Below are 229,641 nucleotides of genomic sequence, written 5' to 3'. Positions count from 1 at the left end.
GTTCGGCGGGCAGCACCTTGCCCGTGGGGTTGGAGGGCGAGTTGACCCAGATCAGGTCGACGTCGGCGGGACCGAGGGCCAGCAGCCCGTCGGCGGCGATCGGCGTGGCCCCCGCGATGCGGGCGCCCACGTCGTAGGTGGGATAGGCCAGCTCGGGGATGACGACCCGCCGGGCGCCGAGCAGCGTCGGCAGCCAGGCCACGAACTCCTTCGAGCCGATGAGCGGCAGCACGGCACGCTCGTCGAGCGTGACGCCGTGCCTGCGGCGCAACCAGCCCGCCGCCGCGGCGCGCACCTCGCGCGTGCCGTACGTCAGCGGGTAGCCGGGGCTGTCGGCGGCCCCGGCCAGCGCGTCCTGCACGATCTGCGGCACGGGATCGACCGGAGTGCCGACCGACAGGTCGACGATGCCGTCGGGGTGCGCCTGCGCGCGCTCCTTGTAGGGCGCCAGCCGGTCCCACGGGAAGTCCGGCAGATTGTGCACCTGTCAGTGCTCCTCGGCCTGCGGCGGCAGTGCGGCGACGACGGGGTGGTCCTTGTCGATCTTGCCGACCTTCGAGGCGCCGCCCGGCGAGCCCAGGTCCTCGAAGAAGTCCACGTTGGCCTTGTAGAAGTCCTTCCACTGCTCGGGAAGGTCGTCTTCGTAGAAGATCGCCTCTACGGGGCAGACAGGCTCGCAAGCGCCGCAGTCCACGCACTCGTCGGGGTGGATGTAAAGCATGCGCTCGCCCTCGTAGATGCAATCGACGGGGCACTCCTCGATGCACGCCTTGTCCAGAACGTCCACGCAAGGCTGCGCGATGACGTACGTCACGTCGAGCTCCTTCTTAGACCGCGGTTTCTACGCCCTAGTATTGCCGGGTCAGCCAAGTGTCGGGAACGGAGGGTGGCAAACTCATGGCCGCTCGCCTCGTCATCGCCCTGACAAGTGCGGATATTGGGGTCAGGGTTACCACACGGAGAAGGGTGCCCGGTGGTTTCCGCGACGCCGTGGGCATTCTCGAATCGTGGGACGGCGGCGTGCTGCGCGTCCGCAAGCGCGACGGCACGCTCGTGGAGATCCAGGAGGAGCATTTGGTGGCCGCGAAGGTCGTGCCTCCTCGACCTGAGCGAGTGTAGCGGCGAGTATCTTTCATGTGACTGTGCGTACCTGTGCCGCCGTAGCCGCCGTTCTCCTCAGCGCCGGATGCGGCGCCGCGAAGACGGAAGAGAAGCCGCTGCCTCCGGTCGACGTGAAGGCCGCCTCGATGAAGGCCGGGTTCACCACCGTCGAGCGGCTGGCGGAGGCCGCCAAGAAGGAGGGCGAGCTCAACGTCATCGCCCTGCCGCGCGACTGGGCCAACTACGGCGAGATCATCGACACCTTCGCCGACAAGTACGGCATCAAGGTCAACCAGTTCGAGCCCACCGCCAGCAGCCAGCGCGCGATCGAGTCCGCCGCGCAGCTCAAGCCGGACGTCTTCGACCTCAGCCTGGAGGCCGCGGTCGCCAACGCCGCGCGCTTCGCGCCGTACAAGGTGGCGGGCTGGCAGGACGTGCCCGACCACGTGAAGGACCGGAACGGGGCCTGGTACGCCGGCTACGGCGGCTACATGTCGCTCGGGTACGACTCCCGCCACGTCAGGCCGCCCACCTCCTTCGCCGACCTGCTCAGGCCCGGCTACAAGGTGGCGCTCCCCGGCGACCCCCGGCAGACCGCCGCCGCCTTCAACGGCGTCATGGCCGCCTCGCTGGTGGACGGCGTGCCCCAGGTGCAGCGCGGCGTCGAGCTGTTCGACAAGCTGCGGAAGGCGGGCCAGCTGACCCAGCAGAGCTCCGCCAACGTCGTCGTCGACTGGGACTACCTCAACGCGACCCGCACCGCCAAGCCCGGCGAGAGCTGGAAGGTCACGATCCCGAAGGACGCGCCCCTCGGCGCGTACTACGTGCAGGCGATCAACAAGGACGCCCCGCACCCCGCCGCGGCCAGGCTGTGGCAGGAGTTCCTGTTCTCCGACGAGGGCCAGAACCTGTTCCTCAAGGGCTACGCCCGTCCCGCGCGGGGTGAGGCGATGGTCATGAAGGGCACCCTCGACACCCAGGTCGCCGCGCAGCTGCCCGCCCCTCCCGGGCCGCCGGTGCTGCTCACGATCCCGCAGACCGACGCCGCGAAGGCCTACCTGAAGAAGAACTGGGCCCGGTGAGACAAGTGTGCCCGGTGTGACTGATATGTCGTAGAGACCTTCAGCCCCTAGAGTTGTTGTCCCACTACGGGGGAGCTGATCGGTCTTGCGATACGACACACCGAGCATGACGCGGTTGACCGCTCGCGCCTACGACAGCGGCTTCGGCTATGTCTCGCCGCAGGGAGCGCCACTGGTCGACCTGCTCGATCCGCAGCCGGGTGAGCGCGTGCTCGACCTCGGCTGCGGCACCGGCGTGCTGACCGCCGAGATCGCCGCCAGGGGGGCGAGCGTGCTCGGCATCGACGGCTCGCTCGCGATGATCGAGAAGGCCCTGGCCCAGTACCCGGGCATCGACTTCATCATGGGCGACGGCCACGACTTCACCGTGGCGCAGGCCTACGACGCCGTCTTCTCCAACGCCGCCCTCCACTGGATGAGCCGCGACCCCCGCACCGTCGTCGCCAACGTGCGCGAGGCGCTGCGGCCCGGCGGCCGCTTCGTGGCCGAGATGGGCGGCGCCGGCAACTGCGCGGAGCTGACCGCCGCCGTCTCCACCGCATGGCGCGAGTACGGCCTGCGCGAGCCCGAGCTGCCCTGGTACTTCCCCACGCCCGCCGAGCACTCCAGGCTGCTGGAGAAGGAGGGCTTCGTCGTCAGGCTGCTCGAGTACTTCGACCGGCCCACCCCGCTCGACGAGTGCCCCCGCGGGGCCGCCGACTGGGTCCGCGTGTACGCCGGAACGCTCCTCGACGGGCTGCCCGCCGACCTGATCGAACCGCTGCTCAGGCGGGTCAACGAGCTGGCCGCCCCGGCGCTCCGCAGGGAGAGCGGCTGGATGGCCGACTACGTGCGCCTACGCTTCGCCGCCGTCAGGCGCTGATACGTACTCCATGATGCACAGGGCTGTTTTGCGCGGCTATGGTCTGTTCCGTGGCGGCACAAGTATGGCTGCGCCGCGACCGCGGCGCGAGGGACTGGTGAACGGAACAGGATGAACTTCTGCCTGAGCGACCTCGTACCACCCTTGCGGTGGAGCGACGCTGCCGCGATCACACTGCTCCACGGGCACCCGCACCTGCCTGACGCGTGGTGGCGGAGCCTGCCCATGCCGCGGGTGCTGGCCGCCATCGGACCCGAGCCCCTCGGCGAGCTGCTGACGGAGATCGCGCTGGAGCAGTGGCCCGCCGCGGCCATCGGCGACGTCCTGCCCGCGCTGCACGTCCTGGACCCCGACGAGGCCGACGAGCCGCACGTCGCGATCGCCCTCGACCGGGTGGGCTCGTGGCCGGGGCTGCTGTCGCTGAGCAGCCGCGAGCTGGTGGACCAGCCGTTCGTGAAGGCGCGGCCGGTGCTCACCTCGCTGTTCTCGGCGGTCTTCGTACGGCTGACGCCGGGCGAGGAGGCCGTGTCGCGCCCGGAGGCCACGGCATCGCTCCCGCCGGAGCCGGACGTCCTGGACACCTTCGCGGAGCCGGACATCCTGGACCCCTTCGCGGAGCCGGACACCGCACGGTCGGACACCGCACAGCCGAACCTCGCACAGCCGAACCTCGCGCAGCCGGAACTCTCCCAGCCGGCCCCCGCGCAGCCGGCCCTGGCGCGGCCGGAGACCCCGGAGTGGGACGCAGCCGACGTCCTGGAGTCCGCCGCGCCCGGACGGGGCGCCGCGGGCGTCGCACGGCTGGAGGCTCTCGCGCCGGACGCCCTGGAGCCGCCGGACGCCCTGGAGCCGGAGACCTCGGCGCCGGACCACCTGGGGCCCAAGACCTCGGCGCCTGACGCCCTGGAGCCGGGGGCGGACGCTGCGGCACCGGACGCCTCGGGCCAGGACGCCTTGGGACCGGACGCCTTGGGGTCGGACGCCTTGGGGTCGGACGCCTCGGCATCGGACGCCTCGGGGCACGGTCTGCAGGCGTCGGGTGCCGGCTCCCCCGTCGAGTTCGGCATGCCCGCGCCGAGCGCCATGTCCCCGGCGGAACCCGTCACACCGAGCGCCGTGGCGGAACCCGCCTCACCGAGCGCGGGCGCCCCGGTGACGCCGGACCGGCCGGTCGCCGGGTCGCGGGCCGAGGCGCCGCCGCTCCCGTCGCGCAAGCCCCGCTCCACCAAGCAGTCCTACGGCACGCCGTTCGACGCCTTCGGGACCGGCACCACGACGGGCGGGCAGGACGCCGCCCCGCATGCGGCGCCCGAGCAGGCCGCGTCCGCGCGAGCCGAGCGCTGGGACCCCTTCCAGGCGTCCACTCCGCGTCCCGCCGACAGCGGCCAGGACTCCGCGTTCAAGCCGGTGTCCGAGGAGCCGCCGGCCCCGGGGGTGCCCGAGGCGTCCCGGCTTCAGGAGGCGGCCGGTGCCGGTGCTCTGTGGGCGGACGGCGTCCAGGAGCCCGCAGCCGACGTCCTCGATGGCACGGGCGCCGCGAGCCCCGGTGTGGAACGCGCCGAGCGTGAGGGCGACAGGGCCGACGAGGCCGCTCCGGATGGCGAGCGGCCGCACCCGGTGGCCGACCCGGTGGCCGACCCGGTGGCCGACCCGGTGGGCGAGTGGTCCTTCGCCGCCGTGCCGGACGACGAGCCGGCGGCGGGCGTCCCGGACGGCGACCTGCCCGCTGCGCGGTTTCCGGGTGACGACCTCTCCGCTGCGCGCGTCCAGGGTGACGACCTGCCCGCTGCGAAGGGTGACGACCTCTCCGCTGCGGGTGTCCCGGGTGACGACCTGTCCGCTGCGCGCGTCCAGGACGGCGACCTGTTCGGGTCGGACACGCCCGACGGCCTTCCTGTCACCGGCGCGTCCGGCGGCGAACTGCCCGACGCGGACGTCCCTGGTGGTGACCTGTCCGACGCGGACGCCCCCCACGACCGGCCGGCCGACGCGGGCGCCGCACGTGGTGACCTGTCCGACGCGCACGTCCCCCACGACCGGCTGCCCGACGCGGGCGTCCCGGGTAGTGACCTGCCCGACGCGGCCGACGCGAGTGCGGAACCAGCCGACGCGGGTTTCGCGAGTGGTGGCCTGCCCGAGGCGGGTGTGTCCGGTGGCGAGCCGTCGGCGGCGGGTGCCCCCGCCGGGGCGGTCGACCTGCACGCGCTGATCGAGGCGTCCTTCGCGGGTCTGGACGACAAGACGTGGGCCGTCGCGCAGAACCGCGTCTTCACCGATGCTCCTTCGGCCGTGGAGCAGCTGGCCAAGCTGTTCGCGGCTCCCAAGGCGGAGATCGTCGCCGTCGAGGCCGAGCTGCGCCAGCGCCTGCTGCGGTGGCTGGCCGCCGAGGAAACCGCGCCGTACCGGGCGCACCTCGACGACCTGCGCGCCCGGCTGGGCGTGGATCCGCCGCGGGACCTGCTGATCGGGGCGGCCGACTGGCACGGCAGAGAGGTGCGCGCGCTCGACGTGCCCGCCTGGCAGTTCGTGCAGGCGACGCTGGCCGCACCGGCGCGGATCGCCGAGGTGCCCGGCTCGCCTGCCGTTCCGGAGCCGCAGTTCCCTGGCCCGGCGGCCGAAGAGCCGCCGTTCTCCGGCCCGGTGGTGGCCAGTGAGCCGCCCTTCCCAGGTCCCGGGGTCGGAGAACCGTACCTTCCTGGTCCCGGGGTGGGAGAACTACATCTTCCCGGCCCTGGAGCGGGAGAACCGCACCTCCAACGACCGCAGGAGCCTGCAGCGGCGCCCGTGCTGGAGCCGCGGTTCCAGTCCGTGCCGGGGGCTGAGCCGTACGCCGGGTCCGTCCAGGCGCCGCCGCATCCGGAGCCGCAGGGTGCGCCCGGTGAGGCGGCGGCCCGGTTCGAGGAGTTCCCTGCGCCCGCGCCATCCGACGGCAACGGCAACGGCAAGCCGCACCAGGCCTTCAAGGACGTCTCGCTGACCAAACGCTGCTTCCGGCAGCCCGACGGGCGCTGGTGGCTGCGGATCGACGTGACCGCCGAGCAACTGGCCACCGGTGAGTGCGCGTTGCCGAGCGGGTTCGCCGCCTACCTGGGGCTGACCGCGGGCGCGAGCTGGACGGTCAGGAGCGCGGCGGGCGAGCTGTCGATCAGCTGGCTGGGCAGGCCGTGCATCAGCCAGATGGGCAGACTGCTGGCCGACGTCGGCGCGCGGGAGGGCGGGCACCTGTTCATCACGCTCTCGAAGGAGGGCGTGCTGCGGGCCAAGCACCTGCCGGTGGCCACGCCGGGCGCCAGTAAGATCTCCAAGGCGCTTCGCCTGGCCGACTACACCGGCCTGAGCAGCGCGATCGAGCACGCAGCGAGAATCATCGCCATAAGGATTGGCATGTCGGGCAACGTCAGTCTGGACGACCTCAAGACCAGGCTCCGCGAACGCGGGGACCGTGACCTGCTCGACCTGTTGGACTGAGCCCGTGGCGCGGCTCGCGATCGCCCCCGGCTTCCCCAGGGAGCTCCGCGCTCTGGCTGCGCCAGAGCGCGGGCAGGTCATGGCCGCGCTGTACGGGTTCCTCGACGAGGTCCCCGCCCCCGAGGGGGTGGGGACGGTGCGGATGGCCGACGGGCTCAAGGGCGTCGTGGTACGGCAGGGCGACCTGTCGTGGCTGCTCACGCTGCTGCCCGACGACGAGGCCGAGACCTACGCGGGCCGGCACGCCTTCAGCGTCAACCCGCTGATCGGGGTGATCGAGCAGTGGGACGCCGAGGCGCTGGGCAGGGTCGAGCACGCCCTGCGCCGCTCGGCCGGGGCGACGCGGCTGTTCGCGGAGGTGGACGACGCCGACCTGCTGGGCCTGGGGGTCGACCTCGCGCTGCTGCCGCTGGTCAGGTTAGTCACCAACGAGGCGGACGTGGACGCGCTGGAGCCGCTGCTGCCGCCCACGCAGTACCTGCCGCTGGCGGTGATGGCCAGGGGCGGCTCGCTGCCCGAGGCGTGGAAGGCGCTGGACTCCCGCCGCACCTCGTGGGACTCCCCCGAGCCGATCGACACCTCCGACCTGCTCGGGGCGCTGCTGCGCAGCCCTGACCTGGCGGTGTTCGCCGCGCGGCCCGAGGAGATCGACAGGGTCGTCGGCAAGCCCGACTGGTGCGTCTTCCTGCACCCGCCCCAGCACCGGCTGGCCCGCGCCGGCCACTACGAGCACCCGGTGCTCGTCACCGGCGGCGCCGGCACGGGCAAGACGCTCACCGCCCTGCACCGGGCCGCGCACCTGGCCGAGCACGGCAACGGTCCGGTGCTGCTGGTGACGTTGACGCAGGGGCTCGCGGCCGACCTGTCGGCGCGCCTGGACACGCTGATCGAGGACGAGGCGGTCCGCAAGCGCGTCGACGTCGACAACGTCGACCGGCTGGCGGTCAGGATCGTGGCCGACGTGGAGGGGCGGCAGCCCGTGCTCGTGGGGCCGGGGGCGCGCTCGCTGGCCGAGTTGGCGGAGGAGGCGCTGCGGCTGCTCACCAGGGCGGCCGGCGACCTGCTCGACGACGTGCTGAGCTTCGGCGAGCCGGGGCGCAAGCCGTACCGGCACATCGTGGTGGACGAGGCGCAGGACGTGAGCCCGGCCCAGTGGCGGCTGCTGCGCGCGGCGGTGCCGCGCGCTCCGGACGACCTGTTCGTGGTCGGCGACCCGCACCAGCGCATCACCGACCATCGCAGCGCGCTGGAGGCGGTCGGCATCCACGCCGTGCAGCACGAGCTGGCGATCTCCTACCGGCTGCCGCACGAGATGCTGTCCTTCGGGGTACGGCTGCGCGGCGGCGGCCCGGCGCTCGGGCTGGTCAAGCACGTGCAGGAGCTGCGCGACTTCCGCAGCACTCATCACGGCGAACGGCCGACGATCAGGGCCTACGACTCGCCGGAGGCCGAGCTGGCCGGGCTGGTGTCCACGATCGGGTCGTGGCTGGAGGACGGCGTGCCCGCCGCGGAGATGGCCGTGGCCGCGCGCACCACCCGCCTCGTCAGGTCCGCCAGGGAGGCGCTCGCCCGAGCGGGTCACGACGTGCGGGTCACGACGCTGCACGGGTTGAAGGGCCTGGAGTTCGAGCGGGTCGCGCTGATCGGGATCGCCGAGGGCGTGGTGCCCGAGCCGCTGCCGGACGACCCCGCCGACCGGGCGCGGGTGCTCCAGCGCGAGCGGGGGCTGCTCTACGTGGCCTGTACGCGGGCGCGGTCGGTGCTCTACGTTTCCCATGCGGGAAGAGGGAGCCCATTTTTGTCGTCCTAATCACATAGTCTCTGAACTGCGGATATCCTTTCCCTTTGCTGGTTGGACCCCAATGAATCTCAGCCTGAGTGACCTCGCGCCGCCCCTGCGCTGGACCTCTCCCGTCCAGATCGCACCTCTCGCGGATGATCCTCAGCTGCCCGACGCGTGGTGGCAGTCGATCCCGCTGGACCGGGCGTGTGCCGTGATCGGCACGCAGGCCGTGGCCGGCCGTCTCGCCGACGTGGCCGTGGCCTTCTGGGGGCATCTGCAGGTGGGCGACATCCTGCCGTTGCTGAGGTTCTCCAACCCGGGCGAGAGCGAGCGCACGCCCGACGTGCTCGGCCGCGACGTGGTTCACAAGCTGTTCGTCGGCGTGTTCGAGCGGCTGCTGGAGCCGGTCGCCGAGATCAGGACGGTCGCGCTGCCGCAGCTGGTCGACGAGCTGTTCGTCGCCCTCGACGAGCGGCAGCGCACGATCGCGCGCGACCGTGTCTACGCCGAGCAGCGGGCCACGCTCGACGAGCTCGCCCAGCGTTTCTCCGTGACGCGCGAGCGGATCAGGCAGATCGAGCGCGACCTGCGCGACCACGTGGAGGCGTGGCTGGCCTCGCCCGACGCGGGGCCGCTGCTGGCGCACGTCACCTGGCTGCGTGGGCAGCTGGGCGCCGCCGTACCCGCTGAGCATCTGGCCGACGCGGCGCCGTGGCACCGCACCGAGCTGGTGACGCTCGGCATCCCGGTGTGGCGGTTCGTCAGGACGCTGCTGACCGGCTACGACCAGGTCGACGGCTGGCTGATCGCGGGCGGTGTCGACGAGCTGCGGGAGAAGACCAGGCAGCTGTTCGCCGAGGGGCCGAAGGTCATGGCGGAGGCCGTGGCGATGACCGCGCAGCTCGGTGTCCGCGAGGACGTGGCCGAGCGGTGGCTGGCCACGGTGCCCCAGCTGCGGGTCTACGAGGGGCACGTCATGCTGTGGCCGCGCAGCGTGAACGAGAAGGCCGAGGCCGTGCTGGCGGTCTCGGGGCACGCGCTCACGCCCGAGGAGATCCAGGAGCGGATCGGCGAGGACTACAGCCTGGTCGGCATCCGCAACCAGCTGACCGCCGACGCGCGCTTCCGCCGCGTGGACCGCAACAAGTACGGCCTGGCGCGGTGGGGCGGCGAGGAGTACCTGGGGATCAGGGAGATGATCGCCAGGGAGATCGAGCGGGCCGGCGGCGAGGCCTCGGTCAACACCATCGTGGCCAACCTGACGTCGAGATACGACGTGAGCGAGAGCTCGGTGCGCGCCTACTCGGGCGGGCCGGGGTTCGAGCGCTCGCAGCGCGGCTGGATCAGGGTGGCCGCGCCCGACCAGCCGGGCTACCAGCCGCGCAAGGACGTCTCCGAGACGCGGCGCTGCTTCAGGTCGCGTGACGGGCGCTGGTGGCACCGGGTGGACGTCAATGCCGAGCACCTGCGCGGGTCGGGCTCCCCGCTGCCGACCGGGTTCGCCGCGCACCTCGGGATGGCGCCCGGCGGGTCGCTGACCGCCTCCGCGCCGTCGGGCGACGTGGTGATCTCCTGGCACAACCAGCCGACGATGGGGTCGATCAGGAACGTGCTGGCGGAGTTCAACGCCTCCGAGGGCGACCACGTGTTCCTGACGGTCTCGGACGGCGGGGAGCTGCTGACGCGCTTCCTTCCCGCCGCCCAGCCGGCGCTGCGCCCGCTGAACAGGGCGCTGCACCTGATCGGCTACACCGCTCCGGTCGACTCGGAGGCCGAGGGGCTGCGGCTCATCGGGGCCAGGGTGGGGCTGCCGGAGACGGCCACGCGCGAGGAGGTCGTCGCCCGGCTGCGCGAGCGCGGCGACCGCGACATCCTCGGCTTCCTGGGCGAGTAGCCCGTCCTGGAGGCTTTCTGGGCGGGTAGCCCGTCCTGGAGGCGCGGCCGGGAGCAGGGCCCGGCCGCGAACGGCTGGGCCTTGGGGGCGGCGACGCGCCGGATTAGGCTCGTTCCATGTTGCGGATCTACGACACGCGCACCCGGCAGGTCGAGGAGCTTCCCCAAGCCAGGGCCCTGAGGATGTACACCTGCGGCCCGACCGTCTACCGGTTCGCGCACGTCGGGAACCTGCGCTCCTACCTCCTGTCCGACCTCGTCCGCAGGGTCCTGGAGCGCAACCGGGTCCGTGTGCTCGTCTGCCAGAACATCACCGACGTCGGGCATCTCGTCGACGACGCCGAGGTCGGCGAGGACAAGATCGTCCTACAGGCCCGCGAGGAGGGCCGCTCCACCCTCGACATCGCCCGCTTCTACGAGGACGCCTTCCGCCGCGACACCGCCGCCCTCAACCTGCGCCCGCCCGAGTACACACCGCGCGCCACCGAGTCCGTCGACCTCATGATCGAGCTGATCGTCAAGCTCATGGAGAAGGGGCACGCCTACGCCGTACCGGACGGCTCGGTGTTCTTCGCCGCGCAGACCTTTCCCTCGTACGGCGAGCTCTCGGGCAACCGGCTCGACGCGCTCAGGCCGGGGCACCGGGTGGAGGGGGTCGACGAGCGCAAGCGGTTCCACGCCGACTGGGCGCTGTGGAAGCACTCGCACCGCGAGCTGGCGTGGGACACCCCGTGGGGCGGTCGGGGCTTCCCGGGCTGGCACGTCGAGTGCTCGGCCATGTCGCTGCGCTACCTGGGCGACCGGATCGACGTCCACACCGGCGGGATCGACCTGCGCTTCCCCCACCACGAGGACGAGCGCGCCCAGTCCGACACCGCCGCGGGCCACGAGGTGGTGCGGCGGTGGGTGCACGGTGAGCACCTGCTGTTCGACGGGCGCAAGATGGCCAAGTCCACCGAGAACGTGGTGCTGCTGCGGGACGTGACCGCCGCCGGGCTCGACCCGCTGGCCGTCCGACTGGCGTTCCTGGAGCACCGCTACCGCCACCAGATGAACCTGACGTGGGACACCCTGCGCGCGGCCGACCGCACGCTGCGCCGGTGGCGGGCCAGGGTCGCCGAGTGGGCCGAGTCGCCCAGCGCGCCGATGGCCGAGCCGTGGGTACGGCGCGCCGAGGCCGCCCTCGACGACGACCTCGACACCCCGTCGGCGCTGCGGGTGCTGCGGGAGCTGGAGAAGGACGAGTCGGTGGCGCCCGGCGCGAAGTTCGAGTCGTTCCTGCATCTGGACCAGGTGCTCGCGCTGGACCTGTCGACGGAGATCGGCAAGGTGCGGGTGCTCCCGCCGGGGGCGGCCGAGCTGCTCGACCAGCGGGCGCGGGCCCGCGAGGCGCGCGACTGGGACGCGGCCGACCGGCTGCGGGAGGAGCTGGCCGAGCTCGGGGTCAAGGTGGCCGACACCCCCGACGGGCAGACCTGGACCTAGCTTCCCTCGTGCCCGGACGTCGCCTGATCGCGACCTTTCCGTCACGCGAGGTGATCATGGTCGTCGCACCGAGAAACGGCTGCGACACTTGGTGCGAAGCCACGGCATAAGGAGGTTTTCGTGAGGTTCAGGCCCTATGCGGGGTTGCCGTGGCCGTTGCGTTGGCTCGCGAGGGTGCTGACCGTCCTCCTGGCCCTGGCGCTCGTCCTCGCGGCGGTCGGCGTGTGGATAGCGCGGCAGTCGTTCCCGCGGCTCGAAGGCACCATCAAGGTTGCGGGCCTGACCGGCAAGGTCGAGGTCTACCGCGACGAGTGGGGCATCCCGCAGATCTACGCCGACACCTCCGAAGACCTCTTCATGGCGCAGGGCTACGTCCACGCCCAGGACCGCTTCTGGGAGATGGACTTCCGCCGCCACGTCACCGCGGGACGCCTGTCGGAGCTGTTCGGGCCGGCGACGCTGACCGAGGACAAGGTCATCCGCACGATGGGCTGGCGGGAGGTGGCCGAGCAGGAGCTGGCGAACCTCACCGAGCGCACCAAGCGCTACCTCGACGCGTACGCCAAGGGCGTCAACGCCTACCTCGCCGAGCACCCGAACGCCTCGGACAGGAGCCTTGAATACTCCGTCCTGAAGCTGCAGAACTCCGGCTACAAGCCCGAGCCCTGGACACCGCTCGACTCGGTGTCGTGGCTGAAGGCGATGGCCTGGGACCTGCGCTCCAACCTCGACGACGAGATCGACCGTGCCCTCGCCGCCACGAAGCTGCCGAGGGAGCGGGTCAACCAGCTCTTCCCCGGCTACCCGTTCGACCGCAACCCGGCGATCGTGACGCAGGGCACCATCGCCGACGGCCGCTTCGACGAGCGCAGCGAGCCGCGGCTCGGCGAGGGCTCGGCCGTCCTCACCGGTGCGGCCGAGGCGCTGAGCAGGGTGCCCGACCTGATGGGGGCCGAGGAGAACGACGGGATCGGGTCGAACTCGTGGGTGGTCTCGGGCGAGCACACCACGACGGGCAAGCCGCTGCTGGCCAACGATCCGCATCTGTCGGCGCAGCTGCCGTCGGTCTGGTACCAGGCGGGGCTGCACTGCCGTACGAAGTCGGAAAAATGCGCTTATGACGTGACAGGGTTTACCTTCTCCGGCGTGCCCGGCGTCATCATCGGGCACAACGACAAGATCGCCTGGGGGTTCACCAACCTCGGCCCCGACGTCGCCGACCTCTTCCTGGAGCAGGTCAAGGACGACACCTACCTTTACAAGGGCGAGTGGCTCCCGCTGGAGACCAAGAACGTGCAGATCAAGGTCGCCGGCGGCGACCCCGTGACCATCAAGGTCCGCAAGACCAGGCACGGGCCGCTGATGCACGAGGTGATGGGCAGCGTCAAACCGTCGGACGAGGCCAACGCCGTGGCCCTGCAGTGGACCGCGCTCACCCCCGGCACCGCCGCCGAGGCGATCTTCGACCTGAACGAGGCGGGCGACTGGCACGAGTTCCGCGCCGCCGCCTCACTGTTCGACGTGCCCGCGCAGAACCTCGTGTACGCCGACACCGAAGGACGCATCGGCTACCAGGCGCCCGGCCGCATCCCCGTGCGCGCCAAGGGCGACGGCACCTGGCCCGTGCCGGGCTGGACCGGCGAGTACGAGTGGCGCGGCGCGATCCCCTTCGACGAGCTGCCCAGCGTCTCCGACCCGGCCGACGGCTTCGTGGTCACCGCCAACAACGCCGTCATCAACCCCGACCGCTACCGGCAGCTCCTCACCAAGGACTGGTCGTACGGCTACCGCGCCAAGCGCATCCTCGAACGGGTCCGGCGGGCGACCAAGAGCGGCAAGATCGACGCCGAGACCATGAGCCGCATCCAGCAGGACTCCCACAACGGCCTGGCCGAGGTCCTCGTCCCCGCGCTGCTGAAGGTGGGCCTGGCCGGCCCCAGCGCCGACGCCCAGGCGCTGCTGCGCGGATGGGACGGCTCCCAGGGCCTCGACTCCGCGCCCGCCGCCTACTTCAACGCGGTCTGGCGGCACCTGCTCATGGCGACGTTCAACGACGAGCTGCCCTCGGGAGCCCGGCCGGGCGGCGGCGACCGCTGGTACGAGGTCGTGCGCAACCTGCTGGAGCGCCCGGAGGACCCGTACTGGGACGACGTGACGACCAAGAACGTCACCGAGACCCGCGACGACGTCCTGCGCGCCGCCATGGCCGACGCCCACCACGAGCTCGCCGGACTGCTCGGCCCCGACGCGAAGGCGTGGCGGTGGGGCGACCTGCACACGCTCACCCTGACCAACCAGACCTTCGGCACCTCGGGCATCGGCCCTGTCGAGGCGCTGTTCAACCGCGGCCCGTTCGGCTCGCCCGGCAACAAGGACGCGGTCAACGCCACGGGATGGAACATCCAGGACGACTACGGGATCACCGCCGTCCCCTCGATGCGGATGGTCGTCGACCTGGCCGACATGGACCGCTCCCGCTGGATCAACCTGACCGGCGCCTCGGGGCACGCCTTCCACGACAACTACTGGGACCAGGCGGCACTGTGGGCCGACGGGCGGACCACGCCCATGCACTCCAAGCTCGACTCGATCAGGAAGGCGGCCAGGTACACGCTCACGCTCACGCCGTGAGCGGTCGCGACTCGCTCACTCGCCCTTCTCGATCCCCTCCGGGAGCGACTGGTTCCGCTTCCACCACGGCGCCGCGCGGGGATACCCGCCGTCGTCGAGCCCGGCCAGTCGCTCGAAGGGGTTGTAGGCGGCCTGGTTGCCGCAGATCAGCAGCGACACGCCGAGGGAGAGCAGGTAGAGCGGCAGCATGGGCAGTCCGGCGCACCAGGCCCACTGGGTGGCGTGCCGGTCCTCATGATCGAGCAGCCTGCCGGTCAGATAGGTCTCGGGGTGCTTGGTCAGCACGACGTTCCCGACGGTGAAGGCGCCGGCGACGGGGAAGCCGTAGCGGTAGCCGTACGCGAGAATGAGTCCCTGAGGGCCGGGCTTTCTCGTCGTCCCGCCGATGACGGAGATCAGCAGGCCAAGAGGGGTGGAGAGGTTGACGAAGTTGGCGATCCTGCGGATCCGGTGCCGCCTGTCCATGCCTCTCACCCTTGACCCGACTTGACAAATCGGAATAATGATCCCCGTCCTGAAATCTCCCCCAAGAGCAGGATCATGAGATTCATCATTCTGGCCGCCCTGGTGTGCACCATGGCACTGGCCACCGTCGGCGGCCTCGCCGTCACCCAGACCTCCTCGGCCACTGACACCCCCACGGTTGACCGGCTGGAGTTACCCGTCTCCACCAGCCCCTCCCCCACGCCGACGCCCACCGCGGCCAAGTACACCGCGACCACCAAGGTGGTGACCAAGAAGGGCGTCGCCTATCTGGACGTCGCCGTCACGTACGGCGGTGCGGCTCGCTTCACTGTGAAGCAGAAGGTGTGCAAGGGCAAGTCCTGCCAGACGGCCACCGCCTCCCTGCCGGTGACGACCGGCGCCGGCAAGTCCTCCACCAAGCTGGGCAAGGGCACCTACAAGAAGAGCGGCAAGGCCTCGGTCTCGCTCAAGGTGCTGCCCTGGCCGACGCGCACGGTGACGGCCACGGCGACGCCGTCGGCGACCGCCACGGTCACCGCGTCGGCGGTCCCGTCGGCCACGGTGACGGTCGCCTCGACGACCACGGTGAACGCGACCACCACGGTGAACGCCACCACCACCGCGACCACCACCGCGACCACCACCGCGACCACCACCGCGACCACCACGGTCACGACGGGCCCGACGGTCACGGCGACCGCCACGGTCTACGTCACCTGCACACCCGCGCTCCCGGCCCAGGACACGATCCCGACCCCGAACCCGAGCCCGAGCCCGACGCCGAGTCCGAACCCGCCCACGCCCCAGGCGGTCCCGCCCGCGGACGGCGGCACGCCGGCCGTGGACCCGGCCGTCACGACCCCGCTGGCCGCCACGCCGACTCCGACCACCTGCCCCACCACCGGGGATGACGGGGGCGACGGCGGCGAGGACGACGACGGCGAGACAGGCGATCTGACACCCGAGCCCGACCCGCTCCCAACTCCGACTCCGACCCCGACTCCGCAGCCCCCGGTCCAGTAGCCCGGATCCAGTAGCCCGGATCCAGTAGCCCGGATCCAGTAGCCCGGATCCAGTGGCCCGGATCCGGTAGCGCGTCAGCGGCCCCCGTCGACCGTCGGCGGGGGCTGCCGCATCATCGGGGCCTGCTGGTCGACGCCCTTCAGCAGCCACGAGCCGCCGCCCGCCGACGACGGCGAGAGCAGCACGGCCACCAGCACGGCCGCCATGCCCCCGTAGAGGTAGACGAAGCCGGCCACGTCACCGGCGATCACCAGGTCGCCCGCCGCGCGCTTCAGCGAGAACACCATCGACACCAGCAGCCAGCCGGCCGCCACCGCGGAAGCGCCGAGCTTGGCGCGCATCAGCCTGCCCGCGCCGAAACAGATCGCGAACAGCGCGGGCACCCAGCCGATGGCCGCCAGCGGCCACGTCGGCCCGACGTACCACGCGTGCGTGAACCCGCCCACCACGCCGAGGACGACCCCCAGCACGGCCAGCATGCCGTACGCGGCCCCCGCCAGCGCGGACTCGGCATGGCTCCGTTGCTCCATAACGGAGGAGGTTAGTGGATGCCCGCGAACAGATCCTTCTCCAGGGCGTGATGCTCGCCCAGCCCGCCCGCCTCGATCGGCGCGCCCGGCCCGGTCTCGCCCGTGATCCCGCTGCGCAGGATGAAGTGCTCGACCCCGAACACCTCCTGCCCGATGTTGTTGGACAGCGCGAACCAGGGCGGGTCGACGGTGATCTGGGTGGCGTGCGCCCGCATCGCGTCGAACTTGTTGCCCAGGTACGGCCGGGCGTCCACCTCGGTGGTGATCTCGTGGTCCTGAACGCCGAACGGCACGTCCTCGACGTTCTCGGCGACGAAGCCGACCCCCGACCGCTCGATCTCCTCGGCCGTCCTGCGCATGACGGACTTGGCGGTGGCGGTGTAGTAGAACTTGGCGATCCGCCACGGCTCGCCCTCGCCGAAGGCCGGGTCGGCGGCCAGCTCGAAGGCCCGCCACGCCACCCGGTGCGCCTGGATGTGGTCGGGGTGACCGTAGAAGCCGTCCTCGTCGTAGGTGACCAGCACCTGCGGCCGCACCTCTCGAATGATCGTCACCAGCTCGGCCGCGGCCTCGTCGAGGTCGGCCCGCCAGAACGCGTGCGGCCGGTCGTTGGCGGCGGCGCCCATCATGCCGCTGTCGCGCCACCTGCCGGGACCGCCGAGGAAGCGGTGGTCGTCGACGCCCATCGCCTTGCACGCGGCGTCGAGCTCGCCGACGCGATGGGGGCCGAGCGCGTCGTCGCCGTCGGCCGCCAGGTGGGCCAGTTCCGGCGGGATGACCTCGCCCTCCTCGCCCAGCGTGCAGGTGACCAGGGTGACGTGGGCTCCCTCGGCGGCGTACCTGGCCATGGTGGCGCCGGTGCCGATCGTCTCGTCGTCGGGGTGGGCGTGGACGAGCAGCAGGCGTCGATCACTCATGCCCCGAGCGTATGCCACCCGGCGCCTGTCTCCGCCACTGCTTCCACCCGCTCCACCTGCGTTTCCTACGGCGTCACCGGACGCGCGGGGCGACCGTCTCACCTGGCAGGATGGGGGCTTATGAGTGAGAGCTTCCCGCGCCTGCACGCAAGGACCCGCCGGTTCACCCTGGGAGTGCCCAGAGGCTTCACCATCTCCCCCGACGGCGCCCGCGTCCTGTTCCTGCGGACGCAGTCCGGCACCGACCCGGTGACCTGCCTGTGGGAGCTCGACACCGCCACCCACGTCGAACGCCTGCTCGTCGACCCCCGCGCCCTCGACGCCGACGACGAGAACCTGCCGCCGGAGGAGCGCGCCCGCCGCGAGCGCAGCAGGGAGCAGGCCGGTGGCGTCGTGGCCTACGCCACCGACTCCGCCGTCACGACAGCCGCCTTCGCGCTGTCCGGCGGCCTGTACGTCACCGACGTGGCCGAGGGCGCCACGCGCCGCCTGGAGACGCCGGGCGCGGTCATCGACCCCCGCCTGTCCCCCGACGGTCGCCTGGTCGCCTACGTGACCGGCGGCGGCCTCCGCGTCCACGACCTGGCCACCGGCGACGACCGCGCCCTGGCCGAGCCCGAGGGCGACACCGTCACCTACGGCCTGGCCGAGTTCATCGCCGCCGAGGAGATGGACCGCCACCGCGGCTACTGGTGGGCACCCGGCAGCGACGCGCTCCTGGTCGAGCGCGCCGACGAGGCGCCCGTCCAGACCTGGTACATCGCCGACCCCGCCAATCCGGACCGCGCCGCCGTACCGCAGCGGTATCCGGCGGCGGGCACGCCCAACGCCCGCACCGAGCTGTTCGTCATCGGGCTCGACGGCTCCAGGGTCGCGGTGCCGTTCGAGGACGAGTACCTCACCACCGCCGCCTGGGACTCCCACGCGCTGTCGATCGTCACCATGCCGCGCGACCAGAAGGCGCTGCGCCTGTTCACCGTCGACCCGGCCACCGGCGCGGCCACGCTGCTGCGCGAGGACACCGACGACGCCTGGGTCGAGATCGTGACCGGCGTACCGGGGCACCTCGACGACGGCTCCCTGGTCTGGGTGGCCGACGACGAGGGAGGGCGCCGGCTGTTCGTCGGCGACCGCGCGATCACCCCGCCCACCCTCCAGGTGCGCGACGTGCTCGACATCGACCGCGACACCGTGCTGTTCAGGGCCAGCGGCGACCCGACCGAGATCCAGCTCTGGACCTGGGACGGCCACTCCCTCATGCCCGTCTCCACCTCGTCCGGCGTCTACTCGGGCCGGCTGTCGGGCGGCGTCGGGGTGCTGACCGAGCAGTCGCTCGAGAAGGAGGGCGTCTCCGCCACGGTGGTCCTGCCCAGCGGCATGACCATCCCGATCCCCTCGCTCGCCGAGCGTCCCGGCCTCGACCTGCGCGTCCACCTCGGCCGCGCGGGCACCCGCGAGCTGTCGACCGCGGTCGTCTTCCCCTCCTGGCACGAGCCGGGCTCGCGCAAGCTGCCCGTGCTCCTCGACCCGTACGGCGGGCCGCACGCCCAGCGCGTCCTTGCCGCCCAGGGCATGTACCTCACCAGCCAGTGGTTCGCCGAGCAGGGCTTCGCCGTCGTCGTCATCGACGGCCGCGGCACGCCCGGTCGCGGTCCGGCCTTCGAGCGGGCCGTCCTCAACGACCTGGCCACCCCCGTCCTCGACGACCAGATCGACGCGCTCCAGGGCGTCGCGCAGCAGTACCCCGACGACCTCGACCTGTCCAAGGTGGCCATCCGCGGCTGGTCGTTCGGCGGCTTCCTGGCGGCGCTCGCCGTCCTGCGCCGCCCCGACGTCTTCCACGCGGCCATCGCGGGGGCGCCGGTGACCGACTGGCGCCTGTACGACACCTGCTACACCGAGCGTTACCTGGGCGACCCCGCCGTCCAGCCCGAGGTGTACGACCAGTCGTCGCTGTTCGCCGACGCCGCCAAGCTCGACCGCCCGCTGCTGCTCGTCCACGGCCTGGCCGACGACAACGTGGTGGCCGCCCACACCCTCCGCCTGTCGTCGGCGCTGCTGGCGGCGGGACGCCCGCACACGGTGCTGCCGCTGTCCGGCGTCACCCACATGACGCCGCAGGAGGTCGTCGCGGAGAACCTGCTGCTGCTGCAGGTCGACTTCCTCAAGAAGGCGCTGGGCCTGGCCTGATCCGCCGTTCGCCCCGAACCCCCGCAGGCGGTGGGGGTTCGGGCCCGCCGGTGACCTGACCGCCCGCGTCCGCAGACAGCTCAGGAGCCCTCGTAGAGCTCCTCCAGCCCCACCAACCGCACGTCCGTACGCCTCTGAGCGATCTCCTCCAGTTGTGGCGTGAACCCGTTCGCGCTGAACAGCAGCAGCCGCGTATCGGCTGTCGCCCGCTCGTCCTTGTTCCACAGCAGCCCGCGAGCGTGTTCCAGCCGGTCCAGATGCGCCCGACCCACCACGTCGCCGCTCTTCACCTCACCGATCGCGATGATCCGCTCTCGTCCGTCGTCCGCGCGGGCGAACGCCACCACATCGAGCTCGTGCCCGGTCCGGTTGGCGGGATCCGGCAGCACGCCCGACGCGACGCGTGCGGCCCGTCCGCCGACGGTCTCGGCCTCGGCATGCCAGCGGGTCCAGAGCCGGGCGAGGTGCTCCACATGCGGCCCCAGTACCTTGCTGCGGAAGGCCGCCTGCGACCTGTCCCCTACCCGCGCGGCCAGCCCTGGCCGTTCCAGGTCGGTCCACTCGGGTCGCATGATCGCGTGATAGAAGCTGAGGATGGGTTCGGTGATGCGATAGGCCGACCGCTTGCCGTGGAAAGCGTCGGGCTCCCTGCAGATCATGCCGATGTCCTCGAGCACGGTAAGCGCGTGCCCGAGATCCGTTGATTTCCTGCCGAGATAACCGGCGATTCCTCGTCGCGTGTGGTTGCCTCCGGCGACCGCCGACAGGACCCCGTGGAAGAGCGCGGTGTCGCGGAGTTCCGGCTCCTCGGCCAGGAGGAACCTGCCCTCGCGGAACAGCGGACGCCCGGGGTTGAGGACATTGCGGATCACCCAAGGGCCGAAGTCCTCAAGATCCCTGGGGACATCCCCCAGCGTGAATTCACGCCGATAGGCGGGCGTTCCGCCGACCACGGCATGAACGCGCAGCGCCAGGGCCGGATCATCGATCTCGTCGACTACGCGGTTCTCCGGCCCCAGCTCGGCCTTCCGGGCAGCGCGATCGAGGGCACGCGGGCGATCGGGATCACCCGCGCCTACGTCGCCGCCTTCGTGGACCGGCAGCTGAGGGGCGGGGACGGGCCGCTGCTCGACGGCCCGTCCCGCGCCTACCCCGAGGTGCGCTTCTGGAAGTGATCAGCGGGCGGTCGGCGCCGGGGCGCCGTGCCAGCTCGCCCAGAGGGCGGCGTAGGAGCCGCCCTCGGCCACCAGTTCGTCGTGCGAGCCCAGCTCGCTGATGCGCCCGTCCTCGACCACGGCCACCCGGTCGGCGTCGTGCGCGGTGTAGAGGCGGTGTGCGATGGCGATCACCGTGCGGCCGTCGAGAACGGCCGCGAGCGACCGCTCCAGGTTCCTGGCGGCGCGCGGGTCGATCAGCGAGGTGGCCTCGTCCAGCACCAGCGTGTGCGGGTCGGCCAGCACCAGCCGCGCCAGCGCGAGCTGCTGGGCGTGCGCGGGCGAGATCGACGTGCCGCCCGAGCCGACCATCGTGTCGAGCCCGTCGGGCAGCGACTCGACCCACTCCATCGCGTCGACGGCCCGCAGCGCGCCGAGCACCTCGTCGGACGAGGCCGCGGGCCTGGCGATCAGCAGGTTGTCGCGCAGTGTGCCGCGGAAGACGTGGTGCTCCTGGGTCACCAGGGCGACGTGCCCGCGCAGGTCGTCGAGCGGCAGGTCGACCAGCGGCACGCCGCCGACGGTCACCGTGCCGGTGCGGGGGCCGTGGATGCCGGCCAGCAGCCTGCCCAGCGTCGACTTACCGGCTCCCGAGGGGCCGACCATGGCCAGGCGCTCGCCGGGCCGCAACGTCAGCGAGACGCCGTGCAGGACGTCGTGGCCCTCGCGGTAGGAGTAGCGGACGTCGGCGGCCACCAGGTCCTCGCCGTCAGGGGTGTCGGCCCCGGCCGTACGGTCGTCCGGCACGTTGGCCACGCCCAGCAGGCGCGCCATCGCGGCCCCGCCGACCTGCAGCTCGTCGATCCACATCAGGAACCTGTCGAGCGGGTCGATGAGCTGCTGGGCGTAGAGCACGGCGGCGGTGACCTGACCGAGCATCACCCACCCGTTGATGTAGAACAGCCCGCCGACCAGCAGCGCGGCCACCACGGGGATCACGTAGCCCAGCTCGACGGCCGGGAACCACACCGTGCGCAGCCCGAGCGTGTAGCGCTCGGCCGCCCACGAGCGCCCGATGTCGCCGTCGGTGCGGGCGTGGCGCCGCTCCTGCAGGCCGAGCGCCTCGACCGTCCTGGCGCCCTCGACCGTCTCGGCCAGGCCCTCGGTCATGTCGGCGTAGGCGGCGTTCTCGCGCAGGTACCCGTCGCGCGCCCGCTTCAGGTACCACCGGGTCGAGATCCAGATGATCGGTACGGCCAGCAGCATCGGCGCCATGAGCAGCGGGCTGACCAGCAGCATCGCACCGATCGTGATCGCCCCCGTGACGAGGGCGATCAGCGTCTCCGGCACCGCGTGGCGCACCGTCCTCGACAGCGAGTCGACGTCGCGCGAGGTCCGGGTGATCAGGTCGCCGGAACCGGCCCGCTCCACCGTGGACAGCGGCAGCGCCAGCACCCGCTCGACGAACTCCTCCCTGAGCTCGGCCAGCACCTTCTCGCCGAGCCTGGAGGAGGCCAGCACCGCGAAGCGGACCAGCACCGCCTGCAGCACCAGGAACGTTCCGATGCCGACGGCCACCAGCGTGCCGTCGACCTCGGCGCCGCGCCGCACGTCCTCCACGAGGTCGCCGAGCTGCCACGGCACGGCGAGCCCGGCCGCGGCGGCCAGCGCGTGCAGCGCGAGGGCGACGGTCAGCTCGCGCGGGTACTTCAGCGTCAGCCGCCTGGCGTAGGCGCGCACCTGCGCCTGGTCGGCGACAGGCAGGATCTCCCGAGCCATCTCAGTCCTCCCCTCTCGTCACGGTCGCCGCGTAGGCGGGTTCGGTGGCCAGCAGCTCCCGGTGCGCGCCCTCGGCGCGCACCCTGCCGCCCTCCACGTAGATCACGTGCTCGGTGCGGTCGAGCACCAGCGGGCTGGTCGTGCAGACCAGCGTCGTCTTGCCGGCCCTGGCCTTGGCCAGCCGGTCGGCGATGCGCGCCTCGCTGTGCGCGTCGACCGCGCTGGTCGGCTCGACCAGGATCAACACCTCGGGGTCGGCCACCAGCGCCCTGGCCAGGCGCAGGCGCTGCTGCTGCCCGCCGGAGAACTCCCGGCCCGCCTCCGCCACGTGGGCGTCGAGGCCGTCGGGGAGCGCCTCCACGATGTCCTCGGCGCAGGCGGCGTGCAGCGCCTGCCGTACGGCCTCGGGGGAGGCGTCGCCGCGGACGTCGAGCTCGTCGCGCAGCCGGCCGGCGAACAGCCTGGCGTTGTTGTCGGCGACCAGCACCCTGGCGCGGACCTCGCGCAGCGGGAGCGAGCCCAGGTCGATGCCGCCGAAGGAGACCTGGCCGTCGGTGTAGCGGCCGAGGCGGTCGGCGATCTCGATGGCGTCCTCGGGCGTGCCGGACGCGATGGCGGTCAGTGTGCCGGGCCGGACGGTGACGCCGCTCTCGACGTCGTGGAGCAGGCCGCCGGGCGAGGACTCGGCGCCGCCGCTCACCTCGGGTTCGATCGCCAGGATCCGGATGACCCTGCGGGCGGCGACGTGGCCCTTGGTGAGCTTGTCGGCGGCCTCGGTCAGCGTGCGCATCGGGCCGATCAGGAAGACCGCGTAGACGTAGAACTCGACCAGCTGGCCGGTCCTGATCTGCCCGCCGACGGCGAACGAGGCGCCGATGCCGGTCACGATCGCGATCAGCAGCCCCGGCAGCAGGATCTGCGCGCCCTCCAGGACCGACTCGACACCGGCCACCCGCACGCCGGCGTGCCGTACCCGCTGGGACTCCTCGCGGTAGCGCTCGGCGAAGACCTGCTCGCCGCCGATGCCGCGCAGCACGCGCAGGCCCCCGACGATGTCGGCGGCCCTGGTGGACAGCTCGCCCTGGAGCTCCCTGTGCGCCTGCTGGCGCTTGTGCAGCGGTTTGAGCAGCGGGCCCACCGCGATCGCCATGAGCGGCACGCCGACGAGGACCAGCAGGCCGAGCTCCAGCGACGTGGAGATCATGATCACGGTGACCGTGACGATCGCCACGATCGAGCCGGTGCCGCGCAGCAGGATGTCCATCGAGTTGCCGATGTGCGCGATGTCGGAGTTGCCGACGCTGACCACCTCGCCGGTCGACAGGCGCTTGGGCAGCGTGGCGCCCAGCCTGGTCGCCTGCCTGGTGGTCACCTGGACGGTGCGGTAGGCGGCGGCCAGCCAGTTGTAGACGGCGAGCCGGTGGCGCATGATGCCGGCGTAGGCCTGCACGAGCCCCAGCCCGAGCAGCGCGGCCGACCAGGTCACCAGCCCGCCGGAGTCCTTGCCCAGGACGGCGTCGATGCCCCTGCCGAGCACGTGCGGCATGAGCGCCTGCGCGAACCACCACAGGGTGGCGAAGCCGATGCCGACGGCAAGGGCGCCCGCCTGGTTGCGCGCGGTCCAGAGGAGATAGCGCGTGGGCGTGCGTGAGTCAGGGATGCCGGGATCGGCCTGGGGTAGGGAGCGCATAGCCCGTCAAGATTGACAAAGGCCCGGCTGACCAGGCAAACCATTTTCCGTGCCCACCCGTCACAGCGGTACCGCGGGAAACACGGCGGGCCGCACCCCCGCCCAGGGAGGTACGGCCCGCGGTGACGGCGCTACTTGGCGTTGGCCTTCAGGTAGTCGGCGTTCATCCTGGCGATGGTGTCCAGCGGGATGCCCTTCGGGCAGACCGCCGTGCACTCGCCGGTGTTGGTGCAGCCGCCGAAGCCCTCGGCGTCCATCTGGTCGACCATCGCCCTGGCGCGGCTGACGCGCTCGGGCTGGCCCTGCGGCAGCAGCGACAGGTGGGTGATCTTCGCCGCGGTGAACAGGGAGGCCGAGCCGTTCGGGCAGGCCGCCACGCACGCGCCGCAGCCGATGCAGGTCGCCGCGTCGAAGGCGGCGTCGGCGTCCTCCTTGCGCACCGGCAGGCTGTGCGCGTCCGGGGCGGAGCCGGCCGGGACGGAGACGAAGCCGCCCGCCTGGATGATGCGGTCGAACGCCGAACGGTCGACGACCAGGTCCTTCACCACAGGGAACGGCGCGGCGCGCCACGGCTCGATGGTGATGGTGGCGCCGTCCTCGAAGTGGCGCATGTGCAGCTGGCACGTCGTGGTGGCGACCTGCTCGCCGTGCGCCACGCCGTTGATCACCATGCCGCACATGCCGCAGATGCCCTCGCGGCAGTCGTGGTCGAAGGCGATCGGGTCGTCACCCGAAAGGATCAGCTGCTCGTTGACGACGTCGAGCATCTCCAGGAAGGACATGTCGGGCGAGACGTCCTTGGCCTGGTAGGTCACCAACCGACCAGCGTCGCCGGGACCGCTCTGGCGCCAGACCTTGAGGGTCAGGTTCACTTGTAACTCCGCTGGCTCATCTTGACGTACTCGTACTCGAGCGGTTCCTTGTGCAGCACCGGACCGTCGGCGCTGTGCTCCCACGCCGACACGTGCGCGAAGTTCTCGTCGTCGCGCAGCGCCTCACCGTCGGCGTCCTGCGACTCGGCGCGGAAGTGGCCGCCGCACGACTCGGTGCGCACCAGCGCGTCGAGGCACATGAGCTCGGCCAGGTCGAAGAAGTCGGCCACCCGGCCGGCCTTCTCCAGCACCTGGTTGAGCTCCTCGGCGGTGCCGGAGACCTTGACGTTGCGCCAGAACTCCTCGCGCAGCGACGGGATCAGCTCCAGCGCCTTGCGCAGGGACTCCTCGGTGCGCTCCATGCCGCAGTAGTCCCACATGATCTTGCCGAGCTCCCGGTGGAAGGAGTCAGGCGTGCGGGTGCCGTTGATCGACAGCAGCTTGTCGATCTTCGTGCGGACCTTGATCTCGGCCTCGGCGACGGCCTCCTCGTCGACCTCGCCGAAGGGGCCGTCGGCCAGGTAGTCGCCGATGGTGGTCGGCAGCACGAAGTACCCGTCGGCCAGGCCCTGCATCAGCGCCGACGCGCCCAGGCGGTTGGCGCCGTGGTCGGAGAAGTTGGCCTCACCGATCACGAACAGGCCGGGGATGGTGGACTGCAGGTCGTAGTCCACCCACAGGCCGCCCATCGTGTAGTGGACGGCGGGGTAGATGCGCATCGGCACGTCGTAGGGGTTCTCGCCGGTGATGCGCTCGTACATCTCGAACAGGTTGCCGTACTTCTTGCCGACGGCGTCGCGCCCGAGGCGGTTGATCGCGTCGCGGAAGTCGAGGTAGACGCCCAGCCCGCCGGGGCCGACGCCGCGACCCTCGTCGCAGACGTTCTTGGCGGCGCGGGAGGCGATGTCACGCGGCACCAGGTTGCCGAAGGCGGGGTAGATCCGCTCCAGGTAGTAGTCGCGCTCGTCCTCGGGGATCTCCCCGGGAGCCCGCGTGTCGCCCTTGGCCAGCGGCACCCACACGCGGCCGTCGTTGCGCAGCGACTCCGACATCAGCGTCAGCTTCGACTGGTACTCGCCCGAGACCGGGATGCAGGTGGGGTGGATCTGCGTGTAGCACGGGTTGGCGAAGTAGGCGCCCTGCTCGTGCGCCCGCCAGATCGCGGTGGTGTTGCAGCCCTTGGCGTTCGTCGACAGGTAGAAGACGTTGCCGTAGCCGCCGGTGGCCAGCACGACCGCGTCGGCCACGTGGCGTTCGATCTCGCCGGTCACCATGTCGCGGACGATGATGCCGCGCGCCTTGCCGTCCGAGACGATCAGCTCGAGCATCTCGTGCCGGGTGAACATCTGCACGGTGCCCGCCGCGACCTGCCGCTCCAGCGCCTGGTAGGCGCCGAGCAGGAGCTGCTGGCCCGTCTGCCCGCGCGCGTAGAAGGTGCGGGAGACCTGCGCGCCGCCGAAGGAGCGGGTGTCGAGCAGCCCGCCGTACTCGCGGGCGAACGGCACGCCCTGCGCGACGGCCTGGTCGATGATGTTCACCGACACCTGGGCCAGCCGGTAGACGTTGGACTCACGGGCGCGGAAGTCGCCGCCCTTGACCGTGTCGTAGAACAGCCGGTAGATCGAGTCGCCGTCGCCGCGGTAGTTCTTGGCGGCGTTGATGCCGCCCTGCGCGGCGATGGAGTGCGCACGCCTGGGCGAGTCCTGGTAGCAGAAGGACTTGACGTTGTAGCCGAGCTCGCCGAGCGTCGCGGCGGCCGAGCCGCCCGCGAGGCCGGTGCCGACCACGATGACGTTCAGCTTGCGCTTGTTGGCCGGGTTGACCAGCTTGGCGCCGAACTTCCGCTTCTCCCAGCGTTCCTCGATCGGCCCGGAGGGCGCCTTGGCGTCCCTGATCTCGGGACCCTCGGTGTACTTCACTTCACCACTCCTGTCATGACCGCGAACGGCACCGCGAGGAAGCCGGCGACCAGTACGGCCGAGACCAGGGCGGCCACGGTGTTCAGCGGCTTGCGGCGGCGGCCGTTCGACCAGCCGAGCGTCTGGAACATGCTCCACAGGCCGTGGCGCAGGTGGAGGCCCACCATGACGACGGCCACGACGTAGAAGACGGTCACCCACCAGCGTCCGGGCTGGAAGCCGTCGACCAGCCGCTCGGAGGGGGCGGAGGAGAAACCGGCCGGGTTGACGACGCCGAAGGTCAGGTCGAGCAGGTGCCAGACGACGAACAGCGCGATCGTGATGCCGCCGAACCGCATGATGTGCGTGGTGTAGCCCTTGGCCTGCGACTTCTTCACGGCGTACTTCACCGGGCGGGCCTTGGCCGCGCGCCTGGCCAGCGAGATGGCCGCCCACATGTGCAGGACGACGCTGACGAACAGGACGGCCTCGGTGAGCGTCAGCACCGTCCGGTACGGCACCAGCGGCTCGCCCATGACGCGCAGGAAGTGCGCGTACTCGTCGAAGGAGGCCTTCCCCAGGAAGATCTTGAGGTTGCCCACCATGTGGAGCAGCAGGAACAGCACGAGAATGGCGCCTGTGACGGCCATCACGGCCTTCTTGCCGTTCGAGGAGCCCAGGAACCCGCCGGTCTTCTTGGGCGTTGAAGGCTTCGCCGGTGGCTGTGGTGCCTTGGCGGGGGTGGAAACCGGCGCGGTGGCGGATCCGCGCTCAATCGTGGCTGTCACAACGTCCCACGCTATTTACGCTGCGTTTATCCGTCCAAGTCATCACAGTTCTGGTTTCGATAGCCTCAGGCTATACACCCGGTAGAGCGGCGCTTGGCACCCGCTGCCGTGCGACCAATCTCACAACCCCTACGCTGTGGAAAGTGCAGCTCCAGCAGCTCGCCTACTTCGTCGCGGTGGCGGAGACGAGGCACTTCACCCAGGCCGCCGAGCGCATGCGTGTGGCGCAGCCGTCGCTGAGCAAGCAGATCAAGGCGCTGGAGTCGGAGCTGGGCGCCCCGCTGTTCTCCCGCGCGCGCGGCAATGTCACGCTGACCCCCGCGGGCGAGGCCCTGCTGCCGCTGGCGCGCCGGATGCTGGCCGACGCCGACACCGCCCGCCAGGAGGTGGCCGAGCTGGCCGGCCTCAGGAAAGGCCGCGTACGGCTCGGCGCCACGCCGTCGCTGTGCGCGGGCCTGCTGGCCGACGCGCTCGCTCGTTTTCATCGTGCTTATCCGGGCATCGAGTTGCTCGTGGAGGAGGGCGGCTCGCGCGATCTGGTCAGAGCGCTCGCCAGAGGGCAGCTCGACCTCTCGGTGATCATCATGCCGTTGCAGAGCGACGACCCGGCCCTGGTGACGGAGGAGGTCCTGCGTGAGAACCTGGTCGTCGCCGCACCGTCACACGAGCGGGTCCGCCGGCCGTACCTGCGGATCGAGGAGCTGCGCGGGCGTCCCATGGTGATGTTCAGGCGCGGCTACGACCTGCGGGAGGCCACGCTGGCCGCCTGCCGGCAGGCGGGGTTCGAGCCGCGGTTCGCCGTCGAGGGCGGCGAGATGGACGCCGTGCTGCGCTTCGTCGAAGCCGGCTTGGGCGTGGCGGTGGTGCCCTCCATGGTGCTGGACGGCAGGCCGGGCCTGACCGGCATCCCCCTCGCCCCTCCCGGCCTGCGCCGTACGATCGCACTGGCGCACCGTAAGGACGTCGAACAGACCAGGGCCGCCCAGGCCTTCCGTGCCACCTTGCTCTTCTTCCTGGCCGAAGCGGAGCATGGCGGCGAACTCCCCCAAGGTGTCGAGCTCATCAGAGGTGTACGTGACAGCCCACGGCCTTCCTGAAATGCCGCCCCTGCTGCTGATCGAGGACGACCCGGGCGACGCGTTCCTGGTCGAGGAACTGCTTCAGGAGGTGGAGAAGCCGCCGAAGATCACGTGGGCGCGCAGCATGGCCGAGGCGAAGGACCGCTTCAACCGCGACATCCAGTGCGTTCTGGTCGATCTCTCCCTCCCTGACGCCACCGGCATGGACGCGCTGCGCCACGTGCTGGCCATGGCGGCCGACGTGGCCGTGGTCGTGCTGACCGGCCTCAACGACGCGCACGTCGGCATCGCGGCCGTCGCAGAGGGCGCCGAGGACTACCTGGTCAAGCAGGACATCGACGCCCGCCTGCTGGCCAGGGCCATCCGCTACGCCATCGAGCGCAAGCGCGCCGACCTGGCTCACCAGCGGCTCATCCAGTCGGAGCTGATCCGCAGGGAGAACACCCGCCTGGAGCGCGGGCTGCTGCCGGTGCCGCTGCTGGAGCCCGGCGCGGTCGAGCACCGGACCCGCTACCGCCCGGGGCGCCAGCGCTCGTTGCTGGCCGGCGACTTCTTCGACACCGTGCAGGGCCCCGACGGGGCGATCCACACCGTGGTCGGCGACGTGTGCGGACACGGGCCCGACGAGGCCGCGCTGGGGGTGGCGCTGCGCATCGCCTGGCGCACGCTGACGCTCGCGGGACGGCACGGCAACGACGCGCTCCAGACGCTCGACACCGTCCTCCGGCACGAGCGCAAGTCTCCCGAGATCTTCACCACCCTCTGCACCGCCACCATCGACCCCGGCCTGGCCCGCGCGACCATGCACCTGGTCGGCCACCCGCCGCCCGTGCTCATCCGAGGGGGTGAGATCGACGTCGTCAGGGGCGGCCCCTCGGGGCCGCCGCTCGGCATCTTCCCCGACGTGGAGTGGAAGGCCATCGACGTGCCGCTCGGCGACGCGTGGTCGCTGCTGGTCTACACCGACGGGCTGATCGAGGCCACCGTGGACGGCGGGCCCGGCCTGCTCGGCACCGAGGGCCTGCTGGCGATCATCGCCGACCACGGCGGCATCGATCTCGACCGCCTCATCGAGAGCGTGACCGAGATCAACGGGGAGGTCCTGAGCGACGACCTCGCCGCCGTACTGATCACGAGGAAGGGTTGAGCCGCATGTCCGCGCTGCGCCCGCTCCCCGCCCCGAAGCCGCCCACGGGGTACGGCAGGCTGCCCATCGGGCGCTGGTTCCTGTTCGCCGCGATCGTCGGGCTGCTCGTCGTCGTCGCGGGCGCCACGGTGACGGTCAGTTCGCTCGGCCGGCTGTCCGACGCGCGCCACGAGGTGGTCGAGGTCGTCGATCCGACCATGCTGGCCACCCTCGACCTGGCCGGCGCGCTGGCGAGCCAGCGGGAGGCGGTCACCGACTTCGGCCTGACCGCCGACCCGCAGTACGCCGACGCCTACGAGCGGGCCCGCGCGAGCGAGGACAGGGCCGTCGCGCGCATCAACGGCCTGATGCCCGGACATCGGATCGACAGCATCACGCGGGCCGCGGCGGCCTGGCGGGCGGAGGTCGCCGAGCCGATTCTCAAGGGCAGACCCTTGACCAAGGAGAGCGTCCAGGCTGACCGGGGCAGGTTCGACCAGGTGAGGTTCGCGCTGTCCGGCCAGCGCGCCGCCCTGAAGCTGCACCATGACAGCGGCGCCGCGCGCCTGACCGATCGGGCCAGGACGTTCGCCCTCGCCCTCGGCGTGCTGGCCGCCGTCCTGATCGGCCTGCTCGTGCTGATCGGCTTCATCGTCAGGCACATGGTGCTGCGCCCGGTGACCGAGCTGGCCGCGCAGGTCCGCGCGGTCGCCCACGGCGACTTCGACCACCCGCTACGGGTCGACAGGCCCGCCGAGCTGGCGGAGCTGTCGGGCCACATCGACGCGATGCGGCGCAGGATCCTGTCCCAGTGGCGGCGGTCGGACGAGCAGGCGGAGGAGCTGAGGCGTTCCAACGGCGAGCTGGAGCAGTTCGCCTACGTGGCCAGCCACGACCTGCAGGAGCCGCTGCGCAAGGTGGCCGGCTTCACCCAGATGCTGGAGCAGCGCTACGGCGACCAGCTCGACGACCGGGCCAAGCAGTACATCTCCTTCGCCGTCGACGCCGCCAAGCGGATGCAGTTGCTCATCAACGACCTGCTGGACTTCTCCAGGGTGGGCAGGATCGGCGGCGAGAAGGTGCCGCTCGACGCCGCGCTGCCGCTGGCCGACGCGCTGGCCAACCTCGCCGCCCAGATCGAGGAAGCGGGCGCCGAGGTGACCTGCGCCGGCCTGCCCGAGGTGACGGGCAACAGGAGCCAGCTCACCCAGCTCTTCCAGAACCTCGTCGGCAACGCCGTCAAGTTCCGGAGCGACGAGCCACCCGTCGTGCGCATCGCGGCCCGTCAGGCCGCCGACGGCATGTGGGAGTTCTCGTGCGCCGACAACGGGATCGGCATCGAGCAGAAGTACGCCGACCGGATCTTCCTGATCTTCCAGCGGCTCCACACCCGCGACCGCTACCCGGGCACCGGCATCGGGCTGGCGCTGTGCAAGAAGATCGTGGAGTATCACGGCGGCCGGATCTGGGTGGACAATGACACCAGGCAGGGCCCCGGCACGACCGTGCGGTGGACCCTTCCGGGCAGGGGCGAGTGATGAACGTGCTGCTGGTCGAGGACGACCCCGGCGACGTCCTGCTGACCAGGGAGGCGTTCGAGCTCAACCGGGTGCGCAACACGCTCTACGTCGTCAGCGACGGCGAGGAGGCCATGGCCTTTCTGCGCCGGCAGGGCGCCTACACCGCCGTGCCCAGGCCCGACATGATGCTGCTCGACCTCAACCTGCCCCGCAAGGACGGCAGGGAGGTGCTGTCCGACGTCAAGAGCGACCCCGATCTGCGCAGCATTCCCGTCGTGGTCCTCACCACCTCCGAGGCGGAGGAGGACATCCTGCACAGCTACCGCCTCCACGCCAACGCGTACGTGACCAAGCCGGTGGATCTTCATCAGTTCGTCAGGGTCGTCCGGCAGATCGACGAGTTCTTCGTGAGCGTGGTTAAACTGCCCCCTAACGGGGATGGGTGACGGGAATCACAGCCAGGCATCGGAAAAGGTGAGTGATGCTTCTCACACAACCCGATGCCAGCGTCGTAACGTATCCCCCACCAATGCGCGAGAGGCGAGTGATTCCACCACCCTCGCAGCACCCATTCCGCGGGAGGTGGAGAGGTCCGCGATGACCCAGACGACCCCTGAACCCCAGGTCAGACGAGAGCGCGCCCGAATCACAGTGCGCACGTTGCGCACAGATCGATGGTGGATCGCCCCGCTTTTGACCTTTCTAGGGCTGATGTCCTTTCTGGTCTACGGTGTGTGGGCGATTCTCGACACCAGCTACTTCGTCGAGCCCTACATCGCACCATTCTCGTCGCCGTGCCTGGCGACCTCGTGTCACGAGGGGGCGAGGTTCCTCGGGCTGGCGCCGTTCGGCGACTGGTACACCCTGCCGCCGGGGCTGCTGATCCTCGGCCTGCCCGGTGGCTTCCGGCTCACCTGCTACTACTACCGCAAGTCCTACTACCGCTCGTTCTGGCTCTCGCCGCCGGCATGCGCCGTCCAGGAGCCGCACGGCAAGTACACCGGTGAGACCCGCTTCCCGCTGATCATCCAGAACATCCACCGCTACTTCTTCTACGCGGCGATCATGATCGGCCTCGTGCTCGCCTACGACGCGGTGCTCGCGCTCGTCCACAAGCCGCTCGGGCTCGGCACCTGGATCCTCATCGGCAACGCGATCCTGATCAACCTGTACACGCTGTCGTGCCACTCCTGCCGGCACATCACCGCGGGACGGCTCAACCACTTCTCTCGCCACCCGCTGCGCTACAAGGCCTGGACGTTCGTCTCCAAGCTCAACGCCAAGCACCAGCCGCTGGCGTGGGCGTCGATGTTCTCGGTGATGGGCGCCGACTTCTACGTCCGCCTCGTGGCCAAGGGCATCATCACCTTCCCGTACGCGTAAGGACCCGGAACACGTGGGATCTCAAGTGGAAATCGAGCGTCACGAATACGACGTCGTCGTCATCGGCGCCGGCGGCGCGGGGCTGCGGGCCGCCATCGAGGCCCGCCAGCAGGGCAAGCGCACCGCGATCGTGTGCAAGTCGCTGTTCGGCAAGGCCCACACGGTCATGGCCGAGGGTGGCGCGGCGGCGGCCATGGGCAACGTCAACTCCGACGACAACTGGATGGTGCACTTCCGCGACACCATGCGCGGCGGCAAGTTCCTGAACAACTGGCGCATGGCCGAACTGCACGCCAAAGAGGCTCCCGACCGGGTGTGGGAGCTGGAGGCGTGGGGCGCGCTGTTCGACCGGACCAAGGACGGGAAGATCAGCCAGCGCAACTTCGGCGGCCACGAGTACCCGCGGCTCGCGCACGTGGGCGACCGGACGGGGCTGGAGCTGATCCGCACCCTGCAGCAGCGCGTGGTCGCCCTGCAGCAGGAGGACTACGAGAACCACGGCGACTACGAGGCCTACATCAAGGTGTTCGCCGAGTGCACGGTCACCCGGCTGCTCAAGGACGGCGACGCCGTCTCCGGCGCGTTCGGCTACTGGCGCGAAACCGGCAACTTCGTCGTCTTCGACGCCCCCGCCGTCGTGCTGGCCACCGGCGGCATCGGCAAGTCGTACGTGGTGACCTCCAACTCCTGGGAGTACACCGGCGACGGCCACGCCCTGGCCCTCCTGGCCGGCGCCAAGCTCATCAACATGGAGTTCATCCAGTTCCACCCGACCGGCATGGTGTGGCCGCCGTCCGTGCGCGGCATCCTGGTCACCGAGTCGGTCCGCGGCGACGGCGGCGTGCTGCGCAACTCGCTCGGCGAGCGGTTCATGTTCAACTACATCCCCGAGGTGTTCAAGGACAAGTACGCCACCACCGAGGAAGAGGGCGACCGCTGGTACACCGACCAGGCCAACAACCGCCGCCCTCCGGAGCTGCTGCCGCGTGACGAGGTGGCCAGGGCGATCAACTCCGAGGTGAAGGCGGGGCGCGGATCGCCGCAGGGCGGCGTGTTCCTCGACGTCTCCACCCGGCTGCCCGCCGCCGAGATCGTCAAGCGGCTGCCGTCGATGCACCACCAGTTCAAGGAGCTGGCCGACGTCGACATCACCGCCGAGCCGATGCAGGTGGGCCCCACCTGCCACTACATCATGGGCGGCGTCGAGGTCGACGCCGACACCGCCGCCGCGGCCGTACCGGGACTGTTCGCCGCCGGAGAGGTCTCCGGCGGCATGCACGGCTCCAACCGGCTGGGCGGCAACTCGCTGTCGGACCTGCTGGTGTTCGGCAGGCGCGCGGGCGCCGGCGCCGCCGCCTACATCGACTCGCTGAGCGCGCGGCCCACCGTGTCGCAGGAGAGCGTCGACAGCGCCAAGGCCGAGGCGATCGCCCCGCTCGAGCGCTCCGGCGAGAACCCCTACGAGGTCCACCACGAGCTCCAGCGGACCATGAACGAGCTGGTCGGCATCATCAGGACGTCCTCGGAGGTCGCCGAGGCGCTCGAGGTCGTGGAGAAGCTGAAGGAGCGGGTCCACCTCGTCGGCGCGGCCGGCGGGCGCATCTACAACCCGGGCTGGCACCTCGCGCTCGACCTGCGCAACATGCTGCTCGTGTCCGAGTGCGTGGCCAAGGCCGCGCTGATGCGCGAGGAGAGCCGCGGCGGCCACACCCGCGACGACTTCCCCGGCATGAACGCCGAATGGCGGCGCAAGCTGCTGGTCTGCTCCGCCGCCGCCGACGGCTCGTCCGTCACCGTCGAGGAGAAGGAGCAGCAGCCTATGCGTCCCGACCTGCTGGCCCTGTTCGACCTGGCCGAGCTGAAGAAGTACCTCACCGACGACGAGTTGGACGGGATCGAATGAGTTACAAGGCGAAGTTCCGCGTCTGGCGCGGTGAGGGCGGCGAGGGCAAGCTCGAGGACTTCACCGTCGAGGTCAACGAGGGCGAGGTCGTCCTCGACATCATCCACCGGCTCCAGGCCACCCAGGCGCCCGACCTGGCCGTGCGCTGGAACTGCAAGGCCGGCAAGTGTGGCTCCTGCTCCATGGAGATCAACGGCAAGCCGAGGCTCGGCTGCATGACCCGCATGTCCACCTTCGAGGAGGACGAGACGATCACGGTCACACCGATGCGCACCTTCCCCGTCATCAAGGACCTGGTGTGCGACGTGTCGTTCAACTACCAGAAGGCCAGGGAGGTGCCGTCGTTCACGCCGCCGGCCGACGTACGCCCCGGCGAGTACCGGATGCAGCAGGTCGACGTCGAGCGCTCGCAGGAGTTCCGCAAGTGCATCGAGTGCTTCATGTGCAACAACGTCTGCCACGTCATCCGTGACCACGAGGAGAACAAGCCGGCCTTCTCCGGGCCGCGCTTCCTCATGCGGATCGCCGAGCTGGACATGCACCCCTACGACGTGGCCGACCGCAAGGAGTCCGCGCAGAAGGACCACGGGCTCGGCTACTGCAACATCACCAAGTGCTGCACCGAGGTCTGCCCCGAACACATCAAGATCACCGACAACGCGCTGATCCCGCTGAAGGAGCGCGTCGTCGACCGCAAGTACGACCCGCTGGTCTGGCTCGGCAGCAAGATCTTCAAGCGCCAGAGCTGACCCCACCGGCCCCTCCAGGACCGCCCGGCCATCCGGGCGGTCCCCACCCGGCCCCTCCCCGCATCCACCGGGCACCGGACTTATCGGATACGGCGCGCTCCGCATCCATCCGGTACAGCGGCTCCTCGCATCCATCCGGCACAGCGGGCCTCTCGGGTCCTTCCGGCACAGCCGGCTCCTCGGGTCCTTCCGGTACGGCTGCCGCCGGGTCACGCGCCGACCGCCGTCGTGGGCTCGCCCCCGTCACCGTGCGCTCCTCCAGCAGGACTTCGCCTCCCCCCGCCACGGCGCCCCGTCAGGCGCGCACCGGGGCAACGCACCGACCCACCCGGCAAGCCCGTCAGGCACCCGCTGGCACCCGACGTACGCTCGCGTCATCCCCGGCAGGCCGTCGACACCCGCCGAGCCGACCATGTGGGGAACCATCACACGGCGATCCAGTGACCGATCACCCCCGGCAGGCCGTCACACGCTCGCTGAGCCCCGAGCGCCCTTCAATCGGTCGCCAGGCGCACGGGCCGGTCCGGGTCTGTGGCCGGTCAGAACTCGCGGTGGTCGTCGACGTCGCGCAGGGGAAGGATCGCCGTGCGGTCCTCGGCCGTGGGAGCGGCGTCGTCGAGCTTCCAGGGCTCGGCGTCGCCCGCCTCGACGATCGTCGGGCCACCCGCCTGACCCTTGTGGTGCGGATCGTCGTAGGGCGCGTCACCGCCCGGTGGGATGTCGCCGAGCGACGGCTGGTCCGGCGGAACCAGCGGCTCGAACAGGTCGCGGTACTGCGGCTGCTGCCCCGGCGCCAGGTCAGGAGGCAGCGGGTCGTCGCCGGCCACGTGGAACTCGCGCGGCTTGAAGGCGTCGAAGTCGCCGGCCGGCCGATCGTGGCTCTCCACAGACTCGGGCTGGACGTACTCCGGCTGCGTGTACTCCGGCTGGGTGTACTCGGGGTGCGAGTATTCCTGCTGGGCGTACTCGGGGTGCGGGTACCCGGGCTGCGGGTGCCCCGCCTGCGCGGAGTAGTCGGCCGTCGGACCCGGCTGGCCGTACATCGACGGGTCCTGCGGGAACGGGTGCTGGTAGACCGGCTGGTACTGGGCGGGACCGCCCGGGTAGGTCTGCACCGGCACGAAGCTGATGATCGGCGCGTAGGCCGGGACAGGCCCCGCGAAACCGGGTCCGGCCGGGTAGCCACCGTACGGCTCGGCGGCGGGCTCGCCCCGGTGGTGTCCTGGCTGCTGCGGCCCGGCCCTGCGGACGGCGGCGGCGTGGGCCATCCTGCGCAGCCGTCCCTCGAAGATGAGCACGGCGAACAGCGCGAGCAGGACCAGCACCAGCGCGGGGATGCCGAGCTTGCGGCTGAGCGTGGTCTGGTCGTACTCCGGTGCGGCGTTGCGCACCACCAGTTCCTCGGAGTCGGAGACAGCCGTCGTGGGCTCGCTCGGCGCCTGCGAGGGCGTGTCGTCCTGCACGGTCGGGAAGGAGAACGTCGGCGTCTCCTCGCCGGTGTCGGGGGCCGACGGCACGCTCACGTCCGCCGAGGGCACCACCGGCGGCGGCTGCTGGACGGGCGGAGCCTGCGTCGCCGGCGGCTTGGCCGTGGTCTTCGCGGGCTCGGGCGCCTTGCTGGTCTTCGTCGGCGACGGCGTCACCGTGGTCGTCACGGTCGTGACGGGATCGGTCGGCGTAGGCGTCGGCGACCCGAGCGTGGTGGTGATCGTGACCGTGGTGACGACCTCGGTCGGCTCGCAGGCCTCACCCGCGTCACACGGCGGGATCGCGTCTCCCGGGTCGCGCGCCACGACCGACGCGCTGGCCACCTGGCTGATGACCGGGACCGCCGCGAGCACGACACCGCCGCTGATCCCTAAGGAGAGCAGCAGGGCGGAGACGGCCGTCAGTCGCCTGGGTGCCACCGCTGCCCTCCGCGCATTCCCGAAACCTAGGTCAACGAGAATACTAGGACGGTAAATGTCAGCGCAAAGTCCGATTTACGACATCGGCTGTGATTTCCTGACACCGCGGCTCCGCTGGGCCCGCGCGACGCCCCACAGCGCGGCGAGCAGCACCAGAATGCCGCCCCCCACGTACGGCAGGCCGTTCAGCCCCGTGGTGAGATCGGTCCTCCTCGCGGCCTGCGGCTTCGCGGGCGAGACGGCGAGTTCGCGAGCCAGCGGCGCCGCCATGACGGACGGCGCGCTCGCCGCCGACTGTTCGGGCGCGACCTGCGGAAGGCGCAACGCCGAGCCACCCGACGCCTGCTGCGCCTCCTGTGCCCCGGTCAGCGCCGCGTCGGTCATCGGCGTCGCCTCCGCGGCCCACCGGCTCGTCGCGGGGGCCTTGACCCCGGTGGCCGGACTCTTCGTCCCCGTGCCACGAGACCGAACGTCAGCGGAAGCCTTCGCGCCCGTGGCCGGAGACCGGACACCAGTGGCAGGAGTCTTCGCCCCCGTGGCCGGAGACCGGACACCGGTGGCAGGAGCCTTCGACCCCGTCACCGAAGACCGAACGCCGGTCGCGGGAGTCTTCGTGCCCGTGGCCGAGGACCGGACGCCGGTCGCGGGAGTCTTCGTGCCCGTGGCCGAGGACCGGACGCCGGTCGCCGGAGTCTGAACCCCGGTGGCGAGAGACCGCATCCCGCTGGTGGGCGCCTGAATCCCCGTGACAGGAGACTGCACGCCGCTGCCGGACGACCGGGTGGCCGGGAACTGAAGCCCCGTGGCGGCAGGCAGGACGCCCGTGGCAGGCGCCTTGACGCCCGTCCTCGGCAGCCTCCTGCCCGTCACGGCCCTGGACTTGGGAAGCCGCATACCTGTCGCAGACGACCGCGCGCTCACCCCCGGCTGCTGGACCCCGGCCCCGGTCGCAGGCGACTGAACCCCGGCCCCGGTCACAGGCGACCGAGCTCCGGTCACGGGCGACTGAACGCCCGTCGCAGGCGACTGAACTGCGGTCACGGGCGGCTGGACACCGGTCACGGGCGGCTGAACGCCCGTCACGGGCGGCTGGACACCGGTCATGGCCTGGGCTCCGACCCCGGCGGGGTGGGGCAGGGTCCAGGGCTGCCAGGTCGCCTCCCCCGCGCTCCACGCCGTCGCGCCCCTGCCCCCGTCGTCGACGCGGCGCACCGGTTCACCCGGGACACCGCCATCCGCCCCCTGGGCCTGGGCGCGCGAGTCCGCGGCCCCGCCCGCGCCATCGGACAGCTCCGGCAGTTCGGCGGCCTGCGCAGGCCGCGCGTCACCGGGAGCGAGCAACATCGGGCGCGGATCGACGGATCCGGGCGAGGGATGCCGCACCGGACGCGGCTCGGCGAAGCCCGCCAGCGGGTAGTTGACCGGGCGCGGCTCGGCGAACCACGGCAGCGGGTTCGCCGAGCGCGGTCCGGCTGGCCCTGGTGCCGGGTAGTTCCTCGGACGCGGCTCAGCGGCCCCTGATGCCGGATAGTTCGCCGGGCGCGGCTCAGCGGACGCCTGCGCCGGTACGTTCCCCGGGCGCGAGTCGGCGGACGCCTGCGCCGGGCGCGACTCGGCGGACGCCGGCGGGACGTTCCCCGAGCCCGGCTCGGCCGATCCCGGCGCCGGGTAGTTCGCCGGGCGCGGCTGGGCGAACAGGGGCACGGGGTAGTTCGCGGGACGCGGCTCCGCGAAGACCGGCAGCGGATAGTTCGCGGGACGCGGTTGGGCGAACATGGGGACGGGATAGTTCGCCGGGCGCGGCTCGGCGAACCACGGCAGCGGCAGCGAAGCGACCGGGATCGTGGTCGTCTTGGTGACCCGCTCCGGAACGCCGTCGGCGCCTTGTCGTGCCTGCGCCTCCGCGGTCAGCACGACCTCCCTCGCGCCCTCGGGCACGGTGAGCCTGACGTCGGCCGCCCGTTCTCCCTGGGCGTTCCCGAACCGGCACATCCCCGCACCGGCCCCCGCGGAGCCCGCGCCTCCCGCACCGGTGGAACCCCCACCGGTGGAACCCGCACCCGGCGCGGCATCCGCAGAGACCGAGCCCGCCGGGGACCCTGCGCCTCCAGCCGAACCCTCAGCCGACGCGGCACCTCCAGCCGAGCCCGAGCCCGGCGCGACACCGCCTCCTGCCGAGCCCGCACCGTCGACGGCCGACCCCGCGCCGGGCGCGGCGTCCGCTCCGGTGGCGGGCGACGCGGCGCACGTCACCTGCGACAGCGCCCGCGCCGGCCGGGCCGTGACCGCCAGACTGGTGTCCTGTGCCGGCCCTTCCACGGCCACCCTGAAGCGCAGCACATCACCGGTTCGCAACCATCGGCCCACGTCCGGATCGGCCACCCGCTCCACTCTGAGCTCGATCAGCCCTTCGCGGGAAACCCCCGCAGAAGGTACCTCGATCTCCGAAGCCTCGACCGCCGACGTCGTGGCCGTGGTCGCCAAGATCAGCGCCCCTGATCCGACAGCCGACGCTATCTGGGCACGACGCCACCAACTCACTGCGCTTCTCCGCTTTTCCCCCGAGACGGGACGCGCCAACAAATACACTGCGTAGTGGTTATGTCACGCAGTGGAGTGGATTAATCCTCTCGCAGCAGAGTCTCCACAACCTTGACCACCGGAAGATCGGCCGCCAGCCACGGCACGTCGTAGAACTCCTCCGGCGCGAGCCAGCGCAGCGCCAGGTGCTCCTTGGTCTGGGGCGTGCCGGAGACCAGCGACGCCAGCCACACCCGCATCACGTAGTCGTCGCCGAGCGGCCAGTCGCCGCCCACGCGCTCGCCGACCCGGATGATCACGCCGAGTTCTTCGTGACACTCCCTGACCAGCGCGTCGATGTCGTTCTCCCCTTCGTCGACCTTGCCTCCGGGGAACTCCCAGCCGCCGGCCAGCTCGGGTGGCTCTGCTCGCTGCGCCGCCAGCAACCTGCCGTCGGCGATGATCGCCGCGCCCACCACCAGAACCGCCATCGCATCTCCTTGCCTTCGAGCCTCCCAACCTTACGCATCCGCCCCTGCGCCGGGGCAGGGGACGGAAGGCCAACGGTTGGTGAAGGATCACAGCGCTACAACACGGGGGTGAGCTTGGCCAGTTGCTCCTTGACGGCCGAATTCTCCAGCGGCCTGGTGAATCCGACGATGGCGTCCCTGCCCCGATAGCTGGTGACCTTGATCGGGCCGCACAACCGGCAGCGCGCCTCGACCATCTTCCCCTTCGACACCACCATCCCGACGTGTCCGGGATTGTCGGCACTGGTTCCTGGCCCCGCGTTGAAGAAGACGAGATCGCCGGGCTGCTCCTGCCCGTCGGGCACCTTCACCCCGAACGGCCACTGCCCGAACGTCGTCCTGGGGATCGTCAGCCCCACGCTCCGGTAGGCCATGTAGATGATGCCGGAGCAGTCGAAGGCGTCGGGCCCGGTGCCGCCCCACAGGTACGGCTTGCCGCGCTGGTCGAGCGCGTAGGCGAGGATCCGCGCCACCACGCCGCTCGGCGCCGCCTCGATGAGCGGTTCGTCGCATCCGGCGTCGGCCTGCGGCGGCACCTTGACCTCGCCGTCGGCGGCGTACTTGCGCGCGATCTCCTCGACCTGGTCGACGTACCACCACGCCCGGTTGTAGACGAACAGCGACCGCCGCACGTTCTCCGGGGCCCCGTTGCGCTTGAGCATCTTGGCCGCACCCAGGATGGCGTCGGCCGGGTTGTAGATGTCGGCCCAGCCGTCGCCGTCGCCGTCCGACGCGTACCCGTTGAACTCCGACGGGATGGGGATGCGCTTGGCCCCGCCCCACGTGCTCACCAGGAACTGCATCGGCCCGGCGGCACCGGCGTAGTTGGTGCCGCTCTGCACGCCGGGCAGGGTGGAGCGGCCGTGGTCGGTCTCGCGCTTGCCCACGGCCGCCAGGATCGTCCACTGGACGCCCACCTGCTTGCCGAACTTCTGGTAGAGCGCCAGGTAGTCGGGGGGAATGTCGGCTGTCGCCCCTTCCGAGGCTGGTTCGTCCGCCTGCGTGATCTCCTCGCAGCCGGAAAGACTGCCGTCACTGATGAAGGAGGGGAAGCTGGTCATCAGCATCGGGGACATGATCAGCGTCACCAGTACCAGCCCGGCGAGCCCGAGCGCCCCGACGATTTTCGTGCGGGAGGAGAACTTCACCCGGAGCTGTCTCCGTCCTGCCCCTGGTCGGCGGGCTGCAGGTCGAAGACCCGCCAGTCGGAGCCCATCTGTTGCACGGTCACCGCGTAGTCCTCGTCGCGCCTGGTCGACCCGCTCTTGGCCGACACCTGCCTGGTGCCGGTGACGACGAAGACGATGGAGGTCCTGTCGACCTGCCTGATCTCCTTGACCTTCGCGGTCGCCTGCGAGACCACCTGATCGGTCCTGTTCGCCTCGACGGTGCCCGGCGAGGTGACGGTCCGCGTCAGCACCTCGGCCAGGTCGGCGGTGGTGAACACCTTCAGCCGGTCGGCGTAGGCGGCCGGTTCCTCGTCGTAGCGGAAGCTGCCGTAGGCGGCGGCGAAGCGCACGGCCAGGTCCGCCGCCGCGGCCAGCTCCTGCTTGGTCATCGGAAGGTAGGAGTAGATGTCGAAGGGCGCGTCGCTCGCCGTGGCCAGCGGGGTGACGGCGGCGGGCGCCGCCGAGGCCCCGGACCCCGTACGCCCCGCCGCCTCCTGACCGGCGGCGGGCACGGGCTCGTCCGAGGCGGGCCACATCGTGACGAAGAGCCCGACCGCCGCCAGCACCAGCACGATCGCGGCGAAGGCCAGCCCTCTCCTGTCACCCAGCTGTGCCATCGTCAATCCTTGTCGGAGCTGTTGGGTCGCAGCCAGAACGGCACGGGCGGCTCGTCGCTCCTGCCCTCGCTCTTACGGCTGGGCAGCCACAGCGGCGGCGGCTCAGCCGAACGGGCCTGCGGGGCCTCGGCCGGACGCCCGCCACCGGACGAGCCGATCGGACCGCGCCCGGCCGGCGAGCCCGACGACCCGCGCGACGAGGACGAGCCACGCGAGCCCGACGAGCCACGCGAAGAGGACGAGCCCGAGCCGCCGCCGAACAGCCCACCGGACGAGCGGACGCCGCGGCCCGAGCGTGAGCCGCCTGCCGTACCGCTGGAGCCGCCCGTGGCGGCCCAGCCGCCGCCCGACCTGCTGCCGAACCAGCCCGATCCGCGGGAACCGCCGGAGCCGCCGGTCCTGGACCCACCGGAGGTGGCTGCGCCGGACCCGGTGCCGGATCCGGCGCCGGCGGACAGGGCGGCCGAGACGCCGCCGGTGCCCGTGCGGGTGGGCGGGGTGGCGCGGCCGCCCGAGCCGAGGTTGAGCGGGGGTGCCGCGCCGGTGCGCTGCGCGGCGGCGGGCCTGGCGCCCGCCTTGCCTTCAGCGTCGGTAGCCAGCGGCGCCGGCACCCTGGTGCCGGCCTGCGCGTTGGCCGCCGCGCCCTCCTCCCCCCTGACCCTGCCCTGGGCGACGGCCGCGCCCACGGCCGTGGCCCCCGCGGTACTGCCCGCCGCGGCCGCCTGGATCAACGGTTCGGCCTTGCGCAGGCCCCAGCGTCCGGCCTTGGTGATGGCGACGGGCGGCAGCACGTTGGCGGCGCGCTCCAGGGTCGGCGCGGAGGCGGCCTCGCCGAGCATCCTGGTGGTGAGCGTGTGGCCGCTCATCGAGGCGAACAGGTGCTGGAACGGTCGCCGGTAGAAGAACACCGCGATCGTCAGCAGCGCCATGAACAGGATCTGGATGCCCCACGGCAGCGCCGTGGCCATGATCAGCGCGTAGCCGTACACCAGTACCCCGAGCACCAGCGCCAGCACGGCCTGTCTGAGCAGCATGCCGATCAGCATCTCGACCCAGCGCATCGCGATGATCCGGCCGCTGCCCGGATGGACGCCGATGAGCAGGAAGACCGGCCCCAGGATCAGCAACAGCAGGAAGCCGACCTTGAGCACCAGCAGCGAGACGGCCACCAGGAAGATCAGGAGCCCGGCGATGAGCGCGGCCAGCAGCGCGCCGATGGCGATGCCGAGCCTGCCGCTCCAGTCCTTGCCCTGGAACAGGAAGTAGATGGACGTGGTGCGCAGCGGTTCGGCGATCTCGTTGTAGGCCGCCTGGTGGGCGGTGCTGCTGGGCGGCTGGCCGGCCTGTTCCTGTTTGTCGATCGCCTGGATGTCGAGGAGCTTGGCGCCGAAGTCGCGGATGACGGGCGCGTTCGGGTCGGAGGTGCCGAACTGGCCGACCAGCCACGGCCTGCACACCAGCGTGGACCACAGCGCGTCGGCGTTCTGGTCGACGCTCGGCACGCCGGTCCTGGCGTAGCCGCCCTCGACCGGCTTGTCGCCCTGCGCGCCCTTGGCCGGCAGGCACGAGGTCCCGCCCGCGCCCGGCAGCCCGGAGAAGGCCTGGTTGACCACCTCGGTGGTCTTGTCCGTGACGATCTTGCCAAGCCCGGTGAAGTCGCCGGGACGGCTGAAGAACCACACGGCCGCGGTGACCGCGATGACCATCCAGACGACGGCCTCGGTGGTGACCGACGCCCTGCGCCTGAACAGTCCGTACCAGGCCAGCCAGATGGCGGCCAGGATGATGATCGGCTGCAGGAAGGGCCAGTACATCGCGGCGGCGAGGTTCTCCACGATGTCGTCGACCACGTCCTTGATCGACTGCAGCGGGCCCTCGGTGGCCGCGGCCTGGTAGGTGGTGATCGTCAACCGGTCCACGGCCTTGGCCCAGTCGAAGATCATGTTCGCCCACGTGTTGCCGAGCACGGCCGCGACGTCGCTGCAGCCGAGCCCGTCGGTGTGCCAGAACAGGCCGGCCATGCCGTAACGGGCGTAGTTGGTCGTCGCCTGCGGCGCCGCCGCCGTACCCTCCGGCGGCGGCGGTTGCAGCAGGCCGTCGACACCGCTGTCGACGAGCTGCGGGGCGAGGTCGGGTGAAAGGTCACAGAACGGAGCGGCGGCGGCCGCCGTGCCCGAGGGCAGGGCGATGGGCAGCGCGACGATGCCGATGAGCAGCACCAGCGCCAACGTCAGCCGCCGACCTAGTCGGCCCTTCATGAACGTACCTCCTGGGCTCCGGTCACTCCCCCGCGAATCTGATCATGCACGTTCTCCCCGGGTTTGTCGTGCGTCGGGTTCGTGTCGAGCCACCTGAGCAGCTCGTCGGAGATCAGGTCTACGCCGATGCGGCCCGCTCTGCCATCGAGGTCACGGAAAATGCATTCCCCGTTGCCCAGCGACCGCAGCACGGCCTTGTGCTCCTCCGAGGCCTCCACGCCGAGCAGCGCCATGACGTGGCCGACCTCCACCCGTTCGGTGGAGCGGAAGGCGAAGACCGACGAGAGACAGTTGGTCACCTGCTCGTTGAGCAGGTCGCCCGCGTTCTGCGAGACCAGGACGAGCGCGGTGTTGCGGGAGCGGCCCATCCGGCTGACCTCGGGCACCAGCTTGGCGCCCTCGGGCGTGGAGGTGATCGCCCACGCCTCGTCGAGGAAGATGGCCTTGGGCGCGCGCCGGTCGAGGCCGTTCATCAGCCTGCGGGCGAACTGCGAGACCAGGTAGAGCAGCGCGACCGACAGGCGTTGCTCGTAGGAGTAGTCGTCGCGCGCCGTGGTGGCGTCGGGCAGGGTGAGGCCGCCGAGCGTGAAGACGGTCGTCCAGCCCTCGCTGTCGATCTGCTCCCCGCCGGAGGCGTCGAAGCACAGCCTCGCCAGGTGCATCTCCGACATCGAGCGCAGCACGGCGCCGAGGTTCTTCGACGCCGCGTCGCCGGCCTGCTCCAGGAAGTCGACCACCTTGCCCAGCGAGGGGTCGGGCGCGTTGGAGACGGCCGCCACCGCCTGGATCATCGCCGACTCGCGCTCCTCCGACATGCGCGGCAGCAGCAGCCGCAGCGTCTCCGTGGCCATGGTCTTCTTGGCCGCGATGTCGTCGCCGAACGAGAACGGGTCGAGCAGGCCGGGCGCGGCCGACCCCAGCGGGATGATGCGGGCCTTGCGCTCGCGCTTCTGCAGCAGCCGTACCAGCGACTCGGCGTCGCCCTTGGGGTCGATCACCGCGACGGTGACTCCGCGCAGCGCCATCTGGTAGATCATCAGCAGCGCCAGCGTCGTCTTGCCGCCGCCGGGCTCGCCGGTGATCGCGATGGCCGTCGGCCGGTTGCGGGCGGCGGCCACCAGCGGGTCGAAGTGGACGATGCTGCGGGCGCGGCCCACCGTCTCGCCGATGTACGGGCCGTGCCAGCCGGCCTCGGTCTCGATCCGGTCGCCCAGGTCGACGGTCGCGGTCGCCATGCCACCGGCGATCGTGCGCAGCGGCTGGCGCTGGGCGTAGGCGTTGACCGTCACCTTCTCCCCCGGCAGCGCCTCGCAGAACAGCGAGAACTGGTCGCCCGTGGAGTTGACGATGTCGATGCCCATGTCGCGGTAGTGCTCGACGACCGCCTCGACGCGCTGCAGGCAGATCTCCTCGGTCGGGGCGCTCACGATCAGCCGGTGCCAGCCGTAGACGAAGGGCAGGCGTTCCTTCGTGATGCCGTGCTCCAGCATGCGGGCCGCGTCGATCTGCTCGGCCAGCGCGATCGGCGCCTCCGCGCCGGCCTCACGGATGTGGATGTCCATGTCGCGGGCGTGGGCGAGCTTGCGGGCGACGTCCTTGGACGCCTTGACCGGCGGGATCAGCCGCATCCGGCTGGAGATCTCCACGGGGAAGGGCAGCTGGTCGGCGAAGTGCATCCACGGCTCGCCGTCCGGGAAGGGCATCAGGTCGGGGAAGCGGGCGAACGACAGGTGCGCCACGTAGGAGTCGCCCTGCGGCTGCGCGATGCGCAGGAACGACCTGCCGTTGTGGATCTGCCCCTCGACCAGCGACTCGATCTCGCCCCTGCCCCAGCGCCGCTTCGGGCTCGCGCTGGCCGGCGGGTCGCCGAGCGAGGCGGTCGCCGCGTGCCTGAACAGCCACGCCACCTCGCCCGAGGTCGCGTGGCGGGCGTAGAGGGCGCTGGAGGCCAGCGCCCGGCCGAGCCGTTCGGCCTGCTCGGTCCAGCGGGCGAGCTCGCCGTCGGGCACGTGGTCGTCCTCGAGCCCGAGCGCCTTCTCGCTGCGCTGGTAGAACCCGAACAGCTGCGCCAGCACGCCCGCGCCGAGCTGGCGGCCGCGCGGGCCGAGCCGTACGCCGAGGTAGACCTCCTTCGACCAGAAGTCCTTCGCCCAGACGTGCCGGTACATCTCCTCCAGGTAGTCGCGCCAGCCAGGGCCCTCGTCGGAGGTGCCGTTCAGCGCCATCGCCCACTCGGCCGCGGGATAGGTGCGGTGCGCGACCCTGAGATGCACCTCGGCGTCCGGCATGCGGATCGCCGCCAGCGCGATCGTGATGTTGGTGGCCAGCGCCTCCCGCTCCTCCGGAGTGACGAACTCGTAGCTGACCGTCGGCAACCGGAAGTAGGCCCACGCGGAGCCCTCGGTGAGCAGGATGCGGTCGTCGAAGTATCGGACCGCCAGACGCTGGTGCGCCCGAGTCGCCCTGCTCATGCCGCCCCCTCCGCGCATGAGCCCCGCTGACCGGCAAGAAGCGTGCTCATCAGACCGCCATACCTCCGTCGTGCCGGTGTCCGGATGCGATGGCAGCCGACCTGGCACGCTCCTCGTTGGGTGCCCTGGGGGTCACTGGGCCAGTTCCTCCTCGCTGGAACGGGTGCTCTGTGCTGACGCGAAACCCGCGATCACGACCCCGGCGAGAGCGAGGTAGGCCCGCCGTCCCGCCTGTCGTAGCTGTTCTGGCTCCACCGGTTCGGTACGGCTCTGCGCCAGGTCGTCCTCCCACGGCACCCTGACGATGGCCCGGCACCTCCCGCGCGCCACCGCCTCGGCCTGCTCCACGTCCACCATGCTGCGGCGGCTCACCCCGTTGACCACCATGACCGCGCGCCTGCGCAGGTCGGCGCAGCCGTGGCCGTCGAGCCACTCGAACGTCATCGCCACCGCCTCAGCCGCGTCCTCGCTGGCCGGGACGACGAGCACCAGCTGGTCGGCGTACGGCAGGACGCGGGCCGCCAGCGAGGGCGCCGGGTCCAGGACGGTCAGCTTGTAGTGGTGGTCGAACAGGTGCATCGCCTGGCCGAGCCGGTGGTCGGAGTAGAGCGTGCGGTCGGCGAGCCGCTGTTCGGCGCCGCTGTCGGTGTCGGCCGCCACGACCTCCAGGCCGCTGCCCGTGCGGGTGGTGAACGCGCGCATGCCGAGATAGCCGTTGACCTGGTCGAGCCCCGACAGCAGGCTGGTCAGCGTCTCGGGCGACTCGGCCTTGATGCGGCTGGTCAGCGTGCTGCCGCCGGTGCTGGCGTCGACCGCGAGCACCCGGTCGTCGCGGTACTGGGCCAAGGTGTGGCCGAGCATCAGCGCGGTCGTGCTCTGGCCCGCGCCGCCCGTGCAGCCGAGCACCACGATCCTCCTGCCGCCGCCGAACACCGCGCGCGTCCGCGCCTCGTCGATCTCCGACCCGTCCGTACGGCTGCCGCCACCGCCGACCACCACCTGGGCGAGCCTGCGCCACCCGCCGGAGGAGTCGCGGCCGACGACCGACTCGACCCTGCGCACGCGCGGCTCGTCACGCCGTCCGGGGACGGCCCCGCCCGGCGTGGTCGGCGCCTGGACGGCCCTGATGTTGAGCGGCGGGGCGCTCTGGGCGGCCGGCGTGGGCTGCGGGTTCGGGCGGCTTTCGGCGGGCGTCACGGGGGGCGTCACGGGGGACTTCATGGAGGGCTTCGTTGAGGGCTTCATGGGGGGCGGCGACTGGGCCTGCCGGCCGGACTGGGCGGGAGGCTGGGGCGGGCGCGAGCCAGGGACGATCGAGGGGATGGTCGGCCTGACCTGGCCCTGGAACACGACGGCGGTGGTCAGCGGGGGCTGGCCCTTGCGGTGCTGGTCTCTGGCCTGGTCCTCGACCTGCTCGTCAGCGCCGTGCTTGGCGGCGTCCTGCTCGTCGGTACCCTGCCTGCCGGCGCCGCGCTCGCCGGTGCCCTGCTTGTCGGCGCCCTGCCTACCGGCGCCGCGCTCGCCTGCGCTCTGCTTGTCGGTGCTCTGCTTGGCGGTGCCCTTCTTGTCCGCGCTGTGGCGGCCGGTGCCGTGCTCGGCGGGGTCTGGCTTGTCGGCGGTGGTCTCCTGGGCGGGCGGAAGCTCGGGCAACATGGCCTCGACGACGGGGACGCCCTCGGCCTGGCTCTCCTCGGCCTGGTTCTCCTCGGCCTGGTTCTCCTCGGCCCTCGCGGCCGCCGTCACGGGCGCGGCCGCATCCGGGGTCACCTCGAGCTCCGGCCGGGCTGCCTGGGGCCGGGGCGCCTTGGACTCGTGGCGAGCGGTCGCGGCGCGGGTGACCGAGGTCTGGGTGGGGGCGGGCTCGGGGCGGGACGGCTGGTCGGGGGCGTCCGCCGTGGCCGCCAGCCGGCGCAGCCGGCGCAGCGCCTCGGCGCCGATGGGCTTGGCGGGTGCGACGGGCGTCTGGGCGGGCGTCTCGGCCGGACCGGGCTCGATCCTGGACCCCCACCGGACCGGCGACACCCCGGCCTGCGCCTCGGACCCGTCACCGGCACGACCACCACCGGCCCGGACCTCGGACCCGTCACCGGCCTGGGCCGCGAACCCGTCACCGGCACGACCTTCGGTGTGCTTGCCGGGTCCGTGGGTGGCGTCGACGTGCGTGTCGTCGTCCTGGGCGACGGGCGCTCCGGTCTCCGACACCTCACCGATGTGCGGGAGCGCGGCGCCCTCGACGGCCAGGCCGTCGTCCGGGGTCGCCACACCGGCCGCCGGAGCCGCCACCGCGATCTCGTCGGCCACCCGGGCCGGTTCCGCGTGCCGTACCGGGGTGTCGGGCGGGAACGGCGACTCGACGTCGGCGGAGGGCAGGGCGGGGGCGACGCCCTGGCGGCGGCCCGTGGCGCCGCCCCAGGCGGGCCGGGCCGTGGCGGGCGGGGCGACAGGCGCGTGGGTGGCCGTGGCGGGCGGGGCGACGGGAGCGTGGGTGGCCGCGGCGGCGGCCGCCGCGACGGCGGGCCGTACCTGGCGGGCCTTGACCGCGGCGGGGACGGCGCGGCGCTTGTGCGCGCCGGCCTTGGCCTTGGCCTTGACGCGGACGGGAGCGGGGGCGGCGCGCCAGACCCTGCCGGAGAAGGTGACGCTCTCGGGCTCGGCGGTGGGGATGAGGCGGCACCACGAGCGCGGCTCGCCCATGTAGCGCAGCTGGGACTGCAGGAGTTCGGTGAGCCGCTTGCTCTCGATGACGGGGCGGGTGGACAGCCACGTCACGATGCCCGGCGGCACGAGGTAGAGCACGTGCCACGGCGCCTCGAAGCCGATGCCGACCAGCCAGAGCAGCAGGGACCACGGGGCGAGCACGCCGGCGAACACGCCGATCCAGACGATGGGGAGCGGCATGGGCAGCCGAAGGTCGTACAGCTTGTAGAGCCGCTTCTCGATGCGCCAGATGTTCGTGTAGGTAGGCAGGTCCACGCGGTCCTCCTCTCCGCCCTCGCTGGCAGCCGCCGCTGCCCTTCGTTCCATGACCGCGCGGGCGCGGTCTCAACCCTGCCGATATCGCCAGGGAGCGGTGCTCACTTGATGCCGAGAGCCCCCGCGATCGCCTTGGCCGTGACTTCGATGATGTTGGGAACGTAGAAGATCACGCCGATCGCCACGGCCAGAATCAGGAACTGTACGAATCTCGTGATCTCGCGGGTGAAGAGGAAGAACAGCGCGACGATCGAGACGACGACGAGGAAGAGCGGGGCGAAGAAGCCGCGCAGCATGTTGGCGAGCCCGGCGGTGTCGGGACCGGTCGGGGCGGGTGACGGCGTCGCCAGTTCGATCAGGTGCAGGATGATGGTTTTCACTCTTGGTCCTCCCGGGGGGTATCGATCAGCGGCGTGGCCGTGCGTCTATCCAACGGCCCGACCGGCGCCGCGGATGTCTTCGACGTACCACTTGTCGCCCTGCTTCTCGACCGTGAGGCGGTAGGCCTGCTCGAGGCGGCCGCCGGACACACCGGCCTCGGCCGCGCCCGGCGTGGCAGAGGGGGTGGCGCCGGTCGGCACGCCCCACACCACGACCGCCTGGATCTCTCGGGTGGCACCCCCCACAGGCACCACGACACTCTTGAGCTCGACGAAGGAGAGGGCCCCTCCGAAACTCGGCAGACCCTTGCCCGCGACCAGGTAGCGGGACAGGTCGGAGCTGCCGTCGGCGTACGCCTTGAAGAAGCCCTGCAGCTGCGGTCGCAGCTCGGCCTCCGCCGCCTCGTCACCCTCCGGCTGGGCCACCTGGGGCAGCTCCGCGGCCCCGGGAGCGGGCAGCAGCGCGGGACGGCCCGAGACCACGAACCTGCCGCCCGAGTGGTAGACGGGCACCGACAGCAGGAAGCGGCGGGCGCCCGACTGGAAGGTCAGCGTGACGACCGCGTTGTCGGCGTCGACGGTCTCCACCCCGAAGGGCTGCAGGTTGGCGGCGAACATGCGGCCGTAGCCGTCCCAGCCCCACTGCGGGTCGTCGGTGCTCGGCAGGTACGGCGCGAGCTGCCTGCTGCGCTGGTCGAGCTCCTCGGACTTCATATTCAGATAGATGCTGGCGAACTGGGTGGCGAACGCCGAGGCGCGCTCGGCGGGAAATGCCTGGCCCGTCGGCGAGGGGACATTCGCCGCAGGAGTGCTCGGCTGGGTGAATCGCTCAAATGGTGCACGAACCCCGTTGACCACGATAACCACAATAAGCGCCCAGAGAATGGCGCGGCCGGTCCAGACGAGCCAGCGTCCGCCGCCGCCTGACCAGCCGCCGCGCTTGCCCGCCCGTCTGCCGCCCGCGGGGGGTTGGTCGAAGTCCGGGTATGCCGAAAGCTCGGGGTCGCCAGCGATCCGAGGACCGTGGACAGTTGACCTACGAGCCATCACGCCTCCGCTCGCGCCGATCCCCCCGGCTGGCGCGATGTCGCATCATCCGTGGCGAAGCAGTCACCCTATCGAGTCCCGCCAATTGTTCCAGGAAAGCCACGCCTATGCTGCAGGCATCGCCGCGTGTGGGCAAACCGAGTGTGCATGACAGGACGGAGTGCCGGTTCCTGTCCCATTCCTGTGGAATTGGCGTGTGACCAGGCCAGACAGGTGGCCTGCATTACCGGACGGCCAGGGATTGCTGTCCAAAGGGCATAGGCACTGTCTCGAACCACACATTTGGTATATGCGGCTGCCCGTTCGAGGACAGGAGCGCTGGTCAGCGGGGGTGATCAGGCCGTCTCGGGGCCGTCGACCGGACGCAGGTGCCGGCGAGTTCGCAGATCGATCACTCTCGGCGCGTCGTTCTGCGGCTTGACCCTCTCGAGCCGGCCGCGCAGGTCGGCGAGCATGGCCTGGGCGTCGCGGTGGTGCATCCGGCGCACGACCTCCTCCCGCTCCTCCATCTTCCTGCGGAGGTAGGCCTCCCTGTTGACGCGCAGGCCGTACATCAGCTCGACCCGGAGCAGGGCGAGCTCCTCCTCCAGGCTGATGCTCGCCAGCGAGGGCGTCGTGGGGCGCCGGTTCCCGAGTATGCGACGAATCATGATCTGTCCTCCCGAGTCAGCGTGATCGCCGTGACGATTCGACGCGCCAGGGTTGGAAGGGGTTGACGCCCCATACTGTCCCGGTTTCACCGAGGCCGTGGAACTCGTCCCCAGTTGGGGCTTCTCCCGGCCTCCGGTCGCACCGGGACGGATCACACGTTGAAGCGGAACTCCACCACGTCGCCGTCGCGCATCACGTAGTCCTTGCCTTCGATGCGCGCCTTGCCCGCCGACCTGGCGTTCGCGATGGACCCCGACGCGACCAGGTCCTCGAAGGAGACGACCTCGGCCTTGATGAACCCGCGCTGGAAGTCGGTGTGGATGACGCCGGCGGCCTCCGGAGCCGTGGCGCCCTTGCGGATCGTCCACGCCCGGGTCTCCTTGGGCCCCGCCGTGAGGTAGGTCTGCAGCCCCAGCGTCTCGAACCCGACCCTGGCCAGCTGCGACAGCCCCGACTCCTCCTGGCCCACCGACTGCAGCAGCTCCAGCGCCTCCTCCTCGGGCAGCTCCACGAGCTCCGACTCGATCTTGGCGTCGAGGAACACCGCCTCGGCGGGCGCCACCAGCTCCGACAGCTGCTGCCTGAGCGCGGTGTCGACGAGCTCGTCGGCGTCGAGGTTGAAGACGTAGAGGAACGGCTTGGCCGTCAGCAGGTGGAGGTCGCGCACCTCGGCGCGGTCGAGCCCGCTCTCGAAGATCGTCTTGCCGGTCTCCAGGACCTTCAGCGCGGCCTCGGCGGCCTCGAGCGCGGCCTTCTTGTCCTTGTTGGTGCGCGCCTCCTTCTGCAGGCGCGGGATGGCCTTCTCGACCGTCTGCAGGTCGGCCATGATGAGCTCGGTGTTGATCGTCTCGATGTCGCGCTTGGGCGAGATCTCGCCGTCGACGTGCGTCACGTCGGGGTCGCTGAAGACCCGGATGACCTGGCAGATGGCGTCGGTGTCGCGGATGTTGGCCAGGAACTGGTTGCCCCTGCCCTGGCCCTCGGACGCGCCCCGCACCAGGCCCGCGATGTCGACGAACTCCACCTTGGCCGGCAGGATCCTGGCGGAGCCGAAGATCTCGGCCAGCGTGGCCAGGCGGTCGTCGGGCACGCCCACGATGCCCACGTTCGGCTCGATCGTGGCGAACGGGTAGTTGGCCGCGAGCGCGTTGGCGCTCTTGGTCAGGGCGTTGAACAGGGTGGACTTGCCGACGTTTGGCAGGCCGACGATGCCGATGCTGAGGCTCACGTGGCCCGAGTTTACCCGGCCATCAGACGCAGGCAGGTCACCGGCCGATACGCCCCGCGAGCCGTGACGTAACGATCCGAGCCCACCGGGCAGTCGCCACCCGACCTGCCGAAGGCGGTCACGCGGGCCCACGCCCGTCCCGACCCGCAGCCGACCTTGCGCACCTCCTCGTCGACGCAGGCGCCCTCGGCCAGCACCTTGCCGCCGGGGGCCAGGCACACCGCCTGGCCCTCCATCGCGAGCGCGTCGGCCGTACCGCGCGGGCAGTGGTCCATGCTCGCGACGACGGCCACCGCCCTGCCGTACCAGCCGGGGGTGGCGCAGGGCAGCTCGCGGCCCTCGCGGTCGAGACAGTCACCGGCCCGCAGCAGGCCGCCGCCGGCGCCGCCCGCGCCCGGGTGGGGCTCCAGGAAGTACTGCAGGCACGCGATCCTGCCGCCGTCGACGCGGGCGATCTCGTCGGTGTCGAGGGGGCAGTGCCGCGGATCGGCCTCCATGGCCAGCACCTCGGCATGGCCGCCGTTGCAGGCGGTGAGGTCGAACCTGACCCCGGTCTTGCTCACGCAGGCGCCCGGTGTCCACACCAGCGTGCCCCGCGCCGGCGAGCCCGGCGGCGCGGGGCGCCCGGCGTCGCCGACGCGGCCGGCGATGACCGCTCCCGCCGCCGCGACCACGAGCGCCGCCACGACGGCCGTGGCCGCGAGCGCGACCGTCATCCTCGAACCGGTAATCATATGGGTACTGTCGGTGACGAAGGCGCGTCCGCACAAGCGGAATGCGGAAGGCGTGTCGAGCGCGCCGGAGCGGTCGCCCCCTGGAAAGATGCCGACAATGGACGTCGCTTCGCTGCTCATCGGCCTGGCACTCGGACTGGCGGTCGGCTTCTTGCTGGCGAGGACCCGCGCCGCCGTACGGGTGGCGGAGGCCGACGCCCGCGCCAAGGCCGCCGCCGACAAGCTCGTCTACGTCGAGGAGCAGCTGAGCGAGCGGTTCCAGGCGCTGTCGACGCGCGCGCTCGACGTCAACAACATCCGCTTCCTCGAACTGGCCGAGACCCGCCTGGCCGCCAGCCGTGCCGAGGCGACCGGCGACCTCGACCAGCGCAGGCAGGCGGTCGAGCACCTGGTCGAGCCGCTCAAGGACCTCCTGGGGCGGGTGGAGACGCAGCTGCGCGACACCGAGTCCGGCCAGCGCGCCGCCCGCGCCGAGCTGACCCAGCAGATGGAGTTCGTCCGGCAGAGCAACGAACAGCTGCGCTCCCAGACCACCGCCCTGGTCCGGGCGCTGCAGCGGCCCGAGGCCCGGGGCAGGTGGGGCGAGCTGCAGCTGCGCAGGGTGGCCGAGATCGCGGGGATGCAGCGCTTCTGCGACTTCGACGAGCAGGTCGTCGAGGGCGCCCACCGCCCCGACATGGTCGTACGGCTGGCGGGCGGCAAGAACATCATCGTCGACTCCAAGGTCTCGCTCGCCGCCTACCTGGAGGCGGCCGAGGCGGGCGACGAGTCACTGGCCGGTGTCCGCCTCGACGCCCACGCCCGGCACGTCCGCGAGCACATCGACCGCCTGGCCGCCAAGTCCTACTGGCAGTCGTTCAACCCCTCGCCCGAGTTCGTGGTGCTGTTCATCCCCGGCGAGGCGTTCCTGGCCCCCGCCCTCGAACGCGACCCAGGGCTGCTGGAGTACGCGATGGCCAAGCGCGTCCACATCGCCACCCCGACCACGCTGATCACCATGCTCCGCACCGCCCACTACGCCTGGCAGCAGGCGGCGCTCAGCGAGAACGCCCGCGCCGTCTTCGAGCTCGGCAAGGAGCTGTACGAGCGGCTGTCGTCCCTCGGCCGCAACGTCGAGTCGCTCGGCAAGGCGCTCAGCAGGGCCGTCGAGAGCTACAACAAGACGGTCGGCTCGCTCGAGACCAGGGTCCTGGTCACCGCTCGCAAACTGCACGATCTGGGCGTCGTGGACGGCGAGCTCGGCTCCCCCGACATGCTGGAAGGCCTCCCGCGGCCGCTGGCCTCCCCCGAACTGCTGGAAACCTCGTCTCTGATCCCGCACGCGAACGGTAAGTTGGCTGGCGACCTGTCCTGAAGCACGATGATGGTAGGTCGCCGGTAAAGGGGGCGGGCTCATGAGTGACAAAGGCACGCGTTCGGCCGTCAGGCTGACCGCCCGCGGCGCCGTCGCGCTCGTCCTCATCGGCACGCTGGCGGGATACGTCCTGGCCGCGCTGCTCGACCTGCCGATCGTGGTCGGGCTCACGTTCATCGGCTCGTGCCTGGTCAGCGTCATCCTGGTCAACCCGCGCGAGCTGCTGTCGCTGGTGGTCACGCCACCGATGGTGTTCTTCGGCGCCACCCTGATCGTCGAGCTGGGCCGGGCGCTCGGCAACGGCTCGCTGGTGCAGGCGCTCGCGCTGGGGCTGTTCACATCGCTCTCGGCGGGCGCCCCATGGCTGTTCGCGGGGTCGGCGCTGGTGCTCGGGATCGCGCTGAAGCGGGGGCTGCCGGGCAACGTCAGGGAACTGCGGGAGGAGCTGCGGGGGGGCGTGGACGTGCCCCGCCCCCGGCAACCCAAGGACCAGAGCTTCGTGCCGGAGCCCGAGGGCTACTTCGAGCCCCGCGTGTACGGCACGCCGCGCTCCCCCGAGGACTGACCGCCCCCGGCTCACGGCTGCGTACGGCGCCCCGAACCCCCGCCTTGCCTCTTCCCCGAGCACGGGAAGGGCCCCGCGGACAGCCGCGGGCGCGCTTCCCGTGAACCGGTACCGGATGGGCCGAGATCAGCCGGCCCGCAGGTCCTTGCGGAGCTCGTGCGGCAGGGCGAAGCGCATGCTCTCCTTCACCGACTCGACCTCGTCGACGTCGGCGAACCCGTGCCCCGCCAGGTACGCCAGCACCCCGTCGACCAGCTCCTCGGGCACCGAGGCGCCGCTGGTCACACCGACCGTGCTGACCCCGTCGAGCCACGCGTCCTGGATGAAGGAGGCGTTGTCGACCAGGTACGACGCCGCGCCGGCCCCCTTGGCCACCTCGACCAGGCGCTTGGAGTTGGAGGAGTTGTCGGAGCCGACCACGATGACCAGCTGCGACTGCGCCGCGATCTCCTTCACCGCGACCTGGCGGTTCTGGGTGGCGTAGCAGATGTCGTCGCTCGGCGGGTCGATCAGGGTGGGGAAGCGCTCCTTGAGCTTGGTGACCGTCTCGATCGTCTCGTCGACCGAGAGGGTCGTCTGGGAGAGCCACACCAGCTTGCTCGGGTCCTTCACCTGGATCCGGTCGACGGAGTCGAGGCCGTCGACGAGCTGGATGTGGTCGGGCGCCTCACCTGCGGTGCCCTCGACCTCCTCGTGGCCTTCGTGCCCGATGAGCAGGATGTCGTAGTCCTGGCCGGCGAACCGCTTGGCCTCGTTGTGGACCTTGGTGACGAGCGGGCAGGTGGCGTCGACGGTGCGCAGGCGCCGCTGCTCGGCCTCGGCGTGGACCATCGGGGAGACGCCGTGGGCGGAGAAGACCACGATCTCGCCCTCGGGGACCTCGGCCGTCTCCTCGACGAAGATCGCGCCACGTTCCTCGAGCGTCTTGACGACGTGGGTGTTGTGCACGATCTGCTTGCGGACGTAGACAGGGGCGCCGTACTGCTCGAGGGCCTTCTCGACCGCCTCGACCGCACGGTCCACACCGGCGCAGTAACCGCGCGGTTTGGCTACGAGTACACGTCGGGCGGGGGTCTTTGGCTCCATGTTCCTATGCTACGTGGAAGAGGCCACCCGGCCGCCCGTGTCACGCCGCGCGCGGGAGTTTGCCAGACTGGCCCACCACAACAGACCTCCCAGGGAGCCGGCATGTCTCTCAGTGACGTTGTCCGCAACATCGCTAAAACTGTCACCAATCGCGAAGAGCTCAAGGAGAAGGCCAAGGAGCTGCCGCTCTTCGTCATCCAGACCACGCTCAGCGCCGCGGGCCAGGCGCTGCTGCTCGCCGACCGCGTGAAGAACGCCGTCAAGGGGCTGGGGAGCAACAAGGAGGACGACGAGAGCGAGCGTTCTCCGGTGGCGGATCAGCCGGCGTCCGGCGTCGAGGACGAGGAGAAGCCGGCTCGCAGGGAGCCCGTCATCTTCGCCCCGCGCAAGGAGAAGGCGGCGGAACGGCCCGAGCCGGTCATCTTCACCCCCTCGAAGGAGGGGTCGGCGAACGGCGCCGCCGTCAAGACCGCCGAGCCCACCGCCGAGCCCGCCAAGACCGCCGAGCCCGAGCCCGCTGCCAAGACCGCCGAGCCCGAGCCCGCCGCGAAGACAGCCGGGTCCCAGGCAGCTTCGGCGACGACCACCGAGCAGGCCGCCCCGGCCGTGGCCGAGGAGCCGGTTGCCGAGCAGCCGGTTGCCGAGGAGCCGACCGCCCGGCAGCCGGTGGCCGAGCCTGTCGCGACGGCCGTCGCCGAGCCTGACACCGCCGAGCCCAAGGCCGCCGAGCCCGCCGCCGAGCGCGAGGCCGCCGAGCCCGCCGCCAAGTCCGAGGTCGCCAAGTCCGAGGTCGCCAAGTCCGACACCGCCGAGCCCGAGGCCGCCGCGCCTGCCGTACAGCCGGTGAGCGTTGAGGAGGCCGACGGCGAGCTGGCGAAGGCCGCGGCCGCCACCACGGCCACCGCCGAGGCGAGCGTGCCGGTCGAGCCGCTGGCCGGGTACGCCGACCTCAGCGTCGCCTCGCTGCGGGCCAGGATGCGCGGCAAGTCCGTCACCCAGATCGAGGAGCTGCTCGCCTACGAGAAGGCCACCACCGCCCGCCCGGACGTCGTGCGCATGTACGAGAACCGCCTGACCAAGCTGCAGGCCGCCGAATAGTCGGTCGCGCCCCGTAGCCTTCGTTGTCATGAGCGCGAAAACCACACCGGAGCAGCCGCTGCCGGTCCGCACGGTCCTCCAGATGGTCGCGGGATGGATCGGCAAGCTCGGCACGGTGTGGGTGGAGGGTCAGATCACCGAGCTGACCGCGAGGGGCGGCACGGTGTTCATGACGCTGCGCGACCCCGTCGCCAACGTCTCGGCCAGGGTGACCTGCCCGCGAGGGGTCTATGAGGCCGCGATGCCCCGTCCAGCCGACGGGGCTCGGGTCGTGGTCAACGTCAAGCCAGACTTCTGGGTCAACCGCGGCTCGTTCGCCTTCACCGCGCTGGAGATCCGCCCGGTCGGCGTCGGCGAGCTGCTGGCCAGGCTCGAACGGCTGCGCCAGCTGCTGGCCGCCGAGGGGCTGTTCGGCGCCGAACGCAAGCGCCGCCTGCCGTTCCTGCCCGGCACCATCGGCCTGATCTGCGGTCGCGACTCGGCGGCCGAACGCGACGTGCTCGAGAACTCCCGGCGCAGGTGGCCCGCCGTGCGGTTCAAGGTGGAGCAGGTGGCAGTGCAGGGGCCGTACGCGGTCGGCGAGGTCACCGAGTCGCTGCGCAAGCTCGACGCCGACTCCGAGGTCGACGTCATCGTCATCGCCCGGGGCGGCGGATCGCTCGAGGACCTGCTCCCGTTCTCCGACGAGTCGCTGGTGCGCGCCGTGGCGGCCTGCCGAACTCCCGTCGTCAGCGCCATCGGCCACGAGCAGGACAGTCCGCTCCTCGACCTGGTCGCCGACGTCCGGGCGTCCACGCCCACCGACGCGGCCAAGAAGGTGGTGCCCGACGTCGGCGAGCAGCTCACGCTGATCAGGCAGCTGCGCGACCGCGGGCGGCGGGTGGTGGGCGGCTGGCTTGACCGGGAGATGTCCTGGCTGACGTCGGTGCGATCCCGTCCGTCGCTCGCCGACCCGGTCAGGGAGCTCGAACGGCGGGCCGAACAGGTCGACGCGCTGCGCGAACGGGCCAGGCGCGTCATGGGCGGTTCGCTCGACCGGGCCACCGACGACCTCGCCCACCTGCGCGCCCGGCTGGTGTCGCTGTCCCCCGCGGCGACGCTGGAGCGGGGCTACGCGATCGTGCAACACCCGTCGGGCGACGTCGTACGGCTGGCGCGGGACGTCTCGCCCGGTGACCGGCTCACCATCCGCCTCACCGACGGCCGGGTCGCGGTCACCGCCGACCCGGCCGATGACCTCCGGCCTGACGGACACGCCGACGCGGCGGACGCGGCCGGGGGCGATTCTGTCGTGAACGCCGACGCGGTCGAAGGCGATTCTGTCGGGGACACCGATGTGGCGGACGCGGTCGGGGGCGATTCTGTCGGGCGATCGGCCTAGGGTGGTGCGGTGGCAAACAACGAGACGCCGTCCTACGAACAGGCCCGCGAGGAGCTGACCGAGGTGGTGCGCCGCCTGGAGACCGGCGGCCTCACCCTGGAGCAGTCGATCGAGCTGTGGGAGCGTGGCGAGAAGCTGGCGGCCATCTGCGAGGAGTGGCTGCAGGGCGCCCGGGTGAAGCTGGCCGCCGCCATGGCGCGCCGGGCCGAGCCCACCCCGCAGGACGACGACCGCCCCTTCTAGGCGCTGCCGTTCCCACGGGGCGACGGTGCGGGCGCGGGGATCTGACGGCGCCTTCTCCTGGTGGGACATGGCGAGCGTGCAGGGGAAGGCGCCGGTGCCACGGGCGTGGACCGGTACGTGCACCCGGCGGGGCGCTTGACCCGGAGGTGCGACCGGCGGGGGCGCTTGACCCGGACGTGCGACCGGCGGGAGCCCTGGACCAGACATGCGACCGACCGGGTGGAGCGCGTGGAGCCTGGAGGTGGCGCGCTCAGGATGCGCGGCGCAGCCCCACCACCGGGATGCGGCGCGTGGTCTTCGCCTCGTAGTCGGCGAAGGTGGGCGCGATGGCGACCATCTCCGCGTAGAGGCGGTCCCGCTCCGCACCCTCGATCAGCTCGGACGCGGCCTCGAAGGTCTCGGTGCCGAGTTCGACCGTGGCGTCCGGGTTGGCCAGCAGGTTGTGGTACCAGGCGGGGTGGTTGTCGGCGCCCGCGTTGGAGGCGATGATCACGATCCTGTCGCCGTCGCGCAGATACATCACCGGTGTCGTGACGCGCTTGCCGCTCCTGGCGCCGGTCGTGGACAGCAGCACCAGGGAGGAGCCCTGGAAGTGACCGCCGACCTGGCCGCCGTTCGCGCGGAACTCCTCAATGATCTTCTGGTTGAACTCCGACGGCATGCTGCGCCTCCCATAAACGGAAATCTCTCCGGATCCATAGGCTAATCGGAGACCTCTCCGGTTACAAGGACTATGATGCAGCGATGACTCGTGAACTGCCGATCGCCGGGCAGCCTCCCGCCGAACGCGCGGACGCAGCACGCAACCGGCAGAAGATCATCGAGGTGGCGGCCAGGATGCTCGCGTCGCACGGCGCGGAGCAGCTGTCCCTGGATGAGGTGGCCCGCGAGGCGAACGTCGGCGTTGGCACCGTCTACCGCCGCTTCGGCGACCGGGCCGGGCTGATCTACGCGCTCATCGACGCCAAGGAGCGCGAGTTCCAGACCGCGTTCATGACGGGCCCGCCGCCGGTCGGGCCGGGCGCGCCGCCCGCCGAGCGGGTCCGGGCCTTCCTGCACGCGCTGATCGACAGGAAGGTGTCGCAGCGGGAGCTGTTCATGATGCTGGAGGCGGGGCCGCCCAAGGGCAGGTTCAGCGGGCCGTACAAGCTCCATCACACGCACCTGGCGACGCTGCTCGCCCAGGTGCGTCCCGAGGCGGACGCGCGCTTCCTCGCCGACGCGCTGCTCGCCCCGATCAACGCCTGCCTGATCAGCCACCAGCAGTCCGAACGCGGGATGACCGCCGAGGCGATCAAAGCCGGCATGGACGACCTGCTACGCCTGCTGTGAGCCTCGCACGGCTCACGAGGTCGGGGATCACGTCACGGGGCTGGGGTCTTCCGGGACAGTCCAGCCGCCGTCTCCAGCCGCCGTGGTTTGTGCCGTGACGGTGGGGACCGGAGTCCTGCTGGGCGGCGCGCCTTCGGCGGGCGGAACCCCGTGACGGCGGAGGGGCCAGACCGGCGTGCCGTACGGGCCGGGGCCGGACGGCGGGCGGTGACCGGCACGGCCCGGACCCGACGACATCACCGGGGCTCCCCCGGACGGCCCGCACCCGACGCCAGCCCGCGACCAGCGGGCAGCCGAAGGGAGACCGCTCGAAACAGAAGCCGCTCGAACCAGGCAGCCACCTCAGAAGCCACCGCTGGAACAAGCAGCACCCTCGGAGAAGCGCCGTCCGAACACGCAGCCACCTCGAGGCGGGCGACTCGAGAAGCGGGTGTCCGAACACGCAGCCACCTCGAGGCGGGCGACTTGAGAAGCGGGTGTCCGAACAAGCGGTCGCCTGGAGGCGGCCGCCCGAGCGAGACCCGGGGATGTCAGCCGGTGGGCTTGGGCTGGGGCTTCAGGGTGGTGGCGAGGGCGGTGAGGTCGGGCCAGTCGGCGGTGCCCGTCACCATCACCGTGGCGTCGGGCAGGAAGCGGACCAGCGTGCGCTGGTTCTTGTCCTCGCGGAAGCGCTTCTCCCAGTCGGCGCCCGCGATCTGGACGGTGCCGACGGGCTTGTCGGTGTTGGCGATACGGCTGGCGAACGCGGCGGCGGGCTTCTCCGCGCCCTGCACGATCATCACGTGGTGACGCTGGTCGCCGGCGTCGGGGGCGGTGGCGTAGCCGACCGACAGCACCTGCGTGCCGTCGGCGCCCTTGGCGATCCTGTTGCTGTTCGGGATCCAGTCGGCGGGATCCTTGGCGGGCGCCCACACCTGCTGCGGCACCGCCCTGTTGTAGTTGGCCACGGTGATCGCGTAGTCGAGACGGGGCACGTGCTGCCCCTGCCTGCCGGTGGGCGCGGACACCACGATGATCACGGCGAGCGCCAGGCACACCAGAAGGGCGAACGCGTAGCCGTAGAAACCTTGAGTGAACCGTCGCACGAATGGCGAGGTTACCCGCTGGTGGCGCCGCCCGCCGAAGCGACCGGTCGGATCTGGCCGATGATGGCCAGCACGTCGTCGGCGAGGCGGCGCGCGACGGCCTCGTCGTCGGACAGGACGACCTCGGAGACGGCGGCGGCGAGCGCACCCGTGACGACCACGACCAGCGCTCCCTCGTCGTCGTCGAACAGGGCCGCGTTGCGCTTGGCCCAGGTGCGCAGCCTGTCGCGCATGACCACCTCGAACCCGGGAGGCCCGTCGCCGCGCAGGAACAGCGCGGCCAGTTCGCGCTCCTCCAGCGAGCCGGCCAGGTAGGCGTGGGCGGCGGCGAGGAACACCCGCATCGGATCGCTCTCGCCCGCCGCGCGCACCTCGCGCGCCGCCTGCTTGGTGCGCTGGGTCTGCCTGGCCTGGAACTCCTCGAACAGCGTGAGGTAGAGGTCGGCCTTGCCGGAGAAGTGGTGGTAGAGGCTGCCGACGCTGGCCTTCGCCTTGGCGACAACATCGGTGACACCTGCCTCGGCGAAACCCTTGTCGACGAACACCTCGCGAGCCGCGTCGAGCAGGGCCGCGCGGGTGGCCGCTCCGCGTCCGGTCGCCAGGCGTTCCACATCGCTGCTCATGGCAGGCACATTATCCTCCGCTGACCGGGCATGGAGTGGCAACTACGATCGAGTCAGTTGTCCCACGAGGAGGCCCATCACCATGTCCGAGACGTCCGTTCCTCCTGCCCTTGCCACGGGCGAGCACGCACCCGACCGCAACTTGGCGCTGGAACTCGTCAGGGTCACCGAGGCGGCCGCGATGTCCGCGGCCCGATGGGTCGGCCGTGGCGACAAGAACGGCGCCGACGGAGCGGCCGTCAACGCGATGCGCCAGCTCATCAACACGGTGTCCATGAACGGCGTGGTGGTGATCGGCGAGGGCGAGAAGGACCACGCGCCGATGCTGTTCAACGGCGAGCAGGTCGGCGACGGCAGCGGCCCCGAGTGCGACGTGGCCGTCGACCCGATCGACGGCACCAGGCTGACGGCCCTCGGCATGCCCGACGCGATCTCGGTCATCGCGGTGAGCTCGCGTGGCTCCATGTACGACCCGTCGGCGGTGTTCTACATGGAGAAGCTGGTCACCGGGCCGGAGGCGGCCGACGTGGTCGACATCAACGCGCCCGTCGCCGACAACGTCAAGGCGGTGGCCAGGGCGAAGGGCTGCTCGGCGGCCGACGTCACCGTCGTCATCCTCGACCGGCCGCGCCACGAGCAGATCGTGAAGGAGATCAGGGAGACCGGGGCCCGGATCAAGTTCATCACCGACGGCGACGTGGCGGGCGCGATCATGGCAGCGCGCACCGGCACGGGCGTCGACCTCATGCTCGGCATCGGCGGTACGCCGGAGGGCGTCATCGCCGCGTGCGCCATCAAGTGCCTGGGCGGGGTCATCCAGGGCAGGCTCTGGCCGCAGGACGAGGCCGAGCGGCAGCGGGCCCTCGACGCCGGTCACGACCTCACGAGGGTGCTGACCACCAACGACCTGGTCACGTCCGACGACGTGTTCTTCGCGGCCACCGGCATCACCCAGGGCGAGCTCATGAGCGGCGTGCGGTTCCGCGGCGGGGTGGCCGTGACGAGTTCGCTGGTCATGCGTGGGCGCTCTGGAACGATCCGCAAGGTGGAGAGCGAGCACCAGCTCTGGAAGCTGCGCGCCTACAGCGCGATCAACTTCGACACCGCGGGCTGAGCCTTCCGCCCGGCGCCGGGCCTGCCCCGCGGGTCCGGCGCGGTGCGGGTCCGGTGCCGCGCCGTTCCAGCGCGGTGCGGGGTCCGGCGCGTCGGGGTCCGGCGCGGTGCGGGGTGGGGTGCGGGTTCCGGTGCCGCGGGGTGCGGCGCGGTGCGGGGGCAGGCGCGGCGCGCCTCAGCGGCGGCGCTTGCGCTTGGGCGGCTCCTTGACCTTGACTTCGCCCAGGAAGTTGGACGTGCGCACCTCGATCACCGGGCAGTCGGGGTCGGCCTGCTCGCGCGTCAGCCGTACCGTCTTGTCCTTCGTCACCCGGATGACCTCGACGCCTTCGGGGACGTGGATCTCCAGCCCGCCGAACATCAGCGTCGCGTTGATGACCACCCGCCGGTTCTGCATGATCGCGTCGCGCAGGTCGAGCTTGGTCGTCCCGAACATCGCCGTCACGGGCAGCTCGGCGGGCACCACCCACCGCCCTTCGCGCTGCTCCTGCTTGAAGATCGCCGAGACCGGCCGCCCGTCCAGCCTGAACGGCTGCTCGGCGTCGGGCAGCAGATCAGCGGTCAGCGCGGCGAGCTCGCCCAGCGTGCGCGCGTTGTAGAGCGCGGTCAGCCGTTCCTCGAACTCGTCCATGCCGAGCCGCCCGTCGGCGACCGCCTCGTTCAGCACCTGCGCCACACGGTCGCGATCGTCGTCGGAGGCGCGGAGCTCGTGCGGTCGCGGTCCTTCGGTCGATTTCGGCCGCCGGGCCGAGACGAACTCCTCGGCCAGCCGCTCACCGACCTCCTGCAGGCGGGGAAGCCAACGCTCGTTCACACTTCGACGATAACCCTCCGGAACGGTGTCGCGGTCCCCCGGATTCTGTCGGTGGCGTTGCTTATCGTGGCGTTCATGCACGCGATCGTGTTGCGCGGGGTGACCAAGCGCTATCCCGAGGTCACCGCTGTCGACGGGCTCGATCTGGAGGTGCCCGAGGGCATCTGCCTGGGCCTGCTGGGTCCCAACGGGGCGGGCAAGTCCACCACGATGCGCCTGCTCACCGCGCAGTCGCTGGCCGACGAGGGCGAGATCCACGTGCTCGGCCTGCGCCTGCCGGAGGAGTCCAAGCGGGCGCGGGCGCTCATGGGTGTCGTGCCGCAGCTCGACAACCTCGACGAGGAGCTCACGGCCAGGGAGAACCTGGAGGTGTTCGCCCACCTCTACCGCGTCCCCCGCCCGCGACGCCGCGCGGCCGTCGATCGGGCGCTGGAGATCGCCCAGCTCACCGACAGGGCCGCCACCCGCACGGTCAACCTGTCCGGCGGCATGCGCAGGCGGCTGCTCATCGCGCGCGGCCTGGTCCACCAGCCCAGGCTGGTCCTGCTCGACGAGCCGACCGTGGGCCTCGATCCGCAGGTGCGCCAGGAGCTGTGGTCGTTGATCGTACGGCTGCGCGACGAGGGCGTCACGACGCTGATGTCCACTCACTACATCGAGGAGGCCGAGCGCCTGGCCGACGACTGCGCGCTGATGTCGCACGGCCGCGTCGTGGCCAGGGGCTCGCCCGAGGAGCTGATCAAGGAGCACGCCGGCGCCGAGGTCGCCGAGCACCACGCCTCGCCGCCGCGCCAGGCCGAGATCGCCGCGCTGGCCGCCGCGGCGGGCGTCCCGACCAGGAGGACGGGCCCGTCCATCTCGGTGCTGAAGGCCGACCAGCTGCCCCGCTCGCTGGAGGCGGAGCTGGGCGTGCCCACCGTCAGGCGTCCCGCCAACCTGGAGGACGTCTTCGTCGTGCTGACCGGGGAGGCGGTCGAGTGATGATGGAGTTCGCCCCCGTGCGGGCCGTCTGGCGGCGCGAGCTGGCCCTCTACCGCCGCTACTGGGCCTCGACCTCGTTCGCCGCGATGACCGAGCCGACCATCTACCTCCTGGCCTTCGGCTACGGCTTCGGCTCGGTGGTCGGCGCCCTCTACGGCTACGACTACCGCTACTTCGTCGCGACCGGCGTCGTGGCGACGGCGGTGCTGTTCATCGGCGCCTTCGGCGGCATGTTCAACACCTTCATCCGCCGCACGTTCCAGCACACCTACGACGCGATGCTGGCGGCGCCGGTCGACGTCAAGGAGCTGGTGACGGCGGAGGCCTCGTGGCTGGCCGCCAAGGCGGGCGTGTACGGCTGCGCGCCCCTGCTGGTCGGCATCGCCTTCGGCCTCGAACCGAGCTGGGGCATGCTGCTCGTGCCGTTCATCGGGTTCCTGACCGGGCTGCTGTTCGCGCTGTTCGGGGTGTGGGTGTCGGCGATCGTCCCGTCGATCAACACCTTCGACTACGTCATCACCGGTGCGCTGACGCCGATGTTCATGGTGGCGGGCACGTTCTTCCCGGTGACCCAGCTGCCGGGCTGGGTGGCGACGGCGGCCCAGCTCAACCCGCTCTACCACTGTGTCGAGCTGGTGCGTGGGGCGGTGTTCGGCCGGCTCGGGGTGGACGATCTCGGGCATACGGCGGTGCTCGTGGCCTACGCCGCGCTCATGTGGTCGCTGGCGGTGTGGAAGATGCGCGCCCGCCTGATCGACTGACCCCGCTGGTCCTGGCCGGCCGCCCCGGGTATCAGACGGGGGTGGCCGTATCCGGGGTCAGACGAGGGTGGCAGCCAGACGGGGTGGCGGCCAGACGGTCGGAGGTGTCGACGAAGTTCACACCGAGCTCGACCGCGCGCCTGAGCACGGCCAGGGCATTCGCACGGTCGGCCGGACCGTGCCAGATCGCCGCATCCGCCAGCCGCATCGCGCCGAAACCGATGCGGGTCACGTCAAGGTCGCCACCGATGTTCATGATCTCTCCTTCAAAAGTTCTTGAACGCTCATGAATGTAGCAGAGTCTCTTGAGAGTTCAAGGACTGGGAATCGATCTACCCTTCCGTCCGTTACACCGGCACCACCCAGGGAAAGGAGCGGTCGTGGAGGGACCCGCGCGGGCAGGGCTTGCCACGGTGACGGCGGGCGCCGTCGTCATCGCCGGACTGGACGTCGCCTACCTCGGCGAGATCAACCCGCTCCGGCGGACGATCAGTGAGCACGGCCTCGGCGACCAGGCCTGGGTGTTCGGGCTCGGGGTGGCACTGCTGGCCCTCGGTTCCCTGGCGATCGGGATCACGCTGCTGCGCCGGAGGCTGGCGGGCGCGCCGGGTCTCGTCGCGCTCCTCGGCTGGAGCCTCGGACTGCTGGTGGTGGCATGGTTCCCGAAGCACGACTGGTCGGTCGGACCGAGCCTGAGCGGGAGCATCCATCGGGCCGGCAGCCTGGTCGCGTTCCTGTGCCTGCCGGTGGCGGCGATGCTGATCGCGCGGACGTGGCGGCGGCATCCCCGGGCGGCGCTGGCGGCGTTCGTGCTGGGCGGCGCCTCGCTGGTGTGGGTGGCGGGGATCGTCACGATGATCGCGATCGGTAACAGCTCGGGCCTCGCGTGGTGGCAGGTGATGCCGCTCGGGCTGGTCGAGCGCGGGCTGGCGGCCACCGAGGTGGGCGCGCTGGTCGCGCTGGGCGTGTGGGCGGCCACCAGGGCGGTGGCGAACAGCCCCGCCACCGCCGCGCCGCACGGCCCCGCGTCTCACCCCGGCGGCGACACCACCACCAGGCCGACAAGGGTCCCCCGGTAACCGGACCGGCCGCCGCAGGTACCCCTGACAATCCGAACGCGGCCGACACGGGTGCCGGTTACCGGGCCCGGCCGACACGGGTGCCGGTCACCGGGCCCGGTCGTACCGCCCGATCCGCTACAGGCCGGGAGAGGCCGAGGTCACCGGGCCTTCAGGCGGTCGATCACGTCCTCGACGTATCCCCGGAAGATCGTCGCCATGTCGACCTGGTCGGGGTCGATCAGCCACTGCGTCTGCAGGCCGTCCATCATGGCGATCGCGCGGTCGGCGTGGGCCTCCGCGTCGAGGTCGGCGCGGAACTCGCCGCTGTCGACCGCGCGCCGCAGCGAGTCGGCCAGCGACTGCCGCAGCCGCCGGTACCGGTCGCGGGCCCAGGTGTGCCCCGGGTGGTCGGCCGTGACCGCCTCCCCGCTGATCACCGAGAACAGCTGGACCAGGCCGGGCACCCTGGAGTTGTAGTCGACCACGTCGGCCAGCGCCCGCAGCGCCGCCGCCCCGCTCGCCTCCCCGAGGTCGAACCTGCGTGTATCGACCTCGTCGCGATACTCCAGAACGGCGACGAGCAGCAGTTCCTTGCTCTTGAAGTGGTGGAGCAGCCCGGCCTGGGTGAGTTCGGCCCGCTCGGCGATCCTGGCGAGCGAGGCCCCGCGATAGCCGTATTCGGCGAACTCCTGGAGGGCGAGGGCGAGGATGCGCTCGCGCCGCGCCTCGCCTGCGGCATATCCCCGTCGACGCACCCGGACACCCTAACAGGATCACGAAACAGCCAAAAACCTACTGACTACTTGGTATTGCCGGCAGGCTCTAGCGCGGAGGGCCGACAGAGGACTAACCTGACGCAGCCTCATGTTTCCCCCCGAACAGGGAGGTATCGGTGCGTCACCGCCAGGCCAGAACGGCCACCTTCGCGGTCTTCGCCGTCCAGGGTCTGAGCTTCGCGACGCTCCTGACCCAGGTCGCCACCTTGCAGGACAAGCACGGCCTCAGCGAGGGCGACCTGACCCTCTTGCTGCTCGTGGTGCCGGTGCTGGCGGGGGCGGGCAGCGTCGCGGCGGGTGCCCTCGCCGCCCGCAGGGGAAGCAGGTGGCTGCTGCGGCTGTCCCAGCCCGCCGTCGCCGTGTCCGTGGTGGCCGCCGGGCTCGCCGCCGAGATCCCGCACCTGCTCGCCGCGCTCGCGCTGTTCGGGCTGGCGGTGGGCGCGGTCGACGCGGGCATGAACATGCAGGGCGTGGCCGTCGAGCGCCTGTACGGCCGGGCGGTACTGAACGGCTTCCACGCGGCGTGGAGCGCGTCGAGCCTGGCCGGGGCGCTGTGGGTGGCGCTGGCCAACGGGCTCGGTCTCACCCTGCCCGTGATGATGGCCATCCCGATGGCGGTCGCCGTCGTGGGCTCCCTCCTCGCCGCGCCCCGCCTGTGCACGATCGCGGAGGAGAAGGCCCCGGCGCAGGCCAAGGGCGGCGCGCCGGGCGGGGTCCGGTGGGGGCCGATCCTGCCGCTGTGCCTCGCGATGGGCTTCCTGTACGTCGGGGACGCCGCCGTCTCCAACTTCCACGGCGTGTTCATGGAGAACATCCTGGCCGCGAGCGCGAGCGTGGCACCCCTGGCATACGGGGCCTACCAGGGGGCCACCCTCCTCGTCCGGCTCGGCGGCGACCTCACCGTGCGACGGTACGGCCCGGCGGCCATCGTGCGCATCGGCGGTGCGATCGCGACGATCGGGTTCGCCGGAGTGGTGTTCGCCCCCTCCCAGCCGCTGGCGATCGTGGCGTTCGGGCTGACGGGGATGGGGCTGGCGGTGGTGGCGCCGCAGTCGTTCTCCGCGGCCGGGCGGCTGGACCCGGCGGGCACCGGGGTGGCGATCGCGCGGGTCAACCTGTTCAACTACGTCGGGTTCATCGTGGGAGCGGCGCTGGTGGGCGGGATCGCCGACTCCTCGGACATGCGGGTGGCGTTCGGGGCGCCGCTGGTGCTGGCGGGGGCGATCGTGGTGCTGGCCCGGGGCTTCGAGCCGCGCGTCACCGCCCAGCCGGTGGCCTGACGGGATGTGGACAGCGCGTACCAGCCAGACCATGAGGGCGGTGTCGGCCTTTCGACCTCGACCCGGTCGGGGTGGGGGAAAGGGCTCGGCTACAGGTAGGGGTGCTGGGTGCGTTTGGCTTCCCGGTACCGGTCGTAGATCTCGCCCGGCTCCTCGGCGACCGGCACGTCCCACCACGCCCCCGACGGCGGCGCCGACGCGCCCGGCAGCGTCTCCACGTACACCACCGTCGTCCTGGCCGTCTCCCGCGCCTTGGCCAGCGCCGACCGCAGCGACTCCCGGTCGTCGGCCCTGAGCACGTCGGCGCCCAGGCTGGCCGCGTTGGCCGCCAGGTCGACCGGCAGGTAGGCCCCGTCGAGCTGCCCGGAGGGGCCGCGCATGCGGTAGGCGGTGCCCAGCCGCCGCGCCCCGACGGACTCCGACAGGTTGCCGATGGAGGCGAAGCCGTGGTTGTCCACCAGGACGATGACCAGCTTCACCTCCTCCTGGATCGCGGTGGCGATCTCCTGCGCCATCATCAGGTACGACCCGTCGCCGACCAGCACGAACACCTCGCGCGCCGGCGCGGCGAGCTTCACGCCGAGCCCGCCGGCGATCTCGTATCCCATGCAGGAGTAGCCGTACTCGACGTGGTACCCCTTCGGGTCGCGGGGCCGCCACAGCCGGTGGAGGTCGCCTGGCATCGAGCCGGCCGCGTTCACCACCACGTCGGTCGGCTGCATCGCCGACCACAGGTCTTCCAGCACCGCCTCCTGGGTGAGGGAGTCGCCGGCGCGGACGGAGGACCACCAGGACGCGGCCAGGGCACCCGCCTGCGCGGTCCACTCGGGAGCGGCGCGCCAGTCGTCGGCCGCCAGCGCTTCGAGAGCCGAGCGGGCGTCGGCGACGAGCATGGTCGCGGCGTTCTTGGCCGCGTCGAAGGCCATCACGTTGATGTTGAGGAAGCGCGCCCCGCCGAACAGCGTGCGGGAGGCCGTGGTGAAGTCGCTGTACCTGGTGCCGATGCCGATGACGAGGTCGGCGGTGCGGGCCAGCTCGTTGGCGGCGGCCGTACCCGTGTGTCCGATGGCGCCGACGGCCAGGGGCGAGTCCCACGCCATCGCGCCCTTGCCTGCCTGTGTCTCGGCGACGGGAACGCCGTGCTCGGCGGCGAAGGCGCGCAGCGCTTCGGTGGCGCCACTGTAGATCACACCGCCGCCGGCCACGATGAGCGGCCGGGAGGAGGAGCGCAGCAGCTCGGCCGCGCGGGCCAGCGCCGCGGGTTCGGGGGCGGGGCGGGCCACGTGCCAGACGCGCCGCTCGAAGAGCGCGGCGGGCCAGTCGTAGGCCTCCGCCTGCACGTCCTGGGGGAGCGCGAGGGTGACGGCGCCGGTCTCGGCCGGGTCGGTGAGCACCCGCATGGCCTGCATGAGCGCGGAGGGAAGCTGCTCCGGCCGGTTGATCCTGTCGAAGTAGCGTGAGACGGGCTTGAAGGCGTCGTTGACGCTGACGTCGAGGGAGCGCGGGTCCTCCAGCTCCTGCAGCACCGGGTTGGCCGCCCTGGTGGCGAAGATGTCGCCGGGCAGCAGCAGCACGGGAAGACGGTTGACGGTGGCCAGCGCGGCGCCTGTCACCATGTTCGTCGCGCCGGGACCGATGGAGGAGGTGCAGGCGAAAGTGGACAGCCGGTCGCGCATCCGGGCGAACCCGGCGGCCGTGTGGACCATCGCCTGCTCGTTGCGGGCCAGGTAGTACGGCAGCGGCACGTCCTGCGTCGCCAGGGCCTGGCCGATCCCGGCCACGTTGCCGTGCCCGAAGATCCCGAAGCAGCCCTCGACGAGCCGGTGCTCGACGCCGTCGCGCTCGGAGTACTGCTGGGCCAGGAAGCGCACCAGCGCCTGCGCCACGGTGAGTCTCATCAGTTCCTCCCGAACGGGAGCCGGGGGTCGGCCGGCTGCTGCTCCCACGTGCCGCGGATCCAGGCGTGGCGGGGGTCGTCGCAGAAGGCCATCGAGCGTTCCTCGGCCGGGCCCGCCAGCACGTTGAGGTAGTACAGGTCGTAGCCGGGGGCGGCCATCGAGGGGCCGTGGTAGCCGCGCGGCACCAGGACGACGTCGCCCGACGACACCTCGGCGAGCACCTCGTGACCGCCGTAGACGCGCTGGTAGCCGGGCCCGCCCTCGAAGTAGTAGATCTCCTCCAGCACCGCCTCGCGCTCGGAGGCGGTGTCGTGCTTGTGCGGCGGGTAGGACGACCAGTTGCCCTCGGGTGTGAGCACCTCGACGGAGACGAGCTTGTCGCATGCGAAGGCGTCGGGCGCGCAGAAGTTGTTGACCTGCCGGGAGGCGTGTCCCGCGCCGCGGATCTCGACGGGGACCTTCTCGGCGGGGCCGTACCGGACGGGGAAGCGCCGGGTGGCGACCGCGGACGGCAGCGCGAACCGGCCCTCGCCGACGATCCTGACCTCGGCGTTGATGGGCAGGTAGGCGAAGTCGGTGACGGAGGCGAAGACCGAGCGGCGCCCCTGGAGCGCCACCCGCACGCCGTCGGCCTCCACCATGCACGAACCGGACAGCGGCAGTACCAGCATCTCCTCCGAATCCGTCGTGAAGGAGACGGTCTCCCCCGACAGGTTCAGCGTGCGCAGCCCGGAGTAGGTCCACCCGGCGGTGTCCGGGGTGATCTCCAGTGCCCACGGCGAGCGAGCGGTGCTGCCTGCCGGGATGAACGTCATGAGTCCTCCAGCATCGCGACGGCGTTGTCGACGGCGGCGGCCACGTCGTCGTCGGGCGGGTAGAGCAGCGCGCGGCCGACCACGAGCCCCCGCACGCCGGGCAGCTTCAGCGCCTTGCGCCAGGCGGCGTAGGCCAGGTCGGGCGTGTCGCCGGGGTCGCCGCCGAGCAGCAGCGTCGGCAGCGTGGTCGCCTGCATGACGCGCTCCATGTCCTCGACGACGGGGATCTTCAGCCAGGTGCGGGCCGAGGTGGTGCCGAGCGCCTGGCCGACGTTGATCGCCCTGATGACGCCCTCGGGGGTCAGGTCGTGCCCCGAGCGCCGCGACCAGAACGGCTCGACCATGGCGACCAGCCCCTCCCCGGCCAGCTCGCTCACCGCCTGCGAGCAGGCCGCCAGCGTGGCCGCGGTGTCCTGCTCGTCGACGGCGATCCTGCACAGCATCTTGCCGCCGTCGAGCCGCATGCGCACGATCGCGGCCGTGTCGTAGGCCGTGAATCTGTCGTCGAACTCGAAGACCGCGCCCTGGATGCCGCCGCGGTTCATCGAACCGATGACCACCTTGTCGTCGAGTTCACCGAGCAGCAGCAGGTCCTCGACGATGTCGGGGGTGGCGAGCAGGCCGTCCACGCCGGGTCTGGCCAGCGCGGTGCGCAGCCGGTCGAGCAGCTCGATCCGGCTGCCCATGGCCAGCGGCCTGCCGCCGACGCCGAGCGCTCCGCGCGCGGGATGGTCGGCCGCGATGATCATGAGCTGGTCGCGCTCGCCGAGCAGCGGCCTGCGCCTGCGGACGGCCGCCGCCTGCGCCACCCGCTCGGGATGGCGGGCTCTGATCTCCCTGATCCGCTGGTAGTCACCCATGCGCGAGCACCTCCTCGACGGTGGGCATGGCGGGGGCGCAGGCCAGCCGTCCCGCCACGATCGCGCCCGCCGTGTTGGCGAAGCGCAGCGTGCGTTCCAGCGGCCAGCCCGCCAGCAGGCCGTGGCAGAGGGCGCCGCCGAACGCGTCGCCCGCGCCGAGGCCGTTGACGACCTCGACCTCGACGGGCGGGACCTCGACGCGCTCGGCGGCGGTCATGCCGATCACGCCCTCGCTCCCCCGTTTGATCACCGCCAGTTCGACGCCGGCATCCAGCAGGATCCGGCCCGCCTTGTCGGGGTCGCGGGTGCCGGTGGCCACCTCGACCTCGTCCACGTTGCCCACGGCCACGGTGACGTGGGCGAGGGCCCGGCGGACCTGAGGCATGGCGTCCTGGGACGAGGCCCAGAACATCGGCCGGTAGTCCAGGTCGAGCACGGTGTGGACGGCGCGCCCGCGCGCCCGCCACGCGGCGAAGTGGGCGGCGCGGGAGGGCTCCTCCGACAGCCCCGTGACCGTCGACCAGAACAACCTGGCCGTCCGCACCGCGTCGAGCGGCAGCTCCTCCGGGCGTATCACCAGGTCGGGAGCCTTGGGGTAGCGGTAGAAGTACAGCGGGAAGTCCTCGGGCGGCCGGATCTCGCAGAACGTCACGGGCGTCGGCAGCCCTTCCACCTCCGTCACGAACGAGTCGTCCACGCCGTAGGAGCGCAGCGCGTCGTGGATGAAGGCGCCGAACGGGTCGGCGCCCGTCCTGGTGATCACCGCGGCCCGCTCGCCGAGCCTGGCGGCGGCCACGGCGACGTTGGTCGGCGATCCGCCGAGGTACTTGCCGAACGTCTCGACCTCGCGCAACGACACCCCGACCTGAAGGGGGTAGACGTCGACCCCGACCCGTCCCATCGTCAGGACGTCGATCATGCGAGGCCGCCCAGGTAGGCGATGCTCTGCCGGATCCCGTCGCGCGGGTCGTCGCGGTCGCCCGTGAGCACCACGTCCTGCTCCATGACGTACCAGCCGGAGTAGCCGCTCGTCTCCAGCGCCGCCACGATGCCCGCGATGTCGACGTCCCCCTGGCCGAGCGGGCGGTAGATCCCGGTCCGCACCGCCTGCGTGTAGGTGAGGGTGCCGTTGCTGACCTGCTCGGCGAGGCCGGCGTCGACGTCCTTCAGATGCACGTGCGCGATCCGCCCCGGGTCGCGACGGACCAGTTCGAGCGGATCGGTGCCGCCGATCAGCAGGTGACCGGTGTCCAGGCACAGCGGTACGGCGGAGCCGTCCACCACCCTGTCGACCTCCTCGCGCGTCTCGACCATGGTGCCCACGTGCGGGTGCAGGGTGACCGGGTGGTCGAACGCGCGCGCCTCGGCGGTGATGCGGTCCAGGTTCTCCAGCAGCGTCTTCCATCCGGCGGCGTCGAGGTCGGGGCGCTGGTCGTAGCCGCCGCCCCCGCTGTCGGCGGCCAGCACCATGACGTCGACGCCGCCCTCGGCGAAGTCGCGCATCCTGGCCCGCAGGCCCGGGACCGGATCGTGCTCCGGGTCGTGCAGGACGACCGGCAGGAACCCGCCGGCGGCGTGCAGGCCGTACTCCTCCAGCAGCGCCTTGCGGTGCGTGGGCGAGGGCGGCAGGAAGCCGTCGGGGCCGAGCTCGGTGGCGGTCAGGCCGAGCTCGCGCATCTCGGTGAGCACCCGCTCGCGGTCCAGCTGGTGCCCCCATTCGGGTACCTCGCACACACCCCACGAGATCGGCGCTCCGGCGATCCTCATCGGCTGACCTCCTCGACGGCGACGACGCGGCCTTCCCTGCGCGACTTCTCGGCGGCCTCCGCGATGTACAGCGCCGCGAGCGCGTCCTCGATGGTGCACGGGCTCGTGTCGCTGGTGAGGAAGCCGTCGATCTCCGCCACGTAGGCCGCGCGGAAGCGGGTGACGAAGTCGGGCCATGGCTCGCCGGGCGGCTGCAGGCCCTCCGCGCTGGTCAGCGGGGCACGCGGGTCCAGGCCGACGACCTGCGTGCGGCGGGTGCCGGCCAGTTCCATCCGCACGTCGTAGCCCGCTCCGTTGTAACGGGAGCCCTGGAGGGTGACCAGGGTGCCGTCGTCCAGCGTGAGCAGGGCCGCGCTGGTGTCCACGTCGCCCGCCTCCCTGAAGAATTCGGCACCCCTGTTGGCGCCGGTGGCGTACACGGTGGCCACCTCCCGGCCCGTCACCCAGCGCAGGATGTCGAAGTCGTGGATGTGGCAGTCCCTGTAGATGCCCCCTGACATGGGGATGTACTCGGCGGGCGGAGGCGCGGGATCGGCGGTCAGCAGGTGGACCCTGTGCAGGTCGCCGAGTTCTCCCGTGCGCAGCGCGGTGGCGGCCGCGACGTAGCCGGGGTCGAACCGGCGCTGGAAGCCGATCTGGACCCTGTTGCCCTCCGCGGCCGCCAACACCTTCAGCGTCTCCTCGACCGTGGGAGCGACCGGCTTCTCGCAGAAGACCGGGATCCCGAGGCGGCAGGCCTTGATCAGCAGATCGGCGTGGGTACTGGTGGGCGTGGCGATGACCAGCGCGTCCGCCTCGAACGGGTCGCCCTCCCTGCCGTAGGGAGAGCTGCGCACCGGATCCCACACGATCAGGTCGTCCACCAGCGGGTGCGCGGTCAGGGTCGCGGCGTGGAATGCCCCGATTCTTCCTAAACCGAGCAGACCGACACGCATGACGCCTCCCAGGAGTCGGGGATTGGATCCCTTTCTAGCCTTCTATCCCTTTCTTTGTCCAGACATTCTTACCTTTACTCGTCGTACCACGTCAGCGGCGTGATGAGCGGGCAGGCGGGCGAAGCCGATGACGATCGCGGGCGACCCTCCGGCGAAGCGCATCGGCCCGACGGGCTCGGCGGACAGCCCCTCCGCCTCGGCCGCGGCCACCACCTCCCGCTCGTCCCAGTGCTCGGGCAGGCCGACGAAGACGTGCAACCCCGCCTCGATGCCGCCGACGCTCACCTCGGGCAGGTGCTCGGCCAGCGCCCTGGCCAGGGCGTCACGCCGCTTCCTGTACTCCCTGCGCATCCGGCGCAGGTTGCGGTCGTAGCCGCCCGACCGCAGGAAGTGGGCCAGGGCGTACTGCTCGACGACGGGAGAGCCGAGGTCGAACTCGGCCCTGGCCCGCCGTACGGCGTCGGCCAGGTCCAGGGGGGCGGCGATCCAGCCCAGCCGCAGCCCCGGAGCCAGCGACTTGCTGACGCTGCCCGACAGGATCACCCGGTCGGGCGCGAGGCCCTGCAGGCAGCCCACGGGGTCGCGGTCGAACCTGAACTCGGCGTCGTAGTCGTCCTCCAGCACCATGCCGCCCCACTCCATCAGCGCGGCCCTGCGCGCGGGCGAGAGCACGACGCCCGTCGGGTACTGGTGCGCGGGCGTCACCAGGACGGCCGCCACCCCGTCCAGGGCGGTGACGTCGAGGCCCTCGGCGTCGACCGGGATCGGCACCAGCTCGGAGCCCGACCTCCTGAGCAGCGGCACCTGGCGGTGGCTCGTCGGGTCCTCGACGCCGAGCCTGGGGCCGTTCAGCACGTGCAGGATCAGGCTCAGCCCCTGGGCCACCCCGCCGACGATCACCAGGTTGTCGGCGGTGACGTCGGCGGCGCGCACCCGCTTGAGGTAGGAGGCCAGCTCCTCGCGCAGCTCGATCACGCCGCCGGGATCGCAGTAGTCGAAGGCGTCGCCGGGCACCGTGGTCAGCACGTGCTTGACCGCGGCCAGCCAGCGTTCGCGGGGGAAGGCGCTCAGGTCGGGCGAGGTCGGCCGGTGCCCGTAGTAGGGGGCGCGCTCCCGCACGGCGACCGGCTCGGGCTCCCTGCGGGCGGTCGCGGCGACCACGGTGCCCGCGCCGACCCTGGCCAGCAGGAAGCCCTCGGCGACGAGCTGCTCGTAGGCCTCGACCACGACGCCCCTCGACAGGCCCAGGTCGGCGGCCAGTTCCCTGCTGGCGGGCAGCCGGGTGCCGGGTTCGAGCCGGCCCTGCCGGATGGACTCGCGCAGGTGCCCCGCGATCTGCGCGGAGATCGCCCCCAGATCCCGATTTATCGGTATATGAAGGTCGGCCAATTGGTCCCCGCTTTCACCGCATCATTGGACTGTCTGGGCGAACCATTCGATTCCTAGCATGCCGTACATGAGAAACGGCGTCATCGGAGCAGCCTCCGCCATGTTCCTCGTCGGCACGCTCGCCGCGGTCTCCGGAGTGATCCAGGACTACCCGGTGTACGGCGGGCAGGCCGTCCGCTACCTGGCCGCGGCGGTCATCCTGCTGGCCGCCACGCGCATGGCGGGCCACCGCTTCGTCAAGCTCACCGCGCGGGAGACGCTGCTGCTCATCGGCCTGTCGGTGTTCGGCCTGGTCATCTTCAACGTGTGTGTCATCGAGGCCACCAGGCATGCGGGTCCTGCCCTTCCCGGCACGGTGCTGGGCACCGTGCCGCTCGTCCTGGCACTGGCCGGCGGGCGGCCGGCGCCGCGGCTGCTGGTGGGCGCGGGGGTCGTGGTGGCGGGCGCCACGCTGGCCGCGGGTCTCGGCAGCGGCGACCTGCCAGGGCTGCTGTGGTCCCTGGGCGCGCTCGTGGGGGAGGTCAGCTTCTCCATGCTGGCCATCCCCCTCCTGCCGAAGCTCGGCGCGATGCGCGTCTCGGCCTACTCGACGGCGCTGGCCGTCCCCTTGCTGGCCGTGATCGGGCTGGTCGTGGAGGGCCCCGCCATGCTGCGGACGCCCACCCTCGCCGAGGGGCTCGGCTTCGCCTACCTCGCGGTGGTCGTGACGACGATCGCCTTCTTCCTGTGGTACTCCTCGCTCCCCAAGCTGGGCCCCGGCAGGGCAGGGCTGTTCGCCGGGCTCATCCCGGTCGGCGCGATCGTCACGGGGCTCGCACTCGGCGTCGCGGTGCCGACCACGCCCGACCTGCTGGGGGCGACGCTGGTCATCGCCGGGATCGTGGTGGGGCTCAGTGGTGGCGCCAGGTACGCCGATGCGGGTGGTGTTCCCCTGCCGGCCACTGGCCGCTCCTGATGCCCGTCAGCACGATGGCGACGACGGCGAGGCCGAGGGCTCCGGCCATGAGGAGCGCGAATCCGAGCACGAAGAAAATGGGCACATCCATGACGTCCTCCTCCCTCAAGCGTTCGGCGGAGCGGCCCCACAGGACACCTCTTTGACCCCATAAATCGGAAAAATCCGTTATGGGATGCCTCTGGTGACCGGTGGTTCTTCCTCGCACGCGCCAAGCCGTACCCTCTAGGAGGACCGAAAGGATCGAGGGACATGCCCGAGTTCGACTACACCGACCTGCTTCCGCTTGGCGCCGACGACACCGAGTATCGGCTGATCACCAGCGAGGGGGTGCGGAAGGTCGAGGCTGCGGGACGCAGCTTCCTGGAGGTCGACCCGGAGGCGTTGCGGCTGCTCACCGAGACCGCCGTCCACGACATCTCGCACTTCCTGCGCGCCGGCCACCTGGCCCAGCTACGGAAGATCATTGACGATCCCGAGTCGAGCGGCAACGACCGGTTCGTCGCGCTCGACCTGCTCAAGAACGCCTCCATCTCCGCCGGCGGCGTGCTGCCCATGTGCCAGGACACCGGCACGGCGATCGTGATGGGCAAGCGCGGCCGCCACGTGCTGACCGACGGCCGCGACGCCGAGGCGATCGCGCGCGGCGTCTACGACGCCTACACCAAGCTCAACCTGCGCTACTCCCAGATGGCTCCGCTCACCATGTGGGAGGAGAAGAACACCGGCACCAACCTGCCGGCCCAGATCGAGCTGTACGCCGAGGACCCCCACGGCCACGCCGACGAGTACAAGCTGCTGTTCATGGCCAAGGGCGGCGGCTCGGCCAACAAGTCGTTCCTCTACCAGGAGACCAAGGCCGTCCTCAACGAGAAGCGCATGCTGGCCTTCCTCGAGGAGAAGATCCGCTCGCTCGGCACCGCGGCGTGCCCGCCGTACCACCTGGCCGTGGTCATCGGCGGCACCAGCGCCGAGTACGCGCTGAAGACCGCCAAGTACGCCAGCGCCCGCTACCTCGACTCGATCCCGACCGAGGGCGCGGCCTCCGGCCACGGCTTCCGCGACCTGGAGATGGAGCAGAAGGTCTTCGAGCTGACCCAGAAGCTCGGCATCGGCGCGCAGTTCGGCGGCAAGTACTTCTGCCACGACGTCCGCGTCATCCGCCTGCCACGGCACGGCGCCTCGTGCCCGGTGGCCATCGCCGTCTCCTGCTCGGCCGACCGGCAGGCCCTCGCCAAGATCACGCCCGAGGGCGTCTTCCTGGAGAAGCTGGAGACCGATCCGGCCCGCTTCCTGCCCGAGACGACCGACGAGCACCTGTCCGACGACGTGGTGAAGATCGACCTCAACCGGCCCATGCCGGAGATCCTCGCCGAGCTGACCAGGTACCCGGTCAAGACGCGCCTGTCGCTCACCGGGCCGCTGGTGGTGGCGCGTGACATCGCGCACGCCAAGATCGCCGAGCTGCTCGACGCCGGCGGCGAGATGCCGGCCTACCTGAAGGACCACGCCGTCTACTACGCCGGTCCGGCCAAGACCCCCACGGGCTACGCCTCGGGCTCCTTCGGCCCCACGACCGCCGGCCGCATGGACTCCTACGTCGAGCGTTTCCAGGCCGCGGGCGGGTCCATGGTCATGCTGGCCAAGGGCAACAGGTCCAAGCAGGTCACCGAGGCGTGCCAGAAGTACGGCGGCTTCTACCTCGGCTCCATCGGCGGCCCCGCCGCCCGCCTGGCGCAGGACTGCATCAAGAAGGTCGAGGTCCTGGAGTACCCGGAGCTGGGCATGGAGGCGGTCTGGAAGATCGAGGTCGAGGACTTCCCCGCCTTCATCGTCGTCGACGACAAGGGTGACGACTTCTTCACCGACAAGACAGGGCCCGTGCTGTCCATCGGCCGGCGCTGAGGCGCCCTCATACGGCTCTCCCGCGTCCCGCGCGGGAGGGCCTCGGCGCCTTCAACGACGTACGGCATGCCGGGCGGTGCCCTCAGGACGGTGGGTGGTGCGCCAGGTGTGAGCGGCGTCGGGGGTGCGCCCTCTCGGACGGGTGACGGCTCACCGCGGTGTGGCCGGTCTCGGACGACCGCACCTGCGGGATGAGTCAGGCGGCGACCAGGCCGCGGTGGGGTGCGATGACGGTGCCGTCGGGGAGCAGCAGGCCGGTGTCCTCGAACAGGACCACACCGTTGCACAGCAGGCTCCATCCCTGGTCGGGGTGGGCTGCGATCACGTGCGAGGCTTCACGGTCGGCTGCGTCGGCGGCCGGGCAAGCGGGTGAGTGACTGCACATCATGTACCTCTCAGATGACTCTCCTGATCCTTCATGTGGTGGGCCTCGTTGCCCTGGTAGGTCCCCGGCGCGCTGGAGATCGTCTCTTTTCTCCCCCAACGCCTCCGAGGTCCCGCCTAGTTCCGGTGAACCCGTCTACTTTCATCATGACGCTCGACGCTGACAGTTTCGACGCGTTTTGCGGTAGTGAGGTTCACGGATTCAGCGTGCGTCAGGGCGCTGACGAACAGCTTGCAATCCGCTGACGCGACCACGATCGAGAGAGTCAAGCCACCTGCACGTGGGCGGGCGGGGCGGCCCCGCCCGCCGCACGCAGGGACCTAACTGATACCGCCATCATGAAGTAGTTGCGAATGATTCGCAAGAAGCGGAGTCCTAAGTCTCTGGACTGATGCAGGTGCGAACTCTTTGCAATAGTGTCGGGAGGGCGTTGATCACCTGGAGGTGGATCATGGGTGCCTACACCCTTCCTGACATGCCCTACGACTACGCGGCACTGGAGCCCGCGATCACGGGCGAGATCCTCGAACTGCACCACGCCAAGCACCACGCCGCCTACGTGAAGGGCGCCAACGACACGCTGGAGCAGCTGGCCGAGGCCCGCGACAAGGGCCAGTTCGGCGGTCTGGTCGGCCTGGAGAAGACCTTCGCCTTCCACCTGTCGGGCCACGTGCTGCACTCGATCTTCTGGGAGAACCTGTCCCCCGACGGCGGCGACCGCCCCGACGGCGCGCTGCGCGACGCGATCGACGAGCACTTCGGCACCTTCGAGGCCTTCCAGAAGCAGCTGAGCGCCGCCACCACCGGCGTACAGGGCTCCGGGTGGGGTGTGCTGGCCTACGAGCCGCTCGGCGGGCGCCTGGTGGTGGAGCAGGTCTACGACCACCACGGCAACGTCGGCATGAACACCACGCCGCTGCTGGTCTTCGACGCCTGGGAGCACGCCTACTACCTGCAGTACCGCAACGTGCGTCCCGACTACGTGGAGAGGCTGTGGGACCTGGTGAACTGGAACGATGTCGCCAAGAGGTTTGCTGACGTGACGAGTCAGGCGGCTTGACCGAAGTTCGCAACTTTTTATCGGCCCGGCCTCTACTGGTCGGTTTCCGCAAATAGGTAAGCTGCCTGCCATGCGTGCGCCGTCCGGTTACCTCCTTGCCGCGCGCTATCGGCTTTTGGAGCCGGTCGGCCGCGGCGGCATGGGCACGGTTTGGCGAGCGCACGATGAGTTGCTCGACCGTTACGTAGCGGTCAAGGAAGTGCGCCTGCCGACGGTCCTCGACGAGGAGTTGCGCGCCGAGCTCTGTGCCCGCACCGAGCGTGAGGGCAGAGCCACGGCGATGGTCGCGCACCCCTCGGTGATCACCGTCTTCGACGTCGTCACCGAGGACGAACGGCCGTGGATCGTGATGGAGCTGCTCCAGGCCAGGTCCCTGGAGCAGCTCATCATGCAGGAGGGCCCGCTGCCGCCGCGCAGGGCCGCGGAGATCGGCAGGCAGGTGCTCGGCGCGCTGCGGGCCGTCCACGCCAAAGGCATCCTCCACCGCGACGTGAAGCCCAGCAACGTCCTGGTCACCGACGAGCGGGCGGTGCTCACCGACTTCGGCCTGGCGGCCATGGAGGGCGACGCCTCCATCACCCAGGCGGGCATCGTGCTCGGTTCGGCCGGCTACATCGCCCCCGAACGCGTGCTGGGTGCGAAGGCCAGCCCTGCGGCCGACCTGTGGTCGCTCGGCGCGACCCTCTACACCGCGGTCGAGGGCAGGGGCCTGCACGGCAGGCGTACGGCGGCCGCGGCGCTGGCCGCGCTCACCAGCGGGGAGCCCATCCCCATGGTCAAGGCGGGACCGCTGGCGCCCGTGCTCGACGCCCTGCTGAGGATCGACCCCGCCACCCGGCTCGACTCGGTGCGCGCCTCGCTCATGCTGGCCCGCGTCGCGGCCGGGGGCGCGGCGGAGGACCCGCTGGCCACCAGGAGCAGGATCCCCCGCCCAGGCCCGGCCCGCCGGCCCACGCATCGCGGCCTGCACCGGGCGGAGACGACCGCGCCGACCCCGGTGGTGCCGCTCCCCAGGGGCCACCGCAGACCGGGCGAGGGCGTGCACAGGAAGGTCGTCGAGCAGCGCCCCAACCCGTCCGGCTATGCCCGATTCATGGCCACTTTGATAAAGGTGTTCCTCCCACGACGCTGGTGGCCGCGCGAACTTCGCAAGCGCGGGTAAAGCGTTCTCCAAGCGGGAATAGATATCTTCTTCTCATGCCGGAACAGCAGAAGCGCCTGCTCGCGGAACGCTACGAGCTGATCACCCCGATCGGCAGAGGGACGATGGGGACCGTGTGGCGGGCCCACGACCGTGCCCTCGGCCGCGAGGTGGCGATCAAGGAGATCCGCCAGGACCCGGGGCTCACCGACGAGCAGCGCGCCGAACTGCGCGAGCGCATGGTCCGCGAGGGCCGCACCGCCGCGCGGATCAGCCACCCGTCCGTGGCCTCCATCCACGACGTCCTCATCCAGGACAACAGTCCGTGGATCATCATGGAACTGGTCGAGGCCCGCTCCATGGAACAGGTCATCGAGGAGGAGGGTCCGCTGCCGCCCCGGCTGGTGGCCGAGATCGGCGTCGACCTGCTGGGCGCGCTGCGCGCCGCCCACGCGCAGGGCGTCACGCACCGCGACGTCAAGCCGGGCAACGTACTGATCACCGAGAACGGCCGGGTCGTCCTGACCGACTTCGGCATCGCCAAGGTCGAGGGCGACACCCGCCTGACCAAGACCGGCATGGTGATCGGCTCCCCCGGCTACACGGCGCCGGAACGGGCGCGCGGCGAGTACACCGGGCCGGAGTCGGACATCTGGTCGCTCGGCGCGACCCTGTACTTCGCCGTGGAGGGCAGGCCGGCCTACGAGCGCGCGACCGTGGCCGAGACGCTGGCCGCGCTGATGACCGAGAGCGCCGACCCGCCCACGCAGGCGGGGGCGCTGCGCCCGGTGCTCGAGGGGATGCTGCACAAGGATCACCGCCAGCGCCTGACCGCGGCCAAGACCGAGACCCTGCTGCGGATGGTGGCCGACACCCCGAGCAACGACATCCCGCAGGTGATGGAGGAGTTCGACCCCGACAGGACGATGGCCGTGCAGCGGCCCAAGCCCGCCCGTCCCCAGCCGGCCGAGCCGGTGGACGAGGGGGCCGTCGTCACCTCGAGGCTGTCCATCCCGGTGCGTGCCGACAAGCCGGTCTTCCCGCCGCCCGGCGCCGCCGGCCCGCACGGCGAGCCAGGCGCGCCTGGAGCGTTCTCGGGGACGGCCGGGGCCGGGCAGCAGGGGCGGGGCGCGTTCGCGGGACCGGTGGCGCCGGAGGGCAGGGGCGCCTTCGCGGCACCGGCCGCCCAGGGCGGTCCCGGCACGCCTGCCGCCCAGGGCGGCTCTGGGCAGCAGGGTCCCGGTGGCCCCGCCGCTCCCGGCCCGCGCCCCGGCCAGGCCGCCCACGGCCCCGGACAGGGACCAGGGCAGGCTCCCGGGCAGGGACCAGGACAGAGACCCGGGCAGGGGCACAGCCAGGGACACAGCCAGGGACCCGGGCAGGGGCCAGGCGGGCAGGGCGATTGGAGGCAGGGGCCGGGCGGCCAGGGCTCGGGTCCCGGGCAGGGGCCTGGTCCGGGTCATGGTGGTCCGGGTCATGGTGGTCCGGGGGTTCCCGGATACGCGGGCCCGCCGGGTGCCGCGCCGTACAACGGCATGCCTCCCGGGCCGGGCGGCGTGGCCGTACCGGCTCGTCCCGGTGGGCACGGGACCGACCACCCCGACCGGCAGCCGGGGCTGGGCACCGACCTGTTCGCGATCGCGGGCACGCCGGCGCCCCAGCCGGAGGCCAACAGGGCGGGCGTCCTCGTCCTCATCGGCGTCGCCATCGTGGCGCTGGCCGTGATCGCCATCCTGGTCATCGCCGCCATCTCCTGACCCCGGCATGTCGTGCTCGATCTGGATCGCACAGACTTGGACACATGAGTGAATTCCGGATCGAGCACGACTCCATGGGTGAGGTCCGCGTCCCCGTCGACGCCCACTGGCGCGCCCAGACCCAGCGAGCCGTGGAGAACTTCCCCATCTCGGGTCGCCGCCTGGAGCCCTCTCACATCGCCGCCCTCGGCCTGATCAAAGCGGTGGCCGCCGAGGTCAACGCCGAGCTCGGAGTCCTCGACAAGGATCTGGCCGAGGCCATCGCCCAGGCCGCCGCCGACGTGGCGGAGAACGAGTACGACGAGCACTTCCCCATCGACGTGTTCCAGACCGGCTCGGGCACCTCGTCGAACATGAACACCAACGAGGTCGTCGCCACGCTGGCGCAGGCGCGGCTCGGCCGTCCGGTGCATCCGAACGACCACGTCAACGCCTCACAGTCGTCCAACGACGTCTTCCCCACCTCGATCCGCGTGGCCGCCGCCACCGAGGTCGTCTTCCACCTGGTGCCCTCGCTGCAGCACCTGGCCACCGCCCTGCGGGCCAAGGCGACGGAGTTCGCGCAGACCGTGAAGTCGGGCAGGACCCACCTCATGGACGCCACCCCCGTGACGCTCGGCCAGGAGTTCGGCGGCTACGCCGCCCAGATCGAGCACGGCGTCACCCGCGTCCAGTCGGCCCTCGCCCACGTGGTGGAGCTCCCGCTCGGCGGCACCGCCGTCGGCACCGGCATCAACACCCCTCCCGGTTTCGCCGCCAAGGCGATCGAGAAGCTCAGCCAGGCGACCGGCATCACGTTCGTCGAGGCCCCTGACCACTTCGAGGCCCAGAGCAGCCAGGACGCGATCGTCGAGCTCTCCGGCCAGCTGAAGGTCGTCGCCGTCTCCCTCAACAAGATCGCAAACGATCTGCGGTGGATGGGCTCGGGACCGCGGGCCGGGCTCGGTGAGATCAACCTGCCCGACCTCCAGCCCGGCTCCTCGATCATGCCGGGGAAGGTCAACCCGGTGATCCCCGAGGCCGCGGCCATGGTGGCGGCCCAGGTCATCGGCAACGACGCCGCCATCACCTTCGCGGGCGCCTCGGGCAACTTCGAGCTGAACGTCATGCTGCCCCTGATCGGCAGGAACGTCCTGGAGTCGATCCGCCTGCTCGCCAACGTCTCCCGCCTGCTGGCCGACCGGTGCGTGTCCGGGATCACCGCCAACACCGAGCGGCTGCGCGAGTACGCCGAGTCCTCCCCCTCGATCGTCACCCCGCTCAACCGTCACGTCGGCTACGAGGAGGCCGCCAAGATCGCCAAGCAGGCGCTGGCGGAGCGCAAGACGATCCGCGAGGTGGTCATCGAGCGCGGCCACGTCGCCAACGGCACCATCTCCGAGGCCGAGCTGGACGCGCTGCTCGACGTGCTGTCGATGACCGGGCCCTCTTGAGGGACGGCGGGACCGCCCCACCCGCGGGTCCCCGTGACCCGGCGCGGGGTAAAGGTATTTCCCGGCAAATCCCAACGTTCTCCCCGGCCTGCGATAACGATTCGCCAACGCCGCCATCCGATCCCCCCATCACGTCGTCAGAGGAAGGCATCGACCCTCTGGCGAAAGGCAGGACGCCCCCGTGCAACAACCGGATTGCGTTTCGCGCGGGAGCGAGGGCGGCACCGGCGACCGGGGTATCGATGCCGGTGGTTCCGCCTCGCGTCCGCGGGGCGCCGAGGGAGGCGGTGTGGGCACCCCAGGACTGCACAGGTCCGCGCAGCGCGGCCCGCCGAGGCGGCATGAGGTTCCGAGCTTCGACACCATCCCCTGAAGGAGCGAAAGGAGGAGTGGCGCCGCCCTGGCCGTGGCGGTGCCACCAACCAGATGAAGATCCTGATGCTTCGCCTCATGCAGGCCATGCGCCACGCCAGGGCCAAGGACCTGACGAGGCACCTGTCGGCGACGCCGCTCGAACACATCTACGCCCGGTTCGGGCGTGACATCCTCGCCCAGGCCGCCCAGGACCGCGCGCTCTCCGACGCCATCGCGCGGGAGGTCGCCGAGATCGACAGGTCACTGGAGGAGGAGGGCGTGGATCCCACCCCCGTCGAGCTGCGCTCCTTCCTCATGGGCTACGGCCAGGGCGTCATCGACTCCGCGGTGATCCGGCCCGACCTGGTCGCCAAGGACACCAGCTGCGGCAGCGTCTACCCCAGCTCGGTGGTGAAGCTGGGCGCGCTGAGCCAGAAGGCGTTCGCGGGCGGCCTCATCAAGATGTCCACATAGTGCCGCGAAAAGGTATGTGGGCGGCCTCCATGTGCCGTCGGCGGAGGAGGGTCTAGGGTCCGAGGCATGACCGACGAGCTGACCGGGCGGACCGCCCTGGTGACGGGGGCGGGTAGCGGGATCGGCAGGGCGTGCGCCGTCCGGCTGGCGGCCGCAGGCGCCAGGGTGCTGGTCGTGGACATGTCGCGGGAGTCCGCGGAGCGCGTGGCGAAGCAGACCGGCGGCGTCGCCGTCGTCGCCGACCTGTCCGACTCCCGCTTCCTGGACGCGCTGCCCGACGAGCCCGTGCACATCCTGGTGAACAACGCGGGCTTCCAGCACGTGGCGCCGATCGAGGAGTTCCCTCCGGAGATCTTCTCCAAGATCGTCAAGGTCATGCTGGAGGCCCCGTTCCTGCTGGCCAGCCGGGTGCTGCCGGGCATGTACGCCGCAGGCTGGGGCAGGATCGTCAACATCTCCTCCGTCCACGGCCTGCGGGCCTCGCCGTACAAGGCGGCGTACGTGGCCGCCAAGCACGGACTCGAAGGACTGTCGAAGGTGATCGCGTTGGAGGGGGCGGCCAAGGGCGTGACCTCCACCTGCGTCAACCCCGGCTACGTGCGCACCGAGCTGGTGGAGAGGCAGATCGCCGCCCAGGCCGCCTCGCACGGCATCCCGGAGTCCGAGGTCGTGGAGCAGATCATGCTCGCCCCCGCCGCGATCAAGCGCCTGATCGAGCCCGAGGAGGTCGCCGAGCTGGTCGCCTACCTGTGCGGGCCCGCCGGGTCGTTCGTCACCGGAGTCTCCCTCCCCGTGGACGGCGGATGGACGGCTCGCTAGCGTTCCTCGATCTGCTGGCCCGTGAGGCGCCGGCGGTCGAGTTCGAGGGCCCGATACTCAAGGCCAGGGCCGAGGGCGCCGGCCCGCGGACGCTCGAGGAGCTCGAGGAGGCCAAGCTGGCGGCGCTCAAGGTCCGCGCCCTGCTGCGGCGCAGGGCCAGGCGCGAGGCCGAGCTGAGCGCGCTCTACGACACCGCGGGCGACCTGGCCGGGCTGCGCGACCTCGACGCCGTGCTGGAGGCGATCGTCCACCGGGCCAGGCAGCTGCTGGGCACCGACACGGCCTACATGACGCTGCACGACCCCGAACGCGGCGACACCTACATGCGGGTCACCGACGGCTCGATCTCGGCCGCCTTCCGCTCGCTCAGGCTCGCGATGGGCGCGGGGCTGGGCGGCCTGGTGGCGCAGACGGCGACGCCGTACTCCACGGCCGACTACTTCGCCGACGCGCGCTTCCGCCACACCACCGACATCGACGAGGCGGTCAAGGAGGAGGGCCTGGTGGCCATCCTCGGCGTGCCACTGCGCCTCGGGCAGCGGGTGATCGGCGTGCTGATGGCGGCCAACCGCAGCGCGCGGCCGTTCGCGCAGGAGGAGGTGGCGCTGCTGGCCAGCCTGGCGGCGCACGCCGCGGTCGCGATCGACAACGCGCGGCTGCTGCAGGAGACGCGCAACGCCCTGGAGGAGCTGTCCCACGCGCACCGGACCGCCAGGGAGCACAGCGACGCGGTGGAGCGCGCGGCGCTGGCCCACGACAGGATGACCTCGCTCGTGCTTCGCGGCGGCGGCATCGAGGACGTGGCGGCCGTGGTGACGGAGGTGCTCGGCGGCACGCTGGCCGTTCTCGACGAGACGGGACGGCCGCTGGTCGGCGAGGTGGAGCAGGGTGTCCTCGACGCGGCGGTGCCGGGCAGGACCGTGCGCAGGGGCGACCTCATGGTCACCGCCAGCGCGCCGCTGTGCACGCTGGTGCTGCGCAGCGACCCGCACCACAGGGACGCCGCCGACGAGCGCATCCTCGAACGCGCGGCGCTGGTCTGCGCCTTGCTGCTGCTGTTCCGCAGGAGCGTGGCCGAGGCGGAGGGCAGGGTACGCGGCGAGCTGCTCGACGACCTGATCTCCCGGGCCGCCGAGGATCCCCAGGGGCTGACCGACCGCGCCCGCAGGCTCGGCGTCGACCTGGCCGCGCCGCACGTGGTCGTGGTGGCCAGGCACGAGGGGCAGCGCGAGCGGGCCGCCTTCTGGGCCTCCTCGCAGGCCACGCTCTCCGGCGGGCTGGCCGCCGCGCGCGGCCAGGAGGTGGTGCTGCTGCTGCCCGGCACCGATCCGGGCGCGCTGGCGCAGCGCGTCGCCGCGGAGCTGACCGTCTCGCTCGGCTCGTCCGCCACGGCGGGCGCGACCGGCCCGATCAGCGACCCGACGCAGGTCCCGCGCGCCCACAGGGAGGCGCTGCGCTGCGCCGAGTCGCTGCTGGCCCTCGGCCGGGCCGGCGGCGGCGCGAGCGCCGCCGAGCTCGGCTTCGTCGGGCTGCTCATCGGCGAGGGCCGCGACGTGGGCGCCTTCGTCACCGGCACGCTCGGGCCCGTCGTCGACTACGACGAGCGCAGGGGCACGGCGCTGCTGAAGACGCTCGCCGCCTACTTCGGCTCGGGCGGCTCCCCCTCTCGCACGGCCGAGGTCATGCACATCCACGTCAACACCGTCACCCAGCGCCTGGACCGCGTCGCCCAGCTCCTCGGCGACGGCTGGCAGGAGCCGGAGCGGGCGCTGGAGATCCAGCTGGCGCTCCGCCTGCACCGCCTCAGCGGCTGACCCACATACCACCCCCGCCGAGTATGGGGCGCGCGCCCATATGAGTGATGCCGGTCACTCCTTACCGTGAGCAACAACCCCCCACTCCCCCAGACAGGCGAAAGCTCATGAGCATCAAAAAGATCGTGGCCGCGAGCCTGATCGGCACCACCATCGAGTGGTACGACTTCTTCCTGTACGGCTCGGCCGCGGCCCTCGTGTTCAACACGCTGTTCTTCCCCGAGTCCGACCCGCTGACCGGCACCCTGCTGGCCTTCCTCACCTACGCCGTCGGCTTCGTCGCCCGCCCCCTCGGCGGCCTGGTCTTCGGCCACTTCGGCGACCGGCTCGGCCGCAAGACGCTGCTGGTCATCAGCCTGCTCATGATGGGCATCGCGACCTTCCTGATCGGCTGCCTGCCCACCCACGCCGCCATCGGCGCGGGCGCGCCGGTGCTGCTGACCGCGCTGCGCCTGGTGCAGGGCTTCGCGCTCGGCGGCGAGTGGGGCGGCGCGGTCCTCATCGTCTCCGAGCACGGCGACTCCAGCCGCCGGGGCTTCTGGGCCTCGTGGCCGCAGGCCGGCGCGCCGGGCGGCAACCTGCTGGCCACCGGCGTGCTCGCGCTGCTGGCGGCCTTCCAGTCCGACGAGGCGTTCCTGTCCTGGGGTTGGCGGGTGCCGTTCCTGCTGTCGGGCGTGCTGGTGCTGATCGGGCTGTGGATCCGGCTGTCCATCAGCGAGTCGCCGGTCTTCCAGCAGGCCCCGCCCCTGGAGGACAAGACGCCGCTCGCGGCCGTGCTCAAGTACCACTGGCGGGACGTGCTGATCGCCATCGGCGCCCGCATGGCCGAGAACATCTCGTTCTACTTGATCACCGTGTTCGTCATCACCTACGGCACGACCGTCGTGAAGCTGGACAAGCCGACCATCCTGAACGCCGTGCTCATCGCCTCGGCGATCCACTTCGTCACCATCCCGCTGTGGGGCGCGCTGTCGGACCGCGTCGGCCGCCGCCCGATGTATCTGGTGGGCGCGGCGGGCGTCGGCGTGTGGATCTTCGCCTTCTTCCCGCTCATCAACACCGGCGGCTTCCTGGCCATCACGCTGGCGGTGACCGTGGGCCTGCTGTTCCACGGCATGATGTACGGCCCGCAGGCCGCCTTCTTCTCCGAGCTGTTCGGCACCAGGATGCGCTACACCGGCGTGTCGATCGGCGCGCAGCTGTCGGCCATCGTGGCGGGCGCGCTGGCCCCGATCATCGCCGTCAAGCTGCTCCAGGACTTCGGCACCTGGGTGCCGATCGCCGTCTACCTGGCCGCAGCCGCGGCCCTTACGCTGTTCGCCGTCTACGCCGCCCGTGAAACGCAGGGCAGCGACCTGGCGGAAGGAAAGGTCGTCGCATGAAGGTCACCACCGCACGGCTCACCCACAACGTCCTGACCGGACCGCGCGACGAGGGCGAGCCCGTGCTGTTCGTCCACGGCAACGTCTCGTCGGCGGCCTTCTGGCGCGACAGCCTGGCCGCCCTGCCGCAGCCGTACCGGCCGCTGGCGGTGGACCTGCGCGGCTTCGGCGACAGCGATCCCGCGCCGGTCGACGCGACGCGCGGCCTGCGCGACTTCTCCGACGACCTGGCCGAGCTGATCGAGGCCATGGGGCTGGGCCCGGTGCACCTCGTCGGCTGGAGCATGGGCGGCGGCATCATCCTGCAGCTCCTGCGTGACCGGCCGGCGATGGTCCGCTCGCTCACCCTGGTCAACCCCGTCTCCCCGTACGGCTACAGCGGCACGGAGGGCGCCGAGGGCCTGCTCACCCACGCCGACGGCACCGGGTCGGGCGCGGGCGCCGCGAACCCGGACTTCGTCGCCAGGCTCGCCGCGGGCGACCTGTCGGACGAGGCGCCCACCTCGCCCCGCGTGGTCTTCCGCTCGGCCTACGTCGCCAAGCCGGTCGCCGACGAGGACTTCTACGTGGCCTCGATGCTGTCCACCAGGGTCGGCGAGGACAACTACCCGGGTGACGCCGTGACGTCCGAGGCCTGGCCGGGCGTGCGTCCGGGCACCCGCGGCGTGCTCAACGCCCTGGCCCCGGTCCACTTCCGCATCGACGACCTGCACACCGTCGACCCCAAGCCGCCCATCCTGTGGATCAGGGGCGCCGACGACGTGATCGTCGCCGACGGCTCGCCGTTCGACCTGGCCCACCTCGGGCAGCTCGGTGTCGTGCCCGGCTCGCCCGGCACCCCGGCGCAGCCCATGGTCGCCCAGACCAGGGCGGCGCTGGAACGCTACGGCGACTACCGCGAGGTCGTGCTGGCCGACTGCGGCCACAGCCCCCACATCGAACAGCCCGAGGAGTTCCGCGGGCATCTCGTGGAGCACCTTCAGTCGCGCAGGTAACGGTGCCTGCCCGCCCGTGCCAGCCGTACGGCGTGCCGTGCGCCTGGCACGCGACGGGCCAGCCTGCGCAGCAGCGTGTCGCCGCCCATGGGGTCGCGCGGGAGTTCGACGGGCGCGGTCGGCGTGACCTGGATCCTGCCGCCGCGCACCTCCAGCGCGAAACGCAGCCCCGTCTCCTGCTCGTCGGTGCGCAGCGACGACGTCCACCTCCCTGGGCCGATCTGGTCCTTGCCGGGCAGCCGGGCCATGGGCACCTTCGCGATCAGCTGCCCCGCGGTCTTGCCGGGTAGCCCGGGCTCGACCAGCGCGGGCACGCTGACCTCCCGCTTGCGGCGGCCGGTGCCGCGCAGCACGAGCTCCATGGCGGGCCCGCCGCTCGGCGGCACGTACGGCACCGGCACCACCACGTAGACGTGGCCCTCCCGCCTGGTGACCGTCGTGCCGCGGGAGACGAGCGCGATCGAGTCGGCGAACGTCCGCGGCTCGATGCACAGGCTGAGCTCGCCCTCGTCGCTCCAGCACGGCACGATCAGGCGCCGCCGCGGCCGCTCGGCCAGCACGCCCAGGCAGGTGGACGGTTGCCCGTCGGCGTGCCTGACCCTGGCCGACGCGCGGTGCGCCCCGCCGTACATCCTGACGTGGACCGCCCAGAGGCCGGACGGCAACGCCTCGCCGAGCGCGGCGGTGGCGACGTCCAGACGCGCCTGCCCGTGCACCTGGACCCTGACCCTGCCGTGTTCCCTGATGCGCACGACCTCGCAGACCACCGGGACGAAGTAGACGTCGCCGGTCTTGTCGTGCTTGACGTAGACCTCGATGTGGGCCCGTTCGACGGCCTCGGTGACGTCCGTGACCGAGTCGGGCAGCAGCGTCTGGTCGACCGAGCCGGGCGGACGCCAGTACAGCCGGCCCTCCTCCTCGCGGAATCTCGCGGGCTCGTCGGCGGAGGTGTGGATCTCCACCTCGAGGCCGAGCTCCAGCACCTCGTCCGACCAGCGCACGTCGCCCAGTTCGGCCCACAGCTCGGCGCGCCGCGACTCGTTGGCGAAGCTGACGAGCTGGTCCAGGCGGCCCGCGCGCATCATGGACGCGACGGCGCGCAGGTGGACGGGCAGGTAGCGGTCCAGCCGCTCGGGGAACCGCTCCAGTATCAGTTCCCTGAACATCGTGAAGATGAGGCCCCTGTCGACGGACGACCCGGCGAACCTGGGGCTGAGGAACGGCCGCAGCACCATCGAGCGGAACCAGAAGGCGTAGATCCGGTCGCGCTGCCGCCCCTCCTCCGTGCCGCTGTCGATGACGTCGAGCAGCGCGCGTAGCTCGGTGAGCACGACCGGGGGGTCGTCCGGCTCCTCCCGCTGCTCGCCCAGGTGGCAGCACACCTCGTCGGCCAGTACGGCGATGACCTTGGCCCGCAGGTAGGCGGCGAGCGAGAAGGCCTGCTCGGCCACCTTCCCCCCGGACACGGCGAAGCCGAGCCGTTCCTCCTCGAGGAAGGCCCTGCGGTAGAGCTTGTGCGGGGTGAGCAGGGTGAGCAGCCTGTCGCGCAGGATGTCGGCCCGCTCCCGGTTGGCCTCGAAGGCGACCATCGGCGGCCCGTCGTCCCTGACGAGCCGGCCGACCAGCACGTCGGCCTCCGTCTCGACGGCGCGCGCGTGCATCAGCGCCAGGGCGTCGCGCTCCAGCCGGTCGGCCTGGTCGAGCAGGTAGACGTAATCGCCCCTGGCGCTGGCCATGCCCACGTTACGGCCGCGCATGGCCGAGCCCGTGCGCGGCAGGTGCAGGACGCGCACGTTGCGCCGCACGGAGGCGACCGTGTCGAGCCGCTCGGCGGTGCCGTCCGTGGAGCCGTCGTCCACGAAGATCACTTCGTACTGGTCCTGCGGCAGCGTCTGCTCGAGCACCGAGCGGATGCACGCGTCGGCTGTATCGCCTGGATTGTGGACATTCACGATCACGCTGACCTTCACACGGTCAGCGTGAGCCGTCCGGTCAGCCGCGGCGAGCAGGCTTGCCCATCACTGGGAGTGTCAGTACCAGCCCGTTGCCGTGGAATGGCCCCACGCGCCACAGGGTGTGCCGTACCGACCCTTGATGTAACCCAGACCCCACTTGATCTGGGTGGCGGCATTGGTCTGCCAGTCGGCGCCCGCGCTGGCCATCTTGCTGCCCGGCAGCGACTGCGGGATGCCGTAGGCGCCGGAGTAGCGGTTCATGGCGCGCTCGTTCCAGCCGCTTTCCTTCTGCCAGAGCTTCTCCAGGCAGCCCCACTGGTCGGCGCCGAAACCGAAGCCCGCCAGCATCTCCTTGGCGACGGCCTTGTTGCTGCCCGGCGAGGGGGTGCTGCCAGGCGGGAAGTTGGCCGCGGGAATGCCGTTGCCGCCGGGACCCTGCTCGGCCACCTCGATCGGGTTGAGCTTGGGCTTGCCCTTGCGGCTGGCGGCGAGCTGGTCCTTGCGCATGGCGCTGACCGCCGCCTCCTTGAGGACGTCGGCGCTGGGGTCGGGGGCGAAGGGGTCGCCGCCGAGCAGGCCGTTCAGCTCCGGCAGGGAGAGCGGGGCCTGGGGCGGGGCCGTGGCGTTCTGGTAGGCGGTGTAGGCGGTGTAACCGCCGCCGCCGAGAACGACGACGAGTGTGAGCCCGATGATCACAGCGCGCTTGGCCGACTGCTTGGGGGAACGTGGCGGGCGGCGGCGACCGCGGGGCACCTCGGGCGCGGGGTGCTCGCTCAACTGCGGACCTGGGTTCACGACCTATGAGCTTGCCCTGACTTGGGGGGTGCTGCGCAACCCGAACGTGGCATTCGGTTGGAGTTCCCTTGACCAACCAGGACTTTTCGGATCATGTGATTTTCGTCACACAGAAGAGGGTCCGCCCCTCGCACCCCCGTGCCGAGGGGAGGTCCCCCCTCAGGCTGCCTGGTGTTCTTTGTAGTCTTGTGCGTGGCGTGTCACAGTTTCATGACACGGAACGCATCTCCCCAAGTCGGAAGAATAATGTGCGCGTGGCAGGAATCCTCCTCGTCGAAGACGACCCCTCCGTTCGGACCGCGCTCGAGCTGGCACTGACCCGCCAAGGTCATTCCGTCACCTCCTACGCGACCGGCGAGGAGGCACTCGACCACGTCAGGTCGCGCCGGCCCGAGATCGCCATCCTCGACGTCATGCTCCCCGGCATCGACGGCGTCGAGGTGTGCCGGCGTATCCGCAAGCTCGACCAGTTGCCCGTCATCATTCTCACAGCCAGGGGCGACGACCTCGACGTGGTCGTCGGCCTGGAGGCGGGCGCCGACGACTACGTGGTCAAGCCGGTCGAGCCGCGCGTGCTCGACGCGCGCATCAGGGCGATCCTGCGCAGGGCCGAGTCGGCCACCTCCGACCGCATCACCTTCGGCGACCTGGTCGTCGACAGGGGCGCGCTCAAGGTCAGCCTGGCGGGCAAGGAGATCCACCTCACGCCCACCGAGCTGCGGCTGCTGCTGGAGCTGGTCCGCCATCCCGGCCAGGTGCTCAACCGGCGCTACCTGCTGCGCGCGGTCTGGGACCACACCCACGTGGCCGACTCCCGCCTGGTCGACGCCTGCGTCCAGCGGGTGCGCGCGAAGATCGAGCCCAGGCCCGCCGAGCCGACGTTCATCCACACCGTGCGGGGATTCGGCTACCGGTTCAGCCCGCCGTGATCGCGTTTCTCACCGGCCTGCGCGGCCGGCTCGTCATCACCTTCACCCTCGTCGCCGTCGCCGCCTCCGCCCTGGTCGCGGGCATCGGCTTCGGGCTGGCCAAGGGCGCGCTGATCGAGAGGACCACCAGGAACGCCGTCGACGACCTCACCAAGGACCTGCGGCGCATCGACTTCGCCGTCGGCGAGCTGCGCCCCGGCGAGGTGCCGCCGAGCGGCGAGGAGCTGAACAACCTCGCCAACGCCCTGTCCGGGCCCGACCGCCACGCGCTCCTGGAGTACCAGGGCCTCTACTACCGCGACGAGACGGGCGCGTTCGGCCCCGACGACGTGTCGGGAGAGCTGCGCGGCCAGGCGCTGCGCAAGCTGGTCAGCCAGCGCAGGATCATCGACGGCGAGCTGTGGCTCGTCCTCGGCACGCAGGTCTACCGCGCCGGGACCGACGACGTCCCCAGGCCGACCGGGCTGCTGGTCTACGAGTACGTGTCGCTGGCCGAGGAGGAGCGGACGCTGTCCAACCTCAGGGACGCCTTCGCCCAGGCCGGCGCCATCACCCTGCTGATCGCGCTGACCGTGGCCCTGGTGTCGGCCAGGCACGTGCTGCTTCCCGTGGGCAGGCTCAGCGCGGCCGCCCAGGCGCTCGGCCGCGGCCGGCTGGACACGCGGCTGCCGGTCCGGGGCAAGGACGAACTGTCGGAGCTGACGGCGCACTTCAACGACGCCGCCGCGGCGCTGGAGCTGAGCGTCTCGGAGCTGCGCGCGCTGGAGGCCATGTCACGCAGGTTCGTCGCCGACGTCTCCCACGAGCTGCGCACCCCGCTCACCGCGATGACCGCGGTGGCCGACATGCTCGCGGAGGAGGCCGACCGCCTGCCCGAGCAGCCCGCGAAGGCCGTCAGGCTGGTGCTGTCGGAGATGGAGCGGCTGAGGGAGCTGGTGGAGCACCTGATCGAGGTCAGCAGGTTCGACGCGGGAACGGCCACGCTGGCGCTGGAGTCCGTCGACGTCGCCGACGCCATCAGCGACAGCCTGGAGGTGCGCGGCTGGAGCGAGCGGGTCAGCGTGCAGGCACCCACCGGAGCCGTCGTCAACCTCGACCCCCGCAGGTTCGACGTCATCGTCGCCAACCTGGTGGGCAACGCCCTCAAACACGGTGGCCCGCCGGTGCTGGTCACCGCCCGCAGCACGATGAACGGGCTGGAGGTGAAGGTGCGCGACCACGGCGACGGCATCCCCGCCGAGGCCATCCCGCACGTCTTCGACCGCTTCTTCAAGGCGGGCACGGGCCGCGTCCGCAGCCAGGGCAGCGGGCTCGGCCTGTCCATCGCGCGGGCCAACGCCCAGCTGCACGGCGGCACGATCTCGGTGCGCGCGCAGCGCCCCGGCACCCTCTTCACGGTCTGGCTGCCGCACGCATGAGACGCGCCTGGATCCTGCTGGCCGCCCTGCTGACGCTCACCGGGTGCGGCATCACGCCCACCCCGGTCACCGTCCTCACCTCGGCGCCCGTGATCAGCACCGAGCCGATCTGGGCCAAGGTCTACCTCATCAAGAAGGGCCGCCTGGCGCTGCAGGAGGTCAGGGTCGCCAGCAAGACCCCAGAAGACCTGATGCGCACGCTCATGGACCTCGCCAACCATCCCGTCGAGTCCGGCCAGGACACCGACCTGTACGGCATGCGCTACCAGGCCGTGGACGCCGAGCCCATCGGCCAGCGGACCCAGCGCATGGACCCGGACAACAAGAGCCTCGTCCTCTACGTCACCCTCACCGGCGAGCGGGAGCTGAGCCGGGCGGCGCTCGCCCAGATCGTCTGCACCGCGCGGCTGCGCCCCGAGATCGCCAAGGTTCAGGTCAACATCACCAGGACCGTGTCGGCTTCGTCGACCACGGGAAGGCGCACCTGCGCGGAGTTCCACGACCTGACCCCCGCGGGTGCGCCCTCCTGATCACCGCTCTACAGGGTGATGTCCTCCAGCATCTCGGTCACCAGCGCCGCGATCGGCGAGCGCTCGGACCTGGTCAGCGTGATGTGGGCGAACAGCGGGTGGCCCTTGAGCTTCTCCACCACCGCCACCACGCCGTCGTGCCGGCCGACCCTGAGATTGTCGCGCTGGGCGATGTCGTGGGTCAGCACGACGCGGGAGTTGGCGCCGATCCTGCTCAGCACCGTCAGCAGCACCCCGCGCTCCAACGACTGCGCCTCGTCCACGATCACGAAGGCGTCGTGGAGCGAGCGACCGCGGATGTGGGTGAGCGGCAGGACCTCCAGCATGCCCCTGTCGAGGACCTCCTCGATCACCTCGGGCGTGGTCACCGCGCTCAGCGTGTCGTAGACGGCCTGCGCCCACGGGCCCATCTTCTCGCCCTCGCTGCCCGGCAGGTAGCCGAGCTCCTGGCCGCCGACCGCGTAGAGCGGGCGGAAGACCACGACCTTGCGGTGCTGGCGGCGCTCCAGGACGGCCTCCAGGCCGGCGCAGAGCGCCAGGGCCGACTTGCCGGTGCCCGCCCTGCCGCCGAGGGACACGATGCCCACTTCGGGGTCCATGAGCAGGTCGAGGGCGATGCGCTGCTCGGCCGAACGCCCGTGCAGGCCGAAGGCCTCCCGGTCGCCGCGGACCAGCCGTACGGACTTGTCGGGCAGCACCCTGCCGAGCGCGGAGCCCCTGGCCGACAGCAGCCGCAGGCCGGTGTGGGTGGGCAGCTCGCGCGCCTCTTCCAGGTCAGCGGAGCCGTGCTCGAACAGCGTCTCCACGTGGTCGGTGGTGACCTGGACCTCGGCCATGCCGGTCCAGCCCGACTCGATGACCAGCTCGGCGCGGTACTCCTCGGCCGACAGGCCGATGGAGGCGGCCTTCACCCGCAGCGGCAGGTCCTTGGACACCAGCACGACGTCCTTGCCCTCGGCGGCGAGCGTGCGCGCCACGGTGAGGATACGGGTGTCGTTGTCGCCCAGCCTGAACCCGACCGGCAGTATCGAGGGGTCGCTGTGGTTCAGCTCGACCCTGATCGTGCCCTCGCCTGTCGGCATCGGCTCGTCGAGCCTGCCGTGCTGCACCCGCAGGTCGTCGAGGTAGCGCAGTGCCTTGCGTGCGAAGTAGCCGAGCTCGGGATGGTGCCGCTTGGCCTCCAGCTCCGTGATCACGACGATCGGAAGGACGATCTCATGCTCGGCGAAGCGGGTCATCGCCGCCGGGTCGGCGAGCAGGACCGAGGTGTCCAGCACGTAGGTGCGCTTGGTGGTGGAGTTGTTGCTCGAGGACACTGCCACACGTTCTCCCCCGGGCGCCCGTGGAAGGGGTGCCCTGCAGACGAGGCGGGAATTCGGACCGGGCCCGCGCCCCGCGTGGGGCGCCGGGTACCGGCCCCCCTCGGCAGGTCAGTGCGCAAAGGCGGGCCCTCTCCGGAGTGACCGGCCTGTGGTCGGCCACTTCCAACGTTAGGTCCTGGATACCCGCCGCCGAAGCGGCCAAGCGTCTGTTCACGTGCTGTTCGTGAACATGTCTCAGGAGCCGTAACGCCGGTGTCTCGCGGCGTAGTCGCGCAGCGCCCGCAGGAAGTCGACCCTGCGGAAGTCAGGCCAGTAGGCCTCGCAGAAGTAGAACTCGGAGTGGGCGCTCTGCCAGAGCAGGAAGCCTGACAGTCGTTGCTCGCCCGACGTCCTGATGAGGAGGTCGGGATCGGGCTGACCGCGAGTGTAGAGATGCTCCGCGATGTGCTCCACATCGAGGACCTCGACCAGGTCCTCGATGCTCGCCCCCCTACTTGCGTGCTCCTGGAGGAGTGAGCGCACCGCATCGGCAATCTCACGTCTTCCTCCATACCCAACCGCAACGTTCACAATCAGCCCGGGACGGTGCGATGTGGTTTCTTTCGCGGTTTTCAGGACATTCGCCGTCTGGTCGGGGAGGAGGTCGAGCGCGCCGACGGGGATGATGCGCCAGCCCTCGGCCACGAGCTCCTGAGTGACGTCCTCGATGATCCTCAGGAGCGGCTCCAGCTCCTCCTTCGGCCGGTTGAGGTTGTCGCTGGACAGCATCCAGACCGTGACGACCTCCACGCCCGCCTCACGGCACCAGGTGAGCAGCTCCGAGATCTTGTCGGCGCCCTTCCTGTGTCCCTTGCTGACGTCGCGCATGCCCATCGCGCGCGCCCAACGGCGGTTGCCGTCGATGATGACCCCGACATGGCGGGGGAAGTCGCCGCTGTCGGCGGACAGCTTGGCCTCCAACCGGCGCTCGTACAGCCGGTAGACCAGATCGCGCAGGCCCACGGAGTTCCTCCCCAGCGGTGCTGTGCCTTAGTGGTCGACTCACGACCTAACAGGCAATTATCACCGCCTTTCGAGACTGCTGGCCCCCTTAGGCGGATTCCTGGCGAGCTGCCGGCGATCCGGTGCCGCCTCCAGCGCCACGGTGGAACCGTCCGGCCCGCTCGCCACATCCGTCGCCGCGGGCGGTGGTCGGACGCGGCGGGACCATGGGGGCGCGTGCGCCCCCATGGTCAGAGCCTGCCGCTGGTCGCCGCCCAGTCGACAAGCGCCTCGGCGGTGTCGAAGCGGCGGCTGGAGCTGGACTCTCCCAGGATCACGCCGACCAGCCGATGGCCGTCACGCTCGGCCGCGAAGGCGAGGGTGTAGCCCGCGGCGCGCGTAAAGCCGGTCTTCAGGCCGACGGCGCCCGGCGTGCCGAGGAGGCGGTTGGTGTTGCGCCAGGAGTAGGCGCCGTGCTCCGCCGTCTCGGGCAGCGAGCGGTACCGGGTGGAGCCGACCTTCTTGATCGTCTTGTTGTCCAGCGCGGCCTGGGCGAGCCGTACCTGGTCACGCGCTGTGGAGTAGCCGCCGCCCTTGGCGGGCATCCCGTCGGGGTTGACGTACAGCGTGTCCTTCATCCCGAGCGCGCGGGCGTTGGCGTTCATCTTCGCCGTGAAGGCGTCGACACCGGGCCCGTAGGAGCGGGCCAGCGCGTGGGCGGCGTCCGCGCCGGAGGGCAGCATCAGAGCGTAGAGCATCTCCTCCACGGTGAGCCGGTCACCGGCGCGCAGGTACGCCACGGAGGCGCCGCCCTTCGACGCGTAGCGCACGTCAGCGGAGGTGACCTTGACCACGTCCGTGGGCTTGGCCTGCTTCAGCACGGTGTAGGCGGTCATCACCTTGGTGATGCTGGCCACCGGCATGCGCCGATCGGCCTTCTTGCTGAAGTAGACCTTGCCGGTCCTGGCGTCGATCAGGTGGGCGGCCCGGCCGAGCACCGCCGGGGCGTCCGCGGCGGCGGCCGGAGCGTGGGTCCGGGAGACCGGCGACACGACGCCGGGTTGGGGTGCGGCCTGCGCACCGGTGGCGACCGCGGTCACGGCGCCTGCGGTGATGACGACGCCGAGCAGCGCGCGTCCCAGCCGGTAGGTGAGATGCGTGGGCATGAAGGGTTTGCTCCTTGGCTTCCATGCCGCCTACCGGGTTAGCTGACGGGTTCGGGCTGGGAAGTGCCCTACGGGCGCCGCTGAGCGGGCGCTCGATTCACCCCAAGGGAAGTGGGTCCCCGGCTCCGTGGATACGGATTCGGCGGCCGCGCGTCCGGCGGACTGGCCTGAGATGACGCGCGGTCCGGGCAATGAAACGGCAACGAACATGTCACAGCTCGTTGCACAACGGCCCAAAAGTAGCAAAATAGCATAAACCACGCAAATGGCCGCGAACCTCCGGCCCGCGACGGGCCGCTACACGGCGCTCAAGCCGTAGAAACGGGCGGCGTTCCCGCCGAGCACCTTGTCGCGGTCGATCCCCCCGAGAAGCGCCCCGTACACCGTGAAGACCGTCCGGTAGTCGGCCGCCAGCAGCGAGACGGGCCAGTCGCTGCCGAACATCAGCCGGTCCGGCCCGAACACCTCGACCGCGTGCTCCACGTAGGGCCGCAGGTCCGCCACGGTCCAGTGGGCGTGGTCGGCCTCGGTGACCAGGCCCGACACCTTGGCGTACACGGTGGGGCAGGCGGCGGCGGCGCGCAGCAGCGACGCCCAGGGCTCCAGCTCACCGGCGGCGATCCTGGGCTTGGACAGGTGGTCGATGACGAGGTTGAGCGTGGGGTGCCGCTCGGCGATCGTGACGACGTGCTCCAGATGCCGGGGCAGCAGCGAGACCACGTCGAACGGCACGCCCGCCTCGGCCAGCAGTCCGAGCCCGTCGAGCACCGCTTCCCCGATCAGCCAGTCGGGATCGGGCTCGGTGTGGATGAGGTGCCGGACGCCGACAAACTTCGGATGTCTGGTGTAGCGCTCGAGCGCTCGGGCGGCTTCCTCCGGGCGGTCGAGGGGCACCCATCCGACGACGCCGGCGATGAAGTCGTGGGCGTCGGCGTGGGCCAGCATGGCGTCGGTCTCCCAGAAGGAGTCGTCGGCCTGGACCACGACCGTCCGGTCGACGCCCGCGGCGGCCAGCTCGGGCGCCAGGTCCTCGGGGCCGAAGGTGCGGTGGATCGCCGGCAGGTCGGGAGTGGGCCAGGAGTAGGCGCCGGTCTCCAGGTTCCAGAAGTGCTGGTGGGCGTCGACTATCACGCGGCAAACATAGGATGTCTGGCCGACCTCGGCAAGAGCTCCCCGGGACTCACCGCGGCCCCAGGAAGAACGGCAGGACCGAGGCTCGGGCCGCTGCGAGGCGAAGGGCCGGCGTGGGATGACCGACCGGCACTGTGGGGGTCCCCCGGTTCAGCGGCGGCGCCAGGGGAACGGCAGGCGCCCCCGGCGGCGCGGTGGCGGGTCGTGGAGGATCCCTCGGGCGCGCAGCCAGTCGGCGAAGTCGTCGGCGTCGGCACGGTAGCGGGCCGGGGGCTCGGTGCGAGCGGCGGCGTAGGCGGCGAACTCGGCCACCAGCGCGGCCCCCGCTGCCGCGGCGGCGTCGGGGCGCAGCCTCGCCACGATGCCGCGCCGCTTGGCGAGCAGGCTGCGCGCCTGGACGGCCAGCCGTACCTGGTCGAATCCGGCGGGCGGGGCGCCACCCGCGACCAGCGCCGCGACCACGCTCGCCTGCGCCTCCCCCAGCCGCGCCCTGACGTCCTCCAGCGACCGCTCGGGACCCGCGGCACCCTGCGGCAGCGCCCCCGACGCTCCCGACACCTCCGTCACCTCCTCCGGCCCGGCCTCCCTCAGCGCCTGCGACCCGCTCCCCGCCTGCACGCTGCCGCGACCCTCCATGCCCGGTCCTACGGGCTCGCCAGGCGGCGGGCGCCCGCGGCCATTGCCGTGCGGATGCGGTCGAGCTCGCCGGCCAGCGCGGCGTCGCTCGGGTAGTGGTCGTCCCACTCCAGCAGGACGCCCGGCGGCGCCACCCGGGCGCACAGCTCCTCCAGCACCTCCAGCACCTGCTCAGGGACCGCCTGCGCGTGCGTGTCGTGCCAGACGCCGTCGTGCAGGTGCCCGCCGGCCACGTGCACGTAGGCCAGCGCGGCCAGCGGCAGCGTGTCCAGCGCCGCGACCACGGACAGGCCGAGGTTGACCTGGTTGGTGTAGAGGTTCGCGACGTCGACCAGCAGCCCGACCCCGGTGCGCGCCACCAGCTCGCCGAGGAACTCGGCCTCGGTCAGCTCGTCCTCCGGCCAGCCGAAGATGGCCGCCACGTTCTCCAGCGCCAGCGGGACGGGCAGCGCGTCCTGGGCGCGTCTGATGTTGTCGGCGACGACCGCGAGCGTCTCGCGGGTGCGCGGGACCGGCAGCAGGTGCCCGGCCTCCATCCCGCCCCCGCGCACGAACGCCAGGTGCTCGCTCACCAGCGGCGCGTCGAGCGCCTGCGCGCAGGCCGCCAGGTGGGCCAGGCGCGCGGGGTCCGGCGGGGTGGCGTCGCCGAGGCCGAGGCCGACGCCGTGCGGGACCACGGGGACGCCCCTTTCCCTCAGGACGCGCAGCGACTCGGGCAGCGCGGCCGGCCTGATGTTCTCCGCGACGATCTCGACGAAGTCGACGTCGGGCAGGCGCTCCACCGTCAGGTCGATCTCCGGCCGCCAGCCGATGCCCACTCCGAGCCGGCCGTCCGTCGGGCGCATCCCGTCACCCGCCGCCGCAGCCGCCACCGCACCCGCCGCCGCAACCGGACCCGCCGCCGCAGCTGGAGCCGCCGCCGTCGGAGGAGGAGCCGAAGTCGCCGCCGCCGTGGAGGGTGTCGGAGCCCGACCCGCCGCCGCAGGACCCCGAGGCGCAGCTCGATGACGAGACGGCCTTGTGCTTCTCGTCCAGTTCGTCCCTGAGGGTCGCGTCGTCGAGCTCGCTCAGGCCGTACAGGGCGACGGGCACGCCGATGGCGAAGGCGAGGTCGGGGGCGGCCGCCCCGCGCACGTGCCGCTGCTCGGCGCGGAGCAGCTCCGCCTGCCCGGCATGGCTGAGGATGTTGGTGAGGGCGCGTCGCTGCCGCCGGGCGACGATCCGGCCGGCCAGCCAGACGATCGCGCAGATGAGCACCGTCGCCACGGAGAGCGGCCCGACGGGCACGACGCCGGCGACGAGCATGACCGCCGCGAAGATCCCGAGTATGGCCGCGAGGCCCGACAACCCGCTCACGCGGGTCAGGTGGGTGCGGACCGGCACCAGCGAACCGTCGGGCACGAGCAGGCCGGCCCCCATGAGGTGGTGTCGCAGGTCGTCGATGGCGGGGCCGGTGCCGACCTCGTGGCGCAGCGCGTGCACCGGCATGCCACCGGGCAGCACGGCCACGGCGGCGAGCACGGCCCGCTCGACGGGATCGGCCGAGTCGGCCCCCGCCACGGGGTGCACCAGGCCGCCGCGGGAGACGCGCAGCGCGCCCGCCCTGGCCAGGAGGGCGATCGCGGTGTTGACGACCCGCAGGGGGCCGCCGGCGAGGTAGGCGAGCTCGTAATGGCCCAGATCGCCGCCGGCGTGCGCCGCCACCTCCCGGACCCTGGCGTGCTCCCGCAGGAGCGAGGACGTGGTCTTCGCGACCGCGATGGCCAGCAGTAACGCGAGAAAGAACAGAACGAATGCCATGTACTGCCCCCTGAGGGAAGGACGACGCCCCGTGTGCTTATGAGACGCGTGGCGTCCCCTCAAAAGTTTCCCTCAGTTCGGGCACGCGCAGGAAGAGCGCAGGCGTATGCCGCATGGCACACGGAGGAACCGTCCACCGCCATGCCGGGCCGTCCCCGCCCGGCATGGCCTCGACATCACAGCCGGTCGAGGAGCGCCTCGTACTCGGTCCACAGCTCCTTGGGCAGGTGGTCGCCGAACTTCTCGAAGTGCGCGGGGATCAGGGCCGCCTCCTGCCGCCACACCTCACGGTCGACGGTGAGCAGCGTGCGCAGGTCCTCCTCCGACAGGTCGAGCCCCTCGGTGTCGAGCTCCCTCGGCAGCAGCCCGATCGGCGTCGGTACGGCCTCGGCCTCGCCGTTCAGCCGCTCGACGATCCACTTCAGCACGCGGCTGTTCTCGCCGAAGCCCGGCCAGATGAAGCGGCCGGCGTCGTCCTTGCGGAACCAGTTCACGTAGTAGATGCGCGGCAGCTGCGCGTCCTCGCGGCGGCCGACGGACAGCCAGTGACCGAAGTAGTCGCCCATGTTGTAGCCGCAGAACGGCAGCATCGCGAACGGGTCGTAGCGCAGCTCGCCGACCTTGCCCTCGGCGGCGGCGGTCTTCTCGGAGGCGACGTTGGCTCCGAGGAAGACGCCGTGCTGCCAGCTCAGCGACTCGGTGACCAGCGGCACCGCGGTGGCGCGGCGGCCGCCGAACAGGATCGCCGAGATGGGCACGCCCTTGGGGTCCTGCCATTCGGGGGCGATGGTCGGCGCCTGGGACGCCGGGGTGGTGAAGCGGGCGTTCGGGTGGGCGGCCGGCTCCTCGGAGTCAGGCGTCCACGAGCGGCCCTTCCAGTCGGTGAGGTGCGCCGGCGGTTCGTCGGTCAGCCCCTCCCACCACACGTCGCCGTCGTCGGTGAGCGCGACGTTGGTGAAGATGCTGTTGCCCCACAGCGTCTTCACGGCGTTGGCGTTGGTGGTCTCGCCGGTGCCGGGCGCCACGCCGAAGAAGCCGGCCTCCGGGTTGATGGCGTACAGCCTGCCGTCCTCGCCGAAGCGCATCCAGGCGATGTCGTCGCCGATCGTCTCGACCTTCCACCCGGGAACGGTCGGCTGGAGCATGGCGAGGTTGGTCTTGCCGCAGGCGCTCGGGAAGGCGGCGGCGATGTAGCGGGTCTCGCCCGTGGGCGGGGTCAGCTTGAGGATGAGCATGTGCTCGGCCAGCCAGCCCTCGTCGCGGGCCATCACGCTGGCGATGCGCAGCGCGTAGCACTTCTTGCCGAGCAGCGCGTTGCCGCCGTAGCCGGAGCCGTACGACCAGATCTCGCGGGTCTCGGGGAAGTGGCTGATGTACTTGGTCGAGCTGCACGGCCACGGCACGTCCTGCTGTCCCTCGGCCAGGGGCGCGCCGACGGTGTGGACGGCCTTGACGAAGTCGCCGTGCTCATGGTCGCGCTTGCTGCGGCCTTCGTTGGCTCCTTCGTCGCTCTCTTCGGCCTTTCGCGCCGCTCCGCGCTGCTCGATCAGGCGCAGCGCCTCAGCGCCCATCCGCGTCATGATCCGCATGGACACCGCCACGTACGGCGAGTCGGTGATCTCCACGCCGAGCTGGGAGATCTCCCCGCCCAGCGGTCCCATGCAGAACGGCACGACGTACATCGTCCGCCCGCGCATGCAGCCCTTGAACAGCTCACCGAAGGTCGCGCGCATCTCGGCGGGCGCGATCCAGTTGTTCGTCGGGCCCGCGTCCTCCTCGCGCTCGGAGCAGATGTAGGTGCGGTCCTCGACCCGGGCGACGTCGCTCGGGTCGGACTTGGCGTAGAAGCTGTTGGGCCTCTTGGCGAGGCGGGTGAAGGTCCCCTGGTCGACGAGCAGGTTCGTCAGGCGCGTCCACTCGGCCTCGGACCCGTCGCACCACTCGATCCTGGCGGGCTGGGTCAGGGCGGCGATCTCGTTCACCCAGTCGGCCAATTTCTGGTTGGACGTCGGGCTGGGTACATCAACGGAAAGGGACACGGCAGCGGCTCCTCCACTCTTATCTGGGCCACGTCATCATTAACGACTAATGCCGACAAAGGCGAATTGGCGTAGACCTTTGTGCAGGCAGAGGCCTTGATGGAGAGGGAACCTACCCACCGAGAAGAGATTTAAAGAAAGTTAATTGGTCCAGACCAAGAGGAAAGGTCTAAACCAATCAGGAGATTGGTTCAGTCCATTCCGGAAGGGCCAGCTGCGCGAATGCGGTCGACATGCTGCAGCGCGTCGCGCAACTCGGTCAGCCAGGTGTCGGTGTGCTTGCCGACCAGCCGTACGCACCAGGCGAGCGCGTCGCTGCGGCTGCGGGCCACGCCGGCGGCGACCAGGGTGTCGAGGACCTGCCGCTCGGACTGCCGCAGCCTGGTCATCACGGGCACGGACAGTGTGGTGAACATCACCGTCTCGTCGCCGCAGGTCACGCCCCACGAGACCTTCCGGCGGAACTTCCGCTCGGCCTCCGTGGCGATCTCGATGCGGCGCTCCCTGGTCTCCTCCCTGAAGCGCCGGACGAGGCCGTCGATCGTGGCGGCCTTCTCAGCGTCGGAGCCGGCCTCGGGCTCGGGGAGGGTCCCGATGACGGCGATCTCCTCGCGGTCGAGGACGATGGTCACGGGGCCGGTGAACCAGGTCTCGGGCAGCCGGCCCGTGAACCACGCCCGCAGCGTGCTGGTTGCTTCGTCAGTATCCATGTAATGAGAATTACATACTTGCCGGACAAGAGCCAGCCTCAGTCGTGCCGTCGGAGGAAAGCTGTCAGCGAACGCGGGCGGCGATGACCGGGCTGACCCGCACGACGCCCGCCAGGTTGCGCGTGCTGAGGGGCGAGATCTTCACCACGTCACCGGTTCTCGGCGCCTGCAGCACCTTGCCGTTACCCCAATAAATCGCCACATGAGAGATGTAGCCGGGGTTGGTGGGGTCGCTCCGCCAGAAGATGAGGTCGCCGGGCTGCGCCTGCGCCAGCGGCACCTGCGGCCCGGTCACCCACTGCTGGTGGGTGACGCGCGGCATGCGCACGCCCGCCTGGGCGAAGGCCCACTGCACGAGCCCCGAACAGTCGAAGGTGTCCGGCCCCTCCGCGCCCCACACGTACGGCCGGCCCAGCTTGCCCGCCCCCGCCTGCAGCGCCGCGGTCAGCTGCGCGGCCGTCATGAACGAGCCCGAACTCCACTGCGTGACCTTCTTCGGCGCGGCCAGCACCGGGTTGATCGCGGCCACCTGCGAGCCCTTCGGCAGCACCCGCAGCAGCGCCCTGCGCAGCGTGGCGGTGTCGGCCTTCGGGGCGCTGACCACGATCGCGTTGTTCTGCGGGAAACCGAGGGAGCGGGCCTTGTCCCTGGAGACGACGGCGTCCACCGCGCCCATGCCCATCGTCGCGTAGGCGCCGATCCTGAGCTGCCCGCGCGGCCCCGGCACGCTGCGGCCGAGCGAGAGCCCGCCGTCGTTGCCGAGGACGAAGGAGACGGCGACGTCGCCGCCCGCGATGTTGGCCCACAGGCCGTCGGACGAGGCGGTCACCTTGGGGGTGTAGGACCGGAAACTCGAGGGGTCGACGCCGAGCGTCTGCACCCGCTTGCCGTCGATCGTGACGGAAGCGGCGTCGGCCAGCTCCACCGCCTGGATGCCCTTGACCTTGACGACCTTCTCCATCGTGGCGCGCCGCAGCGGCTTGCGCGTCACCACGAACACGCTGGGCTTGCGCAGCTTGCCGAGCGGCTGCACCGGGGGCGCCGTCTCGCGCTCGGCGACCAGGTTCTCCCGCGGGGCCAGCTTCGTGGCCGTCACGGCGGCCGGGGCCGGCTCCTTCTCGGAGAACTCACCGAGTAACGCCACGTCGGCGGCGATCACCATGGCGAGCGTCACCGCGATGAAGGGCACCAGCCGCTGGCCGCGGGGCGGCCTGGGCGGGGGCGGGCCGTACGGGCCGGGCGGCCGCGGCGTGCGCGGGCGGTCGCCGTACACCAGGAAGGACAGGTCCTGCCTGATTCCTCCCTGCGCACGCTGAAGATCCGCCGGGCCCGCTGCCCGGCGGATCTGCTGGTCGGGATTCAGTTGCCGATGTACGGCACGGCCTCGAGGATCTCGACCGTGTTCTGACGGCCGTTGGGCATGGCGTACGTCGCCTTCTCGCCGATCTTCTTGCCGTTGATCGCGGCGCCGAGCGGCGACTTGGGCGAGTAGACGTCTATGGGTGCGCCGGTCTCCTCGCGGGAGGCGAGCAGGAAGGTGACCTCGTCGTCGTCGCCCTCGAAGCGGATCGTGACGGTCATGCCGGGACCCACCACGCCCTCGGTCTTCGGGGCCTCGCCCACCTTCGCGCTGTCGAGGAGCTGCCTGAGATGGTAGATACGAGCCTCGATCTTGCCCTGCTCGTCCTTGGCCGCGTGGTACCCGCCGTTCTCCCGCAGGTCGCCCTCTTCACGAGCAGCCTCGATCTTCTTGGCGATGTCAACACGACCCGGGCCCGAGAGGTAGTCGTACTCCTCCTTCAGGCGGTCGTACGCCTCCTGCGTCAGCCAGGTGACGTTCTCATCGCGAGAGTCGGCCACGGGTTCTCCTTGCTTCCTTGGGGGCCCTGTGTTCACTTGGGTCCGCGAATCGCGAAAGAGTAACAACTTTACACGCTCAACGCTTCCCCAAACGTCTCACTATACGAGATAACAGGACTGGATGTGGACTGAGGATGCCTGAGCACTGGTGTCCAGGCGCTCCTTCAGTTGGATATACCCCTCACCGGCCGGAATCCTTACCTCTTTGCTACCTACTTCCACATGGTTGGCATCCGTCGCCCTCAGCCGGCACACCACGGTCTTGTCCGCCGGCCTGCCGACGCCGAACGTGATCTCGGCGGAGTCGGGCTTGCTCGCGTCGAAGGCGATGACCTGCTGCGGGACCGTGGCCTGACCGGTGGCGGTCCACATCACGTAACCCCATCCGCCGGCGATGATCGCCACCAGTACCGCGATCACGACATGGACGACGAGCCTGCCCTGCCGTTCCGGGCGGTCGATGAAGTCGTCCGGGGTGCCGAGAACCGGACCGTTCTCGGCATCTCTGGTGGCCATGACGGAATCTCCCTGCACTCCGCGGTGTTGTCCGAGACAATTGTCGCCTGTAGGGGGTGCGCCCCCGCGACCGCCCAGGAGAAGTAAACCTCCTGTGGCGAGTGACCCGGTCCGATGTGAGGAGACAGCGAGCCAGTGAGCGCCACGCTGAGGCTGATGGCCGTCCACGCCCATCCCGACGACGAGTCGAGCAAGGGCGCCGCCACGATGGCGCGTTATGTCGCGGATGGCGTTGAGGTCCTCGTCTGTACTCTCACGGGCGGTGAGCGCGGTTCCGTGCTCAACCCCAAGATGGACCGGCCCGAGATCGTCGCCAACATCGCCGAGGTCCGCCGCAAGGAGATGGACCGCGCGCGCGAGATCCTCGGAGTCAGCCAGCGTTTCCTCGGTTTCGTCGACTCGGGCCTGCCCGAGAGCGAGGAGGAGGCGCTGCCGGAAGGGTGCTTCGCCCTGCAGCCGCTCGAGGTGGCCGCCAGGCCGCTGGTGGCGGCGGTGCGCGAGTTCAGGCCGCACGTGATGCTCACCTACGACGACGACGGCGGCTACCCGCACCCCGACCACATCATGACCAACAGGGTGTCGGTCGAGGCCTTCGACGCCGCCGGCGACCCCGACCGCTACCAGGGCGCGGGCGACCCCTGGCAGCCGCTGAAGCTCTACTACCAGATGGGCTTCACCAAGGAGCGGTTCGAGGCACTGCACGAGGCGATGACCAAGCGCGGCATCGGCTCGCCGTACGCCGACTGGATCGCCCGCTGGGAGGACCGCCCGCAGAAGTGGCCGGTGACGACGCGGGTGCCGTGCGGCGACTTCTTCAAGACCCGCGACGAGGCGCTGATGGCGCACGCCACCCAGGTCGACCCCGACGGGTTCTGGTTCGTGTGCCCGCGGGAGCTGCAGCAGGAGATCTGGCCGACCGAGGACTACCACCTCGCGCGCTCGCTGGTCGACACCAGGCTTCCCGAGGACGACCTGTTCGCGGGCATACACGCCGAGGAGACCGCGTGCGCCCGCACGTAGACTGGACGGCGTGACGTACTTCGCCGTTGGTGACGTGAGCCCGGGCATCCTGGGCTTCACCGTCGTGGCACTCCTGGGATTCGCGCTGTTCTTGCTCATCAAGTCGATGAACAAGCAGATCTCGAAGATCGAGGTTCCCCACGAGGCCGACCTGGACAAGAAGTGACCGAAGAGATCGCGATCGTCGACAACCCGGACGAGTCCCGCTTCGAGATCCACGTGGGCGGCAGGCTCGCCGGGTTCGCCGAGTACAAGCTGCTGCCCACGGCCATCGTGTTCACCCACACCGAGGTCGCCCCGGAGTTCGAGGGGCAGGGTCTGGCCGGCCGGCTCGTCAGGCGGGCTCTCGACGTGAGCAGGGACACCGGGCTGAAGGTCCGGCCGCTGTGCCCGTACGTGGCCAAGTGGATCAGCCGTCACCCCGACTACCAGGACCTGGTCGAGGCAGCGTGACGGTGAACCTCGCCCCCTGACGTGGGAGTGAGGAAACCGTGGCCGTGCCGCCCTGGTCACGGGCGCGGGCCGGATAGGCGTGCTGCGCGCTCATTCCTCCGCCGACCAGGCCCGTTCCAGCGCCGCAGGCAGGCCCCACCAGCCCAGCGGGGTGAGGACGTCGTCCTCGTCCACGATGCCCAGGTAGGCCCACAGCCCGGTCACGTGGGTGAACAGGGTCTCGGTGGTGTCGAGGTCGTCGGGATCGTCCATGTCGACCGTGATGTCCTCGGACTCCGCGATGAGCCGGGCGATCCGCTCCGGCGAGGCCAGCACGCCGGGCCCCAGCCGGGCCAGCGCCGCCACCGCGGCCAGCCAGTCGGCGTGATGGATGGCGCACAGCGCGGCCAGCACCGCCTCCTCGTGGGTGAGGTCCTCGTCCGCCGGCTCAGGAGCCAGGTCCTTCTCCTGGTCCTGGCCCAGGACCCGGTCCAGGTCCACGTCCTCGTCCAGGTCGGAGACCGGGCCCGCGATCCCGGCGACGACCGACAGCCACAGCTCCCTGTCGTCGTCGGGCATGAGCCCGCCCTCGAACCCGGCGCACGCCCGCAGCACGTTGCCGGGATAGCCGGGAAAGACGAGCACCTCCCTGAGCCTGGCCGCGGCCTGGCGCAGCTCGGGCTCCGGCAGCTCGGGGCGTTTGGGCAGCTCGTCGAGGATCCTTCGCAGCTCGGCCAGCGCGTAGGACTCCTCCTCGTCCCACGCCGCGAACAACTCCTCGTCCTGCTCGTCGCTCACCACCAGCACCGGCACCCTGCCGTCCGGCAGCGCCGTGTTGAGCCAGCGCTCCTGCAGCTCCTCGTAGGCGGCGCGGGCCGCCGGATCGCCCGTCGCCAGGGCGTCGGGGTCGGTCTCGCCCGCCTCGACGCGCCGCTCCAGGTAGGCGACGAAGAGCGCGTACATCTCCTCGGCGACCGGGCCGCGCTCGTCCTCCTCGGGCCAGACGAAGTAGCTGGGCGTGAGCAGGATCGGCTCGCTGCCGGTGGCCTCCAGCCAGCGTTGCACGTCGCCCACCGTGGCCGTGCCGGCCTCGATCGAGCTGAGCGTGGCCCTCGCGGTGTCCCAGAAGACCGGCGAGAGCGGGTTGCCGGCGGCCAGCATCGCCCGCCGCAGGTCCGGCAGGGCCACCAGCGCCACCCCGGACGGGACGGCCAGCAGCGCGCGGGCCACATCCCTGCGGGTCAGCTCGGTCGCGGCGCGTTCGGCATGAGCGCTCACGAAGTCAAGGTCCACGCTCGGTAACCTACCCACCCAGCCCTCTCTTCTGCGTATCCCCCCACCTTCCGGGTCCGTCCTCCAGGTCTGCCGGTGTCCGGCCTGCCGTGGGTCGACCCGCCTTCCCGGCCCGGCCCGTACGGCAAGCCGGTCTGGCGCCTCCCCGGTCGCGGGGTGCCGTCCGCCGCGGGCGCGCCGCCCAGCAGGACTCCGGTCCCCGCCGTCACGGACCCCCGCCACCCTCGGCCCGCACTCCACCGAGGCGCTCGAACGCAGGATCGCCGAGCCGGCCGACACCCGCGCAGGAGTCCTGACCGCCGTGGACGGCGGCGCGGGCCTGGGCGTGGGAATGACCAGGTAGGGGCCGGGAGAGGGGAAGGGCCTGGGCGTTGCGGGGGCGCGGGGACGGCGGTGGTCGGTGGGGCGGTCGCCGGTGGTGGCGAGCGTGAGAGGCTGGCCCTATGAACAGGCTGAAGCACGCCACCAGCCCCTACCTTCAGCAGCACGCCGACAACCCGGTCGACTGGTTCGAGTGGGGCGAGGAGGCGTTCGAGGAGGCGCGACGGCGCGACGTGCCGCTGCTGATCTCGGTCGGCTACTCGGCCTGTCACTGGTGCCACGTCATGGCGCACGAGAGCTTCGAGGACGTCGAGACCGCCCGCCTGATGAACGAGCGCTTCGTCAACGTCAAGGTCGACCGCGAGGAGCGGCCCGATGTCGACGCCGTCTACATGAGCGCCACGCAGGCCATGACGCAGCAGGGCGGGTGGCCGATGACGGTGTTCGCGACGCCGGAGGGCCACCCCTTCTACTGCGGAACCTACTTCCCGAAGCCCCAGTTCCAGCGCCTGCTCGTCGGGGTGCACACCGCGTGGACCGAGGACCGGCGGCAGGTGGTGGAGCAGGGCTCGAAGGTCGTCGAGGCGCTCACCGGCGGATCGACGCTGCCGAGCGGTCCGGTGCCGACGGCCCAGACGCTGACGGTGGCTGTGGAGAACCTCCTGCGGTCCTTCGACCCGGTGCGCGGCGGCTTCGGCGGCGCGCCCAAGTTCCCGCCGTCGATGGTGCTGGAGTTCCTGCTGAGATACCAGGGCGACGGTGCCGTGGCGGCCAGGGACATGGCGGCCAGGACGCTGGAGGCGATGGCGCGGGGCGGGATCTACGACCAGCTCGGCGGCGGCTTCGCCCGCTACAGCGTCGACGCCGGGTGGGTGGTCCCTCACTTCGAGAAGATGCTCTACGACAACGCGCTGCTGCTCAGGGTCTACACGCACTGGTGGAAGTCCTCGGGCGCGCCGCTGGCCAGGCGGGTCGCGCCGGAGACCGCCGACTGGCTGCTACGGGAGATGCGTACCGCCGAGGGCGGCTTCGCCTCGGCGCTCGACGCCGACAGCGAGGGCGAGGAGGGCAGGTTCTACGTCTGGACGCCCGCCCAGCTGCGGGAGGTCCTCGACCCCGAGGACGCCGCGTGGGCGATCGAGCTGTTCGAGGTGACGGGCACCTTCGAGCACGGCACCTCGGTGCTGCAACTGCTCGGTGACCCGGACGACGCCGACCGGTTCGCCCGGGTGCGGTCGCGGCTGATGTCGGCCAGGGACCAGCGGGTACGGCCGGGCCGCGACGACAAGGTGGTCGCGGCGTGGAACGGCCTGGCCGTGGCCGCGCTCGCGGAGACGGGAGCGGTGTTCGAGCGGCCCGACCTGGTGGAGGCGGCGCGGCAGGCCGCGACCCTGCTGGAGCGGGTGCACCTCGACGGCGACCGGCTGCTGCGGACCTCCCGTGACGGGCACGCCGGGCGGAACGCGGGCGTGCTGGAGGACTACGCCGACCTTGCCGAGGGGCTGCTCGCGCTGTACGGGGTGACGGGCGAGGTGCGGTGGTTCGCGCTGGCGGACCGGCTGCTGGAGGTGGTCCTGTCCCGCTTCGCGGACGGGCGCGGCGGCTTCTTCGACACGGCGGACGACGCCGAGCGGCTGTTCCAGCGGCCCCAGGATCCGACGGACAACGCCACGCCGTCCGGGCAGTTCGCCGCGGCGGGGGCGTTGCTGTCGTACGCGGCGCTGACCGGGTCGGCGCGGCACCGGGAGGCCGCCGCGTCGGCGCTCGGCACGGTGTCGGTGCTGGCCGCTGGGCATGCGAGGTTCGCGGGCTGGGGCCTGGCGGTGGCGCAGGCCGCGCTGGCCGGGCCGGCCGAGGTGGCGATCGTGGGGCCCGTGGACGATCCGCGCACGCGAGCGCTGCACCGGGCGGCGCTGCTGGCCGACGTGCCGGGCATGGTGATCGCCGTGGGCGACGCCCAACCGGAAGGCCCCGCGACCACCAGCGCAGGCGGCGGCGCGGGCAGCGGCGTGGACGGTGGCACGGGCGGTGTCAGGGTGCCGTTGCTTGAGGAACGGGGGCTGGTCGGCGGGGCGCCCGCCGCCTACGTCTGCCGGGGCTTCACCTGCCGCCTCCCGGTGACCACCCCGGCCGACCTGCTCGCCGAACTGGCGGCCCCCGGGGCGGGTTGAAGCCTGCTCACCGAACTGGCGGCCCCGGGTCGGGTTCAGGCCTGCTCGCCGAGCTAGCGGCCCCCGGGGCGGGTTGAGGCGTCGTCCAGCCGGTCGGGCTCGGCCGGCTGGCCGGTGTTCGGCGCCTCGGTGTCCTGGGCCTCGCCCCTGTCGGTCTCCTCGGGAACGACCGGGTTCTGCGGCGTGGCCGGCTGCTCGGACGGCGGGGGGCTCTGCGGGTCGTCCTGCCGCTCGCCGTTCCACTGGCCCGGCCAGGTGTCCTGGGGCCGGTCGTAGCCGGTGTCGTAACCGTCGTCGTAGCCGGTGTCGGGGCCGCGGTCGTCGCCGCGGGGGGCCTGGGTGTCGTCCCAGCGGTCGTAGCCGTACTGCGACGGCTGGGGGAACTGCTCGACGGGCTCGCCGTCGAGCGCCTCCGTCATGAACGCCTTCCAGATGCGGGCGGGCAGCTGGCCGCCGAACTGCACGCCGTACCCGGGGACCTCGACGGTCTTGTTGTCGTCGCGGAACATGTTGACCGCGGTGGCCAGTTGCGGGGTGAAGCCGTTGAACCAGACCGCGGCGTTGCTGTCGGTGGTGCCGGTCTTGCCGGCGACCGGCCGGTCGTAGAGGCGGGCGCCGGTGCCGGTGCCGTACTTGACGACGTGTTCCATGGCGTAGATCGTGTCGGCGGCGGCCTGCTCGCTGACCACGGTGGTCGCCTTGGGTTTGATGACCGACTTCTTGCCGTTGGCGTCGGTCACCGACTTGACGACGTGGCTCTCCATGTGGACGCCGCCGTTGGCGAAGCTGGCGAAGCCTGAGGCGTTCTGCACGGCGCTGACGGAGGAGACGCCGAGCGGGAAGGAGGCGTAGGCCCGCTGCGCCTCGAGTTGGGCGGCGGGGATGCCGGCCGCCTCGGCGACCTTGGCGACCTTGTCGAGGCCGACCTTCTGGCCGAGGTCGACGAAGGCGGTGTTGACCGAGTTCTGGGTGGCGCGGATCAGGTCGACGTATCCGTAGGAACGCCCGCTGTCGTTGGGGATCGGCTGGGAGGCGCCGCGCACGGAGATGGGCGAGTTGCCGTTGACCGTGGTCGAGAGGGGCAGGCCGCTGTCGAGCGCGGCGGCCAGCGTGTACGGCTTGAACGTCGAACCGGCCTGCACCTTCGCTGAGAAGGCGTTGTCCCACGACTGGTCCTTGCTTCCGCCGTAGAAGGCGACGACCTCGCCGGTCGCGGGGTCGACCGCGGCCAGGCCGGTGCGCACCTTCGTGGACGTGGACTCCGGCAGCACGGACTTCACCGCGCGCTCGGCGGCGCCCATGAGGTTCTTGTCGAAGGTGGTGACGATCTTCAGGCCGCCGCTGTCGATCTGCTCGTCGGTGTAGCCGCGGGCGTTGAGCTCCTCGCGCACCCTGTCGACCATGACCTGGTCCTGACCCTTGAGCGCGAAGGCGGCCCTGGGCTTCTTGAGCTCGGGGAAGTCCTGCTTGGCGGCGTCCGCGGCGGTCAGGGCGCCCGTCTGGACCATGGCGTCGACGACCGCCCTCCAGCGCGCCTCGGCCGCGGCGCGGTCGCCGCCCTTGGGGTCGGCGAACCTGCTGGGCTGCTGGATGACCGCGGCCAGGTAGGCGCCCTCGGCGACGGTGAGGCTCTCGACGTTCTTGCCGAAGTAGGCCTGCGCCGCGGCCTGGACGCCGTTGGCGCCCCTGCCGAAGTAGATGGTGTTGAGGTACTGCTCGAGCACCCAGTCCTTCGACTTGGACTGGTCGACCTTGATGGAGATCAGGATCTCCTTGAACTTCCTGGTGATCGAGCGTTCCTGGCTCAGGCCGCTGTAGTAGTTGCGGACCATCTGCTGGGTGATCGTGGAGCCGCCCTGCAGCTGCTGCCCCGTGACGGTGGACCACACGGCGCGGGCGGTGCCCTTCAGCGACACGCCGCTGTCGGTGTAGAAGGAGCGGTTCTCCGCGGCGATGACGGCGTCGCGGACGTGCGGCGGCACCTGGGCGAGCTTGACGTTCTTGCGGTTGACGCCCTGCTTGGCCAGGACCGTCTTGCCGTCGCGGTAGTAGATCACCGAGCCCTGCGCCGTGGCTTCCTTCTGGGTGCTGTCCGGGATGGGCGTCATGGCCCATGCGACGCCGAACAGCGCGACCGTCGCGAGGATCCCGGCACCGAACGCGATGGCCACCCATCGCAGAATCCGCCGTTTGCCCACGCTCTTCGCCACAGACTCCCCCCCGATCGCACGCTCAGCAAACCCCCGTCAGCTGGCGGAAGGCCAAGAATAAACGATCGGTAACGATGCTAAGACTTTCGCACGCCTCGTCGTGGTACATCCATGACCAATGGCAGAACTCGGTATGGGACCGGAGTGTCGAGCACGATCACCGAGGAAGTCCGCAGAACCCCCTGCACGGCGACGATCTGGTCGATGACGCGCTGGAGGTCGGCGTTGGTGCGCGCCACGACCCTGCACAGCAGGTCGCTGCCTCCGGTGATGGTGTGGACCTCCAGCACCTCCGGGATGCGCGCGAGCTGGTCGGCGACCGGATCGTGGCCGCTCACCTGGCGGATCTCCATGGTGACGAACGCGGTCACGTCGTAGCCGAGCGCCGCCGCCGACACGTCGGGGCCGAAACCGGTGATGACCCCCCTGGCGATCATCCGGTCGAGTCTCGCCTGCACCGTGCCGCGGGCCACGCCGAGCCGGCGCGAACACTCCAGAACTCCGAGGCGCGGCTCAGTGGAGAGCAGACTGAGCAGTTTGGCGTCCAGTTCGTCGATGGTCATGGACAGATTGTCCACTGGTTCAAGTAACAGTTGCACAAGGCGTCCATACAAATTGAGAGTTATCGGTATGAGCGATGAGTTTCCGGTCAAGGGCATGGACGCCGTGGTGTTCGCTGTGGGCAACGCCAAGCAGGCGGCCCACTACTACTCCACCGCGTTCGGGATGAAGGTGGTCGCCTACCGCGGCCCGGAGAACGGCAGCAGGGACGAGGTCGCCTACGTCCTCGCCTCGGGCGGGGCGCGGTTCGAGTTCCGCGCGTCGGTAAGGCCGCAGCGCGCCGACGAAGGCCGAAGCGGGCGCGACCACGGACATGGCATCGACCTGGCCCGCCACGTCGCCGAGCACGGTGACGGCGTGATCGACTTGGCCATCGAGGTGCCCGACGTCGAGGCGGCCTACGCGCACGCCCTCGCCAAGGGCGCCAAGGGGCTGGCCGAGCCGTACACGCTGGAGGACGAGAACGGCAAGGTCGTGGTCGCGGCCATCGCCACCTACGGCGAGACCCGGCACACCCTGGTCGACCGGTCCAACTACTCCGGCCCCTACCTGCCCGGATACCGTGCGGCCGAGCCCATCGTGGCGCCCCCGGCCAAGCGCTTCTTCCAGGCGATCGACCACTGCGTGGGCAACGTCGAGCTCGGCAAGATGGACGAGTGGGTGGAGTTCTACCGGAACGTGATGGGCTTCACCAACATGGCGGAGTTCGTCGGCGACGACATCGCCACCGAGTACTCCGCGCTGATGTCGAAGGTCGTCGCGGACGGCACCCGCAAGGTGAAGTTCCCGCTCAACGAGCCCGCGATCAGCCGCAAGAAGTCGCAGATCGACGAGTACCTGGAGTTCTACGGCGGTCCCGGCGTGCAGCACATCGCGCTGGCCACCAACGACATCCTCACGACCGTCGACAACATGAGGGCGGCGGGCGTGGAGTTCCTCGACACCCCCGACTCCTACTACGACGACCCCGAGCTGCGCGCCAGGATCGGCGAGGTGCGGGCGCCGATCGAGGAGCTGAAGCAGCGCAAGATCCTCGTCGACCGCGACGAGGACGGCTACCTGCTGCAGATCTTCACCAAGCCCGTGCAGGACCGCCCGACGGTGTTCTTCGAGCTGATCGAGCGGCACGGCTCGCTCGGCTTCGGCAAGGGCAACTTCAAGGCGCTGTTCGAGGCGATCGAGCGCGAGCAGGAGCGTCGCGGCAACCTGTAGGGTCCGCCCGATCACGCTCGCCCGAAGCCCCGGAGCAGGCCGCCGCCGCTCCGGGGCTTCGCCCTGTCCGACGGGAACGCCGGGTGACGATGCGGCCACTATGCGTGCCCGGCCGTGGCGGCTCGCGTAGGCTGATGGACCATGCGCTCCGCTCTGCTCCTGACGCTTCTGGGGGCGGTCGCCTGCGCCCCGCTCGACGGGACCGCGGCGTCGTCCGCCCCGCCCGCTCCGGTGACGAGCCCGGGGGAGCCGGGTCGGGGCATCGGCGATCCCGACTTCCCCCTGGACGGCAACGGCGGCTACGACGTCACGCGCTACCACCTCAAGATCGACTATGACCCCGCGGCCAAGCGGCTGAACGGCCTGGCCTCGATCCAGGCCAAGGCGACGCAGCCGCTGCCGCGCTTCAATCTCGACCTCGCGGGGTTCCAGGTCTCCGAGGTCACGGTCGACGGCGCGCGGGCCACGGTCGCGCGCAGCGGCGACGAGCTGACGGTGACCCCGGCCCAGCAGTTGCGCGAGGGCCGCGCCTTCACCGTCACCGTCGCCTACGCGGGCCGGCCCCGGCCGGTCACCGGTTCCACCAACCTCGGCACCTACGGCTTCGTGCCGACCGATGACGGCGCCTTCGTCGCCTGCCAGCCCAACGGCGCCAAGACCTGGTTCCCGGCCAACGACCACCCCGCCGACAAGGCGCGCTTCGACTTCGAGCTGACCGTGCCGCAGGGGCTGACGGCGCTGGCGAACGGCGAGCAGACCGGGCAGCCCGTCACGCGCGCCGGCAAGACCACGTTCACCTGGTCGGAGAAGCACCCGATGGCCACCTACCTGGCGACGATGACGCTGGGCAGGTTCGAGCTGCGCCAGGGCACGACCGCGAAGGGCATCCCCAACCTGGCCGCCGCCGACCCGAAGTTCGCCTCGACGCTCGACAGCCTCTACACGACCTCCGGCGAGGTGACCGACTACTGGTCGACGGTGTTCGGGCCCTACCCGTTCTCGTCGACGGGCGGCGTGGTCGACGACTTCGCGGCGGGCTACGCGCTGGAGAACCAGACCAAGCCGATGTACGGCGGTTTCCGGCCGGACGAGAGCATCATCGCCCACGAGCTGGCTCACCAGTGGTTCGGCGACAGCCTGTCGATCAAGCGGTGGAAGGACCTGTGGCTCAACGAGGGCTTCGCCACGTACGCGGAGTGGCTGTGGTCGGAGCACAAGGGCAGGGCGAGCGCGCAGAGCGTCTTCGACGGCTACTACGCCAGGCCCGCCGGCGACGCGATGTGGGCCTACCCGCCCGGCCGGGCCCGGCCGGGTGACCTGTTCAACGAGTCGGTCTACACCCGTGGCGGCATGACGCTGCACGCGCTGCGCATGAGCGTCGGCGACGACGTCTTCTTCAGGATCCTCAAGGAGTGGGCCGACCGCCACAAGTACGGTCACGTCACGACACCGCAGTTCGTCGCCCTCGCCGAGCGGCTGTCGGGCAAGGATCTCGATCCCCTCTTCAACGCCTGGCTCTTCGAGGCGAGAAAGCCGGCCTTGTCATCACTCCGTTAAACGGAGTATCTTGATCGCCATGCCGAGAAGATCAACGGAAGTCAGCGAGCCGATGTACTTCGTGCTCGCCGCGCTTCTCGACGGCCCCCTGCACGGGCACGCGATCGTCGGGCGGGTCATCGAGCTGTCACGCGACCGCGTGAAGCCGTCGGTCAGCACCCTCTACGGCATCCTCGAGCGGCTCACCGCCCAGGGCACGCTCATCGTCGACCGCGAGGAGGTCGTCGACGGCCGCAACCGCCGCTACTTCCGCATCACCGATCGCGGCAGGGCGATCGCCGAGGCCGAGGCCGAGCGCATGCACCACGCGGCCAGCGTGGTCAGAGGCCGCCGCGACCTGGGCCTGGCGTGAGCCCGCTCGAACGGCGCTACCGGCGGCTCATCCGGGCCTACCCGCGCGCCTACCGCGCGGCGCACGGCGAGGAACTGCTGGACGTCCTGCTCGGGCACACCGACCCGCGGCGCTCCAGGCCACCGCTGAGGGAGGTGGTGAGCCTGCTGGCCAACGGCCTGAAGGAGCGGGCCTGGCAGGCCACCACCGCTCCGGCCTGGTCCGACGGCCTCCACCTCGGCGTGACCGCGCTGTGCGCGGCCTCCCTGGCGGCCTGGCTGCCCTATGCCGCGTCGATCCCGCTCTGGTGCGCGCTGTCCGCGCTCGCCCTCGTCCTGGTGGTCATGGGCCGGGTACGGCCGGCGCTACCGCTGGCGCTGCTCACCGGGATCAAGTCGTGGGCACTCGGCACCGGCGTCGTCTTCGTGGACGCCACGCCGCTGCCGGTCGAGCCCGCCTTCCTGACACCGGACCCGCTCTACGGCCTCAGCGGCCCGCTCGGCGCGGTCGCCGGGCCCGCGCTGGCCTGCGCCGGGCTGGCGGTCCTGGCCCTGCGGGAGGACCGGCCGCGCAGGCGTTCGCCGTGGTGGCTCGCCACCGTACCCCTGCTGGCGACGGCCGGTCCCGCCTGGATGTCGCTCGACGAACCCGCCCCCGCGGTCGCGGTCAGGATCGCGGCCGAGGCCGTGACGCTGGCGGGCGCGGTGTGGGCCGGCCGCCTGACCGGTGACCTGCGCTGGGCGCTGGCCGCCGCGCTCTACCTGGTGGCCGGCTCGGCCGCCTTCGCCCAGCACCTGATGGACCAGTCGCGCCAGGACCTCGCCTACTGGGGGCTGCTGGCGTTCCTCACCCTTGTCGCGGCCGTCGCGCCGCGCGGGTCGCGCATGCGCGCGTTCACCTGATCACCCGACAGATCCGGAGTTTCTCCATGCGTCGTGTCACGTGGTTGCTTTCGCTTGCCCTCGTCACGGGCTGCACGGCCGAGCAGGCCGCCACCCCCGCCCCCGCCGCCAAGGCGCCCGATCCCCGGCCCAGGATGCAGCAGATCATGGCTGACTGCATGAAACAGCAGGGCTTCAAGTACATCCCCTTCGTCCGGCCCAGCCAGCCGAAGCCCGACAGGACCACCTACGAGGGGATGACGGCCTATCGCCAGAAATACGGCTTCGGGGTGTTCGCCATGCACGTCTACCCCAAGGATCCCCTGGCCGGAGGCGCCGAGGCCGAGATCGCCGAGAACCCCAACAACAAGATCATGATGAACCTGAACTCCTCGCAGCTCGCCTCCTACCGGAAGGCTGAGAAGACCTGTCTCGGCAAGGCCGCCAAGGAGGTGCTCGACAAGGACGTCACCTCCACGGACCACGCCGTGGACCTGTTGAACGCGGCCTCTGCCAGGCTGGAGGCCACCGAGATCGACGGCGACCCGGAACTGGTCGTCCTGGCCGGGGATTTCGCCGACTGCCTCACCGCCAAGGGGGTCAAGGTGTCCTCGACCAAGCCGACCGCGCTCGCCAGGAGAGGCACCGACGCCTTCTGGGCCGAGTCCAACAAGCTGGGCGACCAGCAGTTCCCCGACCGCGCGGACGGTCACAGCTACACCCCCGAGCTCACCGCCGCGCAGGCCAGGTCGTACCTGGACCGCGAGGTCAAGGCGGCCATGCAGGACCTGGAGTGCGGGAAGGAGTTCTACACCCGCTTCGCGCCCAAGCAGTCCTCCATCGACACGCGGGTGATGGCCGAGTACGGCCCGCTGATCGGCCTGTAGCCGTCGTCAGCCGAAGATTTTGTAGCCCTCCCGCGTGAGCACCCCCAGCACCTCGTCGCTGTGTGCCTGACCACGGGTCGACAGTTGCAGCCGCACCTCGACCTCGTCGACGTGCAGGCTGGCGCTGACCCACTCGTGGACGATGTCGATCACGTTGGCGCGCAGCTCGCCGAGCGTGACGAGCAGGCCGGCCAGCGCGCCAGGCCGGTCGGACAGCCTGATCCTGACCGTGAGGTAGCGCCCCGCGGCGGCCAGGCCGTGCCGTAGCACGTTGGACAGCAGCAGCGGGTCGATGTTGCCGCCCGACAGCACCGCCACCACCGGCGGCTCGAACGTGCGCGGATGCGCGAGCAGCGCCGCCACCCCCACCACGCCGGCGGGTTCGACGACCAGCTTCCCTCGCTCGACGCACAGCACGAGCGCGCGGGAGATCTCCTCCTCCGACACCGTCACCACGCTGTCGACCAGATAGTGGATCATGTCGAACGGCAGCTCGCCGGGGCGGCCCACCGCGATGCCGTCGGCCATGGTGCCCGAGGGATCGACCACGACGGGCTCGCCCAGCGCCAGCGAGGCGGGGTAGGCGGCGGCCTGCTCGGCCTGCACGCCGACGATCCGCACGCCCGGCCGCAGCGACTTCACCGCCAGGGCCACGCCCGCGGCCAGCCCTCCGCCGCCGATGCCGAGCACGATCGTGCCCACCTCCGGAAGCTGTTCGATGATCTCCAGGCCGATCGTGCCCTGGCCGGCGATGACGTCGGGGTGGTCGAAGGGGTGGATGAACACCGCTCCGGTGCGCCGTGCGTGTTCTTTCGCCCTGGCCAGCGCCACGTCGACGCTGGTTCCGCCGAGCACGACCTCGACGCCGTAGGCCTGCGTCGCCTCCACCTTGGGCAGCGGCGCGGCCTCCGGCATGTAGACCGTGGCGTGCGTGCCGACCAGGCCCGAGGCCAGCGCCACCCCCTGCGCGTGGTTGCCCGCGCTGGCGGCGACCACGCCCTTGCGCCGCTCGTCGTCGGTCAGCCTGGCGATGCGGACGTAGGCGCCGCGCACCTTGAACGAGCCCGCGCGCTGGAGGTTCTCGCACTTGAGGTGCACGGGGCCGCCGATGGTCTCCGACAGGATCCTGGACCGGAGCACGGGGGTCTGCACGGCGACATCCGCCAGGAGGGCGCGTGCGGCCACCACGTCGTCGAGGGTCACCTGCGGGAGAACCATGCCGCCCAGTCTCCCACCACCCGCGTCGGCGGAACGCTCTTGACCATACTTCGTCACGCGAAGTATGGTCCTCCCCATGCCAGATCAACGCCGAGTTCGGGCGACGAGGTGCGCGACGGCGCTCCTGACCCTCGCCCTGGCCACCGGATGCGCCGGCACCGCGACGCAAGCCGCGCCCAGCCCCGCCGTCCAGGGAGTCGAGCAGCGCAAGGAGGCCGAGCTGGCCACCTGCATGAAGGGCAAGGGCTTCAAGTACGTCGCCTTCGTCGCCAAGGGCCGCACGCTGAGCCAGGAGCGTAAGGCGGCCGGCAGCGGCGACTACGCCGCGATGAAGTCGGTCCGCGGCAAGTACGGCTTCGGGCACTTCGCCGTGTACGTCTACCCCAAGGAGTACGAGAGCCCGATGTTCGAGCCGGAGAACCCGGAGATCAACCCGAACTGGAAGATCCAGAGCTCGCTGTCCCAGCAGCAGCACAAGGCCTACAACAGCGCCTACGAGACCTGCTACGTGGCCGTGATCAAGAAGATCACCGGGAAGGTCGTGGCGTCGTCGATGGACCACTACGAGCAGGTGGACAAGGCCAGGACCCAGGCCAAGGCCCGTGCCCTCGACGGCGACCCCGTCCTGGTGGAGAAGGCGGCGAGCATGGCCGAGTGCCTGAAGGGCAAGGGCTACCGGGCACCCAAGACCAATCCGACCGCGATGGCCGTGCGCGGCGACGAACAGGTCCGCGCCATGGTCGTCAACCTCGGCAAGACCGACGACGTCGACGACAGCAAGCTGCCCGAGGGCCGGATCTACGAGCCCACGCTCACGGCCGCGCAGGCCAGGCCGTACCTCACCAGGGAGATCAGGATCGCGCTCGACGACCTCGAGTGCGGCAAGGGCTTCTACCCGGCCTACCTGCCGAAGGCGAACGAGATCGACGCCAAGGTCGACGAGGAGTTCGGGATGCGGGCATGGTCTTGACGATACTTCGGCGAGCGAAGTACGTTCTCCGCTATGTCCAAGGGATCATCCGGGTTGAGTGAGCAGACCTACTTCGTTCTCGCCGCGCTCCTGGACGGCCCGCTCCACGGACACGCGATCATCAAGAAGGTCGTCGACCTCTCGCAGGGCCGGATCACGCTGGCCGTCGGCACCCTCTACGGCGCGCTCGACCGGCTGGCCGCCAACAGTGTCATCGTGGTGGAGCGCGAGGAGGTCGTCAACGGCCGCAAGCGCCGCTACTTCAGGATCACCGACGAGGGCAACCGCATCGTCGAGGCGGAGGCCAGGCGCATGCAGCAGGCGGCCGCCGTGGTGACCGGACGCCACAGCCTGGGAGCCACGTTCGCATGACCACCCTCGAGCGGCGGTACCGCTGGCTGTTGCGGGCCTATCCGAACGGCTACCGGGCCGACCACGGGGACGAGCTTCTCGGCATCCTGCTGGACAGCGCGGAGCCGGGCCGGGCGATACCTCCGGCACGCGAGGCGGTCGCCCTGGTCGTCGGGGGGATCCGCGCCCGCGTCATCTCGGCGGCACAGGGGCCCGCCTGGACAGACGGGCTGCACAGGGGCGTCGTCGCGCTGGCCATGCTCAACCTCGCGGTGCTCATCCCCTACGCCGGCGGCATCCCGTTGTGGCTGGCCCTGTCGGCCGTCGCCTTCGTGCTGGTCCTGCGCGGCCACGTCAGGCTCGCGCTCCCGGTGGCGGGCGCCGTCGCCGTCAAGGTCACCGCGATCACCATGGGCCACCCGTGGCTGGACGCCACGCTGCTGCCGGTCTTCCCCGACGGGCCGTGGTCGGGCCCCGCCCTGTACGGCCACGGCGGCCCGATCGCCCCGCTGACCTCCAACGCGCTGATCGTCGCCGGACTGCTGGTCCTGGCGAGCAGGCGCGAACGGCCCCGCGCCCGCTCGTGGTGGTGGCTGGCCGCGGTGCCGCTGGTCGCCGGGGCCGACCCGGCGTGGCTCGACATCGTCGCGGGCTCGCCGACCGCGATGGCCAGGGTCTGCCTGGAGGTCGTCCTGCTCGTCGGCGCCGCCTGCGCCGGTCACCTCACCGCCGACCCCCGCTGGGCCGTCGCCGCGGGCGTCTACCTGGTGCCCGCGACGGCCGTGCTCTGGGAGAACGCCTCCGTCGAGCTCGTCGCCAGGCAGGACATCGCCCATGCGGCCCTGCTGGTGGTCCTGACGGGCGCGGCGGTCGCCGTGCCGTTCCGCGCCAGGCGCCGCAGCCTCCGCTAGCGGCTCGTCCCGGCTCCAGTGCCACGAGCTCTCTTCGGCATGCCCGAGAACTTCGGCACCCCCGAGAACCTCAGCATGCCCGAGAACTTCAGCATGCCCGAGAACTTCGGCACCCCCGAGAACAAGGAGTTCCGACGTGAAGTCCCCCCGCAAGGTGCTCGTCGGCACCGTCGCCGGCGTGATCGCCATCGCCGGTGTCGGCTGGGGAGTCAGCACCAGACTGCGCTCGCCCGCCGACGAGGCGGCGCTGCGCAGGCCGCCCAAGGCGTCGCTGGTCACCGCACCCGTCGAGCACACCAGGCTGGCCAGCACGATCGTGGTCAACGGCACCCTCGAGTACGGCTCGCCGCTGCCGATCTCGCTGGCCGGCATGGTCGGCGGCGGGGTCGGCGGCGGGGTCGGCGGCGCGGCCGGTGGCGCGGACACCACCCAGCGCGCCACCCGCGCGCCCCGTCCCGGCACGATCAGGGAGGGCGGGGTCCTCCTGGAGGTGAACGGCAGGCCCGTCTTCGCCATGGCGGGCAAGGTGCCGATGCACCGCACCATCGCACCCGGCGCCAAGGGCGACGACGTCGAGCAGCTGCAGCGGTCGCTGCGCCGCCTCGGGTACGGCACGCGCGTCACGGGCGTGTTCGACCAGGCCACCGTTGCGGCGGTCACCCGGTTCTACGCCAGGAAGGGCTACGCGGCCCAGCAGCCCACGCTGGAGGCCCGCCAGCAGCTCGACACGCTGCGCAAGGCCGTCCAGACCGCGCAGGAGACGCTGGCCGTCGAGCAGAAGACGCTCGACCAGGGCGGCGACGTCCTGCCGTTGAAGCTGAAGCTCACCAACGCCAGGGCGGACCTGAAAGCGGCCGAGCGCGCCCACCGGCAGGCGAAGGAGCAGGAGCACACCACCGAGGACATCGCCAGGATCGAGAGCGCCGACGCCGCCGTCCGGGCCGCCGAGGAGAAGCTGCTGCAGGCCGAGCAGGACCTGGCCGCCGCCAGGGCCGACAACGGCAGGCAGGAGCCGAGCACCGGGCCGAGCACTGGGCCGACCAGCGGGCCGACCACCGGGCCGGGCGCGCCGGGTGCCACCCCGGCGCCGCCGGCCACGCCGAAGCCGCCCGCCGACACGACGCTGCTGGAGCTGAGGGTGTCCAACGCGCGGGCCGACCTCGACGCGGCACGCAGGGCGTACGGGCGGATCGAGGAGGAGGCACGGCAGGCCCGCGAGAAGAAGCTGACCGAGCTGAGCAAGGGCGTGCGGGACGCCGAGGAGGCCGTGGCCGTCGCCGAGCAGGCCCTGCGGCAGGCCCGCGCGCTGTCCCCCGCCAAGCTGAAGGTCGCCAACGCCAGGAAGGACGTCAGCGCGGCTAAGACGCTGATGGCCGAGTACCTGCGCGGCTACGGCACCACGATCCCGCCGGGCGAACTGGTGTTCCTGCCGCGGCTGCCCGCCCGCCTGCACAAGGCCGCGGTCAAGGCCGGCGAGACCGTGGACAAGGCGATCGCCACCGTGACCAGCTCGACCTTCGTCGTCGCGGGATCGGTGGAGGCGACCGAGGCCACCCTGCTCAAGGAGGGCATGCCGGCCGTCATCGAGACCGAGGCGGGCAGGACGTTCCCGGCGCGGCTGACCGCCTTCGGGCAGCAGGCGAAGCTCGCCACCGGCGAGGCCAAGGCGGGTGAGAACACGTCGGCGACGAGCTCGGAACCGGTCCTGATCAGCCCGTTGTCCGGCAAGGGCCTCAGGGGCCTGTCCGGCGCGTCGGTCACCGTCAAGGTGACCGTCGGCGCGACGGACAGCGCGGTCCTCGTCGTGCCGGTGGCCGCGGTCATCACCTCGGCGGACGGCAAGGCGCGGGTCCGGGTGGAGGTCGCGCCGGACAGGACCAGGGACGTCGAGGTGCGCACCGGCCTCACCGCCGACGGCAAGGTCGAGGTGACCGGCGACCTCAAGCAGGGCGACCGGGTGGTGATCAACAGTGCCTGAGCCCGTCATCGCCCTGAACGCCGTCGGCAAGGAGTTCCCCGCCGACCCGCCCGTGCGCGCGCTGTCCGGCGTCTCGCTCGACGTCCACCGGACCGACTACATGGCGATCATCGGCCCTTCGGGGTCGGGCAAGTCCACGCTGCTCAACGTGCTCGGGCTGCTCGACCGGCCCAGCTCGGGCAGCTACCGGCTGGACGGGATCGAGACCACCGAGCTGCCCGACGGCGAGCGCACCAGGCTGCGCGGCAGCCGTATCGGCTTCGTCTTCCAGTCCTTCCATCTGCTCCCCCACCGCAGCGTGGCCGAGAACGTGATGCTGGCCGAGGTGTACCGGAGCGGCGCCGCCAGGCGCGGGCGCAAGGACCGCAGGGCCAGAGCGCTGGCGGCGCTCGAGCGCGTCGGCCTGTCGCACCGGGTGGACTTCCTGCCCGACCGGCTGTCCGGCGGAGAGCGGCAGCGGGCGGCGATCGCCAGGGCGCTGATGGGCGGCCCCTCGCTGCTGCTGTGCGACGAGCCCACGGGCAACCTCGACAGCCGCAACACCGAAGCCGTCCTCGACCTCTTCGACGACCTGCGCGACCAGGGGCTGACGATCGTGGTGATCACCCACGAGAACGAGGTGAGCGACCGGGCGAAGCGCAGGGTCAGGATCACCGACGGCGTCCTGGTGGAGGAGTAGTGGACCTTCGCGACCTGCTGAACGAGGCCATGGCCGGCATGCTGGCCCGCCCCGTCAGGACCGCGCTCACCACCCTCGGCACCGTGCTCGGCATCACCACGCTGGTCATCACGCTCGGCATCGCCGCCACCGCGGGCAACCAGATCGTCGGCAGGTTCGACGAGCTGACCGCCACCGCGATCACCGTCGAGGTCCCCGAGGAACGTACGGCCCTCGTCGAGTGGGACGCCGTCGACCAGGTCACCAGGCTGCGCGGGGTGACGTCGGCCGCCGCCGTCGCCGAGACCAAGGACAGCGCCAACCTGAGCGTGCGCTCCAACAAGATCGTCGACCCGACCAGGGTCACCGACCAGACCCTGACCGTGGTGGCCGCCAGCCCCAGCCTTCCCCAGGCGGTCAAGGGCAGCCTGCTCCAGGGCCGCTTCTTCGACGTGGGGCACCTCGCGCGCAAGGACAGGGTGGTCGTCCTCGGCGAGCAGGCAGCCGCGATGCTCGGCGTCACCCGCCTGGAGGGCGCGCCCGCCGTCTTCATCGGCAAGCACGCCTACACGGTGATCGGCATCCTGGGCGGGATGAAACGGGAGCGGAACCTCGCCAGCGCGGTCATGGTCCCGCCCACGATCGGCAGGCAGTTCGGGCTCAGGGACGTCACCAGGGTGCTCATCAACACCAGTCTGGGTGCCGCCGACCTCGTCGCCGGGCAGGCGCCGCTCGCGCTCAGCCCCGGCAACGAGAGCGTGCTGCAGGTCATCGCGCCGCCGTCGCCCACCAGGGCGCGCGACGCCGTACAGAACGACGTCAACGCGCTGTTCCTGATCCTCGGCCTGGTCTCGCTCGTGGTCGGCGCGGTCGGCATCGCCAACGTCACGCTGGTGACCGTCATGGAACGCGTCGCCGAGATCGGCCTGCGCCGCTCGCTGGGCGCGGCACGCCGGCACATCGCCGCCCAGTTCCTGCTGGAGTCGACGCTCACCGGGCTGACCGGCGGGGTGATCGGGGCCAGCCTCGGCGTGGTCGCGATCGTCGGCGTCTCGGCGGCCAAGCAGTGGACCCCGGTGCTCGACCTGCGGCTGGCCCTGGTGGCGCCGCTCGCGGGGGCGATGGTCGGGCTGCTGGCGGGGCTGTACCCGTCGCTGCGCGCGGCCCGCATGGAACCGGTCGACGCGCTGCGCTGACCCCCGGCCGGCGGAGGTCAGGTCAGGAGGAGAAGACGAGGATCGAGGCGGTGAACCCGTGCACGTGGTTCTGTCCGCCCACGGGCCCCACCTCTCCCGCGGCGAAGAAGCCCGCCAGGCCGATGGAGCCGAGCGTGTCGCGCACCGCCACCGCGTCGTGGTCGGCGGTGCCGAACATCGCCGACCCCCTGCCGTTGCAGGCGAACAGGAGCGCGCCGTCGATCCTGCCCAGCTGCTCGCGGTGCGCGTCGAGCAGGTCGTAGAGGTCCTCGTCGGCGGTGGCGGCGTCGCGCACCTGGAAGCGCACCGTCCTGCCGATGTCGACCACGTCCCCGATGGCCACCGCCTCCCGCTCTGGGTCGATGCCCAGAACGCCGCGGATCAGGAAGTCGCCCCGCTCGTGGTGCTCGGCGTACTCGTCCATCGCCACGCCGATCTGCAGCCCCGAGGCGACCAGCTCGCGGTCGTCCTCGTCGAGCTCGCTGACGATGTCCTCCAGCCTGGCGAGCGCGGGCTGGCCGGCCAGCTCCAGCAGCAGGTTCTCCTCCGCGCTGGTGACGACCATCGTCGGGCCGATCGGCCTGCACCCCTGGCTGACCACCGTGCTGACCTTGACCTCGCCGCCCAGCAGCACGCCGATGGCGCCCTCGTCGTAGACCTCACCCCCGGCGAACAGCCGTACCGAGCCCCTGCCCTGCAGCCCGTTGGCCAGGCCGCCGATCAGCGGCAGGTCGCCGAGCACCTCGGCGGAGCGCTCGACGAAGGCGTCGGTGGGGAAGCTGTAGGGGTCGGCCAGCAGGATCGCCACCCTGTCGTCCGCCTGGCGCTCGGGCAGGCCGATGATCACGAAACGGTCCTCGGCGGTCAGGGTTTCCAGCGCGAACGTGGTCAGCCGGCCGCCGTCGAGCGTGGCCGCCCACGCGCTGACCGACGGGGTGAGCTCCACGCCCTGCCCGTCGCCGATGACGCCGGTCGCGCTGCAGCCGATGACGTGGGCGGCGGGCGCGACGGCCATGGCCCGTTGCCCCGCTCTGGCCACGTCGTCGGGGTCCTCCCCGCAGATGAAGAAGCAGACGAGATCGGCGGGGCCGCTCAGCCCGGCCAGAGCCTGCCGGACGGCCGTCTCCGCGGCGGCGACCAGGTCGGATCCCACAGCGAGGCCGTCCGCGAACCGGCTCGTCAACAGGGCCACGCGTCTCGCCTCCTCACGCTTCGGAGTGCCCCTCGGGCGGATTCTCCCCACTGGGAGGACAAGCACGCGCCCTTATCGTCACGCATCAGTCAAATCCGAAAGACATTCCCCCATTCCCCCAAGGAGACGTAGTCTCGAACGCGTGCATCAGCCTCGTATTCTCCGCGACTTGCGAGACAGCGGTCACGTCCGTCGCAGCGTCAAGACCGAGGTCCGCGAGAACCTGCTCGCCAGGCTGCGCGCGGGAGAGACACGCTTTCCCGGCATCGTGGGCTTCGACGACACCGTCCTGCCCCATCTCGAGCGCGCCCTCCTCGCGGGTCACGACCTGGTCCTCCTCGGCGAACGCGGTCAGGGCAAGACCCGCCTCATCCGCACGGTCACGGGCCTGCTCGACGAGTGGACCCCCGTGGTCGAGGGTTGCGAGATCAACGACCACCCGTACGCGCCGGTCTGCGCCCGCTGCGTACGGCTGGCCGCCGAGCTCGGCGACGAGCTGCCCGTCGCGTGGAAGCACCGCGACGGGCGTTACGGCGAGAAGCTTGCCACGCCGGACACCTCGGTCGGCGACCTGATCGGCGACGTCGACCCGATCAAGATCGCCGAAGGCCGCACGCTCGGCGACCCCGAGACCGTCCACTACGGCCTGGTGCCGCGGACCAACCGCGGCGTCTTCTCGGTCAACGAGCTGCCCGACCTCGCCGAGCGCATCCAGGTCGCGCTGCTGAACGTGCTGGAGGAGCGCGACATCCAGGTGCGCGGCTACAACCTGCGACTGCCTCTGGACATCCTGCTCATCGCCAGCGCCAACCCCGAGGACTACACCAACCGCGGCCGGATCATCACCCCGCTGAAGGACCGCTTCGGCGCCGAGGTGCGCACCCACTACCCGCTGACCATCGAGGACGAGCTCGCGCTCATCCGCCAGGAGTCGATGCCCGACATCGGCGCCGACGTCCCCGAACACCTCGTCGAGGTCATCGCCCGCTTCACCCGCCTGGTCAGGGAGTCGACCGCCGTGGACGCCCGCTCGGGCGTGTCGGCGCGCTTCTCCATCGCCGCGACGGAGACCGCCGCCGCCTCCGCCGTACGGCGGGCGGCCATCGCCGGCGAGGAGCGCGCGGTGACCCGCGTCTGCGACCTGACCCCGGTCGTCCCCAGCCTGCGCGGCAAGGTGGAGTTCGAGGTCAGCGAGGAGGGCAGGGAGATCGAGATCCTCGCCCACCTGCTGCGCCGCGCCACCGCCGAGACCTTCCGCGGCAGGCTCGGCGGCCTGGACCTGACGCCGCTGCTGGACAAATTCTCGGCGGGCACCCAGGTGGAGTCGGGCGAGCTGGTGCCGGCCGCCGAACTGCTGCGCCGCATCGGGCCCGTCGACGGCCTGGCCAGGATCATGTCGAAGCTGGGCATGGGCACCGGCGAGGAGTCGCCGGGGCACGCGGCCGCGGCCCTGGAGTTCGCCCTGGAGGGCCTGTACCTCATGCGCCGGCTGTCGAAGGACGACGTGGACGGGGTGGCCGTCTACCGCACCTGATCCGCCGACACGCTCGGGTGAACATTTGCGTGATCTCCGGCGTCCTAGAGGATGACACACCTACGACCTCGGGGGAGATCATGCGCCTGCCCGCCCTGACCGCCAGTGCCGTGCTCTGTGCCGGCCTCTGCACGCCAGGGGCCGCCTCGGCCGCCACCTCCGGCTCGGTCGCGTACGGCTTCGCCTGGGCCGACGGCAAGGGCGCGCTCAGGATCACGCCCGCCAGTGCGACCCTGGTCAAGGAGCACGGGATCCGGCGCTACCGGCTGAAGGCCGTCGCGGGCGCCAAGGAGGTCAGGCTCGACTACACCAAGGCGGCCTACCGCAGGCTCACCGTGGCCTGCGACCTGGTCGAGACGGAGGGCCGGGTCGCGCTCGACGGCGGCGGCCTGGGCCGGACGGCGTGCACGCCCGCCGACCTCGCCTTCACGCTGCAGCGGGGCCCCGCCCCCCTCAAGATCGAGTACTCGGGCACGAAGGCGGTCAAGGTCAGCGAGTTCCTGACCGACTGGGGCACGCCCAGGAGCGCCTTCGGCACGCTCAAGCGCGTCGACGACACCACGGTCTCCTTCAAGGGGCGCAAGCTCGGCTACACCCACGCCCTCGGCTTCTACCGCGTCACCGCCTCGTGCTCGGCGGGCTGGCTGTCCGGCAGGCCGGTCAACGCCGACCGCGACGGGCTCGGCACGAAGAACTGCGCGGCCGGCGACTTCACCGCCGTGCTGAAGGCGCAGGCGCACCCGATCCTGGTGAAAGCCGACTACAACCCGCTCAGCGGCGAACTGGTGGAGGTCTGGGAGGTCTTCGGCGACGCATAGCCGGATATCTCGGGTTAGCGTGGGCGCATGGCCTACCGCTATGGCGAGTACCACGAAGGGCCGGACCCGCTCGCTCCGCCGTACGACGTGCGGGCGGCGCTGGACGAGATGGGCGACGCCATCCTGTCCGGGTCCACCCCCGTCCACGCGCTGCGTGACCTGCTCAAGCGCGGCCTGCCGGGCGCGCAGGACCGCAGGGGCCTGGACGACATGCTCCGCGAGGTACGGCGCCGCCGCCGCGAGCTGCGCGAGCGCGGACGGCTCGACGGCACCCTCGACCGGGCCCGCTCGCTGCTGGACAAGGCGATCGGGCAGGAGCGGGCCGAGCTGTTCCCCGATCCGTCGGACGACGCCCGCCTGCGCGAGGCCGCCCTCGACGCCCTGCCCGACGACACCGCGAGCGCGATCCAGGAGCTGAGCTCCTACGACTGGCGCTCGCCTGCGGCGCGGCAGACCTTCGAGGAGCTGCGCGACCTGCTGCGCAGGGAGGTGCTCGACACCCAGTTCAAGGGCATGCGCGACGCGCTGGCCAACCCTGATCCGGCCGCCATGGAGCGGATCAGGCAGATGCTGAGCGACCTGAACGACATGCTGGACCGGGACGCCCGGGGCGAGCACAGCCAAGCCGACTTCGACTCCTTCATGTCGAAATATGGCGACATGTTCCCGGAGCGGCCGCGCACGCTCGAGGAGCTGGTCGACACCCTCGCCCGCAGGGCCGCCGCCACCCAGCGCATGCTCGCCTCGCTCACCCCGCGCCAGCGGGAAGAGCTCGCCAACCTGATCGACCAGACGCTCGACCAGGCCGGACTGTCCGAGCAGATGCGCCGCCTGGGCGACTCCCTCTACGCCCGCAGGCCCGACCTGGCGTGGACCACCCCCGAGCGGCTGACCGGCGAGGACCCCATGGGCATGGGCGACGCCGTGACCGCGCTCGAGGAACTGGCCGACCTCACCCAACTGGAGGCCGCGCTCCGGCAGGACTACCCCGGCGCGCGCCTGGACGACATCGACGAGGCCGCCATCCGCCGCGCCCTCGGCCGGTCGGCGGTCGACGACCTGGAGGCGCTGAAGCGGATCGAACGCGAGCTGGAGCAGCAGGGATACCTGCTGCGGCGGCGCGGCAAGCTCGAACTCACCCCCAAGGCGGTGCGCCGCCTCGGCGAGACGGCGCTGCGGCGCGTCTTCTCCTCCCTGGACGCGGGACGGCGCGGCGACCACGACCAGCGGGACGCGGGGGCGGCGGGCGAGCTGACCGGGTCGTCGCGCGCGTGGCGCTTCGGCGACGAGCAGCCGATCGACGTGGTCCGCACGCTCGTCAACGGCATCCGCCGGCACGACGTGGCCGGCCGTACCGACCTCGGCCGGCCGGCCCGCACCGCGCCCCGGCCGGCCCCCGCCGCGGGGCAGCCCGACGACCGTCTCGGGGAGCGCGCGCGGGCCGCCTCCCCGCGGGTCCGGCTGTCCGTCGACGACTTCGAGGTCAGCGAGACCGAACGGCGCAGCGCCGCCGCCGTGTGCCTGCTCGTCGACCTGTCGTACTCGATGGCGCTTCGCGGCACCTGGGCCGCCGCCAAGCAGACCGCGCTCGCCCTCCAGGCGCTGGTCGCCGCCAAGTTCCCGCAGGACGCCGTCCAGATCGTCGGCTTCTCCAACTACGCCAGGGTGCTGCAGCCCGACGAGCTGGCCGGCCTCGACTGGGACATGGTCCAGGGCACGAACCTGCACCACGCCCTGCTCATCGCGGGCCGCCACCTCGACCGGCATCCCGACTTCGAGCCCGTCGTGCTCGTGGTCACCGACGGTGAGCCCACCGCGCACCTGATGCGCAACGGCCGCTCGGCCTTCGAGTGGCCGCCCTCACCGGAGACGCTGGAGCTGACGCTGGCCGAGGTCGACAAGATGACCAGGCGGCGCGCGACGATCAACGTGTTCATGCTGGCCGGCGACGACCGGCTGAAGGAGTTCGTCGACGAGGTGGCCAGGCGCAACGGCGGCAGGGTCTTCTCCCCCAGCGCCGACCGCCTGGGCGAGTACGTCGTCAGCGACTTCCTGCGCCAGCGCCGGGCCCGCTAGACGATCGCGGGGACGGTGTAGGTGGCCAGCCGCTCGTCGAGCCCGTCGCCGTGGTCGCGGTAGGACCGGTAGACGGGCCTGGCGGGGCTGCCGCCCATGGCCTGCAGGACGGGCACGTCCGTGGGCCTGGGCAGCACGCCGCCGCCCAGGTAGCGGGGGTCGGCCAGCTCGGTGCGCACGCCCTTCTCCCCCGAGACGAACCGGCCGTGCCGCCAGCCGCTCTCCTCGTCCCAGACCAGCGCCGACCCGGAGACCAGCAGGATCGTGGCGTCGCGGGGGTCGAAGGGGTCGTCCCACCATTCGAGGGCGTCCACGGCGAGAGCGACTTCGGCGACGTAGGCGACAGGCAGCGAGAGCCATTCCGATGTGTACGGCCGCATGCTGTTCCCTTCGCTGGGGGAGGCTTTACCCTAATGTAACCAACTTCCGCTGGAAGAGGGCCGCCGAGGGATAGCCGGGCAGCGGCGAGATCCCGACGAACTCGAAGCCCTGCCGCAGGTAGTACTTGTGCAGCGCCTCGTTGGTCCGCCACACGTCGATGCGCAGCAGTCCAGGGCCGCGCGCGGCCGCCCAGTCGATGATCTCCGCGCCGAGGCCCCGCCCCGCGAAGTCCCGATGGACGACCAGCCGGTGCAGGTAGAGCGCGTCGGCGTCAGGGTCGTGGTGGGCCCACAGCTCCCGCTGCACCGTCGTGGTGAGGGTGACGGTGGCCGCGAGCCTCCCGTCACGCTCCTCGACCCAGGTGATCCCCTCGGCGATGCCGCCGCTGACCCTGGCGTCCCTGGCCGCCCGGTCGGGCCACGGGCGCTGCCACTGGTCGGTGTCCTTGCCCGCGAGCCACGCCGCGGCGTTGTCGATCAGGCCGATGATCGCCGGGAAGTCGTCCGGCGTGGCCCCGCGCGGGTGGATCACGGGCTCCCGTCCCGGTACTTCGCCGGGACGGACCCGATGTGGTAGACGAGACGGTTGCGGTCGGCCGGGTAGACGGTCACGGTCAGCCTGATCGGGCGCGTGGGGTCGAAGGCCGTGCGCCAGAGGACCTGCACGGACACTCCCGCGCCGGTGACGCCGAAGAACGCGCTCTCGTCGGTGTAGGACATGCGGGCGGTCAGCTCGTCGGTGTAGCCGACCTGAGGGTGCCCGAGGTCTTCGAGCAGCTTGATCGTGCCCCGGGTGATGTCGCCGGGCCTGATGAGGTCGGTGCCGTCGGCGATGTCCATCGGGTAGTAGGAGGTCTGCACCGACCACGGCACGCCGTCCACGAACCGCCGCTGCACCCTGGTGACGACCTTGGCGCCGACCGGGATGTCGAGCCTGGCCGCCACGTCGGCGCGGGCGTCGACCACGTCGACGTGCGGCCTGCCCACCTCGGGACGGCGGCCGCGCAGCAGGACGGAGGAGACGTAGGCGTCGCCCGGCAGGTGGGCCGCGCGCCTGCCTTCCTCGTCGGACAGCACCACGGGGAAGGTGTCGGGTGCGCGGCGGACGAAGGTGCCCTCGCCCTGGCGCTTCTCCAGCAGCTCCTGGTTCACCAGCTGGCGGATGGCCTCGCGCACGGTGTTGATCGAGAATCCGGACGACTCCTTCAGCTCGACCTCGGTCGGGATCTGGTCACCCGGACCCCACCGCCCGTCCTCGATGGCCTTGCGCAGACGGTCGGCAAGCTGCTGGTACTTCGGGACGGGCACCGGATCGCTCCTCTTTGAGTTCCGATGGTTTGAGTGAGACCAATCATTGGTATGACTGGTTTCACCAAACTGAATCCTACACCCGGGATTCCCCGCGAGAACGGACGCGGCAACGAGGCCGCATCACCCGGGACCGCGCCCCCGAATTCCACCCCACACCGAGGGGAGGCCTCTCTTGATGGAAGCAGCCGTCATCCTGGCGCTGATCATTGCGAGCGGGGCGGCGGGCATCTTCATCGTCGTGGTCATCGGCATACACCACGAGGACGGCAGGAGCTCGGCGACCGGAACACCGCCAGGCCCGCTGGACGCGGGCACCAGACGGATTCTCAGGCTCACCGTCGATCACACGGGATGCAGGTACGCCACCAACGCGCAGCACGCGCCCTTCGACTGCCCGACCTGCGACGGGCGAGATCAGGCGTTGAGCAAGGAGCAGTAGTAGCTGAGCGCGACGTCGAACCCGTCGCGGCAGTTGCGGTGCGAACGGTAGCTGGGCCGCCAGGCCGAGCTCGCGCCAACCCCGGCGCGGGCGTCGGCCAGCGCGCCCTGCACCCGTTCCGGTCGCGGCAGCAGCCCGTGGCCGAGATAGCGCACCTCTTCGAGCTCGCTGTGCGCGCCGCGGCAGCCGGAGACGAACCGGCCGAGCCGCCAGCCGCTCTCCTCGTCCCACACCAGGGCAGAGCCGTCGGTCAGGCGCACGGTCGCGTCGCGCGGGTCGCACGGACCCTCCCACCAGTCGCCCACCTCGGCGCCGAGCACGCCGACGACCTGGGTGACATAGGAGAACGGCTGGTGTACCCACTCGTCCGAGTACGGCTCGACGTGCCTCACGGCCACGACGGCACCCCCTTGTGCCCTGGGAAACAGACAACCAACCATACCCGCGCTGAACTTATTCCATTGCCACGACGTCTAGTCATTACGGACGATATTCGGGGAAGGAGGAAGCCATGCTCGCCATGATCGTGATCATCGCCGTGATGGTCGTGGCCGTCGCGGCCTTCGAGCTGTGCATGAGCTGCCCTCACCACCAGGACGATCCCCAGGAAGAGAGTGTTTCCCGGTGAGATCGCCGGGCGGCTAAGGTCAGCCCCATGGATAGCACGTTGCTCTTGCTGCACATCGCATTCGCCATCTTCACCGTCGGTCCTCTCACGGCGGTGGTCATGGCCGCGCCGCGCGCGATCCGGGCCAAGAACGCCTCCGTCCTGCAGGTCCTGCAGCGGATGACCCGGATCTACGGCATCGGCTCGCTCGGCGTGCTCGTCTTCGGCATCTGGCTCGCGATCCGCCTCGGCGTCATCGGCCAGTGGTACATGTCGGCGTCGATGACGCTGTTCCTCGTCGCCCTCGTCCTGCTGTTCATCATCGACCGCGACCTTCGCGCCGCGGTCCGGGTCTTCTCCACCGAGAGCCCGGACGACGACGCGAAGGTCGAGAACGGCAGGATCGCCGCGCTCGGCGGCGTGATCGCGCTGATCTACGTGGTCGTCCTGTTCCTGATGGTCGTCCCCGGCGCCTAGCCCAGCGCCTCGGTCAGGTCGGCCAGCAGGTCGTCGACCGTCTCGATGCCGACCGACAGCCGCACCAGGTCGGACGGCACCTCCAGCGGGGAGCCCGCCGCCGAGGCGTGCGTCATCCTGCCCGGGTGCTCGATGAGCGACTCCACGCCACCCAGCGACTCGCCCAGCGTGAACAGCTTCGTCCGGTTGCAGATCTCGACGGCCTCCTGCTCGCCGCCGGCCACCCTGAACGACACCATGCCGCCGAAACGCTTCATCTGCTTGGCCGCCACCTCGTGCCCCGGGTGCTCGTCGAGGCCCGGGTAGAGCACCTGGGTGACGCGCGGGTGCGCGAGCAGCAGGTCGACCACGCGCTCGGCGTTGTCGCAGTGGCGGTCCATCCGCACCCCGAGCGTCTTGAGCCCGCGCAGCGTCAGCCACGCGTCGAACGGCCCCGCCACGCCGCCGATGGCGTTCTGGTGGTAGGCGAGCTCATCGCCCAGCGAAGCGGACGCCGAGACCAGCGCGCCGCCGACCACGTCGGAGTGGCCGCCGACGTACTTCGTCGTCGAGTGCACCACCACGTCGGCGCCCAGGGACAGCGGCTGCTGCAGGTACGGCGAGGCGAAGGTGTTGTCCACCACGAGCAGCGCGTCGTTGTCGTGCGCCAGCTGCGCGAGCGCGGCGATGTCGGCGATGCCGAGCAGCGGGTTGGTCGGGGTCTCGACCCAGATGATCCTGGTCTTCTGCGTCATGGCCGCGGCGACGGCGTCGAGGTCGCCCAGCGGCACCGGGTCGTAGCGCAGGTCCCAGCGCTGGTGCACCTTGGCGAACAGGCGGTAGGTGCCGCCGTAGGCGTCGTTCGGGATGACGACGTGGTCGTTGGGCTTGCACACCGTGCGCAGCAGCGTGTCCTCGGCCGCCAGGCCGGAGGCGAACGCCAGCCCCCTGGCCCCACCCTCGACCGCCGCCAGCGCCTCCTCCAGCGCCGTCCGCGTCGGGTTGGCCGAGCGGCTGTACTCATATCCGCCCCGAAGGCCGCCCACGCCGTCCTGCTTGTAGGTGGACGTGGCATAGATCGGCGGCACGACCGCGCCGGTCGTCGGGTCGGGCTCCTGGCCGGCATGAATGGCCAGAGTCTCAAATCCGTGGCTCATACCCACCACGCTAAACCTGTGAGGCCCGTGATCCGTCCCCCAACCGATCACGGGCCTCACCGACGTCACGGGCGGCCTGTCCCCCAACCGCCCTCCCGTGACGAGCACAGGGGGGTGTCCGTCAGGCCGCCTCGGCCTCGCCGCGCTCCTGGAAGCGCCGCGGCAGCCGGACGATGTCGGCCTCGATGTGGCGGCCGCTGCCGCCCTCGGCGGGCTCGCCGTTGATCCTCGACAGCAGGACCGGGTCGGCCAGCGCGAGCAGCAGCACCACGCCGAGCCCGAGAGCCAGCATCAGGAATCCGATTACCACCATGTCCCTCATCCCTTCGACGCTTCAAGCATCGGCCGCCGGGGGTTGCCGCCGCCTCCGCTGAAGGATTGGTCCGCGGGCCGGGCCCTCGGCCGAATGGTTGATATGGGTGGTCCGACTTCCGGCCTAGGCTCGAGTGCCGTGGGGGACAACAAACGTTTCGTCTACTGGGTCAGGCGGCTGAGCGAGATCGCGATGATCGGCTGGCTGGGCCTGCTGCTGATGGTCGACGTGGTGGCCTCGTTCAGCGCGGGCGGCCCGCAGCACCTGGTGCCCGGGTGCGGCGCGGTCGGCATCGCCGCGGTGGTGCTGCGCAGGCGCTACCGGGTCGAGGGCTTCGTCGTCCTCATGGCGTGCTCGCTGGCGGTCTCCCTGCTGTTCGGTGTCACGGACTTCGCCGGTTTCCCCGGCATGGCCGAGAGCGGCGCGCTGCTCATCCTCACCATCGGGATCCTGCGACACGTGGAGCCGGTGCCGCGGGCGGCGGTGCTGTCGCTGGTCGCGATGGCCGTCCTCATGGCCGAGGGCGGCATGCGCGACTACCGGAGCGCCGGTCTCGCCTTCTCGTTCCTGCTGTTCATCGGCTGGGCGACGGCCGCCGGCGTCGGCGGCTACCTGCGCTTCATGCAGGAGCGCCGCACCGAGGCCATCCACGCGGTACGGCGGGCCGAACGCCTGGAGCTGGCCAGGGAGCTGCACGACCTGGTCGCCCACCACATCACCGGCATCGTCGTCCAGGCGCAGGCGGCCCGCACGGTGGCCGAGAACAAGCCGGAGGCGGTCGTGCCCGCCCTCGACGCCATCGCCCACGCGGGGGCCGACGCGCTCACCTCGATGCGCCGGCTGGTCGGCGTGCTGCGCGCGCAGGACGAGGCGGCCCGCACGCCCGGCACCTCGCTGGCCGACCTGCGCCTGCTGACCGAGCGTTTCGCCGCCAGCGGTCCCCAGGTCGCCTTCGAGATCGGGCAGGGCATCGACGACGCCACGCTGCCGCCGGAGGTGATGACGACGCTGCACCGGGTGCTGCAGGAGTCGCTCACCAACGTCCGCCGCCACGCCCCCGGCACCGGCTGGGTCGAGGCGGACCTGCGGCGCTACGAGCGCGTGGTGGTGCTGCGCGTGCGCAACTACGGCTCGGCCACCGATCCCCGCATCTCACGGCTGGGCGGCGGATTCGGACTGGTCGGCATGGCCGAGCGGGTCGAGGCGCTGGGCGGCCGGCTGGTGGCCGGGCCCACGGCCGAGGGCGCGTGGGAGGTGCGTGCCGAGTTCCCGCTGCCCTAGCGCCCATGCCTCGGCGTAGGCCCGTTCGCCCAGCTCGGCGTGCGCCCTGGCGGAGATCCGCGCGACGTCGCCGCGCTCGGCGGACGGGAGCGGCGCGCCGACCGACTTTCTGATCGCGGCCGCCGTACCGAGGAACCTGGCCGCGTCACGGCCGGGCAGCGCGCCGGCCAGGCCCTCCAGGGCCAGCGCCACGGCCCTCGGGTCGCCGCTGGCCCGTGCGGCGGCGTAGCCCTCGCGGTGCAGCGCCAGCGCGGCCGCCGTGTCGCCGCGCTGCTCGGCGGCGAAGCCGAGCTCGGCCAGGATCAGCGCGCGCCCCGGCTGCCCGTCCACCTGCCGCAGCCAGGCCAGCCAGGGACGCAGCAGCGCCTCGGCCTCCTCCAGTCGTCCCTGCCGCCGCGCGCCCAGCCCGAGGCCGAGCACCGCGTGCTCCTCGGCCGACTTGTACGACTGCTCGACGGCGAGCCTGCGCGCTCGCTCGTGGTAGTCGTCGGCCAAGGCGTAGTCGCCCCTCAGCAGCGCGGTCCTGCCCAGCACCGACAGGCGGTAGGCCGACTCCAGCCCCAGCTCCTCGGCCAGCCGCAGCCCCTCGCCGCGCCACCTCGCCGACTCCGCGTAGTCGCCGCGGATCTCGGCGAGCAGGCCGAGCGTCTCCATCGCCTCGCTCCGGCCCCAGCCGTCCCCGACCTCCTGGAAGATCGCCAGGCTGCGCTCGCCGTCCGCCTCCATCGCGGCCAGGTCGCCGCGGACGAGCGCCAGTTTGGCCCGCACGTCCAGCGCCGCCGCGACGCCCCAGCGGTCGCCCAGCTCGCGGTAGGCGGCCAGCGCCCGCTCCACCCTGGCCTCGTGCGCGGGGTGGTCGCCGTAGGCCCATCTCACGTAGCTGAGGAACCAGTCGGCGAAGGCGGCCCCGGCGCGGTCCAGCCCCCCGTACGGCACGGCGCCCGCGTCGTCACCGGTCGACAGCGTCATCCCCGCCTGCCACACCGCGGCCAGCGCCCGCTCGCGCGCCTGGCCACCGCCGGACGACAGCGCCCGCTCGATCGCCCTGCTCGCCTCGCCCCGCCTGCCGCGCAGGAACCAGTACCAGCCCAGCGCGTTCACCAGCCGCAGCGCGTGACTCTCGCTCTCCAGCGCCGCGCGCAGGTTGGCACCCTCGGCGTCGAGCGCGCGCAGCCACCGGCCCTGCTCGGCCCCGCGCAGGTCGGCCCGTTCGGCGAGGGCGGTGTAGTAGGCCGCGTGCCGCTCCTTCAGCGTGGCGCTCTCGCCTGCCTCCGCCAGCCGTTCGAGGCCGTAGGCCCGGACCGTCTCCAGCAGCCGGTAGCGCGGGCCGGGGCTCACCAGCGACCTGTCGACCAGTTGGGCGAGCGACGCGACGACGTCCACCCCCGGCTCGGCGCACACCTGCTCGGCCGCCTCCAGCAGGCACCCGTCCGCGTGGACGGCCAGCCGCCGCAGCACCACCCGCTCGGCCTCGGACAGCAGCTCCCAGCTCCAGTCGATGACCGCGCGCAACGTCCGCTGCCTGCCGGGCGCGTCTCTCCGCCGCGCGCCCAGCACCCTGAAACGGTCGTCGAGCCTGGCGGCCAGCTCCCGCACGCCGAGCGCGCGTACCCGCGTCGCCGCCAGCTCCACGGCCAGCGGGAGCCCGTCGAGGCGCTCCACGATGGTGGCCACGGTCCGGGCGTCGTCCTCGTCGAGTGAGAAGGCGGGATCGGCGGCCTCGGCCCGCGCCGCGAACAGCCGTACCCCCTGGGCGGTCTCCAGCGGCGGCACCGGCCACACCCGCTCCCCCTGGACGGCCAGCGGCTCCCTGCTCGTCGCCAGCACGCGCAGCCCACCGGCCGCCCTGAGCAGCGTGGAGACCAGGTCGGCGGTGCTGTCGACGACGTGCTCGCAGTTGTCCATGACGAGCAGCAGCCGCCGGTCGCGCAGCGCGCTGACCAGGCGCTCGACCGGGCCCGCGGCGGGGCCGTCGTCGCGGACGCCCAGCGTCTCGATCACCGCCTGGACGGGATCGGTCGTCGCGGCCAGCTCGACCAGCAGCGCGCCCTCCACCCCCGCCGCGCTCTCCAGGGCGAGCCGGGTCTTGCCCACGCCGCCTGGGCCGGTGAGCGTGACCAGGCGGCCGGCGTCGAGCAGGGCGCGCACCTCCTCGACCGCCTCCTCCCTGCCGATCAGCTCGGTCAGCGGCGCGGGCATGCCGCCTCCGGACAGGCGGACAGCGCCCGTGACCGGCCTGTCCAGCGAGGGGTCGTGGCGCAGGATCGCCTCGTACAGCGCCGCGAGCTCCCTGCCGGGGTCGACGCCGAGCTCGTCGGCCAGGCGGGCCCGCAGCTCCGTGTAGCTCTCCAGCGCGTCGCTCTGCCGCCCCGCCCGGTACAGCGCCCGCAGGTGCAGCCCGCGCAGCCGCTCCCTCAGCGGGTGGCGTTCGACCAGCGCGCCGAGCTCCACCGGCTCGCCCAGCGCCAGCCGTACCTCGGCCTGGTCCTCGAGCGCCGTCAGGCGCGCCTCTTCGAGCCGCGCCGCGGCCGCCGTGACGAACGGCGCGTCGGCGTGGTCGGCGTAGGCGGGGCCCCGCCACAGCGCCAGCGCGTCGGCCAGCAGGCGGGCCCGCGCCTGCGGCGTTCCCTCCCTCGCCCGCGCCAGCAGCGCCGCGAACTCGGCGGCGTCGACCTCGGCCCCGGCCAGGCGGTAGCCCGCGGGCTCGCGCACGACCGTTCGCGGGCCGCCGAGCGCCCGGCGCAGCTGCGACACCCTCGCCTGCAGCGTTCCGACCGGGTTGCCGGAGGGGCGCGCTCCCCACAGGTCGTCGATCAGCCTGTCCATGGGCACCGGACGGCCCTCGTGCACCAGCAGGTCGGCCAGCAGCGCGCGGACCTTCGCCTCGGGCACCCGCACGAGGCTCCCGTCGTCGGCCCACACGGCCAGCGGTCCCAGCACTCCGAAACGCATGACCCGTAGCTAACCAGAAGGTTTCCCGTAGGGCCGGGGCCGAGGGTGGGGGCATGACGACGCATGTGACTGTGATCGGCCTCGGCGCGATGGGCTCCGCGATGGCCGAGACGTTCCTGAAGGCGGGCCACCGGGTGACGGTGTGGAACAGGACGCCGGGCAAGGCCGGGGCCCTGGTCGCGCTGGGCGCGCACGAGGCGGCCTCCCCCGCCGAGGCCGGCGAGCTGATGGTGATCAGCCAGGTGGACTACCAGGCGATGTACGACAGCCTCGACGGGGTCGACCTGACCGGCAAGGTGCTGGTCAACCTGAGCTCCGACGCTCCGGCCAGGCTGCGCGAGGCCGCGGGGTGGGTGGCGGGCAGGGGAGGCGTGCTCGTCACCGGCGGCATCATGACCCCGCCTCCGGGGATCGGGCAGCCCGGCGCGTACACGTTCTACAGCGGGCCGTCCGAGGCGCTGACGGCCCACGAGGAGACGTTGAAGGCGCTGAGCGACGTGACCTACGTCGGGGCCGACCCCGGGCTGGCGATGCTGTTCTACCAGTCGCAGCTGTTCATGTTCTGGGCGGGGCTCACGGCGTACATGTACGCGGGGGCGCTGGCGCAGAGCGCGGGAGTGCCGGTGACGCAGCTGCTGCCGTACGCCCAGGAGACGTTCGGCGGGATCGCGGGAGACGGGCCGATGGGCTACCTGAAGATCCTGACCGGCGAGATGGAGGAGCGGGCCTACCCGGGGGCGCAGAACAACCTGCACATGCAGGCGGTGGGGATGGAGCACGTGGTGCACGCGTTCGCCGACGCGGGGCTGGACGTGACGCTGCCCGAGGCGCTGCGGGACCTGTTCGCCCGCGCGGTCGCCGACGGACATGCCGCGGAGGGGCTCGGCTCGGTGGTCGAGTCCATCAAGAAGCCCTGACCCGTGACCGAAGCACCCCGGCCCCCACCGGGGACCGGGGTGCCTGCCGCGTCGCGGCCCAGGACCCGGCCCGCGCGGCACGCGCGCCAGGGTCCTCGGGGCCGGCGGTCAGTGGTTGGCCAGGAAGGCCAGCAGGTCCTGGCGGGTGAGCAGGCCGGACGGCTTGCCGTCCTCCAGCACCACCGCCGCGTCCGCCTTCTCCAGCGCCTCGACCGCCCGGGAGACCGGCTCGCCCGCGCCGATCATCGGCAGCGGCTGCGACATGTGGTCGGCGATCGGGTCGTCGGAGCCGAGCTTGCCCCGGTACAGCGCCTCCAGCAGGTCGCGCTCCACGATCGAGCCGACCACCTCGGCGGCCATGACCGGCGGCTCCTCCTTCATGACGGGCAGCTGCGACACCGAGTACTCCCGCATGATGGAGATCGCCGTGCCCACCGACTCGTGCGGGTGCGCGTGGACGAACTCCGGCATCGTGCCGCTCTTGCGCGACAGCACGTCACGCACCAGCCCGTCCTCCGACGCCGTGGTCAGGAACCCGTAGTCGGCCATCCAGTCGTCGTTGAAGATCTTCGACAGGTAGCCGCGGCCGCCGTCGGGCAGCAGCACGACCACCACGTCGTCGGGCCCGGCCTGGGCCGCCACCTGGAGCGCCGCCACCGTGGCCATGCCGCAGGAGCCGCCGACCAGCAGCCCCTCCTCGCGGGCCAGACGCCTGGTCATGTTGAAGGAGTCCTTGTCGGACACCGCGATGATCGAGTCACAGATCGTCGTGTCGTAGGTCGCGGGCCAGATGTCCTCACCGACGCCCTCGACCAGGTACGGGCGTCCCGTACCGCCGGAGTAGACCGAGCCCTCGGGGTCCGCACCGATGATCTTCACCCGGCCGCCGGAGACCTCCTTGAGGTAGCGCCCCGTGCCGCTGATGGTGCCCCCTGTGCCCACGCCCGCCACGAAGTGCGTGATCCTGCCCTCGGTCTGCTCCCACAGCTCGGGGCCCGTCGAGTGGTAGTGCGACTCCGGGTTGTTGACGTTGGAGTACTGGTCGGGCTTCCACGCGTTCGGGATCTCCCGCGCGAGCCGGTCGGAGACCGAGTAGTAGGACTCGGGGTGGTCGGGCGCGACGGCGGTCGGGCAGACCACGACCTCCGCGCCGTAGGCCCGCAGCACCGAGATCTTGTCCTGCGCGACCTTGTCGGGCACGACGAAGACGCACTTGTAGCCCTTCCTCTGGGCCACGATGGCCAGGCCGACGCCGGTGTTGCCCGAGGTCGGCTCGACGATCGTGCCCCCGGGACGCAGCGCCCCCGACGCCTCGGCCGCCTCGATCATCCGTACCGCGATGCGGTCCTTCACCGAGCCGCCCGGATTGAAGTACTCGACCTTGGCGAGCACCTGTGCGGGCAGGCCGGCGGAGACCTTGTGCAGCCTGACGAGCGGAGTGTTCCCCATGAGCTCGATCAGGGAATCGTAAACGCGCACTGAGGTGTTCACCTTCTTTGCCGAAGCTTGATCAGCTTGTGGATGGCCGCGGCTCCCAGGGGGTGGTGGAGCCTCGGTTAGGTTTCAGACCCTGAGGATCGCGCGGGAGCCGCCCGAGCGGTTATACCAGCACGTTTCTCATGGACAACGCTACCGTCGCGACAGCTCGAGAGGAGCCGCTGAGGTGATCTGGACTCCCGGGGTGGCGCGTACCGCGCGCAGGATAGCGGCAGCGGCGGCCCTCGGCGGCGGCGGGTTGACGGCGCTCGGCGCGACGGCCTACGGCCTGCTCGTCGCCGAGAGTCTGGTCGCCAGGAAGGTGATCGGCCGCCCGCACGGCACGGAGGGTCCCGCCTCCGACGGCGTCTACGGCGACTTCCCCGGCGTGCCCCTGCGGCTGGCGATGCTGGGCGACTCCACCTCGGTCGGCCTGGGCATGGACGACCCCAAGGACACTCCCGGCGTACGGCTGGCGCACGGCCTGGCCGCCGTCGCCGAGCGCCCGGTCGCGCTGACCGTCGTCGGCCAGTCGGGCGCGCCGTCGGCCGAGCTCGGCGACCAGGTCGACAGGGCGCTCAAAGCACGTCCCGAGGTGGCGGTCATCTTCGTCGGCGCCAACGACGTCACCACGCAGACGCCGCCGGCGACGGCCGTACGGCATCTGGCCAAGGCGGTGCGGCGGCTGCGTGAGGCGGACGTCGAGGTCGTGGTGGGCACCTGCCCCGACCTGGGCACGGTGCGGCCGCTCGCGCAGCCGTTGCGGTGGGTGACGCGGCGGTGGAGCCGCCAGCTGGCCGCCGCGCAGACGGTGGCGGTGGTGGAGGCGGGCGGCAGGACGGTGGCCTTCGCCGACATCCTGGGGCCGGAATTCGCCACAAACCCGACAGAGATGTTCGGACCCGATCGATACCATCCATCTGACCGAGGTTACGCACAGGCCGCTTACGCGGTGCTACCTTCTGTATGCGCTGCGTTGGGGTTGTGGCCCGAGCCACGGCCCAGGCGTGGTGAAGGACTGCAACCGATCTACCTTGCGGCGGCGACGGCCGCGGAGGAGTCAGGCACCGAGGTCACCGCGACCAGGGTCGCCGGGCGGGCGACGGGCCCCCACGGGAGGTGGGTGACGCTGTTCCGCCGGCGCCCCGACGACACCCTCCCTGGCTGAGCCGTCACTCCTCGCCCCTATTGGAGTGGAATAACGGTGCTCCGGCCCTTCGCGAAACCGGCTCTCGCCCTCGTCGGCACCGTGGCGCTGGCTGCCTGCTCCGGCAGCGACGCCGCCACGGCGGACTTCCCGACCTGGCACAACCCCGACGTCAACGTGGTCAGCCGCATGGTCACCGCCGCGGGCGTGGCCACCGCCACCTCCATGAGGCCCGACGGCACGCTGGAGACGGTGGCACTCGACCTGACCACCGGCAGGAAGCTGTGGGCCCAGCCTGCCACGATGGCCGGCCGGCTGCCCGGCATGGGCGTGCCGCCGCCCGCGATCGTCGACGGCGCTGTCGTCGCGCTCGACCCCGTCAAGCAGGGCAGGTGGAACGCCACCCTGGTGGCCCGCGACGCCCGCACGGGCAAGCAGACGTGGACCAGGCCGATCCACTCGACGTTCGGGCCGCAGCGCTGCGGCCCCTACGTGTGCGTGTCGGAGCACACCGCGCTCGAGGCGGCCAGGGTGGTCGTGCTCGACCCGGCCACGGGCAAGCAGATGTGGAAGCTGCCCGGCATCGCCGAGGTGGAGTGGTCCGACGCCGGCCGGGTGGTCTTCCTGCGCCTGGCCCGCGACCCGATGATCGAGTCCTACGAGCTCAAGTCCGGCAAGCTGCAGTGGCAGCAGCCGATCGAGCAGGCGCTCGGGCCCGGCATCGACATGTCCGGCGGGTGGGCGTTCGGCGCGACCGGCGACAACCTGGTGGGCTACGTCGCGCCGTACACCGACTCGCGCACGAAGAAGGTCTCGACGTTCGGGCTGTTCTCGATCAAGATCGCGGACGGCACGATCAACTGGATGCGCCCGTCGGTCGTGCGCGTCTACCCGAGTGGCAACCCCGGTTTCGCCCCGGTGGTCCGCCCCGTCGACCAGCACGGCCAGTACGGCGGATTCGCCAGGCTCGACCCCGAGACGGGCCGTGTCATGGGGCAGATCACCGCCGACCAGGTGCCCGGCTCGGGCTGGTGGCTGGCCTTCCCCGGGCAGATGGAGAAGCTCGGCTTCCTCAAGCACGACAGCGGCGGTTCGGCCTTCGACCTGGCCGGCGGCAAGCCGGTGCCGGTGAAGGAGCAGCGCGGCTGGTCCTTCTGCGTCACCGACCCCAAGCCGCTGCCGTTGAAGGGGCAGGCGCCGGGCTTCTACTCGATCGCCTCGGTCTGCGAGTTCGACCTGTCGAACGGCAAGCGGGTGAGCGGCGATGGCGCGCCGCCCCACTGGTTCACCGGCAGCCACGACGGCTGGCGGCTCTGGCGCGACGAGAAGGGCGGCATGCACGGCATCAAGGACGACACCGCCGCCGCGCCGGGCATGTACGGCTGAGCGGGGGCCGGGCGCCAGGATCGGCCCGGCCTTCCCTTCCCAAAACAACATTCTGTTTTCCGGCCCCCAGGTCGTGGCATCCGGGCTACTGAGGGGTAACCTCGCGGTTGGAGTGCTGACACGAACCCAGGAGAGCCCCATGCCCGAGGCAGTCATCGTCGCCACCGCGCGTTCGCCGATCGGCCGCGCCTTCAAGGGGTCGTTGAAGGAGATCCGTCCCGACGACCTGACCGTCCAGATGATCCAGGCCGCGCTCGCCAAGGTGCCGCAGCTCGACCCGGCCGCGATCGACGACATCATGCTCGGCTGCGGCCTGCCGGGCGGTGAGCAGGGCTTCAACATGGCCCGCGTGGTGTCGGTGATGCTGGGCCTGGACACCGTGCCGGGCACCACGATCACCCGCTACTGCTCGTCGTCGCTGCAGACGACGAGGATGGCCTTCCACGCCATCAAGGCGGGCGAGGGCGACGTCTTCGTGTCGGCGGGCGTGGAGACCGTCTCCCGCTTCACGAAGGGCAACTCCGACTCCCTGCCCGACACCCAGAACCCCGTCTTCGACGGCGCCCGCGCCCGCACCGCGACGTTCGCCGAGGGCGGCCAGACCTGGCGTGACCCGCGCGAGGACGGCACGGTGCCGGACATCTACATCGCGATGGGCCAGACCGCCGAGAACCTCGCCCAGCTGAAGGGCGTCACGCGGGCCGACCAGGACGAGTTCGGCGTCCGCTCGCAGAACCTGGCGGAGAAGGCGCTGGCCGACGGCTTCTGGCAGAAGGACATCACGCCCGTCACGCTGCCCGACGGCACGGTGGTCAGCAAGGACGACGGCCCCCGCGCCGGCACCACCTACGAGGCCGTCTCGCAGCTCAAGCCGGTCTTCCGGCCCGACGGCACGGTCACCGCGGGCAACTGCTGCCCGCTGAACGACGGCGCCGCCGCGGTGATCGTCATGAGCGACACCAAGGCCGCCGAGCTGGGCATCACGCCGCTGGCCCGCATCGTCTCCACGGGCGTGACGGGCCTGTCCCCCGAGATCATGGGCCTGGGCCCGGTGGAGGCCTCCAAGCAGGCGCTCGCCCGCGCCGGGATGTCGATCTCCGACATCGACCTGGTCGAGATCAACGAGGCGTTCGCCGCGCAGGTGATCCCGTCCTACCGCGACCTCGGCATCGACATCGGCCGGCTGAACGTCAACGGCGGCGCCATCGCCGTCGGGCACCCGTTCGGCATGACGGGCGCCCGCATCACCTCCACGCTGATCAACAGCCTGCAGCACCACGACAAGACCCTGGGCCTCGAGACCATGTGCGTGGGCGGCGGCCAGGGCATGGCGATGGTGCTCGAGCGCCTGTCCTGACCCCTCCCGTACGGCAAGCCCGGCCACGCGCCACCCTCGGCGCGTGGCCGGCCTCCGTCGGGGGACACGCGCCGAGCACGCGTGCCCGGTGTCCGTCCGGAGACACGCGTCACCCGGCGCGCGTGGCCGGGCGGGGCGACGGCGCTCGGGTGGCCGGGCGGATCTCGCGGAATCAGCGTGCCGTGGAGGAGGTTTCGCCATGATCCGACCGATGACGATCGCATACCGGGCGACGGCCGCGGTGGCCTGCCTGTCGCTGCTCGCCGCCTGCTCGGGCGGCGGCGATCACGGACGCCCGTCGGCGGGCCCGGCCACGACCGCGAGCGCGGCGCCGGCCCCCTCCCTCTCCCCCGGCCCTAGCCGTACGCCGCAGGCGCCGCCGTTCTCCACGCGGTGGAAGGAGTTCGAGAAGCTGCCGCTCCTGACCGCTTCCGGGCTCGTCGACGTGGTGGCCACGGGCCCGCGGCAGGCATGGGCGCTCGGCTACGAGGACGGTGCCGAGGACAGCGACGGTTCCACCGTCGTGCTGCGATGGAACGGCGCCACGTGGTCGAAACTGCCCGGCACGCCGGCTGTCGGCGGCTACGACGGCCTCGACGCCGGCGGTCCCGACGATCTCTGGATCGTGGCGGGGGACACGGTCGCCCACTGGGACGGCCGCCGCTGGACCCGGACGCGGCCGTTCGGCATCTCCGAGGACAAGTTCTTCGACGACGTCGCCACGGACGGCGACACGGCGGTGCTGATCGGCGCGAGCGAGGACGGCGCGCCGTTCATCGTCACCGGCAGGCGCGACCGCTTCCGTCTCCAGTTCAGCCCCGAGGGCGTGCTCGACGCGGTCACCTCCGGATCGGGACACGCCTGGATCGTGGGCGCGGCACCCCACCGCGACTGCGCGGAGGTCACCCCGCTGGTCGTGCACAGCAGGAAGGCCGGCCGCGAAGGATACGGGCAGTGGGAGGCCATGCGCGTGCCGCTCGTCCCCGGCGGCACGCTGACCTCCGTCGTGCAGATCAGCCCGACGGACGTGTGGGCCGTGGGGAAGATCGTCGAGAATGCCCGGGTGGAGCGGATCCCCGGCCGCCCCTGTGGTGAGTGGGTCTCCGGTGTGCTGGCCGAGACCGACTCTCCGGCCCTTCCCCTGGCCCTCCACTGGGACGGGCGCTCCTGGAAGCAGGTGGCCCTGCCGCCGATGAACGCCGAGCTGACCGGCGTCACCGCGTTCGGCCCCGACGACGTGTGGGTCACGGCACGGGATCGCGACCGGCCGGACGTCCCCGTCTTCCTGCGCTTCGACGGCAGGGGCTGGACCGCCGAGCGCGCCGGCCACGGCACGGTCACGGCCGTCGCCGCGATTCCCGGCACGAAGGACCTGTGGGCCGTGGGCTGGCCGGGCGAGTACACCGACGACGGCAGGGAGTACCTGCTCAGGCGTGGTGGTCGGGGCCGGCCCGGTTGAGCGCGATCCGCAGCACCACGCGGCGTTCCCTCTCCATGGCCGCGCGGTACTCGGCCCAGTCGGCGTGCTCGCCGGCGACGCCCCGGTAGTAGGCGATCAGGTGGTCCATGGCCGCGGGCAGCGAGACGACCTCGGCCGTGCCCTCGACCTGGATCCACTCGCCGAAGAAGGCGTCGGTGAACGCGCAGATGGCCACCCGGGGGTCCCTGCGCGCGTTGCGGGTCTTGGCCGCGCCCTCCCGGGTGCTGACGACCGCGTAGCCGTCCTCGTCGACGCCGACCAGCACCGGCGACATCTGGGACCGCCCGTCGGCGTGGTGGGTGAGCAGGACGGCGTGATGGTTGCGCGCCAGGAAGTCGCGCGCCTTGTCGAGATCCATTCACCCATGATGCGCGCCCGGACCGTTTCCACGGCACGGGCGCGTCGGGGCGTGTGGGGTTTTAGATGAACCCCATCCGGTTACGGCGGTGCCGCTCGTGCTCGAGGACGATGGCTGCGGCGTAGCCGTGAGTGAGCCCGTGTTCCTCGGCGAGCCAATGAGCTCGCTCGTCGCATCTGAGGAACGATGGACCGTTGTCAATGGCTTGGAACCACTCTGGGAGTTCGCGTCCCGTAATGGCAGGGACCCTCGCGATCAGCTTCGTCTGCATCTCCGGTGAGTGGTTCAAGGACATGGGCACCTCCACGGATTGGTCCTTTGCTCGACACTGCAACACCTCACCGCGAATGGCAACCCCTCGGCGGCCAGCGTTTTGTCACGCCGGGTAGATCACTGGTGGCGCAAAGAAAAGACCCCGCTGGTGGACCAGCGGGGTCTCGTGGGTCGACGATCAGTCGTCGCCCGAGAAGTAGCTGATGAATCGCAGCACCTCGAGGTAGATCCAGACCAGGCTCAGCGTGAGCCCGAACGCGCACTGCCACGCGAACTTCTCCGAAGCGCCCACCTTCACCGCGCGCTCGATCTCGTCGAAGTCGAGCAGCAGGAAGAAGGTGCCGAGCAGGATCATCGCGGCGCTGAAGATCCAGCCGAGCGGGCTGTCGGTCCGCAGGCCGAGGCCACCGTCGACGAAGAAGCCGGCGATGAGGTTGACCAGGACCAGGGCGAGCGCGCCGATCGCGGCGGCCACCACGAACTTGGTGAACTTCGGCGTGACCCTGACGATCCGCAGGGAGTAGACGGTCAGGACGGCCGCGAAGGCGAGCGCCGTGCCGATCACCGCCTGGAGCACGATGCCGTTGAAGAACGACTCGTACATGCGGCTCAGGGCGCCGACGAAGACGCCGTAGAACAGGGCGTAGCCCAGGATGAGCGCCGGACTCGTGCTCTGCTTGAACGACGCGATCAGGCCGAGGACCACACCGATGAGGGCGGAGACCGCGGCCACGCCCATGCCCACCTCGAAGTACCACGAGGCGGCGCCGGCCACGACGAGCGTGCCGAGCGTCATGAACCCGCGGACCACGACGTCGTCGATGGTCATCGTCCTGACGGCCGGCGCGGTGGGCGGGGCGTAGGCCGGGCTGTCGTACATCCCCTGCAGGTGCTCGGGGCTCGGGGTCCACCCTTGCTGCTGGTGGGTGTACGGCGACCGGCTGAAAACGGGGTTCTTACTCTCCATCGCTGCCTCCACGCTGCGACCAACGTGATCAGAATATGGGACAGGGCGTCACACTGGCCAAGTCACGCCGGGATCTATGTACTTTCGAGACTTCTGCAGCGTGCCCAACGAACGAGGCCTCCCGCCGGTTCCCGGACGCCGCGACCTCGATGAACGGCCCGGATCCCAGGTCGGCGTTATTTGCCCGTTTTGTCCTGTTTTTGGAGGCGGCGGAACGCATCCGCCCACCTATTGCCGTCACTAAGCGTGGCCTTCCGGTAAGAGGTGTTCACCTCGGTTTAACCGGGCCGGAAAACCGTTTTCAGCCGCCCGCATAAAGGGACCCGAACCGACCGGAGGAAAGGACCGCTGTCAAGCCCTTCGCCGGACCCGCCGATCACCGGGATGCCCGGCGGACACGCAGCGTCGCGACCCCCTGACAGCAGGTCCGGACGTCAAGGAGAAACGCCTGGTCAGAGCCATAAATTCGATATAAAAAAGCGGTGCCCCCGGCGGGATTCGAACCCGCACGTCAACCCTTTTAAGGGGTTTGCCTCTGCCATTGGGCCACGGGGGCGCCGCAATCATACGAAACGGACCATGCTCACGAGGAGCACAACTTTGTATCAGGCGTAACAAGAGTGAGATCTGTGGTGAAGTGCCCGCGCTCCGGACACTCTGTCCAGGAAGAGCACACCGTCCAGATGGTCCAGTTGATGCTGGATGCAGCGGGCTTCGAAGGCGTCCGCCTCGATCGTCACGGACTCGCCCGTTCTGGGCAGCTCGCCGGACACCGTGATCCTCGTGGCGCGGGGCACCTCGCCGAGCAGTCCCGGCACCGAGAAGCAGCCCTCCCTGCCGTGGCGCCAGCCGGCCGCCTCCGCCAGGCGGGGGTTGACCAGCGTGACCGCGCCCGCGCTCGACCTGCTGCGTGGGTGCAGGCTCGCGTTCACCGCGATCAGCCGCCAGCTCAGCCCGATCTGGGGAGCCGACAGCCCGGACGGCTTGCCGATCGCGCGCAGCGTCGCCAGCAGGTCGTCGGCGGCGGAGACGACGAAGGGATCGGTCGGGTCCACGATCTCGGCCGAGGCGGACAGCACCGCGTGGGGGGCGCGCACGACCTCGCGCGGAACTCCGCTCACAGCAGGTCCGGTTCGCCCGGACGGAAGGTGATCTCGGAGCCGAGGTTCGCGCCGACCGCCGCCAGCTTGCGCATGAGATCGGCCACGTCGACCGCGGCCGGCAGGGCGACGTCGGCGATGAGCACGTAGAGGCGCCCGCTCAGCCGGGTGCTCATCCCGGTGATGTTGCCGCCGACCGAGGCCAGCACCCCGGCGACGGCCGAGATGATCCCCGGCTTGTCCGGGCCGTGCAGCGTGAGCACGTACTCCAGACCGGCGCCCGGACAGCTGAAGTGACGGCTCGCGTCGACGGCCGCCGCGCTGACCACGACCTCGGGGATGCGCACCCGCTCACGCAACTGCTCGGCCGACAGCTCGCCCGCGACGAGGAGCATCATCGCGACGTGCCCGCCGAGCAGCGTCATGGTCGAGTCCTGGATGTTGACGCCGCACTCGGCCAGCGATCCTGTCACCTCGGCTATCACGCCTGGCCGGTCGACGCCGAGCACGGTCACCGCAGAGAGCCCCACCCCTGGATCTCCCCCTTCTCATCGTGCGGGAAGGAGGGTTCCGAAGCGTTATCGGCGGCGGTTGCTCGCGACCGCCGCCCTGAAACCGTCGCGCGGGTGCTCCATCTCGCCGAGAGACACCGTCTCCCGCTTGAAGAACAGCGCAAGCGTCCAGTCCGCGACGACGCGCACCTTGCGGTTCAGCGTCGGTACCCGGGACAGATGGTAGGTGCGGTGCATGAACCATGCAGCCAATCCGCGAAGCTTGATGCCGTAGACGTTCGCGACGCCCTGGTGGAGCCCCAGCCCGGCGACCGATCCGACATACTTGTGGCGGTATTCGACCAGTTGCTCGCCGCGGAGCGCGTGGATGATGTTGTCGGCGAGCACCTTCGCCTGCCGTACGGCGTGCTGGGCGTTGGGCGCGCAGAACTGGCCGGGGTTGGTGACGTCGGGCACGCCCGCCGCGTCACCGGCGGCGTAGGCGTCCTTCGTGCCGGCGATGGTCAGCTTGGTGGTGGTCTTGATCCTGCCGCGCTCGTCGATCGGCAGGTCGCCCTCGGTCACGATGGGGCTGGGCTTGACGCCCGCCGTCCAGACGAGGGTCTCGGCGTCGAACTCGGTGCCGTCCGACAGCACCACGTGGCCGCCGGTGGCCGACTCGAGGCGCGTCTCCAGCTTGACCTCGATGCCGCGCTCGCGCAGCTGCTCCAGCGTCCACTTGCCCATCTCGGGGCCGACCTCGGGCAGGACCCTGTTGGTCGCCTCGACGAGCACCCAGCGCACGTCCGACGGCTTGATGTTGCGGTAGTAGCGGGTGGAGTCCTTGGCCATGTCCTCGAGCTCGGCCAGCGCCTCGACGCCCGCGAACCCGGCGCCGACGACCACGAAGGTCAGCGCCCGCCTGCGCACCTCGGGGTCCTCGGTCGACTCGGCCACGTCGAGCTGGTGCAGGACCCTGTTGCGCAGGGCGATGGCCTCGCCGACGGTCTTGAAGCCGATGCCGATGTCGGTCAGGCCGGGGATGGGAAGGGTCCTCGAGATCGAGCCCGCGGCCATCACGAGGACGTCGTAGGAGATGTCCCTCGCCTCGCCCTCGCCGGGGGCGAAGGTGACCGTCCTGCCCGCGTGGTTGACCTTGGTGACCACGCCGTTGAGGATCTCGACCTTCGGCAGCACGCGACGCAGCGGGGCCACGACGTGCCGCGGCGACAGGTTGCCCGCGGCGGCCTCCGGCAGGAAGGGCTGGTAGGTCATGTAGGAGTTGGGGTCGATGACGGTGATGTGCACGCGGCCGTCGCGCAGCTCCTTGCCGAGCCTGCGCTGCAGTCGCAGAGCGGTGTACATGCCGACGTAGCCACCGCCGACGATCAGGATGTGCTTGTTCACCTGAGGTCCCATCCTCGAGTTCACCCTTGTGAAATCTTTCACAAGCATAACCGTGCAACCGCGGACGAGGCCAAGGGATTCCCTAGTGAGCCTCCCCACATTCGGGCACCTGCCCGGCGATCTCCGCCGCGCGGTGGAAGATCCCGTCGAGCATCGCGGCGGTGACCCTGCCGGTGAAGGTGTTCTGCTGGCTGGGGTGATAGCAGCCGAGCAACGTCACGCCGGCCTCGCCGTACGACAGGGGGACCTCGACGCCGTGGCCGAACGGCGGCCTGGTGCGCGGCATGCCGTACCCGGTCTCCTTGAGCGCGGGCCAGACCGCCTGCCAGGCGTAGCCGCCCAGCGCCACCACCACGCGCACGCTGCCGGCGACGAGCGCGAGCTCGCGCTGGAGCCAGGGGTAGCAGGCGGCCTTCTCCTCCGGCAGCGGCTTGTTGGCGGGCGGCGCGCAGCGCACGGCGGCGACCATGCGGGTGTCGATGAGCCGCTGGCCGTCGCCGGCCCGCACGCTGGTCTCCTGGACGGCGAGCCCCGTGCGGTACAGCGAGGCGAACAGCCAGTCGCCGCTGCGGTCGCCGGTGAAGATGCGCCCGGTCCTGTTGCCGCCGTGGGCGGCGGGCGCGAGCCCGACCAGCAGCACGCGCGGCTCCCGCGCACCCCAGCCCGCGACCGGCCGTCCCCAGTAGGTCTCCTCCGCGAAGGCGCGCCGCCTGACCTGCGCGACCTCCTCCCGCCACGCCACCAGGCGCGGGCACGCCCTGCAGACCGACTGGCGCGCCGTCAGCTCCGCGATGGTACGACTGGCGGCCGCGAGCTCCCGCACCCCCTCGGGCGAGTGCGCCACGGGGGTGTCGGGAGCCGCGGGATCATCGGGCCAGCCGGTGCCGGGAGGTACGAAGCTCATGGCACCGATAGTGCCCGATGCTGTGAACCGCCGGCAGGGCCCCGCCCATCGCCGGCGCCCCAGCAACGGCCCGGCGCGTCGCCGTGGGCCTCCGGCGGGCGACAGCGCCGTCCGGTGGGGCTGAGCGGCGGATTACTCGGATTCGTCCGTCCGGACGGGGGCGGGCGTGGCGGTGCCCATCGGCGCGGGCGCTTCGGACGGCCTCGCACAGGCGGCGGGCGCCCTGGTGGGCGCGGGGACCGGGCCGTTCTCGACGCCGGGCTCGTCGGCCGGCTCGACCAGCGGCAGCGGGTAGCGGTTGAGCACCGGCTCGCCGCACGAGCGGTCCACGACGTAGCCGGAATCCTCGAAGTTCGTGGTGACCGGCCGGCCGTCCTGGTCGTAGAGGTAGACGTCGGTCAGCGGCGTGCCGTCCTTCGCGTACGGCCTGATGTTGACGACGTCGCCGAAGGAGGAGACGGTGTCCATCTGGACCGGCGCCTCGTAGGCCATCGGCGGGTTCTCGAGCCTCATCCGCATCTCCTCGGCGTGGACGGCGCCGGCCAGCAGGCCCAGCGCGGCGACGCCCGAGGCGAGCGCCGAGGTGAGCCGCGGCCAGCGGCTCCTCGGCGCCCTGCCGAGGAGGACAGAGATCCAGACGGCTGCGGCGACCAGGGCGATCTCGCCCAACGCGTCGGGCACGAGCTGCGCTTCGTCCGCTACCGAGATCAGCAGCATGGCCAGGACGTAACCGCGCAGCACCCACCACCCTGGCCGCAGTTCGGGGAGGAAGCCGCTCAACCGCGTGAGGGCCGGATGCCGGGCCAGCGCCGCGCCCGCCTGCCTCAGCCGGGACTTCGTGCGCCGCTCGCCGGTCCTGCCGCCGTAGGCGGCCGCCAGCTCCGCCGCGTACGCCTCGGGCGGCCCCAGGCGCTCCTCGAGCGAGACCTCCGACTCCGACGCCACCTCGGCCAGGTGGTCGTCCAGGTCCTCCAGCAGTTCCTCGCTGTTGGGATGGCCGGCGAGGGCCTCCCGTACGGCCTGCGCGTACTGTTCGGGTGTCATCAGGGATGCCTCTCCTTGAGCAGGTCGGCCATCGTCGCGGCGAAGGAGGTCCAGGTCGCGGCCGAGGCGGCGAGCTGGGCCCGGCCGACGTCGTTCAGGCCGTAGTACTTGCGATGCGGCCCCTCGTCGGAGGCCACCACGTACGAGGTCAGCGCGCCCGACTTGAACAGGCGGCGCAGCGTGCCGTAGACGGACGCGTCACCCACGTCCTCCAGACCGGCCTCTCGCAGCCTCCGGACGACGTCGTAGCCGTAGCTGTCGCGTTCGTGGAGGACCGCCAGGACGGCGAGGTCGAGCACGCCTTTGAGGAGCTGGGTGCTATCCACGCGATGCACACTACTGTGCAATGCGTAATACCGGCAACAGAAAAACCGGGCGGCACCGGCGAAGGCGCCGCCCGGTCTCAGTTCAGCCGATCAGGCACCCGAGGAAGCCTTCTCGTCCGCCTTGGCCGGCGCAGGGCAGTGGTCGCCGTACGTGGCCAGGCTGCTGTCAGACCCGACACCCGCGAGGGTCGCCTTGGCGTTGACGCCGTTGGTGCCCGCAGCCGGGAGGCTGAAGGACACGGTCTGGCTGCCCGCCTTGTCGAAGTCGAGGGTGACGTCCTTGCTGAAGCCGCCCACCTGGCTCCACAGCTGGACGACGACGTTCTTCGCGGCACCGTTGACCGTCACGGTCGCGGTCGCGTTGATCGTCGAGCCCTTGCCGTCCTTGCAGGTGGTCTGGTCGTGCACAGCGGAGACGCTGACCTTCACCGAGGTCGCGGCCGGCTCGGGCTTCTGGCAGGCCGCGTAGGACTGCGAAGCCGAGTCGCGGTTGTTCGGACCCACGATGGAGATCGAAACGGTGCCGCCCTTGGTGGCCTCACCGCTCAGCGCCTGCTCCGAAAGCCCGACCGTCTTGCTGCCGGCGCCACCGAAGTAGGTGTCGCCGCTGGCCACGGCCTTGCCGTTCACCGACCACACGTACTCGACACGGCCACGGCCGGTCGCGTTGATGGTGGCGTTGGCGCCGACCGCGCAGGTGTTGTGGTTGGTGCCGGTGGTGGGAGTGGCCACCGAGACCTTGGTCTCGTTGTGGCCGCCGTCATCCTTGCACCAGACCTTGTAGCCGGCGCGGTTCGACTCGGTCGCACCACGGCCGAGGGTCTCGAGGACCGCCCAGCCACGGTGGCTGTAACGCGGGGAGAAGCCGAAGCCGACCTTCCGCGCGTCCCAGACCTTGACCTTGCCGCCGTCGACGACGTCACCGTTGAGGATCCAGCGGTAGTGCACCCAGCGGGGGCGGTCCACCTTGATCACACCGGTGAAGTCGATCTTGTCGCCGGGGGTACACGAACCCACGTACGTGCTCGGCGAGGCCCACGCACGGGCGTACACCTTGTCGTAGTCGGCCTCGTGCAGGCCGTCCCCGTCGTTGTTGCCGTTGTCACCGCACGCGACCGAGAAGTAGACCTTCTTCGACTTCACGTGCTTCGGGCCGAGGACCTCGACGGCCTCCCAGCCCTTGACGTTGTCCGTGAACTTGATGGCCTGCGCAACGTTGATCGTCTTGACCCCGTTGCCCGCGACCTTCTTGGTCTGGACCTTGCCCTTGGACCCATTGCCGTGCAGCCAGCGCCACGCGACCGTGGTCGAGCCCTTGAGCTTGACCTTGATCTGCGCGGAGAACTTGACGTTCACCGGGCAGGCGCCCTCGTAGTCACGGACAGACGCCTTGGGCGTCGTGACCGAGATCGCGAGCGGCTTCGCCTTGGTGGCACCGGCAGCGGTGGACAGCGTGCCGGCCTTGGCCGTGGTCGCCGCCTGAGCCGGGGCGGCGGCCAGCCCCGTGACCATGGCGGCCAGCACCGCAGTCGTGGCGCCGAAGGCGGCCACTCTGCGAGCCAGTCCTGAGGACTTCATGTGAGAGTGCTCCATTCCGTGAGGGAAAAGGTGCGCTCGGGAACGGTCGCCACGCCGGCACACCCCGTGCCGAACCATATGGCAAAGCCCCCGTAAAGCTCCTTTACCTAATCACAGAACAGAATGCACTCTCAACAGACCCCAAAGGGGGTGAATGTCCGAAAATCCAGAAAATTTCAGGCGATGGACCAGGCGATTCCGTCCAGAATGTCGTGTTCGCTCACGACGACCTGCGCAAACCCGAAACGTCGCACGATACGGTCCAGAATCAGCGCCCCCACGCCAATGACGTCGACGCGTCCAGGATGCATCACAGGAACCGCAGCCCGCTCACCATGCGTCATGGCGAGAAGCCGACGCGTCACCTCATGAACCTCTTCGGCCGAGATAATCGCGTGATGAATCCGCTCCGGATCGTAGGCGGGAAGGTCGAGCGCGATGCCGGCGACCGTCGTGACCGAACCCGCAAGGCCCACGAGCGTGCGCGCCTGCCGTACCGGGACCTCCGCCTCGACCCGGTCGAGCGCGGCCTCGATGTCGGCGACCACCCGCTCGAGCGCCTCCGCCGAGGGCGGGTCGCCCGCCTCCCGCAGGTGGCGCTCCGTCAGCCGTACGCAGCCGATGTCGACCGACAGCGCCCCCTGCGCGTGGTCGGTGCCCACGACGAACTCGGTGGAGCCGCCACCGATGTCGACCACCAGGTACGGCGGCAGCGGCCCCTCGGGCACACCGGTCTCCAGCGACAGGTGGAGCAGCCCGTGGGTGGCGCCGGTGAAGGAGAGTTCGGCCTCCTCCCCGCCCGACACCACCTCGGGCGCCACGCCGAAGATCTCCCGCACCCCGTCGACGAACTCCTGCCGGTTGGCGGCGTCGCGCGTCGCGCTCGTCGCCACGACCCTGGTGCCCGTCGCGCCGTGCTGGTCGATCAGCTTGCGGTAGTGGCGCATGGCGGCGAAGGTCCGCTGGAGCGCCTCGGGCGCGAGCCGTCCCGTCCGGTCGACGTCCTGGCCGAGCCTGACGATCTCCATGCGCCGCTCGATCTCGTGGAGCTCTCCGCACCGGATGTCGGCGATCAGCAGGCGGACGGAGTTCGTGCCGCAGTCGACGGCCGCCACCCTGGTCACTGTTCGTCCTCCACCCGCACGCAGGGACCGTCCGTCCACCACTCCGGCAGCCGCTCCAGCGCCTCCGCGCCGAACGGGTTGCCGCCCGGCACCGCCAGCTCGTGCGCGACCAGCGCGTGCAGGCACTTCACCCGGTACGGCATGCCGCCCGTGCTCTGCATGTCGCGCGGCAGCGGCTCCATGCCCTCCTCGGCCGCGGCCTTGTCACGCCCGGCCACGTAGTCGTCGTGGGCGGCCCGGTAGGCGGCGGCCAGCTCCTCGTCGTCGGCCAGCCTGGCCTGCATCTCCTTCATCAGCCCCGAGCCCTCGAGGGTGCCGATCGCCGAGGCGGCCTTCGGGCACGTCAGATAGTAGAGCGTGGGGAACGGCGTGCCGTCGGGCAGCCGCGGCGCCGTCTCGACCACGTCGGGGTTGCCGCAGGGGCAGCGGTGCGCGACCCTGCGCAGGCCCCGCGGCGGACGGCCGAGCTGCCGCTCGACCGCCTCGATGTCATGGCTTTCCATCGTCCTTCTTCTCCTCGGCCGTGGCCGACGCGGGGGCCTTGACGCCCTTGCCCGTGTCGGCCGCCTCGACCGACTCCCACAGCGTCTGGTACCAGGGCGGCGTCATGGCGAGCTGCTGCCGGGCGCCCGACTTGGCCTGCTTCGGCTTGTTGTCGGCGACCATGAAGCACTTCTCGCCCGCGCCGCAGTAGTGGAGCCTGCGCCTGGCCTCGCGCTTGATGTAGTTGGGGTCCTGCAGCTGCCGCTGGCGCTCGGCCAGCAGGCGCTGCTCCTCCTGCTCCTTGGCCTTCTCGGCCTCCAGCTCGGCGATCGCGCGACGCTGGGCGACGTATTCGCGCACGGGATAGGCCAGGCTCATGGCGATCGCGCACACCACCACCGCGAGGATCGCGGCCCGTCCCGTCAACTGCGGTCGCTTCGCCACCTGTGCTCCCTCCGCCTCGTTCCGCTGCCCCTACCCCCGGCCGTGACGGCCTCCCCTGCGATCGGGGGGCGGCCCCTCGGCCACCGGGGCCCGGCAGCGCGCCCGCTCCAGTCCGCCCCCAGGACGCTCGACGGACCACCCGACAGCCACACGGACCACCCGGCACGCCCGTACCGCCCGACAGCCGCACAGGCCGCCCAGCACCGCCCAAGCACCCCCGGACCGCCGGAGCAGGTCCGGACCGTCCGACGGCCGCCTGCCTCCCCGCCGTCCGCCGGGGTCGGCCGCTCAGCCGGTGTTCCCACCGTAGGCCGGATGGTCCCGGTACGGCGGCTCGACCGGCCACTACCGGTCCGGCTGCCCGGCCGTGATACCGGGCCGGTCGCAGACCGGTGGGACCGGGCCGGCGGATGGTCGGTGTCCGGGCGGGCGCCCGGACACGAGGTGTCCGGACCACTCGTCCGGGTCACCAGGTGTCCGGACCGTCCAAGGCGTTGCCACTCATCCCAGCCGCCAGGTGGCCGGACCACGCGGGACGTTCCCGCTCGCTCCGGTCACCAGGTGGCCAGGCCACGGGGTGTTCCCCGCTCGTCGAGCGGCCGCCGTCCGGGCTCGGCGAGCCACGGGGCCCGGCGCGCGGGCGACCCCGGCGGCCGGTCTCGAGGAGGTGCCCGAGGCCTGACGCAGGGCCGTAGTAGAAACTAGCGCCGGAACCGCGGGAAAGCCGCGCGACCCGCGTAGCGCGCGGCGTCGTCGAGGATTTCCTCGATACGGAGCAGCTGGTTGTACTTGGCGACCCGGTCGGAGCGCGCGGGGGCGCCCGTCTTGATCTGGCCGCAGTTGGTCGCCACGGCGAGGTCGGCGATCGTGGTGTCCTCGGTCTCGCCCGAACGGTGGCTCATCATGCAGCGGTAGCCGTTGCGGTGGGCCAGGTCGACCGCGTCGAGCGTCTCGGTCAGCGTGCCGATCTGGTTGACCTTGACCAGCAGCGCGTTGGCGGTGCCCTCGGCGATGCCGCGGGCCAGCCGCTCGGGGTTGGTCACGAACAGGTCGTCGCCGACGAGCTGGACCTTGTCGCCGAGCGCCTTGGTGATCTTGTTCCAGCCTTCCCAGTCGCTCTCGTCCAGCGGGTCCTCGATGGAGACCAGCGGGTAGGACTCGACCAGGTCGGCGTAGAAGGCGATCAGCTCGTCGGCCGAGTGGCCCTTGCCGTCGATGGTGTAGACGCCGTCCTTGTGGAACTCGGAGGCGGCCACGTCGAGCGCCAGCGCGACGTCTTCACCCGGCCGGTAGCCGGCGCGCTCGATGGCGACCAGGATCAGGTCGAGCGCGTCGCGGTTGGACGGCAGGTTGGGCGCGAAGCCGCCTTCGTCGCCCAGGCCCGTGGCGTAGCCCTTCTCCTTCAGCACACCCTTGAGCGCGTGGTAGACCTCGGTGCCGACGCGGAGCGCCTCGCGGAACGTCTCGGCCCCGATCGGGGCGATCATGAACTCCTGGATGTCGACGTTGGTGTCGGCGTGGGCGCCGCCGTTCAGGATGTTCATCATCGGCACGGGCAGCACGTGCGCGTTGGGTCCGCCGATGTAGCGGAACAGCGGCAGGTCGGCGCTGTCGGCCGCGGCCTTGGCCACGGCCAGCGACACGCCGAGGATGGCGTTGGCGCCGAGCTTGCCCTTGTTGGGCGTGCCGTCCAGGTCGATCATGACCTGGTCGATGATGCGCTGCTCGTCGGCGTCGATGCCCAGGATCTCGTCGGCGATCTCGTCGGTGACACCGAGCACGGCCCTCTCGACGCCCTTGCCGCCGTAGCGCTCGTCGCCGTCACGGAGCTCCACGGCCTCGAAAGCGCCGGTGGACGCCCCGCTGGGGACCGCTGCGCGGCCTGTGCTGTTGTCGTCGAGGAGGACCTCGACCTCGACCGTCGGGTTGCCCCGGGAGTCGAGGATCTCGCGGGCGGAAACGGCCTCGATGGAAGCCACGTCAGGCGCTCCTAGAGTCGAAGGACGGTTTGCCATGAAAGCCTATCGACCTCTACCAGCCGGTACGCCATCGAGGCTCCACATGGCCACGCCCCTGCCGGCGACGCCCGCGACCACGACGGGCTCGCCGCCGACCACCCCCGTGGCGACGGCGCCCACCTCGCCGGCGGCGATCACGGTGGCGTACGGCCGGCAGGTCGCCAGGTCCCATACACGCACGCCGTCGCCCGCTCCGACCAGCAGGTTCCCGCTGGCGGCGAGGAAGGGCGGGGCGGAGTCGACGCGGCAGGTCTCCTGACCACCGTCGGAGTCGACGACCTCCACCTGCCCGCGCCCCTGGACGGCCAGCACCCGCCGGCCCGCGGCAGGGACGGCGGCGTGGACCGCGACGGCGCCCTCCCATGGCATCGTCTCGGGCCGTGGCGTGCCGGCCCACGGCCGCCACCTCTTGACCCGGCCGTCGGAGCCGCCGACGAAGACGCTCTCGCCGTCCCCCGCCGACGACAGGCTGCCGGTCCCGCGGCCGTCGAGCAGGAACGTGCCCGTCCTGCCGCCGGTCGCCAGGTCCCACGCCTGGATGCGGCCCTCCGCGCAGCCGGCGACCGCCGCGGCGCCCTCCGGCCGCTGGACGACCGCCAGGTGGGGGCGCCCCTCGCAGACGGAGATCGCCTTCACGGGAACCGAGCTGCCCGGGTACCACCAGCGCACCGCGCCGTCGTCGGCCGCCCACACCAGCGCCTGCCGCCCGCCCACGTCGGCGAAGGTGAGCGAGCCGAGCCCGCGGGCGCGCTGCCGCGGCGCCCGGGCCACCAGGCCGCCCTTGACCGGGTCCCACACGCTCAGCTCGCCGGTTCCTGCCTCGGCCGCCGCCACGACGGCCGCCCCGTTGAGCCGGCCGACGGCCAGGGCGTTCACCGTTCCCCTCCCGAACGCCGCGCCGATCCGCCTGCCGAAGGCCGGGGCGGGTGACGCGGCCGCGACGGCGCCTCCGCCCGCGCTCGGGGCCGTGGTGCCGCCCTGCCAGACCAGGCCGGCCGCCAGCCCGGTCATCAGCACCGCGCCCACGGCGCCCACGGCGAGCGGGCGGCGCCGTACCGGGGCCGCGCGGCGCGCCCTGGGCGAGGACGCACGCGAGGAATCGCGCGAGGACGCACGCGAAGGCCTCGCGTTGCCGGGTGCGGTGCCACGGGTCGTGGTGCCGTCCAGGAGGGCGTGCAGCACCTCGTCGGCCGACGGCCGCGAGTCCGGCTCCTTGGCCAGGCAGGCGGCCAGCAGCGAGCGCAGCGGCTCGCCGACGCCCCGCAGGTCGGGCTGCGCCGTGAGAATGCGGTGCATCACCGCGGGAATCGACTCCCCCGCGAACAGCGCCCGGCCCGTGGCGGCGTAGGCCATCGTCGTCGCCCACGCGAACATGTCCGAGGCGGGACCGGCGGGCCGGCCAGCGATCTGCTCCGGCGACATGTAGCCGGGAGTGCCGACCACGCTGGAGGCGGTGGTGCCCGCGTCCACGGCCTTCGCGATGCCGAAGTCGATCACCCTGGGGCCGTCCAGGCCGATGATCACGTTGCTGGGCTTGAAGTCGCGGTGCACGATGCCCGCGCGGTGGATGGCGGCGAGCGCGGCCGCCGTCCCGACGGCCAGCCGGTCGAGCGCGCCGCCGGCGCGCGGGCCCTCCTTCGCGACCAGCTCCTGCAGCGAGGGGCCCTCGACGTACTCGCTGACGATGTACGGCCTGCCCTGCGCCAGCCCCGTCTCGATCACCTTGGCGGTCGAGAAGGCGGCCACCCGCGCGGCGGTCGCGCCCTCCTGCAGGAACCTGCGCCTGGCGTGCTGGTCGCCCAGCAGCCGCGCGTGCAGGATCTTCACCGCGACCCTGCGGCCGTCGGGTCCCTCCCCCAGGAACACCGAGCCCTGACCGCCGTCGCCGATACCGCCGACCAGACGGTAGCCGCCTACCTCGGGCGGCTCACCAGGATGCAGTCGCCTTAATACCCCCATGCCGGACGATCCTGGCATTCGGGAGTGACATCCGCTACCGGGACTCCCAGGCCTCCACCCGGTCGCGGTAGGTCCGCGCCGCGGCGCGCAGCTCGGCCTCGGCGTCGAGCCCCGCCTGCTGCGCCCGCCGTACCAGGTCGAACAGCTCCCTGGCCACGCCCTGCCCGACCGCGTGGGCCAGGCTCTCCGGGACACCCGTGCTCTCGGCCCTGCGGATCAGCTGCGCGGCGAGGGACAGCGCGGGCTGGCCCATCGGCACGCCGTCGAACAGTTCCTTGCCCGCGCGCTCGGCGGCCTTGATGGCCTCCCAGTTGGCGTTGACCTCGTCGGCGCTCTCGACGATGACGCTGCCGAACACGTGCGGGTGGCGCCGCACGAGCTTGGTGACGATCGCGTCGGCCACGTCGTCGATGTCGAAGCCCTCGGCCACCCGCGAGTGGAAGGCGACCTGCAGCAGCACGTCGCCGAGCTCCTCCCGCAGCTCGGCGTAGTCGCCCCGCTCGACCGACTCCTGGACCTCGTAGGCCTCCTCGATCAGGTAGGGCACGAGGGAGGCGTGGGTCTGCTTGCGGTCCCACGGGCACTCGGCGCGCAGCCGGTCCATCACCGCGACCAGGTCGAGGACGCGGGCGCCCGGCAGGTCGTAGGAGCCGGGCACGACCTCGATCACCGGTGGCTCGTCGAGCGCGAGAGCGGCGTGGCCGACCGCGCGCATGAAGTGCTCGTCGTCGGTGGCGAGCCAGACCACCGTGGCGTCTACGGCCTGCCGTACCAGGGCGGCGTGGTCAGGTACGACCACCTCCACCGCGATGCCCGCCTCCGCCAGGTACGGCAGCTGCGGGTGGTCCTCCGAGGCGGTCAGCACCCGCCCCGAGGCCAGCGCCTGCCACGCCTGGCGGCTGAGCAGGCCGGGCGCGACCCGCGGGGAGGTGGTGACGATGACGAGCGGCATCTCAGCCCTGGGCGGACAGCTTGCCGAAGCGGCCGGAGTCGACGAAGCCCTTGGTGGGGTCGAAGGTGCCGTAGCGCGGACTGTAGGTGATCTTGATGGCGGCGGCTTCCTTGATCAGCCTCTGCTGGCCGCGCTGCTGGGCGGCCTGGTCGGTGCCGCCGCCGTACTGCTGCATCAGCTTGGAGATGGCGATCGAGGTGCCGATCCACTCGCGGGTGTAGGCCGGCGGCACGCCCTGGGCCAGCGTCTGCTGCTCGACCGCGGGCAGCCCGCCCGAACGGGCGATGAGCTGGTCGATCTCGCCGTCGGTGACCTTGGCGCCCGCCTTGGCGGCCAGCTGCCTGAACTGCGCGACGTTGACCATCTGCAGCAGCGCGTACTGCGTGACCGGCAGCTGCATCTGCGACTGCGGGATCTTGGCCTTGGCCAGCGCCGCTTCGAGCTGCTTGACGTTCGTGTTCAGAGCGTCGGCCGAGATTCGCTCGTTGCCGACGATGGCCGCGGCCCCGGCCTGAACGGGCGACGAACAGGCGGTCACCGCGACACCCAGCGCGGCCACGGCGACGGCCACTCGAATCGACTTCACTTTGATCCCTTCGCGATCGATCACGCTGCCCGAGCGCGTTTCGTCGGTTACTTTACCCTCGCCGGTTCGAGGAACATGACTTCGACCAGGTCCGAGCACCATTTCAGCAGCTCGAGGTCGCGCAGCGGCACCCCGCCCAGCGGCTTGGTCTTCGGCGCGGGCACGAGCAGCGTCTCGGCCGCCTGCTTGTAGATGGCCTTCTTGTACAGCCGGTCCAGCCTGACCTGCTGCGAATCCTTCAGCACGACGGGGCCGAACTTGATGTTCTGGCCCTGGAGCGTCACATCGGTCAGCCCCGCCTTGCGGGCCTTGAGCCGGAAGCGCGCCACCTCCATGAGGTTGTCCACCTCGACGGGCGGCTTGCCGTACCGGTCGGTGAGCTCGGCGCGCACCTCGTCGATGTGGGTCTCGGCGGTGATGGCGGCGATCCGCTTGTACGCCTCCAGGCGCAGCCGCTCCGAGGTGACGTAGTCGTGCGGGATGTGCGCGTTGATGGGCAGCTCGACCTTGACGTCCTGGTGCTCCTCCTCGACCTCGACGCCCGAGAGCTTGGCCTTCTGCTCCTTGACGGCCTCCGCCATCAGCCGGACGTACAGGTCGAAGCCGACGCCGGCGATGAATCCCGACTGCTCGGCGCCGAGCACGTTGCCCGCGCCGCGAATCTCCAGGTCCTTCATCGCGACGTACATACCCGCGCCCATCTCGGTGTGCTGGGCGATGGTGGCCAGGCGCTCGTGCGCGGTCTCGGTGAGCGGCTTCTCCGGCGGGTACAGGAAGTAGGCGTAGCCGCGCTCGCGGCCCCGGCCGACCCGGCCGCGCAGCTGGTGGAGCTGCGACAGACCGTAGTTGTCGGCCCGGTCGACGATCAGCGTGTTGGCGTTGGGCACGTCCAGGCCGGACTCCACGATCGTCGTGGAGACCAGCACGTCGTACTCGCGCTCCCAGAAGCCGACCATGATCTTCTCGAGCTGGTGCTCGTTCATCTGGCCGTGCGCGACCGCGATGCGCGCCTCGGGGACCAGCTCCTTCAGCCTGGCCGAGACCCTGTTGATCGAGGCGACCCGGTTGTGGACGAAGAAGACCTGGCCGTCGCGCATCAGCTCGCGCCTGACGGCGGCCGCGATCTGCTTCTCGTCGTACGGCCCGACGAAGGTCAGGATCGGGTGCCGCTCCTCCGGCGGGGTCAGGATCGTCGACATCTCCCTGATGCCGGTCAGACCCATCTCCAGCGTGCGCGGGATCGGCGTGGCCGACATCGCCAGCACGTCGACCTGGGTGCGCAGGTGCTTCATGGCCTCCTTGTGCTCGACGCCGAAGCGCTGCTCCTCGTCGATGATGATCAGACCCAGGTCCTTGAAACGCACCTCGGGGCTGAGCAGCCGGTGCGTGCCGATCACCAGGTCGACCTGGCCGCCCTTGAGCCCTTCGAGGGTCTGCTTCACCTCGCCGTCGGTCTGGAAGCGGGAGACCGGCTTCACCGTGACGGGGAAGCTGGAGAAGCGCTCGCTGAACGTCGACAGGTGCTGCTGGACCAGCAGCGTCGTCGGCACCAGCACCGCGACCTGCTTGCCGTCCTGCACCGCCTTGAAGGCCGCCCGCACCGCGATCTCGGTCTTGCCGTAGCCGACGTCGCCGCAGACCAGCCGGTCCATCGGGACGGGCCGCTCCATGTCGCGCTTGACCTCGTCGATGGCCTCCAGCTGGTCGCCCGTCTCGGCGTAGGGGAAGGCGTCCTCCATCTCCCGCTGCCACGGCGAGTCCGGCGCGAAGGGGTGGCCGGGGCTGGCCATGCGCGCGCTGTAGAGGCGGATCAGCTCACCGGCGATCTCCTTGACCGCCTTCTTCGCCCTCGACTTGGCCTTGGCCCAGTCGGCGCCGCCCATCCTGTTGAGCGTGGGCGCCTCGCCGCCGACGTAGCGCGTCACCTCGTCGAGCTGGTCGGTCGGCACGTAGAGGCGGTCGCCCTTGGCGTACTCGATGACGAGGTACTCGCGGGTGGCGCCCTGCACGGTCCGCTGCACCATCTCCACGTAGCGGCCCACGCCGTGCTGCTCGTGCACCACGTGGTCGCCGACCTTGAGCTGCAGCGGGTCGACCATGTTCCGCCGCCTGCTGGGCAGGCGGCGCATGTCCTTGGTGCTCGCCTTCTGCCCGACCAGGTCCAGATGCGTGAGTACGGCCAGCCCCGGCGTCACGAAGCCGTGCTCGATGCGCCCGGTCGAGACGTGCACCACCTTCGGCTCCGGTGTGCTGTCGAGATACCTCGACAGGCGGGCGGGCACGTCCACGCCCCTGAGCAGTTCGACCATCCGCTCGGCCGGCCCCATGCCCTCGCTGAGCAGCACGACCGCCTTGTCCTCGCCCAGCCAGCCCTTGATGTCGGCCAGCGCCTTCTGGGTGTCGCCCCGGTAGGACTCGCTGTCCTGGGCCTCGAGCTCGACGCCCTCGCCGAAGGGCGCCATCGTCCACCACGGCAGGCCGAGGGAGTCGGCCTGGTCGCGGACCTCCTCCAGGGTGCGGAAGGCCGCCGCGTCGAGGTCGATCGGCGCCTCGCCGCCGGCCGCCGCGTTGATCCACGACGCCTCGAGGAACTCCTGGCTCGTCCTGACCAGTTCCTCCGCCCTGCCCCTGATCCGCTCCGGATCGCACACGAACACCGCCGCTTTCGCGGGCAGGTGGTCGATCAGCAGGTCCATCTCCCCCGCCAGGGCCGGCGCGAACGCCTCCATGCCCTCCACCGGCATGCCCTCGGCGAGCTGGTCGAGCACCTCGGCCAGCGACGGGTGCTCGCCGGCCAGCTCGGCCGCCCGCGCCCGCACCTCGTCGGTCAGCAGCAGCTCGCGGCACGGCGGCGCGAACAGGCCGTCGCCCGCCACCTCGAGCGAGCGCTGGTCGGCGACCTTGAACCAGCGGATCTCCTCGACCGTGTCGCCCCAGAACTCCAGGCGCAACGGGTGCTCCTCGGTCGGCGGGAACACGTCGAGCAGGCCGCCGCGCACGGCCACCTCGCCGCGCTTCTCGACCATGTCGACCCGGGAGTAGCCGTTCTGGATGAGGCGCGCCACCACGTCGTCGAGCTCGGCGTCGTCGCCCGCCTTGAGACGGATCGGCTCCAGGTCGCCCAGGCCCTTCACGATCGGCTGCAGCAGCGCCCGGACCGGCGCGACGATCACCGACAGCGGGCCCGCCGTCGCGTCGCCCTTCACCGGGTGCGCGAGCCTGCGCAGGACGGCCAGCCGCTGGCCCACCGTGTCACTGCGCGGCGACAGGCGCTCGTGCGGCAGCGTCTCCCACGTGGGGAAGACCGCCACGGTGCCCGGGTCGATGAGGCTGGTCAGCGCCGCCGCCAGGTCCTCGGCCTCGCGGCCCGTCGCGGTGACGGCCAGCACCGTGCGCCGGTCGTGCTCGGCGAGCGCGGCCACGGCGAAGGGCCGTAGCGCGGCAGGCGCGATCAACGCGGCGTCGCCGCCCTGCTTGAGGGCGGCGGTCAACTTCGGGTCGGCGGAGACAAGGTCAAGCAGTCCGGAAAGACTCATCAGATACGCCCTCAAGCCCCACGACGGCAACACGACTACCCCCGGCCGGGTGGGGTCGCGGGGGTCTTGTCCGACCAGACTACTTCCACCGGCGCCACCACACGCCCGCGACGCCGCCCCACGGCCCTCCCCTCGCTCTCCCAGGGGGATGCCGGAGCCTCGGCCTCCCAGGGGATGCCGGAGCGACCCGCCCTCACCCCGGGTCGCTCGCCGCCCGGAGACCAGCCCGAACCCCTCTCCTCCCGAACCCGGCACGACGGCGGGCGAGCGCGGGCTAGAGTCCACGAGGACGGCACCGCGCCCGCCGGAGCAGCCCCTGACGTCAACCGAGACTCGCCCGCGAGTACCCCACAGGATCGCGAAGGAAATACCCAACAGATCGAGTTTGTGTGATTACTCTGGGTGACATGGCTGACGTGCAGTCGGTCGCCAGGGGCGACCTCTTCGAGCAGCGGATCCGCGAGCAGTGGACCGAGCAACTGGGGCGCAGGCTCGACCTGCTCGTCGCTGGGTGCGCCCACGACTCGCCTCTCGCCCTCGACGGGATCGACACCAGGGCCCTCGGCGTCGACGAGGACCTGCCTGCCGTCAGGGCCCTGATGGCGGGCCGTACCGACCTGGACGCCTGGACGCTCGGCGACCTGCGCTCGGTGCCCGTCACGCCGCGCTCGTTCGACGCCGTCCAGGTGACCTTTCTCGTCGAGCGCATCCAGCACGCCGAGCTGGTCCTCGACCGCCTGCTCAACGGCCTGCGGCCGGGCGGGCTGCTCCTGCTGCGGATGCGCGACCGGTCCACCGCCTACGGCCTGTGCGCCAGGCTCACCCCCGGGTGGCTGCGCCGCCTGCTGTGGTCGCGCCTGTCGACCGGCGAGGGCGCGGGGCCGCTGCCCGCCGTCTACGAGCCGGTCTGCTCCCGAGAGGGCATGCACGCGTTCTGCCTGATGCGCGGCCTGATGATCTGTGACGACCTCAGCTCGACCAGCGGCCCCGCCATGGGGCGGATCGGTTCGGCGGTGGTGCGGCTGGTCGACAAGCTGTCGCGGGGGCGGTTCACCTCTTCCTACGACGAGGTGACGATGGTCATCAGGAAGCCCCAGAATCATTTCGCCCGGCTGATATGACCGGGTAAGGTATATCCGACTAAGTCGACCGGAATTGTGGAGCGATGACGGCGAATCTCCAGTGGACCCCCGACCCTCGTGAGCTCGCCGACCTTGAGTTGCTGCTCTCCGGCGCCTTCCACCCGCTGACCGGCTTTCTCGGTCATGACGACCTTCATGAGGTCGCCGAGCACGGCACGCTCGCCGACGGCAGCCCCTGGCCCGCGCCCGTGACGCTGCGCGTCCCCGAGGCCAAGCAGGGCGACAGGGTGACCCTCCTCGACCCGGAGGGCGTCGCGCTCGCCGTGCTGACGGTGGCGGAGACCGGCCACGACGACCTGGTGGCGGGCCCCGTCGAGGCGCTCGGCGCCGCCGAGCACGGCCCCTTCGCCCGGCTGCGCCGCACCCCCGCCGAGGTGCGCGAGGAACTGGCCGGCCGTCCCGCGCTGGCCGTCACCATGCGCGGCCCGCTCGACGACCTGAGCACGCAGGAGATCCTGGCCGTCGCCGAGGAACTCGAGGGCGTCGTCGTGCTGCTGCCCCTGGCGTACGGCGAGGGCGGCCCCGCGGTGGTCAGAGCCGCGCTGAAGGCCCGTGAGAAGCTGCCGGACGACACGATCGTCGTCTCGGTGCCGCTGGCCCCCCGCGAGGACCACGAGATCGACCTGGAGCTGCGCGAGCACGTCGCGACGGCCTACGGCGCCGCCGAGCACCTGGCCGGCCCCGAGCCGGTCACGCTGCCGGGCCCGCCGCACCGCAGGGGTGTCGTGGTCTTCTTCACCGGCCTGTCAGGGTCCGGCAAGTCGACGATCGCCCGCGGCCTGCGCGACGCCCTGCTGGAGCTCGGCACCCGCACGGTCACCTACCTGGACGGCGACGTGGTGCGCCACCTGCTGTCCAAGGGCCTGACCTTCTCCAAGGCCGACCGCGACCTCAACATCCGCCGCATCGGCTTCGTCGCCGCCGAGGCCGCGCGGCACGGCGGGCTGGCCATCTGCGCGCCCATCGCGCCCTACGCCGCCACCCGCGAGGAGGTGCGGGCGCTGGTCGAGTCGGTCGGGGCCGACTTCCTGCTGGTGCACGTGTCCACGCCGCTGGAGGAGTGCGAGCGCCGCGACCGCAAGGGCCTGTACGCCAAGGCCCGCGCCGGCGAGATCCCCGTGTTCACCGGCGTCTCCGACCCCTACGAGGAGCCCGAGGACGCCGACCTGGTCATCGACACCACGCACCTCTCGGTGGGGGCCGCCGTCTCCCGGGTCCTCGACACCCTTCGCGGCGGAGGATGGGTTCGTTGATCGATCTCCCCCTGGCGGCCGGGTCGTTCGTCGTCGCGATCGTCGTCGGCCTGACCGGCATGGGCGGCGGGGCGCTGATGACGCCCATGATGATGCTGTTCTTCAACGTCCCTCCGCTGGCGGCCGTCTCCAGCGACCTGGTCGCCTCGGCGGTCATGAAGCCGGTCGGCGGCCTGGTCCACCTGCGCAGGGGCACCGTCAACCTGCGCCTGGTGGGCTGGCTGTGCGCCGGCTCGGTGCCGGCCGCCTTCAGCGGCGTCTTCCTGGTGCGGGCCTTCGGCGACGGCGCGGCCGTCCAGCAGGCGGTGAAGGTGTCGCTGGGCATCGCGCTGCTCCTGGCCGTCGCCGGTCTGGTGCTGAAGGCCTGGCTCGGCGGCAAGGGGGGCTCGTCGAGCACCCATGAGATCGTCGTGCGCCCGATTCCGACTGTACTGGTCGGTATGGTGGGCGGCGTGGTGGTCGGTGTCTCCTCCGTCGGATCCGGGTCACTGATCATCGTGGCGCTGCTGGCCCTCTACCCCGCGCTCAAGGCCAACCAGCTCGTCGGCACCGACCTGGTGCAGGCCGTCCCCCTCGTGGGCGCGGCGGCGCTGGCGCACCTGTTCTTCGGCGACTTCCAGCTCGACCTCACCTTCTCGCTGCTGCTGGGCTCGGTCCCCGGCGTCTATCTCGGCGCGCGGATCTCCGCGTGGGCGCCCGGCGCGACCATCAGGGCGCTGCTGGTCCTGGTCCTGCTCGCGTCGGCGCTCAAGCTCCTGAGCGTGCCCGACCCGGCCACGCTGTGGATCGTTGGCGCGACGGCCGTCCTCGGCGGCGCCGCGCTCACGGTCGCGGCACGCTCGTCGCGGAGAAGTGCGGATCCGTCGCGAGTGTGGTGAAGGCGCGCGCGGCCCCCGGGTCGGTGTCGAACCTGGTGTCGCCCCGCGGCGCGCGCGGCGAGTCGAAGTAGACCAGCGCCTTGATCTGCGGGTAACGCCCGATCTGGGCGCGCACGGACTCGAAGAAGGCGCGCTTGTGGCCGGCGGAGAACACCCCCCACTCCGCGATCATGATGGGTTTGCCGGGGAAGCGCCACTGCATCCAGCGGGAGAAGCCCGGCCAGCGCGGGTAGTCCTTGCGCGTCTTGTTGACCAGCCCGTCGAAGTCGCGCACCGCGCTGTCGACGTAGGGGTCCATCGCCACCCAGTCGACCACGTCGTCGCCGGGGTAGAGCTGCTCGAACCACGGCTGTGAGGCCCAGTTGGGCGCCCCCATGTAGGTCATCACCGTGACGGCGTTCCTGACCCCTTTCGCGCGCAGCCGCTGCACGACATGACGGAACATCGCGGCGTAGTCGGTGGCCGTCATGCCCGAGCCGGGGTCCGCCCTGACGTCGTCCTCGGGCTCGTGGTGGATGGTGAGGAAGAAGCGCTCGGGGAAGGTCCGCCTGATGTGGTCGGCCAGCCGGTCGATGCGGCGGTCGAGCGCCCCTCCGGCGATGGCGGCCCAGGTGGTGTCGAACGTCGGCTTCCAGTTGACCAGCAGCAGCCTCGGGTGGGCGGGGTCGCGGGCCAGCGCGATCTCCCTGCCGGTCGGGAACAGCTCGCTGCCGCGGTGGTAGACGTGCAGGATGTCGGCGGTGCGCCCCATGCGCTTCTCCGCACTGGCGAGCGCCCTGTCGGACGTCAGCCCGGTGAAGATCTCGGGCGCGATCCCCCACCACGCGCCGCAGGACGGGATGAGCTTGGCCGTGACCTCGCACGCCGGCGACTCCGTGATGCCGAGCATGCCGTTCACTTCGGCCTCGACCGTGGGGTCGGCCTGGACGTGCCGGGCCGTACCCGAGGCCGTGGAGCAGGCCGGCAGTGCGGCGAGCAGAATGAGCGCCACTGCTTTTCTGAGACGCAAGTCGTCTCCACTCCCCTCGTAATTACTGTCAGCCCCCGCCGTGTTGCCGAACTACCCTGCCACGCCTGCCACCTGCTGGGTCGCGAGTTTCCCGGATCGCCAACACCGACATTTCGCAATAATTGGCGATATTTAGCGGGGGGTCCGGGAGAAAATCTTCAGTATTCAACCGGGGAAATATCCGCCCGCCCTATAGTGACGTGACCCAGTAACCCAGAGTCGCACAGCGACTACAGGGAGATGCCTGATGTCCTCCGGCGTGGACCTGGCCGAGCACCTCTCACTGCTGCGCAGGCGCAGAAACCTCTTCCTCGCCTGCCTTCTCACCGGCCTGCTCGGCGGTCTCGCGCTGCTCTGCCTCATCCCGCCCGCCTACACCGCCACCACGCAGGTCCTCGTCGCCTCCACCGGCGTGCAGGAGCAGCCCAACCAGGTGACGGGCAGGCAGCGCGAGGCGCTCAATCTCGACACCGAGGCGCAGGTCGCCCAGTCGGCGGTCGTGGCGGCCAAGGCCGCGGTGGTGCTGAAGGCCACCCCTTCGCCGGCCGAGGTGACGGTGCCGCCCAACTCCGCGGTGCTGTCCATCGCCGTCACGGCCGACACCCCCGCCATCGCCGCCGCCCAGTCGCGCGCCTACGCCCAGGCCTACCTCCAGCACCGCACCGAGACCGCGCAGGCCGCCCTCAGCGCCCAGCTCAAGGTGCTGACCACCAAGCTGAAGCAGGTCAACACCGGCCTGAGCAAGGTCGTCGCCGAGCTGGCCCTGCTGCGCAGGGGGTCCGCCGAGCACACCGTCGCCACCCAGCGGCAGAACCTGCTCACCCGGCAGGTCTACAGCCTCACGATGAAGTACGACTCGCTGAAGACCGTCGCGGTCACCCCCGGCTACGTCATCAGCCAGGCCGCCGAACCGGCCGCGCCCAGCTCCCCCAGCGTCCCGCTCTACCTCGGCAGCGGCGTGATGCTCGGGCTGCTGTGCGGCGCGGCCGCCGCCTACGCCTGCGACCGGCTCGACACCCGAGTGCGTACGGCAGGCGACGTCGAACGGCTGACCGGGCTGCCGCTGCTGGCCGACCTGTCCGGCCCCGCCGACTCCCGGACGCTGCACGAGCTGGCCACCGCCGTGGTGGCCTCGTGCCGGGGGCCGCGCCTGCTGCTGTGGCAGGTGCCGCCGGCGATCGGCGCGGCGCCGCTGGCCCAGCCGTTGTCGATGGCCGCGCGGGTCACCGTGCTGACCGGGGCCGACGTCGCGGACGTGGCCAGGGCCGACGGCGCGCTGCTGGTCATCGGGCTGGGCGCGGTACGGGCCGGCGACGTGACGCTCGCCGTACGGCGGCTGGAGCGGCACCGGGTGCCGGTCATCGGCGCGGTCACCGTCGCGGCGCCCGGTCCCTCGCCGGCCGCACCCGTCGCGGGCAAGGCGGTGCCGGGCGAGGCGGCGCTGGGCAAGGCGGCGCTGGACAAGGCAGCGACGGGCAAGGCGGTGCCGGGCAAGGCGGTGCCGGCGAAGGCGGCCACGAGCATCCCCACTCCCATCGTCCCCGCCCCCGCGCGCCGGGCGGCCAGGGTCAGTCCCGTCACCGGCGACATCCTGGCGCGGGGCGCAACGGGCCCGCGGCAGCGCACCGAGGGGCCGGAGACGTCACCGATGCCCCAGGTGTCCGACACGTGACGGTGCGGGACACCCGCCCGAACAGCCGGGCAGCATGGCCGATCGGAGCCCTGCTGGTCGGCTATCCCGTATGGTGGGCCCTCGGCTTCGGCGGCCTGGCCGTGATCGTCCTGGCCGTCCCCATGGCGTGCGTCCTGTGGCGCAGGCGGCCGATCAGGCTGCCGCGCGGGCTGGGGCTGTGGGCGCTCATGCTGGTCGGCTACCTGCTCAGCGCCCTCATGCTGGGCGAGATGCCGCAGGACACCTACGGCGACTTCGGCGCGGGCCGCGTCATCGGCTACCTCATGCGCCTGGCTCTCTACGTCTCCCTCCTGATCATGGTGCTCTACCTCGGCAACCTCACCGAGCGGGAGCTCCCGCAGCTGCGCCTGGTCAGGATGCTCGGCGTACTGTTCGTCACCACGGTGGCCGGCGGCCTGCTCGGCGTGTTCTGGCCCACCTTCGCCTTCACCTCGCCGCTCGAACGCGTGCTGCCCGCCTGGATCGCCGGCAACCCGTTCGTCGAGAACCTGATCCACCCGACGGCGGCCCAGATCCAGAAGGTGCTCGGCCACGCCTCGCCGCGGCCCGAGGCGCCCTTCGAGTGGGCCAACGCGTGGGGCAGCAACCTGTCGGTGCTGCTCATCTGGTTCGTGGTCGGCTGGTGGGTCCACGGCGGGCCGCGCCGCAAGGCCGTGGCCGTCGCGCTCGTCGCGGCGGCCTCCGTACCGGTCGTCTACTCGCTCAACAGGGGCCTGTGGATCGGCCTCGGCCTGATCGTCGTCTACCTCGTCGTCAGGGTCGGCGGGCGCACCCGCCTGACACTGTGCGCGGCGGGGGCGCTCGGCGCGGTCGTGTTCGCCGCCAGCCCCCTCACCGACCTGGTGATCCAGCGCCTGGACAACCCGCACAGCAACGACATCAGAGCCTTCACCGTGGCCGCCACCGTCAAGGCCGCCGCCGGCTCGCCGTTCATCGGCTACGGCAACACCCGCAACGCCATGGGCAACCACCGCACGATCACCACGGGCAGGACCGACTGGTGCAGGGAATGCGGCCACCCACCGCTGGGCAGCGACGGCCAGCTGTGGCACCTGATCATCACGCAGGGCTTCGTGGGCGCCGCGCTCTACGTCGCCTTCTTCCTCGGCGCGATCCGCCGCCACTGGCCCGACCGCAGCCCCATCGGCCTGGCGGGCGTGCTGGTGATGATCCTCGTGCTGCTCTACATGTTCGTCTACGACGGCCTGGTCACGCCGCTCAGCCTCTACCTCGTCTCGTTCGCCCTCCTGTGGAGGAACACCTATGCGTGACGCCCGCGTCAGGCTGCGCTACCTCGGTCAGACCATCCGCCTGCTCTACCCGGGGCAGGGCCGGCCGCAGGCCTACAGCGTGCTCCCGCACGCCGTACTCCCCCGGCGGCTGCGACCGCGCCGCTGGTGGCACGCGCCCCTCGCGCCGAAGCTCATGCTGCCTCTCGAGGGCTCGATCGAGAGCCATCTGAGCGAGGTGTTCGGCGCGCCCGTCCGCGTGGTCCTGCACGTACGGCCCGCGCGCAGGGCCAACCGCAAGCCCGTCCTCGAACTCCACTCGCAGGGCACGCTCATGGCCTACGCCAAGATCGGCGACACGCCACGGACCCGCGAGCTCATCACCCACGAGGCCGCCACGCTGCGAAAGCTCGCCGACCTGCCGCTGAAGACCGTCGTGCCGCCGGTCGTGCTCTACCACGGCGCCTGGAACGAGCTGGCCGTCCTCGCCCTGTCCGCCCTGCCCGTACGGCGGGCCCGCGTCTCCCCCGCGCTGCTCACCGCGGCCGTCAAGGAGATCGCGGCCACCGGCGGCCCCGCGGGCCCGGCCTGGCACGGCGACCTGTCGCCGTGGAACATCGCGCCGACCGGCGACGGCCGCCTCCACGTGTGGGACTGGGAGCGCTACGAGGTCGGCGTGCCGCCCGGCTTCGACGCGCTCCACCACCTGTTCCAGCGGGCACTGCGCCGCATGCCGCCCGACCAGGCCGCCAGAGCCTGCCTGGCCCGGTCGGCGCGGGCGCTCGCGCCGCTCGGGCTCTCGTCCGCGCAGGCCCGGCTGACCGCGATCCGCTACCTCATCGCGCTCGCCGACCGGCACGCCGCCGACGGCCACGAGCCGCTGGGCCCGCCGTCCTGTTGGCTCAACCCGCTCGTCGATCACCAGGAGCTCCTCATATGAACGCCATGAAGCACTCGGTCATGTCGGTCTCGCGCACCACCGGGCGGCTCACCTCCGGCGGCCGGGTGCTGCCGTCCTTCCTGATCGTGGGAGCCCAGCGGTGCGGCACCACCTCGCTCTACCGCGCGCTCGCCCAGCACCCGCTCCTGCTCAAGCCCGTGCTGCACAAGGGCATCCACTACTTCGACATCGACTACGCCAAGGGCCCGTCGTGGTACCAGGGGCACTTCCCGCTCAAGGTGGGCGCGGCGCTGCTCAAGAAGCGGTACGGCAGGCAGCCGCTGGCCTTCGAGTCGGCCCCCTACTACATGTTCCATCCCCTGGCCGGCGAGCGGATCGTCAGGGACCTGCCGGGCGTGAAGCTGATCGTGCTGGTGCGCGACCCCGTCGAGCGGGCCTTCTCCGCGCACTCCCACGAGCTGGCGCGCGGGTTCGAGCTCGAGTCCCATTTCGAGTACGCGGTGGAGCTGGAGCTCAGGCGCCTGGCAGGGGCGGAGGACCAGCTGCGCTCCCAGCCTTACTCGGTCCACCACTCGCACCGTCACCACGCCTACCTGGCGCGCGGCCGCTACGCCGAGCAGCTCAACCGGCTGGAGCCGCTGTTCGGGCGGGAGCGGATCCTCGTCATCGACAGCCACCGGTTCTTCGCCGAGCCGGAGGTGGTCCACGACGAAGTGCTGGACTTCCTGGGCGTCCCCCCGATGGGCAACCCGGTCTTCGAACGGCACAACGGCAGGTCCAGGCCCAAACCGCTGCCCGAGCCGATACGGCAGGCGCTGATGGAGCACTTCGAGGTGTACGACCTGGACCTCGTCCCGTGGCTGGGCGGTGATCCCTCGTGGCGCAGGTGACGACGGATCCCGCCGGCCGGGAAGGGCGGGGAGCGGTGGGGCGGGTGGCCCGCGGGGGCATCGCGGGCATCACCGGCGCGGGAGCCGGCGCGCTCGCCCAGTTCCTGCTGGCCGTGGTGGTGACCAGGGCCTTCACCGTCGAGCAGGCGGGCACCTTCTTCACCGCCGCCGCGCTGGCCCTGATGGTCGCCGGCGTCGCCAAGCTCGACGCGGGCAACGGCCTGGTCTACTTCATCGCCCGCGCCAGGACCTACGACTACCGCGGCATCTCCGGATACGTCCGGGCGGCCGTGGCTCCCGGCGCGGTGCTCTCCCTCGCGGCGGGCGTACTCCTCCACCCCCAGCTCGGCCCCCTCGCCCTGGCGCTCCCCTGCATCGTCGTCGCCGACGTGCTCCTGGCCGCCACCCGAGGGTTCGGCGCGATGCGCCCGACCGTGCTGCTCGACGGGATCGTGCTTCCCGTCGAGCAACTGGCCCTGGTGGCGGCCGTGGCGTACGCCGTGCCGGCCGGCCTCCTGCCCGGCCTCCCCGTCCCCGAAGCGCTCGCCGCAGCGTGGGGCGTGCCGTACCTGATGGTCGTGGTCCTGGCGGCGGTCAGCCTGCGCGCGCGGCTGCCGCGCACGCCGTACCTGCCCGGCACCGGGCGCGACCTGTGGCGCCACACCGCGCCACGGTCGGCCGCGGGCGCGATCCAGGCGGTGTTCCAGCGGCTCGACATCGTGGTCGTCGCCCTGCTGGCGGGCCCCGCCGAGGTCGCCTGCTACACCGCGGCGACCAGGTTCAAGGTGGTCGGGCAGCTCGCGAACCAGGGCCTGGCCCAGGCCGCCCAGCCCCGCCTGGTGCGCGCTCTGGCCGAGGACGACCTGGCGCGGGCGCGCGAGCTCTACCAGGTGACCACCATGTGGCTGGTGCTCCTGACCTGGCCGGTGTGGCTCGGCTACGCCGTCCTGGCGCCCTGGCTGCTGCGCGTCTTCGGCACCGGGTACGGCCACGCGGTGCCCATCGCGCTGGTTTTGGCGGGCACGATGATGGTGGCGACGGCGTGCGGCATGGTCGACGTCGTGCTCACCTCGGCCGGCCACACCACCACCAGCCTCGCCAACCTGCTCGCCGCCGTCGGGTTCACCGTCCTGCTCGACCTCGCGCTCATCCCCGCGCACGGCGCGCTGGGCGCGGCGCTCGGCTGGTCGGGCGGGGTGCTGCTGAAGAACCTGCTGCCGCTCTGGCAGATCCACCAGCGCTACGGCCTGCGCCCCTTCGGCCGTCACAGCATGACCGCGCTCAGGTTCCGCTCATGGGCGGCCGCGTGAACCCCGTCCTCGTGACGGGCCTGCCCCGCAGCGGCACCAGCTGGGTCGGCAAGATGCTGGCCGCCTCGGGCGAGCTGGTCTACGTCAACGAGCCGCTCAACCCGCAACACCCGCCCGGCCGCTGCCCCGGCGTGCTGCGCGCCGGCGTCACCCACCGCTTCCAGTACATCTGCGACGACAACTCCGCCCACTGGCTGCCCGCCTTCCGCGACACCGTCGCCCTCCGCTACGGCTGGCTGGCCGAACTGCGTGCCAACCGCTCGCCGTACGACCTGGCCCGGCTCGTCCGGTACGGCACCGCCTTCGCCTGGGGACGCCGCACCGGACGGCGGGCGCTCCTGGACGACCCCTTCGCCGTGCTGTCGGCGAGCTGGTTCGCGCGCACGCTCGGCTGCACGGTCATCGCGCTGGTCCGCGACCCGGTCTCGCTCGCCGGCTCGTGGACGCGGCTCGGCTGGACCGTCTACTTCCACGAACTGCTCGAGCAGCCGCTGCTCGTCCGCGACCACCCCGAGGTGGAGGAGCTACGGGCGCTGGTCGGCTCCCAGGACCGCATCGCCAAGATCTGCGCGCTGTGGCGGGTGGCCCGCGCGGTCCTCGCCCGCGCGGAGGGCGTCACCGTCGTCTCCTACGAGGATCTCGCCGGCGCGCCCCTGCCGGGATTCCGCAGGCTCTACGAGGTGGCGGACCTGCGCTGGTCCCCCGCCGCCGAGCGCCGCGTCACGCGCGCCTGCACGACCCCGGGTACGGCCGAGCGCGGCTTCGCCTGGTCCGGCCTGTCACGCACCGCCTACCGCCCGATGGACTCCAGCAGCGCGCTCCACTCCTACCGGGACCGCCTGACCGACGCCGAGATCGCCACGATCCGCACCCTCACCAGCTGACCACCCCGAGCCCACCAGCACGGACGCCCGGCCTCCGAGATCGTCAGAACCCGCGCCCTCGCCACCCCAGGGCCCGAAGCCACCGGAACCCGCGCGCCCTCATCAGCTGGCCCAAGCGTGAGACCACCGGAATCGCCGCCCTCAGCCGCGTGATCGCCTCCGAGATCGTCAGAACCGGTGAGCTCTCACCGCCGGGCCGACGTCCACCGGTCCCGTAAGGACCTGGCCATCAGCCGCAGCGCGAACGGCAGGTCGTCGACCAGGTAGCGTCTGGCCAGCCGGTCGGGCTCGGCCGCCAGCCGGAACAACCACTCGGTCCCCGTGCGCCGCATCCACGCCGGCGCCCTGGCCACCGACCCCGCCGCGAACGCGATCGCCGACCCGCACCCTACGAACCACGCCTGCGGCAGGTCGGCACGCAACTCGGCGATCAGCCGGTCCTGCTTGGGGAACCCGAGCCCCACGAACACGATGCCCGGCCCGGCGGCGACCAACCTGGCCCTGACCTCGGCCAGCACCTCGGCGCTCCTGTCGAACCCGTACGGCGGAGCGTCCACCCCGCACACCGCCAGCCCAGCGCACCGCGCCGTCAACTCCCGCGCCGCTGCGGCCGCCACGCCGGGCGGACCGCCGAGCAGGTAGACCGGATGACCGGCCGCGGCGGCCATGGCGCTGAGCGACCAGATCAGGTCGGCGCCCGTCACCCGCTCGGGGATGGCCGTGCCGAGCAGCCTGGACGCCCACACCAGCGGCATCCCGTCGGCCACCACCAGGTCGGCGGCGGCGACCAGGCGCCTGAGCGCGGGCTCGCGCGAGACGGCGCGGCAGATGTCGATGTTGGGGGTGACGATGTGGCCGCCCGTGCCGCGCCGGAGCGCCGTGGCCACCCAGTCGACCACCTGGCGCTCGGTGAGCGGGTCCACCTCGACCCCCGCCACCTCCACCCGCGCGGGCCGGCCGCCCGTCCGGCCGGCATCGGGCTCGCGCACCCCGGCCACGCCGGAACCGGCGGCGCCTTGGGGTGCCCGTGCCGCGCCCGGAGAGAGCAACACCCCAGGGGCCGACGGCACCACAGGAGCGGGAACCATCTGAGAGACCGGAAGCGCCCCAGAAGCCGGAAGCGCCCAACAGCCTGGAAGCACCCCGCGCGCCGGGACCACACCACGCGCCGCGGAGCCCCCGGGGGCGCGAAGCGTCCCGAAAGCGCTGGACCCCTCTGAAGCCGGACCCGCCCCAGGAGCGAGCACCACGCGCGAAGCCGATGGCGTCCCGGAGACCGGAAGCACCTCAGGCACGCGACACGCCTCAGGAGCCGCGAACACCCCGCAAGCCGGGAACACCTCGGGAGCGGGAAGCCCCAGGCAGCGGCTGGGAGTCCCGGGCGAGGAGAGCGGTTCCCCGGTCAGGTCCTGGGTGGTGGGCCGGGAGGGCTGGTCCTCGGCGGGGCTCCTGTCGGGGGTGGGGTGCGGTGCCGGACCGCTCAAATCCCGTGGCCCCTGTCGTGCAGCAGGGCCAGCACCGCGGGAGCGGACACCAGCCCCGCCGCCACCGCCAGCGCGATCGGGGCGCGTGGTTCGCCCAGGTGGGCGGCGAACGTGCGCAGCGCCCACCGGCCCGCCTCCCTGCGCCGCCCCAGCGCCGCGTGGTGGAAGGCGAGTTGGCCGTAGATCCGCGCCGCGCCGCGCGGATCCACGGCCAGTTCGGGGTGCCGGGCGAGCATCCACTCCAGCCCGGCGATGCGGTCGGCCCATCTGGTGACGTACTGCGACGCCCCCCAGCGGACCCTGACCAGCGGACGGTCGACGTGCGCGATCGGCTGCCGCTTGGCGGCGCGCAACGCGAGGTCCCAGTCCTCGTTCTGGCCCGCGGGCGCGCTCTCGTCGACCCAGTAGGCACCGCGTCGGAACAGGAACGTCGAGGAGTGCACCATCACCATGCGCGAGCGCACCAGGTCGGCCTTGGTGACCTGGTCGGTTCCGGCGAGCCTGGGGACGCGGCGGGAGCCGTACTCGACCTCGATGGAGCAGCTGACGAAGTCGGCGCCGTCGGAGAGGGCGTGGCGCTGGGCGGCGAGCTTGCCGGGCAGCCAGACGTCGTCGTCGTCGCAGAAGGCGACCAGGTCGGTGTCGGAGGCGGCGATGCCGGTGTTGCGGGCGCCGGGCAGGCCGGGGCTGAACCGGTTGGGCAGCACCCTCACCCGGTGGCGCCCGTCGGCGTGGGACCTGGGCGCGACGACGTCGGCGACCTGCTCGGCGACCGCGGGCGGGTCTCCGCCGTCGGCCACGATGACCAGCTCGATGCGGCCTGGATAGTCCTGGGCGAGCACCGCGCGTGTCGCTGCCCGCAGCTGGGCCGGCCGCTTGCCCGTGGTGGGGATCACCACGCCGACCGAAGGAGTCATGCCGCCGCTCCGCGATAGCCGTACCTGGTCATGAGAGGGGCCGTCAGGCCCGAGACGACGGCGCGCTGGACGGGAGGCAGCCCGCCGCGCCACGCGTCGTCGTGGAAGAGCCGCACCTGGCCGACGGCGAACCGCATGGGGTTGCCCGAGGCGGTGTGGGCGGGGCCGAGGCTCGCGGTGGCTCCGTCGAGGAAGGCGAGGCGGGTCTCGAGGCCCAGTTCGGTGGCGAGCGCGGTGAGGGTGCTGTGGGGGTCGGCGAGCAGGTCCTCGTAGCGGACCCTGGTCACCCTGGCGCCCCGTCGGGACAGCAGGTCGAGCGCGAGGTTCTGGGCGCTCCAGTGGAGGGAGGTGCGCATCGCGCCCCACCTGGTCATCGGGCGGCCGTCCTCGGGGCGGGCGACCGTCCTGCGCCAGGAGTGGGCCACGGCGCGGGGGTCGCGCACGACGTGGACCACGCGGGGGGCCACGCCGCCCGCCGACAGGCAGAACGCCAGCGAGGCGTGCTTGCTGGAGTCGACGACGACCGTGCCGCCCGTGACCTCCAGGGCGGCGGAGTAGACGCGGTCGTAGGCGGCGACGTACTCGGCCAGGTCGGGGTGACCGACGGCGGGGATGCGCCTGGTGCGGTCGACCCGGTGGCGCAGCGCCAGAACCCGCTCGGCCAGTTCCCGGGGCCAGCCGCCGAAGGCGCGCTCGCCCACCTGCCGCCAGAAGGGGCAGCGCCCGAACGGCTCGCCGCAGCCGCACGGCTCGTCTGCCAGCACTCCGCGCGCCCAGAGGTGGACGACCTCGCCGAGCGGCACGACGCCGGGCAGCTCGCCGAGCAGGCGTTCGAGCAGCGTGGTACCACTGCGGCCGAGGCCACCGAGAAAGATCACCCGGCTGGTCATGGGCTCGCCTCCGGCGGTGCGGCGGATACGGACCGTGGAGACATTAGCGCGGAGAGTAATCACGGTGTCACGGAAACGTAAAAGGATCTACCTAAGCGGCGGCCCCACCGACCCGATCATGAGCCGCCGGCCGTACTGCCCGCGCGGCCAGGCGCGCAGGACCCGGCAGGCGATGACCACGCATGGCCCGTCCCACCCGAGCACGCGGAGAAACGCCCGGGAAAGCGGGCGGGGAAGTGCCCGGAAAACGGGAAGTGCCCGGAAAAGCGACAGGGCCCGCGGTCGCACCGCGGGCCCTGCCGAACGTCACGCTCGTGCGTCGACGATCATTCCGGCGCCGACCGTCGTGTTGGTGCCCTCGTCGACGAGGATGAACCCGCCCGTCAGCCGATTGCGGGCGTAGTCGTCGACGAACAGCGGCTGGGTGACCCGCAGCGACACCCGGCCGATCTCGTTCAGGCCCAGCGAGGTCGCCGTCTCGTCGCGGTGCAGCGTGTTGACGTCGAGCCGGTAGTGCAGGTCACGCACGAGGGCGCGGGCCGTCCGCGTGGTGTGCTTGATGGTCAGCTTGGAGCGCGGCGCGAGCTTGGCCGCGTCGGACATCCAGCAGACCATCGCCTCCAGCTCCTGGGCGACGTGCGGCCGGTTGTTGGGCCGGCAGATCATGTCGCCGCGGGAGATGTCGATGTCGTCCTCCAGCCGGAGGGTGACCGACATGGGCGGGAACGCCTCCTCGACGGGCCCGTCGAAGGTGTCGATCGCGGCGATCCGCGAGGTCAGACCCGAGGGCAGGTGGAGCACCTCGTCGCCAGGCTTGAGGATGCCGCCCGCGACCTGCCCCGCGTAGCCGCGGTAGTCGTGGAACTCCGTCTTGTGCGGGCGGATGACGTACTGCACGGGGAAGCGCACGTCGACCAGGTTGCGGTCGGAGGCGATGTGCACGTTCTCCAGGTGGTGCAGCAGCGAGGAGCCCTGGTACCAGGGCATGTTCTCCGACCTGGACACCACGTTGTCGCCGTTGAGCGCGGAGATCGGGATGAAGGTCAGGTCGGCCACGTTGAGCTTGGAGGAGAAGGCGGTGAACTCCTCGCGGATCTCCTCGAACCGGTCCTCGGAGTAGTCGACCAGGTCCATCTTGTTGACCGCGAGCACCAGGTGCGGCACCCGCAGCAGCGAGGTCAGGAACGCGTGGCGGCGCGACTGCTCCAGCACGCCCTTGCGCGCGTCGATCAGGATGATCGCCAGGTCGGCCGTGGAGGCGCCGGTCACCATGTTGCGGGTGTACTGGATGTGACCAGGGGTGTCGGCGATGATGAACTTCCGCCGCGGCGTCGCGAAGTAGCGGTAGGCCACGTCGATCGTGATGCCCTGCTCCCGCTCGGCGCGCAGGCCGTCGGTGAGCAGCGACAGGTCGGTGTACTCGGTGCCGCGGTCACGCGAGGTGCGCTCGACGGCCTCGAGCTGGTCCTCGAAGATGGCCTTGGAGTCGAAGAGCAGGCGCCCGATGAGGGTGGACTTGCCGTCGTCGACGCTTCCCGCCGTGGCAAAGCGAAGGATGTCCATTACAGCTGCTCTCCCATGGTGGTACGGCTGGCGAGGGGAAGGTCGCGCATCAGAAGTAGCCCTCCCGCTTGCGGTCTTCCATCGCGGCCTCGGAGGCCCGGTCGTCGGCCCTGGTGGCACCGCGCTCGGTGATCCTGGTCGCCGCGATCTCCTCGATGATCTCCTCGACCGTGGCGGCCGTGGACTGCACGGCGCCCGTGCAGGTCATGTCGCCGACCGTGCGGTAGCGGACGACGGCCTCGAACAGCGGCTCGTCCTCGCCCCTGTTGACCACGGAGGCGTCGGGCAGCAGCATGCCGTCGCGCTCGAACACCTTGCGGGTGTGCGCGAAGTAGATCGAGGGGATCTCGATGCCCTCGCGGCGGATGTAGTCCCAGATGTCGAGCTCGGTCCAGTTGGACAGCGGGAAGACCCGGATGTGCTCGCCCTTGCGGATGCGCGCGTTGTAGAGGTTCCACAGCTCGGGGCGCTGGTTCTTCGGGTCCCACTGGCCGAACTCGTCGCGGAAGGAGAAGACCCGCTCCTTGGCGCGCGCCTTCTCCTCGTCGCGGCGGGCGCCGCCGAAGACGGCGTCGAACTCGTGGTCCTCGATGGCGTCGAGCAGCGTCGTGGTCTGCAGGCGGTTGCGCGAGGCGCGCCGTCCGGTCTCCTCGGTGACGCGCCCGGCGTCGATGGAGTCCTGGACGCTGGCCACCACCAGGCGCGCGCCGAGCTCCTCCGCCCGCCGGTCGCGGAACTCGATGACCTCGGAGAAGTTGTGTCCGGTGTCGACGTGCATCAGCGGGAACGGGATCGGCGCCGGCCAGAACGCCTTCTCCGCGATGCGCAGCATGACGATGGAGTCCTTGCCGCCGGAGAACAGCAGACACGGCCGCTCGAACTCCGCGGCGACCTCGCGCATGATGTGGATGGCCTCGGCCTCTAGGACGTCGAGCTGCGACGTCGTGTAGTCGCGCTGAAGCATGGGGGCTTCCTCCGGCATTAGCGGTGCAGGTCGCGGATCCCGGCGAGCAACGTTGGCGCCAGCTCCGGTAGGGAAACAAGGATATCCGGAAGAGTGGGGTCCTCCTGGTTATAGGCCAGCTCAGCGCCGTCGATGCGGCTCGCGTGCGCTCCGGCGGCCTGCGCGACCGCCACGGGGGCCGCGGAATCCCACTCGTACTGGCCGCCCGCGTGGACGTACGCCTCGACCTCGCCGGTCAGCACCGCGGAGATCTTCGCTCCGGCCGACCCGATCGGCACGAGGTCGGCGCCCGCGAGGTAGGCGAGTCTCTGGACGAACTCGGGCGGTCTGGTGCGGCTGACCGCGATACGGAACCTGCCGCCCTGGTAGCCGGGCAGCTTGGGCGGCTCGCCGGTCGACAGCGTGCGGCCCTGGGCGGGCAGCGCCACCGCTCCGGCGACCAGCGCCCCACGCTCCCAGAGCGCGACGTGAACCGCCCAGTCGGCGCGGCCCTCCTCGGCGAACTCCCTGGTGCCGTCGAGCGGGTCGACGATCCACACCCGGTCCGCCGCACGTCTGGCCGGGTCTTCGCGCTCCTCGCGGGTGGCCTCCTCCGACAGCACGCCGTCGCTGGGCCGTAGCCGCGCCAGCGCCTCGGTGAGGAAGACGTGGGACATCCGGTCACCCTCGGCGCGCAGCGTGGGCGGGTGCCCGAAACCCTCGCGGGAGCGCAGCGCGAGCAGCCGCTCGCCCGCCTCCGTCGCCAGGTCGGAGGCCAGGGAATGGTCGTCGCGAATCGTCATCAATAAGCTCCTTGCCCGCGGGCGACGGCCGACCAAGTCTTCCACAGGATCTGCAGATCCAGCATGAGTGACCAGTTCTCGACGTAACGCAGGTCGAGGCGGACGGATTCCTCCCAGGACAGATCCGACCTGCCGGAAACCTGCCACAGCCCCGTCAGCCCCGGGCGTACCAGCAGTCGCCGGCGGACGTCGTCGCCGTACCTGGCGACCTCCTCCGGCAGCGGAGGGCGCGGGCCGACGAGCGACATGTGCCCCAGCAACACGTTGACCAGTTGCGGGAGCTCGTCCAGGGAATGGCGGCGCATCAGCGCGCCGATGCCGGTGACGCGTGGATCGTTCCTGACCTTGAACAGCACGCCGTCGGCGTCGCTGACCAGCAGCACCTTCAGCCGTTCGGCGTCCTGCCGCATGGTGCGGAACTTCACGATCGTGAACAGCCTGCCGTCCTTGCCCACGCGCGTCTGCCTGAACAGCGCGGGGCCCGGGCTGTCCAGCCGTACGGCGACCGCCACGGCCAGCAGCAGCGGCGTGGCCAGCACCAGCAGCACTCCGGCCACCAGCCGGTCGAACACGTTCTTCACCAGCTGCCGCATCCCGGCCAGTTCGGGGTGCTCCACGTGGAGCAGGGGCAGCCCCGCGGCGGGCCTGATCGTCGTGCGCGGGCCGGCCACCTCCATCAGCGCCGGGGCGACGACCAGCTCGGTGTGCGTGCGCTCGAGCCGCCAGGCCAGGCGCCGCAGCGCCACGCCGTCCATCTCCTGGCAGGCCAGCACCGCCACGGTGTCGGCGCCGTACTGGCCGACCACCAGCGGGACGTCGCCGAACCCGCCCGCCACCGGCACGCCGCCGACCTCCTTGTCCGGAGAGTCCTCGGGCAGGCAGGCGGCGACGATCTCCATGCCGTGGTAGCGCTCCTTGCGGAACCTGCTGACCAGCTCGGCGATGCCCGCGGCGTGGCCGACGGCCACCACCCTGCGCATGCACCTCCCGGCCGCCCTGCGCCTGTGCAGGGCGCGGCGCAGGCCGTACCGGAAGACGACGGTCAGCAGGGTCGTCAGCGGCAGCGCCAGCACGACGTAGCCGCGCGCCACCTCCGTCTTGGTGGCGTAGGCGCAGATCGCCATCGCGGCGGTCAGCGCCACCCCGCACCGCACGATCCGGCGGAACTCCTCCGAGCCGATGCCGACCAGGCGCGGCTCGTAGGCCCTGTTGAGCGCCACCGCGCACACCCAGACGGGCGGCAGCGCGAGGCTGAGCACGATGTACGGCGCGGCGTGGGGCGTGATCTCGCCGAACCGGGCGGCGAAGGCGAGCATCGCCCCCGCCGCCGCGCACGACAGATCTGTCCACAACGCCTGCACGCGGTAGGAACGCACCCATCCAGGCATGCGAGGGCTGGCCCGCCAGACGAGCGGCGGCTCGACCTTCGCGACCGTCATCTGCCCCCCCACGACCTGTATCAACGGACAGTCATGGAATGGTAGCGCCCGGTAGTACCCGATGGCGGGATTTCAGCGTGGCGGGCCGGAGATCTTCAGGTCGAGACTGTGGAAGGCGTTCTGCGTGGTCTCCAGCCCCTTCTCCACCAGCGACTCGACCACGTCGGCCGCTCTGTCGACGAGGAAGGCCAGGTCCTTGCGCTCGACGGTGCCGAAGTCCCTGAGCACGAAGGTGGCCGCGTCCATCTGGCCGGGCGGGCGGCCGATGCCGAACCGTACCCGCAGGTAGTCACGGGTCCCCAGGACCTTGGTGATCGACTTCAGCCCGTTGTGGCCGTTGTCGCCGCCGCCGAACTTGGCGCGCAGCGCGCCGTACGGGATGTCCAGCTCGTCGTGCACCACGATCACCCGCTCCGGGGGGATCTTGTAGAAGTCGGCGAGATGCTTGGTGGGGCCCCCTGACAGGTTCATGTACGTCTGCGGTTTGGCCAGCACCGCGCCCCTGGTCTCCAGCACGTGCGCGCGGCTCTTGTGCGCCTTGAACGTGCCGCCCGCCCGCGCGGCCAGCTCGTCGAGCACCATGAAGCCCGCGTTGTGCCTGTTGCGTTCGTACTGGGACCCGGGGTTGCCCAGGCCGACGATCAGCCAGCGATCCATCGCTCCTCCATGCAGAAACGGGGCGAGCTGGGCGCGTGCCCGGCTCGCCCCGTTCCGGGCTCTGGCTTCTTACTCGGCGGCCTCGGCGGTCTCACCCTCGGCGGCCTCGGCGGCCTCGCCCTCGGCGGCCTCACCCTCGGCGGGAGCCTCGGTGGGCTTGGCGATGACCTGGATGATCACGGTCTCCGGGTCGGCGGCCAGCGTGGCGCCCTTCGGCAGCTGCAGGTCGCCGGCGGTGATGGAGGCACCGACCTCGAGACCCTCGACGTCGACCTCGACGCCGGTCGGGATGTGGGTGGCCTCGGCCTCGACCGCGACGCTCACCGACTGCTGGTCGAGCAGGCCCTCGGAGTTGACGTCACCGACGGTGGTGACGGGGATCTCGACCGTGACCTTCTCGCCGCGCTTGACCAGCAGCAGGTCGACGTGCTCGACGAAACCCTTGATCGGGTCGCGCTGGACGCCCTTGGGCAGCGCGAGCTCGTCGATGCCCTCGCCCTTGAGGTGGATCAGGACGTTGGCGGTGCGCAGGGCCAGCAGGACCTCGTGGCCGGGCAGCGTGAGGTGCTTGGGGTCGATGCCGTGCCCGTACAGAACGGCGGGCACCTTGTCGGCGCGACGGATCTTGCGGGCGGCGCCCTTGCCGAACTCGGTGCGCGACTCGGCGGCGATAAGTACTTCGGACACGACATCTCCTAGGGATGCATCGGAAAGATCGGATACTGCGCTCACCCTCACCCGCCCTAGCGGAAGGCGTTACGAACGCAACCTGTGCAGTCTACCCGCTTCCCTCACCCCTCGGCTCGCACGCGGGGCGCGGGGAACCGCCCCGGCCGGCGACCGGCCGGGGCGGAACGTCCGCCGGACCCCCTGCGGCGCCGGGATCAACGTCCCGTGTTCGGCGCCTTGTAGGTGGCGACAAGCTGGGCCTCGTACCTGCGCGGGTTGACGCGCTCCAAGGTCATGGTCCAGTCGCCGATCGTCACCGGCTCGCCCATCCTGAGGCCCTTCTCCTGTCCCTCCACCTCGACCGAGACCCCGTCGGACATGAAGTCGCTGATCCCCAGGTTCGCCCTGCCCAGGTCGGAGACCGAGGTGTCGCTGGTGGCGATCAGGTCGGCGCTGTTGACCGGCGCGCCGGACAGCTTCACCGTGCAGGAGCCGTTGGAGCAGGAGACCGACTTGCTCTGGTTCCTGGACCGGCTCTTCCTGGGAGCGGACTGGGAGGAGGTGGTGGAGGTCGAGTTGGCGTCGGAGTCGGACATGGTCCTGTTCTCGGAGCCGGGCCCAGGCGTCGGCGCCGGCCTGAACTCGGACGCCATGGACGCGCCGCCGAAGACCGCCAGACCGCCTGCTATCGCGGTCGCGGCCACGATGGTCGCGCCGATCACTCGAATGCTCATGATTCATCCCCGATGTATGCGCAAGAACTCACGAGAGTCCTTGTCGTGGAGCGGTGGGCGCGCTGTACGCATCACCACCGATTGACTACAGAGAGCAATGATACATGTGCACATAGTGACATTCGAGAGGGCTGGGATAACTGTGAAGAACGTCGTGTCTCGGCGCGGACCGCGCCGCCTCCTCGGCGGCCCCGTGGCCGAGGAGACGGGCGCCGGCTTTCAGCAGGGGTACTGGGGCTCGTTGTCCGCGGGAATCTCCGGCGTGGAATCGACGACCTCGCTCGCCATCAGCGCCGTGCTGCCTGTCAGCGTCTCCTTGACGCCGCCGTCGGGCTGCTTCAGCTCCTCGAAGTGCCGCCAGCCGAACAGCTTGAAGGTCTCCTGCTCGAAGACGATCTCCGATCGCTGCCTGCCCTCCAGCCCGGCCCACGAGATCTCGGCCCCGATCCCGTGCCGGCCGGCCGCGTCGGCGAGGTCGGGGGCGATCGTCACGTTCGGCATGGTCTTCAGCGCGCGGAAGACCGTGGCCCTGATCTCGGGGGTGGCGAAGGGATTCTCGACCAGCGACACCAGCTTGTCCACGACGAAGCCCTCGACCAGTATCGGGATCGCCTCGGGAGCCAGCTCCTGGTCGAAGGTCGACGGGTCACGGACCTCCTGCTCCGCCTCCTGGCGTACCTTGGCCAGGAGCGCGCCCGGCTCCGTCGGGAACTCGCCCGCGTCCCGGCGCAGCACGCCGCCCGCGATCGCAAGGCATTGGTCGCCGCGGTAGTAGTTCACCGTCCCCTCGGCAGCCTGGCCCTCGTACGGCTTGCCGCGGGTCAGGACGTCCTTCCCGAAGGTCGCGCGGGTGATCACCTCACCGTCGGGTGCGGCGGGGACCCAGATCTCCCTGCGAACCTCCTGCGCGCCCTCCCACTCACCCTCCGGGCCGCTGCCGATGTGGTACTGCAGGTCCTTGCGGTCCAGGTAGACGAACTGGTCGGCGCGCGGCCGCGGGTCCTTGAGCGAGGCCGCCGCGGCCTGCTCCAGCAGTTCGGCGGCGTTGGCCGGGCGCAGCGACAGCGGCGAGCCACCGCCGTCGCCGCCCACCACGACCACGCCGGCGCTCACGGCCGACACGAGCGCCGCGACGACGCCCACCCTGAAGGCCAGCCGGCGCAGGCCACGGCCGCGAGCGGGGACCGGTCCGAGCCCCTCCGGCGCCTGCGCCTGCGCGGCCAGCCGGCTCCAGGCACGCGCCGAGGCCCGCCGGGACGGCCCGGGGAGGTTGTCGTGGTACTCCTTGATCAGGTCGAGCTCGTTCATCACAGGTCCTCCCCGTTCATTCCGATGATCTTGCGTAGCTTCCTGCGCGCCCGGTTGAGCCGGGAGCCCACTGTTCCCTTGGGGATGCGTAAGGCGGCGGCCACCTCGTCGTAGCTGAGGTCGGCGCAGGCGATCAGCAACAGGACGTCCCTGTCACCCGCCGAGAGTTTCGCCAGGCCCGCGGCCAGCGCCGGCTGCATGACCGCGGCGGACACCCGGCCGGCCACCCGGTCGTCGTGGCTCTCCTGGTCGGCGGGCGCGGCGCTCCTGGCCAGCGCCCGGTACCTGCGGGCCTCGGAGCGGGCGTGGTCGGCGACGAGGTTGGAGGCGATGCCGTAGAGCCAGGCGCGCGCGCTGGGCTTGGACAGGTCGTACTGCTTCCTGGCGCGGAAGGCGCGCAGGAACGTCTCGGCGGCGATGTCGTCGGCCGTCGACTCGCCCAGGCGCAGGTGGACGTAGCGGTGGATGGCGTCGAAATGGCGGTCGAAGACGGCGCCGAAGCGTTCGGGCTGCTCCAGCGAGGCGCCGATCAGCTCGGCATCGGTACCCAGCAGGAGGATCTCGGGATCTTGTGGTGGGCTGACATGCATGGTGGCCCTTCGACGATGTGTGTCGGACACCAGTGGTACGGCGCTGCCCTGATCCGTCTTCACGGCGGGCCGGTAGCCGTGTGCACGCGACCCCCGGATCCGCCGCGGGGAAAAGAAAACGGGGGAGCTGGAACAGCTCCCCCGCAGGTCCTGCCTGGGCGCACCGGCCCAGGCGAACTCAGGTGTTGCCCTCGAACATGCTCGTGACCGAGCCGTCGCTGAACACCTCGGTGATCGCCCGCGCGATCAGCGGCGCGATCGACAGCACGGTCAGCTTGTCGAACCGCTTCTCCTCCGTCAGCGGCAAGGTGTTCGTCACGATCACCTCGGAGATGCGGGAGTTCTTCAACCGGTCCACGGCGGGGTCGGAGAACACCGCGTGGGTGGCCGCCACGATGACGTTCGTGGCCCCCTGCTCGTACAGCGCGTCGGCCGCCTTGCAGATCGTGCCCGCCGTGTCGATCATGTCGTCGATCAGCACGCAGGTGCGGCCGCGCACCTTGCCGACCACCTCGTTGACCTTCACCGTGTTGGCCACGTCGAGGTCGCGCCGCTTGTGGATGAACGCCATGGGGGTGCCCAGCGTGTCGGCCCACCGCTCCGACAGCCGTACGCGGCCGGTGTCGGGCGAGACGATCGTGGTGGTGGCCAGGTCGAGCTTGTCCTTGAGGTAGCTCTCCAGCACCGGCATCGCGAACAGGTGGTCGACGGGGCCGTCGAAGAAGCCCTGGATCTGCGAGGTGTGCAGGTCGATCGACATGAGCCGGTCGGCGCCCGCCGTCTTGAAGATGTCGGCCATCAGCCGCGCCGTGATGGGCTCGCGGCCGCGGCCCTTCTTGTCCTGCCTGGCGTAGCCGAAGAACGGCATGACCACGGTGATGCGCTTGGCGGAGGCCCGCTTGAGCGCGTCGACCATGATGAGCTGCTCCATGATCCACTTGTTGATCGGCCCGGTGTGGCTCTGGATCACGAAGGCGTCGCACCCGCGCACCGACTCGAGGTAGCGCGCGTAGATCTCACCGTTGGCGAAGTCGATCAGCTTCGTCGGCGTGAGCGAGACCCCGACATTCCGGGCGACCTCGTCGGCCAGCTCAGGGTAGGCCCGGCCAGAAAAGAGCATCAGCTCTTTCGACCCCGGCTGTTTGATGCTCGTCACGTGCCACTCTCCCGCTGTTTCTCGGCCAGCGCCCTCTCGGCCGCCGCTGCCGACTTCGTGCCCGCGCGCCTGCGCAAGACCCATTTCTCGATGTTGCGCTGCCGCGCTCTCGCCACGCCCATCGCCCCGGGTGGGACCTCCTCGGTGATCACCGAACCGGCGGCGGTGTAGGCGCCGTCGCCGACGGTCACCGGAGCGACCAGCATGGTGTCGCACCCCACGAAGACGCCGTCCCCGATGGTGGTGTGATGCTTGTTGACGCCGTCGTAGTTGACGAAGACGGCGGAGGCGCCGATGTTGACGTCCTCGCCGATCGTCGCGTCGCCGACGTAGGTGAGGTGCGGCACCTTGGAGCGCGCCCCCACCGTGGAGTTCTTCACCTCGACGTAGGTGCCCGCCTTGGCCTTGTGCCCCAGCTCGGCGCCGGGCCTGAGGTAGGCGTACGGCCCGACGGCGGCCTCGGGCCCGATGACCGCGCCGTCGCACACGGCGTAGCGCACCACCGCTCCGGCGCGCACCGTCGTGTCGGTCAGCGTGGAGGCGGGGCCGATCTGCGCGCCGGTCTCGACGACGGTGCTGCCGTGCAGCTGCGTGCCGGGGTGGATGACGACGTCGGCCTCGAGCCTGACCTGCACGTCGACGAAGGTGCTCGCGGGGTCGATCACGGTGACGCCCGCCCGCATGTGCGTCTCGAGGACGCGCTGGTTCAGCACCTTGCGGGCGAAGGCGAGCTGCACCCTGTCGTTGACGCCCTCGACCTCGACGTAGTCGGCGGCGATGTGGGCGCCGACCCGGTGGCCGTCGGCCCTGAGGATGGACAGCACGTCGGTGAGGTACTCCTCGCCCTGCGCGTTGTCGGTCGAGACCCGCTTGACCGCGTCGGCCAGCAGCAGGCCGTCGAAGGCGTAGACGCCGGAGTTCATCTCCCTGATGGCGCGCTGCGCCGAGGTGGCGTCCTTCTCCTCGACGATCTCCAGCACGGCGCCCGATCCGTCGCGGATGATCCGTCCGTAGCCGGTCGGATCGGGCACCTCGGCGGTCAGGACCGTGACCGCGTTGCGCTCGCTCGCGTGGGCCTCGAGCAGGTCGGCGAGGGTCCGGCCGCGCAGCAGCGGGGTGTCGCCGTAGGTGACCAGCACCGTGCCGGCGATCGTGCCGACCTCTTCGAGCACGGTGCGGACGGCGTGGCCGGTGCCCCGCTGCTCGCGCTGCACGACGGCGCGCGCGTCGGGGCTGTTGCGGGCGAGGTGACCGCCGACGCGCTCCCTCGCGTGACCGATGACGACGATGAGCCGCTCGGGGTCGAGCTCTCTGGCGGCGGCGAGCATGTGGTCGACCAGCGGGCGGCCGCACAGCTCATGGAGGACTTTGGGGGTCTGGCTCTTCATCCGGGTGCCCTCGCCTGCGGCGAGGACGATGACGGCGGCCGGGCGCGGCACACTCACGGACTGAGGCTCCCTGTGACGAGGCGGATCAGGGCGCGGTACGGCTACCGCACCGCCACCCTCCCGACACCGTGAGGATACCTTCCCGCCCTCGGTGTCTCTCTAGCCACCCAGCCGGTGGCCGCGAACCGCCTCAGAGCTCCCGGAAGAGGACTCGAACCCCTACAAAGTGGACCAAAACCACTTGTCCTGCCAATTAGACGATCCGGGATAATCCGGACACTGGCGTGTCACGGCTAGACATACGATACCGACCCGCACCTCACCTCCGCGCCCGCATTCCACCTCCCGGACAGGGCGGACCCTCGGCCGATCGGCCCAGGCTTATACCAGCCGGCAACGGCTTTCCGCAAGGCACAGAACCCACTCGGCAACTCGTCGATACCTTCACCTTCCCCACATTCGCCTCTTAGGAATTCCTAACTTACGCTGACGTAGGTTACGGATGCGTAGCCCGGACAATCATCCTCATACCTGTCGTGAGAGGTAGCCCATGACCGTCCTGACCGATCGACCGGCGCCCGGTCCCAAGCCAGACGCGGATCCCGAGCCCAGGACCAAGCCCGAGCTGATCATGTTCGCTCTCGTCGTGGGCCTCCCCCTGGTCGCGTTCGCCGCCGCCGTGCCGTTCGCGTGGGGCTGGGGGCTGGGCTGGACCGACGTCGCGATCTCCTTCGTCTTCTACGTCGTCTCCGGTCTCGGCGTGACGGTCGGGCTGCACCGCTACTTCACGCACGGCTCCTTCAAGGCGAAGCGCCCGCTGAAGATCGCTCTCGGCATCGCGGGCAGCCTGTCGCTGGAGATGTCGGTGCTGGACTGGGTGGCCACGCACCGCAAGCACCACAAGTTCTCCGACAAGGACGGCGACCCCCACTCGCCGTGGCGCTTCGGCCCCGGCTTCAGGTCCATGACCAAGGGCCTGCTCTACGCGCACATGGGCTGGCTGTTCGAGAGCGAGCGCACCAACAGGGAGAAGTACGCCCCCGACCTCTCCAAGGACCCCGACATCGTCAGGCTGCACAAGTGGTTCGGCGCGCTGGCCCTCACCTCGATCGTGCTCCCCGGCGTCCTCGGCGGGCTGCTGACCTGGTCGTGGCAGGGCGCGGTGACCGCCTTCTTCTGGGGCTCGCTGGTGCGCATCGGCCTGCTGCACCACGTGACCTGGTCGATCAACTCGATCTGCCACGTCTTCGGCGAGGAGGCGTTCGAGGTGCGCGACAAGTCGCGCAACGTGTGGTGGCTGGCGATCCCCTCGTTCGGCGAGTCGTGGCACAACCTGCACCACTCCGACCCGACCTGCGCCCGTCACGGTGTCCTGAAGGGGCAGATCGACATCAGCGCAGCGGTGATCCGCCTCTTCGAGCGGCTGGGTTGGGTCCACGACGTACGGTGGCCGACGCCTGAGCGGCTGGCGGCGAAGCGCATTGGCTAGTGCCGATACCACGGTGCCCGGTTCTCGACCGGGCACCGTCATGATGGAACCTGTGACCACCGAATCCCGTTCCCGCAGACGCATGACAGGAAGAGAGCGAAGAGAGCAGCTGATCACCATCAGCCGCGCCCTGTTCGCCGAGAAGGGGTTCGACGGGACCTCCATCGAGGAGATCGCCGCCACGGCGCAGGTGTCCAAGCCGGTGGTGTACGAGCACTTCGGCGGCAAGGAGGGCGTCTACGCGGTGGTGGTCGACCGCGAGATGCAGAAGCTGCTCGGCATGATCACCGCGGCGCTGTCGGCGTCGCACTCGCTGGTCAAGCTGGAGCGGGCGGCGCTCGCGCTGTTGCAGTACATCGAGGAGAGCAGCGAGGGCTTCCGCATCCTGGTGCGCGACTCGCACGCCGCCTCGGGCACGGGCACGTTCGCGAGCCTGATCAGCGAGATCGCCAGCCAGGTCGAGGACGTGCTGGCCGACGAGTTCAAGGCCAGGGGCTACGACCCGAAGCTGGCGCCGATGTACGCCCAGATGCTGGTCGGCATGGTGGCGTTGACCGGCCAGTGGTGGCTCGACGTGCGCAGGCCCGGCCGCGAGGAGGTCGCCGCGCACCTGGTGAACCTGTCGTGGAACGGGCTGACGGGGCTCAGCCCCAAGCCGCAGATCACCGCGACGAGCAAGGGCCTGGAGCTGTCTCCCGCGCCCGCCCTGCCGAGGCCGACCGAGAAGGAGCTCAAGGAGGCGCAGAAGGCCAGGGCCAGGGAGCTCAAGGAGGCGGAGAAGGCCAGGGAACGCGAGCTGAAGGAGCGCGAGCGGATGCTGCGCGAGGCCGAGAAGGCCAGGGAACGCGAGGAGAAGCTGCGCCAGCGCGAGGCGAGGCTGGCCGAGCGGGCCGCCAAACTCGAACAAGAGTAAGTCGTTGAAGAGAAGTTAACGCTTTGTTCAATCTCGTTGGGCATATTACGTAATATGTCCGTTGAGCTCCTGCACCCCGACAACGATCTGCCCCTGCCTCAGGAGCGGTTCCTCAACCGCGAGGAGAGCTGGCTCCAGTTCAACGAACGGGTGCTGGAACTGGCCGAGGACCCCTCGCTCCCCCTTCTCGAACGGGTGCGCTTCCTGGCGATCTTCGCCAGCAACCTCGACGAGTTCTTCAGGGTGCGGGTGGCGGGCCTCAAGCGGCGGATGGCCACAGGTCTGCTGCTGCGTACCAAGAGCGGGCTCAAGCCGCGCGAGGAGCTGGCGCGGATCGCGACGGTCGCGGACGGCCTGGCCAAGCGCCACGCGGCCCTCTTCCACGAGCAGGTCTGCCCGCAGCTGGCAACTGAAGGCATCGAGATCGTCCGGTGGGACGACCTCGGCCGCGAGGAGCGCACCGAGCTGCGCAAGCTGTTCAGGGAGCGGATCCGTCCCGTCCTGACCCCCCTGGCCGTCGACCCGGCCCACCCCTTCCCGTACATCTCCGGCCTCAGCCTCAACCTGGCCGTCGTGGTGCGGAACCCGTCGACCGACCACACGGTCTTCGCCAGGGTCAAGGTGCCGTCGCAGCTGCCCCGCTTCGTGACCGCCTCCAAGGACCGGTTCGTGCCGCTGGAGGACGTGATCGCCGCCCACCTCGGGCAGCTGTTCAAGGGCATGGAGATCCTGCAGCACCACGCCTTCAGGGTCACCCGCAACGAGGACCTCGACGTCGACGAGGACGTCACCGAGAACCTCATGAAGGCGCTGGAGAAGGAACTGCTCAAGCGCAGGTTCGGCCCGGCGGTCCGGCTCGAGGTCGAGGACACGATCACGCCCGAGGTGCTGGAGCTGCTGGTCGACGAACTGGACGTGGCGCCGCACGAGATCTACAAGATCAACGGACCGCTCGACCTGACCGGGCTGCACGCGATCGCCGACCTGGACAGGGGCGAGCTGAGCTTCCGGCCGTTCGTCCCCTCCGAGGCGATCCACGCCGAGGACGACATCTTCGCCGTGCTGCGCGAACGCGACGTGCTGCTGCACCACCCCTACGACTCCTTCGCCACGAGCGTGCAGCGCTTCATCGAGCAGGCGGCCGAGGACCCGAACGTCCTGGCGATCAAGCAGACCCTCTACCGCACCAGCGGCGACTCCCCGATCGTGAACGCGCTGATCGACGCGGCCGAGGCGGGCAAGCAGGTCGTGGTCGTCGTCGAGATCAAGGCCCGCTTCGACGAGCACGCGAACATCTCCTGGGCGCGCAAGCTGGAGAAGGCGGGCTGCCACGTGGTCTACGGCGTGGTCGGGCTGAAGACCCACTGCAAGCTCGCGCTGGTGGTCCGCCAGGAGGCTTCGGGCGAACTGCGCCGCTACTGCCACATCGGCACGGGCAACTACAACCCGAAGACCGCACGGCTGTACGAGGACTTCGGGTTGCTCACCGGCGACCCGCTGGTCGGCGAGGACGTCACCGACCTGTTCATCCACCTGACCGGCTACTCCAACCACTCGGCCTACCGCCGGCTGCTCGTCGCCCCGCACTCCCTGCGCGGTGGCCTGCTGGCGCGCATCGAGCGGGAGATCGCCCACCAGCAGGCCGGCCGTCCCGCCAGGATCAGGATCAAGACCAACTCGCTGGTGGACGAGCAGCTGATCGACGCCCTCTACCGGGCCTCCCGCGCGGGCGTGCCGGTGGACCTGTGGGTCCGCGGCATCTGCACGCTCCGTCCGGGCATTCCCGGCCTGAGCGAGACCATCCGCGTCCGTTCGGTTCTCGGGCGCTTCCTCGAGCACTCCAGGGTCTACGAGTTCGGGCTGGGCCGGCGGCCGGAGGTCTGGATCGGCAGCGCCGACCTGATGCGCCGCAACCTCGACCGCCGGGTGGAGGCGCTGGTGAAGGTCACCGGCCAGGCGCACCGGGCCTACCTGATCGAGCTGCTCGACCTGGTCATGGCCGACACCACGAACAGCTGGTGGCTGAACTCCGACGGCACGTGGAGCCGCCACCACGGCCAGGACCTGCAGACCCACCTGCTCGGCACCAGGCGCTGGAGAACGGTCGATGACTGACTCCATCAGGGCCGCGGGCGCGGTCGTCCGGCGCGGCGACCTGGTGGCCCTCGTCCACCGGCCGGCCTACGACGACTGGAGCTTCCCGAAGGGCAAGCTGCGCAAGGACGAGCATCCGATCGCCGGGGCCGTACGGGAGGTGCGCGAGGAGACGGGCCTCACCGTGGCCCTCGGCCGCTCCCTGCCGCCCGCCCACTACCCGCACAAGGGCCGGTTGAAGCGGGTCGACTACTGGACGGCCCGCGCCGTCTCCGGCCGGTTCGTGCCCGGCCCCGAGGTGGACGAGCTGGTCTGGCTTCCGGTCGAGGAGGCGTACGCGCGCCTGACGTACGCATGGGACGTGCGGCTGCTGCGCGCGCTGACCGCCGCCGCGCCGCCCGAGACCACCCCCCTGATCCTGGTACGGCACGGCAGCGCCGGCTCACGCCAGGAATGGACGGGCGACGACGACCTGCGCCCGCTCGACGAGGAGGGCCAGGCCCAGGCGCGCACGCTGGCCACGGTGCTGCCCGCCTACCTGCCCGCCACCCTGCTCAGTTCCCCGAGCAGGCGGTGCGTCCAGACCCTGCCCGACGGCGACATCCGGCTCGACCCGCTGCTGAGCGAGCCGGGCTACGACCCCGCCAGGACCGCCGAGCTCGTCCGCCGGCTCGACGGCCCCGCGGTCGTGTGCAGTCACGGCAAGGTACTCCCTCCGCTGATCGCCGAGCTCGGCGGAGTGCGCCTGCACCTGCGCAAGGGCGCGTTCGCCGTCGTCCACCGCGCGGACGGGAAGGTCGTCGGCGTCGAGCGTTACCCCGTCTGAACCCCCGCCCACACCTCGGGGAAGTCCGCCTGGGCGCGCTCGGCCGTGGCCCGCTCGATGCCCACCAGCACGCCGTAGGTGAAGGTGTCCTCGCCCGCCTGGCGCGCGGTCTCGGCCTCCTTGGCGAGCGTTTCCTGGGCGACCACCCCGTCCTGGTGCAGTCCGAGCACGTCCTGGATGGATTCGGCGCGCTTGGCCAGATCGCCCATTCCGAGCGCCTCGGCGGTGTACCGGGCGCGTTTGGCCGCCTTGCGCACGTCGTGCATGGCGATCTCACGCTGCTCCGGCTCGGCGATGGTCTGCGCGGTGTCGTACGCCTTCGTCACCCGCTTCCAGTTCTTGTCGGCGATGGCCGGAAGGACGTCGTCGGCGGGCTTCTTCGCCGCCTTGCCGAGCGACGGATCGGCGACCAGCCCGTCGAGCGCGTCGAGCAGGGCGTAGTAGCGCCCGCCGCTCAACGCCTCCCTGATCCTGCCGTAGGCCTCCTCCTCGCGGGCGCCGAGGTCGTCGCCGAGCCGCGCCTGGATCGGACCCACCACCTGCTCGGGCGGCAGGCTCTCCAGGTGACGGGCGAACCTCGCCCTGATGACCTCCAGGTCACGGGCCTCGCCGAGCACGGTGCCGAGCCACTTCAGCTCGTCCTGGAGGTGCACGGTGTCCTGCACGACGGTCTTGAACGCCTTGAGCGCGCTGCGCATCCTGCGGCAGGCGACGCGCATCTGGTGCACCGCGTCCTCCTCCGCCCTGCGCGTGCGCGGATCCTGCGCCAGCAGCGCGTCGACATGTCCCGCCAGGTAGGCGATGACGACGTCGGCGGCGGTGCCGTCGCCGACCTGGACGCGCGCCGGCGGTGCCGGCTTGAGCAGCCTGGCCAGCTTGCTCCCGGTCCCCGCGGGTACGGCTCCCGCCTTGCGCAGCCGCTTGCCGACCTTGGCCAGCAGTTTCGGGTCGCCCTGCTCGAGCAGCTCGGCCTCGACCTCGCGCCAGCGCTCCACGCGCGGCTCATCGCCGAGCACCGTGCCCTTCACCCGGTCGTCGGCCACCTCCACCAGCCCCGACACCACCCGCACGCTCCTGCGGGAGTCGAGCTCGGCCACGGGGGCCAGCGCGGCGCCGCGCGTGTAGGCCTGGACGAGTCCGGCCAGCTCGCTGGGCACGATCTTCGTGCTGCGGGTGAGCGGGAGCTGGATCTCCTGACGGGCGCCCTTGGCCCGGGGCAGCTTGAGGTGCCAGCCGGGATCCGCGCCGCCCCTGCGCCTGCGCAGCGTGATACCCCTGGCGGCCAACCGTAGATCGGGCGTGTCGTAGTAGAGCGCCACGAGTTGGTAGCTTCTCGGCCCGAGAACCTCGCCGAACTTGCTGAGGTCGGGGACTTCGTAATCGTCAGGAACGTCGAACTTGTCTTCGATCTCGATGCCCACTACACCTCGCAAGTGTCGAATTGCGGACAATGATGCCACTGCGCGATGAACAGGAGAAGGCTGATCGGAGCCTCGCTGTCAGGTGGCGGGCAGCACCCTTGCGGTATTCCTACCCATATTCGACCTGTTCAGAAGGCTTTCGGGGCGCTATCGCACCTTCTGACCGACCACGAAGACCCGCCGGAACGGGAAGAGCGTGCCGTACGGCCTGGCCGGATAGGCGTCGTCCAGCAGGCCGGCGAGTTCGTCGAGGAAACGTTGCCGCTCGCCCGCGTCGAGGCGGTCGAAGATCGGGCGCAGGGCCGAACCGGAGATCCAGTTGAGCACCGCGCGCTCGCCCTGGAGGATGTGGACGTAGGTCGTCTCCCAGGCGTCCACCCGCAGTCCGAGGCCGCTGAGCTGGTCGACGTACTCCACCGGCTCGGCCACCGGCCAGGGCCGCTCGAAGTCGCCGAGCCTGTCGCGCCACGCCTCGCTCGCGCACAGCTGCCTGACCAGCACGTGGCTCGGGGCGTCGAAGTTGCCCGGCATCTGGAAGGCGAGCCAGCCGCCCACGCTGAGGTCGTCGACCCACCGCTCGAACAGGTCGCGGTGCGTCGGCACCCAGTGCAGCAGCGCGTTCGAGACGAGCACGTCGACAGGGCGGTCCGGGTGCCACAGAGTGACGTCGGCGACGTCGAAGCGGGCGGTGGTCTTCAGCTCGCGGGCCTTGCTGATCATCGCCGGCGAGGAGTCGAAGCCGTAGACGGTCGCCTCCGGCCAGCGCTCGGCGAGCGTGGCGGTCAGTTCCCCTGAGCCGCAGCCGGCGTCGACGACATAATCGGGGGCATCCGCGTACACGCGTCCGACCAGCTCAGCGTACGGCCGGCCGCGCTCTTCGGCGTACTTCGCGTAGGTCGCCGGGTCCCAGATATCTCTTGACATGAAGATAATTGATATCGAGAGAGATATCTCGATGTCAAGACAGTACACTTTGTGTCATGACGATGGACGAGGTCGACAGGCTCGTGGCGTCCTGGCAGCAGGAGCGCCCCGATCTCGATGTGACGCCGCTGCAGGTGCTGAGTCGAGTCTCCCGCCTGGCCCGCCACCTCGACCGGGCACGGCGCGCCGCCTTCGCCGAACACGACCTCGAACCGTGGGAGTTCGACGTGCTCACCGCGCTGCGGCGGGCGGGCGGGCCGTACGAGCTGTCACCGGGCGCGCTGCTGCGCGCGACCCTGGTCACCTCCGGAACGATGACCAACCGCATCGACCGGCTCGAACAGGCCGGCCTGGTACGGCGACGCCCCGACCCCGAGGACCGGCGCGGAGTGCTCGTGTCGCTGACCGACGCCGGACGGGCCAGGGTCGACGCGGCCTTCGCCGACCTGCTGCGGCGCGAACGGGAACTGCTGGCCGGATTGGGCGGCGACGAGCAGAAGGTCCTGGCAGATCTGCTCCGCACCCTTCTCACACCCTTCGACTCCTGACACCCCGAAACCCTGTCGCGTCCTCGTGCCCCCGGCCACACCCTGGGAAACCTCCAGCGCCCGGCTCTCTGCCCGGCCTTGACCCAGAGAACCTGGAATCCCCGCCTTCGGGAGCCCAGCCTGGGGCGGGTGACCTGGTCGCCGGTCACTCGCCCAGGCGCTCGGCGACCTCCAGCCACTCCGCCTCGACCGCGTCCTTCTCGTTGAGGATCTCGCGCAACTTGCCGTCCAGCTCGCCCAGCTTGGCGTAGTCGCTGGCCGCCTCCGCCATCGCGGCGTGCAGCTTGTCCTCCTGCCCGCTGAGCTTGTCGAGCTGGCGTTCGAGGCGGTTGAGCTCCTTGCGCAGCTCACGCTCCTCCTTCGCCGACAGCCCAGCGGCCTCGACCTTCTCCACCTTCTCGACCGGAGCGGCCGCGGCCGCCGCGGCCGCGCCTGCGACCCGGGCCGTCACCGCCGTGCCCGCCGCCCGCCGTTCGAGGTATTCGTCGACCCCGCCGGGCAGCAGGGAGAGCCGCCCATCGCCCAGCAGCGCCACGCACCTGTCGGCCACGCGCTCCAGGAAGTAGCGGTCGTGGCTCACCAGCACCAGGGTGCCGGGCCAGCCGTCGAGCAGGTCCTCCAGCTCGTTCAGCGTCTCGATGTCGAGATCGTTGGTCGGCTCGTCGAGCAGCAGCACGTTCGGGTCGTCCATGAGCAGGCGCAGCAGTTGCAGCCGCCGCCGCTCGCCGCCGGACAGCTCACCGACCACCTTCCACTGCGCCTCGCCCTTGAAGCCGAGACGTTCGAGCAGCTGGGAGGCGGTCCACTCCCTCTTGCCGAGCTGCACGTACTTGCGGATCCGCTCCACCGACTCCAGCACCCGCAGCGTCGGGTCGACCTCGGCCAGCTCCTGCGACAGGTACGCCAGCCGTACCGTGCGGCCCGTGACCACGCGGCCCGCGTCCGGCTTGACCTGGTCGGCCAGCAGGCGCAGCAGCGACGACTTGCCGGAGCCGTTGACCCCGATCAGCCCGATGCGGTCGCCCGGCCCGAACTGGTAGGTGCACCGCTCCAGCACCAGCGGGCCCATGCCGGGCCCGCCCGCGTGGAGCGTGACGTCCTCCAGGTCGTAGACCGTCTTGCCGAGCCTGGCCGCCGCGAACTTCATCAGCTCGACGGTTTCCCTCGCCGGCGGCTCGTCGGCGATCAGCGCCTGCGCGGCCTCGATCCTGAACTTCGGCTTCGACGTACGCGCGGGCGGACCCCGGCGCAGCCAGGCGATCTCCTTGCGCATGAGGTTCTGGCGGCGCTCCTCGGCGGCCTGCGCGATGCGCGCCCGCTCGGCCTTGGCCAGCACGTAGGCGGCATAACCACCCTCGTAGCGCTCCACCCTGCCGTCGACGACCTCCCACGTCCGGGTGGACACCGCGTCGAGGAACCACCTGTCGTGCGTCACGACCAGCAGCGCGCTCCTGCGCTGCGCCAGGTGCGCCGCCAGCCAGGCGATGGCCTCGATGTCGAGGTGGTTGGTGGGCTCGTCGAGCAGGATCAGCTCGTGCTCGTCGATGAGCAGCTTCGCCAGCGCCGTACGCCGCCGCTCCCCGCCGGACAGGTCGCCGACCGGGCTCTCCAGATCGAGATCGCCGATCAGGTTGGCGAGGATCTCCCTGATCGTCTGGTCACCCGCCCACTCGTGCTCGGCCCTGGCGCCCAGCACCGTCTCGTGAACGCTCTTGCCGGGATCGAGGTCGTCACGCTGCGACAGCAGACCGACCCGCAGACCCCTGTTGTGCGTCACCCGCCCGGAGTCGGGCTTCAACCCGCCCGCGACCACGGACAGCAGTGTCGTCTTGCCGCCGCCGTTACGCCCGACGACGCCGATGCGCTCACCGGCCTCGATACCGAGAGAGACGTCGGCGAGCAGCGGCTTGGGCCCGTAGGCGTGGGAGACCGACTCGAGATTGACCAGATTCATCGTCCCCAAGGGTACGGACTACCGCCCCATTTGGCTAAGCGACCAAGCACTCGGCGGTACGGCAGCCTCACGCAGCCCTTGCCTGACCCCCGGACCGCCTGCCCTCCGAGCCCGCGCCGCCAGCCCTCTCCGCCCGCGCCGCCAGCCCTCCAGGCCCCGCACCGCCAGCCCTCCGGCCCCCGCCGCCAGCCCTCTCCGCCCGCGCCGCCCGCTCTTTCGGCTCGTATCGTCTGCCGAACGCCCGCCACGACGTCGCAAGCCGCAGGACCCGTCGTCCGCCGTCGGCGGCCACACCACGCAGCTCAGCACGTGCCCTTTCCGACGCCACCATCCCGGCCCCGGACGCGACCTCGCCAGACGCGGTCGGCTCCTCACAGCCCCATCCGGCGTCACCATCCTGGCCCCAGGCGCGACCTCGCCACACCCACCCGGCCAGCTCCCCACGGCACTATCCGGCGCCGCCGTCCCGACCAGGACACCACCTGGCAAGAGCCCCGGTCACACGCGAGACGGCCGTCTCCCGGCCGGTCACACGATCGAAGCGCCCGCCACGGGGCCGTAGGCGGGCACCGCCGTACGGCACACGCCCTCCTCGACGAGCGCCACCGCCAGCTGTCGCGCCTGCTCCTCGTCAGCGACCAGGAACGCGCACGTCGGCCCCGACCCCGACACGATCGCGCCCAGAGCGCCCCGCGCCTGACCCGTCCCCAGCGTGCGCGCCAGCGAACCACGCAGCGACAACGCCGCCGGTTGCAGGTCGTTGACCAGCTCCGCGCCGAGCGCCCGCGCGTCGCCCTTCTTCAACGCCGTCAGCAGCGCCTCGCTCGCCTGCGGCCACGGCACCTGTTCGCCCCGTGTCTCCCGCAGCCGGTCGCACTCGGCGTAGACCTTCGCCGTCGACAGGCCGCCGTCGGCGATGGCGAACACCCAGTGGAACCGCCCGTCCGTCGGCAGCTCGGCCAGCTGCTCACCTCTGCCGGTGCCGACCGCCGTACCGCCCAGCAGCGAGAACGGCACGTCGCTCCCCAGGTCGGCCGCGATCTCCATCAGATCCTCGCGCGGCAGCCCCAGACCCCACAGCTCGTTGCAGGCCACGAGGGCGCCCGCCGCGTCCGCGCTGCCACCGGCCATGCCGCCCGCCACCGGGATCGCCTTGCGGATCACGAGCTCGACCCCGTACGTCCTGCCCGCGTGCCTCGCCAGCGCCCTGGCCGCCTGGATCGCGAGGTTGCCGTCGTCGACCGGCACCTGGTCGGTCCACTCACCCTCGACCTTCACGGAGACGGTCTCCGACTCCTTCGCGATCACCTCGTCGAAGACGGAGACGGCGAGGAAGACGTTCACCAGGTCGTGGTAGCCGTCATCCCGCAGCGGGCCCACGGACAGCTGCACGTTGACCTTTGCGGGCACCCGGACGGTCACGGAACTCATCGATCTTCTGTCACTCTCGTCGCCTGGTGGGTCAAGGCCTTCGATGCTAGCGGTGCCCACCCACCGGCCACACAATTCCATGCCCGGCCTTGGGGGTTTCGAGCGGCATGCCCTGGAAGTGCGGTTTCCCGGCGAGCGAGAGCGGTGCGGAGCCCCGGGAACTGCGGTTCCGCAGAGGACGTGGGCAGTACGGAGCCAAGGGAACTGGCGTGGACAGTACGGAGTCACGGGAAGCGCGGTTCCGGAGCGGGCAAGGGCAGTGCGGAGTCACGGGAGGTGCGGTTTCAGAGAGGGCGAGGGCAGTTCGGGGTCCCAGGCATCCGCGGGGCCAAAGAGGCATGCGGTGACAATCGCCCGGATGGAGACACGGAAGGCGGGTGGAGTCGTGAAGGGGCCAGCTCGCGAGGACGTGGAGTGGGTTCTGAGGGGTCTCGGGGCTGTGTCACGGGCCCGGACCGGGCGAGTGGGCTGGGCGACTGATCTCGGGCGGGCGGGACTGAGCGGCTGGACTCGGGCCGGCGGGACCGAGCAGGTCATCTCGGGCGGGCGCGACTGGGCGGCTGATCTCGGGCGGGTGGCGCGGGCATATCCTGCCGACGGCGAGGTCCCGCCGGAGGCAACCAGTACAGACGAGGTGAAACCGATGTCTCAGGTGACGGTCATCGAGGTTCCGCAATGGCAGGGCTCGGGCTCCCGTACGGCTCGGCGACTGGTCGAGGGGGCAGGACTGCTCGCCGCGATGGTGCCGAACGCCGCGCGGCACCGGGTGGAGGTCGCGGACGGCGACTCGCCCGCCGCCTTCGCCGTCACGGCGACCAGGGCGAGGGCAGCGGTTGACGGCGTCGGGGACGGGCTCGTGGTCACGGTGGGCGGGGACTGCGGGGTCGAACTGGCGCCCGTGTCCGCCGCCCTCGACCGGTACGGCGAGCGCCTGGGCCTCGTCTGGTTCGACGCGCACGGCGACCTCAACACTCCGGCGTCGTCCCCGTCCGGCGCCTTTCACGGGATGATCCTTCGCGCGCTCACCGGCGAAGGGCATGACGAGTTGCTGCCGGGACGAGCCATCAGTCCCGGCAGGGTGGTCCTGGCCGGGGCGCGTGACCTGGATCCCGGCGAGCGGGGCTTCATCGCCGACAGCGGCCTCACCCATGTGACCGTGGCCGAGCTGTCCGACCCGGCGATCCTGGTGGAGGCGGTGGCGGCCACCGGGGCTGAGGCCGTTTACGTGCATATCGACCTCGATGTGCTGGATCCTGGGGTGTTCGCGTCCGTGGGCAGTCCTGCGCCGGGCGGGTTGCAGCCCGATCACCTCCTCAAGCTGGTCGCGGCGCTGGTGGAGCGCTTCGAGCCGGCCGGGCTCGGCATCACGGAGTACGAGCCCGTTCGGCTGGAGGACCAAACACTCCTCAGCCCGCTGATCGCGACGCTCGTCGCCAGAGCCTCCTGACCCACGCTCCGATTCGGTCCGCTGATCACGACGATCCTCACCACGGACCTGTCCCGCGATTTGGCCCCCAGGTCGCGGCGCTCGTCTTGGCCACCCTGGTGGCGACGCTTGTCACCGACGCCTCCTTGCCAGCTCTGCAATCGGCCGGGCAGCACTGCGCCGCTTCCTCCCCCTGTCGCCCTTGGTGCCGATTCCGGCGCGTGAGAACCCCGATGGCCAGTGGCCCGTAGGCGCTGCAGCGACCCGTCGGCAGTGTCCGCCGTCGTCCGTCACCATGGTCGGCAGTATCCGAATGTTGACCACTCCCGGACGTGCCCAGCATGACCAGGGCGTGCCCAGCACGACCAGGGCGAGCATGACCAGGGCGTGCCCAGCGTGACCAGGGCGTGCCCATGTGTCCTGGAGACGCCTCCGCAGGTCCCTGGTCACGGAACCCAACCCATGGCTTCCCTACGCAGGGCTGATCTCAGGGCCCCTTGACCAGGGACGGGAGGTCAGGCCGGTTCCTTGCGATTTACCCCGGCGCTTTCGTCATTGACGTGCTGGGTCCTCGCGGGTCGTCTGGGGGATGCGCGGCCCAGGCGACCCGCAGGTTTCCTCGGGTCAGCCGGGGCGGACGGCGCCTCGGTAGCGGGCGCGGTAGTAGGCCGAGGCCAGGAAGTTGGTCTTCTTGACCACGTCGCCGGTCTTGGGGGCGTGGATCATGATGCCGTCGCCCAGGTAGAGGCCCACGTGGGTGGGGTCACCGGTGCCGCCGCCGAAGAACACCAGGTCACCCCGGCGCAGGTCGGGCAGCATGACGCGTTTGCCCTGTCGGAACTGCGTGCCGGTGTAGTGGCCGAGCCGTACGCCTGCTCTCGACCAGGCGTAGAGCGTCAGGCCCGAGCAGTCGAAGCCGATGGTTCCCGCGCCTCTGCCTATGCCCCGGCTCGGTCCAGAGGGAGTGCCGCCGCCCCAGGAGAACGGGGTCCCCAAGCGGGCGATCGCCGCGCCGGCGGCCGTGTCGCCCTTGGTTCGGGTGGCGCGTGGTTTGCCGGTGCCGGGTGTCGTCTTGCGCGGTCTGCCCGTGCCTCGCGGTGTGCTGGGGCGTCGACGCTCGCGCGGGGCACGGACGCCGGGGCGACGAGGAGCCACCTGATCCGCGCCACGTCCATCGGGTGACCCCACACGCCCGAACGCATCAGGCCGCACTACTACCCATCCGGAGGCATCGCGATCTCGCCACATCAGCCACCTGGGAAGCCGCATCAGCCATCCGGGGACAGGACTCCCGGGCCGCACCACCCAGCGGGGATGACGATCCGACCGCGCGAGCCACTCACGGACAGGGCGTCCTGACGGCACCACCCGTCCGAAGGCACCGATATCCGACCTGACCTGCCACCCGCGGGTAGGACTCCCTGGCGGCACCACCCATCCGAAGGCGTCGGGATCTCGCCGCACCAACCACCCTGCGACAGGACGCCCGGGCGGTACTCCCCGGACGTGGTCGGCGAGATCTGATCGCATCAACCACCCGGGGGCAGGATGCCCGGGCGGTGCTTCCCTGCCGTGAGCGGGGAGAGTCGGCGGCACCGGCCAGGCGGGGGCGGAGCGGTCTTGGGGTGAGGCCCATGCGGGGATGGGATGGTCAGGCCGCGCCACCTCGTCGAGGGCTACATGATCTGGGAGGACTGTCCATCGGGGGACAAGGTGATCGGGTGGGAGCGGTCGCCCCGGCGCTGAGCGACCAGGGGGTAGGGGCCAGCGGGACGGCAGGGCCCATGAGGTGTGGGGTGAGGTGCCCGGCGGGGACCAGGAGGTGTTCGGTGAGGTGCCCGGCGGACGCTTCCAGGTGGGGATGCGGGCGGCCCAGGCGGTGAGCCAGTCGGCGTCGGTGGCGGGAATGCGCATCACCGGCCAGCGGGTCGCTGATGCGCACGTATGCGAGGACAGGACGACCGTTGTGTGGGCATGGTCGCCGGGCGGCTTGACCGTGCCGGGGCACGGCGGCATGGCGAGGGCGGCCGCCGTCCCCGGCGAGGCGCCCAGCGTGGCGAGAAAACCGATGGTGAGCCACATCAGAACCTCCTGAGCCGTGGAAGGAAGGCTCAGGATCGTGTGGAGTGGCTTGGGTGGGAGGGGCCGAGCGGCGTTCTGTGGATATGGGCGCTCGCCGGCGCACCGGCTGTGGACAGGGCGACGGCAGCCGCAGCGGCCGGCGGGGCGAACCGACGATCCACCCCGAGCCGACGATCCACCCGGAGGCGACGATTCACCCCGAGGCGACCCACGCCTACAGGCGGAGGCACGCCCCAACGTGACCCACACACCAGGCAACCCACACCCTGGCCGACGGCCGCGCCCGGACCAGGGCATCCCAACCGACGGCCGGCAACCCGACCGACGGCCCGCGCCCAGACCGTGGTCCGACCGACGGCCCGCCCCGCCCCGCCCCGCCTCAAGGATCTACGCCCCGGTCAACAGCCCGCGGCCCGATCAACAGCCCGCGGCCCGATCAACAGCCCGCGGCTCGACCAACAGCCCGCAGCCCGACCAACAGCCCGCAGCCCGATCAACAGACCCTGCCCCGACCAACAGACCGCAGCCCGACCACGAGCCCGCGCCCCGGGCGAGAACCCACGCCGACGCGAAGAGACGGAAGCCGAACCTCATCCCGTCAGGTGTTCCGCGATCCGGGCGAAGGCCACGATGTCCAGTTGCTCGCCCCGTGTCGAAGGTTCCACCCCCGCCGCCCGTAGCGCCTCCTCCGCCCGCGCCGCCGTACCGAACAGCGAGGCCAGCGCGGCCCTGAGCGTCTTGCGCCGCTGCGCGAAGGCGGCGTCGACCACGGAGAAGACCTGTTCGCGGGTCGCCGACGTGGCGGGCGGGTCGCGCCGTTCCAGGGAGACCAGGCCGGAGTCGACGTTCGGCACCGGCCAGAACACCGTCCGGCCGACGGGCCCGGCTCTGCGCACGTCGGCGTACCAGGCGGCCTTGGCGGACGGCACGCCGTACACCTTGGAGCCGGGCGGGGCGGCGAGCCGGTCGGCCACCTCGGCCTGCACCATGACCAGGCCCTTGCGCAGCGAGGGCAGCGCCTCCAGCAGGTGGAGCACCACGGGCACCGAGACGTTGTAGGGCAGGTTGGCGACCAGGGCCGTCGGGACGTGCCCGCCGAAGTCGTCCAGGCCGACCTTCAGCGCGTCGGCCTGGACGACGGTCAGCTTGTCGCCGAGGCCGCGGGTGTCGACGGTCAGCGGAAGCTGGGTGGCCAGGACGGGGTCGATCTCCACGGCGACGACGTGGGCGGCCTCGGGCAGCAGCGCGAGGGTGAGCGAGCCGAGCCCAGGGCCGACCTCGATCACCACGTCGTCGGGCGACAGCCCGGCCGTGCGCACGATCCGCCGGACCGTGCCGCCGTCGATCACGAAGTTCTGGCCGAACTTCTTGGTCGGACGAAGGTCCAGCTTGTCGGCCAAATTACGTATTTCTACCGGGCCTAGCAGGCTCACAATGGCACTCCCCATGTCACACATTCAGTCTCCAGCATCCCCGACGCTACGAAGAACCCGGCAGGAGGAGGAGGATGGGATGAACGACGAAGGGACGTCCCTGATGGAGCCGACGGGCGCCACTCCACTGCGTCCGGCTGACGCGCGTGAGATCGGTCCATACCGCCTGCTCGGGCGGCTCGGCGAAGGCGGCATGGGAACGGTTTTCCTGGCGATCGCACCAACAGGGCGGCCGGTCGCGGTCAAGGTGGTGAAGACCGAATTCGCCCACCAGGAGGGCTTCAACGCGCGGTTCCACGCGGAGGTCGACAACGCGCGCAGGGTGGCGTCGTTCTGCACCGCGCAGGTGCTCGACAACGGCAACGACGGCGTGGGCAGGCCGTACCTGGTGACCGAGTACATCTCGGGCGTGCCGCTGTCGGACCAGATCACCAAGTACGGCGCGCTGGAGCCGGGCGCGCTGCACGGCGTGGCGCTGGGGGTGGCGGCGGCGCTCGCCGCGATCCACGTGGCGGGGCTGGTGCACCGTGACCTGAAACCGGCCAACGTGATCCTGTCGATGTCGGGGCCCAGGGTGATCGACTTCGGCATCTCGCGCGCCCTCGACCGTGAGAGCAACTTCACGTTGTCGGGTGAGCTGCTGGGCAGTCCTGGCTGGTGGGCGCCCGAGCAGGTGCGCGGACAGCAGGTGACGCCCGCGGCCGACATCTTCGCCTGGGGCTGCCTGGTGGCGTTCGCGGGCAACGGCCGCCACCCTTTCGGGCGCGGCGACGCCATCACGCTGGCGACCAGGGTGCTGCACCAGGCGCCGGACCTGGGGGCGCTGCCGGCACCGCTCAACGACCTGGTACGGCAGGCCACCGCGATGGACCCGCTCCAGCGGCCGACCGCCCAGGACCTGCTGATCGCGCTGGTCGGCGGGCGCGTCCCCAGCGCCGACCCGCCCACGGTGGTCGCCGGAGAGCTCCTCGGCCAGGCGTGGCGGCCCCCGCCGAACGTCGTCAACGAGCCCGACGCCACCGAGGTGCTGTCGACGACGTTCGCCGCGCAGCCGTTCACCGAGGTGCCGGCCAGGCCGGTCACTGTCGCCGCGGAAGGCGGCAAGCCGACGACCAAGCGCTGGCTGGTCGCCGCGGTCGCGGCGGGAGTGGCGCTGGTGACCACCATCGCGATCCTGATCGCCAGCGGCTCGTCGCCCTCGCCGGTGGACCGGCCGACCGAGGGGTCCGTCGCCTCCCGGGCGACGGCGCCCACCGACGTCGGCAAGCGGTTCACGCTCGGCACCGGGTTCGACGATCCGCAGCTGATCGTCTCCCAGCGGCCCGCCTGCGGGCTCGCCGACTACGGCGGCAGCCGGCCCGTCACCGGCCGGTTCTGCGTGGTCAAGTGGACGTTGGTGAATCCCGGTGGTACGGCACGCGCCGTCGGCACGCCGTCCGTCACCCTGCTCGACGACCGGGGCGCCCGCCACCAGGCCACCAGCCTGTCCAGCGCGGTTCCCCAGTCCATCCCGGCGGGCGGGCGCATCGACGGGACGTTCGTGTTCGACCTGCCGCCGCAGCGGCTGCCGGCCGTGCTGTCGGGCACCATGCTGCAGGGCGGGAAGGAGATCGAGGTGCGGCTGTCATGACCCGCGTACTCCTGGCCGCCGCCCTCCTCGCAGCCGGTCTGACCTCGGGAAATGGTGGCGCGGTCGCCTCGTCGGCGATGGCCTGCACGGGCGACGCGGCGGTGGGCGACCCGTTCGACGGGCCGGGCGCGGTCCACCTCATCTCCAACGGCAAGGTGGTGCCCCTCAAGCCGCCCGCCCTCCAGGAGAACGACGGGTTCGGCTGGTCGGTGGCGTTGGGCGAGGTCGACGGCGACGGCTGCACCGATCTGCTGGTCGGCGCGCCGTACACCGACGTGGAGGGGCTGGCCGACGCGGGGGTCGCCTACCTGCTGTCCAGGGGCACCTGGAAGACGCTGGTGTCCCCCGAGCCGCAGGCGGACGCGCATTTCGGCTGGTCGGTGGCGGCCAAGGGGGCGCTGATCGCCGTGGGCGCGCCGTACGAGGACACGGGTGATCTGGCCGACACGGGCTCCCTCTACGTCGGGCAGGGCGAGAGCACGCTGCGCAAGATCGACCAGGCGCCCCCGGAGGTGCCGGGGAGCCCCGAGGTGGGCGACCAGTTCGGCTGGGCGCTGGCCTTCGGCAAGGACAACAGCCTGATCGTGGGCGCGCCGTACGAGAACGACGACGGCGCGGGCGTCCAGAACGGTCAGGGGAAGCTCGACTCCGGCTCGGTGGTCCTCATCGCCGACGTGACCGCGCAGAAGCTGTCGGGTGTCAGGTGGGAGCCGCCCGACCGGAAGGCGGGCGACAGGTTCGGCTACGCGGTGGCCTACGCCGAGGGCGCGGGCATCGCGGCGAGCGCGCCGCAGGGCGGCTTCGTGCAGTTGCTCGACGCAGCGGCCAAGCCGGTCAAGAAGGTGACGGGTACGGGCGCCTTCGGGTTCTCGCTGGCCGGTTCCAAGGACGGCAGGCTCGCGGTCGGCGCCCCCGACGAGGGCGGCACGGGAGCCGTGGTGATCCTGTCGGCCAAGGACGGCACCGAGGAGCGCCGCGTGGTCTCCCCGCGGGGCGGCCGGTTCGGCTGGTCGGTGGCCTTCACGGGCAACCGCCTGCTCGCCGGGGCGCCCGACGCTCCGCCGTACGGCGTGGCGGGCCTCGCGGGGCGCAACGAGGACACCGTCCAGGTGCTCGCGCCGCCGGAGGGTGTCGAGTTCGGCGCGTCGGCGGCGGGCTGAGCCGGTCGGTCGAACAGCCCGGCGCCGCGGTGTAGCCACTGCCCCTGCCGGTTGGGGAGCGCGTCGTCGTCCTCCAGCCATCACCCGCGCAAGGCCGACCGAGCAGGGGCGGAGATCATCGGAACATGCCGAAGGCAGCCTCTCCGTTGGCGTTCACGGCCGCGCACAGATCGTCCACCGGCATGTCCTTGACCTCGGCCAGGCAGCGCAGGGTGAGCGGGATGAGGTAAGGGGCGTTGGGCTTGCCGCGGTGCGGCGCCGGCGGCAGGTACGGCGCGTCGGTCTCCACCAGGATCAGCTCCTTGGGCGCCACCCTGGCCGCCTCCCGCAGGTAGCCGGCGTTCTTGTACGTCACCGGACCGGAAAACGACATGAAATATCCGGCTTCGACGCACTTTTTGGCCATTTCGGCGTCGCCGGAGTAGCTGTGGAAGACCACCCGGTCGGGCGCCCCCTCCGCCGCGAGCACCTTCAGCACGTCGTCATGGGCGTCGCGGTCGTGGATGACCAGCGCCTTGCCGGTCCGCTTGGCGATCTCGATGTGCGCGCGGAAGCCGGCGTGCTGGTCGTCCTTGGACGCCCAGTCGCGGAAGTAGTCGAGCCCCGTCTCGCCGACCGCCCGCACGTCGGGCTCACCCGCCAGCGCCTCGATCTCGACCAGCACCTCCGGCGTGGCGGCGTGCGCCTCGTTCGGGTGGATCGCCACGCCCGCGTAGACGTCGGCGTGGGCGGCCGCCACCCGTGCGCCCCACACCGAGGACGGCAGGTCGTAGCCGATGGTCACGAGCGTGCGCACACCCACCGCGCGCGCGTCGGCCAGGATGCTCTCCACGCTGGCGGAGGCCGCCTGCGCGGCCTGGGCCACCGGATCGCCGGAGGAGGCCTGCCGGTTGCCCACCATGATGTCGAGATGGCAGTGGCTGTCGAAGACGGGCGTGGCCAGCGGCTCAGGCGCGGCGGGAAGCTTGCTCACCCACCCCAAGGTACCGGGACCGTCCCGGGGATACGGCCCGCAGGTGTACGGCAAGACGCCCTGGATACCGGGCCTCCCCTCGCTAAACTCGGACACCTGCACACAGGCGGGAGTGTCATGTCCGTGGTAGAAGCCGTCCGCAGCGTCTGGTCACCCGGCGACAAGGTGATGGAGTTCTCCACGGGCGAGGGGCGTCCTCCCGCGGTCACCACCTACACCACTCCCTCCCTGGGCATGCGACGGCACCGCCTGCTGCTGACCGTGCTCACCCTCACCGCCCTGGCCGTCGGGCCGCTCGCGGTCGCCTTCGGCGTCGCCTGGGCACCACCGATCATGCTCGCCCCGATCATCCTTCTCGGCGGGCTCCAGCTCAGGCTGCCCGCCCTGGCCGTCGTCCTGACGGCCTCGGCCGTCTCCGCCCTCGTCACGCTGACCGTCAAGGTCGAGATCGCGCAGCTGGTCATCCTGGCGGCGGTGGCCGTCCTCGCCGTGTTCCTGGCCTACACGCGCGACGGCGTCGGCATCCACGGCCTGCGCGGCGACCACGCGCTCATCCAGCTGAAAGCGCAGCTCAGGGCGATCAACCAGATCCCGCCGCTGCCCCGAGGATGGGGCCGCAAGGTCGCCCTGCAGGCCGCGCCCGGTGCACTGTTCGGCGGCGACTTCCTCGTCTCGCACCTGGAGGACTCCCGCCTCCAGCTCGCCCTCGTCGACGTGTCGGGCAAGGGCAACGACGCCGCCGCCCACGCGCTGATGCTGTCGGGCACCTTCGGCGGGCTGCTGAGCACCGTGCCTGCCGCACGCTTCCTGCCCGCCTGCGACGACTACCTGGCCCGCAAGGGCGGAGAACGCCTCGTCACCGCCGTCCACCTGGACCTCGACCTGAAGAGCGGCGCCTACACCGTCACCTGCGCGGGCCACCCGCCCGCCGCCCAGTACTTCGGCGGCAGCGGCACCTGGCAGCCCGCCGCCGCGCAGGGCGTCGCCCTCGGCGTGGTGGACAACCCGGCGCGGGCCGGGGCGGAGGGCACGCTCGGTAAGGGCGACGCGCTCATGCTGTTCACCAACGGCCTCTGGGGACCGCGCGCCGACCCCGACACCGGCCTCGACCGGATCCTCGGCGCGGCCCACTCCCTCGTGCGGGAAGGCTTCGGCGAGACCGCCACGCTGGTCAAGACCGTCCGCAACCGCGAGGACGACTCCGCCCTGGTCGTCATCTGGCGCACCTGACCCGACGCGCCGGCCGCCGAGAGGCGGGACATCCGCGCCCGGTCGTGCGGCTCGACGGCCGAGCCCTCCGCCGCCTCTCGTCGTTCCGGGGGAAGGCTCTCGTCGTCTTGAGGGAACGCCCTCGTCGTCCTGAGGGAAGATGGATGGCATGACGCCCCGGAGGGTGAAGGTCATCGGCGACCTCTACCACGGACACGTCCCGCCCGGTGCCATCTACGTCGGGCGGGCGTGTCCGGGCCTGCCCGCCAGCCCCTACCGCAATCCGTACCCCATCAAGAACCGCGGGCGGGAAGAGGCTCTCCGGCTGTTCCGCCGCTACCTCGACGAGCACCCGGAGCTGGTCGAGCAGGCTCGCCGCGAGCTGGCAGGGCACGACCTCGCCTGCTGGTGCAAACCGGACGAGCCCTGCCATGCCGACATCTGGCTGGAGATCCTGGCCGACGACGGGTGAGGTCACGTGGCCGGCCCCTGGTTTGTCGGTGCCCGGTGCCAGACTCCTTGCGCATGAGCGACGATGTGCGGCTGCGGGATGTCGAGGAAACCGACCTGGAGCTGTTCTTCCAGCAGGAACAGGACCCGGAGGGGGAGTACTGGGGCCGGGGCATCGGCACGGCGGCGCTGGGCCTCTTCCTGCGGCAGGAGCGGACCCGCCCGCTCCATGCCGACCCCTTCGCCGGCAACACCGGCTCGGTGCGGTTGCTGGAGAAGCACGGCTTCCAGCGCACCGAGACGGTCCGGTACGGCGAGCACGACCACATCATGCTCGTGCTCCGCGACGAGGGCTGAGCAGCCGAGCGCCCTCCGCGTGACCGCGGAGGGCGGGGACGGCGCTTCCTACTCCGCGCTCTCCAGGCGCGGGAAGAGGATCTCGCCCTTCACGATCCGCGAGCCCGCGGGCAGCCGGCCCCACTGCCCGGCCTCGCTCACGCGCTGCTCCGCCAGCGCCCCCAGGTGCTCCTCGGCGCCCAGCGACGCCCACAGCTTCTCCGCCGTGGCCGGCATCACCGGGTTGAGCAGCACGGCCACCGCGCGCAGCGACTCGGCCGCGGTGTAGAGGATCGTCGCCAGCTTGGCGCGGCCCTCGTCCGAGGTGTCCTTGGCCACCTTCCACGGCTCCTGCTCGCTGAGGTAGCCGTTGACCAGCCGCACGAAGTCGAAGATCGCGCCGAGACCGCCGACGAAGTCGAGGTCGTCGCCGATCGCCTTGTCGGCCTTGGCGACGGCCTCGGCCAGCGCGGCCGCGACGGCCTCCTCCCGGACGGCGGCCGCGGGCAGCTCGCCGTCGAAGTACTTGCCGACCATGGCCGCCACCCTGGAGGCCAGGTTGCCGAAGTCGTTGGCCAGCTCGGAGGTGTAGCGGGCGGCGAAGTCCTCCCACGAGAACGAGCCGTCCTGGCCGAACGGGATGGCCCGCAGGAAGTAGTAGCGGTAGGCGTCGACGCCGAAGTGCGCGGTGAGCTGCTGCGGCGAGATGCCGGTCAGGTTGGACTTGCTCATCTTCTCGCCGCCGACCATGAGCCAGCCGTTGGCGAAGACCTTGCCGGGCACCGGCAGCCCGTTGGCCATCAGCATGGCGGGCCAGATGACCGCGTGGAAGCGGAGAATGTCCTTGCCCACCAGGTGGACGTTGGCCGGCCAGATCTGCTCGAAGCGCGCGGGGTCGGAGCCGTAGCCGACCGCGGTGGCGTAGTTGAGCAGGGCGTCGACCCACACGTAGATGACGTGCTTGTCGTCCCACGGGATCGGGATGCCCCAGTCGAAGGTGGAGCGGGAGATGGACAGGTCCTGCAGGCCCTGCCGGACGAACTGCACGACCTCGTTGCGCGCCGAGGCGGGCTGGATGAAGCCGGGGTTGGCCTCGTAGAAGTCGAGGAGGCGCTCACCGTACTCGGAGAGCTTGAAGAAGTAGTTGTCCTCGCGCAGCCACTCGACCGGACGCTTGTGGATCGGGCAGAGGTCGCCCTCCAGCAGCTCGCCGGGGGTCTTGAACTCCTCGCAGCCGACGCAGTAGGGGCCCTCGTAGCCACCCTTGTAGATCTCGCCCTTGTCGTAGAGGTCCTGGACGAACTCCTGGACCCGCTCGGTGTGGCGCTTCTCCGTGGTGCGGATGAAGTCGTCGTTGGCGATCTCGAGGTGCCGCCAGAGCGGCTTCCACGCCTCCTCGACCAGCTTGTCGGCCCACTCCTGCGGCGTGACGCCGTTGGCCTCGGCGGTGCGCATGATCTTCTGGCCGTGCTCGTCGGTGCCCGTCAGGAACCACACCTGCTCGCCACGCTGGCGGTGCCAGCGCGTCAGCACATCGCCCGCGACGGTCGTGTAGGCGTGGCCCAGGTGAGGAGCGTCGTTGACGTAGTAGATCGGCGTGGAGACGTAGAACATGACACCAAGACTAAGGCTCGGGCCAAGCGTCTTGCGCGGCATCGCGAAGGATGCCGCGCCGTGCCCGGCCGGTCTTCACCCCTGGGGGGCGGAGGACTGCTCCCTGGTGACGGCCTCGGCCGCCTCTTCGGCCGCCTTGGCGGCGATGTCGGTGGCCGTCTCCTTGGTGCGCCTGATGCCCAGGATGCTGACGAACAGGGCGGCGAAGATGGTCTGGAAGCTCATGATGAGCGCGGTGGCCGAGGGGACGACGATCCGCAGCGACTCGCGCGGGTCGAGCGCGCCGAAGCTGCGCACCTGCCAGTGGACCAGCGACAACACCAGTCCGACCAGACCGGCCAGGGCGAGCAGGCCGCCGACGACCAGCCCCTTCTCCAGCGTCACGATGCTGATCAGTTTGCGGACGCGTGGAGATTCCGGGAGGAATCCCTCCTCGGCCGCATAGACCTTGGTGAAGAGGGCGAACAGCGCCGCCTGGAAGCCGATCACCACCGCGGCGGACGCGCCGACCAGCGTGTCGACGTCGAAGGCGAGCTCGCCGATCTTCACCGGCCCGAACGTCAGCGCGGCGCCCGCGACCAGGCCGATCGCCATGAGGACCAGGCCGGGGATGAAGAAGAGCCACTTGGGGCTGTACAGCAGCAGGAAGCGCAGGTGGCGCCAGCCGTCACGCCAGGAGCGCAGGTGCGGCGGCCTGGAGCGGCCGTCGGGCGAGAGCGTGGTGGGCACCTCGCGCACGTCGAGGCCCTGCAGGGTGGACTTCACCACCATCTCGCTGGCGAACTCCATGCCGCCGGTCTGCAGCCCGAGGCGCAGGATCGAGTCGCGACGGAAACCGCGCAGGCCGCAGTGGAAGTCGCCGATGGCGCTGGGGAAGAACAGCCTGCCGACGAACGACAGGACCGGGTTGCCCAGGTAGCGGTGCAGCGCGGGCATGGCGCCAGGGGCGATGCCGCCCTTGAAGCGGTTGCCCATCACCAGGTCGGCCCCGTCGCGCAACTGCTCGACGAACGGCAGCAGCGCGGTGAAGTCGTAGGAGTCGTCGGCGTCGCCCATGATGACGTACTTGCCTCTGGCGGCGCGGATGCCGCCCATGAGCGCGTTGCCGTAGCCCTTCGCCTCCACGTGGACCACGCGGGCACCCGCGTCACGCGCGAGCTGTTGCGAGCCGTCCGTGCTGCCGTTGTCGGCGATCAGGACCTCGCCCTCGATGCCGTGCTCCTCCATGCACGCAATAGCCTTGCGTACGCAGACTTCCACGGTCTCTGCCTCGTTGAGGCAGGGCATGACCACCGTCAGTTCCACGTCCAGACCCTTCAGTCACAGCGCTTCCAGCCAACCATCATGCCCTGTGCCCCATGGTGGTCGGGTCAAGTCCCAGAAACGGCTGGCATTCTTTGAGAGAATCTTCGGCGAAGACCCCAATGATAGAATCGGGTTGCTCGGCACTGTCGATGCTGGGCCTACCGCCGGACAGGACTATCCGGTCCTTTGCAACAGGAGCGGTGGAGGTCAAAGCATGGTGAGCGTTGCCGAGAGAACGCGTGTCGAGCCTTCCGCCCCGGGGCGAAAGGCTCGTTTGCTGTCCTACGTGGGCAGACACCGCGTGTTCGTCACCGCCTTCGCGCTGGGCGCGTTGCTGCGGCTCTTCGCGATGCTCGGCTACGGCCCCGCGATGTGGTTCAACGACTCCTACGAGTACGTCTCGGTGGCGTTGCACCCGAGGCCGAGCGCGGTCCGGCCGGACGGCTACAGCTTCTGGCTGATGCTGCTGCGGCCGTTCCACAGCTTCTCCGTGGTGATCTTCACCCAGCACCTCATGGGCCTGGCCACGGGCGTGCTGATCTACGTGTTGCTGCGCAGGAAGTTCGCGCTGCCCAAGTGGGGCGCGACGCTGGCCGCCGTCCCCGTGCTGTTCGACGCCTACCAGATCCAGCTCGAGCAGCTGGTGATGTCCGACACGATGTTCACGCTGCTGGTCGTGGGCGTCATCACGCTGGTCCTCTGGCATCGGCGCATGTCGTGGAAGGTCGGCGTGGTCGTCGGGTTCCTGCTCGCCCTCACGGCGCTGACCCGCTCGATCGGCCTGCCGATCCTCGGCCTGGTCGTCGTCTACATGCTGGTCAAGCGCAGCGGGTGGAAGCCGGTCGTGGCGATGGTCACGGCCTGCGCGATCCCCGTCGTGGCCTACATGACGTGGTTCTACACCGCCTTCGGCAAGTTCGCGATGACCAACAGCGACGGCCTCATCCTGTACATGCGGACGTCGATCTTCGCCGACTGCACCAAGATGAAGCTGGACCTGCCGCGCGAGCTGCCGCTGGCCCTCATGTGCATCGAGGAGCCGGTCAGCGAGCGGATGCCGTACGCGCAGTGGTACCTGTGGGGCACGGGCAGCGGCAAGGACGGCTCGGGCAACGAGGTGCTGCACCGGCTGCCGGGCAAGAAGTTCGACGGCTTCAAGAACGAGCTGGCCCAAGAGTTCGCCAAACGGGCGATCCTGTCTCAGCCGGGCGACTACCTCGCGGTCGTGGCACGCGACTTCATGCGGGCCTTCACCTGGGGCAGGCCGCGCTTCCCCGACTCGAAGACCTTCAACATGTACCAGTTCCGCCCCTACTACGACCTCGACGCGAACGGCCGGCCGCAGCGGCTGCCGAGGTGGAACACGGTGGGCGGGTTCGCCGACACCGACGCCTACATGTACGAGCAGGGGCCGGCCGAGACCAGGATCGTGCAGCCGTGGGCCGACATCATGAGCGCCTACCAGAAGGTGTTCTACCTGCAGGGCGTCATGCTCGGCGGCATCCTGCTGATCGGCCTGGCGGGCGTGGTCGTCAGGTGGCGGAGGCTTGGCGGCCCCGTGCTGCTGCCGTGGCTCGGGGCGTTCGGGCTGATCCTCGCGCCCGCGGCCACGGCGGAGTTCGACTACCGCTACCTGCTGCCCGCCGTACCGCTGGCGTGCCTGGCGGCGGCGATCACGCTCAGGCACGGGATCGGGCTGCGCCGCTCCGCGCTCACACCCAGGAGCGCATCAGCATCCGAGCCCACCACTGTGCGAACGTGATCGTCTCGGCCGACAGGATCGGGTAGAGCCACCCGAAGTTGATCAGGACGACGAGCGCGCAGGCGCCGACGGCCGCCGCTCCTGCGGCCCGCCTGACCGGCGGCGCGCTCGCCGGGCCCAGCGCGATCCCGGCGACGTGCACGAGCGCCAGCACCATGAACGGCACGACGGGGACCATGTAGAACAGGTACATCGTGCGGTTGTCGGCGATCGCGTAGTAGAACCAGGGCAGCCAGCCCGCGCCGTAGCCGAGCAGGACGGCGCCGGCCCGCCAGTCGCGCGAGGAGACGTACCACGCGACGAGCGCCAGCAGCGCGAGCGCGGCCAGGTACCAGAGGGCGGGTGTGCCGACGCCCAGCACCGCCGAGGAGCACTTGTCGGCGCCGCAGCCGGTCGGCGCCGGGTCGCTCGGATAGTAGAAGGACACCGGGCGCTGCAGCAGCGGCCACTGCCACGGCTCCGACATGTACGGGTGCTCCTTCGACAGGCCCGTGTGGTACCCCAGCACCTGGAGCTGGTAGCCGAGCCATGAGCGCAGCGAGTCGAAGACGAAGAAGACCGGGCCCGCCGTCGTGGCCTGCTCCCAGTTGCGCCCCCAGCCCTCCGCCCGCGCGAACCAGCCGGTCCAGCTGAGCAGGTAGACCCCGGCGGGCAGCAGCGCGAGCGCCCCGAGCGCGCCGGTCAGGTCCCGTAGCACCACTCCCCTGTACGGCTGCCGCAGCCCGAGCGCCCGCCGCGCGCCCGCGTCCCACACCAGCGACATGGCGGCGAAGGCGATGAGGAAGAAGATCCCGGACCACTTGACCGCGCACGCGGCTCCCAGGCAGGCGCCGGCGGCCAGCCGCCAGGGCCGGATTCCGAGAGGCGGCCCCAGCGCGGTGGGCAGGGCGGTCGCGTACCACGCCGACAGGCGCTGCCTGGCCGCGTCCCTGTCGACCACCAGGCAGGCGAACCCGGCCAGCACCCAGAACATCAGGAAGATGTCGAGCAGCGCGGTGCGCGAGAGCACGAAGTGCAGCCCGTCGAGCGCCAGCAGCAGCCCTGCCAGGCAGCCGAGCAGCGTGGAGCGGGTCATCCGGCGCGCGACCCTGGCGATGATCAGGATCGACAGCGTGCCCACCACCGCGCCGGCGAAGCGCCAGCCGAACGGGGTCATGCCGAACAGCCACTCGCCGACGGCGATCATCCACTTGCCGAGCGGGGGGTGGGCGACGTACTCGGCGCATTCCGCGACGGTCGGGCACGTCTTCCAGATGTCGAGGTCGCCCCTGAGGATCATCCGGTCGGCGATCGGGTCGTCGGTGGTGCCGAGCGCGAGCCGTTCCGCGCCGAATTTCAGCAGCGCGTAGGCGTCCTTGATGTAGAAGGTCTCGTCGAAGACGACCGCGTGCGGCTCGCCGAGCCGGAAGAACCGAAGGAATCCCCCGAAGGCGGTGACCAGGAGCGGCCCCACCCATCCCCATAACGTATCGACCGGCATGGGGGGAACTAGTCGCCTATTTCCCACCTTGGCACCTTAGGCGGTCGGCGATCTCCTGTGAACCGCGTCGTACAGCTCCCGCTTGGGGACTCCGGCCTCCTTGGCCACCTCGACGACCGCCTGCTTGCGCTGGACGCCCTCGGCCGCGCGCCGGTCGACCTCGGCCACGAGCGCGTCGATGTCGGGAGGGCCCGCGTCGGGGACGTGGCCCGCGACGACCACGGTGATCTCGCCCTTCACCCCCGCCTCGGCCCAGTCGGCGAGCTCGGCGAGGCCGCCCCGCCGTACCTCCTCGTAGGTCTTGGTCAGCTCGCGGCAGACGGCGGCCCTGCGGCCGGGACCGAACGCCTCGGCCATCGCCCGCAGCGCCGCCGCCAGGCGGTGCGGGGCCTCGAAGAACACCATGGTGCGTTCCTCGCCGGCCAGCGCGGCCAGCCTGCGGGCGCGCTCGCCCGGCTTGCGGGGCGGGAAGCCCTCGAAGCAGAACCTGTCGCTGGGCAGGCCGGAGACGGCGAGCGCGGTGGTGACGGCCGAGGGGCCGGGCAGCGCGGTGACCGTGATGCCCGCCTCGACGGCCATGCTGGTCAGGCGGTAGCCGGGGTCCGACACTCCCGGCATCCCCGCGTCGGTGATCACCAGCACCGTGCGGCCGTCGTGCAGCGACTCCATCAGCTCGGTGGCGCGGGCGGCCTCGTTCTGGTCGTAGTAGGAGACGATCCTTCCGCCGATCTCGGCGCCCAGATCGGCGGCCAGCCTGCGCAGTCGCCTGGTGTCCTCGGCGGCGACCACGTCGGCGTTCTCCAGCGCCTCACGTAGTCTTGGTGACGCGTCGCCGACCTGACCGATAGGCGCGCCCGCCAGCACCAGCCTGCCCTGTTCTCTCACCTGGCCATTGTGTCAGGCAGCCCCAAATGGGCGGTGTTTCTTACGTACCTACCGCGTTGGGGCCCCTACGATGTCCGAATGGCCGTGACCGATTTCTCGCACCAGGCCTTCTCCAAAGCAGAGGGCGAGCCTGCGCGATCCCTACGCGACAGGCTGGTCCCGGCCATGCCGGGAAACGTCCTCTGGGGATGGATCGGGCCGCTGGTCGTGGCCGTGTTCGGCGCCGTGCTCCGCTTCACCGACCTCGCTCGGCCCAAGGCCGTGGTCTTCGACGAGACCTACTACATGAAGGACGCCTACTCCCTGCTCACCTGGGGAGTCGAGCGCGTCACCGTCAAGGACGCCGACAAGCTGGTCCTCGCCGGGCGGACCGGTGAGATGTGGAAGCAGTGCGCGGCCGACAAGATCGGCGAGTGCGCCTCCTACGTCGTCCACCCGCCCCTCGGCAAGTGGATGATCGCGGCGGGCGAGTGGCTGTTCGGGCTCAACCCCTTCGGCTGGCGGGCGGCCGCGGCCTTCGTCGGCGCGCTGTCGATCCTGATCATCGCCAGGGTCGCGCGCCGGATGACCCGCTCCACGCTGCTCGGCTGCTTCGCCGGCCTGATGCTGGCGCTCGACGGCCTGACGTTCGTGCTCTCGCGCACCGCGCTGCTCGACGTCTTCCTGATGTTCTGGGTGCTGGCCGGGTTCGCCTGCCTGGTGGTCGACCGCGACAAGGCCCGCTCGCGCCTGGTCGACTGGTACGAGAGCGCCACACACTCCGACCGGGGCCCCTACCTGGGTGTACGGCCATGGCGGCTGGCGGCCGGAGTCTGCCTCGGCGCGGCGTGCGCGGTCAAATGGTCGGGCATCTTCTTCCTCGTCGCCTTCGCGATCATGTCGCTGGTGTGGGACGCGGGGGCGCGCAAGGCGGTCGGGTTGCGCTCGCCGTACGCGGGGGCGCTGGAGAAGGACGTGCCCTCCGGGCTCATGGCGATGGCGCTGGTGCCCGCGGTCACCTACGTCGCCACGTGGGCCGGCTGGTTCGCCAACGCCACCGGATACAGCCGCAACTGGACCGAGGCGACCTCGCAGGGCCCGGTCCACTTCGTCATCCACTCGATCGGGTCGTGGATCGACTACCACTTCCAGGTCCTCGGCTTCCACAGCCAGCTCGACTCCTCCCACCCCTACCAGTCCGAACCGTGGTCGTGGCCGCTGCTGCTGCGCCCCGTCGCCTTCTTCTACGAGGGCAGGCAGAACATCTGCGGGGTCAAGGACTGCTCGGAGGCGGTCCTCGGCGTCGGCACCCCCGTCATCTGGTACGGCGGGCTCGCCGCGCTGATCGCCATGGTGGTGTGGTACGTCGCCTCCCGCGACTGGCGAGCGGGGGCGGTCCTGCTGGCCTACCTCATGGGCTGGCTGCCCTGGTTCTACTGGGCGATCGCCGACAACCGCACGATGTTCCTGTTCTACGCGGCGCCGATGGTCCCGTTCATGGTGCTCGCGCTCACGCTGGCCGCGGGGCTGATCATCGGCCCGTCGACCGCCTCGCCGTCCCGCCGCATGATCGGCGCCGCGGTGATCGGCGCGTTCGCGTTGCTCGCACTGATCAACTTCGGGTGGCTCTACCCCGTCCTGTCGGGCGAGGTGATCCCGTATGCCGATTGGAATGCCCGCATGTTGCTCCGGTCACGGTGGATATGATCCAGAGAACTGTCCGCTTGCAACTGGTTTCGTAGGGTAGGCGCCGTGCACGACCCGATACGCACCGGTTTCGGTCATCGTCAGGGCTGGGGTCCATACGGCAAACTTCGAGGCATGCCTGCACCGGACGTGGCCGCCCTTCTCCTGGAGTTGGAGCGATCCGAGCCCGAAGTGGCCGACGAGGCCAGGACCGCGGTGGAGTGGCTGACCGGCGGCGAGCCGCTGGAGACGGTCACTCAGCTCGACGTATGCGAATTCCTCTGGTTCACCCTGCCGATCAAGGTCGACGGCGACCGCGAGAGCACCGCCGTCTCCCTCGGCCGGCTGCTGCGGCTCGGCGGTCTCGACCGCTACGCCGCGCTGTGCGAGTCACCGACCACGACCGAGATCCTGCGCACCTACGAACATGACGGCGAGGAAGCCGGCACCGCCGCCTACCACCAGGCGCTCAAGGCCACCGGCGTGCTCCCGCCCGACGTGCCCGAGCTGCAGTGGAGCACCATCATGGGGCCCGAGGAGCTGGGCGCGCACGTGGCGTGCTCGGCGGCGCTCGAGCTGGCCATGCTGACCTCCCCCGACTTCGACGGCCAGGTCGAGCTCACCCGGCGCTGGCTGACCGAGCCGCGCCCCGAGCTCGGCGGCGACAGCTGGCTCCACCGGGTGCAGGGCGAGCGGCTCAACCGCTGGGTGCTCGGCCGCGGTCCCGCCCGCCGCGAGCTGGCCCAGCCGTTCGAGGTACGGCTGCACGCGCCCGTACCGCCCGCGCCGCTGCCCGCGCTGCAGGGACTGCTGGCGCTGGCCGCCTCGGAGGAGGGCGTGCCGCTGCGGCTGCCGCCCTCGCCGGAGGCCATCGCGCTGCGCGAGCTGGCCGAGCACACGCTCGGCGTCATCCGGCCCTTCGGGACCAGGCTCGTCATCACCGCCGAGGGACGCCGCCTGCTCGCCTCGCCCGACGACCTGTGGGAGGCGGCCACCGGCCTGCTGCTGGGCCAGAGCGACAGCGAGCTCACCGTGTCGGCGGGCGAGGCGGCGCTGCTCCTGCTCGCCTCGGGCGACCCGCTGCCGTGGGCGAAGCTCTGCGCGAAGGTCTCCGAGGTGGTCGGCGGCGAGGGCTGGCGTCCCGACGACGTCGCCGGCACGCTGGCGACGCTCCTGCGCCACGTCACGGCGCTGGGCCTCGGCGTCACCCTCGACGGCTCGATACGGCTGACGCCCGCCGGACAGTCGGCGGCGCTGGCGGCGCTGCGGGCCCACGCGCTTCGACCACGGAAGTACGTGAGCGTCTAAGCGCGCCGCCGGGGCAGGGGGAGTCCGTGCCGGATCCCCCCTCCCACGATCCTTCCGCCCCCTCGACAAGGAAGCGGCCCGCCTCCCGCGTCCCACACCCCGCCTCCCGCCGCGCCCCGCCTCCCTCGGCGCCCGCGAGCACAGCGCCCGACGACGGGCCGACGCGCGGGAGACGCGGAAGCGCGGAAGCGCGGGAAGCGCGGAAGCGCGGGAAGCGCGGAAGCGCGGGAAGCGCGGAAGCGCGGGAAGCGCGGAAGCGCGGGAAGCGCGG

Annotated in this window: 202 protein-coding genes, 2 tRNA genes, 2 pseudogenes and 1 riboswitch (1 of these 207 running past the window's edge); of the genes and pseudogenes, 94 read left to right on the top strand and 112 right to left on the bottom strand. The window is 71.2% G+C overall.

From position 1 onward, the window contains the following. Both dapC and fdxA read right to left on the bottom strand, forming a co-directional pair. Nucleotides 1-484: the beginning of a succinyldiaminopimelate transaminase gene (gene dapC / locus ABZX22_RS03745; protein WP_354905820.1), read on the bottom strand. Its footprint begins 587 nt before the window's first position; 484 of the gene's 1,071 nt are visible here — the first part of the coding sequence; its start codon is at nt 482-484; its stop codon lies off the left edge, out of view. A gap of 3 nt (nt 485-487) precedes the next feature. Then, a complete protein-coding gene (gene fdxA, locus ABZX22_RS03740) occupies nt 488-814 on the bottom strand; it encodes a ferredoxin (RefSeq protein WP_354905819.1) in 327 nt (108 codons plus the stop codon). A gap of 176 nt (nt 815-990) precedes the next feature. Here fdxA and ABZX22_RS03735 point away from each other — a divergent pair, with 176 nt between their 5' ends. The 8 genes from ABZX22_RS03735 to ABZX22_RS03700 all read left to right on the top strand — a co-directional run bounded on the left by ABZX22_RS03735 (nt 991) and on the right by ABZX22_RS03700 (nt 14,305). Further along, the gene (locus ABZX22_RS03735; protein ID WP_354905817.1) at nt 991-1,119 is read left to right on the top strand and encodes a hypothetical protein; all 129 of its coding nucleotides are present in this window, start codon (nt 991-993) and stop codon (nt 1,117-1,119) included. 17 nt (nt 1,120-1,136) lie between these two features. Continuing rightward, nucleotides 1,137-2,183 carry an ABC transporter substrate-binding protein gene (locus ABZX22_RS03730; protein WP_354905815.1) on the top strand — a complete coding sequence of 349 codons (1,047 nt, stop codon included), beginning with the start codon at nt 1,137-1,139 and terminating at the stop codon, nt 2,181-2,183. A 106-nt stretch (nt 2,184-2,289) separates the two neighbouring features. Next, on the top strand, nt 2,290-3,045 hold the full coding sequence (locus ABZX22_RS03725; protein WP_354905814.1) for a class I SAM-dependent methyltransferase: 756 nt from the start codon (nt 2,290-2,292) through the stop codon (nt 3,043-3,045). A 111-nt stretch (nt 3,046-3,156) separates the two neighbouring features. Further along, nucleotides 3,157-6,513 carry a hypothetical protein gene (locus ABZX22_RS03720; protein ID WP_354905813.1) on the top strand — a complete coding sequence of 1,119 codons (3,357 nt, stop codon included), beginning with the start codon at nt 3,157-3,159 and terminating at the stop codon, nt 6,511-6,513. Nucleotides 6,514-6,517: 4 nt separating this feature from the next. Next, on the top strand, nt 6,518-8,323 hold the full coding sequence (locus tag ABZX22_RS03715) for a UvrD-helicase domain-containing protein (protein WP_354905812.1): 1,806 nt from the start codon (nt 6,518-6,520) through the stop codon (nt 8,321-8,323). Nucleotides 8,324-8,375: 52 nt separating this feature from the next. Next, nucleotides 8,376-10,190 carry a sigma factor-like helix-turn-helix DNA-binding protein gene (locus ABZX22_RS03710; RefSeq protein ID WP_354905810.1) on the top strand — a complete coding sequence of 605 codons (1,815 nt, stop codon included), beginning with the start codon at nt 8,376-8,378 and terminating at the stop codon, nt 10,188-10,190. A 116-nt stretch (nt 10,191-10,306) separates the two neighbouring features. Then, nucleotides 10,307-11,674: a cysteine--tRNA ligase gene (gene cysS / locus ABZX22_RS03705; RefSeq protein WP_354905809.1), complete on the top strand. Its 1,368-nt coding sequence runs from the start codon at nt 10,307-10,309 to the stop codon at nt 11,672-11,674. A gap of 120 nt (nt 11,675-11,794) precedes the next feature. Continuing rightward, the gene (locus tag ABZX22_RS03700) at nt 11,795-14,305 is read left to right on the top strand and encodes a penicillin acylase family protein (RefSeq protein ID WP_354905807.1); all 2,511 of its coding nucleotides are present in this window, start codon (nt 11,795-11,797) and stop codon (nt 14,303-14,305) included. Nucleotides 14,306-14,320: 15 nt separating this feature from the next. Here the strand turns inward: ABZX22_RS03700 and ABZX22_RS03695 are convergent, their stop codons facing one another. Beyond that, nucleotides 14,321-14,770 carry a hypothetical protein gene (locus tag ABZX22_RS03695; RefSeq protein WP_354905805.1) on the bottom strand — a complete coding sequence of 150 codons (450 nt, stop codon included), beginning with the start codon at nt 14,768-14,770 and terminating at the stop codon, nt 14,321-14,323. 75 nt (nt 14,771-14,845) lie between these two features. Here ABZX22_RS03695 and ABZX22_RS03690 point away from each other — a divergent pair, with 75 nt between their 5' ends. Beyond that, a complete protein-coding gene (locus ABZX22_RS03690; RefSeq protein ID WP_354905804.1) occupies nt 14,846-15,793 on the top strand; it encodes a hypothetical protein in 948 nt (315 codons plus the stop codon). A gap of 74 nt (nt 15,794-15,867) precedes the next feature. Here ABZX22_RS03690 and ABZX22_RS03685 read toward each other — a convergent pair whose 3' ends face one another. Then, entirely contained in the window at nt 15,868-16,323 is a 456-nt protein-coding gene (locus ABZX22_RS03685; RefSeq protein ID WP_354905803.1) for a DUF6113 family protein, read from the bottom strand. Between the two features lie 11 nt (nt 16,324-16,334). Then, nucleotides 16,335-17,240, bottom strand: a complete 906-nt coding sequence (gene mshB / locus ABZX22_RS03680; RefSeq protein ID WP_354905801.1) for an N-acetyl-1-D-myo-inositol-2-amino-2-deoxy-alpha-D-glucopyranoside deacetylase — start codon at nt 17,238-17,240, stop codon at nt 16,335-16,337. Between the two features lie 120 nt (nt 17,241-17,360). Here mshB and ABZX22_RS03675 point away from each other — a divergent pair, with 120 nt between their 5' ends. After that, nucleotides 17,361-19,430, top strand: coding sequence for a prolyl oligopeptidase family serine peptidase (locus tag ABZX22_RS03675; protein WP_354905799.1), 2,070 nt, complete (start codon nt 17,361-17,363; stop codon nt 19,428-19,430). Nucleotides 19,431-19,510: 80 nt separating this feature from the next. Here the strand turns inward: ABZX22_RS03675 and ABZX22_RS03670 are convergent, their stop codons facing one another. Next, on the bottom strand, nt 19,511-20,383 hold the full coding sequence (locus ABZX22_RS03670; RefSeq protein WP_354905797.1) for a hypothetical protein: 873 nt from the start codon (nt 20,381-20,383) through the stop codon (nt 19,511-19,513). A 3-nt stretch (nt 20,384-20,386) separates the two neighbouring features. Here ABZX22_RS03670 and ABZX22_RS03665 point away from each other — a divergent pair, with 3 nt between their 5' ends. After that, nucleotides 20,387-20,605, top strand: coding sequence for a hypothetical protein (locus tag ABZX22_RS03665; protein ID WP_354905796.1), 219 nt, complete (start codon nt 20,387-20,389; stop codon nt 20,603-20,605). Here ABZX22_RS03665 and ABZX22_RS03660 read toward each other — a convergent pair whose 3' ends face one another. From ABZX22_RS03660 to ABZX22_RS03640, 5 genes are all read right to left on the bottom strand, one after another. Beyond that, nucleotides 20,606-22,363, bottom strand: coding sequence for an ABC transporter ATP-binding protein (locus ABZX22_RS03660; protein WP_354905795.1), 1,758 nt, complete (start codon nt 22,361-22,363; stop codon nt 20,606-20,608). Nucleotide 22,364: 1 nt separating this feature from the next. Beyond that, nucleotides 22,365-24,053, bottom strand: coding sequence for an ABC transporter ATP-binding protein (locus ABZX22_RS03655; protein WP_354905794.1), 1,689 nt, complete (start codon nt 24,051-24,053; stop codon nt 22,365-22,367). A 131-nt stretch (nt 24,054-24,184) separates the two neighbouring features. Then, nucleotides 24,185-24,925: a succinate dehydrogenase/fumarate reductase iron-sulfur subunit gene (locus ABZX22_RS03650; protein WP_354905793.1), complete on the bottom strand. Its 741-nt coding sequence runs from the start codon at nt 24,923-24,925 to the stop codon at nt 24,185-24,187. Then, complete coding sequence (locus tag ABZX22_RS03645; RefSeq protein ID WP_354905792.1) at nt 24,922-26,844, bottom strand: fumarate reductase/succinate dehydrogenase flavoprotein subunit; 1,923 nt, start codon at nt 26,842-26,844, stop codon at nt 24,922-24,924. The genes ABZX22_RS03650 and ABZX22_RS03645 overlap by 4 nt, the downstream gene beginning before the upstream one ends. Further along, nucleotides 26,841-27,473 carry a succinate dehydrogenase cytochrome b subunit gene (locus ABZX22_RS03640; protein ID WP_354905978.1) on the bottom strand — a complete coding sequence of 211 codons (633 nt, stop codon included), beginning with the start codon at nt 27,471-27,473 and terminating at the stop codon, nt 26,841-26,843. Before ABZX22_RS03640 ends, ABZX22_RS03645 begins: the two co-directional genes overlap by 4 nt. Nucleotides 27,474-27,754: 281 nt before the next feature. Here ABZX22_RS03640 and ABZX22_RS03635 point away from each other — a divergent pair, with 281 nt between their 5' ends. From ABZX22_RS03635 to ABZX22_RS03605, 7 genes are all read left to right on the top strand, one after another. Continuing rightward, nucleotides 27,755-28,708, top strand: coding sequence for a LysR substrate-binding domain-containing protein (locus ABZX22_RS03635; protein WP_354905790.1), 954 nt, complete (start codon nt 27,755-27,757; stop codon nt 28,706-28,708). Nucleotide 28,709: 1 nt separating this feature from the next. After that, nucleotides 28,710-29,837: a SpoIIE family protein phosphatase gene (locus ABZX22_RS03630; protein WP_354905788.1), complete on the top strand. Its 1,128-nt coding sequence runs from the start codon at nt 28,710-28,712 to the stop codon at nt 29,835-29,837. A gap of 5 nt (nt 29,838-29,842) precedes the next feature. Next, entirely contained in the window at nt 29,843-31,354 is a 1,512-nt protein-coding gene (locus ABZX22_RS03625; protein ID WP_354905787.1) for an ATP-binding protein, read from the top strand. Further along, entirely contained in the window at nt 31,354-31,782 is a 429-nt protein-coding gene (locus tag ABZX22_RS03620; RefSeq protein WP_354905785.1) for a response regulator, read from the top strand. The genes ABZX22_RS03625 and ABZX22_RS03620 overlap by 1 nt, the downstream gene beginning before the upstream one ends. Before the next feature lie 151 nt (nt 31,783-31,933). Beyond that, on the top strand, nt 31,934-32,719 hold the full coding sequence (locus ABZX22_RS03615) for a hypothetical protein (RefSeq protein WP_354905783.1): 786 nt from the start codon (nt 31,934-31,936) through the stop codon (nt 32,717-32,719). A gap of 25 nt (nt 32,720-32,744) precedes the next feature. After that, nucleotides 32,745-34,622, top strand: coding sequence for a fumarate reductase/succinate dehydrogenase flavoprotein subunit (locus ABZX22_RS03610; RefSeq protein WP_354905782.1), 1,878 nt, complete (start codon nt 32,745-32,747; stop codon nt 34,620-34,622). Then, nucleotides 34,619-35,371 carry a succinate dehydrogenase/fumarate reductase iron-sulfur subunit gene (locus ABZX22_RS03605; protein ID WP_354905780.1) on the top strand — a complete coding sequence of 251 codons (753 nt, stop codon included), beginning with the start codon at nt 34,619-34,621 and terminating at the stop codon, nt 35,369-35,371. The genes ABZX22_RS03610 and ABZX22_RS03605 overlap by 4 nt, the downstream gene beginning before the upstream one ends. Before the next feature lie 539 nt (nt 35,372-35,910). Here the strand turns inward: ABZX22_RS03605 and ABZX22_RS03600 are convergent. Together ABZX22_RS03600 and ABZX22_RS03595 are read right to left on the bottom strand one after the other, a co-directional pair. After that, nucleotides 35,911-37,278, bottom strand: a complete 1,368-nt coding sequence (locus tag ABZX22_RS03600; RefSeq protein WP_354905778.1) for a hypothetical protein — start codon at nt 37,276-37,278, stop codon at nt 35,911-35,913. Between the two features lie 75 nt (nt 37,279-37,353). After that, nucleotides 37,354-37,662, bottom strand: a complete 309-nt coding sequence (locus tag ABZX22_RS03595) for a hypothetical protein (RefSeq protein ID WP_354905777.1) — start codon at nt 37,660-37,662, stop codon at nt 37,354-37,356. Nucleotides 37,663-37,792: 130 nt separating this feature from the next. Between ABZX22_RS03595 and ABZX22_RS03590 the strand changes: the two genes are divergently transcribed. Continuing rightward, entirely contained in the window at nt 37,793-37,975 is a 183-nt protein-coding gene (locus tag ABZX22_RS03590; protein ID WP_354905776.1) for a hypothetical protein, read from the top strand. 1,924 nt (nt 37,976-39,899) lie between these two features. On the opposite strand, the gene ABZX22_RS03585 is transcribed toward ABZX22_RS03590, so the two are convergent. From ABZX22_RS03585 to ABZX22_RS03535, 11 genes are all read right to left on the bottom strand, one after another. Continuing rightward, complete coding sequence (locus ABZX22_RS03585) at nt 39,900-40,289, bottom strand: (deoxy)nucleoside triphosphate pyrophosphohydrolase (RefSeq protein ID WP_354905774.1); 390 nt, start codon at nt 40,287-40,289, stop codon at nt 39,900-39,902. 95 nt (nt 40,290-40,384) lie between these two features. Next, nucleotides 40,385-41,476, bottom strand: coding sequence for a bifunctional lytic transglycosylase/C40 family peptidase (locus ABZX22_RS03580; RefSeq protein WP_354905772.1), 1,092 nt, complete (start codon nt 41,474-41,476; stop codon nt 40,385-40,387). Beyond that, nucleotides 41,473-42,114 (bottom strand): hypothetical protein, encoded by a 642-nt coding sequence (locus tag ABZX22_RS03575; RefSeq protein WP_354905770.1) that lies wholly within the window; start codon nt 42,112-42,114, stop codon nt 41,473-41,475. Before ABZX22_RS03575 ends, ABZX22_RS03580 begins: the two co-directional genes overlap by 4 nt. A 2-nt stretch (nt 42,115-42,116) precedes the next feature. After that, the gene (locus ABZX22_RS03570) at nt 42,117-44,372 is read right to left on the bottom strand and encodes a type IV secretion system protein (protein WP_354905768.1); all 2,256 of its coding nucleotides are present in this window, start codon (nt 44,370-44,372) and stop codon (nt 42,117-42,119) included. Then, the gene (locus ABZX22_RS03565) at nt 44,369-46,843 is read right to left on the bottom strand and encodes an ATP-binding protein (protein WP_354905767.1); all 2,475 of its coding nucleotides are present in this window, start codon (nt 46,841-46,843) and stop codon (nt 44,369-44,371) included. The genes ABZX22_RS03570 and ABZX22_RS03565 overlap by 4 nt, the downstream gene beginning before the upstream one ends. Nucleotides 46,844-46,975: 132 nt before the next feature. After that, nucleotides 46,976-49,816: a TcpE family conjugal transfer membrane protein gene (locus ABZX22_RS03560; RefSeq protein ID WP_354905765.1), complete on the bottom strand. Its 2,841-nt coding sequence runs from the start codon at nt 49,814-49,816 to the stop codon at nt 46,976-46,978. Nucleotides 49,817-49,917: 101 nt separating this feature from the next. Next, the gene (locus tag ABZX22_RS03555) at nt 49,918-50,196 is read right to left on the bottom strand and encodes a hypothetical protein (protein ID WP_354905764.1); all 279 of its coding nucleotides are present in this window, start codon (nt 50,194-50,196) and stop codon (nt 49,918-49,920) included. 45 nt (nt 50,197-50,241) lie between these two features. Further along, nucleotides 50,242-51,054 carry a conjugal transfer protein gene (locus ABZX22_RS03550; protein ID WP_354905762.1) on the bottom strand — a complete coding sequence of 271 codons (813 nt, stop codon included), beginning with the start codon at nt 51,052-51,054 and terminating at the stop codon, nt 50,242-50,244. A 524-nt stretch (nt 51,055-51,578) separates the two neighbouring features. After that, a complete protein-coding gene (locus ABZX22_RS03545; protein ID WP_354905760.1) occupies nt 51,579-51,893 on the bottom strand; it encodes a hypothetical protein in 315 nt (104 codons plus the stop codon). Nucleotides 51,894-52,045: 152 nt separating this feature from the next. After that, nucleotides 52,046-53,122, bottom strand: coding sequence for a redox-regulated ATPase YchF (gene ychF, locus ABZX22_RS03540; RefSeq protein ID WP_354905759.1), 1,077 nt, complete (start codon nt 53,120-53,122; stop codon nt 52,046-52,048). 11 nt (nt 53,123-53,133) lie between these two features. Beyond that, the gene (locus ABZX22_RS03535) at nt 53,134-53,856 is read right to left on the bottom strand and encodes a hypothetical protein (RefSeq protein ID WP_354905757.1); all 723 of its coding nucleotides are present in this window, start codon (nt 53,854-53,856) and stop codon (nt 53,134-53,136) included. A gap of 97 nt (nt 53,857-53,953) precedes the next feature. Here ABZX22_RS03535 and ABZX22_RS03530 point away from each other — a divergent pair, with 97 nt between their 5' ends. Both ABZX22_RS03530 and ABZX22_RS03525 read left to right on the top strand, forming a co-directional pair. Beyond that, on the top strand, nt 53,954-55,210 hold the full coding sequence (locus tag ABZX22_RS03530) for a DNA recombination protein RmuC (RefSeq protein ID WP_354905756.1): 1,257 nt from the start codon (nt 53,954-53,956) through the stop codon (nt 55,208-55,210). Between the two features lie 40 nt (nt 55,211-55,250). Further along, entirely contained in the window at nt 55,251-55,775 is a 525-nt protein-coding gene (locus ABZX22_RS03525; protein WP_354905755.1) for a DUF6542 domain-containing protein, read from the top strand. A gap of 126 nt (nt 55,776-55,901) precedes the next feature. Here ABZX22_RS03525 and ABZX22_RS03520 read toward each other — a convergent pair whose 3' ends face one another. Further along, entirely contained in the window at nt 55,902-56,861 is a 960-nt protein-coding gene (locus ABZX22_RS03520; RefSeq protein ID WP_354905754.1) for a 4-hydroxy-3-methylbut-2-enyl diphosphate reductase, read from the bottom strand. 102 nt (nt 56,862-56,963) lie between these two features. Between ABZX22_RS03520 and ABZX22_RS03515 the strand changes: the two genes are divergently transcribed. From ABZX22_RS03515 to ABZX22_RS03505, 3 genes are read left to right on the top strand one after another with little or no spacing between them, the layout of a single operon-like run. Next, a complete protein-coding gene (locus tag ABZX22_RS03515; protein WP_354905753.1) occupies nt 56,964-57,959 on the top strand; it encodes a hypothetical protein in 996 nt (331 codons plus the stop codon). 28 nt (nt 57,960-57,987) lie between these two features. Beyond that, complete coding sequence (gene xseA, locus ABZX22_RS03510) at nt 57,988-59,340, top strand: exodeoxyribonuclease VII large subunit (protein ID WP_354905751.1); 1,353 nt, start codon at nt 57,988-57,990, stop codon at nt 59,338-59,340. Between the two features lie 9 nt (nt 59,341-59,349). Further along, a complete protein-coding gene (locus tag ABZX22_RS03505; protein ID WP_354905750.1) occupies nt 59,350-59,583 on the top strand; it encodes an exodeoxyribonuclease VII small subunit in 234 nt (77 codons plus the stop codon). Between the two features lie 250 nt (nt 59,584-59,833). On the opposite strand, the gene ABZX22_RS03500 is transcribed toward ABZX22_RS03505, so the two are convergent. After that, nucleotides 59,834-60,244, bottom strand: a complete 411-nt coding sequence (locus ABZX22_RS03500) for a nitroreductase family deazaflavin-dependent oxidoreductase (RefSeq protein WP_354905749.1) — start codon at nt 60,242-60,244, stop codon at nt 59,834-59,836. Nucleotides 60,245-60,327: 83 nt separating this feature from the next. Between ABZX22_RS03500 and ABZX22_RS03495 the strand changes: the two genes are divergently transcribed. Next, the gene (locus ABZX22_RS03495) at nt 60,328-60,915 is read left to right on the top strand and encodes a helix-turn-helix domain-containing protein (protein ID WP_354905747.1); all 588 of its coding nucleotides are present in this window, start codon (nt 60,328-60,330) and stop codon (nt 60,913-60,915) included. A 530-nt stretch (nt 60,916-61,445) separates the two neighbouring features. On the opposite strand, the gene ABZX22_RS03490 is transcribed toward ABZX22_RS03495, so the two are convergent. Then, nucleotides 61,446-62,000: a DUF4245 domain-containing protein gene (locus ABZX22_RS03490; RefSeq protein ID WP_354905746.1), complete on the bottom strand. Its 555-nt coding sequence runs from the start codon at nt 61,998-62,000 to the stop codon at nt 61,446-61,448. 11 nt (nt 62,001-62,011) lie between these two features. After that, nucleotides 62,012-62,623 carry a TetR/AcrR family transcriptional regulator gene (locus ABZX22_RS03485; RefSeq protein WP_354905745.1) on the bottom strand — a complete coding sequence of 204 codons (612 nt, stop codon included), beginning with the start codon at nt 62,621-62,623 and terminating at the stop codon, nt 62,012-62,014. A gap of 82 nt (nt 62,624-62,705) precedes the next feature. Between ABZX22_RS03485 and glpX the strand changes: the two genes are divergently transcribed. Further along, on the top strand, nt 62,706-63,737 hold the full coding sequence (glpX, locus tag ABZX22_RS03480; protein WP_354905744.1) for a class II fructose-bisphosphatase: 1,032 nt from the start codon (nt 62,706-62,708) through the stop codon (nt 63,735-63,737). Nucleotides 63,738-63,911: 174 nt separating this feature from the next. Here glpX and ABZX22_RS03475 read toward each other — a convergent pair whose 3' ends face one another. Beyond that, nucleotides 63,912-64,550 carry a DUF1707 domain-containing protein gene (locus ABZX22_RS03475; RefSeq protein WP_354905742.1) on the bottom strand — a complete coding sequence of 213 codons (639 nt, stop codon included), beginning with the start codon at nt 64,548-64,550 and terminating at the stop codon, nt 63,912-63,914. A gap of 75 nt (nt 64,551-64,625) precedes the next feature. Here ABZX22_RS03475 and ABZX22_RS03470 point away from each other — a divergent pair, with 75 nt between their 5' ends. Continuing rightward, nucleotides 64,626-65,531: an ABC transporter ATP-binding protein gene (locus ABZX22_RS03470; RefSeq protein ID WP_354905741.1), complete on the top strand. Its 906-nt coding sequence runs from the start codon at nt 64,626-64,628 to the stop codon at nt 65,529-65,531. Continuing rightward, nucleotides 65,531-66,292, top strand: coding sequence for an ABC transporter permease (locus ABZX22_RS03465; RefSeq protein ID WP_354905740.1), 762 nt, complete (start codon nt 65,531-65,533; stop codon nt 66,290-66,292). The genes ABZX22_RS03470 and ABZX22_RS03465 overlap by 1 nt, the downstream gene beginning before the upstream one ends. Before the next feature lie 97 nt (nt 66,293-66,389). Here ABZX22_RS03465 and ABZX22_RS03460 read toward each other — a convergent pair. Beyond that, nucleotides 66,390-66,548: pseudogene (locus ABZX22_RS03460) on the bottom strand (aldo/keto reductase); the annotation flags it as partial. A 124-nt stretch (nt 66,549-66,672) separates the two neighbouring features. Here ABZX22_RS03460 and ABZX22_RS03455 point away from each other — a divergent pair. Continuing rightward, nucleotides 66,673-67,371, top strand: a complete 699-nt coding sequence (locus ABZX22_RS03455; protein WP_354905738.1) for a DUF998 domain-containing protein — start codon at nt 66,673-66,675, stop codon at nt 67,369-67,371. Nucleotides 67,372-67,511: 140 nt separating this feature from the next. On the opposite strand, the gene ABZX22_RS03450 is transcribed toward ABZX22_RS03455, so the two are convergent. Further along, nucleotides 67,512-68,108: a TetR/AcrR family transcriptional regulator gene (locus ABZX22_RS03450; RefSeq protein WP_354905736.1), complete on the bottom strand. Its 597-nt coding sequence runs from the start codon at nt 68,106-68,108 to the stop codon at nt 67,512-67,514. 137 nt (nt 68,109-68,245) lie between these two features. Here ABZX22_RS03450 and ABZX22_RS03445 point away from each other — a divergent pair, with 137 nt between their 5' ends. Further along, a complete protein-coding gene (locus tag ABZX22_RS03445; RefSeq protein WP_354905734.1) occupies nt 68,246-69,409 on the top strand; it encodes an MFS transporter in 1,164 nt (387 codons plus the stop codon). A gap of 89 nt (nt 69,410-69,498) precedes the next feature. Here the strand turns inward: ABZX22_RS03445 and iolD are convergent, their stop codons facing one another. From iolD to ABZX22_RS03410, 7 genes are read right to left on the bottom strand one after another with little or no spacing between them, the layout of a single operon-like run. Beyond that, on the bottom strand, nt 69,499-71,307 hold the full coding sequence (gene iolD, locus ABZX22_RS03440) for a 3D-(3,5/4)-trihydroxycyclohexane-1,2-dione acylhydrolase (decyclizing) (RefSeq protein WP_354905733.1): 1,809 nt from the start codon (nt 71,305-71,307) through the stop codon (nt 69,499-69,501). After that, nucleotides 71,307-72,122, bottom strand: a complete 816-nt coding sequence (iolB, locus tag ABZX22_RS03435; RefSeq protein WP_354905732.1) for a 5-deoxy-glucuronate isomerase — start codon at nt 72,120-72,122, stop codon at nt 71,307-71,309. The genes iolD and iolB overlap by 1 nt, the downstream gene beginning before the upstream one ends. After that, entirely contained in the window at nt 72,119-72,982 is an 864-nt protein-coding gene (locus tag ABZX22_RS03430; protein ID WP_354905730.1) for a deoxyribose-phosphate aldolase, read from the bottom strand. The genes iolB and ABZX22_RS03430 overlap by 4 nt, the downstream gene beginning before the upstream one ends. After that, on the bottom strand, nt 72,975-73,901 hold the full coding sequence (gene iolC, locus ABZX22_RS03425) for a 5-dehydro-2-deoxygluconokinase (RefSeq protein ID WP_354905728.1): 927 nt from the start codon (nt 73,899-73,901) through the stop codon (nt 72,975-72,977). The genes ABZX22_RS03430 and iolC overlap by 8 nt, the downstream gene beginning before the upstream one ends. Further along, complete coding sequence (locus ABZX22_RS03420) at nt 73,898-74,749, bottom strand: TIM barrel protein (RefSeq protein WP_354905727.1); 852 nt, start codon at nt 74,747-74,749, stop codon at nt 73,898-73,900. The genes iolC and ABZX22_RS03420 overlap by 4 nt, the downstream gene beginning before the upstream one ends. Next, nucleotides 74,746-75,684 carry a Gfo/Idh/MocA family oxidoreductase gene (locus ABZX22_RS03415; RefSeq protein WP_354905725.1) on the bottom strand — a complete coding sequence of 313 codons (939 nt, stop codon included), beginning with the start codon at nt 75,682-75,684 and terminating at the stop codon, nt 74,746-74,748. The genes ABZX22_RS03420 and ABZX22_RS03415 overlap by 4 nt, the downstream gene beginning before the upstream one ends. Nucleotides 75,685-75,726: 42 nt before the next feature. Next, nucleotides 75,727-77,073, bottom strand: coding sequence for a PLP-dependent aminotransferase family protein (locus tag ABZX22_RS03410; RefSeq protein ID WP_354905723.1), 1,347 nt, complete (start codon nt 77,071-77,073; stop codon nt 75,727-75,729). A 67-nt stretch (nt 77,074-77,140) separates the two neighbouring features. Here ABZX22_RS03410 and ABZX22_RS03405 point away from each other — a divergent pair, with 67 nt between their 5' ends. Then, nucleotides 77,141-78,028, top strand: coding sequence for a DMT family transporter (locus ABZX22_RS03405; RefSeq protein ID WP_354905721.1), 888 nt, complete (start codon nt 77,141-77,143; stop codon nt 78,026-78,028). A 252-nt stretch (nt 78,029-78,280) separates the two neighbouring features. Beyond that, entirely contained in the window at nt 78,281-79,933 is a 1,653-nt protein-coding gene (locus ABZX22_RS03400) for a fumarate hydratase (protein ID WP_354905719.1), read from the top strand. Nucleotides 79,934-80,129: 196 nt separating this feature from the next. Here the strand turns inward: ABZX22_RS03400 and ABZX22_RS03395 are convergent, their stop codons facing one another. Further along, complete coding sequence (locus ABZX22_RS03395) at nt 80,130-80,318, bottom strand: DUF5999 family protein (protein WP_354905977.1); 189 nt, start codon at nt 80,316-80,318, stop codon at nt 80,130-80,132. 451 nt (nt 80,319-80,769) lie between these two features. On the opposite strand from ABZX22_RS03395, the gene ABZX22_RS03390 reads away from it, so the two are divergent. From ABZX22_RS03390 to ABZX22_RS03350, 9 genes are all read left to right on the top strand, one after another. Then, on the top strand, nt 80,770-81,378 hold the full coding sequence (locus tag ABZX22_RS03390) for a superoxide dismutase (protein WP_354905717.1): 609 nt from the start codon (nt 80,770-80,772) through the stop codon (nt 81,376-81,378). Between the two features lie 70 nt (nt 81,379-81,448). After that, nucleotides 81,449-82,540, top strand: coding sequence for a serine/threonine-protein kinase (locus ABZX22_RS03385; RefSeq protein WP_354905715.1), 1,092 nt, complete (start codon nt 81,449-81,451; stop codon nt 82,538-82,540). Between the two features lie 35 nt (nt 82,541-82,575). Next, entirely contained in the window at nt 82,576-84,276 is a 1,701-nt protein-coding gene (locus ABZX22_RS03380; protein ID WP_354905714.1) for a protein kinase, read from the top strand. A 44-nt stretch (nt 84,277-84,320) separates the two neighbouring features. Further along, on the top strand, nt 84,321-85,709 hold the full coding sequence (locus tag ABZX22_RS03375; protein ID WP_354905713.1) for a class II fumarate hydratase: 1,389 nt from the start codon (nt 84,321-84,323) through the stop codon (nt 85,707-85,709). Between the two features lie 438 nt (nt 85,710-86,147). Next, nucleotides 86,148-86,537, top strand: coding sequence for a hypothetical protein (locus ABZX22_RS03370; RefSeq protein WP_354905712.1), 390 nt, complete (start codon nt 86,148-86,150; stop codon nt 86,535-86,537). A 66-nt stretch (nt 86,538-86,603) separates the two neighbouring features. Continuing rightward, nucleotides 86,604-87,356 carry a 3-hydroxybutyrate dehydrogenase gene (locus ABZX22_RS03365; protein WP_354905711.1) on the top strand — a complete coding sequence of 251 codons (753 nt, stop codon included), beginning with the start codon at nt 86,604-86,606 and terminating at the stop codon, nt 87,354-87,356. Beyond that, the gene (locus ABZX22_RS03360) at nt 87,341-89,170 is read left to right on the top strand and encodes a helix-turn-helix domain-containing protein (RefSeq protein WP_354905709.1); all 1,830 of its coding nucleotides are present in this window, start codon (nt 87,341-87,343) and stop codon (nt 89,168-89,170) included. Before ABZX22_RS03365 ends, ABZX22_RS03360 begins: the two co-directional genes overlap by 16 nt. A gap of 107 nt (nt 89,171-89,277) precedes the next feature. Further along, on the top strand, nt 89,278-90,552 hold the full coding sequence (locus ABZX22_RS03355; protein ID WP_354905708.1) for an MFS transporter: 1,275 nt from the start codon (nt 89,278-89,280) through the stop codon (nt 90,550-90,552). Beyond that, the gene (locus ABZX22_RS03350) at nt 90,549-91,547 is read left to right on the top strand and encodes an alpha/beta hydrolase (protein WP_354905706.1); all 999 of its coding nucleotides are present in this window, start codon (nt 90,549-90,551) and stop codon (nt 91,545-91,547) included. Before ABZX22_RS03355 ends, ABZX22_RS03350 begins: the two co-directional genes overlap by 4 nt. Here the strand turns inward: ABZX22_RS03350 and ABZX22_RS03345 are convergent. After that, nucleotides 91,532-93,517, bottom strand: a complete 1,986-nt coding sequence (locus ABZX22_RS03345) for a glycosyltransferase (RefSeq protein WP_354905705.1) — start codon at nt 93,515-93,517, stop codon at nt 91,532-91,534. The genes ABZX22_RS03350 and ABZX22_RS03345 overlap by 16 nt on opposite strands. A 60-nt stretch (nt 93,518-93,577) precedes the next feature. Then, nucleotides 93,578-94,297, bottom strand: a complete 720-nt coding sequence (locus ABZX22_RS03340) for a lytic transglycosylase domain-containing protein (RefSeq protein ID WP_354905703.1) — start codon at nt 94,295-94,297, stop codon at nt 93,578-93,580. Nucleotides 94,298-94,551: 254 nt separating this feature from the next. Here ABZX22_RS03340 and ABZX22_RS03335 point away from each other — a divergent pair, with 254 nt between their 5' ends. The 3 genes from ABZX22_RS03335 to ABZX22_RS03325 are packed head-to-tail and all read left to right on the top strand — an operon-like array spanning nt 94,552 to nt 97,174. Beyond that, nucleotides 94,552-95,226 carry a response regulator transcription factor gene (locus ABZX22_RS03335; protein ID WP_354905702.1) on the top strand — a complete coding sequence of 225 codons (675 nt, stop codon included), beginning with the start codon at nt 94,552-94,554 and terminating at the stop codon, nt 95,224-95,226. After that, nucleotides 95,223-96,644, top strand: a complete 1,422-nt coding sequence (locus ABZX22_RS03330; protein WP_354905699.1) for a HAMP domain-containing sensor histidine kinase — start codon at nt 95,223-95,225, stop codon at nt 96,642-96,644. Before ABZX22_RS03335 ends, ABZX22_RS03330 begins: the two co-directional genes overlap by 4 nt. Then, on the top strand, nt 96,641-97,174 hold the full coding sequence (locus tag ABZX22_RS03325; protein ID WP_354905697.1) for a hypothetical protein: 534 nt from the start codon (nt 96,641-96,643) through the stop codon (nt 97,172-97,174). Before ABZX22_RS03330 ends, ABZX22_RS03325 begins: the two co-directional genes overlap by 4 nt. Before the next feature lie 8 nt (nt 97,175-97,182). Here ABZX22_RS03325 and ABZX22_RS03320 read toward each other — a convergent pair whose 3' ends face one another. The 12 genes from ABZX22_RS03320 to ABZX22_RS03265 all read right to left on the bottom strand — a co-directional run bounded on the left by ABZX22_RS03320 (nt 97,183) and on the right by ABZX22_RS03265 (nt 109,335). Further along, nucleotides 97,183-98,496 carry a PhoH family protein gene (locus tag ABZX22_RS03320; protein WP_354905695.1) on the bottom strand — a complete coding sequence of 438 codons (1,314 nt, stop codon included), beginning with the start codon at nt 98,494-98,496 and terminating at the stop codon, nt 97,183-97,185. Nucleotides 98,497-98,730: 234 nt separating this feature from the next. Further along, nucleotides 98,731-99,498 (bottom strand): isoprenyl transferase, encoded by a 768-nt coding sequence (locus tag ABZX22_RS03315; RefSeq protein WP_354905693.1) that lies wholly within the window; start codon nt 99,496-99,498, stop codon nt 98,731-98,733. A 230-nt stretch (nt 99,499-99,728) separates the two neighbouring features. Continuing rightward, the gene (locus ABZX22_RS03310) at nt 99,729-100,643 is read right to left on the bottom strand and encodes a D-alanyl-D-alanine carboxypeptidase family protein (RefSeq protein ID WP_354905691.1); all 915 of its coding nucleotides are present in this window, start codon (nt 100,641-100,643) and stop codon (nt 99,729-99,731) included. Between the two features lie 12 nt (nt 100,644-100,655). Continuing rightward, nucleotides 100,656-100,798, bottom strand: a riboswitch (cyclic di-AMP (ydaO/yuaA leader). 142 nt (nt 100,799-100,940) lie between these two features. Beyond that, nucleotides 100,941-101,774: an amidohydrolase family protein gene (locus ABZX22_RS03305; RefSeq protein ID WP_354905689.1), complete on the bottom strand. Its 834-nt coding sequence runs from the start codon at nt 101,772-101,774 to the stop codon at nt 100,941-100,943. A gap of 150 nt (nt 101,775-101,924) precedes the next feature. Next, nucleotides 101,925-102,410 carry a hypothetical protein gene (locus ABZX22_RS03300; RefSeq protein WP_354905687.1) on the bottom strand — a complete coding sequence of 162 codons (486 nt, stop codon included), beginning with the start codon at nt 102,408-102,410 and terminating at the stop codon, nt 101,925-101,927. A gap of 8 nt (nt 102,411-102,418) precedes the next feature. After that, nucleotides 102,419-103,255: a DUF692 domain-containing protein gene (locus ABZX22_RS03295; RefSeq protein WP_354905684.1), complete on the bottom strand. Its 837-nt coding sequence runs from the start codon at nt 103,253-103,255 to the stop codon at nt 102,419-102,421. Between the two features lie 4 nt (nt 103,256-103,259). Next, nucleotides 103,260-104,210 carry a TIGR04222 domain-containing membrane protein gene (locus tag ABZX22_RS03290; protein ID WP_354905682.1) on the bottom strand — a complete coding sequence of 317 codons (951 nt, stop codon included), beginning with the start codon at nt 104,208-104,210 and terminating at the stop codon, nt 103,260-103,262. Nucleotides 104,211-104,386: 176 nt separating this feature from the next. Next, complete coding sequence (locus ABZX22_RS03285; RefSeq protein WP_354905679.1) at nt 104,387-106,249, bottom strand: phosphoenolpyruvate carboxykinase (GTP); 1,863 nt, start codon at nt 106,247-106,249, stop codon at nt 104,387-104,389. 191 nt (nt 106,250-106,440) lie between these two features. Continuing rightward, the gene (locus tag ABZX22_RS03280) at nt 106,441-106,959 is read right to left on the bottom strand and encodes a hypothetical protein (protein WP_354905677.1); all 519 of its coding nucleotides are present in this window, start codon (nt 106,957-106,959) and stop codon (nt 106,441-106,443) included. A 64-nt stretch (nt 106,960-107,023) separates the two neighbouring features. Continuing rightward, nucleotides 107,024-108,232: a C40 family peptidase gene (locus ABZX22_RS03275; protein ID WP_354905674.1), complete on the bottom strand. Its 1,209-nt coding sequence runs from the start codon at nt 108,230-108,232 to the stop codon at nt 107,024-107,026. A gap of 86 nt (nt 108,233-108,318) precedes the next feature. Then, nucleotides 108,319-108,819, bottom strand: coding sequence for a transcription elongation factor GreA (gene greA, locus ABZX22_RS03270; RefSeq protein WP_354905672.1), 501 nt, complete (start codon nt 108,817-108,819; stop codon nt 108,319-108,321). 99 nt (nt 108,820-108,918) lie between these two features. Beyond that, nucleotides 108,919-109,335 (bottom strand): DUF4307 domain-containing protein, encoded by a 417-nt coding sequence (locus ABZX22_RS03265; protein WP_354905669.1) that lies wholly within the window; start codon nt 109,333-109,335, stop codon nt 108,919-108,921. A 135-nt stretch (nt 109,336-109,470) separates the two neighbouring features. On the opposite strand from ABZX22_RS03265, the gene mca reads away from it, so the two are divergent. The 3 genes from mca to ABZX22_RS03250 are packed head-to-tail and all read left to right on the top strand — an operon-like array spanning nt 109,471 to nt 110,808. Further along, nucleotides 109,471-110,355, top strand: coding sequence for a mycothiol conjugate amidase Mca (gene mca, locus ABZX22_RS03260; protein ID WP_354905667.1), 885 nt, complete (start codon nt 109,471-109,473; stop codon nt 110,353-110,355). A gap of 10 nt (nt 110,356-110,365) precedes the next feature. After that, a complete protein-coding gene (locus ABZX22_RS03255; protein WP_354905664.1) occupies nt 110,366-110,521 on the top strand; it encodes a hypothetical protein in 156 nt (51 codons plus the stop codon). Next, complete coding sequence (locus tag ABZX22_RS03250; protein ID WP_354905662.1) at nt 110,518-110,808, top strand: GNAT family N-acetyltransferase; 291 nt, start codon at nt 110,518-110,520, stop codon at nt 110,806-110,808. The genes ABZX22_RS03255 and ABZX22_RS03250 overlap by 4 nt, the downstream gene beginning before the upstream one ends. Before the next feature lie 90 nt (nt 110,809-110,898). On the opposite strand, the gene ABZX22_RS03245 is transcribed toward ABZX22_RS03250, so the two are convergent. Further along, complete coding sequence (locus tag ABZX22_RS03245) at nt 110,899-112,080, bottom strand: hypothetical protein (protein ID WP_354905659.1); 1,182 nt, start codon at nt 112,078-112,080, stop codon at nt 110,899-110,901. A gap of 443 nt (nt 112,081-112,523) precedes the next feature. Here ABZX22_RS03245 and ABZX22_RS03240 point away from each other — a divergent pair, with 443 nt between their 5' ends. Then, nucleotides 112,524-114,572 (top strand): thioredoxin domain-containing protein, encoded by a 2,049-nt coding sequence (locus ABZX22_RS03240; protein WP_354905656.1) that lies wholly within the window; start codon nt 112,524-112,526, stop codon nt 114,570-114,572. 53 nt (nt 114,573-114,625) lie between these two features. On the opposite strand, the gene ABZX22_RS03235 is transcribed toward ABZX22_RS03240, so the two are convergent. Both ABZX22_RS03235 and ABZX22_RS03230 read right to left on the bottom strand, forming a co-directional pair. Then, entirely contained in the window at nt 114,626-116,743 is a 2,118-nt protein-coding gene (locus tag ABZX22_RS03235) for a transglycosylase domain-containing protein (protein WP_354905653.1), read from the bottom strand. Nucleotides 116,744-116,859: 116 nt separating this feature from the next. Continuing rightward, on the bottom strand, nt 116,860-117,345 hold the full coding sequence (locus ABZX22_RS03230; protein WP_354905651.1) for an Lrp/AsnC family transcriptional regulator: 486 nt from the start codon (nt 117,343-117,345) through the stop codon (nt 116,860-116,862). 67 nt (nt 117,346-117,412) lie between these two features. On the opposite strand from ABZX22_RS03230, the gene hppD reads away from it, so the two are divergent. From hppD to ABZX22_RS03205, 5 genes are all read left to right on the top strand, one after another. Next, a complete protein-coding gene (gene hppD, locus ABZX22_RS03225) occupies nt 117,413-118,555 on the top strand; it encodes a 4-hydroxyphenylpyruvate dioxygenase (RefSeq protein WP_354905648.1) in 1,143 nt (380 codons plus the stop codon). 141 nt (nt 118,556-118,696) lie between these two features. Next, nucleotides 118,697-120,112, top strand: coding sequence for a M1 family metallopeptidase (locus ABZX22_RS03220; RefSeq protein ID WP_354905646.1), 1,416 nt, complete (start codon nt 118,697-118,699; stop codon nt 120,110-120,112). A gap of 19 nt (nt 120,113-120,131) precedes the next feature. Next, nucleotides 120,132-120,464 carry a PadR family transcriptional regulator gene (locus ABZX22_RS03215; protein WP_354905644.1) on the top strand — a complete coding sequence of 111 codons (333 nt, stop codon included), beginning with the start codon at nt 120,132-120,134 and terminating at the stop codon, nt 120,462-120,464. Then, nucleotides 120,461-121,345 (top strand): hypothetical protein, encoded by an 885-nt coding sequence (locus ABZX22_RS03210; RefSeq protein ID WP_354905642.1) that lies wholly within the window; start codon nt 120,461-120,463, stop codon nt 121,343-121,345. The genes ABZX22_RS03215 and ABZX22_RS03210 overlap by 4 nt, the downstream gene beginning before the upstream one ends. Before the next feature lie 26 nt (nt 121,346-121,371). After that, entirely contained in the window at nt 121,372-122,211 is an 840-nt protein-coding gene (locus ABZX22_RS03205; RefSeq protein WP_354905639.1) for a hypothetical protein, read from the top strand. Between the two features lie 6 nt (nt 122,212-122,217). Here ABZX22_RS03205 and ilvA read toward each other — a convergent pair whose 3' ends face one another. Next, entirely contained in the window at nt 122,218-123,429 is a 1,212-nt protein-coding gene (gene ilvA / locus ABZX22_RS03200) for a threonine ammonia-lyase (protein WP_354905637.1), read from the bottom strand. 76 nt (nt 123,430-123,505) lie between these two features. Here ilvA and ABZX22_RS03195 point away from each other — a divergent pair, with 76 nt between their 5' ends. The 6 genes from ABZX22_RS03195 to ABZX22_RS03170 all read left to right on the top strand — a co-directional run bounded on the left by ABZX22_RS03195 (nt 123,506) and on the right by ABZX22_RS03170 (nt 129,493). Continuing rightward, entirely contained in the window at nt 123,506-124,399 is an 894-nt protein-coding gene (locus tag ABZX22_RS03195) for a hypothetical protein (protein WP_354905636.1), read from the top strand. Between the two features lie 33 nt (nt 124,400-124,432). After that, nucleotides 124,433-124,771 carry a PadR family transcriptional regulator gene (locus tag ABZX22_RS03190; protein ID WP_354905633.1) on the top strand — a complete coding sequence of 113 codons (339 nt, stop codon included), beginning with the start codon at nt 124,433-124,435 and terminating at the stop codon, nt 124,769-124,771. Continuing rightward, complete coding sequence (locus tag ABZX22_RS03185; RefSeq protein WP_354905632.1) at nt 124,768-125,661, top strand: hypothetical protein; 894 nt, start codon at nt 124,768-124,770, stop codon at nt 125,659-125,661. Before ABZX22_RS03190 ends, ABZX22_RS03185 begins: the two co-directional genes overlap by 4 nt. Before the next feature lie 136 nt (nt 125,662-125,797). Further along, a complete protein-coding gene (locus ABZX22_RS03180; protein ID WP_354905629.1) occupies nt 125,798-127,639 on the top strand; it encodes a peptidoglycan-binding protein in 1,842 nt (613 codons plus the stop codon). Continuing rightward, a complete protein-coding gene (locus ABZX22_RS03175) occupies nt 127,632-128,318 on the top strand; it encodes an ABC transporter ATP-binding protein (protein WP_354905627.1) in 687 nt (228 codons plus the stop codon). Before ABZX22_RS03180 ends, ABZX22_RS03175 begins: the two co-directional genes overlap by 8 nt. Beyond that, complete coding sequence (locus tag ABZX22_RS03170; RefSeq protein ID WP_354905625.1) at nt 128,318-129,493, top strand: ABC transporter permease; 1,176 nt, start codon at nt 128,318-128,320, stop codon at nt 129,491-129,493. Before ABZX22_RS03175 ends, ABZX22_RS03170 begins: the two co-directional genes overlap by 1 nt. A 22-nt stretch (nt 129,494-129,515) precedes the next feature. Here ABZX22_RS03170 and ABZX22_RS03165 read toward each other — a convergent pair whose 3' ends face one another. Continuing rightward, nucleotides 129,516-130,685 carry an FIST N-terminal domain-containing protein gene (locus ABZX22_RS03165; protein WP_354905622.1) on the bottom strand — a complete coding sequence of 390 codons (1,170 nt, stop codon included), beginning with the start codon at nt 130,683-130,685 and terminating at the stop codon, nt 129,516-129,518. Between the two features lie 169 nt (nt 130,686-130,854). Between ABZX22_RS03165 and ABZX22_RS03160 the strand changes: the two genes are divergently transcribed. The 3 genes from ABZX22_RS03160 to ABZX22_RS03150 all read left to right on the top strand — a co-directional run bounded on the left by ABZX22_RS03160 (nt 130,855) and on the right by ABZX22_RS03150 (nt 135,113). Further along, complete coding sequence (locus ABZX22_RS03160; RefSeq protein ID WP_354905619.1) at nt 130,855-132,219, top strand: sigma 54-interacting transcriptional regulator; 1,365 nt, start codon at nt 130,855-130,857, stop codon at nt 132,217-132,219. A gap of 80 nt (nt 132,220-132,299) precedes the next feature. Beyond that, nucleotides 132,300-133,037 (top strand): hypothetical protein, encoded by a 738-nt coding sequence (locus ABZX22_RS03155; protein ID WP_354905617.1) that lies wholly within the window; start codon nt 132,300-132,302, stop codon nt 133,035-133,037. 27 nt (nt 133,038-133,064) lie between these two features. Further along, on the top strand, nt 133,065-135,113 hold the full coding sequence (locus ABZX22_RS03150; RefSeq protein ID WP_354905615.1) for a hypothetical protein: 2,049 nt from the start codon (nt 133,065-133,067) through the stop codon (nt 135,111-135,113). Here ABZX22_RS03150 and ABZX22_RS03145 read toward each other — a convergent pair. The 3 genes from ABZX22_RS03145 to ABZX22_RS03135 are packed head-to-tail and all read right to left on the bottom strand — an operon-like array spanning nt 135,110 to nt 136,801. Continuing rightward, complete coding sequence (locus ABZX22_RS03145; RefSeq protein WP_354905612.1) at nt 135,110-135,493, bottom strand: DUF6292 family protein; 384 nt, start codon at nt 135,491-135,493, stop codon at nt 135,110-135,112. The two genes, ABZX22_RS03150 and ABZX22_RS03145, sit on opposite strands and share 4 nt — an antisense overlap. A 25-nt stretch (nt 135,494-135,518) precedes the next feature. Then, entirely contained in the window at nt 135,519-136,025 is a 507-nt protein-coding gene (locus ABZX22_RS03140) for a GNAT family N-acetyltransferase (protein WP_354905609.1), read from the bottom strand. Continuing rightward, the gene (locus tag ABZX22_RS03135; protein ID WP_354905606.1) at nt 136,022-136,801 is read right to left on the bottom strand and encodes a GntR family transcriptional regulator; all 780 of its coding nucleotides are present in this window, start codon (nt 136,799-136,801) and stop codon (nt 136,022-136,024) included. Before ABZX22_RS03135 ends, ABZX22_RS03140 begins: the two co-directional genes overlap by 4 nt. A 178-nt stretch (nt 136,802-136,979) precedes the next feature. On the opposite strand from ABZX22_RS03135, the gene ABZX22_RS03130 reads away from it, so the two are divergent. Next, nucleotides 136,980-137,243: a hypothetical protein gene (locus tag ABZX22_RS03130; RefSeq protein WP_354905603.1), complete on the top strand. Its 264-nt coding sequence runs from the start codon at nt 136,980-136,982 to the stop codon at nt 137,241-137,243. Here ABZX22_RS03130 and ABZX22_RS03125 read toward each other — a convergent pair. Then, a complete protein-coding gene (locus tag ABZX22_RS03125; RefSeq protein WP_354905600.1) occupies nt 137,219-137,641 on the bottom strand; it encodes a DUF6292 family protein in 423 nt (140 codons plus the stop codon). The genes ABZX22_RS03130 and ABZX22_RS03125 overlap by 25 nt on opposite strands. A 257-nt stretch (nt 137,642-137,898) precedes the next feature. Between ABZX22_RS03125 and ABZX22_RS03120 the strand changes: the two genes are divergently transcribed. Continuing rightward, entirely contained in the window at nt 137,899-138,327 is a 429-nt protein-coding gene (locus tag ABZX22_RS03120) for a hypothetical protein (RefSeq protein WP_354905599.1), read from the top strand. Here ABZX22_RS03120 and ABZX22_RS03115 read toward each other — a convergent pair. After that, nucleotides 138,324-139,463 (bottom strand): cystathionine gamma-synthase, encoded by a 1,140-nt coding sequence (locus ABZX22_RS03115; RefSeq protein WP_354905596.1) that lies wholly within the window; start codon nt 139,461-139,463, stop codon nt 138,324-138,326. The genes ABZX22_RS03120 and ABZX22_RS03115 overlap by 4 nt on opposite strands. A 121-nt stretch (nt 139,464-139,584) precedes the next feature. Beyond that, entirely contained in the window at nt 139,585-139,776 is a 192-nt protein-coding gene (locus ABZX22_RS03110) for a hypothetical protein (RefSeq protein ID WP_354905594.1), read from the bottom strand. Between the two features lie 93 nt (nt 139,777-139,869). On the opposite strand from ABZX22_RS03110, the pseudogene ABZX22_RS03105 reads away from it, so the two are divergent. After that, nucleotides 139,870-140,991: pseudogene (locus ABZX22_RS03105) on the top strand (histidine kinase); the annotation flags it as partial. Here ABZX22_RS03105 and ABZX22_RS03100 read toward each other — a convergent pair. Further along, entirely contained in the window at nt 140,929-144,009 is a 3,081-nt protein-coding gene (locus tag ABZX22_RS03100; protein ID WP_354905592.1) for a BTAD domain-containing putative transcriptional regulator, read from the bottom strand. The pseudogene ABZX22_RS03105 and the gene ABZX22_RS03100 overlap by 63 nt on opposite strands. Nucleotides 144,010-144,062: 53 nt before the next feature. Between ABZX22_RS03100 and ABZX22_RS03095 the strand changes: the two genes are divergently transcribed. Continuing rightward, a complete protein-coding gene (locus tag ABZX22_RS03095) occupies nt 144,063-144,926 on the top strand; it encodes an NAD(P)-binding domain-containing protein (RefSeq protein ID WP_354905589.1) in 864 nt (287 codons plus the stop codon). 108 nt (nt 144,927-145,034) lie between these two features. Here ABZX22_RS03095 and ABZX22_RS03090 read toward each other — a convergent pair whose 3' ends face one another. Continuing rightward, entirely contained in the window at nt 145,035-146,405 is a 1,371-nt protein-coding gene (locus ABZX22_RS03090; RefSeq protein ID WP_354905587.1) for a cystathionine beta-synthase, read from the bottom strand. A gap of 184 nt (nt 146,406-146,589) precedes the next feature. Here ABZX22_RS03090 and ABZX22_RS03085 point away from each other — a divergent pair, with 184 nt between their 5' ends. The 4 genes from ABZX22_RS03085 to ABZX22_RS03070 all read left to right on the top strand — a co-directional run bounded on the left by ABZX22_RS03085 (nt 146,590) and on the right by ABZX22_RS03070 (nt 151,751). Beyond that, entirely contained in the window at nt 146,590-147,570 is a 981-nt protein-coding gene (locus ABZX22_RS03085; protein WP_354905584.1) for an SGNH/GDSL hydrolase family protein, read from the top strand. Between the two features lie 36 nt (nt 147,571-147,606). Then, nucleotides 147,607-148,935: a PQQ-binding-like beta-propeller repeat protein gene (locus ABZX22_RS03080; protein ID WP_354905581.1), complete on the top strand. Its 1,329-nt coding sequence runs from the start codon at nt 147,607-147,609 to the stop codon at nt 148,933-148,935. A gap of 139 nt (nt 148,936-149,074) precedes the next feature. Beyond that, complete coding sequence (locus ABZX22_RS03075) at nt 149,075-150,292, top strand: acetyl-CoA C-acetyltransferase (RefSeq protein WP_354905578.1); 1,218 nt, start codon at nt 149,075-149,077, stop codon at nt 150,290-150,292. A 211-nt stretch (nt 150,293-150,503) separates the two neighbouring features. Then, nucleotides 150,504-151,751 (top strand): hypothetical protein, encoded by a 1,248-nt coding sequence (locus ABZX22_RS03070; RefSeq protein WP_354905575.1) that lies wholly within the window; start codon nt 150,504-150,506, stop codon nt 151,749-151,751. On the opposite strand, the gene ABZX22_RS03065 is transcribed toward ABZX22_RS03070, so the two are convergent. The 19 genes from ABZX22_RS03065 to mfd all read right to left on the bottom strand — a co-directional run bounded on the left by ABZX22_RS03065 (nt 151,720) and on the right by mfd (nt 171,322). Continuing rightward, on the bottom strand, nt 151,720-152,130 hold the full coding sequence (locus ABZX22_RS03065; protein WP_354905573.1) for a PPOX class F420-dependent oxidoreductase: 411 nt from the start codon (nt 152,128-152,130) through the stop codon (nt 151,720-151,722). The two genes, ABZX22_RS03070 and ABZX22_RS03065, sit on opposite strands and share 32 nt — an antisense overlap. Before the next feature lie 61 nt (nt 152,131-152,191). Beyond that, nucleotides 152,192-152,425, bottom strand: coding sequence for a DUF4287 domain-containing protein (locus ABZX22_RS03060; RefSeq protein ID WP_354905975.1), 234 nt, complete (start codon nt 152,423-152,425; stop codon nt 152,192-152,194). 156 nt (nt 152,426-152,581) lie between these two features. Beyond that, the gene (locus tag ABZX22_RS03055) at nt 152,582-153,370 is read right to left on the bottom strand and encodes a Bax inhibitor-1/YccA family protein (protein WP_354905571.1); all 789 of its coding nucleotides are present in this window, start codon (nt 153,368-153,370) and stop codon (nt 152,582-152,584) included. Nucleotides 153,371-153,853: 483 nt separating this feature from the next. Continuing rightward, a tRNA-Leu gene (locus tag ABZX22_RS03050) sits at nt 153,854-153,926 on the bottom strand. Nucleotides 153,927-153,975: 49 nt separating this feature from the next. Beyond that, a complete protein-coding gene (locus tag ABZX22_RS03045) occupies nt 153,976-154,491 on the bottom strand; it encodes a peptide deformylase (RefSeq protein WP_354905569.1) in 516 nt (171 codons plus the stop codon). Further along, nucleotides 154,488-155,000, bottom strand: coding sequence for an ACT domain-containing protein (locus ABZX22_RS03040; RefSeq protein ID WP_354905566.1), 513 nt, complete (start codon nt 154,998-155,000; stop codon nt 154,488-154,490). The genes ABZX22_RS03045 and ABZX22_RS03040 overlap by 4 nt, the downstream gene beginning before the upstream one ends. Before the next feature lie 48 nt (nt 155,001-155,048). Continuing rightward, nucleotides 155,049-156,380, bottom strand: a complete 1,332-nt coding sequence (locus ABZX22_RS03035) for an NAD(P)/FAD-dependent oxidoreductase (protein WP_354905563.1) — start codon at nt 156,378-156,380, stop codon at nt 155,049-155,051. Nucleotides 156,381-156,450: 70 nt separating this feature from the next. Continuing rightward, nucleotides 156,451-157,272, bottom strand: a complete 822-nt coding sequence (locus ABZX22_RS03030) for a uracil-DNA glycosylase (RefSeq protein WP_354905560.1) — start codon at nt 157,270-157,272, stop codon at nt 156,451-156,453. A gap of 132 nt (nt 157,273-157,404) precedes the next feature. Continuing rightward, the gene (locus ABZX22_RS03025; protein WP_354905559.1) at nt 157,405-158,316 is read right to left on the bottom strand and encodes a hypothetical protein; all 912 of its coding nucleotides are present in this window, start codon (nt 158,314-158,316) and stop codon (nt 157,405-157,407) included. Continuing rightward, entirely contained in the window at nt 158,316-158,642 is a 327-nt protein-coding gene (locus ABZX22_RS03020) for a PadR family transcriptional regulator (RefSeq protein WP_354905556.1), read from the bottom strand. Before ABZX22_RS03020 ends, ABZX22_RS03025 begins: the two co-directional genes overlap by 1 nt. Nucleotides 158,643-158,732: 90 nt before the next feature. After that, a complete protein-coding gene (locus tag ABZX22_RS03015) occupies nt 158,733-160,220 on the bottom strand; it encodes a hypothetical protein (protein WP_354905553.1) in 1,488 nt (495 codons plus the stop codon). 176 nt (nt 160,221-160,396) lie between these two features. After that, entirely contained in the window at nt 160,397-161,344 is a 948-nt protein-coding gene (locus ABZX22_RS03010) for a Ppx/GppA phosphatase family protein (protein ID WP_354905550.1), read from the bottom strand. Further along, on the bottom strand, nt 161,341-161,847 hold the full coding sequence (locus tag ABZX22_RS03005; RefSeq protein ID WP_354905547.1) for a DUF501 domain-containing protein: 507 nt from the start codon (nt 161,845-161,847) through the stop codon (nt 161,341-161,343). Before ABZX22_RS03005 ends, ABZX22_RS03010 begins: the two co-directional genes overlap by 4 nt. Then, nucleotides 161,834-162,271 carry a septum formation initiator family protein gene (locus ABZX22_RS03000; RefSeq protein ID WP_354905545.1) on the bottom strand — a complete coding sequence of 146 codons (438 nt, stop codon included), beginning with the start codon at nt 162,269-162,271 and terminating at the stop codon, nt 161,834-161,836. Before ABZX22_RS03000 ends, ABZX22_RS03005 begins: the two co-directional genes overlap by 14 nt. A 701-nt stretch (nt 162,272-162,972) precedes the next feature. Beyond that, on the bottom strand, nt 162,973-164,250 hold the full coding sequence (gene eno, locus ABZX22_RS02995; RefSeq protein ID WP_354905542.1) for a phosphopyruvate hydratase: 1,278 nt from the start codon (nt 164,248-164,250) through the stop codon (nt 162,973-162,975). Nucleotides 164,251-164,292: 42 nt separating this feature from the next. Then, complete coding sequence (locus ABZX22_RS02990; protein WP_354905539.1) at nt 164,293-166,248, bottom strand: serine/threonine-protein kinase; 1,956 nt, start codon at nt 166,246-166,248, stop codon at nt 164,293-164,295. Nucleotides 166,249-166,282: 34 nt separating this feature from the next. Beyond that, nucleotides 166,283-167,200 (bottom strand): MazG family protein, encoded by a 918-nt coding sequence (locus tag ABZX22_RS02985; protein WP_354905536.1) that lies wholly within the window; start codon nt 167,198-167,200, stop codon nt 166,283-166,285. 1 nt (nt 167,201) lies between these two features. After that, nucleotides 167,202-167,786, bottom strand: a complete 585-nt coding sequence (locus ABZX22_RS02980) for a SurA N-terminal domain-containing protein (protein ID WP_354905534.1) — start codon at nt 167,784-167,786, stop codon at nt 167,202-167,204. Nucleotides 167,787-167,833: 47 nt separating this feature from the next. Continuing rightward, nucleotides 167,834-171,322 (bottom strand): transcription-repair coupling factor, encoded by a 3,489-nt coding sequence (gene mfd / locus ABZX22_RS02975; protein WP_354905531.1) that lies wholly within the window; start codon nt 171,320-171,322, stop codon nt 167,834-167,836. Nucleotides 171,323-171,729: 407 nt separating this feature from the next. Between mfd and ABZX22_RS02970 the strand changes: the two genes are divergently transcribed. The 3 genes from ABZX22_RS02970 to ABZX22_RS02960 are packed head-to-tail and all read left to right on the top strand — an operon-like array spanning nt 171,730 to nt 174,595. Then, nucleotides 171,730-172,443 (top strand): methyltransferase type 12, encoded by a 714-nt coding sequence (locus ABZX22_RS02970; protein ID WP_354905530.1) that lies wholly within the window; start codon nt 171,730-171,732, stop codon nt 172,441-172,443. A 44-nt stretch (nt 172,444-172,487) separates the two neighbouring features. Then, nucleotides 172,488-173,717 carry an adenylyl-sulfate kinase gene (gene cysC, locus ABZX22_RS02965; RefSeq protein WP_354905528.1) on the top strand — a complete coding sequence of 410 codons (1,230 nt, stop codon included), beginning with the start codon at nt 172,488-172,490 and terminating at the stop codon, nt 173,715-173,717. Further along, on the top strand, nt 173,714-174,595 hold the full coding sequence (locus ABZX22_RS02960) for a sulfite exporter TauE/SafE family protein (protein ID WP_354905526.1): 882 nt from the start codon (nt 173,714-173,716) through the stop codon (nt 174,593-174,595). Before cysC ends, ABZX22_RS02960 begins: the two co-directional genes overlap by 4 nt. Here ABZX22_RS02960 and ABZX22_RS02955 read toward each other — a convergent pair. Next, complete coding sequence (locus ABZX22_RS02955; protein ID WP_354905524.1) at nt 174,540-175,604, bottom strand: hypothetical protein; 1,065 nt, start codon at nt 175,602-175,604, stop codon at nt 174,540-174,542. The two genes, ABZX22_RS02960 and ABZX22_RS02955, sit on opposite strands and share 56 nt — an antisense overlap. Before the next feature lie 247 nt (nt 175,605-175,851). Between ABZX22_RS02955 and ABZX22_RS02950 the strand changes: the two genes are divergently transcribed. Genes ABZX22_RS02950 through ABZX22_RS02925 form a run of 6 tightly spaced genes read left to right on the top strand, consistent with a single transcriptional unit; the run spans nt 175,852 to nt 182,511 of the window. Continuing rightward, nucleotides 175,852-177,276, top strand: a complete 1,425-nt coding sequence (locus ABZX22_RS02950) for a Wzz/FepE/Etk N-terminal domain-containing protein (protein WP_354905522.1) — start codon at nt 175,852-175,854, stop codon at nt 177,274-177,276. Beyond that, complete coding sequence (locus ABZX22_RS02945) at nt 177,273-178,568, top strand: hypothetical protein (RefSeq protein ID WP_354905520.1); 1,296 nt, start codon at nt 177,273-177,275, stop codon at nt 178,566-178,568. Before ABZX22_RS02950 ends, ABZX22_RS02945 begins: the two co-directional genes overlap by 4 nt. Next, a complete protein-coding gene (locus ABZX22_RS02940) occupies nt 178,561-179,466 on the top strand; it encodes a hypothetical protein (protein ID WP_354905517.1) in 906 nt (301 codons plus the stop codon). The genes ABZX22_RS02945 and ABZX22_RS02940 overlap by 8 nt, the downstream gene beginning before the upstream one ends. Next, complete coding sequence (locus ABZX22_RS02935; RefSeq protein WP_354905516.1) at nt 179,463-180,317, top strand: sulfotransferase domain-containing protein; 855 nt, start codon at nt 179,463-179,465, stop codon at nt 180,315-180,317. The genes ABZX22_RS02940 and ABZX22_RS02935 overlap by 4 nt, the downstream gene beginning before the upstream one ends. Further along, complete coding sequence (locus ABZX22_RS02930; RefSeq protein WP_354905513.1) at nt 180,314-181,627, top strand: polysaccharide biosynthesis C-terminal domain-containing protein; 1,314 nt, start codon at nt 180,314-180,316, stop codon at nt 181,625-181,627. Before ABZX22_RS02935 ends, ABZX22_RS02930 begins: the two co-directional genes overlap by 4 nt. After that, a complete protein-coding gene (locus ABZX22_RS02925; RefSeq protein ID WP_354905510.1) occupies nt 181,612-182,511 on the top strand; it encodes a sulfotransferase in 900 nt (299 codons plus the stop codon). The genes ABZX22_RS02930 and ABZX22_RS02925 overlap by 16 nt, the downstream gene beginning before the upstream one ends. A gap of 185 nt (nt 182,512-182,696) precedes the next feature. On the opposite strand, the gene ABZX22_RS02920 is transcribed toward ABZX22_RS02925, so the two are convergent. The 15 genes from ABZX22_RS02920 to ABZX22_RS02850 all read right to left on the bottom strand — a co-directional run bounded on the left by ABZX22_RS02920 (nt 182,697) and on the right by ABZX22_RS02850 (nt 197,320). Continuing rightward, on the bottom strand, nt 182,697-183,599 hold the full coding sequence (locus ABZX22_RS02920; protein WP_354905508.1) for a WecB/TagA/CpsF family glycosyltransferase: 903 nt from the start codon (nt 183,597-183,599) through the stop codon (nt 182,697-182,699). 392 nt (nt 183,600-183,991) lie between these two features. Then, nucleotides 183,992-184,912: a glycosyltransferase family 2 protein gene (locus tag ABZX22_RS02915; RefSeq protein WP_354905505.1), complete on the bottom strand. Its 921-nt coding sequence runs from the start codon at nt 184,910-184,912 to the stop codon at nt 183,992-183,994. Beyond that, entirely contained in the window at nt 184,909-185,802 is an 894-nt protein-coding gene (locus ABZX22_RS02910) for a sulfotransferase (protein WP_354905503.1), read from the bottom strand. Before ABZX22_RS02910 ends, ABZX22_RS02915 begins: the two co-directional genes overlap by 4 nt. 306 nt (nt 185,803-186,108) lie before the next feature. Next, nucleotides 186,109-187,365: a sulfate adenylyltransferase subunit CysN gene (gene cysN / locus ABZX22_RS02905; protein WP_354905502.1), complete on the bottom strand. Its 1,257-nt coding sequence runs from the start codon at nt 187,363-187,365 to the stop codon at nt 186,109-186,111. A gap of 49 nt (nt 187,366-187,414) precedes the next feature. Then, on the bottom strand, nt 187,415-188,329 hold the full coding sequence (cysD, locus tag ABZX22_RS02900; RefSeq protein WP_354905501.1) for a sulfate adenylyltransferase subunit CysD: 915 nt from the start codon (nt 188,327-188,329) through the stop codon (nt 187,415-187,417). A gap of 17 nt (nt 188,330-188,346) precedes the next feature. Continuing rightward, nucleotides 188,347-189,111, bottom strand: coding sequence for a 3'(2'),5'-bisphosphate nucleotidase CysQ (locus ABZX22_RS02895; protein WP_354905500.1), 765 nt, complete (start codon nt 189,109-189,111; stop codon nt 188,347-188,349). Beyond that, nucleotides 189,111-190,550, bottom strand: a complete 1,440-nt coding sequence (locus ABZX22_RS02890) for a sugar transferase (RefSeq protein ID WP_354905498.1) — start codon at nt 190,548-190,550, stop codon at nt 189,111-189,113. Before ABZX22_RS02890 ends, ABZX22_RS02895 begins: the two co-directional genes overlap by 1 nt. Before the next feature lie 72 nt (nt 190,551-190,622). Next, nucleotides 190,623-191,207, bottom strand: a complete 585-nt coding sequence (gene pth, locus ABZX22_RS02885) for an aminoacyl-tRNA hydrolase (protein WP_354905495.1) — start codon at nt 191,205-191,207, stop codon at nt 190,623-190,625. Nucleotides 191,208-191,276: 69 nt separating this feature from the next. Next, on the bottom strand, nt 191,277-191,894 hold the full coding sequence (locus ABZX22_RS02880) for a 50S ribosomal protein L25/general stress protein Ctc (protein WP_354905493.1): 618 nt from the start codon (nt 191,892-191,894) through the stop codon (nt 191,277-191,279). Between the two features lie 197 nt (nt 191,895-192,091). After that, nucleotides 192,092-192,610: a hypothetical protein gene (locus ABZX22_RS02875; RefSeq protein WP_354905491.1), complete on the bottom strand. Its 519-nt coding sequence runs from the start codon at nt 192,608-192,610 to the stop codon at nt 192,092-192,094. Nucleotides 192,611-192,829: 219 nt separating this feature from the next. Then, nucleotides 192,830-193,918 (bottom strand): CU044_5270 family protein, encoded by a 1,089-nt coding sequence (locus tag ABZX22_RS02870; RefSeq protein WP_354905488.1) that lies wholly within the window; start codon nt 193,916-193,918, stop codon nt 192,830-192,832. After that, a complete protein-coding gene (locus tag ABZX22_RS02865) occupies nt 193,918-194,571 on the bottom strand; it encodes an RNA polymerase sigma factor (protein WP_354905486.1) in 654 nt (217 codons plus the stop codon). The genes ABZX22_RS02870 and ABZX22_RS02865 overlap by 1 nt, the downstream gene beginning before the upstream one ends. Nucleotides 194,572-194,686: 115 nt before the next feature. After that, the gene (locus tag ABZX22_RS02860; RefSeq protein WP_354905483.1) at nt 194,687-195,664 is read right to left on the bottom strand and encodes a ribose-phosphate diphosphokinase; all 978 of its coding nucleotides are present in this window, start codon (nt 195,662-195,664) and stop codon (nt 194,687-194,689) included. Next, nucleotides 195,661-197,109: a bifunctional UDP-N-acetylglucosamine diphosphorylase/glucosamine-1-phosphate N-acetyltransferase GlmU gene (gene glmU / locus ABZX22_RS02855; RefSeq protein ID WP_354905480.1), complete on the bottom strand. Its 1,449-nt coding sequence runs from the start codon at nt 197,107-197,109 to the stop codon at nt 195,661-195,663. The genes ABZX22_RS02860 and glmU overlap by 4 nt, the downstream gene beginning before the upstream one ends. Nucleotides 197,110-197,248: 139 nt before the next feature. Then, nucleotides 197,249-197,320, bottom strand: a tRNA-Gln gene (locus tag ABZX22_RS02850). A gap of 282 nt (nt 197,321-197,602) precedes the next feature. Between ABZX22_RS02850 and ABZX22_RS02845 the strand changes: the two genes are divergently transcribed. Genes ABZX22_RS02845 through ABZX22_RS02830 form a run of 4 tightly spaced genes read left to right on the top strand, consistent with a single transcriptional unit; the run spans nt 197,603 to nt 202,374 of the window. Further along, the gene (locus ABZX22_RS02845; protein ID WP_354905479.1) at nt 197,603-198,541 is read left to right on the top strand and encodes an acyl-CoA desaturase; all 939 of its coding nucleotides are present in this window, start codon (nt 197,603-197,605) and stop codon (nt 198,539-198,541) included. Nucleotides 198,542-198,593: 52 nt separating this feature from the next. After that, a complete protein-coding gene (locus tag ABZX22_RS02840) occupies nt 198,594-199,454 on the top strand; it encodes a TetR/AcrR family transcriptional regulator (protein WP_354905476.1) in 861 nt (286 codons plus the stop codon). A 54-nt stretch (nt 199,455-199,508) separates the two neighbouring features. Continuing rightward, nucleotides 199,509-201,569, top strand: coding sequence for an RNA degradosome polyphosphate kinase (locus ABZX22_RS02835; protein WP_354905474.1), 2,061 nt, complete (start codon nt 199,509-199,511; stop codon nt 201,567-201,569). Continuing rightward, nucleotides 201,562-202,374, top strand: coding sequence for an NUDIX hydrolase (locus tag ABZX22_RS02830; RefSeq protein WP_354905472.1), 813 nt, complete (start codon nt 201,562-201,564; stop codon nt 202,372-202,374). Before ABZX22_RS02835 ends, ABZX22_RS02830 begins: the two co-directional genes overlap by 8 nt. Here ABZX22_RS02830 and ABZX22_RS02825 read toward each other — a convergent pair. After that, nucleotides 202,362-203,795, bottom strand: coding sequence for a CYTH and CHAD domain-containing protein (locus ABZX22_RS02825; RefSeq protein ID WP_354905470.1), 1,434 nt, complete (start codon nt 203,793-203,795; stop codon nt 202,362-202,364). The two genes, ABZX22_RS02830 and ABZX22_RS02825, sit on opposite strands and share 13 nt — an antisense overlap. 147 nt (nt 203,796-203,942) lie before the next feature. After that, a complete protein-coding gene (locus ABZX22_RS02820; protein ID WP_354905467.1) occupies nt 203,943-204,719 on the bottom strand; it encodes a trans-aconitate 2-methyltransferase in 777 nt (258 codons plus the stop codon). Nucleotides 204,720-204,775: 56 nt separating this feature from the next. On the opposite strand from ABZX22_RS02820, the gene ABZX22_RS02815 reads away from it, so the two are divergent. Further along, entirely contained in the window at nt 204,776-205,267 is a 492-nt protein-coding gene (locus tag ABZX22_RS02815) for a MarR family transcriptional regulator (protein WP_354905465.1), read from the top strand. 145 nt (nt 205,268-205,412) lie between these two features. On the opposite strand, the gene ABZX22_RS02810 is transcribed toward ABZX22_RS02815, so the two are convergent. Continuing rightward, a complete protein-coding gene (locus tag ABZX22_RS02810) occupies nt 205,413-207,221 on the bottom strand; it encodes an ABC-F family ATP-binding cassette domain-containing protein (RefSeq protein WP_354905462.1) in 1,809 nt (602 codons plus the stop codon). A 528-nt stretch (nt 207,222-207,749) separates the two neighbouring features. Next, nucleotides 207,750-208,652 carry a 4-(cytidine 5'-diphospho)-2-C-methyl-D-erythritol kinase gene (locus ABZX22_RS02805; RefSeq protein ID WP_354905459.1) on the bottom strand — a complete coding sequence of 301 codons (903 nt, stop codon included), beginning with the start codon at nt 208,650-208,652 and terminating at the stop codon, nt 207,750-207,752. A gap of 643 nt (nt 208,653-209,295) precedes the next feature. On the opposite strand from ABZX22_RS02805, the gene ABZX22_RS02800 reads away from it, so the two are divergent. Then, nucleotides 209,296-210,099: an arginase family protein gene (locus tag ABZX22_RS02800; protein ID WP_354905457.1), complete on the top strand. Its 804-nt coding sequence runs from the start codon at nt 209,296-209,298 to the stop codon at nt 210,097-210,099. Nucleotides 210,100-210,702: 603 nt separating this feature from the next. Here the strand turns inward: ABZX22_RS02800 and ABZX22_RS02795 are convergent. After that, a complete protein-coding gene (locus ABZX22_RS02795) occupies nt 210,703-211,074 on the bottom strand; it encodes an NlpC/P60 family protein (RefSeq protein WP_354905454.1) in 372 nt (123 codons plus the stop codon). A gap of 805 nt (nt 211,075-211,879) precedes the next feature. Here ABZX22_RS02795 and ABZX22_RS02790 point away from each other — a divergent pair. Further along, nucleotides 211,880-212,173: a hypothetical protein gene (locus tag ABZX22_RS02790; protein WP_354905451.1), complete on the top strand. Its 294-nt coding sequence runs from the start codon at nt 211,880-211,882 to the stop codon at nt 212,171-212,173. A gap of 577 nt (nt 212,174-212,750) precedes the next feature. Here the strand turns inward: ABZX22_RS02790 and rsmA are convergent. Further along, complete coding sequence (gene rsmA, locus ABZX22_RS02785; RefSeq protein WP_354905449.1) at nt 212,751-213,617, bottom strand: 16S rRNA (adenine(1518)-N(6)/adenine(1519)-N(6))-dimethyltransferase RsmA; 867 nt, start codon at nt 213,615-213,617, stop codon at nt 212,751-212,753. A gap of 79 nt (nt 213,618-213,696) precedes the next feature. On the opposite strand from rsmA, the gene ABZX22_RS02780 reads away from it, so the two are divergent. Both ABZX22_RS02780 and ABZX22_RS02775 read left to right on the top strand, forming a co-directional pair. Then, the gene (locus ABZX22_RS02780) at nt 213,697-215,223 is read left to right on the top strand and encodes a serine/threonine-protein kinase (RefSeq protein ID WP_354905974.1); all 1,527 of its coding nucleotides are present in this window, start codon (nt 213,697-213,699) and stop codon (nt 215,221-215,223) included. After that, on the top strand, nt 215,220-216,383 hold the full coding sequence (locus tag ABZX22_RS02775; protein WP_354905446.1) for a hypothetical protein: 1,164 nt from the start codon (nt 215,220-215,222) through the stop codon (nt 216,381-216,383). Before ABZX22_RS02780 ends, ABZX22_RS02775 begins: the two co-directional genes overlap by 4 nt. A gap of 115 nt (nt 216,384-216,498) precedes the next feature. Here ABZX22_RS02775 and ABZX22_RS02770 read toward each other — a convergent pair whose 3' ends face one another. Continuing rightward, a complete protein-coding gene (locus ABZX22_RS02770; RefSeq protein WP_354905444.1) occupies nt 216,499-217,356 on the bottom strand; it encodes a TatD family hydrolase in 858 nt (285 codons plus the stop codon). Nucleotides 217,357-217,473: 117 nt separating this feature from the next. On the opposite strand from ABZX22_RS02770, the gene ABZX22_RS02765 reads away from it, so the two are divergent. The 3 genes from ABZX22_RS02765 to ABZX22_RS02755 all read left to right on the top strand — a co-directional run bounded on the left by ABZX22_RS02765 (nt 217,474) and on the right by ABZX22_RS02755 (nt 219,372). Continuing rightward, entirely contained in the window at nt 217,474-218,586 is a 1,113-nt protein-coding gene (locus tag ABZX22_RS02765; RefSeq protein ID WP_354905441.1) for a PP2C family protein-serine/threonine phosphatase, read from the top strand. Nucleotides 218,587-218,734: 148 nt separating this feature from the next. After that, nucleotides 218,735-219,037, top strand: a complete 303-nt coding sequence (locus ABZX22_RS02760; protein ID WP_354905440.1) for a DUF4326 domain-containing protein — start codon at nt 218,735-218,737, stop codon at nt 219,035-219,037. A gap of 53 nt (nt 219,038-219,090) precedes the next feature. Next, a complete protein-coding gene (locus ABZX22_RS02755) occupies nt 219,091-219,372 on the top strand; it encodes a GNAT family protein (RefSeq protein ID WP_354905437.1) in 282 nt (93 codons plus the stop codon). A 48-nt stretch (nt 219,373-219,420) separates the two neighbouring features. On the opposite strand, the gene metG is transcribed toward ABZX22_RS02755, so the two are convergent. Both metG and ABZX22_RS02745 read right to left on the bottom strand, forming a co-directional pair. Continuing rightward, entirely contained in the window at nt 219,421-220,965 is a 1,545-nt protein-coding gene (metG, locus tag ABZX22_RS02750) for a methionine--tRNA ligase (RefSeq protein WP_354905434.1), read from the bottom strand. Between the two features lie 75 nt (nt 220,966-221,040). Next, nucleotides 221,041-222,270 (bottom strand): glycosyltransferase family 2 protein, encoded by a 1,230-nt coding sequence (locus tag ABZX22_RS02745; RefSeq protein ID WP_354905431.1) that lies wholly within the window; start codon nt 222,268-222,270, stop codon nt 221,041-221,043. A gap of 286 nt (nt 222,271-222,556) precedes the next feature. On the opposite strand from ABZX22_RS02745, the gene ABZX22_RS02740 reads away from it, so the two are divergent. Further along, nucleotides 222,557-224,032 (top strand): hypothetical protein, encoded by a 1,476-nt coding sequence (locus tag ABZX22_RS02740; protein WP_354905429.1) that lies wholly within the window; start codon nt 222,557-222,559, stop codon nt 224,030-224,032. Here the strand turns inward: ABZX22_RS02740 and ABZX22_RS02735 are convergent. Further along, nucleotides 223,983-225,512 (bottom strand): phospholipid carrier-dependent glycosyltransferase, encoded by a 1,530-nt coding sequence (locus tag ABZX22_RS02735; protein WP_354905426.1) that lies wholly within the window; start codon nt 225,510-225,512, stop codon nt 223,983-223,985. The two genes, ABZX22_RS02740 and ABZX22_RS02735, sit on opposite strands and share 50 nt — an antisense overlap. Before the next feature lie 36 nt (nt 225,513-225,548). Continuing rightward, complete coding sequence (gene rsmI / locus ABZX22_RS02730; RefSeq protein ID WP_354905423.1) at nt 225,549-226,397, bottom strand: 16S rRNA (cytidine(1402)-2'-O)-methyltransferase; 849 nt, start codon at nt 226,395-226,397, stop codon at nt 225,549-225,551. 78 nt (nt 226,398-226,475) lie between these two features. Here rsmI and ABZX22_RS02725 point away from each other — a divergent pair, with 78 nt between their 5' ends. Together ABZX22_RS02725 and ABZX22_RS02720 are read left to right on the top strand one after the other, a co-directional pair. Continuing rightward, nucleotides 226,476-228,083: a phospholipid carrier-dependent glycosyltransferase gene (locus ABZX22_RS02725; protein ID WP_354905421.1), complete on the top strand. Its 1,608-nt coding sequence runs from the start codon at nt 226,476-226,478 to the stop codon at nt 228,081-228,083. A gap of 114 nt (nt 228,084-228,197) precedes the next feature. Continuing rightward, a complete protein-coding gene (locus ABZX22_RS02720) occupies nt 228,198-229,370 on the top strand; it encodes a hypothetical protein (RefSeq protein WP_354905418.1) in 1,173 nt (390 codons plus the stop codon). Nucleotides 229,371-229,641 lie beyond the last annotated feature (271 nt).

The sequence above is a fragment of the Nonomuraea sp. NPDC003804 genome (assembly GCF_040610675.1).
Lineage (GTDB): Bacteria > Actinomycetota > Actinomycetes > Streptosporangiales > Streptosporangiaceae > Nonomuraea.
This window is presented reverse-complemented; position numbering and strand designations above follow the sequence as displayed.

Excerpts from the sequence above, each read along its gene's own strand:
- ABZX22_RS03005 (WP_354905547.1), bottom strand. The coding sequence starts at position 161,847 with ATGGAAAGCCATGACATCGAGGCGGTCGAGCGGCAGCTCGGCCGTCCG.
- ABZX22_RS03685 (WP_354905803.1), bottom strand. The coding sequence starts at position 16,323 with ATGGAGCAACGGAGCCATGCCGAGTCCGCGCTGGCGGGGGCCGCGTAC.
- ABZX22_RS03725 (WP_354905814.1), top strand. The coding sequence starts at position 2,290 with ATGACGCGGTTGACCGCTCGCGCCTACGACAGCGGCTTCGGCTATGTC.
- ABZX22_RS03145 (WP_354905612.1), bottom strand. The coding sequence starts at position 135,493 with ATGCGGCCGTACACATCGGAATGGCTCTCGCTGCCTGTCGCCTACGTC.
- ABZX22_RS02765 (WP_354905441.1), top strand. The coding sequence starts at position 217,474 with ATGTCCGTGGTAGAAGCCGTCCGCAGCGTCTGGTCACCCGGCGACAAG.
- rsmA (WP_354905449.1), bottom strand. The coding sequence starts at position 213,617 with ATGTGTGACATGGGGAGTGCCATTGTGAGCCTGCTAGGCCCGGTAGAA.
- mfd (WP_354905531.1), bottom strand. The coding sequence starts at position 171,322 with ATGAGTCTTTCCGGACTGCTTGACCTTGTCTCCGCCGACCCGAAGTTG.
- ABZX22_RS03295 (WP_354905684.1), bottom strand. The coding sequence starts at position 103,255 with ATGCGCCCGACGGACGGCCGGCTCGGAGTGGGCATCGGCTGGCGGCCG.
- ABZX22_RS03055 (WP_354905571.1), bottom strand. The coding sequence starts at position 153,370 with ATGGAGAGTAAGAACCCCGTTTTCAGCCGGTCGCCGTACACCCACCAG.
- ABZX22_RS02985 (WP_354905536.1), bottom strand. The coding sequence starts at position 167,200 with ATGCCGCTCGTCATCGTCACCACCTCCCCGCGGGTCGCGCCCGGCCTG.
- ABZX22_RS02910 (WP_354905503.1), bottom strand. The coding sequence starts at position 185,802 with ATGACCAGCCGGGTGATCTTTCTCGGTGGCCTCGGCCGCAGTGGTACC.
- cysN (WP_354905502.1), bottom strand. The coding sequence starts at position 187,365 with ATGGACATCCTTCGCTTTGCCACGGCGGGAAGCGTCGACGACGGCAAG.
- ABZX22_RS03290 (WP_354905682.1), bottom strand. The coding sequence starts at position 104,210 with ATGGCATTCGTTCTGTTCTTTCTCGCGTTACTGCTGGCCATCGCGGTC.
- ABZX22_RS02735 (WP_354905426.1), bottom strand. The coding sequence starts at position 225,512 with ATGCCGGTCGATACGTTATGGGGATGGGTGGGGCCGCTCCTGGTCACC.
- glpX (WP_354905744.1), top strand. The coding sequence starts at position 62,706 with ATGTCCGAGACGTCCGTTCCTCCTGCCCTTGCCACGGGCGAGCACGCA.
- iolD (WP_354905733.1), bottom strand. The coding sequence starts at position 71,307 with ATGAGACTCACCGTGGCGCAGGCGCTGGTGCGCTTCCTGGCCCAGCAG.
- ABZX22_RS02990 (WP_354905539.1), bottom strand. The coding sequence starts at position 166,248 with ATGGGGGTATTAAGGCGACTGCATCCTGGTGAGCCGCCCGAGGTAGGC.
- ABZX22_RS02845 (WP_354905479.1), top strand. The coding sequence starts at position 197,603 with ATGACCGTCCTGACCGATCGACCGGCGCCCGGTCCCAAGCCAGACGCG.
- ABZX22_RS03720 (WP_354905813.1), top strand. The coding sequence starts at position 3,157 with ATGAACTTCTGCCTGAGCGACCTCGTACCACCCTTGCGGTGGAGCGAC.
- ABZX22_RS02780 (WP_354905974.1), top strand. The coding sequence starts at position 213,697 with ATGGAGCCGACGGGCGCCACTCCACTGCGTCCGGCTGACGCGCGTGAG.
- ABZX22_RS02775 (WP_354905446.1), top strand. The coding sequence starts at position 215,220 with ATGACCCGCGTACTCCTGGCCGCCGCCCTCCTCGCAGCCGGTCTGACC.
- ABZX22_RS03155 (WP_354905617.1), top strand. The coding sequence starts at position 132,300 with ATGCGCCTGCCCGCCCTGACCGCCAGTGCCGTGCTCTGTGCCGGCCTC.
- ABZX22_RS03605 (WP_354905780.1), top strand. The coding sequence starts at position 34,619 with ATGAGTTACAAGGCGAAGTTCCGCGTCTGGCGCGGTGAGGGCGGCGAG.
- ABZX22_RS03545 (WP_354905760.1), bottom strand. The coding sequence starts at position 51,893 with ATGATTCGTCGCATACTCGGGAACCGGCGCCCCACGACGCCCTCGCTG.
- ABZX22_RS03370 (WP_354905712.1), top strand. The coding sequence starts at position 86,148 with ATGCTTCGCCTCATGCAGGCCATGCGCCACGCCAGGGCCAAGGACCTG.
- ABZX22_RS03485 (WP_354905745.1), bottom strand. The coding sequence starts at position 62,623 with ATGAGCAGCGATGTGGAACGCCTGGCGACCGGACGCGGAGCGGCCACC.
- ABZX22_RS03495 (WP_354905747.1), top strand. The coding sequence starts at position 60,328 with ATGACTCGTGAACTGCCGATCGCCGGGCAGCCTCCCGCCGAACGCGCG.
- ABZX22_RS03190 (WP_354905633.1), top strand. The coding sequence starts at position 124,433 with ATGTCCAAGGGATCATCCGGGTTGAGTGAGCAGACCTACTTCGTTCTC.
- ABZX22_RS03465 (WP_354905740.1), top strand. The coding sequence starts at position 65,531 with ATGATGGAGTTCGCCCCCGTGCGGGCCGTCTGGCGGCGCGAGCTGGCC.
- ABZX22_RS02815 (WP_354905465.1), top strand. The coding sequence starts at position 204,776 with ATGACGATGGACGAGGTCGACAGGCTCGTGGCGTCCTGGCAGCAGGAG.
- ABZX22_RS02835 (WP_354905474.1), top strand. The coding sequence starts at position 199,509 with ATGTCCGTTGAGCTCCTGCACCCCGACAACGATCTGCCCCTGCCTCAG.
- ABZX22_RS03615 (WP_354905783.1), top strand. The coding sequence starts at position 31,934 with ATGACCCAGACGACCCCTGAACCCCAGGTCAGACGAGAGCGCGCCCGA.
- ABZX22_RS03625 (WP_354905787.1), top strand. The coding sequence starts at position 29,843 with ATGTCCGCGCTGCGCCCGCTCCCCGCCCCGAAGCCGCCCACGGGGTAC.
- ABZX22_RS03665 (WP_354905796.1), top strand. The coding sequence starts at position 20,387 with ATGAACGCGCAGCGCCAGGGCCGGATCATCGATCTCGTCGACTACGCG.
- ABZX22_RS02895 (WP_354905500.1), bottom strand. The coding sequence starts at position 189,111 with ATGACGATTCGCGACGACCATTCCCTGGCCTCCGACCTGGCGACGGAG.
- ABZX22_RS03385 (WP_354905715.1), top strand. The coding sequence starts at position 81,449 with ATGCGTGCGCCGTCCGGTTACCTCCTTGCCGCGCGCTATCGGCTTTTG.
- iolB (WP_354905732.1), bottom strand. The coding sequence starts at position 72,122 with ATGACGTTCATCCCGGCAGGCAGCACCGCTCGCTCGCCGTGGGCACTG.
- ABZX22_RS03380 (WP_354905714.1), top strand. The coding sequence starts at position 82,576 with ATGCCGGAACAGCAGAAGCGCCTGCTCGCGGAACGCTACGAGCTGATC.
- ABZX22_RS03575 (WP_354905770.1), bottom strand. The coding sequence starts at position 42,114 with ATGGCACAGCTGGGTGACAGGAGAGGGCTGGCCTTCGCCGCGATCGTG.
- ABZX22_RS02830 (WP_354905472.1), top strand. The coding sequence starts at position 201,562 with ATGACTGACTCCATCAGGGCCGCGGGCGCGGTCGTCCGGCGCGGCGAC.
- cysS (WP_354905809.1), top strand. The coding sequence starts at position 10,307 with ATGTTGCGGATCTACGACACGCGCACCCGGCAGGTCGAGGAGCTTCCC.
- ABZX22_RS03535 (WP_354905757.1), bottom strand. The coding sequence starts at position 53,856 with ATGATTACCGGTTCGAGGATGACGGTCGCGCTCGCGGCCACGGCCGTC.
- ABZX22_RS03360 (WP_354905709.1), top strand. The coding sequence starts at position 87,341 with ATGGACGGCTCGCTAGCGTTCCTCGATCTGCTGGCCCGTGAGGCGCCG.
- ABZX22_RS03350 (WP_354905706.1), top strand. The coding sequence starts at position 90,549 with ATGAAGGTCACCACCGCACGGCTCACCCACAACGTCCTGACCGGACCG.
- ABZX22_RS02720 (WP_354905418.1), top strand. The coding sequence starts at position 228,198 with ATGCCTGCACCGGACGTGGCCGCCCTTCTCCTGGAGTTGGAGCGATCC.
- ABZX22_RS03310 (WP_354905691.1), bottom strand. The coding sequence starts at position 100,643 with ATGCCCACGCATCTCACCTACCGGCTGGGACGCGCGCTGCTCGGCGTC.
- ABZX22_RS03530 (WP_354905756.1), top strand. The coding sequence starts at position 53,954 with ATGGACGTCGCTTCGCTGCTCATCGGCCTGGCACTCGGACTGGCGGTC.
- ABZX22_RS03695 (WP_354905805.1), bottom strand. The coding sequence starts at position 14,770 with ATGGACAGGCGGCACCGGATCCGCAGGATCGCCAACTTCGTCAACCTC.
- ABZX22_RS02950 (WP_354905522.1), top strand. The coding sequence starts at position 175,852 with ATGTCCTCCGGCGTGGACCTGGCCGAGCACCTCTCACTGCTGCGCAGG.
- ABZX22_RS03690 (WP_354905804.1), top strand. The coding sequence starts at position 14,846 with ATGAGATTCATCATTCTGGCCGCCCTGGTGTGCACCATGGCACTGGCC.
- ABZX22_RS03675 (WP_354905799.1), top strand. The coding sequence starts at position 17,361 with ATGAGTGAGAGCTTCCCGCGCCTGCACGCAAGGACCCGCCGGTTCACC.
- ABZX22_RS03470 (WP_354905741.1), top strand. The coding sequence starts at position 64,626 with ATGCACGCGATCGTGTTGCGCGGGGTGACCAAGCGCTATCCCGAGGTC.
- pth (WP_354905495.1), bottom strand. The coding sequence starts at position 191,207 with ATGGATCGCTGGCTGATCGTCGGCCTGGGCAACCCCGGGTCCCAGTAC.
- ABZX22_RS03520 (WP_354905754.1), bottom strand. The coding sequence starts at position 56,861 with ATGGAGCCAAAGACCCCCGCCCGACGTGTACTCGTAGCCAAACCGCGC.
- mshB (WP_354905801.1), bottom strand. The coding sequence starts at position 17,240 with ATGAGTGATCGACGCCTGCTGCTCGTCCACGCCCACCCCGACGACGAG.
- ABZX22_RS03660 (WP_354905795.1), bottom strand. The coding sequence starts at position 22,363 with ATGGCTCGGGAGATCCTGCCTGTCGCCGACCAGGCGCAGGTGCGCGCC.
- ABZX22_RS03280 (WP_354905677.1), bottom strand. The coding sequence starts at position 106,959 with ATGGATACTGACGAAGCAACCAGCACGCTGCGGGCGTGGTTCACGGGC.
- ABZX22_RS03655 (WP_354905794.1), bottom strand. The coding sequence starts at position 24,053 with ATGCGCTCCCTACCCCAGGCCGATCCCGGCATCCCTGACTCACGCACG.
- ABZX22_RS02870 (WP_354905488.1), bottom strand. The coding sequence starts at position 193,918 with ATGAACGAGCTCGACCTGATCAAGGAGTACCACGACAACCTCCCCGGG.
- ABZX22_RS03640 (WP_354905978.1), bottom strand. The coding sequence starts at position 27,473 with ATGGCCGTCACAGGCGCCATTCTCGTGCTGTTCCTGCTGCTCCACATG.
- ABZX22_RS03075 (WP_354905578.1), top strand. The coding sequence starts at position 149,075 with ATGCCCGAGGCAGTCATCGTCGCCACCGCGCGTTCGCCGATCGGCCGC.
- ABZX22_RS03565 (WP_354905767.1), bottom strand. The coding sequence starts at position 46,843 with ATGAGCAGGGCGACTCGGGCGCACCAGCGTCTGGCGGTCCGATACTTC.
- xseA (WP_354905751.1), top strand. The coding sequence starts at position 57,988 with ATGAGCGCGAAAACCACACCGGAGCAGCCGCTGCCGGTCCGCACGGTC.
- ABZX22_RS02940 (WP_354905517.1), top strand. The coding sequence starts at position 178,561 with ATGCGTGACGCCCGCGTCAGGCTGCGCTACCTCGGTCAGACCATCCGC.
- ABZX22_RS03240 (WP_354905656.1), top strand. The coding sequence starts at position 112,524 with ATGAACAGGCTGAAGCACGCCACCAGCCCCTACCTTCAGCAGCACGCC.
- ABZX22_RS02800 (WP_354905457.1), top strand. The coding sequence starts at position 209,296 with ATGTCTCAGGTGACGGTCATCGAGGTTCCGCAATGGCAGGGCTCGGGC.
- ABZX22_RS02805 (WP_354905459.1), bottom strand. The coding sequence starts at position 208,652 with ATGAGTTCCGTGACCGTCCGGGTGCCCGCAAAGGTCAACGTGCAGCTG.
- ABZX22_RS03215 (WP_354905644.1), top strand. The coding sequence starts at position 120,132 with ATGCCGAGAAGATCAACGGAAGTCAGCGAGCCGATGTACTTCGTGCTC.
- ABZX22_RS02875 (WP_354905491.1), bottom strand. The coding sequence starts at position 192,610 with ATGAGCATTCGAGTGATCGGCGCGACCATCGTGGCCGCGACCGCGATA.
- ABZX22_RS02820 (WP_354905467.1), bottom strand. The coding sequence starts at position 204,719 with ATGTCAAGAGATATCTGGGACCCGGCGACCTACGCGAAGTACGCCGAA.
- ABZX22_RS03065 (WP_354905573.1), bottom strand. The coding sequence starts at position 152,130 with ATGGATCTCGACAAGGCGCGCGACTTCCTGGCGCGCAACCATCACGCC.
- ABZX22_RS03115 (WP_354905596.1), bottom strand. The coding sequence starts at position 139,463 with ATGAGCCACGGATTTGAGACTCTGGCCATTCATGCCGGCCAGGAGCCC.
- ABZX22_RS03130 (WP_354905603.1), top strand. The coding sequence starts at position 136,980 with ATGGAAGCAGCCGTCATCCTGGCGCTGATCATTGCGAGCGGGGCGGCG.
- metG (WP_354905434.1), bottom strand. The coding sequence starts at position 220,965 with ATGTTCTACGTCTCCACGCCGATCTACTACGTCAACGACGCTCCTCAC.
- ABZX22_RS02890 (WP_354905498.1), bottom strand. The coding sequence starts at position 190,550 with ATGACGGTCGCGAAGGTCGAGCCGCCGCTCGTCTGGCGGGCCAGCCCT.
- ABZX22_RS03630 (WP_354905788.1), top strand. The coding sequence starts at position 28,710 with ATGCCGCCCCTGCTGCTGATCGAGGACGACCCGGGCGACGCGTTCCTG.
- ABZX22_RS03375 (WP_354905713.1), top strand. The coding sequence starts at position 84,321 with ATGAGTGAATTCCGGATCGAGCACGACTCCATGGGTGAGGTCCGCGTC.
- cysD (WP_354905501.1), bottom strand. The coding sequence starts at position 188,329 with ATGCTTCAGCGCGACTACACGACGTCGCAGCTCGACGTCCTAGAGGCC.
- ABZX22_RS03070 (WP_354905575.1), top strand. The coding sequence starts at position 150,504 with ATGACGATCGCATACCGGGCGACGGCCGCGGTGGCCTGCCTGTCGCTG.
- ABZX22_RS02935 (WP_354905516.1), top strand. The coding sequence starts at position 179,463 with ATGAACGCCATGAAGCACTCGGTCATGTCGGTCTCGCGCACCACCGGG.
- ABZX22_RS03015 (WP_354905553.1), bottom strand. The coding sequence starts at position 160,220 with ATGAAGTCCTCAGGACTGGCTCGCAGAGTGGCCGCCTTCGGCGCCACG.
- ABZX22_RS03220 (WP_354905646.1), top strand. The coding sequence starts at position 118,697 with ATGCGCTCCGCTCTGCTCCTGACGCTTCTGGGGGCGGTCGCCTGCGCC.
- ABZX22_RS03035 (WP_354905563.1), bottom strand. The coding sequence starts at position 156,380 with ATGGGACCTCAGGTGAACAAGCACATCCTGATCGTCGGCGGTGGCTAC.
- ABZX22_RS03365 (WP_354905711.1), top strand. The coding sequence starts at position 86,604 with ATGACCGACGAGCTGACCGGGCGGACCGCCCTGGTGACGGGGGCGGGT.
- ABZX22_RS03300 (WP_354905687.1), bottom strand. The coding sequence starts at position 102,410 with ATGGAGGGTCGCGGCAGCGTGCAGGCGGGGAGCGGGTCGCAGGCGCTG.
- ABZX22_RS03325 (WP_354905697.1), top strand. The coding sequence starts at position 96,641 with ATGAGACGCGCCTGGATCCTGCTGGCCGCCCTGCTGACGCTCACCGGG.
- ABZX22_RS03095 (WP_354905589.1), top strand. The coding sequence starts at position 144,063 with ATGACGACGCATGTGACTGTGATCGGCCTCGGCGCGATGGGCTCCGCG.
- ABZX22_RS03265 (WP_354905669.1), bottom strand. The coding sequence starts at position 109,335 with ATGGCCACCAGAGATGCCGAGAACGGTCCGGTTCTCGGCACCCCGGAC.
- ABZX22_RS03570 (WP_354905768.1), bottom strand. The coding sequence starts at position 44,372 with ATGAAGGGCCGACTAGGTCGGCGGCTGACGTTGGCGCTGGTGCTGCTC.
- ABZX22_RS03110 (WP_354905594.1), bottom strand. The coding sequence starts at position 139,776 with ATGGTGGTAATCGGATTCCTGATGCTGGCTCTCGGGCTCGGCGTGGTG.
- ABZX22_RS02755 (WP_354905437.1), top strand. The coding sequence starts at position 219,091 with ATGAGCGACGATGTGCGGCTGCGGGATGTCGAGGAAACCGACCTGGAG.
- hppD (WP_354905648.1), top strand. The coding sequence starts at position 117,413 with ATGAGCGATGAGTTTCCGGTCAAGGGCATGGACGCCGTGGTGTTCGCT.
- ABZX22_RS03185 (WP_354905632.1), top strand. The coding sequence starts at position 124,768 with ATGACCACCCTCGAGCGGCGGTACCGCTGGCTGTTGCGGGCCTATCCG.
- cysC (WP_354905528.1), top strand. The coding sequence starts at position 172,488 with ATGACGGCGAATCTCCAGTGGACCCCCGACCCTCGTGAGCTCGCCGAC.
- ABZX22_RS02760 (WP_354905440.1), top strand. The coding sequence starts at position 218,735 with ATGACGCCCCGGAGGGTGAAGGTCATCGGCGACCTCTACCACGGACAC.
- ABZX22_RS03620 (WP_354905785.1), top strand. The coding sequence starts at position 31,354 with ATGAACGTGCTGCTGGTCGAGGACGACCCCGGCGACGTCCTGCTGACC.
- ABZX22_RS03230 (WP_354905651.1), bottom strand. The coding sequence starts at position 117,345 with ATGACCATCGACGAACTGGACGCCAAACTGCTCAGTCTGCTCTCCACT.
- ABZX22_RS03500 (WP_354905749.1), bottom strand. The coding sequence starts at position 60,244 with ATGCCGTCGGAGTTCAACCAGAAGATCATTGAGGAGTTCCGCGCGAAC.
- ABZX22_RS03120 (WP_354905599.1), top strand. The coding sequence starts at position 137,899 with ATGGATAGCACGTTGCTCTTGCTGCACATCGCATTCGCCATCTTCACC.
- iolC (WP_354905728.1), bottom strand. The coding sequence starts at position 73,901 with ATGATCGACGTCCTGACGATGGGACGGGTCGGGGTCGACGTCTACCCC.
- ABZX22_RS02925 (WP_354905510.1), top strand. The coding sequence starts at position 181,612 with ATGGGCGGCCGCGTGAACCCCGTCCTCGTGACGGGCCTGCCCCGCAGC.
- ABZX22_RS03025 (WP_354905559.1), bottom strand. The coding sequence starts at position 158,316 with ATGACACCCGAACAGTACGCGCAGGCCGTACGGGAGGCCCTCGCCGGC.
- ABZX22_RS03100 (WP_354905592.1), bottom strand. The coding sequence starts at position 144,009 with ATGCGTTTCGGAGTGCTGGGACCGCTGGCCGTGTGGGCCGACGACGGG.
- ABZX22_RS03415 (WP_354905725.1), bottom strand. The coding sequence starts at position 75,684 with ATGCGTGTCGGTCTGCTCGGTTTAGGAAGAATCGGGGCATTCCACGCC.
- ABZX22_RS03205 (WP_354905639.1), top strand. The coding sequence starts at position 121,372 with ATGCGTCGTGTCACGTGGTTGCTTTCGCTTGCCCTCGTCACGGGCTGC.
- ABZX22_RS03390 (WP_354905717.1), top strand. The coding sequence starts at position 80,770 with ATGGGTGCCTACACCCTTCCTGACATGCCCTACGACTACGCGGCACTG.
- ABZX22_RS02970 (WP_354905530.1), top strand. The coding sequence starts at position 171,730 with ATGGCTGACGTGCAGTCGGTCGCCAGGGGCGACCTCTTCGAGCAGCGG.
- ABZX22_RS03430 (WP_354905730.1), bottom strand. The coding sequence starts at position 72,982 with ATGGGTGACTACCAGCGGATCAGGGAGATCAGAGCCCGCCATCCCGAG.
- ABZX22_RS03525 (WP_354905755.1), top strand. The coding sequence starts at position 55,251 with ATGAGTGACAAAGGCACGCGTTCGGCCGTCAGGCTGACCGCCCGCGGC.
- ABZX22_RS03030 (WP_354905560.1), bottom strand. The coding sequence starts at position 157,272 with ATGAGCTTCGTACCTCCCGGCACCGGCTGGCCCGATGATCCCGCGGCT.
- ABZX22_RS03420 (WP_354905727.1), bottom strand. The coding sequence starts at position 74,749 with ATGAGGATCGCCGGAGCGCCGATCTCGTGGGGTGTGTGCGAGGTACCC.
- ABZX22_RS02810 (WP_354905462.1), bottom strand. The coding sequence starts at position 207,221 with ATGAATCTGGTCAATCTCGAGTCGGTCTCCCACGCCTACGGGCCCAAG.
- ABZX22_RS02920 (WP_354905508.1), bottom strand. The coding sequence starts at position 183,599 with ATGGTTCCCGCTCCTGTGGTGCCGTCGGCCCCTGGGGTGTTGCTCTCT.
- ABZX22_RS03595 (WP_354905777.1), bottom strand. The coding sequence starts at position 37,662 with ATGACCGACGCGGCGCTGACCGGGGCACAGGAGGCGCAGCAGGCGTCG.
- ABZX22_RS03395 (WP_354905977.1), bottom strand. The coding sequence starts at position 80,318 with ATGTGCAGTCACTCACCCGCTTGCCCGGCCGCCGACGCAGCCGACCGT.
- ABZX22_RS02915 (WP_354905505.1), bottom strand. The coding sequence starts at position 184,912 with ATGACTCCTTCGGTCGGCGTGGTGATCCCCACCACGGGCAAGCGGCCG.
- ABZX22_RS03355 (WP_354905708.1), top strand. The coding sequence starts at position 89,278 with ATGAGCATCAAAAAGATCGTGGCCGCGAGCCTGATCGGCACCACCATC.
- ABZX22_RS03060 (WP_354905975.1), bottom strand. The coding sequence starts at position 152,425 with ATGTCCTTGAACCACTCACCGGAGATGCAGACGAAGCTGATCGCGAGG.
- ilvA (WP_354905637.1), bottom strand. The coding sequence starts at position 123,429 with ATGGTTCTCCCGCAGGTGACCCTCGACGACGTGGTGGCCGCACGCGCC.
- ABZX22_RS03195 (WP_354905636.1), top strand. The coding sequence starts at position 123,506 with ATGCCAGATCAACGCCGAGTTCGGGCGACGAGGTGCGCGACGGCGCTC.
- ABZX22_RS03710 (WP_354905810.1), top strand. The coding sequence starts at position 8,376 with ATGAATCTCAGCCTGAGTGACCTCGCGCCGCCCCTGCGCTGGACCTCT.
- ABZX22_RS03150 (WP_354905615.1), top strand. The coding sequence starts at position 133,065 with ATGGCCTACCGCTATGGCGAGTACCACGAAGGGCCGGACCCGCTCGCT.
- ABZX22_RS03585 (WP_354905774.1), bottom strand. The coding sequence starts at position 40,289 with ATGGCGGTTCTGGTGGTGGGCGCGGCGATCATCGCCGACGGCAGGTTG.
- ABZX22_RS03400 (WP_354905719.1), top strand. The coding sequence starts at position 78,281 with ATGCCCGAGTTCGACTACACCGACCTGCTTCCGCTTGGCGCCGACGAC.
- ABZX22_RS02725 (WP_354905421.1), top strand. The coding sequence starts at position 226,476 with ATGGCCGTGACCGATTTCTCGCACCAGGCCTTCTCCAAAGCAGAGGGC.
- ABZX22_RS03515 (WP_354905753.1), top strand. The coding sequence starts at position 56,964 with ATGTCTCTCAGTGACGTTGTCCGCAACATCGCTAAAACTGTCACCAAT.
- ABZX22_RS03405 (WP_354905721.1), top strand. The coding sequence starts at position 77,141 with ATGAGAAACGGCGTCATCGGAGCAGCCTCCGCCATGTTCCTCGTCGGC.